Annotated in this window: 173 protein-coding genes, 3 tRNA genes, 6 pseudogenes and 1 CRISPR repeat array; of the genes and pseudogenes, 113 read left to right on the top strand and 69 right to left on the bottom strand. The window is 58.8% G+C overall.

Annotated features, from left to right (window positions below):
- From ACVWXW_RS01865 to pxcA, 5 genes and pseudogenes are all read left to right on the top strand, one after another.
- Nucleotides 1-422: pseudogene (locus ACVWXW_RS01865) on the top strand (hypothetical protein); the annotation flags it as partial.
- Between the two features lie 271 nt (nt 423-693).
- A complete protein-coding gene (locus ACVWXW_RS01860; RefSeq protein WP_011432451.1) occupies nt 694-1,050 on the top strand; it encodes a ferredoxin-thioredoxin reductase catalytic domain-containing protein in 357 nt (118 codons plus the stop codon).
- A gap of 104 nt (nt 1,051-1,154) precedes the next feature.
- Nucleotides 1,155-1,271: a photosystem II reaction center X protein gene (locus ACVWXW_RS01855; RefSeq protein ID WP_011432450.1), complete on the top strand. Its 117-nt coding sequence runs from the start codon at nt 1,155-1,157 to the stop codon at nt 1,269-1,271.
- 256 nt (nt 1,272-1,527) lie between these two features.
- Nucleotides 1,528-2,931, top strand: a complete 1,404-nt coding sequence (locus tag ACVWXW_RS01850; protein WP_457402453.1) for a glycosyltransferase — start codon at nt 1,528-1,530, stop codon at nt 2,929-2,931.
- A gap of 180 nt (nt 2,932-3,111) precedes the next feature.
- Complete coding sequence (gene pxcA / locus ACVWXW_RS01845; RefSeq protein WP_457402451.1) at nt 3,112-4,494, top strand: proton extrusion protein PcxA; 1,383 nt, start codon at nt 3,112-3,114, stop codon at nt 4,492-4,494.
- 163 nt (nt 4,495-4,657) lie between these two features.
- On the opposite strand, the gene ACVWXW_RS01840 is transcribed toward pxcA, so the two are convergent.
- Entirely contained in the window at nt 4,658-5,248 is a 591-nt protein-coding gene (locus ACVWXW_RS01840; RefSeq protein WP_457402450.1) for a DUF721 domain-containing protein, read from the bottom strand.
- 33 nt (nt 5,249-5,281) lie between these two features.
- A complete protein-coding gene (locus ACVWXW_RS01835) occupies nt 5,282-7,117 on the bottom strand; it encodes a mechanosensitive ion channel family protein (protein ID WP_457402448.1) in 1,836 nt (611 codons plus the stop codon).
- Between ACVWXW_RS01835 and ACVWXW_RS01830 the strand changes: the two genes are divergently transcribed.
- Nucleotides 7,099-7,230, top strand: a complete 132-nt coding sequence (locus ACVWXW_RS01830) for a hypothetical protein (RefSeq protein ID WP_414343450.1) — start codon at nt 7,099-7,101, stop codon at nt 7,228-7,230. The genes ACVWXW_RS01835 and ACVWXW_RS01830 overlap by 19 nt on opposite strands.
- On the opposite strand, the gene uvrB is transcribed toward ACVWXW_RS01830, so the two are convergent.
- A complete protein-coding gene (gene uvrB, locus ACVWXW_RS01825) occupies nt 7,227-9,314 on the bottom strand; it encodes an excinuclease ABC subunit UvrB (RefSeq protein ID WP_457402445.1) in 2,088 nt (695 codons plus the stop codon). The genes ACVWXW_RS01830 and uvrB overlap by 4 nt on opposite strands.
- Nucleotides 9,315-9,612: 298 nt before the next feature.
- Here uvrB and ACVWXW_RS01820 point away from each other — a divergent pair, with 298 nt between their 5' ends.
- Complete coding sequence (locus tag ACVWXW_RS01820) at nt 9,613-11,409, top strand: DUF3352 domain-containing protein (protein WP_457402444.1); 1,797 nt, start codon at nt 9,613-9,615, stop codon at nt 11,407-11,409.
- A 3-nt stretch (nt 11,410-11,412) separates the two neighbouring features.
- Here ACVWXW_RS01820 and ACVWXW_RS01815 read toward each other — a convergent pair whose 3' ends face one another.
- On the bottom strand, nt 11,413-11,856 hold the full coding sequence (locus ACVWXW_RS01815) for an ATP-binding protein (RefSeq protein WP_011432443.1): 444 nt from the start codon (nt 11,854-11,856) through the stop codon (nt 11,413-11,415).
- 141 nt (nt 11,857-11,997) lie between these two features.
- On the opposite strand from ACVWXW_RS01815, the gene petP reads away from it, so the two are divergent.
- From petP to ACVWXW_RS01760, 11 genes are all read left to right on the top strand, one after another.
- Nucleotides 11,998-12,195 (top strand): cytochrome b6f subunit PetP, encoded by a 198-nt coding sequence (gene petP / locus ACVWXW_RS01810; protein ID WP_041436278.1) that lies wholly within the window; start codon nt 11,998-12,000, stop codon nt 12,193-12,195.
- A gap of 37 nt (nt 12,196-12,232) precedes the next feature.
- On the top strand, nt 12,233-12,562 hold the full coding sequence (locus ACVWXW_RS01805; RefSeq protein WP_238376891.1) for an HU family DNA-binding protein: 330 nt from the start codon (nt 12,233-12,235) through the stop codon (nt 12,560-12,562).
- 12 nt (nt 12,563-12,574) lie between these two features.
- Nucleotides 12,575-14,035, top strand: coding sequence for a DASH family cryptochrome (locus ACVWXW_RS01800; RefSeq protein ID WP_457402441.1), 1,461 nt, complete (start codon nt 12,575-12,577; stop codon nt 14,033-14,035).
- 99 nt (nt 14,036-14,134) lie between these two features.
- Nucleotides 14,135-14,206, top strand: a tRNA-Met gene (locus ACVWXW_RS01795).
- A 161-nt stretch (nt 14,207-14,367) separates the two neighbouring features.
- Nucleotides 14,368-15,108, top strand: coding sequence for a S24 family peptidase (locus ACVWXW_RS01790; RefSeq protein WP_457402439.1), 741 nt, complete (start codon nt 14,368-14,370; stop codon nt 15,106-15,108).
- 518 nt (nt 15,109-15,626) lie between these two features.
- Nucleotides 15,627-17,078, top strand: a complete 1,452-nt coding sequence (locus ACVWXW_RS01785; protein ID WP_457402438.1) for a hypothetical protein — start codon at nt 15,627-15,629, stop codon at nt 17,076-17,078.
- The gene (locus tag ACVWXW_RS01780) at nt 17,079-19,328 is read left to right on the top strand and encodes a Cas10/Cmr2 second palm domain-containing protein (protein WP_457402436.1); all 2,250 of its coding nucleotides are present in this window, start codon (nt 17,079-17,081) and stop codon (nt 19,326-19,328) included. It begins immediately after the preceding gene.
- Nucleotides 19,321-20,298, top strand: coding sequence for a hypothetical protein (locus ACVWXW_RS01775; RefSeq protein WP_457402434.1), 978 nt, complete (start codon nt 19,321-19,323; stop codon nt 20,296-20,298). Before ACVWXW_RS01780 ends, ACVWXW_RS01775 begins: the two co-directional genes overlap by 8 nt.
- Nucleotides 20,299-20,300: 2 nt before the next feature.
- Nucleotides 20,301-21,083 (top strand): RAMP superfamily CRISPR-associated protein, encoded by a 783-nt coding sequence (locus tag ACVWXW_RS01770; RefSeq protein WP_457402432.1) that lies wholly within the window; start codon nt 20,301-20,303, stop codon nt 21,081-21,083.
- Complete coding sequence (locus ACVWXW_RS01765) at nt 21,080-21,517, top strand: hypothetical protein (RefSeq protein WP_457402429.1); 438 nt, start codon at nt 21,080-21,082, stop codon at nt 21,515-21,517. Before ACVWXW_RS01770 ends, ACVWXW_RS01765 begins: the two co-directional genes overlap by 4 nt.
- A gap of 182 nt (nt 21,518-21,699) precedes the next feature.
- A CRISPR array of direct repeats spans nt 21,700-25,447; the repeat unit is 36 nt; unit sequence GTCGCAGACCTTCCCAGAAGGTAAAGGTGTTGAAAC.
- 141 nt (nt 25,448-25,588) lie between these two features.
- On the top strand, nt 25,589-27,145 hold the full coding sequence (locus tag ACVWXW_RS01760; protein ID WP_457402427.1) for an RAMP superfamily CRISPR-associated protein: 1,557 nt from the start codon (nt 25,589-25,591) through the stop codon (nt 27,143-27,145).
- Between the two features lie 297 nt (nt 27,146-27,442).
- Here the strand turns inward: ACVWXW_RS01760 and ACVWXW_RS01755 are convergent, their stop codons facing one another.
- From ACVWXW_RS01755 to ACVWXW_RS01735, 5 genes are all read right to left on the bottom strand, one after another.
- A complete protein-coding gene (locus tag ACVWXW_RS01755) occupies nt 27,443-28,108 on the bottom strand; it encodes a Rho termination factor (protein WP_414328947.1) in 666 nt (221 codons plus the stop codon).
- Entirely contained in the window at nt 28,086-29,393 is a 1,308-nt protein-coding gene (locus tag ACVWXW_RS01750) for an AAA family ATPase (protein ID WP_414374527.1), read from the bottom strand. Before ACVWXW_RS01750 ends, ACVWXW_RS01755 begins: the two co-directional genes overlap by 23 nt.
- Nucleotides 29,394-29,478: 85 nt before the next feature.
- Nucleotides 29,479-31,686: a phosphoketolase family protein gene (locus tag ACVWXW_RS01745; protein WP_457402425.1), complete on the bottom strand. Its 2,208-nt coding sequence runs from the start codon at nt 31,684-31,686 to the stop codon at nt 29,479-29,481.
- A gap of 34 nt (nt 31,687-31,720) precedes the next feature.
- Nucleotides 31,721-32,395, bottom strand: coding sequence for a cysteine hydrolase family protein (locus ACVWXW_RS01740; protein WP_457402424.1), 675 nt, complete (start codon nt 32,393-32,395; stop codon nt 31,721-31,723).
- A gap of 321 nt (nt 32,396-32,716) precedes the next feature.
- Nucleotides 32,717-33,685, bottom strand: a complete 969-nt coding sequence (locus tag ACVWXW_RS01735; protein ID WP_457402422.1) for an isopenicillin N synthase family dioxygenase — start codon at nt 33,683-33,685, stop codon at nt 32,717-32,719.
- Between the two features lie 590 nt (nt 33,686-34,275).
- Between ACVWXW_RS01735 and ACVWXW_RS01730 the strand changes: the two genes are divergently transcribed.
- The 7 genes from ACVWXW_RS01730 to ACVWXW_RS01700 all read left to right on the top strand — a co-directional run bounded on the left by ACVWXW_RS01730 (nt 34,276) and on the right by ACVWXW_RS01700 (nt 40,510).
- Nucleotides 34,276-34,746, top strand: a complete 471-nt coding sequence (locus ACVWXW_RS01730; protein WP_414331929.1) for a hypothetical protein — start codon at nt 34,276-34,278, stop codon at nt 34,744-34,746.
- A gap of 146 nt (nt 34,747-34,892) precedes the next feature.
- A complete protein-coding gene (locus ACVWXW_RS01725) occupies nt 34,893-35,963 on the top strand; it encodes a leishmanolysin-related zinc metalloendopeptidase (RefSeq protein WP_457402421.1) in 1,071 nt (356 codons plus the stop codon).
- Nucleotides 35,964-36,105: 142 nt separating this feature from the next.
- Nucleotides 36,106-36,384 carry a hypothetical protein gene (locus ACVWXW_RS01720; RefSeq protein ID WP_457402419.1) on the top strand — a complete coding sequence of 93 codons (279 nt, stop codon included), beginning with the start codon at nt 36,106-36,108 and terminating at the stop codon, nt 36,382-36,384.
- Between the two features lie 60 nt (nt 36,385-36,444).
- Nucleotides 36,445-36,792 (top strand): hypothetical protein, encoded by a 348-nt coding sequence (locus ACVWXW_RS01715; protein ID WP_457402417.1) that lies wholly within the window; start codon nt 36,445-36,447, stop codon nt 36,790-36,792.
- Nucleotides 36,792-37,691: a DMT family transporter gene (locus tag ACVWXW_RS01710; RefSeq protein ID WP_457402415.1), complete on the top strand. Its 900-nt coding sequence runs from the start codon at nt 36,792-36,794 to the stop codon at nt 37,689-37,691. The genes ACVWXW_RS01715 and ACVWXW_RS01710 overlap by 1 nt, the downstream gene beginning before the upstream one ends.
- A 350-nt stretch (nt 37,692-38,041) precedes the next feature.
- A complete protein-coding gene (locus ACVWXW_RS01705) occupies nt 38,042-39,154 on the top strand; it encodes a glycosyl transferase (protein ID WP_457402414.1) in 1,113 nt (370 codons plus the stop codon).
- Between the two features lie 54 nt (nt 39,155-39,208).
- Complete coding sequence (locus ACVWXW_RS01700; RefSeq protein WP_457402413.1) at nt 39,209-40,510, top strand: class I SAM-dependent methyltransferase; 1,302 nt, start codon at nt 39,209-39,211, stop codon at nt 40,508-40,510.
- 141 nt (nt 40,511-40,651) lie between these two features.
- On the opposite strand, the gene ACVWXW_RS01695 is transcribed toward ACVWXW_RS01700, so the two are convergent.
- Entirely contained in the window at nt 40,652-41,431 is a 780-nt protein-coding gene (locus tag ACVWXW_RS01695) for a hypothetical protein (protein ID WP_457402412.1), read from the bottom strand.
- Between the two features lie 172 nt (nt 41,432-41,603).
- Here ACVWXW_RS01695 and ACVWXW_RS01690 point away from each other — a divergent pair, with 172 nt between their 5' ends.
- On the top strand, nt 41,604-42,674 hold the full coding sequence (locus tag ACVWXW_RS01690) for a glycosyltransferase family 4 protein (protein ID WP_414350481.1): 1,071 nt from the start codon (nt 41,604-41,606) through the stop codon (nt 42,672-42,674).
- Nucleotides 42,675-42,805: 131 nt separating this feature from the next.
- The gene (locus ACVWXW_RS01685; RefSeq protein ID WP_457402410.1) at nt 42,806-44,971 is read left to right on the top strand and encodes an amylo-alpha-1,6-glucosidase; all 2,166 of its coding nucleotides are present in this window, start codon (nt 42,806-42,808) and stop codon (nt 44,969-44,971) included.
- Nucleotides 44,972-45,100: 129 nt separating this feature from the next.
- Here ACVWXW_RS01685 and ACVWXW_RS01680 read toward each other — a convergent pair whose 3' ends face one another.
- The 3 genes from ACVWXW_RS01680 to ACVWXW_RS01670 all read right to left on the bottom strand — a co-directional run bounded on the left by ACVWXW_RS01680 (nt 45,101) and on the right by ACVWXW_RS01670 (nt 48,267).
- Nucleotides 45,101-46,867, bottom strand: coding sequence for an ABC transporter substrate-binding protein (locus tag ACVWXW_RS01680; RefSeq protein ID WP_457402472.1), 1,767 nt, complete (start codon nt 46,865-46,867; stop codon nt 45,101-45,103).
- 268 nt (nt 46,868-47,135) lie between these two features.
- Nucleotides 47,136-47,609, bottom strand: a complete 474-nt coding sequence (gene ispF / locus ACVWXW_RS01675) for a 2-C-methyl-D-erythritol 2,4-cyclodiphosphate synthase (RefSeq protein WP_457402470.1) — start codon at nt 47,607-47,609, stop codon at nt 47,136-47,138.
- A gap of 364 nt (nt 47,610-47,973) precedes the next feature.
- Nucleotides 47,974-48,267, bottom strand: coding sequence for a TIGR02450 family Trp-rich protein (locus ACVWXW_RS01670; RefSeq protein ID WP_457402408.1), 294 nt, complete (start codon nt 48,265-48,267; stop codon nt 47,974-47,976).
- A gap of 110 nt (nt 48,268-48,377) precedes the next feature.
- Here ACVWXW_RS01670 and ACVWXW_RS01665 point away from each other — a divergent pair, with 110 nt between their 5' ends.
- Entirely contained in the window at nt 48,378-48,812 is a 435-nt protein-coding gene (locus ACVWXW_RS01665; RefSeq protein ID WP_148202694.1) for a hypothetical protein, read from the top strand.
- 80 nt (nt 48,813-48,892) lie between these two features.
- Here ACVWXW_RS01665 and ACVWXW_RS01660 read toward each other — a convergent pair whose 3' ends face one another.
- Complete coding sequence (locus tag ACVWXW_RS01660) at nt 48,893-50,203, bottom strand: UbiH/UbiF/VisC/COQ6 family ubiquinone biosynthesis hydroxylase (protein ID WP_457402406.1); 1,311 nt, start codon at nt 50,201-50,203, stop codon at nt 48,893-48,895.
- Nucleotides 50,204-50,403: 200 nt separating this feature from the next.
- Nucleotides 50,404-50,587 (bottom strand): annotated as a pseudogene (locus tag ACVWXW_RS01655) (hypothetical protein); the annotation flags it as partial.
- Between the two features lie 72 nt (nt 50,588-50,659).
- Here ACVWXW_RS01655 and ACVWXW_RS01650 point away from each other — a divergent pair.
- The 4 genes from ACVWXW_RS01650 (at nt 50,660) to recN (ending at nt 56,723) form a co-directional block, all read left to right on the top strand.
- Entirely contained in the window at nt 50,660-52,012 is a 1,353-nt protein-coding gene (locus ACVWXW_RS01650; protein ID WP_457402405.1) for a TldD/PmbA family protein, read from the top strand.
- A gap of 71 nt (nt 52,013-52,083) precedes the next feature.
- Nucleotides 52,084-53,553 (top strand): glutamate-cysteine ligase family protein, encoded by a 1,470-nt coding sequence (locus ACVWXW_RS01645; protein WP_457402403.1) that lies wholly within the window; start codon nt 52,084-52,086, stop codon nt 53,551-53,553.
- A gap of 234 nt (nt 53,554-53,787) precedes the next feature.
- Nucleotides 53,788-54,822 (top strand): M14 family metallopeptidase, encoded by a 1,035-nt coding sequence (locus ACVWXW_RS01640; RefSeq protein WP_457402402.1) that lies wholly within the window; start codon nt 53,788-53,790, stop codon nt 54,820-54,822.
- 194 nt (nt 54,823-55,016) lie between these two features.
- On the top strand, nt 55,017-56,723 hold the full coding sequence (gene recN / locus ACVWXW_RS01635; RefSeq protein WP_457402400.1) for a DNA repair protein RecN: 1,707 nt from the start codon (nt 55,017-55,019) through the stop codon (nt 56,721-56,723).
- Between the two features lie 35 nt (nt 56,724-56,758).
- On the opposite strand, the gene ACVWXW_RS01630 is transcribed toward recN, so the two are convergent.
- Both ACVWXW_RS01630 and ACVWXW_RS01625 read right to left on the bottom strand, forming a co-directional pair.
- The gene (locus tag ACVWXW_RS01630) at nt 56,759-57,466 is read right to left on the bottom strand and encodes an ABC transporter ATP-binding protein (protein WP_457402398.1); all 708 of its coding nucleotides are present in this window, start codon (nt 57,464-57,466) and stop codon (nt 56,759-56,761) included.
- Nucleotides 57,463-58,281, bottom strand: coding sequence for an ABC transporter ATP-binding protein (locus ACVWXW_RS01625; RefSeq protein WP_414329274.1), 819 nt, complete (start codon nt 58,279-58,281; stop codon nt 57,463-57,465). Before ACVWXW_RS01625 ends, ACVWXW_RS01630 begins: the two co-directional genes overlap by 4 nt.
- 325 nt (nt 58,282-58,606) lie before the next feature.
- On the opposite strand from ACVWXW_RS01625, the gene ACVWXW_RS01620 reads away from it, so the two are divergent.
- From ACVWXW_RS01620 to ACVWXW_RS01605, 4 genes are all read left to right on the top strand, one after another.
- On the top strand, nt 58,607-59,860 hold the full coding sequence (locus ACVWXW_RS01620) for an ABC transporter substrate-binding protein (protein ID WP_011432413.1): 1,254 nt from the start codon (nt 58,607-58,609) through the stop codon (nt 59,858-59,860).
- Nucleotides 59,861-60,110: 250 nt separating this feature from the next.
- Nucleotides 60,111-60,455 (top strand): hypothetical protein, encoded by a 345-nt coding sequence (locus ACVWXW_RS01615; RefSeq protein ID WP_011432412.1) that lies wholly within the window; start codon nt 60,111-60,113, stop codon nt 60,453-60,455.
- A 187-nt stretch (nt 60,456-60,642) separates the two neighbouring features.
- Nucleotides 60,643-62,574 carry a BamA/TamA family outer membrane protein gene (locus tag ACVWXW_RS01610; protein WP_457402396.1) on the top strand — a complete coding sequence of 644 codons (1,932 nt, stop codon included), beginning with the start codon at nt 60,643-60,645 and terminating at the stop codon, nt 62,572-62,574.
- 65 nt (nt 62,575-62,639) lie between these two features.
- The gene (locus ACVWXW_RS01605) at nt 62,640-63,008 is read left to right on the top strand and encodes a hypothetical protein (protein ID WP_457402393.1); all 369 of its coding nucleotides are present in this window, start codon (nt 62,640-62,642) and stop codon (nt 63,006-63,008) included.
- Here the strand turns inward: ACVWXW_RS01605 and ACVWXW_RS01600 are convergent.
- A complete protein-coding gene (locus ACVWXW_RS01600; protein ID WP_011432409.1) occupies nt 63,005-64,087 on the bottom strand; it encodes an Mrp/NBP35 family ATP-binding protein in 1,083 nt (360 codons plus the stop codon). The genes ACVWXW_RS01605 and ACVWXW_RS01600 overlap by 4 nt on opposite strands.
- A 296-nt stretch (nt 64,088-64,383) precedes the next feature.
- Between ACVWXW_RS01600 and ACVWXW_RS01595 the strand changes: the two genes are divergently transcribed.
- The 9 genes from ACVWXW_RS01595 to ACVWXW_RS01555 all read left to right on the top strand — a co-directional run bounded on the left by ACVWXW_RS01595 (nt 64,384) and on the right by ACVWXW_RS01555 (nt 74,336).
- Nucleotides 64,384-64,548, top strand: a complete 165-nt coding sequence (locus ACVWXW_RS01595) for a DUF6464 family protein (RefSeq protein WP_238376969.1) — start codon at nt 64,384-64,386, stop codon at nt 64,546-64,548.
- A gap of 68 nt (nt 64,549-64,616) precedes the next feature.
- Nucleotides 64,617-65,111 carry a GNAT family N-acetyltransferase gene (locus ACVWXW_RS01590; RefSeq protein WP_041436262.1) on the top strand — a complete coding sequence of 165 codons (495 nt, stop codon included), beginning with the start codon at nt 64,617-64,619 and terminating at the stop codon, nt 65,109-65,111.
- Nucleotides 65,112-65,460: 349 nt separating this feature from the next.
- Nucleotides 65,461-68,226 carry a cation-transporting P-type ATPase gene (locus ACVWXW_RS01585; protein WP_457402391.1) on the top strand — a complete coding sequence of 922 codons (2,766 nt, stop codon included), beginning with the start codon at nt 65,461-65,463 and terminating at the stop codon, nt 68,224-68,226.
- Between the two features lie 565 nt (nt 68,227-68,791).
- Nucleotides 68,792-69,244, top strand: coding sequence for an AbrB family transcriptional regulator (locus ACVWXW_RS01580; RefSeq protein ID WP_011432404.1), 453 nt, complete (start codon nt 68,792-68,794; stop codon nt 69,242-69,244).
- 140 nt (nt 69,245-69,384) lie between these two features.
- Nucleotides 69,385-70,788 (top strand): 1-acyl-sn-glycerol-3-phosphate acyltransferase, encoded by a 1,404-nt coding sequence (locus ACVWXW_RS01575; protein ID WP_457402389.1) that lies wholly within the window; start codon nt 69,385-69,387, stop codon nt 70,786-70,788.
- Between the two features lie 178 nt (nt 70,789-70,966).
- Nucleotides 70,967-71,170, top strand: coding sequence for a hypothetical protein (locus ACVWXW_RS01570; protein WP_041436260.1), 204 nt, complete (start codon nt 70,967-70,969; stop codon nt 71,168-71,170).
- Nucleotides 71,171-71,286: 116 nt separating this feature from the next.
- Nucleotides 71,287-71,682 (top strand): OmpA family protein, encoded by a 396-nt coding sequence (locus tag ACVWXW_RS01565; protein ID WP_457402387.1) that lies wholly within the window; start codon nt 71,287-71,289, stop codon nt 71,680-71,682.
- 119 nt (nt 71,683-71,801) lie between these two features.
- Entirely contained in the window at nt 71,802-72,914 is a 1,113-nt protein-coding gene (locus ACVWXW_RS01560) for a hypothetical protein (protein WP_457402386.1), read from the top strand.
- A gap of 168 nt (nt 72,915-73,082) precedes the next feature.
- Nucleotides 73,083-74,336, top strand: coding sequence for an AI-2E family transporter (locus ACVWXW_RS01555; protein WP_457402468.1), 1,254 nt, complete (start codon nt 73,083-73,085; stop codon nt 74,334-74,336).
- 72 nt (nt 74,337-74,408) lie between these two features.
- Here the strand turns inward: ACVWXW_RS01555 and ACVWXW_RS01550 are convergent, their stop codons facing one another.
- Nucleotides 74,409-74,636: a hypothetical protein gene (locus ACVWXW_RS01550; RefSeq protein ID WP_414349981.1), complete on the bottom strand. Its 228-nt coding sequence runs from the start codon at nt 74,634-74,636 to the stop codon at nt 74,409-74,411.
- Complete coding sequence (gene rnc, locus ACVWXW_RS01545; RefSeq protein WP_457402384.1) at nt 74,633-75,355, bottom strand: ribonuclease III; 723 nt, start codon at nt 75,353-75,355, stop codon at nt 74,633-74,635. The genes ACVWXW_RS01550 and rnc overlap by 4 nt, the downstream gene beginning before the upstream one ends.
- A 153-nt stretch (nt 75,356-75,508) precedes the next feature.
- Between rnc and ACVWXW_RS01540 the strand changes: the two genes are divergently transcribed.
- Complete coding sequence (locus ACVWXW_RS01540) at nt 75,509-75,841, top strand: hypothetical protein (RefSeq protein WP_414390600.1); 333 nt, start codon at nt 75,509-75,511, stop codon at nt 75,839-75,841.
- Nucleotides 75,842-75,898: 57 nt separating this feature from the next.
- Here ACVWXW_RS01540 and ACVWXW_RS01535 read toward each other — a convergent pair whose 3' ends face one another.
- The 5 genes from ACVWXW_RS01535 to lpdA all read right to left on the bottom strand — a co-directional run bounded on the left by ACVWXW_RS01535 (nt 75,899) and on the right by lpdA (nt 80,679).
- A complete protein-coding gene (locus ACVWXW_RS01535; protein WP_099812344.1) occupies nt 75,899-76,174 on the bottom strand; it encodes a hypothetical protein in 276 nt (91 codons plus the stop codon).
- A 100-nt stretch (nt 76,175-76,274) separates the two neighbouring features.
- On the bottom strand, nt 76,275-77,348 hold the full coding sequence (gene mutY, locus ACVWXW_RS01530) for an A/G-specific adenine glycosylase (RefSeq protein ID WP_457402382.1): 1,074 nt from the start codon (nt 77,346-77,348) through the stop codon (nt 76,275-76,277).
- A gap of 85 nt (nt 77,349-77,433) precedes the next feature.
- The gene (locus ACVWXW_RS01525) at nt 77,434-77,571 is read right to left on the bottom strand and encodes a hypothetical protein (RefSeq protein ID WP_011432392.1); all 138 of its coding nucleotides are present in this window, start codon (nt 77,569-77,571) and stop codon (nt 77,434-77,436) included.
- A 233-nt stretch (nt 77,572-77,804) separates the two neighbouring features.
- Nucleotides 77,805-79,133, bottom strand: a complete 1,329-nt coding sequence (locus ACVWXW_RS01520) for a class I SAM-dependent methyltransferase (protein WP_457402381.1) — start codon at nt 79,131-79,133, stop codon at nt 77,805-77,807.
- Nucleotides 79,134-79,296: 163 nt separating this feature from the next.
- Nucleotides 79,297-80,679 carry a dihydrolipoyl dehydrogenase gene (lpdA, locus tag ACVWXW_RS01515; RefSeq protein WP_457402466.1) on the bottom strand — a complete coding sequence of 461 codons (1,383 nt, stop codon included), beginning with the start codon at nt 80,677-80,679 and terminating at the stop codon, nt 79,297-79,299.
- A gap of 119 nt (nt 80,680-80,798) precedes the next feature.
- Between lpdA and ACVWXW_RS01510 the strand changes: the two genes are divergently transcribed.
- From ACVWXW_RS01510 to ACVWXW_RS01450, 13 genes are all read left to right on the top strand, one after another.
- On the top strand, nt 80,799-81,581 hold the full coding sequence (locus tag ACVWXW_RS01510) for an HAD family hydrolase (RefSeq protein WP_414399981.1): 783 nt from the start codon (nt 80,799-80,801) through the stop codon (nt 81,579-81,581).
- Nucleotides 81,578-82,432: a M28 family peptidase gene (locus ACVWXW_RS01505; RefSeq protein ID WP_457402379.1), complete on the top strand. Its 855-nt coding sequence runs from the start codon at nt 81,578-81,580 to the stop codon at nt 82,430-82,432. The genes ACVWXW_RS01510 and ACVWXW_RS01505 overlap by 4 nt, the downstream gene beginning before the upstream one ends.
- A gap of 258 nt (nt 82,433-82,690) precedes the next feature.
- Nucleotides 82,691-83,452, top strand: a complete 762-nt coding sequence (locus ACVWXW_RS01500; protein WP_457402377.1) for a ChaB family protein — start codon at nt 82,691-82,693, stop codon at nt 83,450-83,452.
- Nucleotides 83,453-83,605: 153 nt separating this feature from the next.
- Nucleotides 83,606-84,541 (top strand): DnaJ C-terminal domain-containing protein, encoded by a 936-nt coding sequence (locus ACVWXW_RS01495; protein ID WP_011432386.1) that lies wholly within the window; start codon nt 83,606-83,608, stop codon nt 84,539-84,541.
- The gene (locus ACVWXW_RS01490) at nt 84,538-84,819 is read left to right on the top strand and encodes a chaperone modulator CbpM (RefSeq protein WP_011432385.1); all 282 of its coding nucleotides are present in this window, start codon (nt 84,538-84,540) and stop codon (nt 84,817-84,819) included. The genes ACVWXW_RS01495 and ACVWXW_RS01490 overlap by 4 nt, the downstream gene beginning before the upstream one ends.
- A gap of 43 nt (nt 84,820-84,862) precedes the next feature.
- Entirely contained in the window at nt 84,863-85,612 is a 750-nt protein-coding gene (locus ACVWXW_RS01485; RefSeq protein ID WP_457402464.1) for a PRC-barrel domain-containing protein, read from the top strand.
- 285 nt (nt 85,613-85,897) lie between these two features.
- Nucleotides 85,898-86,323: a 50S ribosomal protein L21 gene (gene rplU, locus ACVWXW_RS01480; protein ID WP_011432383.1), complete on the top strand. Its 426-nt coding sequence runs from the start codon at nt 85,898-85,900 to the stop codon at nt 86,321-86,323.
- A gap of 76 nt (nt 86,324-86,399) precedes the next feature.
- Nucleotides 86,400-86,669 (top strand): 50S ribosomal protein L27, encoded by a 270-nt coding sequence (rpmA, locus tag ACVWXW_RS01475; RefSeq protein WP_011432382.1) that lies wholly within the window; start codon nt 86,400-86,402, stop codon nt 86,667-86,669.
- A gap of 505 nt (nt 86,670-87,174) precedes the next feature.
- Nucleotides 87,175-88,665, top strand: a complete 1,491-nt coding sequence (locus ACVWXW_RS01470) for a cellulose synthase (protein ID WP_457402374.1) — start codon at nt 87,175-87,177, stop codon at nt 88,663-88,665.
- 256 nt (nt 88,666-88,921) lie between these two features.
- Complete coding sequence (locus ACVWXW_RS01465) at nt 88,922-90,709, top strand: MBL fold metallo-hydrolase (protein ID WP_414399914.1); 1,788 nt, start codon at nt 88,922-88,924, stop codon at nt 90,707-90,709.
- Nucleotides 90,710-90,763: 54 nt separating this feature from the next.
- Entirely contained in the window at nt 90,764-91,519 is a 756-nt protein-coding gene (locus tag ACVWXW_RS01460) for an ABC transporter ATP-binding protein (protein WP_457402373.1), read from the top strand.
- Nucleotides 91,520-91,721: 202 nt separating this feature from the next.
- Nucleotides 91,722-92,297, top strand: coding sequence for a TIGR04376 family protein (locus ACVWXW_RS01455; RefSeq protein ID WP_457402371.1), 576 nt, complete (start codon nt 91,722-91,724; stop codon nt 92,295-92,297).
- A gap of 191 nt (nt 92,298-92,488) precedes the next feature.
- Nucleotides 92,489-92,785 carry a PipX family protein gene (locus ACVWXW_RS01450; protein ID WP_011432377.1) on the top strand — a complete coding sequence of 99 codons (297 nt, stop codon included), beginning with the start codon at nt 92,489-92,491 and terminating at the stop codon, nt 92,783-92,785.
- Between the two features lie 67 nt (nt 92,786-92,852).
- On the opposite strand, the gene pheS is transcribed toward ACVWXW_RS01450, so the two are convergent.
- Complete coding sequence (gene pheS, locus ACVWXW_RS01445; RefSeq protein ID WP_457402369.1) at nt 92,853-93,854, bottom strand: phenylalanine--tRNA ligase subunit alpha; 1,002 nt, start codon at nt 93,852-93,854, stop codon at nt 92,853-92,855.
- A 133-nt stretch (nt 93,855-93,987) separates the two neighbouring features.
- On the bottom strand, nt 93,988-97,392 hold the full coding sequence (gene nrdJ, locus ACVWXW_RS01440; protein ID WP_457402463.1) for a ribonucleoside-triphosphate reductase, adenosylcobalamin-dependent: 3,405 nt from the start codon (nt 97,390-97,392) through the stop codon (nt 93,988-93,990).
- Between the two features lie 391 nt (nt 97,393-97,783).
- Here nrdJ and ACVWXW_RS01435 point away from each other — a divergent pair, with 391 nt between their 5' ends.
- From ACVWXW_RS01435 to ACVWXW_RS01420, 4 genes are all read left to right on the top strand, one after another.
- A complete protein-coding gene (locus ACVWXW_RS01435) occupies nt 97,784-98,998 on the top strand; it encodes a site-2 protease family protein (protein ID WP_457402368.1) in 1,215 nt (404 codons plus the stop codon).
- A gap of 170 nt (nt 98,999-99,168) precedes the next feature.
- On the top strand, nt 99,169-100,473 hold the full coding sequence (locus tag ACVWXW_RS01430; protein ID WP_457402366.1) for a M16 family metallopeptidase: 1,305 nt from the start codon (nt 99,169-99,171) through the stop codon (nt 100,471-100,473).
- Between the two features lie 60 nt (nt 100,474-100,533).
- Complete coding sequence (locus tag ACVWXW_RS01425; protein ID WP_457402365.1) at nt 100,534-101,823, top strand: M16 family metallopeptidase; 1,290 nt, start codon at nt 100,534-100,536, stop codon at nt 101,821-101,823.
- Between the two features lie 309 nt (nt 101,824-102,132).
- Nucleotides 102,133-103,251 (top strand): o-succinylbenzoate synthase, encoded by a 1,119-nt coding sequence (locus tag ACVWXW_RS01420; RefSeq protein ID WP_457402362.1) that lies wholly within the window; start codon nt 102,133-102,135, stop codon nt 103,249-103,251.
- Here the strand turns inward: ACVWXW_RS01420 and prfB are convergent.
- Nucleotides 103,248-104,379 (bottom strand): peptide chain release factor 2 gene (prfB, locus tag ACVWXW_RS01415; protein ID WP_414344353.1). Its coding sequence is split into 2 segments (ribosomal slippage): nt 103,248-104,306 and nt 104,308-104,379, totalling 1,131 coding nucleotides; the frame shifts between segments, so codons are not numbered across the junction. The two genes, ACVWXW_RS01420 and prfB, sit on opposite strands and share 4 nt — an antisense overlap.
- A 245-nt stretch (nt 104,380-104,624) precedes the next feature.
- Between prfB and ACVWXW_RS01410 the strand changes: the two genes are divergently transcribed.
- Complete coding sequence (locus ACVWXW_RS01410; RefSeq protein ID WP_457402361.1) at nt 104,625-105,026, top strand: DUF4359 domain-containing protein; 402 nt, start codon at nt 104,625-104,627, stop codon at nt 105,024-105,026.
- A gap of 52 nt (nt 105,027-105,078) precedes the next feature.
- Here ACVWXW_RS01410 and ACVWXW_RS01405 read toward each other — a convergent pair whose 3' ends face one another.
- The gene (locus ACVWXW_RS01405; RefSeq protein ID WP_457402359.1) at nt 105,079-106,200 is read right to left on the bottom strand and encodes a methyl-accepting chemotaxis protein; all 1,122 of its coding nucleotides are present in this window, start codon (nt 106,198-106,200) and stop codon (nt 105,079-105,081) included.
- A gap of 282 nt (nt 106,201-106,482) precedes the next feature.
- Nucleotides 106,483-107,700 carry an HD domain-containing phosphohydrolase gene (locus ACVWXW_RS01400; protein ID WP_457402357.1) on the bottom strand — a complete coding sequence of 406 codons (1,218 nt, stop codon included), beginning with the start codon at nt 107,698-107,700 and terminating at the stop codon, nt 106,483-106,485.
- Nucleotides 107,701-107,915: 215 nt separating this feature from the next.
- On the opposite strand from ACVWXW_RS01400, the gene pth reads away from it, so the two are divergent.
- Together pth and ACVWXW_RS01390 are read left to right on the top strand one after the other, a co-directional pair.
- Nucleotides 107,916-108,590, top strand: a complete 675-nt coding sequence (pth, locus tag ACVWXW_RS01395; RefSeq protein ID WP_457402355.1) for an aminoacyl-tRNA hydrolase — start codon at nt 107,916-107,918, stop codon at nt 108,588-108,590.
- 304 nt (nt 108,591-108,894) lie between these two features.
- A complete protein-coding gene (locus tag ACVWXW_RS01390) occupies nt 108,895-110,364 on the top strand; it encodes a cation:proton antiporter (protein ID WP_457402353.1) in 1,470 nt (489 codons plus the stop codon).
- 1 nt (nt 110,365) lies between these two features.
- On the opposite strand, the gene ACVWXW_RS01385 is transcribed toward ACVWXW_RS01390, so the two are convergent.
- Nucleotides 110,366-110,953, bottom strand: a complete 588-nt coding sequence (locus ACVWXW_RS01385) for an FHA domain-containing protein (RefSeq protein ID WP_414350303.1) — start codon at nt 110,951-110,953, stop codon at nt 110,366-110,368.
- Between the two features lie 213 nt (nt 110,954-111,166).
- Here ACVWXW_RS01385 and ACVWXW_RS01380 point away from each other — a divergent pair, with 213 nt between their 5' ends.
- From ACVWXW_RS01380 to ACVWXW_RS01365, 4 genes are all read left to right on the top strand, one after another.
- Nucleotides 111,167-111,391: an NAD(P)H dehydrogenase subunit NdhS gene (locus ACVWXW_RS01380; RefSeq protein WP_011432364.1), complete on the top strand. Its 225-nt coding sequence runs from the start codon at nt 111,167-111,169 to the stop codon at nt 111,389-111,391.
- A gap of 34 nt (nt 111,392-111,425) precedes the next feature.
- Nucleotides 111,426-112,169, top strand: coding sequence for a low-complexity tail membrane protein (locus tag ACVWXW_RS01375; protein WP_457402350.1), 744 nt, complete (start codon nt 111,426-111,428; stop codon nt 112,167-112,169).
- A 128-nt stretch (nt 112,170-112,297) separates the two neighbouring features.
- Nucleotides 112,298-113,092 carry a hypothetical protein gene (locus ACVWXW_RS01370; RefSeq protein ID WP_457402349.1) on the top strand — a complete coding sequence of 265 codons (795 nt, stop codon included), beginning with the start codon at nt 112,298-112,300 and terminating at the stop codon, nt 113,090-113,092.
- Nucleotides 113,093-113,282: 190 nt separating this feature from the next.
- On the top strand, nt 113,283-113,540 hold the full coding sequence (locus tag ACVWXW_RS01365) for a DUF2949 domain-containing protein (RefSeq protein WP_011432361.1): 258 nt from the start codon (nt 113,283-113,285) through the stop codon (nt 113,538-113,540).
- A 63-nt stretch (nt 113,541-113,603) separates the two neighbouring features.
- Here ACVWXW_RS01365 and ACVWXW_RS01360 read toward each other — a convergent pair whose 3' ends face one another.
- Both ACVWXW_RS01360 and ACVWXW_RS01355 read right to left on the bottom strand, forming a co-directional pair.
- Nucleotides 113,604-116,813: an efflux RND transporter permease subunit gene (locus ACVWXW_RS01360; protein WP_457402346.1), complete on the bottom strand. Its 3,210-nt coding sequence runs from the start codon at nt 116,811-116,813 to the stop codon at nt 113,604-113,606.
- A 61-nt stretch (nt 116,814-116,874) separates the two neighbouring features.
- Entirely contained in the window at nt 116,875-118,173 is a 1,299-nt protein-coding gene (locus ACVWXW_RS01355) for an efflux RND transporter periplasmic adaptor subunit (RefSeq protein ID WP_457402344.1), read from the bottom strand.
- 891 nt (nt 118,174-119,064) lie between these two features.
- On the opposite strand from ACVWXW_RS01355, the gene ACVWXW_RS01350 reads away from it, so the two are divergent.
- From ACVWXW_RS01350 to gatB, 7 genes are all read left to right on the top strand, one after another.
- Nucleotides 119,065-120,507, top strand: a complete 1,443-nt coding sequence (locus tag ACVWXW_RS01350) for a gamma-aminobutyraldehyde dehydrogenase (RefSeq protein WP_414412980.1) — start codon at nt 119,065-119,067, stop codon at nt 120,505-120,507.
- Nucleotides 120,508-120,786: 279 nt separating this feature from the next.
- On the top strand, nt 120,787-122,805 hold the full coding sequence (gene bchD, locus ACVWXW_RS01345; protein WP_414342612.1) for a magnesium chelatase ATPase subunit D: 2,019 nt from the start codon (nt 120,787-120,789) through the stop codon (nt 122,803-122,805).
- Nucleotides 122,806-122,930: 125 nt separating this feature from the next.
- The gene (locus ACVWXW_RS01340) at nt 122,931-123,659 is read left to right on the top strand and encodes an LmeA family phospholipid-binding protein (RefSeq protein ID WP_011432355.1); all 729 of its coding nucleotides are present in this window, start codon (nt 122,931-122,933) and stop codon (nt 123,657-123,659) included.
- Nucleotides 123,660-124,240: 581 nt separating this feature from the next.
- On the top strand, nt 124,241-125,302 hold the full coding sequence (locus tag ACVWXW_RS01335; RefSeq protein WP_457402341.1) for a sensor histidine kinase: 1,062 nt from the start codon (nt 124,241-124,243) through the stop codon (nt 125,300-125,302).
- 1,179 nt (nt 125,303-126,481) lie between these two features.
- Nucleotides 126,482-126,664: a hypothetical protein gene (locus ACVWXW_RS01330; RefSeq protein WP_041436250.1), complete on the top strand. Its 183-nt coding sequence runs from the start codon at nt 126,482-126,484 to the stop codon at nt 126,662-126,664.
- The gene (locus ACVWXW_RS01325) at nt 126,661-126,945 is read left to right on the top strand and encodes an acylphosphatase (RefSeq protein ID WP_414351467.1); all 285 of its coding nucleotides are present in this window, start codon (nt 126,661-126,663) and stop codon (nt 126,943-126,945) included. The genes ACVWXW_RS01330 and ACVWXW_RS01325 overlap by 4 nt, the downstream gene beginning before the upstream one ends.
- Before the next feature lie 147 nt (nt 126,946-127,092).
- Entirely contained in the window at nt 127,093-128,565 is a 1,473-nt protein-coding gene (gatB, locus tag ACVWXW_RS01320; RefSeq protein WP_011432351.1) for an Asp-tRNA(Asn)/Glu-tRNA(Gln) amidotransferase subunit GatB, read from the top strand.
- Here the strand turns inward: gatB and ACVWXW_RS01315 are convergent.
- Nucleotides 128,562-129,155, bottom strand: a complete 594-nt coding sequence (locus tag ACVWXW_RS01315) for a Maf family protein (RefSeq protein WP_457402339.1) — start codon at nt 129,153-129,155, stop codon at nt 128,562-128,564. The genes gatB and ACVWXW_RS01315 overlap by 4 nt on opposite strands.
- A 148-nt stretch (nt 129,156-129,303) precedes the next feature.
- Here ACVWXW_RS01315 and ACVWXW_RS01310 point away from each other — a divergent pair, with 148 nt between their 5' ends.
- The 4 genes from ACVWXW_RS01310 (at nt 129,304) to ACVWXW_RS01295 (ending at nt 132,414) form a co-directional block, all read left to right on the top strand.
- Nucleotides 129,304-130,119, top strand: coding sequence for an ion transporter (locus ACVWXW_RS01310; protein WP_457402337.1), 816 nt, complete (start codon nt 129,304-129,306; stop codon nt 130,117-130,119).
- Between the two features lie 62 nt (nt 130,120-130,181).
- On the top strand, nt 130,182-130,688 hold the full coding sequence (locus ACVWXW_RS01305) for a hypothetical protein (protein ID WP_011432348.1): 507 nt from the start codon (nt 130,182-130,184) through the stop codon (nt 130,686-130,688).
- A gap of 75 nt (nt 130,689-130,763) precedes the next feature.
- A complete protein-coding gene (locus ACVWXW_RS01300) occupies nt 130,764-131,177 on the top strand; it encodes a PH domain-containing protein (RefSeq protein WP_011432347.1) in 414 nt (137 codons plus the stop codon).
- A gap of 85 nt (nt 131,178-131,262) precedes the next feature.
- Nucleotides 131,263-132,414 carry a glycosyltransferase gene (locus tag ACVWXW_RS01295; RefSeq protein WP_457402461.1) on the top strand — a complete coding sequence of 384 codons (1,152 nt, stop codon included), beginning with the start codon at nt 131,263-131,265 and terminating at the stop codon, nt 132,412-132,414.
- Here ACVWXW_RS01295 and ACVWXW_RS01290 read toward each other — a convergent pair.
- Entirely contained in the window at nt 132,408-134,015 is a 1,608-nt protein-coding gene (locus ACVWXW_RS01290) for a hypothetical protein (RefSeq protein ID WP_457402335.1), read from the bottom strand. The genes ACVWXW_RS01295 and ACVWXW_RS01290 overlap by 7 nt on opposite strands.
- Before the next feature lie 169 nt (nt 134,016-134,184).
- On the opposite strand from ACVWXW_RS01290, the gene ACVWXW_RS01285 reads away from it, so the two are divergent.
- Complete coding sequence (locus ACVWXW_RS01285) at nt 134,185-134,601, top strand: hypothetical protein (RefSeq protein WP_457402333.1); 417 nt, start codon at nt 134,185-134,187, stop codon at nt 134,599-134,601.
- Nucleotides 134,602-134,718: 117 nt separating this feature from the next.
- On the opposite strand, the gene panB is transcribed toward ACVWXW_RS01285, so the two are convergent.
- Nucleotides 134,719-135,504 carry a 3-methyl-2-oxobutanoate hydroxymethyltransferase gene (gene panB / locus ACVWXW_RS01280; RefSeq protein ID WP_414332197.1) on the bottom strand — a complete coding sequence of 262 codons (786 nt, stop codon included), beginning with the start codon at nt 135,502-135,504 and terminating at the stop codon, nt 134,719-134,721.
- 151 nt (nt 135,505-135,655) lie between these two features.
- Here panB and ACVWXW_RS01275 point away from each other — a divergent pair.
- Nucleotides 135,656-135,742, top strand: a tRNA-Ser gene (locus tag ACVWXW_RS01275).
- Between the two features lie 166 nt (nt 135,743-135,908).
- Nucleotides 135,909-136,658, top strand: a complete 750-nt coding sequence (locus tag ACVWXW_RS01270) for a phycocyanobilin:ferredoxin oxidoreductase (protein WP_457402331.1) — start codon at nt 135,909-135,911, stop codon at nt 136,656-136,658.
- Here the strand turns inward: ACVWXW_RS01270 and ACVWXW_RS01265 are convergent.
- Nucleotides 136,655-137,515, bottom strand: a complete 861-nt coding sequence (locus ACVWXW_RS01265) for a hypothetical protein (RefSeq protein ID WP_457402330.1) — start codon at nt 137,513-137,515, stop codon at nt 136,655-136,657. The two genes, ACVWXW_RS01270 and ACVWXW_RS01265, sit on opposite strands and share 4 nt — an antisense overlap.
- A 405-nt stretch (nt 137,516-137,920) precedes the next feature.
- On the opposite strand from ACVWXW_RS01265, the gene prmA reads away from it, so the two are divergent.
- The 4 genes from prmA to ACVWXW_RS01245 all read left to right on the top strand — a co-directional run bounded on the left by prmA (nt 137,921) and on the right by ACVWXW_RS01245 (nt 142,577).
- Complete coding sequence (gene prmA / locus ACVWXW_RS01260; protein ID WP_457402328.1) at nt 137,921-138,859, top strand: 50S ribosomal protein L11 methyltransferase; 939 nt, start codon at nt 137,921-137,923, stop codon at nt 138,857-138,859.
- Nucleotides 138,832-139,665, top strand: a complete 834-nt coding sequence (locus ACVWXW_RS01255; protein WP_414418843.1) for a 16S rRNA (uracil(1498)-N(3))-methyltransferase — start codon at nt 138,832-138,834, stop codon at nt 139,663-139,665. Before prmA ends, ACVWXW_RS01255 begins: the two co-directional genes overlap by 28 nt.
- A 94-nt stretch (nt 139,666-139,759) precedes the next feature.
- On the top strand, nt 139,760-141,043 hold the full coding sequence (gene hisS, locus ACVWXW_RS01250; protein WP_414332193.1) for a histidine--tRNA ligase: 1,284 nt from the start codon (nt 139,760-139,762) through the stop codon (nt 141,041-141,043).
- Between the two features lie 7 nt (nt 141,044-141,050).
- Complete coding sequence (locus ACVWXW_RS01245) at nt 141,051-142,577, top strand: hypothetical protein (RefSeq protein WP_457402326.1); 1,527 nt, start codon at nt 141,051-141,053, stop codon at nt 142,575-142,577.
- A gap of 24 nt (nt 142,578-142,601) precedes the next feature.
- Here ACVWXW_RS01245 and ACVWXW_RS01240 read toward each other — a convergent pair whose 3' ends face one another.
- The 4 genes from ACVWXW_RS01240 to ACVWXW_RS01225 form a co-directional block, all read right to left on the bottom strand.
- Nucleotides 142,602-143,438, bottom strand: coding sequence for a universal stress protein (locus ACVWXW_RS01240; RefSeq protein WP_457402324.1), 837 nt, complete (start codon nt 143,436-143,438; stop codon nt 142,602-142,604).
- Nucleotides 143,439-143,539: 101 nt separating this feature from the next.
- Nucleotides 143,540-144,352 carry a hypothetical protein gene (locus ACVWXW_RS01235; protein WP_457402323.1) on the bottom strand — a complete coding sequence of 271 codons (813 nt, stop codon included), beginning with the start codon at nt 144,350-144,352 and terminating at the stop codon, nt 143,540-143,542.
- Between the two features lie 141 nt (nt 144,353-144,493).
- Complete coding sequence (locus tag ACVWXW_RS01230; RefSeq protein WP_457402321.1) at nt 144,494-145,624, bottom strand: hypothetical protein; 1,131 nt, start codon at nt 145,622-145,624, stop codon at nt 144,494-144,496.
- Nucleotides 145,621-147,261 carry a hypothetical protein gene (locus ACVWXW_RS01225; RefSeq protein WP_457402320.1) on the bottom strand — a complete coding sequence of 547 codons (1,641 nt, stop codon included), beginning with the start codon at nt 147,259-147,261 and terminating at the stop codon, nt 145,621-145,623. The genes ACVWXW_RS01230 and ACVWXW_RS01225 overlap by 4 nt, the downstream gene beginning before the upstream one ends.
- 294 nt (nt 147,262-147,555) lie before the next feature.
- Here ACVWXW_RS01225 and ACVWXW_RS01220 point away from each other — a divergent pair, with 294 nt between their 5' ends.
- The 3 genes from ACVWXW_RS01220 to ACVWXW_RS01210 all read left to right on the top strand — a co-directional run bounded on the left by ACVWXW_RS01220 (nt 147,556) and on the right by ACVWXW_RS01210 (nt 152,429).
- Nucleotides 147,556-147,957: a cupin domain-containing protein gene (locus ACVWXW_RS01220; protein ID WP_414412749.1), complete on the top strand. Its 402-nt coding sequence runs from the start codon at nt 147,556-147,558 to the stop codon at nt 147,955-147,957.
- A gap of 148 nt (nt 147,958-148,105) precedes the next feature.
- A complete protein-coding gene (locus tag ACVWXW_RS01215) occupies nt 148,106-150,043 on the top strand; it encodes a cellulose biosynthesis cyclic di-GMP-binding regulatory protein BcsB (protein WP_457402319.1) in 1,938 nt (645 codons plus the stop codon).
- A 220-nt stretch (nt 150,044-150,263) separates the two neighbouring features.
- Nucleotides 150,264-152,429: a glycosyltransferase gene (locus ACVWXW_RS01210; RefSeq protein ID WP_457402317.1), complete on the top strand. Its 2,166-nt coding sequence runs from the start codon at nt 150,264-150,266 to the stop codon at nt 152,427-152,429.
- Nucleotides 152,430-152,484: 55 nt separating this feature from the next.
- Here ACVWXW_RS01210 and ACVWXW_RS01205 read toward each other — a convergent pair whose 3' ends face one another.
- From ACVWXW_RS01205 to ACVWXW_RS01195, 3 genes are all read right to left on the bottom strand, one after another.
- Nucleotides 152,485-152,844: a hypothetical protein gene (locus tag ACVWXW_RS01205; protein WP_099812809.1), complete on the bottom strand. Its 360-nt coding sequence runs from the start codon at nt 152,842-152,844 to the stop codon at nt 152,485-152,487.
- A gap of 241 nt (nt 152,845-153,085) precedes the next feature.
- Nucleotides 153,086-153,208: a hypothetical protein gene (locus ACVWXW_RS01200; protein WP_457402316.1), complete on the bottom strand. Its 123-nt coding sequence runs from the start codon at nt 153,206-153,208 to the stop codon at nt 153,086-153,088.
- Entirely contained in the window at nt 153,186-153,806 is a 621-nt protein-coding gene (locus ACVWXW_RS01195) for a PhoD-like phosphatase N-terminal domain-containing protein (RefSeq protein WP_457402314.1), read from the bottom strand. The genes ACVWXW_RS01200 and ACVWXW_RS01195 overlap by 23 nt, the downstream gene beginning before the upstream one ends.
- A 283-nt stretch (nt 153,807-154,089) precedes the next feature.
- Here ACVWXW_RS01195 and clpS point away from each other — a divergent pair, with 283 nt between their 5' ends.
- Nucleotides 154,090-154,371, top strand: a complete 282-nt coding sequence (gene clpS, locus ACVWXW_RS01190; RefSeq protein ID WP_099812808.1) for an ATP-dependent Clp protease adapter ClpS — start codon at nt 154,090-154,092, stop codon at nt 154,369-154,371.
- Nucleotides 154,372-154,386: 15 nt separating this feature from the next.
- Complete coding sequence (locus ACVWXW_RS01185) at nt 154,387-155,211, top strand: CPBP family intramembrane glutamic endopeptidase (RefSeq protein ID WP_457402311.1); 825 nt, start codon at nt 154,387-154,389, stop codon at nt 155,209-155,211.
- A 24-nt stretch (nt 155,212-155,235) separates the two neighbouring features.
- On the opposite strand, the gene ACVWXW_RS01180 is transcribed toward ACVWXW_RS01185, so the two are convergent.
- Both ACVWXW_RS01180 and ACVWXW_RS01175 read right to left on the bottom strand, forming a co-directional pair.
- Complete coding sequence (locus ACVWXW_RS01180; protein WP_457402310.1) at nt 155,236-156,690, bottom strand: sodium:solute symporter family protein; 1,455 nt, start codon at nt 156,688-156,690, stop codon at nt 155,236-155,238.
- A complete protein-coding gene (locus ACVWXW_RS01175) occupies nt 156,683-156,874 on the bottom strand; it encodes a hypothetical protein (protein WP_457402308.1) in 192 nt (63 codons plus the stop codon). Before ACVWXW_RS01175 ends, ACVWXW_RS01180 begins: the two co-directional genes overlap by 8 nt.
- Nucleotides 156,875-157,012: 138 nt before the next feature.
- On the opposite strand from ACVWXW_RS01175, the gene dprA reads away from it, so the two are divergent.
- The gene (dprA, locus tag ACVWXW_RS01170) at nt 157,013-158,170 is read left to right on the top strand and encodes a DNA-processing protein DprA (RefSeq protein WP_457402306.1); all 1,158 of its coding nucleotides are present in this window, start codon (nt 157,013-157,015) and stop codon (nt 158,168-158,170) included.
- Here the strand turns inward: dprA and ACVWXW_RS01165 are convergent.
- The 11 genes from ACVWXW_RS01165 to hisB all read right to left on the bottom strand — a co-directional run bounded on the left by ACVWXW_RS01165 (nt 158,109) and on the right by hisB (nt 169,581).
- Nucleotides 158,109-158,444: an SOS response-associated peptidase family protein gene (locus ACVWXW_RS01165; protein ID WP_457402304.1), complete on the bottom strand. Its 336-nt coding sequence runs from the start codon at nt 158,442-158,444 to the stop codon at nt 158,109-158,111. The genes dprA and ACVWXW_RS01165 overlap by 62 nt on opposite strands.
- A 223-nt stretch (nt 158,445-158,667) precedes the next feature.
- Entirely contained in the window at nt 158,668-159,135 is a 468-nt protein-coding gene (locus ACVWXW_RS01160; RefSeq protein WP_457402302.1) for an SOS response-associated peptidase, read from the bottom strand.
- A 47-nt stretch (nt 159,136-159,182) separates the two neighbouring features.
- The gene (treS, locus tag ACVWXW_RS01155) at nt 159,183-162,644 is read right to left on the bottom strand and encodes a maltose alpha-D-glucosyltransferase (protein ID WP_457402459.1); all 3,462 of its coding nucleotides are present in this window, start codon (nt 162,642-162,644) and stop codon (nt 159,183-159,185) included.
- Nucleotides 162,645-162,766: 122 nt separating this feature from the next.
- A complete protein-coding gene (locus tag ACVWXW_RS01150) occupies nt 162,767-164,077 on the bottom strand; it encodes a DNA double-strand break repair nuclease NurA (RefSeq protein WP_457402300.1) in 1,311 nt (436 codons plus the stop codon).
- Between the two features lie 10 nt (nt 164,078-164,087).
- Nucleotides 164,088-164,993, bottom strand: a complete 906-nt coding sequence (locus tag ACVWXW_RS01145; protein ID WP_011432318.1) for a 6-carboxytetrahydropterin synthase — start codon at nt 164,991-164,993, stop codon at nt 164,088-164,090.
- Nucleotides 164,994-165,170: 177 nt separating this feature from the next.
- Nucleotides 165,171-166,271 carry an NAD(P)/FAD-dependent oxidoreductase gene (locus ACVWXW_RS01140; RefSeq protein WP_457402298.1) on the bottom strand — a complete coding sequence of 367 codons (1,101 nt, stop codon included), beginning with the start codon at nt 166,269-166,271 and terminating at the stop codon, nt 165,171-165,173.
- Nucleotides 166,272-166,305: 34 nt separating this feature from the next.
- Entirely contained in the window at nt 166,306-166,458 is a 153-nt protein-coding gene (locus ACVWXW_RS01135) for a photosystem II protein Y (protein WP_414330801.1), read from the bottom strand.
- A gap of 347 nt (nt 166,459-166,805) precedes the next feature.
- The gene (locus tag ACVWXW_RS01130; protein WP_414330799.1) at nt 166,806-167,729 is read right to left on the bottom strand and encodes an ABC transporter permease; all 924 of its coding nucleotides are present in this window, start codon (nt 167,727-167,729) and stop codon (nt 166,806-166,808) included.
- A gap of 36 nt (nt 167,730-167,765) precedes the next feature.
- Nucleotides 167,766-168,449: a hypothetical protein gene (locus ACVWXW_RS01125; RefSeq protein WP_457402296.1), complete on the bottom strand. Its 684-nt coding sequence runs from the start codon at nt 168,447-168,449 to the stop codon at nt 167,766-167,768.
- A gap of 139 nt (nt 168,450-168,588) precedes the next feature.
- Nucleotides 168,589-168,825, bottom strand: a complete 237-nt coding sequence (locus ACVWXW_RS01120; RefSeq protein ID WP_457402457.1) for an alpha/beta hydrolase — start codon at nt 168,823-168,825, stop codon at nt 168,589-168,591.
- A 135-nt stretch (nt 168,826-168,960) separates the two neighbouring features.
- Nucleotides 168,961-169,581, bottom strand: a complete 621-nt coding sequence (gene hisB / locus ACVWXW_RS01115) for an imidazoleglycerol-phosphate dehydratase HisB (RefSeq protein ID WP_011432314.1) — start codon at nt 169,579-169,581, stop codon at nt 168,961-168,963.
- Nucleotides 169,582-169,892: 311 nt separating this feature from the next.
- On the opposite strand from hisB, the gene ACVWXW_RS01110 reads away from it, so the two are divergent.
- The 6 genes and pseudogenes from ACVWXW_RS01110 to ACVWXW_RS01085 all read left to right on the top strand — a co-directional run.
- Complete coding sequence (locus ACVWXW_RS01110; protein ID WP_457402294.1) at nt 169,893-171,308, top strand: RecQ family ATP-dependent DNA helicase; 1,416 nt, start codon at nt 169,893-169,895, stop codon at nt 171,306-171,308.
- Between the two features lie 106 nt (nt 171,309-171,414).
- The gene (locus tag ACVWXW_RS01105; protein ID WP_457402293.1) at nt 171,415-173,262 is read left to right on the top strand and encodes a glycoside hydrolase family 3 N-terminal domain-containing protein; all 1,848 of its coding nucleotides are present in this window, start codon (nt 171,415-171,417) and stop codon (nt 173,260-173,262) included.
- A 263-nt stretch (nt 173,263-173,525) separates the two neighbouring features.
- Nucleotides 173,526-173,855 (top strand): c-type cytochrome, encoded by a 330-nt coding sequence (locus ACVWXW_RS01100; RefSeq protein WP_049749615.1) that lies wholly within the window; start codon nt 173,526-173,528, stop codon nt 173,853-173,855.
- Between the two features lie 9 nt (nt 173,856-173,864).
- Nucleotides 173,865-174,536 (top strand): diacylglycerol/polyprenol kinase family protein, encoded by a 672-nt coding sequence (locus ACVWXW_RS01095; RefSeq protein WP_011432309.1) that lies wholly within the window; start codon nt 173,865-173,867, stop codon nt 174,534-174,536.
- A 71-nt stretch (nt 174,537-174,607) separates the two neighbouring features.
- Nucleotides 174,608-174,745 (top strand): annotated as a pseudogene (locus ACVWXW_RS01090) (glutamate dehydrogenase); the annotation flags it as partial.
- Nucleotides 174,746-174,959: 214 nt separating this feature from the next.
- Nucleotides 174,960-175,943: pseudogene (locus tag ACVWXW_RS01085) on the top strand (Glu/Leu/Phe/Val family dehydrogenase); the annotation flags it as partial.
- A gap of 54 nt (nt 175,944-175,997) precedes the next feature.
- On the opposite strand, the gene ACVWXW_RS01080 reads toward ACVWXW_RS01085, so the two are convergent.
- Nucleotides 175,998-176,357, bottom strand: coding sequence for a hypothetical protein (locus ACVWXW_RS01080; protein WP_414351532.1), 360 nt, complete (start codon nt 176,355-176,357; stop codon nt 175,998-176,000).
- 324 nt (nt 176,358-176,681) lie between these two features.
- Nucleotides 176,682-176,939, bottom strand: a complete 258-nt coding sequence (locus ACVWXW_RS01075; RefSeq protein WP_041436246.1) for a helix-turn-helix domain-containing protein — start codon at nt 176,937-176,939, stop codon at nt 176,682-176,684.
- A 320-nt stretch (nt 176,940-177,259) separates the two neighbouring features.
- Here ACVWXW_RS01075 and ACVWXW_RS01070 point away from each other — a divergent pair, with 320 nt between their 5' ends.
- The 5 genes from ACVWXW_RS01070 to ACVWXW_RS01050 all read left to right on the top strand — a co-directional run bounded on the left by ACVWXW_RS01070 (nt 177,260) and on the right by ACVWXW_RS01050 (nt 182,746).
- Nucleotides 177,260-178,369 (top strand): RpoD/SigA family RNA polymerase sigma factor, encoded by a 1,110-nt coding sequence (locus tag ACVWXW_RS01070; RefSeq protein ID WP_457402291.1) that lies wholly within the window; start codon nt 177,260-177,262, stop codon nt 178,367-178,369.
- 330 nt (nt 178,370-178,699) lie between these two features.
- Nucleotides 178,700-179,893, top strand: coding sequence for an RNA-guided endonuclease InsQ/TnpB family protein (locus tag ACVWXW_RS01065; RefSeq protein ID WP_457402289.1), 1,194 nt, complete (start codon nt 178,700-178,702; stop codon nt 179,891-179,893).
- 448 nt (nt 179,894-180,341) lie between these two features.
- On the top strand, nt 180,342-181,274 hold the full coding sequence (locus ACVWXW_RS01060) for a COX15/CtaA family protein (protein ID WP_457402288.1): 933 nt from the start codon (nt 180,342-180,344) through the stop codon (nt 181,272-181,274).
- A gap of 53 nt (nt 181,275-181,327) precedes the next feature.
- Nucleotides 181,328-182,320: a heme o synthase gene (locus tag ACVWXW_RS01055; RefSeq protein ID WP_457402455.1), complete on the top strand. Its 993-nt coding sequence runs from the start codon at nt 181,328-181,330 to the stop codon at nt 182,318-182,320.
- A gap of 147 nt (nt 182,321-182,467) precedes the next feature.
- Nucleotides 182,468-182,746: a hypothetical protein gene (locus tag ACVWXW_RS01050; RefSeq protein WP_457402286.1), complete on the top strand. Its 279-nt coding sequence runs from the start codon at nt 182,468-182,470 to the stop codon at nt 182,744-182,746.
- A gap of 461 nt (nt 182,747-183,207) precedes the next feature.
- Here the strand turns inward: ACVWXW_RS01050 and ACVWXW_RS01045 are convergent.
- Nucleotides 183,208-183,280 (bottom strand) — tRNA-Ala (locus ACVWXW_RS01045).
- Nucleotides 183,281-183,533: 253 nt separating this feature from the next.
- Between ACVWXW_RS01045 and sppA the strand changes: the two genes are divergently transcribed.
- From sppA to pheA, 4 genes are all read left to right on the top strand, one after another.
- Entirely contained in the window at nt 183,534-184,571 is a 1,038-nt protein-coding gene (gene sppA / locus ACVWXW_RS01040; RefSeq protein WP_457395024.1) for a signal peptide peptidase SppA, read from the top strand.
- Nucleotides 184,572-184,615: 44 nt separating this feature from the next.
- The gene (alr, locus tag ACVWXW_RS01035) at nt 184,616-185,890 is read left to right on the top strand and encodes an alanine racemase (protein WP_457402283.1); all 1,275 of its coding nucleotides are present in this window, start codon (nt 184,616-184,618) and stop codon (nt 185,888-185,890) included.
- A gap of 183 nt (nt 185,891-186,073) precedes the next feature.
- Complete coding sequence (locus ACVWXW_RS01030; protein ID WP_414330167.1) at nt 186,074-186,442, top strand: late competence development ComFB family protein; 369 nt, start codon at nt 186,074-186,076, stop codon at nt 186,440-186,442.
- A 13-nt stretch (nt 186,443-186,455) separates the two neighbouring features.
- A complete protein-coding gene (gene pheA / locus ACVWXW_RS01025) occupies nt 186,456-187,442 on the top strand; it encodes a prephenate dehydratase (protein WP_457402280.1) in 987 nt (328 codons plus the stop codon).
- Nucleotides 187,443-187,698: 256 nt separating this feature from the next.
- Here the strand turns inward: pheA and ACVWXW_RS01020 are convergent, their stop codons facing one another.
- The gene (locus ACVWXW_RS01020; RefSeq protein ID WP_457402278.1) at nt 187,699-188,556 is read right to left on the bottom strand and encodes a sulfite exporter TauE/SafE family protein; all 858 of its coding nucleotides are present in this window, start codon (nt 188,554-188,556) and stop codon (nt 187,699-187,701) included.
- Between the two features lie 342 nt (nt 188,557-188,898).
- On the opposite strand from ACVWXW_RS01020, the gene ACVWXW_RS01015 reads away from it, so the two are divergent.
- On the top strand, nt 188,899-190,617 hold the full coding sequence (locus tag ACVWXW_RS01015) for a transglutaminase domain-containing protein (protein WP_457402276.1): 1,719 nt from the start codon (nt 188,899-188,901) through the stop codon (nt 190,615-190,617).
- Between the two features lie 32 nt (nt 190,618-190,649).
- The gene (locus ACVWXW_RS01010; RefSeq protein WP_457402275.1) at nt 190,650-190,877 is read left to right on the top strand and encodes a Uma2 family endonuclease; all 228 of its coding nucleotides are present in this window, start codon (nt 190,650-190,652) and stop codon (nt 190,875-190,877) included.
- Between the two features lie 339 nt (nt 190,878-191,216).
- On the opposite strand, the gene ACVWXW_RS01005 is transcribed toward ACVWXW_RS01010, so the two are convergent.
- Complete coding sequence (locus ACVWXW_RS01005) at nt 191,217-192,281, bottom strand: Gfo/Idh/MocA family protein (RefSeq protein WP_011432295.1); 1,065 nt, start codon at nt 192,279-192,281, stop codon at nt 191,217-191,219.
- Nucleotides 192,282-192,390: 109 nt separating this feature from the next.
- A complete protein-coding gene (locus ACVWXW_RS01000; RefSeq protein ID WP_457402273.1) occupies nt 192,391-193,968 on the bottom strand; it encodes a phospholipid carrier-dependent glycosyltransferase in 1,578 nt (525 codons plus the stop codon).
- A 212-nt stretch (nt 193,969-194,180) separates the two neighbouring features.
- Here ACVWXW_RS01000 and ilvB point away from each other — a divergent pair.
- Nucleotides 194,181-195,980: pseudogene (gene ilvB, locus ACVWXW_RS00995) on the top strand (biosynthetic-type acetolactate synthase large subunit); the annotation flags it as partial.
- A 297-nt stretch (nt 195,981-196,277) separates the two neighbouring features.
- Here the strand turns inward: ilvB and ACVWXW_RS00990 are convergent.
- The 4 genes from ACVWXW_RS00990 to ACVWXW_RS00975 form a co-directional block, all read right to left on the bottom strand.
- Nucleotides 196,278-197,885, bottom strand: a complete 1,608-nt coding sequence (locus ACVWXW_RS00990; RefSeq protein ID WP_414330234.1) for a glycoside hydrolase family 57 protein — start codon at nt 197,883-197,885, stop codon at nt 196,278-196,280.
- Between the two features lie 159 nt (nt 197,886-198,044).
- Nucleotides 198,045-199,520 (bottom strand): glycogen synthase GlgA, encoded by a 1,476-nt coding sequence (glgA, locus tag ACVWXW_RS00985; protein ID WP_457402271.1) that lies wholly within the window; start codon nt 199,518-199,520, stop codon nt 198,045-198,047.
- Between the two features lie 545 nt (nt 199,521-200,065).
- The gene (locus tag ACVWXW_RS00980) at nt 200,066-200,491 is read right to left on the bottom strand and encodes a DUF2996 domain-containing protein (RefSeq protein WP_414330231.1); all 426 of its coding nucleotides are present in this window, start codon (nt 200,489-200,491) and stop codon (nt 200,066-200,068) included.
- A gap of 80 nt (nt 200,492-200,571) precedes the next feature.
- Nucleotides 200,572-200,937, bottom strand: a complete 366-nt coding sequence (locus ACVWXW_RS00975; protein ID WP_011432289.1) for an NAD(P)H-quinone oxidoreductase subunit M — start codon at nt 200,935-200,937, stop codon at nt 200,572-200,574.
- Between the two features lie 114 nt (nt 200,938-201,051).
- Here ACVWXW_RS00975 and ACVWXW_RS00970 point away from each other — a divergent pair, with 114 nt between their 5' ends.
- Entirely contained in the window at nt 201,052-202,140 is a 1,089-nt protein-coding gene (locus ACVWXW_RS00970; RefSeq protein WP_457402269.1) for a radical SAM/SPASM domain-containing protein, read from the top strand.
- A gap of 90 nt (nt 202,141-202,230) precedes the next feature.
- Here the strand turns inward: ACVWXW_RS00970 and ylqF are convergent, their stop codons facing one another.
- Nucleotides 202,231-203,082: a ribosome biogenesis GTPase YlqF gene (ylqF, locus tag ACVWXW_RS00965; protein ID WP_414343260.1), complete on the bottom strand. Its 852-nt coding sequence runs from the start codon at nt 203,080-203,082 to the stop codon at nt 202,231-202,233.
- 262 nt (nt 203,083-203,344) lie between these two features.
- A pseudogene (locus tag ACVWXW_RS00960) lies at nt 203,345-203,431 on the bottom strand (IS5-like element ISSoc13 family transposase); the annotation flags it as partial.

Raw genomic sequence — 203,431 nt, 5'->3', positions numbered from 1 at the left:
GCCGCACCTGTCCATGTTGCGGCCATGTTTCATCAGACAACCGCCAGACCCAAGCCTGGTTCGAGTGCGTGGCGTGCGGCTATGAGAATAACGCCGATCGCGGCAGCGGGCCGGAGGCCTTTCGCGGCAGCGGGCCGGAGGCCTTTCGCGGCAGCGGGCCGGAGGCCTTTCTGGTCGGTGCCATCAACATCCTTGCTCGCGGGATACAGCTGTTGCGAGACGAAGGGCAGGACACGGCCGACGCTGCGGTCGGGATGCGGGTGGGTGAACCACCCGTGTCAGCCCGGATGGCCTGTGGATCGAACTGCACGGGCGGTCGGAAGCAGGAACCCGCCGAGACGACTGCGCAAGGAGCCATCCATGCGCAGCGTGGTAGGAATCTCCGGCCTAAAGGCCGGGGAGGATGTCAAGGTATTCTGTAGAGTACGCCAAGGCTGGCTCTTGCTACGGCCCCTAGATGTTGCCTTGTGTAACAGCAAGGGCATAATCTTTTGTCCTGCCTAGAGGTCTGCTGTACAACGAAGAGCGAGATACAGCTTTTCTCGACGTTGTGGGAGGTCTGTGGAGTTATCTGTGGAGTTAATAGAATCCCGGCCCCCTACACGTCTGTACTGGCTTCGGGAGGCGTCGTCGGAAAAAGCTGTGAACCCCATTGCTAGCAACAGCCGGTTAGTTCCACTTTTGGGAATCGTCATGGAAAGTCGTGGTTACAAAAAGTCCTCACAGAAGAGCTTTGAGTTGATGCGGCATTTCGCAGAAACCTACGCCAAACGCTCCGAGACCTTTTTCTGCTCGGATCCATCAATTACGACGGCGGTGATCGAAGGCTTGGCTCTGCACAAAGAGCAATTGGGCGCCCCGCTGTGTCCCTGTCGTTTTTATGAAGACAAAGAGGCAGAAGCAAAAGCAGGCTATTGGAATTGCCCCTGTGTACCCATGCGGGAGCGAAAGGAATGTCACTGTATGCTGTTCTTAACGCCGGATAACCCCTTTGCCGGCAAGAGCCAAACCCTAGAGGAGGTGCCCCTGGAATACCAAACTACCAAATGACAGCGCCCGGCAGGGACAAAGGCAGGCTTTGGAAGGGTGACAGGGCTCGGTATAATCGAAAAGCCGTTGGGCAATGGTTATTTGCACGAGGAGGAAACGCTTTTATGACTCCCTCACTTGCTAACTTCCTCTGGAGCTTGGTGGCTGGTGCAGTTGTGCTGGGGGCTCTCTTTGGCGCCATCATCTTTGTCAGCCAAAGGGATAAAGTGCGTCGTCGCTGAGATCCCCGCTCGTTGGCACTTGCCCGCCAATGCTTCCCTTTTCCCTGTACTGCTATCGCTGGGTGGGGAGAGACTGGGGTGGCAAGATGTGGCTGCGGTACGCAATCGCTGGAGGGCTTCGCCCCTGTTGTCGGGGATCCAGCTGGGTTGGGTGACCAACAGATTGAGATCTAAGGTGCTTGAAGCCGTTGTTGCAAACGATCACACCTTATGATCGAAGACTATCCAGCGATACCCCAGGGATCCCTTGCCAGCGTTGACCCACCCCTTGTATTACTGGCGGCAAAAAAACCGCTACTACCACGAGGATCTGGAGCGGCTGCATCGCTTTTTTGTCCCTGCCGGTTTGCGCATCTTGGAGATTGGTTCCGGCACGGGATCCCTGCTCAATGCCTTGCAGCCCAGCTTCGGGGTGGGGATCGACCGGGATGCGGACATTGTTGCCCAAGCTCAGGCAGAGTTTCCCCATCTCCATTTCCGGGTGCAAGATGCCCACACCTTGGACAAAGAGGATCCCGTCTTGGCGGAGCCTTTTGATGTGATCTTGCTCGTCAATACCCTGGGCTACCTGGCCGACATCCAGCAGGTTCTCCAGCAGTTGCGCCGCTTCTGTACCCCACGCACCCGCCTGATCCTCTCCCACCACAACCCGCTCTGGGAGCCGATTCTGGGCTTGGCAACCGCTCTGAAGCAACGGATGCCTCTGCCGGCAGCCAACTGGTTATCGGCAGCCGATGTGGCCAACCTGCTGCACTTGGCAGGATACGAGGTCATTCAGCAGGGCAAGCGGCTGTTGTTGCCGCGGCGGATCCCGTTCCTTTCGACTGTGATCAACCGGGTGATTGCCCCATTGCCCGGGATCAACGCCCTCTGCCTGACAGAGTACACAATCGCTCGCCTGCAGCCCGACCCTGCCTGGGATCCCCCCCCTGAGCAGCAGCCTTCCTGCACCGTGGTGATTCCGGCTCGGAATGAAGCGGGCAACATCCGCCGCTGCGTGGAACATTTGCCCGAGATGGGATCCCGCACCGAGATCATTTTTGTGGAGGGGCATTCCAGCGACGGGACTTGGGCCGAGATCCAGCGGGTACAGGCGGAATACCAAGGGATCCGCAATATCCGGGCTCTACGGCAGGAGGGCAAGGGCAAGGGGGATGCGGTGCGCAAGGGGCTAGCCGCCGCTACAGGGGATGTGTTGATCATCCTCGATGCCGATTTGACGGTACAGGCAGAGGACATGCCCAAGTTTTTCCGGGCTGTGGCTTCTGGGCGGTGCGACTTTGCCAATGGCTGTCGCCTTATCTACCCCCTGAAACCGGAGGCAATGCCTCGGCTGAACCAATGGGCCAATCGTTTTTTTGCCGCTCTCCTCTCCTATATTCTCGGCATCCGCATCAAAGATTCCCTCTGTGGCACCAAGGCCCTGTGGCGGGAGGATTACCAGCAGATTGCCAAGCTGTGCCAAGAGTGGGGGGATTTCGACCCGTTTGGAGATTTTGACCTGTTGCTGGGATCCGCCAAGCGCACCCTGAAGATCCTGGATATCCCCGTGCGCTATTTCCCCAGAACCTATGGTCGCTCCAACATTCACCATGTGCGAGAGGGGCTGCGGCTGCTGCAGATCTGTGGCTTTGCCCTCAAGCGCTTTAAGGGATACTGAAGTTTGCTCTGACCCAAAGGTGCCGGTCTGTACTTCTGTCGAGGCAGGGCCAGTCTCTGCAAGTACTTCTCCACCGTTGGGATTCCCGCCTAGGCACCCAGGACTCGTTACAATAATTAGTCAATCGGATCACTGTAATGTGTGGATCGGCCCCCATGGGGAGTGCCACGGGAACGAGCAATGGGAGAATCCGTATTGAGCAGGCTGGGCCAATGGATCTCGAATACCCCCCTGCGCTCCCTTGACCAAGCTTATGAGGCTGCCCTGCGCATTAAAGCCATCGAGGATCAATACTTCCAGGGAGGATCCATCGGCAGCAACGGGCAACATGGCCAGAATGTCAGCCGCTACTTTCAAATTCAACTGCGCCGGCAACTGCGCCAGATCGATCTGCGTTTGGCAGAGTTCAGAGCCAGCAGCGCCCTTTCTCGCCTGCCGGATCCCGAGCAAAATGGCAGTGGCCCTGTTTCTGCCCAAGATAAAGATCAAGAACGCCATGCCGCTGAGGTCGATGCTCCTGAAAGCAACGGCGAAAACCCTGAGAATGGTCGCCAAAGACGAGATCTTTCCATCTTGGAGAAACTGCAGTTTATCGATCAGGTGACTTCTCGATACAAACGCCCGACCAGAAAATCCCAGCCCATCTCTGCTTCAATTTCCACTTCACCTGAGCCTCTCGAACGGCCAGAACAACCTACCTCAACCCAACCCAGTTCTCCTGATGTCTCTGTCAAGGCAGGCTCCGGCAATGGCGCTGCCCCGGTCGCTTCCAAAGCTGCGATTCTGCCCCGTTCTATTCTGCGCACAGCCAGCCAAATCCGCCGTGAGCTGAGTTCCCAGGCCGAAGAGGAACTGATCCAGGAGTATCGCGAGGCTCGCACTCGCACACTGGTATCGATTCGTTTTCTGTTGTTGTTGGCCATTTTGCCTCTGCTCACCCAGATCCTCTCGAAAAACTTTCTGTTTGGGCCATTGGTAGATCACTTGCAACAACGGGAGCCTGCCATTGTGGCTCTGAGCCACGAATTTCAAGAAAAAGCCCTGACAGAGTTCGAGTTTTTCAAGGAAAGAATAGAATTTGAGCGAGCTTTGCACCATCAATCTCCAGAGTGGGATCTGGAATCAGCAGATCAACTGTCCATGAAGGCAGAGGAACTGCTGAAAAAATATAGCCGTAGGAACTCGGAAGGCTTGAAGAATATCCTTGCTGATTTGCTTTCGCTGCTGGTGTTTGGCTGGCTTATCTTTGTTGGGCGTGAGGAAATCGAAGTCCTCAAGTCTTTTTTGGATCGTCTGATCTACGGTCTCAGCGATAGTGCCAAGGCTTTCATTATTATTCTCTTTACCGATGTGTTTGTCGGTTATCACTCTCCCCACGGTTGGGAGGTGCTGCTGGGTAATTTGGCTGCCCATTTGGGGGTACCGGAGAACCGCGATTTTATCTACGGCTTTATTGCTACTTTTCCGGTTTTCCTAGATACGCTTTTTAAGTATTGGATCTTCCGCTATTTAAACCGTGTATCGCCGTCTTCGGTGGCCACCTATCGGGCTATGAACGATTAAGGGTTCGCAGTTGCATTTCAAACTGGGTTGAGACGCTTCCCAAGCGCTCCTTGCCGCTGCCGTAACCATCCACAACCTCTCTCAGAGGAAGAAAGAAGTTGGGGATCGACCTGACGAATCGTTTGATTGCCATTTGAAGCAACCGTAATTCGAGTTTCCTGAGTTAGCTGGGCGGGCGCAAGGATTGTCGATGGCAGAACCCGCAGACAAACCAACGCTCCAATTCGGCGGCAGGGGTGGGACAGCGGCAGGCGGGGCAAGGGAACAGGTTCTCCTGGGTTTGTTGTTGCTTCACCACTCTGGCCCAGCGCTCGAAAGCCACTTTCGGGTCGGAGGTGGGCTGTTTTGGATTGGGGCTGCGACAGGATCCAGGGCGTTGTCCATCTTGGTCTGCTAGGCGGGGAGCGCCATAAAACTTGCTGGTCAGCTCCGCATCAGGGTGGGGGGTGGCTTGGCTGGATCCCTCGTGCCAGGCACCAGGGCTGAAGCGGATATCGCTGAGGGGAGGTTGGATGCGGCTGTTGAGTTTCTTGAGAATGAGCTGACGTTGCAAGGTTAAATTTTGCGCCCAGGCCGGGGTAGAGGTGGCCACTTGCAGCACCTGTCGGCGCACGCTGAGGGGATAGGTTTGGGCGGCTACGGCCTCTCCGACGAGTTCGGGCCAGAGCTGCCGCAGGGTTTGCATTTGCTTCAGTTCAGCCCAACGGGGATGGCTGCCAAAGCTTCCCAGTACCTCATCTAACCGCTGCAACATGGTGTCGATAGGGTGTCAATGGCAGGCAATAGCTTAGGAAACACCATTTTGGTCTTCCGGCGATTGAGCCGCTTCTTTGAGGGCAGAGTGAATGGAGTCGGTATCGGGCAAAGAAGGGGATCCGCCATTTTGACTGAGGGGGGCAAATCCCTCTAGGCTGCGGATATGAATATCTTGTTGCGGGAAGGGGATGCGGATCCCACGTCGCCGAAACTCAGCCTCGATCAGGAAGTTTAGCTCGCTGATCAAGACAAACTGATCTTGAGGACGGTTGATCCACACCAGCAGCTCAAAGTTAAGTGCAGAAGGGCCAAAGGACTTGAGCCAGACTTGGGGGGCAGGGCTGCTCAACACCCGAGCATTTTCTCTGGCGGCGCTGAGCAGGGCTTCGGTAACCAAGGCGGTATCGGAGCCGTAGGCCACGCCGACCGGAATGTGGATGCGACAGCGGGGATCCCGGTAGCTCCAGTTCACCACCTTTGATTCGGTAAAGCGGGAGTTGGGCACAATCACAAAAATGCGATCCAGGGTGCGCAAGACGGTGGCCCGTGGGCCAATGCGCTCCACCGTGCCGAGCAGGTTGTCCACTTCCACCAGATCCCCGATTTGGATGGGGCGCTCCAGCAAAATGGCAATGTAGCTGATGTAGTTGTTGGAGAGGTTTTGCAAACCAAAGCCGATCCCCAAACCCACCGCCCCGGCAATAACCGCCAAGGAGCCCAGATTAAGGCCGCTGAAGGGCAAGACCAGAAGGATGCCGAACAGGGTCAGGATGTACTTGAAGATGGCCGCCGAAGACTCTTGGGTGCCCAGATCCAGCCCCAGGCGTGCCAAAAAGCGCTGCTTGAAGCCAACACTGACGTAGTGGGCGCCGGTGAAAACCAAGATGGAGAGGACGAGGAAGACCAGCAAGCTGGCAATCGAAACGCTGGAGTTGGGCAGAGGCTGGGTGAGAACGCCCAGAGCCGTGGCGACCACACGACCCAGGCCCAGGTAAAAGGAGCGCTGAAAGGGTCGTAGGGCAGGGATGAAGCTGATACCGCGATCCAGCGAGATGCCGGCGATGAGGATCACCCCCACGCCCCGCAGCAGCATCCCACCCACATCAATCCAGGTGCCCCAGGTCTCTCCGGCCTTAAGCTCCAACCAGCGTTGCAGACGGGTTAAGCTGCGGTCGAACAGCCGCCAGAGGAAGAACCCCACCACCAGGGTGGCGATCCCTGCCAGGAGGGTCAGAACCAGCACGCGCGGATCCTGGGCCCGCTGCAGAGCCAGCAGATCTTCGCGGTAATCGGCAATCGCTTGCTCCAACCGCCGCGCCCAACTGTTGGCCACCAGACGCACGTCATTCAGGTTCACCTGACCCGGTGCCACCCTGCGCTCCGCGGCAGCATCGGCATAGGTGACGGTAAACAAATACCGTTGGGTGGCCTCAAAGCGGCCTCTTTCCCCCAGGCGTAAGATGTATTGCCCATTGGCATCCTGGGCTACCCGTACCTCTGGCTGTGGCAACTGCCCTTCTTCGAGAAAGCGCTCGATGATCGCCCGAACGTTGTCGGCCCGCACATCGCTGGGGTAGTCTGCCGTCTGCAGGCGAAACACCGGGATGTTCCCCACCAACACCTCTGTGCCCTCTTGGCCGGTCAAAGGGATCCCGACTGGGCTGGGAGCCGGAGCAGGGGATCCCTCAGGAGTTGGCGCTTCAGCCGGTGTGGGGCGGGGATCCGTCAGGAAAAAGTTGGGATCCCGAAATTCAAGGGCTTGGGCCAATGAAGGGGCAGAGGCGACGGCAGGGGTGAGCCAGAGACCTATCCCCACCGTCAGCCCAACCCAAAGAGCTGCTCGCTTAAGTGGGACGGAGTCCTGCATGGCCGGTTTGGTACGAACGCCTATCGATCAATTGGGGATCCCTGGTGCTGCCCCGCAAGCTCATGGTGGCACAAGCCGACCTCAATTTTGGCCGATCTGAGCAAGGATTTTAGGTGCCCTGAGAATGGCCCAGAAGGCGTTGACGCAGCTTTTTGATTCTATCTCGCAGCTCGGCGGCTTCCTCAAATTCTAGGTTTTTGGCGGCCTCTTTCATCTTCAGTTCCAGTTGGCCGATCAGCTCTGGAATCTCGGAGAGAGGGATCTCTTGCGCAGCTTGAAAGGCTTTTTCCAGATCTGGGTTGCTGAGTTTGCGGGAGATGGCCAAAAAAGACAAGATGGCATTGCTGTTTTTCTTGACAATGGGCTTGGGCGCGATGTTGTGTTGGCGGTTGTATTGCAATTGAATCTCGCGGCGACGCTGGGTTTCGGCAATGGCCCGGGCCATGCTGCCGGTCATGGTGTCGGCGTACATCACCACCATACCGCGGACATTTCGTGCTGCCCGCCCGATCATCTGAATCAGGGAGCGCTCTGCTCGCAAAAACCCTTCTTTGTCAGCATCCAAAATGGCCACCAAAGAAACTTCTGGCAAGTCCAACCCTTCCCGCAGCAAGTTAACTCCTACCAACACGTCAAAGGCCCCTTCTCGAAAATCTTGTAAGATTTCAATTCGCTCAATCGAGGTGATCTCGGAATGCAAATAGCGAACTCGGATCCCTCGCTCCTGGAGATATTCTGTGAGATCTTCTGCCATCCGTTTGGTGAGGGTGGTCACGATCACCCGTTCGGCAGATCCCTGCCGAGAGCGCTCCAATCGCAAATAAATTTCTCCCAGCAAATCGTCCACTTGCCCAGCCGTGGGGCGCACATGCACCTCGGGATCCACCACCCCAGTGGGCCGAATCACCTGTTCGATAACCCGACCGCTGCCCTGCACATAAAACTTCAAGGTCTTGCCATCTTCCACCCGGGTTTCAAATTGGGCCTCGCTCTGCTCCAGTTCCCAGTTGCCGGGGGTAGCCGAAACAAAGATACACTGATGAACCTTGGCCCAAAATTCTTCGGCTTTGAGGGGGCGATTGTCGAGGGCGCTGGGCAGGCGAAAACCATGATCTACCAGCACCTGCTTGCGGGCACGGTCGCCATTGTACATGCCGCGAATTTGGGGCACGGTCACGTGGGACTCATCCACCACCAACAGCCAATCGTCGGCCTTGAAATAATCCACCAAGCAGGCGGGGGGCTCTCCTGCTTTGCGTCCCGTTAAATGTCTAGAGTAGTTTTCGATCCCATTGCAATAGCCCACCTCTCGCAGCATTTCTAGGTCGTAGCGGGTGCGCTGTTCCAGCCGTTGGGCTTCCAGGAGCTTGCCTTCTTTGCGAAAGAGGGCCAGTTGCTCTTCCAGTTCTTGCTCGATATTGAGGATTGCCCGCTCCAGTTGTGCTTCCGGCGTTACAAAGTGCCGAGCAGGATAAACTCTGAGGGCGCTGAGGCTGTTCAAAATCTCACCTGTAACCGGGTCGATTAAGCGAATGGCCTCGATCTCATCCCCAAAAAATTCGATGCGAATGACCCGATCCTCATAGGCCGGCACAATTTCCAGCACATCCCCTTTGAGGCGAAATCGCCCCCGCACCAGCTCCAGGTCATTGCGCTCGTACTGGATGCTGGCCAGATCCCGCAAGACATCCCGTTGGTTGATCTCCTGGCCGACTTTGAAGGGGATGGAAGCCTTCAGGTATTCTTCTGGCATGCCCAGACCATAGATGCAGCTCACCGAGGCCACCACAATCACATCCCGCCGTTCAAACAAGGAGCGGGTAGCCGAGTGCCGCAACATATCGATTTCATCGTTGATGGAAGAAGATTTGGCGATGTAAGTATCGGTGCTGGGAACATAGGCTTCCGGTTGGTAATAGTCGTAATAGCTGATGAAGTATTCGACGGCATTATTGGGAAACAGCTCTCGTAGCTCATTGCACAGTTGTGCTGCCAAAGTCTTATTGTGGGCCATCACTAAGGTGGGCCTGCCCACCTGCTGAATGGTATGGGCGATGGTAAACGTTTTGCCGGTTCCGGTTGCTCCCAGCAAGGTTTGAAAACGATGGCCTTCTGAAATCGACTTCACCAAGCCGGCAATTGCCTTAGGTTGATCTCCGGTGGGTTGATAGGGAGAAACCAGTTGAAACTCTGACATGGGTTTGACTTTCGGATGGGCCTAGATAGCTGCCGGGCTGGTCAAGGCAGGGCTGATCTGCACGTTGGTTTGGAATGGTGGTGCGGATCACAAAGGCTTGTAGGGTGCCTCTAAACTTGGCCGCCTGCTCAGCGGTGGGCTCCAGCTGGCACACCAGGGTTAGCCTCTGTTCCATGGTAAGGTTTTATCATGCAGGACTGAGGGCAGCGCTTCTTCACTAGGCCTGTTCATGCCAGCAGTGCAGAGCAGTAGGGCCTGGGTGTCCGCGCCATGTCTCCCTCGGTGCAGAGATTGAGATATGGGACGACGGCAACTCTTGCGCGGGATCCTGATTGGGCTTGGTCTTCTGGCCGCCATGGTGGTGTGGGTTGTCGTATGGCTGCTCACCCGCAGTCCGGTGGCTTTGTTGCTGGCCCACCCGGAGCTGCCGCCAATTGTGGGTTTGGCCCCTCGCTCCGCACAAGCGCTGCTGGTGTTGGCTGTTCCCCTGGACGAGGTGCAAGCGTTTTGGCAAGCGGCAACTCCTGCCCCCCAGCGACGCGCTGCCCGTCAGCAGTGGCAAAAGTTTTTCTCCCCTGAAGGCCCAGGCTGGCTGGGATCCTTGCTGGCCGGGGGATCCCTTGATTTTGAGCGGGAGGTGCGGCCCTGGCTGGGGAGGAGTACCCTCTTGGCCAGTTTGCCGGAGTGGGGCACCTTGGTTGCCCTGGAAACGCGGGATGCGGCGCTCTCTCAGTTTGAGCTGAACCTATTGTGGGAACGGCAGAGCTTGGCCGGGAGGCCGGTGCAGGTGGACACTTACAAGGGCATTCAGGTGGTGTCTAGCCCGATTCCGGGCCTGCAGGGGTTCTCGGCAGCCGTTTTCGGCGAGCAATACGTGTTGTTGGCGGAGCAGTCTGCTGCCATTCGGGCTGCAATCGATGCTTGGCAGTTGCCGCAGTTGTCTCTGGTGGCTCAGCCTCTGTTTCAGCAGGTCATCCAGCCCTTGCGGGAGGCGCATGTGGGTTGGGCCTTCTGGCAAAATCCAGAGGCGGTTTCTTCAGACGGGCTGACGTTGCAGGCGGTAGGGCTGGGGTTGGGGGTAAACTTCCGCGGCTTGGTGGCCGAAAGTGCTGCCCTCTGGCATGCGCCCGCTGGCTTCTCCTTGCCGGCGGCAGAAGCCTTTCGCCCGCAGATCCTTCAACATCTGCCGGATAAAACCTTGGCGCTGATTTCCGGAGAGAATCTGGTCTCAGTTTGGCAGAGCCTGGGGCAGATCCAGCCCCTAAATTCCCTGGGGTTGCGGGTGGATCCCGGCCAGTGGCTGCAGCGCTTGCAATCTCAGGTGGCGCTGGACTGGCAGCGTCTGTTGCCGGAACGGGGAGAGTTTGCCTTTGCCCTTTTGCCCGGCGACGGGGATCCAGCCTGGCTGTGGGTCGGTAAGCTGCCGGATGAGTCGGTCGCGACAGCGGGACGGAGTCCTTATTTCGACTTGGATGAGCGGGCACGCGCCCAAGGCTGGCAGGTAATCTCTCTGGCAACGAAGCGCGGCACCGCCACCGCCTGGGCCAAACCAACCATTCCCGCAGGGGGGCAGTCAGAACCCCAGCCGGTGGCGACAGCGGGACGGAGTCCTTACCGCTCTATCCATCGACCGGAGATCCCTGTGTTGGCAGGCGAGCCGCTGGAAGTCAGTGGGAAAGGAGGATCCGCGTCATTGCAGGCGGCAGAGGCTCTCCCCCAAACGCTGCCAGGGATCCCGCTGCCGGCACAGGTGTATCATGCCGATCGCAAAGGCTATTCCTACCTGGCCTCTTCTTTGGGGGCTCTGGAGACGGCCCTCGCGGATCCCCCCTTGAGTGCAAATCGCGCCTGGCGCAAGTTGGTGGCTTCCCTGCCCCACCGCAATTTGGGCTATGGCTATGGATCCCTGGGGTTGCTCTTGGAAAGCGAGCTGCTCGACCCGGTCGCGTCAGCGGCGCGGAGCGCTAAGGGATCCCGCTGGGCATCCACGCGCTTTGCCTTCGCCACCACAGCCCTAGCGGTTTCTGAAGCTCCCTACCCCGATCGGGGCTGCCAGATTACCCAAATGGGCAAGCTGTTTTGGGAGTGGCATTGAGGGTCAGACTATCCAGGGATCCCGGCAGTTGGCGTGGATGTATTTGGCCAGGTAGACCTGGTTGCCTGTTTCATTCCACTCCACAAAGTCGAAGATTTGGGTGAGCAGCAGCATTCCTCGGCCCGACTCTTCGGTTTCCAAGATGTTATGTTGGCATCGGTGGAGCTTCTCTTGGGGACAAAAGCCGGGCCCTTGATCTCGCACCAGCCATTGGTAAAAGGGCTCCGAGCTGGCGTACTCGATGATCACCTTCTTGTTGGGGTCGAGGCCGTTGCCGTGGCGGACGGCATTGATGATTGCTTCCTGTAGGCCCAAACGTATTTCCGCTCTCCAGGCAGGAGGGACTTTTGAGATCAAGAGATCGAGGACAGGCTGAGTGTAGAGGGTGGAGGGAAAGCTGATAACGCTCCAGGAGCAGTGGGCGGGTTTGAGGGAAAGGGCAATCACGGAGGCAGTCTTCCCTGGGGCACGGCACTCTGACCCCATTCTAGCAATCCCATCGGGGTCAACCCCAGCAGAGGTGCGGCAGGAGCTCGGCAAGGGGACTTTTGCCGTACCATCTTGAGTGGTAAGTCTCTTCGCGGTTTTATGGCGATCAAGGTTGGAAATAAGGTCAAAGTTCGCTCTGTCCAGGATCGCGGACAAGAAAACCTCAGCGCTCTGGTGGGCAAAGAGGCTGTGGTGCTGGCACGGCGTGTGGTCGATGGCAGCGGTGTCGGCTACATTCTGGAGTTTCCCGATCGCTCTCGACATTGGTTTTTCGAGAGTGAACTGGAGGTGCTCTAAGCCCCTGTCTGTGTTCTGTTGTCTAGAGGGTCGGTTGGTGGCTTCTCCTCCTCATTTGACTCGCCGTTTGCTGGCCCGCCAGATGGCCGCGCAGGTGGATGGCCTGACCGTGGAAATGGCTGCTGCTGCTCTGGAGGCTATGCTGGACAGCATTAGCCAATGCCTGGCCCAGGGGGGATCCGTGCGGCTGGCTCGCTTTGGCACGTTCTCGCTGCGCCATCGTCCCGCCCGGCAAACCTATCATCCGCGCACCAAGGCCCCTGTTCACATCCCGGCTGCCGATGTGCCTCATTTTGTTCCCAGCCCTGAGCTGGGGCGTCCAGCTGGGGTTCGGGTGTCCAAGTCTGAGTCCGCGGGATCCGTGTAGGGTAGCTGCAGAATGACCGTCCTGCTGTGGTTTCGCACCGACTTGCGCCTGCTGGATCACCAGCCGCTGACGCGGGCCTGCCAACAGGGATCCCCTTTGATCCCCTTGTATTGCTTGGATCCCCGCCAGTTCGGCGAGACTTCCCTTGGGCTCCGCCCCAGAACCGGCCCTTTCCGCGGTCAGTTTTTGCTGGAGAGTTTGGCAGATCTGCGGCAGCAGTTGCGGTCGCGCGGCTCGGATTTGGTGATCCGCCAGGGACAGCCAGAACAGGTGATCCCCACCTTGGCACAGGAGTGGGGGGTCGAGGCGGTCTATGCCCATGAAGAGGTGGGCACCGAGGAGAAGGAGGTGGCGGCTGCTGTTGAGCGGGCTTTGCGGTCTCTGGGGATCCGGCTGCAGGTTGATTGGGGCCATACCCTCTATCACCCTGAGGATCTCCCCTTTTGTCTCTCGCAACTGCCGGAGCTGTTCACCCGCTTTCGAAAGCAAGTCGAGGGGAGCACCCCCATCCGGGATCCCTTGCCCATTCCCTCGATCCCCCCCCTGCCATCGGGTTTGGATCCCGGCCCTCTGCCTACTTTGGCCTCGCTGGGGCTATCCCCACCTGCCGGGGATCCACGGGCTCGCTTCACCTACCTTGGCGGCAGCACTGCTGCCCATGCCCGCCTGCAAACCTACTTTTGGGATCTGGATCGGCTGCGCATCTACAAAGAAACCCGCAACGGCATGTTGGATCCCGACGATAGCTCCCGGCTTTCTGCTTGGTTGGCCCTGGGCTGCATCTCCCCTCGCACCGTCTATGCCGAGGTCAAGCGTTACGAGCAGGAGCGGGTGCGCAATGAGTCCACCTACTGGCTGGTGTTTGAGCTGCTGTGGCGGGATTATTTTCGGTTTATCTTGGCCAAGCACGGCGCCAAACTGTTCCGTCCTTCTGGGATCCAAGGGATCCCTATCCCTTGGCAACAGGATTGGCCGCGCTTCCAGGCTTGGTGTCGAGGTGAGACGGGCTACCCCTTGGTGGATGCCAACATGCGGGAGCTGGCGGCTACTGGGTTTATGTCCAACCGGGGACGGCAGAATGTGGCCAGCTTTTTGACCAAGAACCTGGGCATCGACTGGCGCATGGGCGCTGAGTGGTTTGAGTCGCTGCTCATCGACTACGACGTGGCCAGCAACTACGGCAATTGGAACTACACCGCCGGCGTAGGGAACGATGCCCGCGGCTTCCGCTACTTCCACATCCCCAAACAATCTCGCGAGTACGATCCCAAAGGAGACTATCTGCGCCACTGGTTGCCGGAATTGGCCGGGATCCCGGGGGATAAAATCCACGAGCCCTATCGCCTCACTGCTGCCGAGCAGAAGCAATTTGGAGTCCGATTGGGGGTGGACTACCCTCGCCCACTGGTGGATTTGGAGAAGTCTCTCGCGGCCAACCGACGGGTTTACGAAGCTGCCCTGGCCTGCCGATAGGCATTGCCTTGTCTGGGGCTTCTTCCCGAGAGGGGGCTGAGGGGATTTTCTGAGGCGCAGTTCCGGCCCAAGAGTGCTATTCTAGTTAAGCGCTGTCCTGGCTCAGTAGCTCAGCGGTAGAGCAGGGGACTCATAAGCCCTTGGTCGCGTGTTCAAATCACGCCTGAGCCATCTCTATGAAACCCTTACTAGAGGCCCCTTTCCGTTGTGGAGTAGGGCTTCTGGCTTTTTGGGGCCACTTTGCGCTGTTTCTAGGACTGGGACAAATAGGGTCATTTCGAGTCGGATCAGCCTATTATTTTAGTGAAGCTGATAGTGAAGGATTTGAGCTGGTGGACAGCATCACCAAAGCCACTCTGGAGCGGATCGCTCAAGCCAATGGTCGGCTGAAGTCTGCCAATGTGGGTTTGTCCATCTTGCTCCGCAATAGTCGGCTGTATCTGCGGGGGACGTTACCTCCTAAGCCTGGATCCCTCAAGGATAAGGCGTTTCAGCAGGAGATTGCTTTGGGGTTTCTGGGGATCCGTGCCAATCCGGCGGGGGTGAGTGCGGCAGAGCGGGAGGCTCGCCGGGTGGGGATTGCGCTGCAGGATGGGACGTTTGATTGGCGGTGCTTCCTCAAACCAGAGGCAGTCCAAAAGATGAGTCTCCTACTCTGGGACAAGTATGTGGCCTACAAATCTAAGTCGGTGGCAGTGACCACGGTGCTTTCGACCTACGCCAAGACACGGGCCAAGCTCGTCAAGTGGAATCAGCCGATTGAGGATAAGTTGGCGGCCTATCGGTTGAGTATGATTCGGGTGATGGGAGATTCGATGGCGCCGACACTGGATTCGGGGGATATGGTGATTGTGGATGAGTCGGTGAAGTTTGCGGACCGGATTGTGGAAGGAATTTTTGTTCTCAGGATTGATGGCTATCTGCGGGTGAAGCGGTTGGAGCGGATGAAGGAGCGGATCCGGGTGTTGAGTGATAATCCGGCCTACCGTCCGGAGGTGTATCGCCTCAATCAGTTGCAGGAGGAGTTTTCGGTGCTAGGCAGGGTGGTGGCAGCTGTGAAACCGACGGCCTAAGGGGGTAGTATTAGGGACTTCAAAAAAAAGATTATGGTGAGCAATAGCTAGTCAATGTCAATGTGTCTGGGGTGAGCACATTGAATCATTCCAGTCGGATCTGGTAGTGGGGTGCTAAAATTATACAAAGTTTTATTAAGAGAGACATGAGTAGGGCTGCAAGTCAATTAAAGTGGATTGAAGTTTTAATCACCTTGCTGTACGGGAGACTGTGAGCTATGAAGGTCGTTGCAAGCACTGCGGCTCTGCGAGTTTATTTGGGGATCTCGGCGTTGTTACCCTTGGGAGGACAAGCGGAGATCATGTCTTGTGAATAGCGGGTGATTCCGCAGAGTTTTCATAGCAATCTAAATGGTGGTGGAGCAGCGGTACCTATTGGCTCCGCCAAATGTGATTCCGGAGGGATGTCAAAATCACCCTTTGCACAAGGTTCTATTGATGCGGCTCAATCCGGTGAATTGGTTGCGGATCTGGTTCGGCTGAAGGTATTTGTGAAATCTTAAGCCTGTGAGGTTGATATGTCGGGATCCATCGTGCTACAAATCTTGGGAACCAGCGATGTCCAGGTGGATGGACAGCCGGGAAGGGAGCAGATTAGGGGCTTTGATCTCCATGAAATGCAAGAGCTTGCTCAAGATCTCAAGAACGAATTGTTAGGTAACCTAAACCGTGTAGATTTTCCCCTAATTCGTCAGGCGCATCAGTATGTTCAGCATGTAAAGGGATCCCCCACATTCGTAGTGCTGTTAACAGATCAGACGGCTTGGTTTAGCACTCAGCCGATGGCGGCGGTGGGTTGGAAGGAGATCATTACATCCGATGGGCATTGGTGGGAGGAGGTGTTGCTGGCCTGGGCTGAAGAACACGGGATCCGCTGTCATTGTGTGCGGTTTGTGGTGCCACCAGAGGTGAGATCAGGGGTCGCAGATTGGGAAGGAATGGCAAAACTCGCTACCCAGTTTCTGAGCCAGCTTGTGCAAGACAACCAGATTCAGTTACCCAATAGCCAGGTTCTCCCTTTTGAAACACTCCTTATCCAGCACAGCAGCGGGACTCCGGCGTTGAGTAGTGCCCTGTATTTGTGGGGGATTGAGCAACGGCTAGAGGGACGAGCGGTGGAGTTTTTGTATATGTCTCGTCAGGATGAAGAACCCAGACATCATCCTGGATCCCATTGGCAGTGGCGGTTAAAAGTGCCTCAAATCCGACAATTATTGGCAGTGCAAGATTTTGCAGGGATCCTTCAGTTGGTGAAGGGAGATGTGGGCAAGGATATGGAGAAACAGATCCGGCGACTGGATCGGGCGGTGTCTTTTAATTTGCGGGAGCTCAATTTGGGGCTGAATCCTGAAGAAGAAGTTCTGGAGCGGATTGCGATTGCCTGCTGGAGTGAGCGGGCGTTTCGGGAGCGGGGGCAATGGATGCACTGGATTTTAAGGGTGGCTGGAGCGTTTGAGTTGGTGTTGAAGTGTTTGGTTGTGCAGCAGGGGCAAGGGCAATTCTCGTGGCGGCGTAGGAACAATGGGTCGGTAGATTTGTTCCATCAACAGGATCCCGTTTTTGCCAACATCACAGCGATTGCGAGGGGGATCTCTCAAGGGAATTTCCTAGGAAGAAAGGATAATCAAGATTTCACATATCGGTTCGATCCTATTGCTAGAAGCCAGGAACTGAGTTATTTTCAGTCCTTTTACTGTGATGATCCAGGCTGGATCCTGAATAAAAATAAACAGATCAAATTTGCAGAGATTCGGAACGACCTCTATCACTCTTTGCAGGGGGATGTGATCGATCAAGCCTTGGATCAAAAGACGCTGGAGTTGGGATCCGTGACCCGTGCAGATCATCCGGCTCAGGTGGCGGTGGGTCATTTGGAGTTTTTGATTGAGCTGGCAGGGATCCAGTCCAAAATCCAAGAGCGGGTGCGGGATTATCAAACTCAGGTGCAACGGATCGAGGAGCAACTGTAAATGGATTTGGAGCAATGGTTGGTTCAGCAGCGGCGGCTTTATGTGGGAGGGATCCCAGAGGGTGAAACGCGGTTGGCAACCCATCCGGTGAGTGGCGAGTGGCAAGAATCAGAGTATTTGCAAAACCAGTTTTGGTGGGGCGGAGGGGCGAGTCGAGAGTCGTGGCGGCAGATTGAGCAGGATTTGGGGGAACGACCCGAGCTGACTCAGGTGGCGGCCTTGACTTTTGGGCCGGTGCAGACATTTTTGGGGGCAGGGCAGCGGCTACGGGACTGGGCGGTGGCGTCCTGGCTGTGTCATTACTTGGCGGCGGTGATGGTGTATCGCTGGCAGGAGCGAGGTGGGGTGGTGCTGTTGCCGCGTCATCAGGGGGTGGATTTGGTGCAGTGGTTGCGGGATCCCGACTACCCCGGTGGGGAAGGATTTTGGCGGGCAGAGTTGCCGAATGTGTTAACGGGATTACATCCTAGTCAGCCGGAATGGATTGAGAGTCAGCGTCAGGTGATCCGGCAGGAGTGGTCGCGGTTGATTGCAGTCCTTGAAGAGGTGGTGGTGGAGCGTTTTCCGAAGCTGCTGAATGGGATCGGGTGGCGGGTGATTCATCGGGATCATGCCTGCTTGTGGACGGTGTATGCCGAGTCGGAGCCGATGCAGGTTGAGGGGCTGAGTGAGCAGATTGGCGGGTTGCATGGGCAGATTGAGGCACGGAAGTTAGCGCGACAGTGGCAGTATCCCTGGTGGGGGGGGCGAACGAGTCCGACGGCGGGGAGTCTTTCGACTTGGCATCCGGGTCTGAAGCCGCTGGATCAGGGGGGGACGTGGGGAATGCCGGATGAGCAGCTCCAGTCCTGGTGGGAAGGGGTGGCAGACCGCAGTGGTTTGGCGGGCTTGTTTTCTAAAGATGAGCGGCTGAATAGCCTGGAGATGGTGAAGCGGTTGGCATCGGCCCCTGATGTGATGGAGTTGGTTTTGCAGCGGTTGTGGGGGAAGAAACCTCCGGCCTGTCCTTGGGAGCGGTTTCCGGATCAGACGGCGACGGCAGCGGCTTGGATCACGCAGGTGGTGGATCCTGGGGTGTGGAATGAGAAGGTAGAGACGTTTAATGAGCTGATTTTTGAGCGGCAACCGTTGACGGAATGGGGGATCCCTGGGGTGGATGAGGCCGGGGAGAGGTTTGCCCATCCGCGGATTTTGGAGCGGCGAACGGTGCGGGATCAGGCTCCGGATCTACTGGATGAGTGGGAGCAAGAGAAGCTGGCGGGCTGGGAGAGTGTGATCGAGTGGACGGTGGGCTGGCGAGGCGATGGGGATCAAATGGGGCAATGGCTGTCGGGGACTCAGTATCGAGAGCGACAGTTGGCCTGGGAACGCTGGCACGTGGATGAGAGCAAGATCGAGGTCTATCGACTGGGGATCCAACCACCGCTTGTGCCATCCCAGCCCAGACAAATTGAACTGCCTCACGTATTAGACCTGTCGGTGTTGTTTAGCTATTGGAATGAGGTGTTGTATCCGCTGGTGGAAGATCACCATCTGGGACGGGTGGTGTTTGCCGGGGGGGATGATTTTCTGCTGCTGGGGCCGATCACCGAGGCGGTAGCGTTGACCAGCGATCTCTTGAAGCTCTGGCGAGGGCTACCCAATCCGGTGACGGAGCCGTTGGAGCCGGCCTGCGATGGCTGGGTGAGGCGGGGGAGCAAAATCTATCCTGTCCCCGGAGAAAAAATGAATTTTAGCTTGGGGGTAGTGATTGCCCAGCGACGGATCCCCCAATCTCTTTGGCATCGCAACCTCAATCAGGCGTACAAGCAGGCAAAGAAAACAGGGCGTAACCGCGTGTGTGTGCGGGTGCTGTTTAACAGTGGCCAAAGCCTGGAGTGGGTGTGTCCGTGGCCGTTGTGGCTCCTGCTGATGGAGGAGGTGCAGCCGAAGCGGGATCCCAAGCAGACGGAGCTGAATCGCTGGGAGAAGTTGTTGGGGTATGTGGAGAGCACGCGGCTATCCTCGCAGGCGCAGACGGTGCTGGGGGTGGGATCTCTGATTCGGACGTTGTGGGCCAGTGTGGGCATCGATCCGGGGTTGTGGGATGAGGTGTTGGGGTATCGGCGAAGGTTTCAAAAGGAACTGGAGAAGGAACTGGAGAGTTGGGATTGGTGGCTGAGTTGGATCAGCCTACGGGGCTTTTTGGCTCGGCAAGAGCGGGAGCGGCAGCGGTGGATTGAGTTGGTGGGGGGGCGAAGGGATGCCTGAGGCAGCGGTGAACTGGTTGACGTTAACGCCGGCGGGGCCGTTGAGTTTGGGTAATTTGACCCCGGTGGGGCAGAACAGCGGTCAGGTGGGGTGTCGGTGGCCTCCCAATGGGCACCAGTTGGCGGCGTGTTTGGGGTTGCCCAGTTCGGCGCGGTTGTGGGGGCCATTTTGGCATTCGCTCGCCTCGCCCAAATCCTTTTATGTGCCGTTGCCGTTGCCGGTGTATGCCTTGGATGAGGGCAGAAATGAGATTGAGCGAGTATTTCGCCTACGGGAGGTAGAGGGATATTGGCAGCCTCGACCTGAGCATGAAGGGAAGCCGATCAAGGTGGTGGGCGGATCCCATCTCATTTCGGGGGTGGGGCTCCGCAGTCTGTGGCGGGATGGAACGGTGGAAGGGAGGGAGTTGGTGGAGCTGCCCTGGCGGACGCTGACTCTGAGCCACAACAGCCGCCAAGATTACCAAGTCCGGGAGGAGGGGGGCTTTTTTGCGGAGATGACGACGCTGATGGATCCCGGTTGGTCCATTTTGGTGGGGATCCTGGGGGACTATGAGCCGCCGCAGTGGGGCACTCTGGGAGCGGGCGGGATGCCGGTGGCCATTCAAGCGGTGAAGTTGATTGGTTGGGAGTGGCTGGGCGAAGAGTGCAAGGGGGCAACCGGAGGGGTGCTGTTGACCGGGGCATTATGGAGCAAACAAACCTATTCGGTGCCCTGTCCTGAGGGGGTGCGGGCCTATGCCGCTGAAACTGGGGTGCCGTGGCAGTCGTGGAAGAAGGTGAAGGATCGAAAGGATCCAGGGCGGCGGGTGGCGGTGTTGACTCCGGGGGAATGGCTAACTCCGGCAGGGGCGGTGTATTTGTGGCAAGAGGGATCCCCAATCCAGAAGTCGGGACCCATGCCGGATCCCTTTCATCGGGATGCGTTGGGGTATGGCCATATCTGGTTGTTTCGGGATGAGGAAAGGTAACGATGCCCAATGCGTGGTTGGTGTGTTTGTCGCCGGTGCATATTGGCGGGGCAGATAGCGAGAGCCGGGGCAACAATAATCCGGTGTTTCGCTTGCCGGATCGGACGCCTGCCATTCCGGGGAGTTCGTTACGGGGGGCATTGCGGGAGGATGCCGAAGGTAAAGATGCCTATAGGGGCCATGTCAAGAACTGGTTTGGAGGGCCGACAGAGGATATTTCGCCGGGGCGGATCTCGTTGGGGTGGGGCTGGCCGGTGTGGTGGCCGGTGCATGTGTTGGGCTACGGCAATTGGTGGGTGAGTTGTCCGGCTTGGCTCAATCGTTTTCAGCAACTCAATCACGGATCCCCGTTTAACTTTGCCCTGGATCAGGTGTATATGACCCATCCAGAATTGGCAGCGGGATCCAGTCTGTATTTGCGCTGGTTGAGGTTGACCAATATCCAGAAGTGGACAGAGGTGTTACCGGCTCCAGAGGGGGTGGATCCTGATTGTCGGATTGTGGTACCCAACCATTGCATCAATTTGATTGTGGATATGGGGTTGGTGCGGCAGCCGAGGGTAAGTTTGCGGGATGAACCGGATGCCAAGGGCAATTTGGTGGAAAACCTGTTTGCCGTAGAGGGGTATCCGCCGGGGGCAGTGTTTATGTTTAGCTGGACGGTGCGCCAAAAGGTAGAACATCTGGATCAGTGGCAATCCTTTTTGCAGGGGGATCACTCCCTGGGCGGACTGTGGAGCGTTGGTTATGGCAATGTGCGGATTACGAACATTGGGGGTGCATGATGGCGGTCGAACATTACGACTTGGATCGGCGGGTGTTTCATCGCCTCCAAGCAGGGATCCAACATCTGCAGGAGTGGCAGGGAGCCGCCAGTGGCATTGCCGATTATGTGGCCACCTGGGGGCTGGAGCGGTTTTGGTCGATGTCGCGGTCGATGGCTTTGCTGGGGGGAGCGATCCCGGCGGCGGGGCAGGGCAACAATGAACAACGACGCTATTTTGCCTGGGGGGTGGCGCGGATTGTGTTGGCCGAGGTTGCAGGGGCAGAACTAGGGATCCGAAGCGACATGACCACCCATGAGTTTCAGGAGCGGCTAAGGCAGTTGACCTTTAATCAGCAGGTGCTGATGAGTGACCTGTTGATTGCCATTGCCGAGACCATTCAGTTCTGGACGATGCGCCTCAAAGACGCTCAACAGGCGGGTATGAATGCCTGAGCGATCACCTCGGCCAATGCCCTCAAAGGCTGATTCTTTCGTTGACCCGGTCGATGCCGCTCTGGATAAGGGTTTCAGCGATTTTGGATCCCTGTTTTGCGGCCTGGATGGGGTGGTTTTTGGGAGGCGGTCGAAAATGGCCTCTGGATCCCGCTCTGGGCAAGGGATGTAGAATGGAGGGGGTCGCAGACCTTCCCAGAAGGTAAAGGTGTTGAAACTACAATAACCGAGTACCAGTATGTCCCAAACCTCGGTGTCGCAGACCTTCCCAGAAGGTAAAGGTGTTGAAACCCCAAGCCGATGCTGCACTTGAAGCAATGCGCAAAGCGGTCGCAGACCTTCCCAGAAGGTAAAGGTGTTGAAACTACTCAACAATTGGAATTGCTGCTGGGAGATTAAAGGGTCGCAGACCTTCCCAGAAGGTAAAGGTGTTGAAACACGTTCACAGTCCGGTGTTTCGTTGACTAACGAGAAGAGGGTGTCGCAGACCTTCCCAGAAGGTAAAGGTGTTGAAACCGTCTAAGTCACTGAGGTTCTTCGAAAGAACCAGGGCAAGTCGCAGACCTTCCCAGAAGGTAAAGGTGTTGAAACACCGGCGTTCAGCGTAACCTTGGTGGAGTTCCCACGGGGTCGCAGACCTTCCCAGAAGGTAAAGGTGTTGAAACTAGCAGGAGTTACAACTCCAAGGCGTTTCGCAATGTTCAGTCGCAGACCTTCCCAGAAGGTAAAGGTGTTGAAACTCGGGGTTATATGCATAGGGCTCACACCCATATTTGAGGTCGCAGACCTTCCCAGAAGGTAAAGGTGTTGAAACTATTGACTACAGCAGAGGACACCGTTTGGTCATTTTGAGTCGCAGACCTTCCCAGAAGGTAAAGGTGTTGAAACATGATTATGTATTTGGTATAGGTCCATGTGGAACAGGTAGTCGCAGACCTTCCCAGAAGGTAAAGGTGTTGAAACTAAGCGACTTAAAGTGTGTGACATTAATTTTGTCACGGTCGCAGACCTTCCCAGAAGGTAAAGGTGTTGAAACAAAAACCACCCTTGTGGAGGGGGTGGTTTTGGAAAGAAAAGTTGTCGCAGACCTTCCCAGAAGGTAAAGGTGTTGAAACTTTCCCCACATACGTGAGTACAAGCCGTTTCCCGTTGTCGCAGACCTTCCCAGAAGGTAAAGGTGTTGAAACGCGCATAGAGCGCGGAGAAATCAGGGAAGCTCTGGAGTGTCGCAGACCTTCCCAGAAGGTAAAGGTGTTGAAACTTGAGTACCCACAGTTTAATGATTTAGCAGACGAACGTCGCAGACCTTCCCAGAAGGTAAAGGTGTTGAAACGGGAGCGACTATTCAATTTTGGTCACTCCCACTTATTTATGGTCGCAGACCTTCCCAGAAGGTAAAGGTGTTGAAACTGTATAAGGGAGTACACTGTACTTCGCGTGTTGTATGTAGTCGCAGACCTTCCCAGAAGGTAAAGGTGTTGAAACTTCTTTTCTCAGAAGTTTATGGTGGTTGATTACCGCCAGTCGCAGACCTTCCCAGAAGGTAAAGGTGTTGAAACGCTACCAGGTAGCGACCGTCCAGGTTGGCGAATTTGAGTCGCAGACCTTCCCAGAAGGTAAAGGTGTTGAAACTGGGTAGAAAGAACACCCAGGATTATCTCCTGGGTGTGTCGCAGACCTTCCCAGAAGGTAAAGGTGTTGAAACTTGGCCTTGCGGCGCGCAGCCTCGGCGGCTTTGAGGGGGTCGCAGACCTTCCCAGAAGGTAAAGGTGTTGAAACTCGGGCAGCAGGTCCTCGGGGTTTACTGAGACAACATCGAAGTCGCAGACCTTCCCAGAAGGTAAAGGTGTTGAAACAAGCCTATGCCGCAGGGAGGTTTGTAGAAGTCTTGCAGTCGCAGACCTTCCCAGAAGGTAAAGGTGTTGAAACGATGGCTTGGTTGCTGAGGATTTCTTCTTTCGTGAAGTCGCAGACCTTCCCAGAAGGTAAAGGTGTTGAAACACGACATGACTCGCTCCTACTTCGATGAGGACCGAGACGTCGCAGACCTTCCCAGAAGGTAAAGGTGTTGAAACCACAGGACCGTCTGTGATTAAGCGCAGTAGGGCCGAGGAGGTCGCAGACCTTCCCAGAAGGTAAAGGTGTTGAAACTTGATGGGCATACGTAAAAGAATTGTGGTTGTGGTAGTCGCAGACCTTCCCAGAAGGTAAAGGTGTTGAAACAAGTCGTAAAACTGCCTCAGGGCCGCAACTGTCTTGCGGTCGCAGACCTTCCCAGAAGGTAAAGGTGTTGAAACTCGATGTTGTTGTAGACGAAGATGGACTCATTTGGGGGGTCGCAGACCTTCCCAGAAGGTAAAGGTGTTGAAACAATTAGAGTTAGCTAGCGAATTGACTCGAGAATGTCGTCGTCGCAGACCTTCCCAGAAGGTAAAGGTGTTGAAACCCTCCCCCAAACACACCCAGGATTATCTCCTGGGTGTTGTCGCAGACCTTCCCAGAAGGTAAAGGTGTTGAAACCAGACTGCTTCGCGGTAGCGAGGGCTGTCTGCTTGGGCGTCGCAGACCTTCCCAGAAGGTAAAGGTGTTGAAACCCTAGAGCTAGCTCCACTCCCTCACACAAGCTATGAAGTCGCAGACCTTCCCAGAAGGTAAAGGTGTTGAAACTGCCTGATGAAGGCACTCCTTATATTTTTAGAGGCAGGCTGTCGCAGACCTTCCCAGAAGGTAAAGGTGTTGAAACCGAAGAAACAGAATCTGTAAAAGCTTGGAAATTTCTGTCGCAGACCTTCCCAGAAGGTAAAGGTGTTGAAACTTCTAGCTGATTCGAATTTTAGAATTACTTTTACTGATGTCGCAGACCTTCCCAGAAGGTAAAGGTGTTGAAACTCCCATCTTGGGTTGTAGGCGGCTGTACGATCTAACCGTCGCAGACCTTCCCAGAAGGTAAAGGTGTTGAAACGTCTTGTAACCGACCTGTGCCAGTACGGCACAGTTAAGTCGCAGACCTTCCCAGAAGGTAAAGGTGTTGAAACCTCATTCCGTCAGGTGATTCGCTGTAGGTTTCGGTTGTCGCAGACCTTCCCAGAAGGTAAAGGTGTTGAAACTCGGCATTGGCGCACAGATTGTACGCCTCGCCTAAGGTCGCAGACCTTCCCAGAAGGTAAAGGTGTTGAAACCAGTGATTAGCTTCATATTCTTCATGAATTTGCCGCAAGTCGCAGACCTTCCCAGAAGGTAAAGGTGTTGAAACCGTTTGCCCTGCGGCAACTTGGTCCGCAGCCATACGCGCGGTCGCAGACCTTCCCAGAAGGTAAAGGTGTTGAAACTATCCCACCTTCTGCTTAGATCCTAGAGCGTACTTAAGTCGCAGACCTTCCCAGAAGGTAAAGGTGTTGAAACTGTACCGAACTTGCTCTATCTAGAGCTTGGTAATAGGAAAGTCGCAGACCTTCCCAGAAGGTAAAGGTGTTGAAACATGCAGATCCGCCGGTACAGATCCGCAATAGCGCTCCTTTCGGGTCGCAGACCTTCCCAGAAGGTAAAGGTGTTGAAACTGGAGCTTTTCCCAGGTGAGACTGACTTGCCCTGGGTTGTCGCAGACCTTCCCAGAAGGTAAAGGTGTTGAAACACGAATGCCCCCATCACGTAGTAATGGGGGTGGTAAAGGTAGTCGCAGACCTTCCCAGAAGGTAAAGGTGTTGAAACGCTTTTACGTGTTCTGCAAACTTTGATGCAAGCAGAGGTCGCAGACCTTCCCAGAAGGTAAAGGTGTTGAAACGACCATCCGCAGTGCCTCGCGGATGGTGACTTCATTGTCGCAGACCTTCCCAGAAGGTAAAGGTGTTGAAACTTGATAGCTGGACCTCGAAGTTTGGGTGAGTATTCCTTATGGTCGCAGACCTTCCCAGAAGGTAAAGGTGTTGAAACACGAAGCCGTTCGCCACTTGCAACGTGTAGGAGTTGCCGGTCGCGGACCTTCTCAGAAGGTGAGGGGGCTAAAATGCCCTATGAATTCTAAAAGTCCTCTCGTAGGTTGTCTCAGATTAAAACAATGGAGGATCCTAAACAATGCGCAAACTTTTACCTGCTGAACGTCCCCGCTGGTATGGACTGAAAGAAGATCCCAAACATGTCGATAAAGAATGCGGCTATACCCCCCAAACCTCCGACATTACCGACAGTCGGGCTAATAGAGATATTACGGAAGCCTGGAATGGAAAGCCCTGCTTTGCCCTCAACAAAACTAAAGATCCACGCACAATATCCATCGGCGATCTCAAGCTGATCAGCCCCCTACAAATCGGCGGGGGTAGCTTTCCTGAAGGTGGGATCCTTCCAGCCCAAGCAGCCGGAATACCCTGGATCCCTGGCTCAAGTGTGAGAGGATCCTTGTTGCACTATTTGCGGAAACATTGGGACAGGATCCCGGCGAATGAGCAAGCCTTTTGGCGGACGCTACTGAATGAGAATCAAACCGCTTGGCTACCCAGAAAGATCCGGTTTGAGAATCTCTTTTTGGAGAAATCTAACCTCAAGCCTTATCCACTTAACCCTCAGCAACCTTGGCAAGTTTTTAATCAAAGGGATCCAAAGTTGGGCGTACAATGGCAGATCCCTGCCGGAGAAGGCATGAATGCTCCCAAATATGCTCTCAACATCACCCTTAAAGAGATCCCGACCGAAGAGCAGAAAAGCTGGGTTACTCAGCGGATGAAGGAAATGTTGCGCCATCAAGGGCTAGGACGTGGGATCCATGCAGGATTTGGACGGATAGCAGAACGGATCCCTGTGGGGCAATGGACGATAGAGTTACAGGGGATGAAGCCCTGTGTGCAGCAGCATAAAGTTGAGAGCGGTCAGGTGACGCAACAAGGGCAATATCGTTGGAGTCCGCAAGTTTTACGGGCCAATCTGCGGGGATGGTTTACTCGTTTGGCCTTGCCTTTGTTGGGAATACAGAACACTGAAAGGCTAACTAACAAAATCTTTGGCGGTTTGGGTTGTCCTGCCGATTTGGTGCTGTGTAGCTACAAAGCCTCGGATCCATTGCCTGCTCTCAGTATTGAGGATGGGTTGGCCAATGGCTACGCCAATATACCTGCCCGTGACGCCCATGAAACCTGGGGGATCCAAGTTGAATGCAATGAGCCATTTCAGCCCTTGATTGGCGATCTGCTGAACCTGGCCCAACAACTGGGCGGACTTGGCCCTGGCTGGAGAAGACCCCCGCATCAACTCACCAGCTTCCGAGGCTTTCGGGGCAGCCAATTTACCCTCAGAAATGTCAAGCCCTTGCCATTGGCTCCGTTGATCGACAGCCTCAAGGTTCAGATCAGAAGTTTGGCCGGACAATATGGGATCCCGGTTTTAAGTCAGCCTTATCTGGGGACGGGGTGTATCTTCAGCATTTGGGAATCAGAGGATCGCAAGGCTTGGATGGAGATTGTACATGGGGTGTGTAGTACCAAGACCAACCCTCGACCGGATTGGTGTGGCAGCTCAGAGCATCGACCCTCTGGGTATTCTGTTAGGGAACTCAAGGATCGGTGTCGGATTACAGTGCTGGATCCCGATGTGGTGCCAACCTTGAAAGACATAGGGTTTCAACAGGTCTGGAGCGCTTGATCACGGCCCAGGATCCAGGCGATAAGGGGGGGATCCCTGTGGTCAAGATAATACCGGACGGTTTGGGTCAGGTCGATCTCCAAGATGCTGGTGATCATCCTGTGCATGAGCTCCAGATGGATCCGGTCGTCCTAGGTAAGCAGAGCATACCTGCCATGGAGGCTGTTGTTGAGAGCGGCCAAGGCTGTTTGGGTGGCAGTAGCCATTCAAAGGGAGGCTTGAGGCAGGCATCCCACAGCAAGCGGAGTCGGGCCTCGGTGATGTGGAGAGGAGAATATGTTTTTGAAGGGATCCCTTTCAGCTCTCTCCCTCTGTTTTTTTCCGCGAGCGAGTTGAGGTCGCTTTCTTCGCGCCAGCGGATGCCGCAGATCTCTTGGATGATTTCTTCAGAGTAGGGGGCAACGCTGTAGGAGTTACGAAAAATACTTCCGATAGGGCATCCAGTTTTTTGCCTCGCGTAATTTTGCACCCAAGCTTGGTTATGGGGGTTAAGTCCTGCCACCAACTTCTATCCGCCTCTGCAATCCGGGCAGCTGCAATGGTTACATCGACTCCCTTGAGGGGACTGCTGGGTTGCTCGGCTAGGTATCTTAGCGCAGCCAAGATAGTCTCTCTCGATGTATTGGTCAAATTTACCTTCGGAACAATTTCTTTGGCGAGAATCTGGGCCTGCTTAACCTGCTCTGGATCAGGATCGACAACGATACACCATAGCCTTTCCAGTCCCGCTTCTTGAGCAACTGCATAGACAAAATGGTTACCAATGGCCTTGTACTGATAGTCGCCAGCCTCGACCACCAGCAGAGGAACCCAGTTGTGTCCTCCTGTCGCCCTTAGCTGATCTGCGGCTGCGGCAACAAGGAAGGAGGGAGCAGAAAACCCATCGGCGGGCGTAATGCTCTCAAGGGGTAAGTTAACCAACCTACCTAGATCTGAAAACTCACTCATCGATAAAGTACTCACGGGCAAGACTCTGGTAGTATTCTAAAACTCTCCGATTAAAGACGGCAGGCCTTCGATCAAAGCTTGCAGAGGATATCACTGCATAGTCAGGTATCCTAAAAATGCTTTTGTTTTCATTACCTCTCTTAAAATGCGGCCAGAAATATGGAAGTAGGTTCATGCTTCTCTCTTGGCTGACAATTTTTTCTATCTCATCATTTGCTCGTTTAATAGTGTTTTCGCTTTCTGAGGGGACGCCATTGAAAAAGATAGGCAAAGTCCTGGGGCCACCATCCTGTCGTGACCTAGCAGTTTCTGGAACAAATCTGGTGATTACTCTAGCAGCATTATTCAGGGAAGACAGATCGTCGGGGCGGGTAGGTATCAAAATAACATCGGCAGCAAAAACACCACTCTGGCTGAAGTAAAGCCATTGAGTTGGGCAGTCAATTAGGATGTAATCATACTCATTGCGAAGAGGGGCAATCAGATCGCGAAGGCGCCGAGTTCCCTTCTGGATATATGCTACCGCCTGGCTATCAGTTAACGTTTCCAGTTCAGGGTCTCTTGGGATGATGTCAAAGATGGAAACTATACTCTGTTTGCCTTGTCTAACCGTCTTGAGTCTGTATGTTTGGACAACGGAATGAACATCTATTTTGGGATCCTTTAAGCACTGCGTCAGTGTAATTTTTCCAGTAGTAACTCCCAAGCTTCTTGTCAGATCTCCTTGGGAATCAAAGTCAACAACTAAGACTTTCTTTCTCTTTGTTGCTAGTGCTGCTGCAAGGTTAATAACTGTTGTTGTTTTGCCTACGCCCCCTTTATTGTTATACACGCATACAGTCAGAGCGCGCTCATAGTTTTCTATCTTGTCTCGCAAGTTACGCACTATGCTCTCAATGTTATCTGAGCTAATATCAAGGTTTGCTGTAGCGGGGTGAACGACTTTTCCGTGCTTCCTCCAAAGCTGGATGTTATTTGCATTGGTGATAATTCCCCATTTTGCAGATTTGCAGTCCTTGGCAAGCAAGTAACTTTCTATCTGACAAACTGCATCTCTATAGCAAGATCCTTCTCTGAGATTAACTGCTCTAGATTTTGCCTCCAAAAGCAAGTAGGGATTCTTCGGGGATCTAAAGAAAATATCTTCAGGATCTCCGTTCTTTCTTGCTGCGAGATCGACCTGGCCGCAACCTGTCTCGAATTCTTCTCTAATTTCCGAGTCGTCAAAGCCAAGCGCCTGCAGGAGAGGAGAAGCAAAGTGTTGGACAACAACTCGCTCTACCCTCTCGGTGGGAGACATCCTCTCAAGCTTCTCTCGGAGATATCTAGCCGCAGTCATAGGAAAAAATAAGGTGGACAATGCTAACCAAGCTAAAAGCTCGCCCTCAGCATAGCAGTTGCTTGGCTCGTTCTGACAGTGCCTGAGCTGTCAGGCCGTTGTAGTCCATCAATTCGGCGGGGGTGGCGGTGGTTTCGCCGCGTTTCCAGGCAAAAATGTCGCGCGGGCCAGTGTAGCGCAATGTCAGAGGCTCCAACATCAGGCTGGCCCCGCCTGTTACCCCAATGAGGGCCTCGCCGGCAAACCAAGCGGCAAATTCTTGGTCGGACATGAATTCCCCATCTGGCTGAGCACAGGTGGACCAAGCCACGTCGCCGGGGCGATACAGACGGCGGGGGTTAATCACCGAGACGATTTTGCAGCCGATCCCTTGGGCTTGGAGCTGCTCAGCCGCCTCGAACACGGGCAGGAGAACCATATCCCCCACCACGGCAAAGACGACGGTTCGGGATCCGGGAAACTCCTGAAGGACGGTGCAGCCTTGCTCTACTGCTTGGCGAGCTTGTTCGAGGGTGGTGCGGATGGGTAGGGGAGTTTTGCTGGCGATGATAGGGATCCCTTTGTTGCAGGTGGATAGGGCCCATTCGTAGGCAGCTTGGGCACAGTTGGCATCGGGCGGGAAGAGGGGGAAGACGTTGCCGTTGCGCATCATGGCTGCCAGGTAGGCCTCAATTTCCGGGCGTTGGTGGGTCCAGCCGTTACGCCCCTGTTCCAGAGCGCCGGCAGTGAAGAGGGCAATGGCCGAGGGGGTGGGCCGGCGCAGCTCCGCCATGGCTTGGGTTACCGTCTGCCAGATGGGTAGGCCGTTGACGGCAAAGGACTCGTAGGAGCACCACAGGGAGCGTCCGCCGAAGAGGGCTAGGCCCGCCGTTAGCCCCGCGCAGGCATCTTCGCTCAGGGGTTCGTAGACCTGGCCTTGGGGCTGTTGGTTGTATAAGGGATCCACCGTGGGGTGAATCACCTTGAGACCTTGGTTCACATTGGCAATGCCGGAAGCTTCGTTGCCGTCGGCATTGGCCACCAAAAAGTCGGGATCCTTCTGCCCCACCTGCACCACGAGGGATCCGATGGCCGTGGTGGAAACCTGCTTGTCCCCTAGGGGAAACTCCGTTAGGTTTAGGGATCCCAAAGGCGGCAAAGGCCGAACGAACTCTGTAACCGCCACCTTGGTGGCTGGCCCCCCGGCGGCCCGTTGGCAGTTTTGTCGCACCAGGGCCCAAGCTGCCGGATGTAAGGCCCGCGCCCGCAGAGCCGCCACAATGTCCGGGTGATCCAGGGTGTGGTGGCCGTAGAGGTTGTGGGACTTGGATCCCTTGGCATGTACCCCAGCCCCCTTCAGTTGCTTGAGGATGAAAACCGTTAATTGTCCGCTCAGGGCTGATTGGATGGCTCGCTCCATTTCGATCAGCACCCTTTGGGCAAAGGCAAGGCGGGCTTCTAGGGAAAACTGAGTGCTATCGACATAGGGGCCGGGCTGCTGGGCATCGTCGAAGTCTTTGGCATCCACCAACACCACTTCCTCAAAGCCGTTGCCCCGCCAATACTCGGCCATCTGGGCGTTGCTGGCGGTGGAGATCATGCTGTGGTGCTCTTGGCTGTAGCCATTCCAAACCAGCACCGGCAGGAAGTTGGTGCGCTGCGGGAAAGCCGTGTGGAAGTGAATCATGGAGCTCATCACATAGGGCTCTCCCAGGCCGCCATCCCCAATCGTGACCGGGAAGAGGCGATCCGGGTAGAGTAATGCCCCCGCCATGGCAAAGTGCTGCCCCTGCCCCAGCGGCCCAGCCGGCGCCAGCAGCCCGGGAATGTAGCCAGAGAGGTGACCCAACAGCCCTTCCCGCTCTCGAAAACGGGCCCGCAGGTCGGCGACGGTGTGGATGCCCATCTCGGCCAGGGATCCATCCAAGAACATGGCCGCGTAAAAGCCCGGCGCGTGGTGCCCGACTTCGGTGGGGATGTTCTTCTGGCCCAGGTACACCAGAGCGGCATAGGCTTCTGCTTGGCTGGCAAATCCGCCCGGATGGCCTGAGGCTTTGCTGGCGGTCATTTGCAGGGTGAGGTAGCGCAAGGCATCGGCATAGAGCAAGGTTTGGTAGGCGGCCATACGACTGCCGGGATCCCTCAGCTTCCCGGTGCCGGCATCCACTGCAGGGGCCTGGCCCAGGCGGTCAAATTCCGGCCAAGGATCCCCGAAGTACTGGATCCCTTCGCAAAAGGCGGGGACTTGGGCAGTTGCCTCCTGAGCCAGTGTCATCGGTTCAGCCTCACGCTTGTTGGGTTATTCACACTCACTGTAAACCCGATAACGCTTTTTGGATGTTCTGAGCAGAACTCGTCCAGCCGACGATGCCCCCTTGCGCCCGGATCATCTCCAGGGTGGCTTGCTTGAACTCTGGGAAGTAGCTGGCGGTGCAATCTTCCACCAGCAGGCACTCATAGCCGCGGTCATTGGCCTCGCGCATTGTGGTTTGCACGCAGACTTCTGTGGTTACCCCGGTGAACAGCAGGTGGGTGATGCCGCGCTTTTGCAAGATTGCTTGCAGCTCGGTGGCGTAGAAAGCCCCCTTGCCGGGTTTGGGAATGACGATCTCTCCCGCAATCGGGGCAAGCTCAGGGATGATGGCGTTGCCCGGCTCTCCCCGAATCAAAATCCGCCCCATAGGGCCTTCGTCCCCAATGGTCAGGGATCCCTTGCCGCGTTTGCGCTTGCTGGGCGGGCAATCGGAGAGATCTGGCTGATGACCCTCTAGGGTATGAATGACGGTTAAGCCCTTTTGACGAAAAAAGTCCAGCAGCCCCTTCAGGGTGGGCACAATGGATCCCAGTTGGGTGACATCGTTGCCCAACATTTCCCCAAAGCCGCCCGGCTCCAGGAAATCTCGCTGCATATCGATGATCACCAGGGCCAACTGAGACAGGCCGGGAACTTCATACTCGTAGGGCAGGGCTGGGATCCGAACCATAGAGCATGACTCTAGTCAATAATAAGCTCAACTATACTGAAAATAATGTATAATATGTTCAGTACGGATTACTACCAGTTGATCTTTCTGTTTACTTTCGAGTCTGCCAACATGGTAGCCAAAGCAAAGCAGAAAATTGGTAGTAAGACGACACGGAAACTGCGCTTTGGGTATTCTACTCAAAGCTTTGCGGGATACCGCCATTCTGTTTGGACTCCGTCCCGCTAACGCGAATGGAAACAAACAGAATGCTATCGCTGCATAGTTGAACAGTGATGTTCAGCAGTGTTCAGCGTAAATGTATCAGACCCCCAGTTGGGATCAATGCTGGGGCGGGGATCCTGCCTCGGCCAGGCCGATTTCCCTCAACCGCTGGGCCAAGTATTCTCCGGCAGTCAGGGAAGGAAACCGAGGGATCCCGCCGGTGCGGGCCACACAAGTCGGCAAGGGTGTGAGATCCACTTCTGCACGCGGATGCACAAAGAAGGGAATGGAAAAGCGGCGCTCTTGGGGGTTGTCGGGGTTGGTCACCCGATGGGTGGTGCTGCGCAGCAGGCCATTGGTGAGGTTTTGCAGCATATCCCCAGCATCGACAATGATCTGACCGGGCAGGGCCGAAATGGGCAGCCAAGATCCATCTCGTTGCAGAAGTTCTAGCCCTGGTGCGGTGGCTTCACACAAGAGCGTAATCAAGTTGATGTCTTCATGGGCTGCAGCTCGTAAACTCTGGGGAGGGGCTTCAGCAGGGATCGGCGGATAATGAATCACCCGCAAGAGATTGGCTCCTCCTTCCGCCGCTTTGGGCAAGTATTCGGCAGGCTCCCCCAGATACAGAGAGACCGCCTGCAACAGGCCCTGGGCACAGGTTTCCAATTGGGCGAACAGCTCTAGCATCACCCTGCGAAATTGGGGCACCTCCCGAGGCCAGATGTTGGCAGGAAGGTGGGGATCCCCTTCGCGCCCGATGTGCCAAAACTCTTTCATGTCAGGATAGGGATGATCTTTGGCGTGTTCTTTGCCAAAGGGGGTGTACCCTCGTTGCCCCAGCAGCGCCGGATCCTCATAGGCTCTCTTGGTTGGCTCTGGCAAAAGAAAAACGGCTTCTGCGGCTTCATAGGCTTCCCGGATCAATTCCGGCGATAGGCCATGGTTAACCAAGGCAAAAAAGCCAATCTGTTGCAGCGCTTCCCCCACCTGGCGGACAAACTGCTCCCGCTCACCTGACGTTCCGTTTTGAAAGGCGGCAAAATCGACAACCGGCAGAGTCTGGCGTTGGGGAGTGGTTACCACGGCAAAAGTCGTCTCCGGCGAAGAGTCAACGCTATTTCTAGGCAGCGGGCTTGGTGTCCTATGCTATCCTTCCTAGGGGGACAAGGGGAGAGGTTTGAACCGAAGATGATCTGTTCGGGGCCCATCTGCGATATCTAGAGTCTAAAGCCGCTCGGCTATTCACCTTCCCACAAGATGTAGGTAAAACCCTGCCAAACCTCTGTTGCCTTTGCCTGGAGATTGCACCTTAGTAGTGATTAGTAGTGACCTGTGCCCTTTTCGGGAAGGCTGTGATAGAGTCGATAAAAGCAAAGTTATGACTGGGTTTTCCCCAAGAGCAGTCTGAGCGCTGGGTAGGCGAAATGGAGGGAGTTGTTCTGTTGTTGCAGTGGCTTAACTTGGTAAGGCAGGGCAGGCTACTTCTTCCCTCTTTAGCCGATTAAAGTTTTTGTGAAGTTAGGGATTAAGTTGGGGTCTCTGTTGCTTGTCAGCTATAACCGCGCCTAGAATTGCCGAGGACTGATGTTTTCGGAGATAGTTTGCAGACACTGTTGATGTTGCTTTCCTTTTGCCTACTCTCAATCTGTTGACCTTTCGAGACCGACTGCTCTATGACAGACACTCATCCCTGTGCCCCCTGTATTGTGAATACGGGAACTCTGGTCAATAAGCGGGATATTTACCGACTCCTATCCGATTTGGCCCGTGTTCGCTACTTCGATATTGTCGATGGCTCAGTGCGGAAGCAAGGGGAAGGCTGCGTGGTGGATGTTTTTCAGGATCCCACTGCTGCCACACTGGTGGTAAACCGTAGCCTCTACTTAAATGTGAACAGCTTTGACTATGCCTGTCTGCGGGATCCCGCTTCCGAAGAAGAGATTGCCAACCTGGGCAAGGAGCAGCCGGGCGTGGTTATCGACTTGGTTCAGGACGGACGTATTCTGCGCTTGGTTCCCCTGGTGGAGCCGCGTTCGGATCCCGAGGAGCTCTTGGGGGATAACCAGGCGCTGCGGGCAGCGGTGGATGTTTTGGCTGCGGGCTGGGGCATAGAAGAGGAAAACTCTTCCGACTCCTCAGATTGAGAGATCCTGACCTGAAAATATAGACCTCCAAACCCATCTCTTCCTGGCCTTGAAGTTGACCGGTGCGGTGTGACGCAAATCATGCTCGGGAGGATGGTTGCAGCCGGTATGATCCACTTGGGTCATGGAGCTTTTTGGGAGGTGGTGTGAATTCAAGGCAGCGACTGCTTTTGGGCAGAGTGTGGGGCCTGCGCCTGCTTGGATCCCTGGTGGCTGTGCTTCTGGTACTGGCGCTCAAGGCCTGCGGGGGAAGTGGTAGCTCCTCTTCTGTAGGTGTCATTCCCACTCCCATTCCAACCGTCATTCCCACCTCTACTCCAACTGTCGTTCTCACCTCTACTCCGACTGTCATTCCTGCCCCTTTGCCCTCGCCAACGACTGCGCCTGCTTCCCAGTTCACCATTGACGTTCGCTTTCCCGACAACAGTCTCACCCCCACCCAGCAGTCGATCGTCCGCAATGCCGCTCTGCGCTGGCAACAGATCATCGTTGGTGACCAGCCGGATCTGCCCCCCACCACCATTCGGGCCGACGAATGCGATCGAGGGTTTCCCAGCACGCCACTCAATTTCCCCATCGACGATCTGCTGGTGGAGGTGCGGGCCAGAAACCTCGGCGACGAGCGAATTTTGGGGGGAGCTGCTCCCTGTTTTGTGCGGGCCTCTAACGGTCTGCCTTTTTACTCCGTAGTTCTGTTCAACAGTCAAAATCTATCTGCCCTGGAAGAACGAGGGGATCTGCCCATTACCGCCCTGCACGAGTTGGGCCATGCCTTGGGCTTTTTGCCCATCGTCTGGGATCCCAAGGGGCTAACGGTGGGCTTGGTGAGGCGGGATCAGCCTACGCCCCCTGGCTACGATCCCCGCTTCATCGGCCCCAGGGCGGTCAGCGCCTTCGCCACGCTGGGAGGAAACGCGCCCTCTGTTCCTTTAGAAAACGAGTTTGGGGAGGGATCCCGAGATTCCCATTGGCGGGAGAATGTCTTGGGCCGCGAGCTGATGACCAGCCGCATCGACCGGGGGGTAGCCAACCCCTTAAGCATTCTCACCGTCGAAGCAATGGCAGATATCGGCTATGAGGTGAATCCGGCAGCGGCGGATGGCTTTGCTTTGGGGCGCGGCAGGGGGGTCTCTCAACCTTTGGAGCTGCAAGAGCTGGAGTTGACCCTACCCCTACAGCGATTTGACGCCGAGGGCAGGCGGGTGGGGGATCCCTGAGAAAAAGAGCATATTTACTCATGGCCAAGAGGCTACCTTTTAACAATAATGAAGGTCGAGTTGTATAACTTCACAACATCGACATAACATCGACAAGTTCTCAACATCGACAAGTTCTCACCTCATCTCTTTGCAATTAGCTATGGGTATCCTCAAGAAGCTTTTCGGCGGCCTGTTCTCCTTTTTCGGCATTCTCTTCGGCGGCTTGGTGGATTTTGTTACCGGGCCTTTTCGTTCTGCACCAGCTTCTCCCAGCTCTGCTCCTGCGGCTACAGCTGCCCCTGCCAACAAGCCCAAGGTGGTGGTGGAGAAGCCTTTTGTGCCCAATGAGATCTCGGCTCCGCGTCCTAACCGTCGCCCTGGCCCGGCTTTGGATGTGTTCCGGGCTATGGTTCAGGAGATCCCTTCGGCGCGGGCTTAGTCTGCCCATCTTCGGGAGCAGCTCGTAAGATGGAGGTGACACCGCTGGAGACTGCTCTCTATGTCCGATCTCTCTTTCTCAGAACAAGAACGGCTGAAACAGCTTGAGCGTGAACTGGAGCAGGCGGCGGCGGCCTCTGGGGAGTCGGGAACATCCGTTGCGTCTCAGGGGAAAAGTGCCGTCCGAGCTTGGGTTGAGACTTGGGGGCGTCCACTGGTGACGGTCTTCGCCATTCTGGGCTGTATTCTTCTGGTCGGGCTGTTCTTCCGGGTTTTCGGCACCGTTCTCAGGTGGGCAGTGGTGGCGGGGCTGGGCTATCTGCTCTATGCCTGGGTGGTGGCACCGCGGCTGGGCCTTCCCACCGGAGCTAAGTCGAAGCCAGAGGACAGCAATCTCGACAGCTTTTGATGCCTAGGGATCCCTGGCGAGCCTATGTTTACTTGGCGGCGGCCATCTTGGGCTGGGCCACGGCTGCCAGCGCTTTTAAGTTTGGGTTGCGGTACCTGTCGCCGACGGTTTTGCTGATTTTTTCGGCCTTTAGCTCTTGCCTGATCCTGGGGATCGTTTTGGTGGTTACAGGGCGGGCGAGGTTGATCGGCAGGCAGAAGGGATCCCAAATCCGCCTGTCGGCCCTTCAGGGGCTGCTCAACCCCTTCGGCTACTATGGGGTGTTGTTCCAGGCTTATGACCGTCTGTCGGCTCAGGCGGCGATGGCTCTGAATTACACTTGGCCGCTGGTGCTGGCTCTTCTGGCGGTGCCGCTGCTGGGAGAGCGCTTCCGTTGGCGGCTGGTGTTGGCCTTGGGGGTGAGCCTGCTGGGGGTGGTGCTGGTGGCTACGGGGGGATCCTGGGGCACCTTGCAGGTGGAGGATCCCTGGGGGGTGCTGCTGGCGGTGGGCAGCTCTGGACTCTGGGCGCTCTATTGGCTACTCAATGTGCGGGATGGGCGAGATGCGGTGCTGAAACTATTCATGGGGTTTCTCTTTGGCAGCCTCTACGGTCTGCTGCTGCTGCCGTTGCAGGAGGTCTCTTGGAGCCTTGCCGGGCTGGGTTGGGCGGCTTACATTGGTCTGGCGGAGATGGGCTTAACTTTTGTGTTTTGGCTGCGGGCTTTGGAGTTGGCGGGCCACCGGGGATCCCTGGCCAACTGGGTGTATGTGACGCCCTTTTTGTCGTTGGGGTTGATTGCGGTGCTGTTGGGCGAGACGATTGCGCTGGGATCTGTGGTGGGCCTGGGCTTGATCTTGGCGAGTAACCTGTGGGGATCCCATAGGGAAAAGCCCCCCGCGGATCCTGTTCTGTCCTGAGGCGGTTGCGTTCGCGCCAGCGGGACGGAGTCCTATCGCGTTAGCGGGACGGAGTCCTATCGCGTTAGCGGTGCAGAGCATGCCTCTAACCCCCAAAACCCTGAACTTTGCTGAATTTACTGAGCTTTAGGCGGTTTGGCAAAAGTCATTGAGAGGGATATAGTAGACCAAGTTTCCCCCTGATCCTTGAGTCCACCGCAACGGTTGCCGGGAAGTGAAGGGGGAAAGCGCTCGGGGGGTATTCCTCAGGGCTTTGCGGGATACCGCCTTCCTGCTCAGAGATAGGCAGGATGCGATCGCTTCTTTCCTGAACCATGTTCAGGAGAGTTCAGCGTGAATGTATCAGCACAATGAATCCCGTTCCTCTCTATGTGGCGGCAACAGCTCACGGGTTTGGGCACGTTACCCGTCTGGCGGCGGTCGTGAATGCTTTGCTGCGGCGGGATCCCCATGTTCTGCCCATCTTTGTTACGCCGGCTCCCCGCTGGCTCCTGGAGCGTTACGTGGAGGGGAAGTTTCTCCATCGGCCGCGGGCGTTGGATGTGGGGGTGGTGCAGCCGGATGGGCTGCAAGCGGATCTGCCGGCTACGTTGGCTGCCCTCAAGGCGTTTAAAGCCAGCGCTGCGGAGCTTGTTCGAGAAGAAGCGGATTTCATTCGAGCCCAGGGGGTGCCTTTGGTGTTGGCGGATGTGCCGCCCATTGCTGCGGCGATTGCCCAGGCTGCCGGGATCCCTTGCTGGATGGCCAGTAATTTTGGCTGGGATTTCATCTATCAGGAGTATGGCCCGGAGTTTCAACCGTTTGTGGCCTGGATCCAGGAGCTCTACGGGCAGTGCGACCTTCTATTTCGCCTGCCCTTTAGCGAGAGCATGGTCGCGTCAGCGGTGCGGAGCACTAGCGCCTTCCCGCGTCAGCAGGAGGTGGGGCTGACGGGATCGGATCCCCGCTACCCACCAGAAGAGGTCGCCGCCCAGTTGGGGTTACACCCGGATCAACCCAGGGCTTTGTTCACCTTTGGCGGGCTGGGGGTGCAGGGGTTTCCTTACGAGCGGCTCCAAGATTTTCCCGACTGGCAGTTTCTCACCTTTGATCCGGAAGCTCCCCCCTTGCCCAACTTGCGGGTTTTGGATGGGCGGGTGTGGCGACCGGTGGATGTGATGCCCCTCTGCCGCTGGGTGGTGTCCAAGCCGGGCTATGGCACTTTGGCGGAGGCCCTGCGCAGCCGCACACCTATGGCCTGTGTTACCCGCTCTGGGTTTGCTGAGTCACCGTTGCTGGTTGAGGGTTTGCGGCGCTATGGCTGGCATCGCATTCTCTCGCCAGAGGAGTTTTTTCAAGGATCCTGGGACTTTTTGCGGGATCCCGCCCACCCACCCCAGAGGCCGGATGGATTGGATCTGCAGGGGAATGAAACCCTGGCTGCTGCCTTAGAGGCATTCCTGCGGGGGAGGGATCGCGGGTAGGATAGGGGGCAGCTTTCTGCAGCGGATCCCTTCACGGTAGCGGTGTGGAGCCCTATGGCCAGCAGCTCGACAGAATCTCTGCGGCAACTGTACGAAGAACTGCCCTACCCCAATGTTTCCATTGAGGCCTCGGGCCGCAACGCCATTGACGGGTTGTACCGCCTAAGTTTGACCACCGCCCAATACGCCCGCACCCGCGCCATTGTGCCCAGCGAAGGCGCTCTCATTTTGAATGCTGGCTGCGGCTCGGGCTGGGAAACGTTGATCTTGGCGGAGGCCAATCCGGGGGCGCGGCTGGTGGTGTGCGACCTGTCAGCAGAATCGGTACGGGTGACGGAGCGACGCTTGCGCTACCACGGCTTCGGGGAGGTGGAGCTCCATGTTCTCAACCTATTGGACATCGAACAGTTGGGGCTGGAATTTGATTTCATCAGCCTTAACGATGTGCTCTATCTGCTGGACGATCCGGTGGCGGGGCTAAAAGCCCTCAAGCGGGTTCTCAAACCTGACGGGATCCTGCGGGCCAACCTGCACCACGCCTACCAGCGGGAGGTGATCTTTCGCCTACAAGAGGCGTTTCGGCTGCTGGGGCTGTTTGATCTACCCACTCCTGAGGCCTGTCAGCGGGTACGGGAATTCATGGCCAGTTTGGCCTCGGACGAAATGCGGGCAGCCCTGCGCTGGAACCCTGAGATCTACAAAGACGACACCAACATCCGGGCCAACTACCTCTTGCCAGGAGACAAGGGCTTCCTGATCCCCGACCTGATGCGCATGCTCGAGGAAGCTGAGCTGGGCCTGGTTTGTCTGGTGGACTATGCCGACTGGGATCCGGCGCTTTTGTTCAAGGAGAGGGCCATGCCCCCCTGGTTGCAAGCTGAGTTGGACAAGCTCTCGCCTGCCGACCAGAATCACTTTTATGAGCTGATCTACCCCAACCATCGCCTCATTGACTTTTGGGCGGAACACCCCGGCTCTTCCTTGGTCTTGCCCTGGAGCGACGCCGATTGGCTGGGGGGCAGAGTGCAGCTTAACCCCATCCTGACCGACAACGTCGAATTTCGCCAAAACTTTGCCAAAGCTCACGAGAAAAAGCTGGAGTTTGCCATGAATTGGCCGGGATCCAGCTATGGGCGCCTGACCATCTCAGCCCCTCAGATGGCTTGGTTGGGATCCCTGTTGCAGGGGCCAACGGCAGTGAAAGCCTTGATTGAGCAGGCAGCTCAGGTCAACACGTTAGAGCCGGAAGCGGCCCAGGAGGAGGTGCTCACCTACCTGGCAGGGCTGGAGTCGTTTTTGTTTGTGATGTTGGATCCTGCACCCGTTCCAGGAGAAGGAGTTTTTCCAATCGCTTGAGATCCCCGAGCCTTTCTCCCAAGGGTAGAGGGAAGCCAATGGGCCGGTTCACGGCAACTTGGAACGACTATTGAGGGATTGAGGCTCTGCCGGGCTGCAAGAACGGTCTTGGGCAGATGTCAGATGGGGAGGGATCCCTCTCTAGCGATCCACCAGGCGCAGCTCGAAGGTGAGGATGTTGGCAGCCAAAATCTCCAAAGCCCCGCCCTCGATAAGGTCGCGAGTGAGGGCAGCCCCGGAGCCACTTTGTTGGATCAATTCGCGGCTGCGGCGCACCGTCTCCTGTCGCTGGGGGTCGTCCACAACCACCTGCCGCTGATTGGACAGGCTGAGGCGATAGAAATTGGGCAGATCCCCCCGGGTGGCATCAATGGCCAGATTGGTCTCTTCAGGGGCTACGCGGAAGGGGGCACGGGCGGTGAGCAGAGCCACCTGGATATCTTGGTCTCGCCCATCAAGGCCCTGCAGCTCGGATATATCGATCTGGAAATTGAGGGTATCGCGGTCACGGGTAAGGCGATTAACCCGTACCTGGTTAAAGCCAACGGCAAACTCTCGTTCCGGCTCTCCAAACCGCTGGATGGTGGCCTGCAAGACCGACTCTTCGTTGAGGGGGGTAACCCGAATGAGGTAATCCCAGTCCCGCACAAAGGTGTACTCGTTGGGCCCCACACGGACGTTGGGATCCACCAAGTTGGCGGTGGGGCCAGGGCTGCCGGCCCGGCTGAGAGCTACCATGTACCAGTAGTTGGGGCTGATGGGCAAGCCCAGGGTCATGCGTACTTCCAACACTGGCCGCGCCCAAGCGGCAACAGCTGTGAGGGCCGTTATGGCCATGGCTCCCAAGCAACTCCACAGCCAGCGCTGAGGAGGAAAATTAAGCTGCGGCGGGCAAGAGCAAGTGATGGCTGGGGTTCTCATTCAAGCCTCTTCAACTCTCCGGCAGGTGGCGGCAGCCTGAACTCCTTTCCTGCTCGCTCTGGAACAGTCTAGCCAGGAATGGCGTGCCCTCAACAGGGGATCCCAAGGGTCGGCGGCGGAGCGCCAGCAGAAGTTTTCGTTAAGCAGTGATGATTCGGTGTGGAGGATAGCTATGCGCATTGCTCAGATTGCCCCTTTGCATGAGAGTGTGCCCCCCAAGCTCTACGGCGGCACCGAGCGAGTTGTGTCTTGGCTCACCGAAGAGCTGGTGCGGCGGGGGCATGAGGTGACGTTGTTTGCCAGCGGCGACTCCCAAACCCAGGCTCGCCTCATCCCCTTTCGGGAGCGGGCTTTGCGTTTGGATCCCACGGCCATCGACACAGTGGCTCCTCATGTTTTGATGGTCGAGAAAGCCTTTCAGATGGCCGACGAGTTTGACATTATCCACGGCCACATCGACTACTATCCCTATGCCCTGGCCCGTCGCCACCCGCAGGTTTCTTTTTTGGCCACCCTACACGGGCGACTGGACATTCCGGAGCTGCAGCCCCTCTACACCGAGTTTCAGGACATTCCGGTGGTCTCCATCTCCAACGCCCAGCGGCTGCCGCTGCCCCAGGCCCGCTGGGTGGGGACGGTCTACCACGGCTTGCCCCTGGATCTCCACCGTTTCTATCCAGAAAAGGGGGACTACCTGGCCTTTTTGGGCCGGGTCTCCCCGGAAAAAGGGCTGGACACGGCTATTGAAATTGCGGCGCGGGCAGGGATGCCGCTGAAGGCTGCTATCAAGATCGATGCGGTGGATCGCCAGTACTACGAGTTAGAAATTAAGCCTTTGGCCAGTCGCCACCCCAATGTGGAGATCATAGGGGAAATCACCGACCAAGAGAAAAGCGAGTTTTTGGGCAAGGCCTATGCGGTGCTGTTTCCCATCCGCTGGCCGGAGCCCTTTGGGCTGGTGATGATTGAAGCGATGGCCTGTGGCACGCCGGTAATTGCCACCCGTTTTGGCTCAGTACCCGAGGTAATGGCCGACAGGCGCTCCGGCTTTATTGTCGACTCGGTGGAGGAAGCAGTGGAGGCTGTGGAGAAGGTGGGATCCCTGAGCCGAGCCGGGGTGCGGCAGGTGTTTGAGGAGCGGTTCAGCGTGGAAAGAATGGTGTCGGACTACGAGGCTCTCTACCGCCAACTGGTGAACGAGCGGCAGGAGATGTCGCGAAGAAGGCAGCTTAATAAGGCTTAGATGGGCCAAGTAGCAGCTAGGGCTGCTGGGCTGCATCGGGGGGCCCCTGCTTCTTCGCCTTCTTTGAGTGGACCGATAGCAGTAAGCTGTTCGCGTAGGAGACCGGCTGGATAGGGATCGAGAAGACCGAGATGGCAGAAGACATCATCCAAATTCAAGATCAGTACTACATCCGGGCCAGCGCCTCTTGGGTGGAGGCACGCTCTCATGTTCTCAAGCATGACAACTGCTTTGCCATCTTTGACCGGCGAGGGAACATGCGCCCCCTCGGCATCCGGGATCATGGCCTCTTCCGGGACGACACCCGCTTTTTGTCCCGCTGGGTGTTGGACTTGCAGGGAAAGCAGTTCCTGCTGCTCAGCTCAGAGGTGCGGGAAGACAAAGATATTTTGGCGGTGGATCTGACCAACCCGGAGTTCACCACCTCAGAGGGGCAGTTTATCGGTCAAGATACTCTGCATGTTTTACGGACTACTTTTTTGTGGAACAACGTAGCCTACGAGCGCATTCGCATTCACAACTACGGCTCGGAGCCGTTTCGCGTGCCGATTACCCTGCGCTTTGAGGCGGACTTTGCCGATATTTTTGAGATCCGGGGCATCCGACGGGCCCAGCGGGGTCAAGTGCTGCCGGCCCAGGTGACCCCCGAGAGGGTGGTTCTTCGCTACCGCGGCTTAGATGGAGTGGAGCGGCAAACCCAGTTGCAATTTTTGCCGGCGCCGGAGCTAGTGTCGGAGAAGCTGGCGCAGTGGTGGGTGCCTTTGGCCCCGCAGGAGGAACGGGATTTGGAGCTGAGGGTGATCTGCAGCTACGGCGGGGAGGAGATTGCCCCTTTGACCTACCAGGAGGCTCTGCAGGCGGAGCGGGAGCAAAGGGCTTCCTTGCGGGCGCAAGCCCACCGGATCGACACCGGCAATGCTCAGTTTAACGATTGGCTCAACGCCTCACGGGATGATCTGCTGATGATGCTCACCCGCACTCCCTACGGGCTTTATCCCTATGCGGGGGTGCCTTGGTTTACCACGGTCTTCGGGCGCGACGCCCTGATCACCGCCCTGGCCACTCTCTGGTGGTTTCCAGACTTGGCGCGGGGGGTGCTGCTGTATCTGGCGGCCCACCAGGCCCAGGAGGTGGACCCCAGCCGCGATGCCGAGCCTGGCAAGATCCTGCACGAGCAGCGGCGCAGCGAGATGGCCAAAACCCGCGAGATCCCTTTTGGCAACTATTTTGGCAGCATCGACTCCACCCCTCTGTTTGTGGTGTTGGCAGGACGCTATGTGCAGCGCAGCGGCGATCTCGAGCTGTTGCGGCAGTTGTGGCCAAACATCGAAGCAGCCCTGCACTGGATGGACACTTACGGGGATCCCGATGGGGATGGCTTTCTGGAGTACGCGGGCAAAGCTCACCGGGGCCTGCGCAACCAAGGCTGGAAGGATTCTGAAGATGCCATCTTCTACCCGGACGGATCCCTGGCAGAACCCCCCTTGGCCCTGTGCGAGGTGCAGGGCTATGCCTACGAAGCTAAGCAGTTGGCAGCAGAGATGGCGGAGCTGCTGGGGCGGCAAGAGCAAGCAGCCCAGTTGCGACAACAAGCGGAAAAGCTGCAGCAGCAGTTTTGGGATCACTTCTGGTGCGAAGAGTTGGGGGGCTATGCCCTGGCTTTGGATGGCCAGAAGCAACCCTGCCGGGTGCGCAGCTCCAACATGGGCCACTGTCTGTTTTCGGGGATCGCCCATCCCGAGCACGCCGCCCGCATTGCCCGGCAACTGCTGGAGCCAGCTTTCTTCAGCGGCTGGGGGATCCGCACGGTGCCGGAGGGAGAGGGCCGCTACAACCCCATGTCCTACCACAACGGCTCCATCTGGCCCCACGACAACGCCTTGATTGCAGCAGGCTTATCTCGCTATGGCTTCAAGGGCGAAGCGGTGCGGGTCTTGACAGCGCTGTTCGATGCCAGCCAGTTTCTGGAGCTGAAGCGGCTGCCTGAGCTGTTTTGTGGCTTTCGGCGGCGACAGCGGGAGGGCCCCACCCTTTATCCGGTGGCCTGTCTGCCCCAGTCTTGGGCGGCGGCCAGTGTGTTTTTGCTGCTGCAGGCTTGTCTGGGGCTGGAGATCGACGGGCTGGCTCAACGGGTACATTTAACCAAGCCCACTCTGCCCCTGTGGCTGCCCCATGTCATTCTTGAGAATGTGCAGGTGGGCCAGGGATCCCTGGACATCGGTCTCTATCTGCAGTCAGGAGGGGTGGGGATCAACATTCTCAGGAGTGCGGGGGACGTGGAGTTGACGGTGAAATAGTTGCAAAATTCAAGACATCCGCAACACAACCTACAACTAAGTTTCACCTGCCAAATGTGGCGATAGGGACACAACTCAACAGTTCAGACAGCCTCTCCCTATCCCACATCACCCACATCATCAGAAGTTCTACTCTTGAATGTAGAGCTGATCCAAATTCCACAATGGCCCCAGAATGGGTCGGGGATCCACCCCTTGAATGCGGTTGCGCAGGGCTGAGAGAACCAGGGGGTTGAAAGTGCCAATTTGGGGCAGCTGTTCCTGAATGATGATTTGAAACCGGTCGTAGAGGGCCTTGCGCTTTTCAAAGTCTAGCTCCCGCACCCCTTCGATAAAGATGCGGTCGATCTCCCGTTCCCAATCGCTCACCTCAACCCCTTCTGCCGGGTTGCCGGGCAAATCTCCCAGATTAAAGAGGTGCAAACGGCCATCGCTGCGCCAGATGTTGGAGCCGTTGTTGGGTTCGGTACCGCCGCCGCCAAAGCCCAGCAGCAGGGTTTCCCAGTCGCGGCTATCGGTGCGCTGCACCAGGGTGTTGAAGGCGATGGGGGTAAAATCAACGGTGATGCCGATCCGCTCCAGATCAGCTTTGATCAACGCGCCAGTGGCCTCCCGCTGATTGTTGCCGGCGTTGGTGAGCAAGGTGAAACGGACACGGTTGCCCTCGGAATCCCGCAGGTGGCCCTCAGCATCGTAGGTGTATCCGGCATCGAGGAGCAGTTGCCGCGCTTTTTCAGGGTTGTAGTCGTAGGTGGGCAAGCCCTCTTCGGGGCTGAGGTAGAAGGGGCTGGCGGGGGAAAAGACCGAGTGCTGGATCTGGCCCAACCCTTGCAGGACGCTATCGACGTAAAACTGCCGGTTCATGGCGTGGGCCACCGCCCGGCGGAAGTTCAAATCGTTAAACCAGCGGCTTTTGACGGGATCCACAAAAGGCCGCCCGGTCTGGGGGTTACGGGCGCGGCTGAGGTTGAAGGCAAAGAAACTGTTGTTCAATGTCTGGCCGAGATTGTAGATGGTGAACTGATCCCGTTCTTCTTCCCGCTTCAAGAGCTGAAAATCTCTCCCCCGCACCGAAAACACGTCGGTCTCGCCGGAGCGAAACTGCAGCAGCGCGGTGTCCTCTGAGTCCACAATGCGCAGGATCACCCGTTCAATGCGCGGGATCCCTTCCCCCTTCCAGTAGTAGGGATTGGGCCGGTACACCAGCCGCTGGCCGGGGGTGTATTCCTGCATGACATAGGGGCCGGCCCCCACCAACTCCTGCACCGGCGTGTCGATACCCCAGGTTTGCAAGAAAAGGGGGTTGCCCCGGCTGTCCAACTGCTCGACAGTGGGCTCGAGGATGTGCTTGGGCAAAATAGGGGATCCGGCCTGCAGCAGAAAGGGAGCGAAGGGCTCCGGCAAAACGAACTCAATCCGCCGCTCGTCCAGCGCCCGCACCTGAGGCAGTGCTCCAGCTTCCCCAATTCGCTTCACGTCCCGCGAGGAAGTCGGGATCCGCTCGTCGAAGATGATGCGGTTGAAGGTAAAGTCCACATCTGCTGCCGTCAGGGGCTCTCCATCCGACCAGCGCAGCCCTTCCCGCAAGGTAAAGACATAGCGCAAGCCGTCCTCAGACACTTCCCAGCCTTCCGCCAGCTCCGGTTTGGGCAAGAGGGTATCCTCATCCAAGGTGACCAAGCCCGCCTCCAGGTAGGCGATGGCGTCGCGGCTGGAGCTTTCGGCGGCCAGATAGGTGTTGAAGGTTTTGGGATCCGAAGTCACCGTGGCAACCAGATGGGGGGGGCGGGTGGGCGTGGCACAAGCGCTGAGCCAGAGCAGAAGGATCCCCAAGAGTAGAGGGACAAAAAGGCTTCTCTTGAGCTGGTCTGTTGAGGTGCTGTTTTGGCCCACCATTTCCTTTGCCAAGTTGTCGTTCCAAGCAGGTTTGAGACGGCCCGTTTCTGTCCTGTGCTGGAGGCGCAAGCGCTCCACACCACTAAGGCCCTCACCCCCAGCCTTTCTCCTAGAAGACTGGCCCGCGCCCCCGGCCCTTTTCCCAGAGGGAAAGTTGGGGATCGAGGCGACGGGTGGTTTCACGGCGATTTTGCGGGAGCGGTTGCTTGCCAGTTTGGCAGCTCGGGCAGGGCGATGACCAGGTTCTTTTCAGACTCTGCTGGGAAGGTTAGCACTCCAGCAACAGGGCTACTGCGAAGGCAGCAATGGCCTCTCCCTGACCTATGGGGCCCAGTTTTTCGTTGGTGGTGGCCTTTACCCCCACTTGCTTAGGGGAGATCTGCATTGCCTCGGCTAGACGGGCTTGCATGGCGGGGATGTGAGGTTTGAGCTTCGGCTGCTCCGCCACCACCACACTGTCCACATTGACAATTCGCCAGCCTTCTTGGCTCACCAGTTGCACCACTTGCTGTAGTAAAAGGATGCTGTCTGCCCCTTTCCAACGCTCTTCTTCAGGGGGGAAGTAGTAGCCAATATCCCGCAGAGCGGCAGCCCCCAGGAGAGCATCCATGATGGCGTGGGTGAGGACATCGGCGTCGCTATGGCCCAATAGCCCCTTTTCGTAAGGGATCCGGATCCCGCCCAGGATCAGGGGGCGCCCCTCGACGAGGCGGTGGATGTCGTAGCCCTGGCCAATGCGCACTTTTCCGGCTCCCTTGGGAAAACCATCGAGACCCTTGTCGACCATCGCCCCCTCCGAGGAGCTAGGGGGATGGGAGTCGAGTAACCGACAAGCAGCTTTTGAGAACGCCTCTTTCTATTCTGCCGGCTCCAGAGGGGAATAGCAGATGGGACAAGACGAACCACTGTAGCAGTCGAAGCAGATGAGGTGAGACTTCCCGTAGGGATTGGCGCAGCGCTTGGCCCACTGATAATCGCTGTAGCTAAGATCTTTTCCGCAAACGTCACATCTGGCCATCCCGCTTTCTTCTCCTCAAGCTTCCGAATTAAAACACCACACTAGAGAGATGATCCTAATCGATCCCTGAGCCCCAGCTTGAGAGAAACTATCCCCCAGCCCTGTCCAGAAGGGGATCCTGCCGCCCACAGGGGATCCCGTCTTCGAGAGGCGTCCAGCCCGGCTGCCAAAGATCCCGGTTCTTCAGGGTGGCCGCGTTGACCCAGAGGCGCACCTGGGGATCGCAGACGGCTCTGAGCTCGGCAAACACCAGCCCTCCTTCCCCTTGTTGGCGAGCGGTGACCTGAAAATGTCGCCAACCCAGAACAGGCTGAGCGGAAGTCCACTTGGAGCCAAGCAGATGGGGAAAGCGCTGTTTTTGGCGGGGCTTGCTGCGGGCCATGGGTTGAGAACTTGTTGCCACCCTTGCCTGTGGGCGAGCAGGTCTGCTGTCGGCTTCTGAGAACGGGATGAAGTTGGATCGGGAAGATCGATATGATGGCTAGGGGTGCTATGGCATCCCAACCTACCCACTTAGCCTATCCAACAATGGTGCAAAACGGGCAAAAGCTCGGGTTCTTTTGGCGTCAGGTGTTCCTGAAAGGGATCCTCCTGCTGCTCATCCTGGGCGGTCTGGTTTTGGGAACGGGACTGCCTCTGGTCGCGGCAAGTAGTCCTACTCTCTCCGGAAAGCTGACGGGGCCAGAGTGGCGACAAGCGGATCCGGAAGCCAAGCAGGACTTTTGTCGCAAAGCCTTTCAAGCGTTTCGCGCCTCTCCTTCCCAAAGCTATATCATCAGCTCCAATGTGCAGGCTTTGACCCCAGAAGGTTTGTGTCGGCGCTTGGATCAGTTTTATCAATATGCCGTCAACGACGAGATCCCCATCAACCAGGCGGCCAATATTGCCCCATTGCTGTTTTCAGACTTACCCCTGGAGCAGCCTTGATCCCTGTGGAGCGCTTGGTCTGCTGGGGACAAAGGCGGCGGGCGAGGATCTGGGCCCAGCTCTCAACAGTTTGGCCGGATCTAGACAGGCGTAGCCAGAGGTTCCGGGGGTGCAGGGAAAGGGAGCTGCTGCAGTTGGGGTTGGTGGGGGCGGATCCCCATTGCTTGGCGCATCAAAGCAGGCTTGAGCAGCGGCAAAACCTCCAGTCCCCACAGGCCCAGGCAACGCAAGACCAGCAACGGCCAGCTTCGGTTGGAAAAGAGGCGATTGGCAGCATCGGTTGCAAAAAGAACCAGCGCGTTTTCTGGGCGGCGACAGCGCTCGTAGGCTTTTAACAAAGCCGGATCGCCGGGATCCCGGCCCGCCATTTTGGCTTCGATCAACAGGGCAGCCAAGGCCGCCACATCCCGCATGCCCAGATTCGCTCCCTGCCCCCCCAGCGGATGGGTGGTATGGGCAGCATCCCCCACCAAAGCCAGCCGGGATCCGATATAGGTTTGGGCATGGGCCCGCTGTGGCTCATAACAGGCTCTGGGAGAGGCCGCCAGCAAGGCTCCCAACTGGGATCCAAACCAAGGCCGGATGGCCTGCAGAAACTCAGCCTCAGATAAGCCCATCAGCCAATCTCGATCCGCTTGGCGAACTGTCCAGACGACGCAACTGCGATGGGGATCGGAGGTGGGCAAAATGGCGAAGGGACCGCTGACCTGAAAGCGCTCGTAGGCCACCTGCCGGTGAGGATGCTCATGGGTGAGGGTGGAAACGATGCACACCTGCCCATAGCCCCAGCAGGATAACGGGATCCCAGCCTGTTCCCGCAGCCGCGAACGGGCCCCATCTGCAACCACTAGCAGAGCAGCTCGCAGAGTTTGCCGGGATCCCTCCTGGGCCAGCTCTACCCGAATGTGATCTGCTGCAGGGGAGAAACTTTGCACCTGAGCAGGGCTGAAAAGGGTTACCGAAGGGCACTCGCGAATGCGCTGCAACAGGGCCTTTTGGGTAATTTGATTTTCCACGACGTAGCCCAGCGCCGGCGCTTGGAGCGTTTCGCGGCACAACTGAGCCATCCAGGGGCTTTCCCCATCAGAGACCTGAATGCGGTGAATGGGAGAAACTCCCCAGGCTTCCATGAGGGGCCACACCCCAATTCGCTGCAGAATGCGGGCTGTCCCCAGAGCCAAAGCGCTGGCTCGGCCATCGGGCCCCACCCCCTGCGAGAGATCCCGCCCCTCGATCAGCCCAACACGGATTCCGGCCTGACCCAAAGCGGCTGCCAAGGTGGATCCCACCATCCCAGCTCCGGCAATCACCACCTCGAAGTCCAGTCGCCTTGGCTTGGCTGCTGTCGGAGCAATGGCTAGGGGAGCAGCGGAAGTGGGCAAAAGGCTCATGGGCACTCACGGCAAGTAGGCTTAACTTCCATTCTAGGGTTCCTGCACCTGGCAGGCCGCCGAGGATCAAGCAGTAAATTGGGTCAAAGTGCTACGAGGGATCCCTTTTGATCTCAGCCCCTTTGTTTGCTGCTGCAGGGTGGAATCCCTGTGGGTAGCTGATACATTTACGCTGAACACTGCTGAACATCACTGTTCAACTATGCAGCGATAGCATTCTGTTTGTTTCCAAACAGAATGGCGGTATCCCGCAAAGCTTTGAGTAGAATACCCAAAGCGCAGTTTCCGTGTCGTCTTACTACCAATTTTCTGCTTTGCTTTGGCTACCATGTTGGCAGACTCGAAAGTAAACAGAAAGATCAACTGGTAGTAATCCGTACTGAACATATTATACATTATTTTCAGTATAGTCGAGCTTATTATTGACTAGAGTCATGCTCTTGCCATCTCACTTTTATGCCCAGCTCCATCATTTCCCCGGAAAACCTGCTGGATCTCTGTGAACAGGGTGTGTACAAGGCGTTGGCCGCTGGAGCCGACCAGGCAGAAGTGTTTGCCAACTCAGGCCGGGAAACGGAAGTCACGTTTGAAAAAAACGACCTGAACCTGGCCCGCAGCAGCAGCGAGACCCTGTTCGGCGTTCGGGTTTTCTGTGGCGGCAGGCTGGGCTTTGCCACCTCCAACCGCCCGGAAGAGTTAGCTGAGACGGCGGCTGAGGCTGTGACCATGGCCAAGGCTTCGCCGGCGGATCCCCTCAACGGGCTGCCGGAGCCCCAACCTTTGCCCCAGGTGCCCTTTGCCCTCGACCCAGGCCTGCTGGAACTGGATGCCGCCGAGCTGACCCAGTTGGGATCCCAATTGCTGGAGTGGGTGCGCTCCAAAGACCCTCGCATCACCATCGACAGCGGCTCCCTCAGCGTGGAGGAAGAGACCCTGGCCATCGCCTCTTCCACCGGCATCCGCGCCAACCATCACAGCGTGGAAGCGGGGGGATCCCTCTTTGGCATGGCCATTGATGGGGACGAGGTGGGCAGCTTTGCCTACGACGGCGACAGCGTCCAGAAGCGGGCCGATCTGGTGCCGGCGCTGGAGCGGGCTTTTGATCGCTTTGTCCAGAAATGCGTGGGCGCGCTGGGGGCTGGCGAGGGGGAGAGCTTCCGCGGCCCCATTGTCCTGCCGCCAGATGTGGTGGAGGAGTTTCTAGGGGATCTCCTCTTTGTGCTGGGGGCGGATGCGGTGCGCAAAGGCAAAAGCCCCTTGGCGCAAAAAATGGGATCCCGGATCGCCAGCCCGTTGCTCACCGTGGTTTCTGAAGGCCTGGGCCTGCCCGGCTACCCCATTGAGCCCTTCGACCGCGAAGGGATCCCGCGCCAGATTACCCCCCTGATTCATGAAGGGATCCTCTGCAACTTCATGTACAACAGCTACGAGTCCCGCGCTGCTGGCGTTCCCTCCAACGGCCATGCCACAGGGGGAGCAGGCAGCCTGCCGGGAGTAGGGCCGGCTTGCCTGAGGGTGGCCCCAGGGACAACCCCCCTGTCCGAGCTCTACGCGATGGATCGGGGAGTTATCGTCACCCGCCTCTCCGGCAGCAGCAACCCCATTACCGGTGACTTTTCTGGGGTGGTGAAAGGGGGCTTCTTGGTCAAAGGCGGCGAGAAACGCCCCATCCTGGAGACCACCATTGCCGGCAATCTCTACGATTGTTTGCGCAATATCTCCGCCATTTCCCAGGAAGTAACGGTTTTCAACGGCACGGCTGCCTTTCCCGCCCTGCGCATTGAAGATGTATCCATCACTGCGGGCTAAGTAAAGCTAGGGGTGTCGAGATCCCGGCAACAGCGATTAACCTCATTCCCAAAAGCTGCGGAGTTGTTCCCATGGGCCAGGAGATCACCTGCCTCCGTTTTGGTACTGCAGACTTTGCTCAGTTTGCAGCTCGGCTCCAGCAAGAGACGAAGTTGCTCGAGCGCTGGTTGGCCGGTGCGCCGGGGCTGGATCCCGCCTGCCGGCCCTTTGCCCAGGGATCCCCGGTGGGCGGGTTTGAGCTGGAGGCGTGGCTGGTCACCCCTCAGGGAGATCCGGCCCCGATAAACTCAGCCTACCTGGAAGCGGTGAACGATCCGCTGGTGGTGCCGGAACTGGCCCAGTTCAACGTGGAGATCAACAGCCGGCCCCAAGTTTTGGTCGGCTCGGCTCTGCGGCAGTTTCAGCAAGAGCTGGGCCAAACGTGGGATCGCTGTTGCCAAGTGGCTGAATACCTGCAGGCGGGGTTGATGATGATTGGCATCTTGCCTACGGTGCAGCAACGGCAATTGACCCTGAAGATGATCTCGCCCCGCAAGCGTTACCTGGCCCTCAACGAGCAGATCCTGAACTTGCACCGGCGCGAGCAATCCCCAGGGATCCCTTCCCTGGGGCTAGATATCGAAGGACCGGCTGGGCGGTTGCGGGTTACCCACCCGGACATCATGCTGGAGGCGGCGACCACCTCTTTCCAAATCCATCTGCAGGTGGCCCCCCACCAGGCAGCCCGCTACTTCAACGCTTCTCTCATCGCCTCGGCCCCTTTGGTGGCGCTGGCGGCCAATTCCCCCTACCTGTTCGGGCACGATCTGTGGGCAGAAACCCGCATCCCTTTGTTTGAGCAAGCTTTGGATGGGCCACCCCCGCCCTCCCCCACCCACTACCCCCGCGTCACCTTCGGGCAAGGCTATGTACAGGGATCCCTGATGGAGCTGTTTTGGGAAAATGTGCATCGCTACCCGGTGGTGCTGCCGCAAACGTTGGCCGCCTCTCCCTGGGAGCTGGCCCATCTGCGCCTCCACAACGGCACCATCTGGCGCTGGAACCGCCCCCTCATCGGCTTGGATCCGGTTCCCCATCTGCGCATCGAACAGCGGGTGGCGGCGGCAGGCCCAACCCTACCCGATATGATCGCCAATGCGGCCTTCTACTTTGGTCTGGTGCAAGCCTTGGGATCCCAGCCCGTTTCCCCCGAGCAGGAGCTGAGCTTTGCCCAGTGCCGCGCCAATTTCTACACGGCGGCCCGCTGGGGTCTGGAGGCCCCCATCACTTGGCTCAAGGGTTGGCAGGGATCCCTGCGCCAATTGCTGCTGGAAGAGCTGATCCCCCAAGCAGAGGCGGGTTTGGTTCAACTGGATCTAGCCCCCTCCGATATTCAGGAGTACCTGGGCATTCTCCGCGCCCGGGTGGAGTCGGGGCAGAATGGGGCCACCTGGCAGCGCCGCTATGTGGCTCGGCATGGTAAAGATATGCAACAATTGACCTGTGCCTACTGGGAACGGCAGCGGCAAGGCCAACCGGTACACACCTGGGATCTCAGCTAGGGCTCTCTCCACAGCCGGTTGTACCAGCGGTGGGCCACCGCGGTGGCAGGACGGATCCCTGGCCCGCATCTCGAGTGGGCAAACTCTCTCTCAGATGGCCTTGTTGCGACCCGAGCTACCGCAGCGAAACGGTTCATTCGCGACCAAGGACTTCGTTGGACTTCTGCTCCCTCCTACCCCAGGGAGAGAGGCCAGAAGCCAGAAGTTTGAGTCGAGCCTCTTAACCCAAACAGTATGCTCACCGTTCTCGATCATCTACCGGATCAACTGCTGGATCTAGAGGCCCATCAGCTTTACGACCGATTGGGTGGGCCAACCCTCATCCATCTGCCGGGACGACGGGATCCCGCCCTGTTTGTGTCCGTCCTGCTGCACGGCAACGAAACCACCGGTTGGCAGGCGGTGCGACAGCTTCTCCGCCGCTACAGTCCTCTGCACCGCTGCCGCGAACGGGAATTGCCCCGCTCCCTTTCCCTCTTCATCGGCAATGTTCAGGCAGCCCGTCAAGGACAACGGCGGCTGGACGGCCAACCCGACTACAACCGCATTTGGGGCTCCGGCTCCACCCCCGAACATGCCATGGCCCAGGCCGTCCTTCAGCAAATGCAGCAGCGGGGCGTTTTTGCCAGCGTCGATATCCACAACAACACGGGCACCAACCCCCACTACGCCTGTGTCAATCACCTGGATGCCCCTACCCTGCACCTGGCCACCTTGTTTGGGCGCACCGTTCTCTATTTCACCAAGCCAGAAGGGGTACAGAGCATGGCCTTCGGGCGCTTCTGCCCGGCGGTGACCCTGGAATGCGGCAAGCCGGATCAGCCCCACGGCACCCAGCATGCCTACGAATTTCTGGAAGCCTGCCTGCACCTGTCGGCGATCCCGCAGCGCCCTGTCCTCAGCCAAGATATTGACCTCTTCCACAGCGTCGCCATTGTCAAAGTCCCGGATCAGGTGAGCTTCAGCTTTGGGGAAGAGGATGGCAACCAAGAGGGATCCCCCTCTCACATCCGCTTCCCGCCGGATTTGGATCTCCTCAATTTTCGGGAGCTTCCCCCCCACACCCCCATTGGCTGGACGAACAACGGCTTCCACCTGGAGGTGCAAGACGAGCAGGGCCAAAATGTGGCGGATCGCTTTTTCTATGCCTGCAACGGAGAAATTCGCACCAGCGTGCCCATCATGCCGGGCATGCTCACCCTCAACAGCCGCATCATCCGCCAAGACTGCCTCTGCTACCTGATGGAGCGCTACCCCCTGGCCGGCTGAGCCGGGCTGCCAATTTCCCCGAGGGGATCCCCAAACCAGAACGGGTGGTGCTCCCCACCCCTGCAATAACAGACTCCCCGCTGGCCGCTGTACCCGTCCGCCGAGGGATGGTGGGTACGCTAACGTGGGACAGAGCGACCCCGCAAGCCCTATCCTGAAAACTGCCAACGGCACGCTGAGCCCACGGGATCCCTATGTTGCGCCTGCTGCGGATCGAGAACTTTGCCCTGATCGAGCAATTGGAGATCCCCTTTCGAGCGGGGCTAAACGTGCTCACCGGAGAAACCGGGGCCGGCAAATCCATCATCCTCGATGCTCTGGATGCAGCTCTAGGAGGTACAGCTCGGGCTCTGCGAACTGGCAGCGAACGAGGTCTGGTGGAAGCGATCTTCAGTCCTAATCCTGAACTGCAAGCCTGGCTAGAACAAGAGCACATCGACCCCCTAGAGGAGGGCCTGGTTTGTAGTCGCGAGCTGGTGTTGCGCAACGGCAAGCTCACCAGCCGCCTGCGGGTGAATGGGGTGCTGGTGAACAAAGCCCAGATGCTCAACCTGCGGGCCAAATTGGTAGAGATCACTGCCCAGGGGCAAACCGTTCAAATCCAATCTCCCCAAACCCAGCGCCGTTGGCTGGACGACTTTGGCGGCGAAGAGTTGTTGCGAACACGGGCGGAGGTGGCTGCCCTTTACCAAACCTGGAACCAACTGAAAACAGAGGTGGAATCCCGCCGGCAAAACCAACAACTGCGCCTGCAACGGCTAGACCTGCTGGAGTTTCAAGCGCAAGAGCTGGCCGCCCTGCGCCTGGAGGATCCCGACGAAATGGCCAAGCTGGAGCGGGAACGGGAGCGCCTGGCCCACCGCGTGGAACTGCAACAGCAAAGCTACGAAGCTCACCAATTGCTCTATCAAAACGACAGCGGCTCACCGGCCATCGCCGATCTGTTGGGCCAGGTAGAACGGTTGCTCCAGACCATGACCCAGCGGGATCCCGACCTAGCCCCTCTGGCGGAAATGGTCAGCAGCGCTCTCATTCAGGTGGAGGAGGTGGGGCGAGAGCTAATTCGCTACGGCGAGACGCTGGAGGCGGATCCCGGTCGATTGAACAAAATTGAACGGCGCCTGGCACAACTGAGACAAGCCTGCCGCAAATACGGCCCGACCTTGGCCGAGGTGATGGCCCATGCGGAGCGGGTGCAGGCGCAGTTGGCCCAACTGCGAGGAGACAACACCGACCTAGAGGAATTGCAGGTGCGGCTGGACAAAGCTGCCCAAGACCTGGAGCGCCATTGCCAGGTGCTCTCTCAACTGCGGCAACAAGCGGCCCGTCAACTGGAAAAGGCTCTCATAGAAGAGCTCAGGCCGCTGGGGATGAGCGCAGTGCAATTCCGGGTGCAGATCCAACCCGGCCCCCCGACGGCAGAGGGGGTGGATCAGGTGAGCTTTTGGCTCAGCCCCAACCCGGGTGAGCCTCTTCAGCCCTTGGCCAGCATCGCCTCCGGCGGCGAGATGAGCCGTTTTCTGCTGGCCTTGAAAGCCGTATTCAGCCGCATCGATCCGGTGGCCACCATGGTTTTCGACGAAGTCGATACCGGCGTGTCCGGCAAAGTGGCACAAGCCATCGCCACCAAGCTGTACAGCATCGCCCGAGATCACCAGATCCTCTGCGTCACCCACCAACCCCTGATCGCTGCCTTGGCGGATCACCACCTGCGGGTTCACAAGGTGGTGCACCAAAAACGAACTTCTGTGCGGGTGGAGCTTTTGGGAGAACGGGAACGCCGCGAAGAACTGGCCCAACTCACTGCCGGTCACTCTGCCCAAGAAGCGATGACGTTTGTGGAGGCTCTTCTCAACCAAGCAGCTCAACTGCGCAAGCAGCAAATGGCCAGTCCCGCTTGACTCTCCTTCTGGGAAAGGGGAGGGGGGTGAGGGCCTCAACCACCCAAGAACAGCTCCAGCACCTCAGGATTGTTCAACAAGTTGGGGCCAGTATCCTCAAAGCGGTTCTCTCCGGTGGACAAGACATAGCCCCAGTCCGCCATCTTCAGGGCCTGCTTGGCATTTTGCTCCACCATGAGGATGCTGATGCCGAGACGGTTGATCTCTTGCAGGAGGGCGAAGGTCTGTTCTATGTACAGCGGTGACAGGCCGGCGGTCGGCTCATCCAGCAACAACAACTGCGGCTCCACCATCAACGCTCGCCCTATGGCCAGCATCTGCCGTTGTCCACCCGATAGGGATCCCGCCGCTTGGCGTCGTTTCTCTTTCAGGGGCGGAAACAGCTCATAAACCCGCTCCAGTTGGGCGGCAGGGTTGTCGCGTCGGATGAAGGCCCCCATCTCCAGGTTCTCTTGCACGGTGAGGGAAGGAAAGACATTGTTGGTCTGGGGCACAAAGCCGATTCCCCGCTGCACCAGTTGCTCAGTGGGCAGGTGGGTGATGTCGGATCCCTGAAACAGCACTCGGCCTGAGCGGATGGTGGCCAAGCCAAATAAGGATTTCAGCACCGTCGATTTGCCGGCTCCATTGGGGCCGATGATCACCACCATTTGCCCGGGGTTCACCTTCAGGTGGATCCCTTTGAGGATGTCCACCCCCCGGTAGCCGCTGTAGAGATCCTGGATGTCCAGCAAAGGGGTCATGAGAGGGATCCCTCCGAAGGCAGAGGGGAGGGCTGGGGTGGGTTTAGGGAGTCGGCCAGTGCCACAGATCCCAAATAGGCCTCCCGCACGGCTGGGTTTTGTTTGATCTCCTCCATGGATCCCTGGGTGAGAACCTTGCCGGCAGCCATGACCACCACATGGTCGCAGAGACGGGTCACCAGATCCAGGTCATGCTCGATGATGCAAAAGGTGCAGCCCCGCTCGCGGTTGAGATACTCGATAAAGCGCATCAAATCCGCCAGCAGGGTGCGGTTGACGCCAGCCCCCGGCTCGTCCAGCAGGATCACCCGTGCATCGGTCATCAAGGTACGTCCCAGTTCCAAGAGTTTTTTTTGCCCCCCGGAAAGGGTGACGGCCAGTTGATCCCGCAGATGGATCAGGTTCAGCCGTTCCAGAACCTCTTCCGCCCGAGCTTGCAGGTTGCGTTCTTGTCGTTGCACCCGCCGCCAACCGAACCAAGTGGCGAACAGGTTTTCCCCTATCTGGTTGGGGGGAACCACCATCAAGTTCTCCAAGACGGTCATGCGGCCAAACTCCCGCGGGATCTGAAAGGTGCGCACCAGCCCTCGACGGAACAGATGGTGAGGGGGCAGGCCGGTGATGTCTTCCCCATCTAGCCAGATGCGCCCGCTGCTGGGCCGAATAAACCCGGCAATGATGTTAAAGAGCGTGGTCTTCCCTGCCCCATTCGGGCCGATCAAGCCCGTAATCCGACCGGTTTCGATGCGGAAGGAACAGTGATCCACCGCGCTAATGCCGCCAAACCGCTTGGAGATGTCGTCGATAACAATCACGCCGCTGCCTTGGGAAAACCCCGCCGACCGATGAGTTCAGTATTTCTCAAAATATAATGAGCCCAATGGCCGAGTTTGCCCATTATCCTTCCTGGATTCCTACAGGGGCAACTGCCTTTGGAGGCCGCAGCCAGCCCTACAGCAGCCAAGGAACGGGCGAGATCCTGAGTCTGGCCCGCCTGTTTCCCGGAGCCATCTTTTCTTGAGGAAGTGGGGAACGCTTTGAGGTGAGTCAACGTCTGACTGCTACGACTCAACACTTGACTTTACTTGACCTTTGGGATCTGAGTTCTACTTTCTCTTCCCTCATAGGAGGTTGTTGGTTATGTCTCCCATGAACAAACTCACCCGACGGGCCTTTGCGGCGGCGGCTGCCCTGACGGCTGCTGCTCTTGCCACCACTCTGCTGCCCAGCACGGCTCAGCAGGCCACTCAAGGGCCGGTCAAAATTGGGGCTTTAATGTCTCTCACCGGGGATTTGCAGGCCTTCGGGGAAAACTGCCTCAAGGGGATCAAGCTGGCGATTGACCAAATCAACGCGGCTGGCGGCATTTTGGGATCCCCTGCCCAAGTGGTCGAAGCGGATGACCAGACGTCGGCTCAGCCGGCTATCGACGCAGCTCAGCGGTTGGTCACCGTGGAGAAGGTGGCCGGCATCATCGGCGCCTTGGGCAGTGGCATCACCATCCCGGTGGCCACGACGGTTTCTGTTCCCAATCGGATCCCGCAAATTTCCCCCGCTTCCACCGCTCCTACCATTACCACCCTGGAGGACAACGATTTTCTGTTTCGCACAGTTCCTTCCGATGCCTATCAAGGGGTAGCCCTGGCCCAGATCACCCGTGAAGAGAAGCTGGAGCGCCTGGCCATCATCTACATTAATAACGACTACGGCCAGGGCCTTGCCGACAGCTTTAAGACTGCTTTTGAAAAGCGGGGCGGCACCATCACCAAGTCGGTTCCCTACGAGCCCGGCAAGGCTTCCTATCGCAGTGAGCTGACCCAACTGAAGGAAGGGGATCCCCAGGCGTTGGTGCTGATTGGCTACCCCGAAAACGGTGTGGTCATTTTGCGGCAAGCTTTGGAAGAGGGGCTGTTTGACCGCTTTGTCTTCACCGATGGCATGCGCTCTCCCGATGTGGCAGCCCAGGTGGGAGCCGAAAAGCTAGAGGGATCCATCGGCGTTTCGCCCCAGGCCCTCACCGATAGCAAGGCTTACCAAATCTTTGCCGAAGCCTACAAAGCCGCCTACGGGGAGCTGCCCCCCACCCCCTACATTGACACCGCCTACGATGCCGCTTTTGTCCTGGCTCTGGCCATTCAGAAAGCCGGCAGCACCGATGGCACTGCTGTTCGGGATGCTTTGCGGGAAGTGGCCAATCCCCCCGGCACCGAGATCCTGCCCGGAGAGTGGGCCAAGGCGGTGGAGCTGATCGGCAAAGGGGAAGACATCTTCTACACCGGCGCCTCTGGATCCATCAACTTCGATGAGAATGGGGAGGTGGCCGGCACCTTTGCCCACTGGACTTTCCAAGGGGGGAAGGTGGTGGATCTGAAGGTGTTTGAGCCGGAGAGCTGATTTTCCCCTGCGGCTCCTGAGCGGGGGCCGGTTTCTCCTTCTGAGCTCCATCAAGACAATCCAGACGAGCAAGACGGGCCTGCACAGAGTACCCTCTGCAGGCTTTTTTGTGGGCCTGGGCCGCGCGGCTGTACGTCCCCAGCAGGGATCCCTCCCCATCACGTAGCTTTTTTTGCTTTTTTGCGGCAACTCAGCGGAGGGCAAAGCAGGCTAAAGTGTCGGCATCCTGGCGTCTTGTGGAGAATCCTCGATGTTGTCCACCCAACTCCTCCTCCCCGGAGTGGCAGCTCTGCTCGGCTTCGGGTTTGCTCCAGCCGTCCTGGCTCAGACTTCCCACACCCAGCAGATGGCGATCCTGAACGGCAACGCCACCACCCTGCAAAGCAACGTCCTGCAAAACACCGTCCTGATCCTGCCCAACGTTCCCCCACAACAGTACGCCGACAGTTGGGGCTGGAGGAGCAGCCGCTCTTTGCCTCCCACTCCTGCTCCCATCACCGTCGTCATCCTCAACTCCCAAGTCAACCTAGCTGCCGAGGAAGTCGAGCCGAGGTCTTGCGGCCAGCGCTGTAGGGGATCCCTGCGCCTGCCTTGAGCGGGGGAGGCTGCTTTTTGCACTCCAGACTGCCCAAGTCCGCAATCCGGTTCGCGGCCACGCTCGGATCTGGGTGGATGGGGATTGATATAATCCAGGGCAATTGTCCGCTGCTGGGCGGCAGAGGGTTTTAACGCAAGCTTGGCCCGGCTGTGCAATCTTGCTTTTTGGTGTGCGAGGGATCCCCATGAATCGTTCCAGGCAACTTCGCCCTTGGCTGGCTTCAGCTCTCACCCGCGGGATGGTGCTCTGCACCGCTTTTGCGTTTGCTGAAGCGTCCCGTAGCGCTCTGCTGATGGGATCCCCGGCTTGGGCGCAATCGGTTCCTCAGCCCGGCACCCTCGACCTGCGCACCGGTGGCGACACCCCCGCCCAGCCCTCCCCCACCCCACCCCCCACTGCCGGCGAGCCAGAAGTGTTGGTAGCGGAGGTAGTGGTTGAGGGCACTGAAGATCCGGAGCTGATCAACCGGGTTTACAGCGTCATCCGCACCCGCGCCGGCGAGGTTTCCACCCGATCCCAGTTGCGGGAAGACATCAATGCCGTGTTTGCCACCGGATTGTTTGCCGATGTGCGGGCAGTGCCTTCCGATACGCCTTTGGGGGTGCGGGTCACCTTTGAGGTCAAGCCCAACCCAATCCTGAAAGCCGTGCGCACGGAAGGGGCGAAAGTTCTGGATCCGGAAGTGCTGCGGGCCGCCTTTGCCGACCAGGAAGGGCGGGTGCTCAGCTTCGGCGAGCTGCAACTGGCTGTGGCCGAGATCGAGCAGTGGTACGCCGATAAGGGTTACGTGCTGGCCAAGGTTACGGATGTGCGCTCCTCCGAAGATGGCACCATCGTCCTGGAAATTGCCGAGGGGGTGATCGAGGATATTCGCGTTCAGGGCAACACCAAAACCCGTGACTTCATCATCACCCGCGAGTTGAAGTCCAAGCCGGGGGATGTGTTTAACCGCAACCAAATCCAGGAAGACCTGCAGGCGGTTTTTAATCTCAACCTGTTTCAAGATGTGAATGTGGGGCTCAACCCCGGCCAGGATCCCGACAAGGTGGTGGTGGTGGTGAACGTGGAAGAACGTCGCACCGGTACCTTGGGCGGCACCATCGGCGTTAGCTCCGCCACAGGGGTCTTCGCCGGCCTCAACGTCTCCGAACAAAACTTGGGCGGCAACAACCAGAGTGCCAGCTTCAACGTGCAGGTGGGCACCAACGAAACCCTCTTCGACTTAAACTTCACCGACCCGCGGATTGCCACGCTGGACATTCCCACCTCCTACAACGTCAACATCTCCAACCAGCAAAGTTCTAGCTTTGTCTTCAATGAGGGATTCACCCTGCCCAATGGGGATCCCGTGCGCATCAACCGTCTTGGTGGCGGGGTGACTTTCTCTCGCCCGATTGGGGGCAATTGGCGGGCTAGCTTGGGCACCCGCATCCAATTTGTAGAAGCTCGCAACAGCAACGGGGAGCAGCAGCGCTTCGATGTGCTGGGCAACCCGATTACCTTCAGCGAGAGCGGCCAAGACAGCTACACCACCCTGCGCCTCGGCCTTGTCAACGACGCCCGCGACAACCCCAACAGCCCCAGCCAGGGCTCGGTCTTTCGCATCTCCACAGAACAGTCGGTACGTCTGTTTCAAAATGGCTTGAATGCCAACCGCCTCGAGGCCGGCTACAGCCAGTTCATTCCCGTCAACCTGTTTGAAACCCGCAGCGAGCGACCGCAGGTATTGGCCTTTGATGTGCGAGCAGGCACGACCATCGGCGACTTGGCTCCCTACGATGCTTTCCCCATCGGTGGGGGCAGCTCGGTGCGGGGCTTTTTTGAGGGGGGTATCGGTTCCGGTCGCAGCTTTGCTACGGCAACCGCCGAGTTGCGTTTCCCCCTTTTTGACCCGGTGGGAGCCGTGGTTTTCGCCGACTACGGCACTGATCTGGGCAGTGGAGCTGCCGTGGCCGGCAATCCCGCAGCGGTGCGCAACAAGCCGGGCAGTGGTTTGGGGCTGGGGGTCGGCATTCGCATCCAATCTCCCTTGGGGCCGTTGCGCATCGACTACGCGGTTGGGCAAGGCGGAGCCGGCCAAGGCCAACTGCACTTCGGCATTGGCGAGAAGTTCTGACTTGGCCGTGGATTTCCCTGCCGGCTTGCTATCTTGGGAGCAGGTGCTCGTAATGGAAGCAACCCATGAAACAGCGACTCGGCCTACCTTTCCCCAAGGGATCCCTGGTGTTCTTGCTGTGTTTGAGCCTGGCCCTAGCTGGGTGTGGGCCACTGGCGCGTCTGGGCATCGGCACAACTCCCATCGCCACCGTAGAGCAAAATCCCTCCCGCTACACCGATGTGTATGTCCGCGGTCGCGTGGTGAACCAGATAGGGGTGTTCGGCCAGGGCGTGTATGAGATCCAAGACAACAGCGGCTCCCTCTGGGTCATCACCGACAAGGGGCTGCCGGCCATGAACAGCACAGTGACCGTGCGCGGTAAAGCCCAAGAGGGGATTGTGGTGGGGGGACGCAGCTTCGGGGTCTCGTTGGTGGAAGCCGAGCGCTTCTAGCCTGCCCCCAAAGCCAGCATCGAAACACGGCCTGCCAAGGTTTTGGCAATTTGCCGCAGCGCCTGGGCCGAGGCTGACTCAGGCTGGCTGATGACGATGGGCTGGCCCGCATCCCCCCCTTGGCGCAGGGCAATCTCCAACGGGATCCGCCCCAGCAGCGGGACACCAAGCTCGCGGGCCGTGGTCTCTCCCCCTTCCGAGCCGAAAATATCGTACTGGCGATCCGGCAGGTCGGGCGGGATGAAGTAGCTCATGTTTTCCACAATACCCAGGATGGGCACCCCCAACTGCCGAAACATGTTCAAGCCCTTGCGACTGTCCAGCAGGGCCACCGATTGGGGCGTGGTGACGATCACAGCTCCTGCAAGCGGCACTGCCTGCACTAGGGTCAATTGGGCATCGCCGGTGCCGGGGGGCATATCTACAATCAAGTAGTCCAACTCTCCCCACTGCACCTGATAGAGGAATTGCCGGATCACCCCGTTCAACATCGGCCCCCGCCAGATCACCGGCTGATCCCGCCCCACCAAAAGGCCCATCGACACCATCTTGACGCCGTAATTTTCCAAGGGGAAGATGTCTTCGCCGCCATCTTCCCGTTTTTGCACAACCAGAGACCGATCCTGCAGGCCCAGCATCAGCGGCACATTGGGGCCGTAAATGTCGGCATCCAGTAGCCCCACCCGGGCCCCGCTTTGGGCCAGCGCCACGGCCACATTTACCGACACCGAAGTTTTGCCCACTCCCCCCTTGCCGCTGGAAATGGCGATGATGTTGCGCACACCGGGGATGGACTGGCGATTCGGCAGGGAAGGGGAACGGGGGGTTTCTGCCGTTACCGTAACATCAATGGCTTCGATGGGGGCCAGCTGGCGGATGGCAGCTTTGCACTCCTCGACAATGAATTCTCGCAAAGGGCAGGCCGGCGTGGTCAGCACCAGGGTAAAGGCCACTCGCCCAGGCTCGACGCGAATATCCCGGATCATGTTCAGTTCCACCAGGCTGCGGCGCAGCTCCGGATCTTGAACAGGGCGCAACGCTTCAAGGATGGCAGCAGCATCAAGGGTGGAGGTGGTCATGGAATCGGAAGGCTCAGCGGGTCAGTCCATATTTCACTCTAATCGGTTTTTCTCGGGTTCTTGCCGGCAGGGAAGGACAGCTCCAAAACGGGCTGCCACGCTAGTCCTGGGCAAGCAGGCTGGCCGAGGCTGATTCTGGTTGGAAGACAACGCTGTTGGCCGACGGGGGAGGGCAATTGTGCAAGCGCTGAGTGGGAGTTGGCTTGTGGTTGGGGCTAACGTTCTGGGCTCAGTTGATCCCTCTGCTGGAAAAGAGGGGATCCCGCCGCCTCTCAATCGGGGACGAGCGCCGGGCCATGCCAACTCTCTTTTCTGACTCGGCCTGGGATCCCTTCTGCCGTTACTTTTCTCGGTCACCCTACCTGCCTTGTGCGGTGAGTCCTCTGGGCCCCTGCCGCTGCCCCCACCACGCTGCGCGTCCAAAAGATGCTGCCTGGGCGTTCTGTCCACAACAAGAATAAACTGTGGTCTGTTCTCGTGCCGGTATCTCAGGAAATTCAAGGAATTGGTTGTGAAGCCAGGCAAAAGTATGGAAATCCGTCCTGCCACCGCCTTAGATGTGCCCGTTTTGTTTGACCTCATCTGCGCCTTGGCCGAGTACGAGAAGCTGAGCCACCTGGTAACGGGATCCGCTGATCTGTTGCGCCACTATTTGTTTGGCCCAGAGGCTTTGGCCTCGGCGTTGTTGGCAGAAGTGGAGGGGCAAGCGGTGGGATTTGCCCTCTACTTCCGCAATTTTTCCACGTTCCTGACCCGACCAGGGATTTACCTTGAGGATCTGTTCGTGTTGCCGGAGTTTCGCGGCAGAGGCATTGGCAAAGCGCTCTTGGCGCGGGTGGCTCAGGAGGCGGTGGCCAAAGGATATGGGCGGCTGGAGTGGATGGTTTTGGATTGGAATCAGCCGGCGATAGAGTTCTATCGACGCATGGGTGCCCAGCAACATCCCGAATGGATTCTCAACCGCGTGGTGGGTGCTGATTTGGAGGCTCTGGCTCGGCTGGCCAAGGATCCCTGTCGATCTTGAGCAAGCTCCCCTCTGTTACAGACCCTAGCATTCGTGACATCCTCCCGGCGCTCGTCCTACGGACAGAGCGCGGGCTTCCCTTGGCGTCAGCGGGATGGAGTCTTTACCTCGCGGTTGGGTATTCCTACCCCACGCCACTTGTCTAGGTCTACGACCCCCGACAGAACAACTGGACAGGTGGTTTCCCTTCCCCAGCATTCCTGGGTACTAGGCTTTGTTGACGCTGGGGGGAACAGCGGCACTTTTGGGGGGTAGGCGGCGTCGGCTAGGCTGTGGACTGTACGAGGGATTTGCCGTTGAATTCACGGCTGGCTTTCAAGTTCTGTTGCGATTCAACTAGAGACCTGCGATGGCAAAATCCGTCTCCCCTGACTCATTGCCGGCAGCTCCCTGGCACGCCCTGCCCGAAGAGGAAGTTGCCCGCCAAATCGTTGCAGTGGATCTGCTTCTGGCGGCGCTTCTGGAACGGGGTCTGTCTCAAGCTGAGGTGATCCAGCGGCAGAAGCAATATGGCCCCAACGAGCTAAAGGCCAAGGCGGCTACCCCGGCCTGGGTGAAGTTTCTGCAGCAGTTCAACCAATCCTTGCTCTACATCTTGATGGTTGCCGGGGCGGTCAAGGCGTTTTTGGGATCCTGGCGCAATGCCATCGTGATCTGGGCGGTGGTGGTAATCAACGCTCTCATCGGCTACATCCAAGAGTCCAAAGCGGAGGAAGCGATCGCCGCCCTGGCCCAGTCGGTGGTGACGGAGGTCACGGTCATCCGGGATGGGCAAAAACTGCGGGTGCCCTCGCGGGAGCTGGTGCCGGGGGATGTGGTGCTGCTGAGTTCGGGAGATAAGGTGCCCGCCGACCTGCGCTTGCTGAGCGTGCGCAACTTGCAGGCGGATGAATCGGCCCTGACCGGAGAGTCGGTGCCGGTGGAAAAACGGCTGGGATCCCTGGCGGAAGACACACCCCTAGCCGACCGCCAGAACATGGCCTATGCCGGCAGCTTTGTTACCTTCGGCCAAGGAGCAGGGGTGGTGGTGGCCATCGGTAACCAGACCCAAACAGGCCGCATCTCCAAGCTGATCGAGGAAGGGGGATCCCTGCAAACTCCCCTGACACGTAAGTTTGAGGCGTTCAGCCTGACTTTGCTGAAAATTATCCTCACCTTGGCTGCGCTTACTTTTCTGGTGGGGCTGGTGCAGGGCCAAGCGGCAGCGACTGTCTTTGAGGCGGCAGTGGCGCTGGCGGTGAGTGCTATCCCCGAAGGCTTGCCGACGGTAGTCACTGTAACCTTGGCGATTGGGGTTTCCCGCATGGCAAAACGCCACGCCATTATCCGCAAGCTGCCGGCGGTGGAGACCCTGGGCAGCGCTACGGTAATTTGCTCTGACAAAACCGGCACCCTCACGGAAAACCAGATGACGGTGCAGGCCATCTACGCCGGATCCCAGCTCTACCGGGTTACCGGCAGCGGCTACAGCCCCCAGGGCCAGATCCTGTTCCAGGCGGCTGATTCCCCCATCGAAATCCATCAATTGCCTGCTCTTGAGGCTTGCCTCGTAGCTGGCTGCCTCTGCAACGACACCCGCCTCCAACCCAAGGACAAGGGCCAGTGGGAAGTTGTAGGGGATCCGACCGAGGCGGCTCTGCTTGTGGCGGCTCAGAAAGGGGGCTTGGATCGAGAAGATCTGCAGCGCCGCCGCCCTCGCCTGGACAGCATCCCCTTTGAATCCGAGTTTCAGTACATGGCCACCTTGCACTGCCTGGGGCCAGAAGAGCACTGCATCTATGTCAAGGGATCCGTAGAGGCTCTCTTGTCCCGCTGCCATAGCCAGATGGGATCCCAGGGGGAGATCCAGCCTCTGGAAGAGGAGCGGATTCGCCAGCAGGTGGAGGCGTTGGCACGACAAGGGCTGCGAGTTCTGGCCTTTGCCCAAAAAACCGTCCCCAGCAGCCAAACTCGGGTGGATCACCCAGATCTGCAGGAGGGTTTAATCTTCCTCGGTTTGCAGGGAATGATTGACCCGCCGCGGCCGGAGGCCATTGCCGCCGTGCGTTCCTGTCAAACGGCTGGGATCCAGGTGAAGATGATCACCGGCGACCACGTGCTCACGGCTCAAGCCATTGCCGAGCAGATGGGCCTGGGGGGTGGAAAACCTGTGCAAGCCTACAGCGGTCGAGATCTGGAGCAGCTCAGCCCGGAGGAATTTGTGGAAGCTGCCAATCGGGGATCCGTCTTCGCACGGGTGGTGCCAGAGCAAAAGCTGCGCCTGGTGGAAGCTCTGCAAGCGCGGGGGCAGATCGTGGCCATGACCGGCGATGGGGTGAACGACGCTCCGGCCTTGAAGCAAGCAGATGTGGGGATTGCCATGGGGCGAGGCGGCACCGAAGTGGCCAAAGCTGCTGCCGACATGATCCTGACCGATGACAACTTCGCCTCCATTGAGGCAGCCGTTGAGGAGGGGCGCACGGTTTACAACAACCTGCTCAAAGCCATTGCCTTCATCCTGCCGGTGAACGGGGGGGAATCGATGACGATTCTCCTCAGCGTGCTGCTCAACCGCGAGCTCCCCATTCTGGCCATTCAAGTGCTGTGGCTAAACATGATCAACTCCATCACCATGACGGTGCCTCTTGCCTTTGAGCCGAGCACAGGCCGAGAGATGACTCGCCCACCGCGGGATCCGGAGGCCAACTTGCTCTCTCCTAGGCTGCTGCAGCGCATCCTGCTGGTGTCCGTGTTCAACTGGATCTTGATCTTCGGGGTTTTTGAATACATTGAACAAACCACCGGCAACCTTAACCTGGCCCGCACCATGGCCATCCAAGCGTTGGTGATCGGGCGCATCTTCTACTTGCTCAGCCTCAGCCAGGCCATTCCTACCCTGTTGGGCCGTGGACGTGCCAGCCAATTGGAGCGCCATGAGCGCCTCATGGATACAGCAGCCATTGCCATCGGCATTGGGGCGGCCATCCTGCTGCAGATCCTCTTCAGCCAGTGGAGCCTGTTCAACATTATCTTCGACACAGCACCCCTGTCTTGGGAGCAATGGGGCTTTTGTTTGCTGGTGAGCTTGCCACTCATCGTTGTCTCAGCGGCAGCCAATCGAGTGGATCCTGAATGAATAACTTGCTTTGGGCAACTCGCGCTCACTGCGCTCCCATCTGAAGAAGTGCCGAAGAGGGGATCCCTCAGCCACTACTCAGATGTAGCCGGCCTCTGCCAAGAGATAAAAATGCCTGCTGGCCTAGGTCTGATGGCATCCAGCTTCACACCGCTCTGGCTGTCTTTTCGACCGATTTGCGCAAGGCAATCACCATCTCAGCGGCGGTTTTTTGGAAAGTCGAGCCTGTTTTCTGGCTGTGATCAGAGTTTGGGGCAGCCGACGAGTGGGGATGAGGCTGTAGAAAGCGGTGAGTCGGATCTACACCGCGGTACTACCCCCAAGGCGATCTTTTGTCAGCTCCATCCACAAAAGCCCCAGCACTCTTCAGGGCTTGAGTTCTTTTTGCCCCCATCACCTTTTGGCAAGGGCAGGAACACCTCTTGAGGGAGACGAGGTTTTTCCTTCGGAGCTGCTGGCTCAAGGAACAAGAGAAAAACCTGTCTTCAAAAAAGTCTCAGACTTTCGGTTGCAGGAGTACATCACAAGGGTATGATCTTAAGAGAAGGATGTAGGACATTAAAAAATGTCAGATATACCACCACAACCTTTAACCGGGAAGGCTCTGCTCCAGAAGGTCGAAGCGTTGGGGCATCTTCCACGCCGAGAAACGGCAAAGCGATGTGGCTATGTAACCATGACCAAGACCAACAAGCCTCGCGTCAACTTGAATGAGTTCTATGACGCGGTGCTGGCGGCAAAAGGTCTGAGTCTCAGCCCAAGTTCCAGCCGAGACAAGCGCGGTCGTGAACCAACCTTTCGGGTCAGCGTTCACAAAAATGGGCAGTTGATCATTGGGTCGGCCTACACCGAAAAAATGAATCTCAAACCCGGGGATGAGTTCGAGATTCAGCTAGGTTACAAGCACATTCACCTCAAGCAAGTGCTAAACGGCCAGGTGGTGGAGGAGTCAACCCCAAGTAAAGAAGCTTCCCCCAAAGCGACTCGCGGTCGCCGGAAAAAAACTGCTGGGGCTTGAGCCGCTGCCGGGCCGGGAGTGAGGAGAAGGGATCCAGTTGACGAACTGTCACTGCGCAGCTTTCTTCCCGCTTTGCCCTCTTTAAGATGGGATCCAAAGCCTAGGTTCACCGATCTTGCTGACCCTAGATAAGGATCCCTATGCAACAGAAGGTTCAGCCACCCCTCAAGTTTTTGCCACCGCGATTGACGCCTTGGGTCGTTCGTTTTGCTCAAGCAGGCTTGCCCTTTTGGTTGCGATGGACCAAAGGGATCCCTCGCGTTGAAGTAGAGGGGGGAGAGCGTTTGGCTCAGCTTTATCAGCAGTTTGAGGCGGGCAAGATTCGCCTGTTGGTGGCGTTTCGACACCCGACCCTCGATGATCCCCCCTGCTTGATGTACTTGTTCGCCCATCTCCTGCCGCAGGTGGCCCAACGCCAGGGGATCCGCTTTCGGGGCCGGCCCCACGTTTTGTTTGTCTACGACCGCGGCCTACCTCTGTGGCTGGGATCCGTTGCCCGTTGGGGCTTGCCGCGCTTGGGCGGGATCCCGATTTTGCGAGGCCGTCTGGATCGGGCAGGGCTAAAAAGTTCTCGTGAGCAGTTTGTATCGGGCCGATATCCGCTGGCGGTAGCTCCAGAAGGAACGATCAACGGTATGAGCAGTCTTCTCAACCCGTTGGAGCCGGGGGTAGCCCAGATGAGCTTTTGGGCGGTGGAGGATCTGCACAAGGCGGGACGGCCAGAGCAGGTGCTGATCTTGCCGGTAGGCCTTCGCTATTCCTACCTGCGGGATCCCAGTGCCGCTCTGAATAGATTGCTCAGCCGCATGGAGGCCGATTGCAAGCTGCCACCCCCGCGCTCAACCCATGCCAGTCAGGCCTTTTTGCTGGCCCGTATCCTTCGCTTGGGAGAACACCTGCTGCAAGTCGTGCAGACCTTCTATGAGCGCTTTTATGCCCCTGCCCTTCCTGCTGCAGATAGAGCCCAAGTTAAAGAGGGGGATCTGTTGGCGCGTCTTCAAAGCTTATCGGATCTGGCCCTGCGCGTGGCCGAGCAGCATTTTGGTCTGGAGCCCCAGGGAGACTTAATCGAGCGGCGGCACCGCATCGAACAGGCGGGCTGGGCCTGGATCTACCGCGAAGATATTGCCGATATTGCTGGTCTCTCGGCTCTGGAGAGGGGGCTGGCCAATCGAGTGGCTGCTGAGGCCAGTTTTCACCTCTGGCACATGCGCTTGGCGGAAACCTTGATGGTGTTTGCGGTGCGCCCCATGCCCGAGCAGCCCAGTCTAAGTCTAGACGAGTTGGCGGAAACCGCCCTGCGCCTCTGGAGTCTGCTGGCTTGGATCAAAGGAGAAAATCCCGTCGGAACTGCTCCCCCCCGCTTGGGCCCCCGCCTGGCCCGTTTCAGCATTGGGGATCCCCTCTCGGTTTCCGAACGCTGGCCCGCCTACCAGGCCAACCGCCGACAAGCCGTACAAGCCCTCACCCAAGATTTGCAAGCGGAAATGGAGCGGCTTATCCAAGGGATCCCGTGCTCCCCTGCGGTCCTCCCTGCTGTCTGACATGCCTAGTCGGCTCAGGGGCAAAAAGTGTAACAATTCCTGAGACATCTTGTGAGATATTTCGTGAAAGTAAGACGAACTTTTGCATTATCTGACAAGCAGGTGAAGGAAAGGGGAAGTTTCTGGCTCTTGGGGTAGAAAGGGGGCAGAAAGGAAGTGAGGCTCGTTGGCTTGGTCTATGTCTGATGAGCTGCTCCGCGCCATCCGCAGACGCGACCTAGAGGCCGCCACTTCAGCCGTGCAGCACTTGCGTTCTCGCCATTTAAGTGAAGCTGTGATCACCTCGATGGTGATGGTGGCCGTGGAGCGGTTGGCATGGGATGAAGGCGACCGGGCCGCCGCCAGTTGGTTACTGCGTCGCTGCTCCAGACGACGGCGCTGAAGGGATCCCCCCTGGCCCAGAGGTCATTGCGATACTTCCCCTTTCCCTGGATCCGAGGGGCTTCCCGTGTCAACCTGCCCACAAAGCCCTATCCGCAGAGGGATTAGCTTTCTTCCTTGCCCTTGTTCGGATCGTCGGGATGCTGTCGGTCTTCATCAAGCAAGGTAAGGGTCTACGGCATTCTCTTTGCCTATGACTCGGATCAAATCGAAGCGGCTGCCGAGCCCACCCTTGCCGAGATCGCCAAGCTGATGCGCGAGCGCACCGACCTCAGCATCCTCGTGGTCGGTCATACCGATGCAACCGGTAGCTTCGACTACAACCTAGGTCTCTCGCGGCGCCGGGCCGAGGCGGTTGTCAACCGGTTGGTTCAGCTGGGTATCGAGCAACGTCGACTCTATCCGGTTGGTGTGGGGTTCTCTGCTCCTGTGGCCAGCAACACCACTGAGGAAGGCCGGGCGAAGAATCGCCGCGTGGAGTTGGTGGATCTGGCGGGTGGCAGAATCCCCTAGGGGAGAGTTTCTGAGTTTTGGCTCAGGGCAAGCATCGCCGAAACTCTGGACACTGCGGCTGCGGCGAACTAGTTTAGAGGCAACTCTTTACTTCTAAGCTATTTCAAGGGGTGGGATCCATGCTTAGGCCCAGTCTTTTGTTCTCCGGCTCGGCGCTGTTGGGTTTGCTGTCCTTGCCGTTTTTGATCGGCGAAGGTGGCTGGTTGACCTCATCTCGTAAGAGCCAGAGTCCTGTCACTGAGGTTTCTCTACAAGCTTGGGAGCACTCCCTGCCCTCATCCCAAACCTTGTTTGAAGATGAAGCAGGTTCTGGATCTTGGCTCAGGCGGCAAGCCCAGCTGCAAGAACGGGTACAGCAGCTTGAGCAGCGCTCTCTCGCTCACCAGCAGCAGGCTCATCAGTTGCTGGTACAGCAGGCAGCTCCCCAGCCCGCCGGGGTTGTTGGCCGTTCCAGCTCAAGCCCTGCCCTGTCGGCACGGCCTCGGCGTCAGGATCCTACCCTTTCTCCATTCTCTGCTCAGGCGGATGTTCCCAATGAGCTGGCGCTGCTAACCCAATTCATCCAGCAGGAGCCGGGAAATGCGCAACTTTATCTGCAACGGGCGCAATACTTCTGGCGTCAGTCTCAGGAGGATCCTGCTGCTTTACCGCAGCCTGAGCATGCTTCTGCCATTGCTTACCTGATGCGCTCCGCTCTGCGGGATCTGGATATTGCCATTGCTTTGGATCCCTATCTGGCTGAAGCCTATTTGCTCAAGGCCAAAATCCAACACGAGCGTTTGCAAGAACCTGAGCAGGCTCTGGCAACCTTGTCTCCTCTGGATCGGATTGCCTATCACAACCCGCAACTGCACTTGATCCGCTCCCGCATCTGGGCCGAACAAGGCCATCTGGAATCGGCGTTTGATGTGTCGCATCTGGCGATTGAGCTGGCCAAGCAAAATCAAAGTGCTGCCGATCTTTTCGAGGCCTATGTCCATCGCGGCCTGATGTGGGCCAGCATCTGCGACTTCAGTTTGGCCGTTCAGGATTTCAGCCGGGCTATCGAGGTGCAGCCCCAGCGGGCTGAAGGTTACTACCACCGCGGTATGGCGCGCGCTTACCAGGGAGAGGATAGGGCTGGTGCCGCTTCCGATTTGGGTAGCGCTTTGATGTTGTGGCGGGCTTCCGGCACGGGATCCCCGGAGCTGCTGGAATATGCAGAAGCGGTACGGATGGAACTGCTACGGTAGCTGCAATTCTGGCTGGGTTTTTGCTGCGGATCTTTGGTCTGGCCGACTGGGCAGGGAAGTTCTGGGTCTAGGGTCTTTGCCCAAGAGCGTTTGGCAAGTCCAGCTAGGGCAAGCCAGGATGGTAGAGCCGTCTGTTACCTAGCCCCCTGAAGAGAACCCAGCCAGATGATGAGCCGAAGACAATTGACCATCTCCGTATCCTCCGTAGCCCTGGTGGTGGCCACAGGGATGCTGTTGTTGCTGCTGTGGCAACTGCGCAGCTTGGTGCTGACGGTGATGATCGCGGTGGTGGTGGCGGCAGCGCTGGCTCCCCTGGTGGATCTGGCCGAGCGATTACGCATCCCCCGCTGGCTGGGGGTTGTGCTGGTGTATTTGAGCTTAATTGCCGGGATTGCCGGCTTGGCTCTGCTCATTGGCCCAACGGTGGTAACTCAGACCCAGCGGTTGCTAGCGAGGTTGCCTTTCTATCTGGAGCAGTTGCAACTGCTGGTGGATACCTGGATTGCCGATCTGGCGGGGGTGGATCCGGCGGCGCTGGACTACCTAAACCAGTTGCTCGACCCTCAGTCGTTGATGAGCTGGGCGGTTCGCTCGGGACAACGGGTGCTGGTGCAGTCTTTCGACTTCACCCGCGGTTTGCTGGGCGGTCTGCTGACCATGGTGCTGACCCTCTTCATTTCCGGCTACATGCTGGTGAGCGGCTCTGACTTGGTGCGGGGCTTGGTGGAGTTGTTTCCCTATCCCTGGAATGAGCGGCTTGCTGAGCAGGTACACCCGATGGCTCAGCGCATGGGGGGCTACATCCAGGGGCGGGTGCTGGTCTCTGCCATTTTGGGTGTGATGATCACCGTCTCGCTTCGCTTTCTGGGCCTGTCGGAGTTTGCTCTGGCGCTGGGGGTGATCGCCGGGTTTACCAACTTGATTCCCTTTATCGGGCCAGTACTGGGATCCCTGCCCGCCTTGGTGGTGGCGATTGTGCAGGGGGGCTGGACTTTTTTGTGGGTGCTGATCCTATATGTTGCCGTTCAAAACCTGGAAACTTATGTGTTGGATCCTCTGTTGGTGGGATCCTCGGTGCGGGTGAAGCCCTTGTATCAGTTGCTGGCGGTGCTGGGGGGCACCCAGTTGTTGGGTATTGTTGGGGCGGTGATCGTCCCCCCGTGGGTGGCGGGTATGGCGGTGCTGCTGGAGAACCTCTATCTGAAGCCCAAGCAGGAGGCAGAGGTTCGAGCCAGGCTGTATGCTCGGGCCACCGAGGCTGCTGGTTCTTTGGCTTTGCCGGGGATGGATTCTGCCGACGCGAGCAACCCAGAGCCATCTTTTTCCTCTGGTCCGAATGGCTCTTCAAATGAGCCGGAAGGGTTGCCACAGAAAGAAAGTCTCTCGCCTGCGGATCCCGTAGCCGGAAGAAGTCCTTATTAGCAAGCTTCTCATCTGATTCGCCTCTGTTGCTCTCGGAGAAGGGCTGCTGTGGTTTTGGGTAGGGTGCACATCTCAGCGGTGACGGGCATCGAGGATGAACAGAGCACTGCCTACGACGAACAGGAGGCTGGCTCCTATTCCCAGCAGGGTTTGGACAACCTTGAGATTGAGAAAGGCTGGAGCTGCGGGATCCCACGGAGGGGGGTCGCTACCCAAGGTCATCACCTCGCTCGCCGCAAACAGGCTGCTCCCCAGCAAAAACAACCAACTGGCCAACTCGTAGCGGTGGTTGCCTCTCATGTCTTCTCCGACTGCAAGTGTTTGTAGGCTTGGGCAGCGGCGGCCATTTCCGCAGCCTTTTTTGAGCGACCTTCACCGCGACCCCAGCACCGCCCTTGCCCCCAAACTTCCATGGTGAAATGAGGGGGATGCTCCTGGGCGGCCACCAGGCGGTATTCGGGCAGGCTACCCCAAAGGCGTTGGGTGAGTTCTTGCAAGGCTGCTTTGGGGTTGCGCCGAGTGGGGTCTTGGAACCATTGCTCCACTCGCCGGTGTAGATAGGGATCCAGCCAGGGATGCAGCCTGGGCAGCGTGTAAATACCCCAACTGAGATAAAAGGCTCCCAGGAGAGCCTCGAAAGCATCCGCCAGCCGCCGACCCCGCCCGGCCAAGTCGTTTTGCGAGCTGGATCCCACCTCGAGGTAGCGATCCAAGCCGTGCAGATCCGCCAGTTCTGCCAGGTAAGCATCGCTGGTCAGGTCGGAGCGAATCGCGGTCAGCTCTCCCACCGACAGATGGGGATAGGACTGAAACAAGAATTCCGTAACCAAAATTCGCAGGACAGAATCCCCCAACAACTCCAGCCGATCGTTGTTCCGTCGGCCATCCAGAGAAGGGTGAATCAGAGCCTGATCCAGCAGATCCCAACGCAGTTGTTCCAGCAAAGCCGGATCCCTGAATCCAAGGCGGGCCAGCAAATGCTCCAAGGCACGGCGACGGGGCGGGATCAACTCAACCATACACTCAGGTGCTGACGTTGCCTTAGCGGTCAGAACTGCACAGCTTAGGCCCATTTTGACCTGGGCCATCCCACCCCAGCCGGGATCCTCGCTCAGGCGGTAAGCCAGCTATGCTACAGGAGTAGTATAGGCTTTTCGAGGGAGGATCCCTGCATGCCCATCCGCGCCCATTCCCCCATTCCCACGACCCAGATGGAAGTGACCAGCATTCGGCTGGAACGTGAGCTGAAGCAGCGGCTGAAGGCGCTGGCCGGAAATCGGGGCTACCAGGCCCTCATACGGGAAATTCTTTGGAGCTATGTCCTACGCCACTCCCAAGGGGCTGCTGCCCTCAGTCCTGAGGATATTCGGGCCAGCTTCCCGGCCACGGCCCACCAAGCCCAATGCTGCGCTCTCACCGGACGGGCCATTCAACCGCAAGAGCCCATGCTGCTGGGGTGGACCACCGATGGGAAGTTTGTCGCCCTCAGCTCCTCCTGCTTTTAAGTTTTGGAGTCTCTCTCCAGTTGGCGAAAGGCTCCACCCGGGACGAATGCCACCCCTTTAGACGCCACGAAGTTCTCGATATTTTCTGGCCCGTTCCTCGGCTGGATCGGGGGCTTGAGCTTTGGCAACTGCCTCCTCCAGTTGGGCCATCACCGTCTCTGCCGGTTCAGCGGAGCGGACGACGTAAAACATTAGGTTAATGGCTTCGTTGGCTGTCAGTTTGAGGGTTTCTTTTCCCTTGGGCACCAGCGCGATCTTGCCATCTGTGGTTGTGATGGCTGTGTGGGATCCCTTGGCCAGAATCTCCCCCGCTTTTTCCAGAGTGACAAGCATATCCGTAGCTCACGGCAGCAGGACATCTACTATCCTATCGAATGTCTTGGGGCAAACGTTCCAGAAGGGTCTAAGCCATTTGGCGGATTGGGTGGGTTCATCATGGGTTGCCATGCTCTGCCAGCCAAGCATACAAGTGGGGAAACAACTTTTGATTGGCCCCTGGGAAGGGAAATTCCGACAGCTCCGCCGGGCTAACCCAGCGCACCTCGCTACATTGCAGGGCTTGGGCTTCTCCGCCCAGGTAGCGGCAGATAAAAGCGATAAGAGTAACGGTGAAATGGGTATAGGCATGTTCGACGGTGGCTAGCGGCGCGACCACCTCGATATCGATGCCGATTTCTTCTTTTACCTCCCGTACTACACACTCAGCAGCCGTTTCTCCCGGCTCGATTTTGCCTCCGGGAAACTCCCACAGCCCGCTGAGCATTGAGCTTTCCAGTCGTCGATCGATAAGGATTTCTTTTCCCCGCAGAACAATGGCAACCGCGATTTGCTTATGAGGACGGGAGGCACGGGGTGCAGACATAGGCAATTGTTGGTGTTGACCTCGATTGTAGGCGCTGCAATCCGCTTGCCAAGGGCACTGGCCACAGTGAGGCTTTTTGGGACGACAGACGGTAGCTCCCAAATCCATCAGGGCTTGGTTAAAAGCCCGTGGCTGCACGGGATCCAACAATTGCTGGGAAAGCTGCCACAACAGGGGCAGACACTGGGCCGGAGGCTGTTGCAAAGCCACCAAGCGAGCCAACACCCGCTTAACGTTGCCATCCAAAATGGGCAAAGGCTGATCGAAGGCAGCGCTGAGAATACCGCCGGCTGTGGTGCGCCCGATCCCCGGCAGAGCCAGCACCTGCTCCAAATCCCTGGGGAACTCGCCGTTCCGTTCCCGCACCAGGATTTGGGCGGCTTTGTGCAAGTTCAGGGCCCGCCGGTAGTAGCCTAGGCCCTCCCACAGTTTCAGCACCTGCTGCTGGGGGGCTGCCGCCAGTGCTGGGATCCCGGGCAGGGTTTGCATCCAGCGCTGAAAGTATGGGATAACTGTTGCCACCTGGGTTTGCTGTAACATCACTTCCGAAACCCAAATGGCGTAAGGATCCCGGGTGCGGCGCCAGGGCAGATCCCGCCCGTGTTCACGGTACCAACGCTGAAGAGACTGCCGCAAGCGTTGCAAAGAAGCCTCGTCCCAATTCCCTACCTTGTCCGGGAGGCTTGCAGCGCAGGAAAAGCTGCCCTTAGCTTCTGGAAGAGGCTGAGACTCAAGCTGCGTAAGCAAAGTGCAAAGCCCACCAGATCAGGGCCGAAACCACACCGGCCACAATTCCTGCCGAGATCAAAACGACAATTGGGCTATCCGCCCCCTTGAACTTCATAATGCCGCGATTGTAGTCAGCCATCCTTGCCTCCTACCAGCTCTGGCGTTGGGGTTGTCAGGGATGTTGATCGGGATCCAGATCTGCCAGCTCTATTCACAGGGAAAGCTGTGGCGAAGATGTCCCAGTAGAGGTGCTCCGCACCGCCGGCGCAAACATGCCTGGGGAGAAGCACCGTCCTCGGTCATGCATGATACAACCTTAGCATGGAACAGACTTTGACCCTGGTGATTTGGACTGTTTGGAATAACCAGAAGCTAGGCAACCCGCAGGACTAACCGGTCTGCTTCCCACTGTCGAAATAGGTTGAGAAGGTGGTCGGCTCTCTCTTCATGGGCAGCCAGGATCTCAGCGCCAGAACGGGCTTGATTGGCCAAGGGCAGCAGCAGCTCCACCACTTGGTAGCGGGTAGAGGCTATCATCTTGCCCGGGATGCGGGCGATAGGCCAGAAAATATCCATCTTCTGGGTCAGGATCTGGGCCGGATCCAGCTTGCCCAACAGATCTGAAAAGGGGATTTTTTGATCCCAGTAGCGCACGCTGCCATAGCGGACAAACAAGGGGTTGAGCTGCCAGCGGGAGCTCTTAAAAAATTCGACTGTAAAGGGATCCCAGTGGTCCACCTTTTTCCCTTGATGGCAACACCAGAAGAGATTTTGCGTGTGATACAGAGGCTCCAGATACTCCATGACCCGCAGTTGGTCGATGCGAGCAAGGGCCTCGTAGCGGCGATGGAACTCCGGGTGGGTGGCGGCAATCAACGGCCTGGCATTCCAATAGTCCAAGTAGGGGGCTACATCGATAAACTCCAGCCCGGCTTGGGCAAGCAAGTCGGGAATCTCGCCGATGTCGAAAGGAATATCATTGGCATGGAAGAAATTATCGACAATGTTTTCATCTTGTCCATAGTATTCTTGGTGAGCCTTGGCGTGCTTGGCCAAAAGGGAATTGGGGCTGGCTCCCTTCAGCAGTTGCCGCACAAATTCGATCTTTTCTGGGGTTGCAGGTGGGGTGATGCCCAACAACTCCAAGGCTCGCCGAATGCGGTACAGATGCCAACGGCCGGAACGGTTGTAGAGCATCAGCGCCATCACCCCATCGGGAGCCAACCGCGATGCCAGATTGCTCAAAGCCTTCACCGGATCTGCAGTGTGGTGAATCACGCCGTAGGAGCTGATCATGTCGAAGCTGCCTTCGGGCCAAGTAGAGGGATCCAGCAGATCCCCGTACTGCACAGAGCAGTTGCGTAGGCCGTGGTGCTTAATTCGCTTTTGGGCAATCTCTAGGGCCGGGCGGCTGATGTCGATCCCGACCACCGACCCATAGCCGGGGTTGCTGGCGGCAATGCCATGCACCTCCCAGCCGGTGCCACACCCGGCCACCAAAAACCTGGCTCCTGCGGGCTCTTGCAGCCTACGGGTGCGGGCGTACTGCGCCAAGGTATAGCTGCCCAGACTGGAGAAGCCCTCAAAGGGCCGGTCGTAAGGAATAGGAGGATAGGGGAAAGTCTCGTACTGGGCCTGCACCGCCCGGGTAATCTCGGCTTCGCTCACCAAAAGCACTTCCTCCCACGCGTTCTCCCCCATCCTAAGGTCTTCTTGACGCTTTGAGCCGGGAGATCTTGCTGGGTTGCCCGTCTGAGAACCTGGCCCTTCACAGCCTGGTTGTAAACCCCGCCGGAGGCAGAGCGGGCGGGACGGAGTCCTCACAAAACCGAGTGAGGCAGGCGACCCTCTGCCGAGCCGTTGGCTAAGGCCCTGCCAGAGCGTGAGTTGCCCGCTTGTAGGCTTCCTCCAGCGTCTCTGCCAAGGTGGGGTGAACGTGCACCAAGCCGGCCAGTTCTCGCACCGTGGCCCGGCGAGCAATGGCCTGAGCTGCCTCGTGAATCAAATCCGCCGCATGGGGCCCGAAGATATGGGATCCCAGCAATAGGCCGGTACTCTTGTCGAAGACCAGCTTGACCATGCCCTCCGTCTCTCCCGAAGCAATAGCCTTGGAGTTGCCGCCAAAGTAGGTGCGCACCGTGCCTACGCTGTAGCCTTCTTCCTTGGCCTGAGGCTCGGTCAGCCCTACAAAACCCATTTCCGGGTGAGTGAACACCGCTGCCGGGATGCTGAGGTAGTCCATGTAGGCAGTACGGCCACAGATGTTTTCCACGGCCACTCTCCCCTGGGCTGCCGCTGCGTGGGCCAACATCATTTTGCCTGTCACATCCCCAATGGCCCAGAGGTGAGGCAAATCGGTGGCCATGCGGCTATCGACGGGGATGAACCCCCGTTTGCCGGTGTCGATGCCCAGCTCGGCCAAGCCCAGCCCCTCTGAGACCGGGATCCGACCGGCAGCCACCAAGCAGCCATCCACCTGCAGCGTCTCGCCGTTGGAGAGGTGAATCGTTACTGGCTGGCCAGGGATCACCTGCTTGGCCGTGATCCCCACGTAGGTCTGGATTTGCCTGGGCTTAATCAGCACCCGCTGGGCCAGGCGGGCAATATCGGGGTCAAAGGCCGGCATCAGGGTCTCCAGGGCTTCGATGAGGATGACCTGGGATCCCAGGGCGGTGTAGATGTCGGCAAACTCCTGGCCGATGTAGCCGCTGCCGATAATGGCCAGCCGCTCCGGGATCCACTCCAGCCGCACCGCCTCGTCGCTGGTAAACACCGTCCGCCCATCCACCTCGATGCCAGGGGGCACAAAGGGGCGGGAGCCCGTAGCAAGAATAACATCCTGCGCCGTGTAGGTATAGGATCCCTTCTCTTCCTGGACTTCCACCTGCTGGGGTGCCACCAACTTGCCTCGCCCTCTCAGGATTGTTACCCCCAGCTTCTCCAGCGAGCGAGTCATGTCGGCGCGGATCTTCTCCACCACTTGGGCAGCATGATTGGCAATAGCCTCTCGGTTCACCTGAAGGGATCCCACTTGGATGCCCAGCCCAGAGCTATGTTGCAGTTCCCGCAGGCGTCCTGAGGCGGCCAGCAGAGCCTTGGAGGGGATGCAGCCGCGGTTGATGCAGGTGCCGCCCATTTCTGCACCTTCAACGATGGCGGTCTTCAGGCCAGATTCGACCGCATGTAAAGCAGCGCCGTGGCCGCCGACGCCGGCACCGATGATGATTACGTCAAAATCGAAGCTCATGGCGAGATTGGATAACCAGTGCCTCATTTTCTCACCTTGTTGGCCTTCCCAGAAACCTGGCTAGGGGCACCCAAGCCATGCAGTAGCATAGAGTCGCTTGTAGGCGGGTGGGGGTACACATGACACTCCAAGCTTTGATCTTCGATGTGGACGGCACGCTGGCGGACACGGAGCGGGATGGTCATCGCGTGGCCTTTAACGCTGCCTTTGCCGAGGCAGGGCTGGACTGGCACTGGTCGGTGGAGCTCTACGGCCAACTCCTGGCCATTACGGGGGGCAAAGAGCGCATTCGCCATTTCGTTGCAACCTGCCAGCCGCCGCTACCCCCTGGTGAAGATTTAAATGCCCTCATTGCCCGGCTGCACCAGGCCAAAACCCGCCACTACACTGCCCTATTGGCCCAAGGGGGGATCCCACTCCGCCCAGGGGTGAAGCGCCTCCTGCAGGAGGCCAGAGCTGCTGGGATCCGCTTGGCCATTGCCACCACCACCACGCCGGAAAATGTAACAGCCCTTTTGGAGCACACACTGCCGGAGAGCCTAAGCTGGTTTGAAGTGATCGCTGCCGGCGATATTGTCCCCGCCAAAAAGCCCGCCCCCGACATCTACTTCTACACCCTGGAACAGATGGGGCTGCCCCCCCAGGCCTGCCTGGCCTTTGAAGACTCGGAGAATGGGCTGCGCTCGGCCCAGCAGGCCGGTATTCCCACTGTGGTGACGGTAAACGACTATACCCGGGATCAGGATTTTTCCGGGGCGGCTCTGGTGCTGGATCACCTGGGGGAGCCTGAGGATCCGTTTCGGGTGTTGGCGGGAACGGTGGGATCCCACCGCTACTTCACCCTGGAGTTGGCCCGACAGATCCATGCTCAAGTTGCCCGGTCTGGAGTGGGAAGCTCATGATGGCGTCAGATCTCCAAGACCTGCAGCAGCGCCTAGAGGCCCATCTGCGCCAGGTGGCCCAGCCGCGGGATCCCGACTGGTCGCCCTTGGGCCATCAGCAGGTGGAGCGCTACATCCAAGAGCAGCTCTCTGGCTGGGGATCCCTGGAGTCCTTCCCCTTTGAGGCCGGTGGCCGCCTGCACCGCAACTGGATCTTGAAATTGCCGGGATCCCGTTCTGGCCGCCAACCCATCCTCATCGGAGCCCACTTTGACGCTGCCCCGGCAACCCCTGGAGCAGACGACAACGCCAGCGGCATAGCGGTGTTGCTGGAATTGGCCCGCCATTTTGCCGCCAACCCTGCCCCTTCCCCCCTGTGGCTGGTGGCTTTTGACCTGGAGGAGCGGGGGATGGTGGGCAGTGGGGCTTACGCCCAGTTTCTTCAACGTCAGAGGCAATCCCTACGGCTGATGCTGTCTTTGGAAATGCTGGGCTACCGGGATCCCGCCCCCGGATCCCAGGACTATCCCGCCGGCCTTGAGAAGCTTTACCCCAACCGGGGAGATTACATTGGCCTTATTGGCAACTGGCCCACCTGGGGGGATCTGCTCAAGCTGCAGCATGATTTTCAGAAAGCGGGGATCCCTTGTTGCTGGCTGCTGGCCGGGCAGCGAGGCTTGATCCTACCTGCCACTCGCCTGAGCGACCACTCCCCCTTTTGGGATGCGGGCTACGCCGCCGTTATGGTTACCGACACCGCCTTCTTGCGCAACCCCCACTACCACAAGCTGAGCGATACCTTGGAAACCCTAGATCCAGATTTCCTGACGGGGGTCTGCCAGGGCTTGATGGCCGGGATCCGCTCGCTGTAGCTCTTCCAAACACCACAGTCGTTCAACAACAAGTAGCGTGCGTTAAGTCCTAACTCCCCTCTCTCTGGAAGGAGGCTGGGGGTAAGGGTAGAGTTGGCATCCTCAGTACGGAGATTTCTCCAGGGGGTTCGCGATTCTTCGACTGGATCCTTTGTTGATGAGGGGAGACAATGGATGAGAGTAGTAAGACGAGAGTAGTAGCAGGGAAAAGGTTAAAAAACCTGCCTTGGCACTGTAAAACTCAGCAGGAGATTGCGTATGAGCGCTTTTGCCCAAGCTCCCAAAAAGTGTGTTTCCGCCGCTTTCAAAGAAGAGGTCAAGCTGCAAGAGTGTATCCAGCGGCTTTTGAACCGTGGCATTCCCAACGATTGCATCTCCATTATTGGCCGCAACTTTCAAACCGAAGCCAAAATTACCGGGTTTATCACCCGCAAAGAGGTGGTTCTGGACGGTCTGACCAATGGGGCCATCTATGGATCCCTGTTCGGATCCCTGCTGGGGCTGCTCACTGGCGTGGGGGTGCTGTTCATTCCCTTTTTGGGGGCAGTGGTGGCCGCTGGGCCTCTGGGAGCCGCTTTGTTGGGGGCAACGGGCGGCGCTTTGTACGGAGCACTGGGAGCGGGCCTGGGATCCGCCCTGATTGCCTTGGGTATGCCGCAGGAGAAAGCCGCCATCTACCAAACCCGGGTACAGGCGGGCGAGTTCTTGTTGGTGGTGCAAGTACCGGAAGAGAAGTCGGGCGAAATTTACTGGCTGCTGCAGAGTGCTGGCGGAGAGGAAGTTTCCATTGCCGACTTGAACTTGCCCGGTGAGCCAGAGGGAGACTTAACCCCAGAGAGCATCTCGCCGGAAATCCGCGCTGACCTCTCGGAAGAAGCGCAGCAAACCTTTGTGGAAGCCTACAACCAAGCCAAACAAGAGAGCAATAACTCCACCCATGCACTCCTCAAAGCTTGGGAAAAGGTCAAGCAAATTTTCACACGAGATGAGAAAGGGATCTTCTCCAAACGCAAGCCCTAGCCCAAAAAGTTTCCGAAGTAGCGAGAGCACAGTAAAGCGCCATCTCGCCGCTCTGCCTGTACGTGTTCTGGGTCTGCTCCAATTTTTTAGCTGCAACCTTATATCCTGAGAATAGCCCGAAAAACTCTAACCTAACCTTGCAGGGGTGAGCCTATGGCTGCGAGTGACTTCAAGGATTATTACAAGATCCTGGGCGTCAGCAGAGATGCCTCTGCCGAGGAAATCAAGCGCGTCTATCGCAAGCTGGCCCGCCAGTATCACCCCGACGTGAACCCCGGCAACAAGGCGGCAGAGGAACGCTTTAAGGAGATCAACGAAGCCTACGAGGTGCTCTCTGATCCAGAGAAGCGGCGGCGCTACGACCAGTTTGGGCAGTACTGGCAGCGGGTGGGTACTGGTTCTGCGGCTGGAATGCCGGGCATGGAGGGCTTCGCCCAATACGCCAGCTTCGAGGAGTTTATCAACGAGCTGCTGGGCCGTATGGGATCCCGCCGCAGCGGGTTCCAGGGCTTCGCCGGCGGCTTTGGGCCGTTTGTTTCGGTGGATTTGCCGGGGCAGGATGTGGAGGGCACTCTGGGTCTCAGCTGGGCAGAAGCTTTCCACGGCACCCAGAAACGGCTGAACCTAGATGGAGAAACGCTAACTATCCGCATTCCCCCCGGCGCTAAGCCGGGCAGTCGCATCCGCGTCAAGGGCAAAGGCCAGGTCAGCCCCTTTGGCGGGCCAAGAGGGGATCTCTACCTCACCCTGGAGCTGCCCCCCCATCCCTTCTTCCGCTTTGACGGAGACAACCTGCTCTGCGAGCTGCCCATTACTCCTGACGAGGCGGCTTTGGGAGGGACGGCGGAAGTTCCCACCCCTACGGGTCGCGTGCAACTGAGGATCCCTGCCGGGGTAGACAGCGGCCAAACCCTGCGGCTGCGGGGCCAAGGCTGGCGGGATCCCCAAGGCCAGCGGAGCGACCTGCTGGTGCGGCTGAAGGTGGTGGCGCCCAAATCCCTTTCCCAGACCGAGCGGGATCTCTACGAAAAGCTGCGGCAAAGCCGTAGCTGGGATCCCCGCGCCCACTTGCAGGAGGTGAGTCTATGAGTTTGGCCATTGTGCGGGTAGAAGAACGGCTCTATACCTTCGAGCAGGCCACGGAACTGCTGGGGATCCCTCCCCACCTGCTGGAATGGCTGCTGGCCCAAGGCTTAGTGGAGGCCGAGAGCAGCTACCTGACCCCCCAACAGCTCAGGCGGTTGTTGCAAATGAGCCGCCTACACCGAGACTTGGGGCTTAACTGGACGGGGGCAGCGATGGTCTTGGACATGGCTCAGGAAATTGCCCGGCTCAGGGGGCAACTGCGCCACTACCGCGGATTTTGAGGCTGCCCAGCTAACCCATCAAGGAGATAACTCGATGAACCCTATGGAACAGATCATCCGACGTAGCCAGGTGGTGGGCCTGCTGGCCCTCGATGGCAGCACTGCTACCGCCTTGGGCACTGTAGAAGAAGTCTGGGTTGACCCAACAGGGCGGGTATGCTACTTCACCAGCCAGCAGGGATACACCCCTCTGGAGCAGATTTCTCTGATCGGGCCAGACGCGCTGCTGACCTACTCTACCGTTTTTGCTACCCCCCTAACCCCCATCAGCTCTCTTTACCGTCGCACAGTGCGCATTGGGAATCGAGAGGTCGGCTGGATTGAGGATTTTCTCTTTGACTGGGAGACTGGAGCGATTGCCGCCTACATTCTGGGTGGCAGCATTGCCGAGCCTTGGGGGGGGCGCGCCGTTCTCCTGCCTGAGGACGTGGAAGCCATTGATGTGGACGCGGTGGTGGTTAAGGAGGATGCTCCGCAACGGCTGAAATCGGAAGCAGAAGGCTTGAAGAACTTTTGGAGCGAAAAATCTCGGCAGGTGAAACAGCTTATCCAGCGCATGGGGGATCGCCTCAAGGCGTTGGTTGGCCCACAGGATCCGCCGGAGGTGGTGCGCGTTAAGGTGAAGCAGGTGCGGGACGAGCTGGCCAAAGGGGGCAAGTTCGATCTCTCCCTACTGGACGAGGCGGCAGAGTTTCTGCAACACAAGTGGGAAACCTGGCAACATCGCCTCAGCCGCGCCGCTCAGCGCATGCAGGCTGCCCTTCAGGCTGCTTGGGAGAAGCTGACCGAATAGCAAAGAATGACTCTGCAACCTCTGGCCTGCGGTCGCCTCAGATGCTGCACATTTGCTTCCCAACTGCTTCCCAACTCCCCTCTTCCTCTGGGAAAGGGGCTGGGGGGCAACAGCATGAGGTGCTTGGGGAGTCCGTCCCACTGCTCGACCGGAACTGTTGCAAGCCAGTCCTCGACCAAACCCAGCTGACGGACGGCGGCTTTTTCGGCTACGATCTAAGATCGCTGTCAATGCTCGGATCAGGTTTCAAGACCCCCGCAGGGCACCTGTACGGCAGGGAGAAAGATGACTTACGCAATTGTGGAAACCGGCGGTAAGCAGCTTTGGGTGGAGCCGGGGCGTTTTTACGAGGTCGATCGCCTGGCGGAAGTGGAGGAGAACAGCCCCTTCGATTTGTCTCGTGTGCTGTTGATCAACCACGAGGGACAAATCACGTTGGGGCATCCCTACGTTTCGGAGGCGGTCGTCAGGGCACGGGTTTTACAGCATCGGCGCGGCGATAAAATCATCGTCTACAAGATGAGGCCAAAGAAAAAGACCCGCAAAAAGAGGGGTCATCGGCAACCGCTGACCCGTCTGCTGATCGAGTCTATTGAACTCAATGGGGTGCCCCTAGCCACGGCACCATCCCGTACGGAAGCGGCTCCAGAGTCTAACCCAGAGGCAGCCCCTTCGGCAGCGGCGACAGGGATCCCTGCGGATGAGGAATAAACTCTGAACTCAGGTGTCCTGAATCCCGATTTTTTTATCTCGTTTCTGTTGATCACGCAGTTGCATAGGAGGCGTTATGGCTCATAAGAAGGGAACGGGCAGCACTCGCAACGGTCGAGATTCCAATGCCAAGCGGCTGGGGGTGAAGCGCTATGGGGGCGAGCTGGTGCATCCCGGCCACATTCTGGTCAGGCAGCGGGGCACCAAGTTTCACCCAGGGGTGAACGTGCGCATCGGCGGCGACGACACCTTGTATTCTGTGGTCACCGGCATTGTGACTTTTGAGCGCTATGGCAAGTGGCGGCAAAAGGTGAGTGTCTACCCAGCTGAGGTGGCTGCCCAGTAGGGAAAGGCCCAGCTTTGAAACTGCCTGGGAGAGCATGACTCTAGTCAATAATAAGCTCAACTATACTGAAAATAATGTATAATATGTTCAGTACGGATTACTACCAGTTGATCTTTCTGTTTACTTTCGAGTCTGCCAACATGGTAGCCAAAGCAAAGCAGAAAATTGGTAGTAAGACGACACGGAAACTGCGCTTTGGGTATTCTACTCAAAGCTTTGCGGGATACCGCCATTCTGTTTGGAAACAAACAGAATGCTATCGCTGCATAGTTGAACAGTGATGTTCAGCAGTGCTCAGCGTAAATGTATCAGTTTCTTCCGCAAGAGAAGATTCTCGCTTCTGTCGACCAAGCTGCTTGCCGGGCTGAAAACTGTCTGCTCCAGAGCAGACAGGGTTTTGCTGTTGCTGGTTCCTGAACTTTTTTCGTTCTTGAGGATTGGGGCCAGCCGGAAGAGAAGAGGAGCTAGGGATCCCTGACCCTTCAAGGGCGAAAATGGCAAAAGCGTGGAAGGCAGAAAGCTGATGCGGGTGTATTTGTTTCGCTGGGCAGGGTTGCTTCACCTCATTGCCGGGGTGATGTACCTCTACTGGCGACTGACAGCCGGGTTGATGGATTTGGGATCCCTTTTGTTTTGGGGGGCAGAGCTGTATGTTTGGCTGGCGGCGGTGGGCTTTACCCTCAGCCGCTATCCCCAAGTGCCGAGAGAGACGATCCCATCCCCAGAGGTCCTGCGGCGGTCGTTTTTCCAGTTACCGCGAGTGGATGTGCTGGTGATGCGCCAGTGGGATTCCGTAGAGGCAACCCGGCAAACAGTGCTTTCGGCTCTGCACCTCGACTACCCTTGGGAGCGGTTGTTTGTCCACATTGTGGATCGGGTAGAGGATGAGGAGATGGCCAAGGCGGCGCGGGCCATTCCCTGCGAATACTGGGCCTGCCCTAGCCCCACAGCCGACCCCCTGGCTTACGCGATGGGATCCCCTCATATCCAAGGGGAGTATCTCCTCCTAGTACAGCCGGGCCATTTTCTCGAGCGGGACTTCCTGTGGCAGACCTTGCCCCACTTTTACGACTCGCCGGAGCGGGCTCCAATTGTCAACCGAACTGGCTTTGTGCAGGCAATGCTGCGCACCCTAGGCCAGCCCAGAGCCGTTCACCCACTGCAGCAGCTCTTGGCGGTGGGATCCGAAGGGTATCAGGCGGCACCCCTGTTGGGTTCTGGCTGTCTCATCCGGCGCAAGGCTTTGGAAGGGATCCCGCGGATTGACATTCGTCGCCCTGTGCAGTTGGGGTGTCAGATGCACTGCCGCGGCTGGCAGTCTCAATTGGTTCGCCAAACCCAGGTTACGGGTGTTTTGTTGCCCTTGCGCAACCGCCGCGTTGCTTTGCTGGCTTTGTTTTCGGCCTTGAGGGAAAATCCCTTCTGGGGCAAGCCGACCACACAGCAGCAGCGCTTTCAATACCTGTGGCTGGCCCTCTGGGCTGCCGGTGGGATGGCGGAGCTGGTCTACTTGGCGGTGCCGATGGTCTTTCTCTGCACGGGGTGGATGCCGGTGCCGGCCTTTGACCGGGTCTTCTTCGCGTGGTTTTTGCCTTATGCTCTCCTGGGGCGCATCAGTTGGCTCTTGGCCTTTCCCCCCCATCTGTGGGGGGCAGCTTGGCAGTCGGAACGGCAGACGGGCAGCCAGTTTTTTCAGTCCATCCAGGCGCTGGTGCAAAGTCTGCAGGGAGTGCCCCCCTATCCCGAGCAGCCTTCCCAGCTCTCCTTGGGGCCTCAGGCTCTGGCTATTGTGCTGACTTTTCTGGCTATGGGGGTGGGATCCCTGCGTTTTGCCGGCAGTTGGGATCCCTCTTGGCCTGAGCTGCTGTTTGGCTTGGTCTGGGCCTTCTACAACCTGATGATCCTGACGGTGCGCCCCGACGATCACGATTTTGCCGGCTTTGCTTTTCCCAGCAGCAGCGCCGCTGCGGCGACAGAAGAGAGCGCCGACCCATAGGCTGCCAAGCCAAGACAAGTTCATCGCAAAACCAAATCCCCACATCCATTCAGCTGCTGCATGGATGAAATGGCAGGCTGCCGCGGCAGATGGTGGGCAAACGCTATGCTGTGAGAAGTGTAGGATAAGTAGATCGGCACAGGTTGTCTCCAACTCTCCGGGGAGGTGTACCGGTGGAGAGGGGGGATCCCTGGCCAAGTCGCCCCTCCTGTTTGCAGGATTGAACGCGGTCTTCTAGGTTCAGAACGACACACCTGTGGAGTCAGAGAGACCCCCCCTTCGACTGCTCCCCCTGGGTACGGATCCCTGGCAGCAGGGCTGTGCCTATTGGCTGGAGATGGGATCCCACCGTTTGCTTCTCGATTGCGGGTTGCCCGCTCCTGCCCTCTTTAAGGCTCTGCCAGGGATCCCGGATGCGGTAATCTGCAGCCATGCTCACTTTGACCATGTGCAAGGGCTACCTGCTTTTCATCGTCGTTACCCTCAGGTACCTCTCTACGCCACGCCGGTGACTGCTCATTTGGCCGCTGGTCTGTGGGAGTGTGGCGTTTGGCCAGGCTACGACCGGGACATTCGCTTTCCCCCCTTTCGGGCGCTGCCTTTGGGCCGGGCGCGAGAGATTTTGCCCCATCTGATGCTCACTTTCTTTGCGGCTGGGCATCTGCCGGGAGCGGCGGCAACCCTGCTGCAAAATACCCAAACCACTCCGGCCCAAGCCTGCGTGTACACGGGCGACTGTTCCCTGGCCTCAACTCGCTTTGCCCCCGGCTTGGATCTCATTGCTTTGCGCCACTGGCAGCCGGACGTGTTGCTCATCGAGGCTTCGCTGGGATCCACCCGCCATCCACCCCGTCGTCACCTGGAAAATCGCCTGGTGGAGCGGTTGCTCAGCGCCTTGGAAGCGGGGCAAACGGTGCTGTTTCCCCTGCCAGTGTTGGGGTTGGGGCAGGAGCTGATCTTTCTCCTCAAAGCCCACCACCGCTTTACCCAAGCCCCCCAAGAGCTCAAGATATGGGTGGCGCCGGGGCTGGCGGCAGGCTGCAATCTCTACGAGCGCTTGCTCACCTACCTGCCGGAGCCGGTGCGCAATTTCGCCACCTACCAGCCCTTGTTCTGGGAAGACCGCCTGCAGCCGCGGGTTCAGCCCCTTACCGAAGCGGATCCTCTGCCCCAAGGCTTGCTGCTGTGCGACGCCGATGCCGGGCCTGAGGCTTGGGATCCAATTTGGTCGAGGTTGTTGGCCCAACCGCAGCGCTCCTGTCTGCTGGTGCGGCTGCCAGAGGTGGAACTGGCTACCCCGTTTGAGCGTTGGCCGGCGCCGCTGCGCTCCCGCATTGCCGTTGAATGGATAACCTGGCACAGCCACAACGATGTCGGGCATCTCACCCAGATCATCCACACCTTTCGCCCCCAGCATTTGGTCTTGGTTCACGCCGACCCCAAGCAGGCTCAGGATCTGGCGGATCTGCCGGAGCTGTGCAATCGCTACCATGTCCACTGCCCTCAGCCTGGGCATTGGCTGGAGTTGCCCGATGGGCACCTACAAACCCCAGTTAGGCTCGCGGAGCTGAAGGCCGGTTCCCCCGCCGAGATCAGGGATCCCCCTTTGCGCTATGAGGGGGAGGTGGAAGAAGTTTGGCAGGAGCAGGGGTCGCCGCGGACTTTGGCGGGGGTACAGGTGCGTCTGCCCCCCCAGATTACCCAGGATCCCCGTTGGCCGGCCTGGGCCGATACCGGCCTGGTGGAAGCCCGCTGGCAGGGATCCGAACTGGTGCTGCGCGGCCTTTCTCCACGGGAGCTGATCCGCCCGGCAGAGGCTGCCCCTTCTCCAGCAGGGATCGTGCCGCGTCCAAAACAGCCTTCTGTATCCAGTCATCACGGTGGCAAAAAGTGCCAAAATTGTCGCTTTGCCCGCCAGATCTTGACTTCCCAAGCCCAAGCCTTTCGCTGCGATCAGGAACGCTCTCCCCTCTACCGCCTCAGGGTGGATCCCCAGGGGAGCTGCCCCTACCATCAGCCGCAGGAGATCCGCTCTTCCGGTTAGCCGTCAAGCCAGGGAAGCCCAAAGGCTAGAATGGGGCAAGTCGCGGTGCCAACCATGCTTGAGCAAGATTCCTGGGCAAATCATCGCCGTGGGCCGGTCGGATCCCTGGAGCGCCCAGCCGAGGCCTTGGCTGCGGCCAGCCCGCCCGTAGTGCAGATGGTTGGGGTGAACAAAGTCTATCCACTGCCGGAGGGCAGTTTTCAGGCCCTCTACGATATCGACTTGGCGATCCAGCCGGGAGAGTATTGCGCCATCATCGGGCCCTCTGGATCCGGCAAATCCACCCTGATGAACCTCATCGGCTGCTTGGATCGGCCCAGCTCAGGGCGCTACTGGCTGGATGGGGTGGAAGTTTCCACCCTGACCGATCGCGATTTGGCCCACATTCGCAACCAAAAAATCGGCTTTGTCTTCCAGCAGTTCCATCTCCTGCCCGTCTTGACGGCGCTGGAGAACGTCATGCTGCCCTTGGCCTATGCCGGGATCCCGGAGCCGGAGCAACGCCGGCGGGCCAAGCAAGCCCTAGAACAAGTCGGCTTGGGGAGCAAACTGCAGCAGCGTCCGGCCCAACTCTCCGGCGGCCAGCAGCAGCGGGTGGCGATTGCTCGTGCCATTGTCAACCGACCCCAACTGTTGCTGGCTGATGAGCCGACTGGGGCTCTGGATAGCCATACCGGCCAGGAAGTGCTGAACCTTTTTGCGGAGCTCCACCGGCAGGGCATCACCCTGGTCGTGGTCACCCATGACCTTGAAGTAGCCCAGGCCGCCCAGCGCATTATCCGGGTTGGGGATGGCCGTTTGCTGGATTGAGAGGGATCCGCCTGGGGGCAGTTGGGTTCAGGAGAGTTCCCAGTTGCGGTGAACTGGCGTGCCGGATGGATCCCCAGCTTCCCTCTCCCTTTGGGTGAAGGTCAAAGGGAATGTCTTAAACGGGCATGGGATAACCCTATCTAGGATGGCCCAGCTTAGGCTACTCTAAACGCAACTGAGGGCTTGGGAAGAGGATCCGTCCATGAAACTGATCGAAGATATCATCCGATTTTTGGAAACCCGCCTGGAGGAATTTCTCAGGGCCCACCCCGAGATCGAGCTGCAAGCCCTCGATGAGCAGTTGCGCCAGCAGGAATCGGATACCCTGCAGCTGTTGCAGGAAAGCCGCGTCCAAGAGGAGGCTCTCCAAAAAAGCATTCTCAACTTAGCCGAGGAGATTAAAACCTGGCACTTTCGCATTGAGAAGGCGCAGCGGGCCAATCGTCCCGATCTGGCCGAAGGAGCGCGACGCCGGGAAGCTGAGCTGTTGGAGAGGGGCAGCCAGCTATGGAGTCAAATGAAGGCCCAAAAGGAGAAAATCCAACAAATGGAAGCGCTGCTGCCGCAAATTCGCCAGCGCCGCCAAGAAGTGAAGGCTAAGCTTCAGGAGGTAAGAGCCGCGCAAGCCAAAGGCATCGACAACCCGGACCGGAATTTCAGCCCTTGGGGAAAACCTTTCGAGGCTTGGGATGAATTGGAAGAGCAATTTCGTCAGCTAGAGGTGGAAAACGAATTGAATGACACGAAGAGGAAGGTGCGGGAACAGCAGCGGCGGTAACAGCCTGACCCAAAATCTTGTTAGTTTGCTAATGTTGAATCCAGTCGCAACAGCCAAAATCGAGCTGGGCGGAACTTGTGATTTAAGCCCTTGGTCTCAAGAGCCATAGCCACATCATTTCCAGAACTTTCTCTGGCACCGACCGGGAAGAAAAGTCTCTCCTCTCCCCCAAGAGTGATACGCTATTGGGCATGAATGAGTTGTATCTGAATCACCCCACATTTGGTCTGCTCTACAGCCTGTGTCAGGTCGACGAAAATCAGGCTCTCTTCACCACTCTCTACGCCCAAAGGCTCTTTTTTCGGGTTTACTTCAGGCCGCCGGATAACAGCGGGGATCCTGCTGCCATGGAGGAGTTGGTCTTCGATCCGATTAGCCGTAATGAGGCTCGCCAGCTCATCGAAGAGCAAATGCGCCTGCTGCGCCGTGCTGCCCGCCAAGATGAGCTAGAACAATTGCAGTTGATCTACAAGCAAACCTTTTCCTGAAAGAGGGTTTTCTGAAGGTCTTGCAGGGCTCAGGACGAGGGTTTTGTTCCTCAGATAAGATAGCCACCTAAAACTGAGACAGAAAGCGCAGGTCGCTGGTATAAAACAGGCGGATATCCTGAATGCCGTGGAGGAGCATGGCCATCCGCTCAATGCCGATCCCTGCCGCAAATCCGGTGTAGCGCTCCGGGTCGTAGCCCACCGCTTGAAATACATTGGGATCCACCATGCCGCAGCCGAAGATTTCCAGCCATTTCGAGCCAAAGCGCACGTCCATCTCAGCAGAAGGCTCGGTAAAGGGAAAATAGCTGGGCCGAAAGCGGGTTTCTCGCTTGCCCAATAGGCGGGTGATGAAAGTGTTGAGGGTGCCCTTCAGGTCGGAAAAGGTGAGGTTCTCGCCCACCGCCAAAATTTCCATCTGGTGAAACACAGCGGAGTGGGTGGCATCCACGGTATCGCGGCGCATCACCCGACCGGCATGCACAATGCGCAGCGGCGGCTGGTGTTGCTCCATGTAGCGCACCTGCACCGAGGAGGTTTGGGTACGCATCAGGTAGCCATTGGCCAGGTAGAGGGTATCCTGCATATCCCGCGCCGGATGGTCGGCAGGGGTGTTGAGGGCCTCGAAGTTGTAGTACTCCGTCTCGAGCTCAGGCCCATGCACCACGGTGTAGCCCATTCCCACAAAGATATCGAGCATGCGGTCGATGGTGGCCTGCAGCGGATGGATCCGCCCCAGAGGCCGACGGGGCCCGGGCATGGTGACATCTAGGCGCTCTGCTTCTAGGCGGGCCAGCAGTTGAGCTTCGCCAAGGGCCTGTTTGCGCTGCTCCAGACTGGATTGGAGGGCCTCTTTAAAGGTGTTGGCCAAAGCGCCAATGGCAGGCCGTTCTTCTGGGGGCAGCTTCCCCATCCCCCCCAAGATTTTGGAGAGCTTGCCTTTCTTACCCAGGTAGTCGATGCGGATCTGCTCCAAAGCATCCAGATCGGCAGCTTGTTCCACTTGGGCGAGGGCCTCGCTTTGCAGGGTGAGAAGCTGTTGGCAAAGCGTGTCTTTTTCGTCTTGCATGGGGCCGATTCCAAGGGCAGAAGGGATCCCTGGGGTTGTGAGGAGTCCCTACAAAGGTATCACAGGAGGGAGCTCGGTCGCGCCTTTGCATCCGATGGGGTTGGTCAGCAGCAGGGGGAACCCTTTTGGGGAACTAGCTCTGAGGCGCCGAATCTGGCAACAGACACCCCAAAGCATCACACCCCGCCGGCCCCTCTGCTGTCAGGGTCAGGTTGCGGTCGTAGCGGGCCAGGGCCGCGAAGAAGTTATCTGTCCGCCGTCTCTGCTTGACCTCGGCCACCAGCCGCTCATAGGTGGGCTTGTCGATTTTCTCAAAAGGCAGGCGGGGGAAGGGGGCATCGAAGCGGGCCAGCAGCGCTGCGCTGATGTAGCCCTCGTCGTCGCGGATGGCTTCGTAGATACGGGATCCCAGAGCTTCCACCTCGTCCTCCCGCAGCTCGATGGTGGCGGAGGTGTTGTGGGTGGTGTAGTACTTCTGAACCTGCATATAGAAGTCAAACTGGGCCAGGGCCGAGAATTGCTCGATCTCGATCTGGCCAGCACCGGGCAGGTTGGCCCATTCTACTTCCACAGGCAGTTCCACCAGCCATTCGGTACAGCGGGGATCAAAGGGGTCGTTGAGCAAGTTCCCGTTTTCATCTTTGTCCGCCTGAGCAGGTACCACCGAGTAGCCATAGTCCAGACAGGCCAGCGCCACCGGGTCATTTTTGGCAAAGGTGATGCGGCGGATGTAGCGTTGGGCTTTGGGCGGGTGCCAGCCGGGAGAGGCGTTGGTGAGCAGCGACTTGGTGCCGGCGGGCTGAACCGTGGTGCAGCGGTTGGGGCGGCGCAGGCTGTGGCGGTCGCAGTAGTCCCAGACCACGCGGTGGACGATCTCCTTCCAGCGGCTGAGGTATTCCCGCTCCTGCTGCTTGAATTCCTTCCCGATGGGGGTATCGGGTCTCCCTTCCTGCCACCAGCGCAGCCATTCAACCCCAAAGGCTTTGACGCAAAAGTCGAACAGGCCTGTGAACGAGACGCCGACGATGGGATCCCATTCCCGCGAGCGCTGGAAGCGAGGTTCCACAAAGTGGTGGTGGAGCAGAGCTGCCACCGTGAGGGCTCCCGCCGTGAAGGCGTCTTCCTGCTCCTGCCAGTTCTGGGGATCCAGCCGGTTGAGGTGGATCTCGGCCAGATTGCAGTGGAAGTCGAATCCGATGATCTCGCCGCAGTTGTGGACGACTAGCCCGTTTGCATCAAAGCAGCTGGGGCCGGGCACGGTGCAGTCATAGACCGGTTCCACCCCGTCAGGCTCCAGCGCTGCAACCGTGACGGCAAACCGCTCTCGGTTAAGCCGGGGCTGATAGCTGCCCAGCAGTTCGCCTAGCTTCTGGGCTTTGCGGGGTTCGCGGAAGCCCACTACTGCTTGAAACTGGTGCAGGTTGTCCTTAGTGATAACCAGCTCGTGAGCGATAACCAGCTCGTGAGCGATAACCAGCTCGTGCTGCGCGGCTGGCTGGCGCTGGCTGGCGGGCAGCAGGTGATATCCAGCGGGACGGATGGCCGAGACAATCCCCAGGCGGGCAAGCATGCGCTGCACGGCTTTGAGGGTGTCCAGGTTGCTTTGGGAGAGCCGCACGCTAAGCCCCTGCACGCTGCCATCGGCATCAAACAGGCCGCACAAGAAGCCGCGGTGGAAATCGCAGCTGGTGGCCTCGACTGCCGCAGTCATTTCTTTCTGTCCTGGAGCTATGCCGAACTTGGCCGCCAGTCTTGCCAAGCCGGTGGAATGGATAACCCGACACTTCAGCTCAGGGTGATACCAGGTCTCTGGCCGGCGAGGTTCGCACCCCACCGCAGTTTGCAACCGCTGAACCGCATATGGGTTCATCTCGTCTTGGGTATCCTGCCAGTGGCGCAATACAGCTGTGTCGTTCCACTGGGTCGTCGCAAGGCTGCCGTTGCCCAACCAATTCCCCAGGAGCCAGCCTTCCTCCCAGGTTCCCTCACCATCCCACGGGGTTAGATGGCGATGGTTGTGCAGCAGGATGCGGTCGCCCGGGCGCAGGTCTTCTGCCGGCACCCATTCGGTGTACTGTGCTTTTGGGGTCTGGGCGATGACCTTGAGAACCCGATGGTTGCCTGTCAGCCGCAGAGAAAACCCCTCCTCGGTCAACAGCTTGAGCACGGGCTTGGTGCCAGAGTAGAAGAACCCGGCTGGCGTGGTGCTGAATAGCTCGCCGTTGACATAGGTGCTGTGCTGCTTGCCGATAAGGTCTTTCACCTGGCGCGGGCCGTCGCCGGTATGGATCCAGGTGTCGGCCGTAACGCAGGGGTTCAGCCCGTACCGTTGTACCCTATGCCATGCCGGGGGTTGGAGGAACGGAGAGTCGGTAGCTGCCTGCCGCTCTTCTATCCAGCGTCCGGCTCCCTCTGGCCCCTGCGAGGCATAGACGTCGAGGAACTCCCGCTTGAGCTCTGGGGTGTTGAGCAGGTCGGCGTTGGCCCGTGCTACGGCTTCCCCGGCCCACTGGATGGCGCCCTCACCGGAGTAAAACTGCTTCCGCACGGCCTCAACACATTCTTCCCGCGTCGGCTTGCGGTGAAACACCCGCGTGTGGTTAGCCATGCGCAGGGCATCTCGCTCGGGATCAATTCTCCAGTTGCCGTTTTCGTCCTGCTGCCAGAGGTTGTCTTTGGCGGTGGATCCCAGCTGGTCGTCGGCAGCAAACTGACGAATGCCAGCGCTACGACGAATGTTTCCCGCCACCACCACCACCGCCGCCTCGTCGATGAGCAAACAGCACTCCACCGAGTTCAGTTGCCGACCTACCGCCCTGTTGAGGATGGCGGCACAGCGCTCGTACAAGCCGGGCAGCTTAATGGGGTTGGCTACGCCCCCAAACCCTTTCAGCCGCTCCCCAGCCGGGCGGACATCGCTCAAGTCCACTGTCACTTCCACCTGGCCCCCAAAGCTGGGATCCGACGCCAGCTCCAGCAGCGCTTGGTAGGACTCCACCCAGCCGCGGCGGCTGTCCCCCACCTGGATGTGCACCTGGGATCCCTGCCGTTGGATGCGGGTGTGCTCCTGCCGCTCTTCGGGAGGGGTGGTGCCGATGGATCCCTTGACGTGAACCTGAAGGCGGTTGAGGATGGGACGCAAGCGGTTGATGAATTGGGGTTCCAGCACCGCTCCTGTGCCGCAGCCCATCATGGCCAGATCCATCATCAGGCCAAAGGCCCGCCAGTCCACCACCGCCAAACTGGTGCAGTTGTAGGCACCGGAGAAGTTTTCCGGCTTCTGGATCCAGTCGGTGCCCATCACCCACAAGGCTCGACCGGAGATCAACGCCTTCAACTGCCGCTGCAGACGTTCTACCAACTGCCGCTCCTGAGGGGTGAAGCGCCCCAACCGGGCAATATCGGCCAAGGTGCGATCGCAAACCTCGCTCCAAGTCTCGCGGCTGCCATCTGGGCGGCGACGGCTGTAGGTGCGGTAGAACACCGGGCTGGCCGCCGGGGCTGTGGCCGGAAACTCGCCTGGAGGCGCGGCTCCCATCGTCTGGGCGGGATCAAGTCCCTGTACTTCTTTGCTCTGTTCGCCTGAGCGGGACGAAGTCCACACCATAGCCACACCTCCTCTGCAAAGCTCGGTAGTTCCGACTCTTGAGCGCCGGTTGGCAACCCCGCCGACCCAATGCCCAACCACGTTATCACAATCTTCAGGGATCCGGTGTTGTAGGTAGTGTTGTGCTCTGAGAAGATCTTTAAGAGCCTCTAGGGATAGGGCAGGCCCGCTGTCTGCCGGGGGAGCCGCAAGGGAACGGAAGGCCCGGCAGAAGGGCTACAGTGGAGGAGAGGGATCCCAAGTTAAGGGGCTGCTTGTCGTCTTCAACGGCACCTTCCTGGGCCTTCTCCCCAGTGAGAGCTGTGTAAGGAGTTGTATCGTCATGACCAGTCGCCTGCGCATCGGTAGCTTGTGGGGGATCCCCTTTTTCATCGACTACACCTGGTTCCCGGCGGCCCTCCTGCTGGTGCTCTCCTACGGGGTGTTGACGGCGATGGGGTTGTTTCTTTCTCTGCTGGCCCATGAGTTGGCCCACAGCTTGGTGGCCCGCGCCTATGGGGTACGGGTTAACTCCATCACCCTATTTATTTTTGGGGGTATGGCAGCGATTGAGCGGGAAGTTCCCCGCCCCCTTGGGGCTTTTTGCGTGGCGGTGGCAGGCCCTCTCCTCAGCTTGGGTCTGTTTGTTTTCTTCAGCGTGGCCCGGGCTTGGGCTGTGCCGGAGTCGATGCTGGCCTCAACCCTTGCCAGCTTGGCTGCCATCAACCTGACGATTGCCCTGTTTAACCTGCTGCCGGGCCTGCCTCTGGATGGGGGGCAAATGCTCAAGGCGGCCATCTGGGGTTGGACAGGGGATCGGCAAAAGGGTATGCTGTGGGCGGCCCGAGCCGGCCAGGGGGTGGGCTGGGGTTTGGTGGGGCTAGGTCTGCTGGTGGTATTTTGGGGGAGCCTCAACGGCCTCTGGGTGGGGTTGATCGGCCTGTTTATTTTGAACACCGCCCGCCGCTACAGCCAGTACGCGCAACTGCAGCAGGTGCTGGCCCGCCTGAAAGCTGCAGATGTGATGACCCGCCAGTTTCGGGTTTTGGACGCGAACATGAGCCTGCGGGAGTTTGTGGATCGCTATCTGGTGCCTTCTTCTCTCAGGCCGGAAGCCCCAACTCAACCGGCGGACGTTTATTTTGCTGAGGAAGATGGCCGCTACCGTGGGCTGGTCAGGCCAGAATTGCTCAACGACATCGAGCGCAGCCAGTGGGATCGCCTCACCCTCAAGGCTATTCTCAAGCCGATGGAGCAACTGCAGGGGGTACGAGAAGAGACCCCCATTCCCCAGGTAATTCAGATGATGCGCCAGGCAGAACCCCGCCGCATTTTGGTTTTCACGCCCACTGGTGCCATTGCCGGCTTGATCGACCGGGGGGATGTGGTGGCCATGGCTGCCCGGCAGTTGGGGGTCGTGCTGCCCCAAGAGGTGGTGCAGCGGGTGCGCGATAGCGAAGAATGGCCCCCTGGATTTCAGGTGGAGGACAATCTGGCCGGAGAGGGATCCCCCAGTCTGGCTTGGCAGGGATCCCCGGATCTGCGCAATGAGCCTTAGGGGGATGTCTGGACAGGGAGCAGCCCAAGGTACCTAGGTTCTCCCTCTACCACAAAAGGGGTTGGGATCTGCAAGGTGGGGAGAGAAGGCCGAGAAAAGTAGTCTCAGATACTATTTCCGGGAGACCCTCTCCATCTACAATTAAGACTGTTCTCCATCAGTTAAGAATTTTGAACCGCTCTCCTCGTCTTTTGCCCGCCTACACCCACCGACTGAGCAACGGGTTAGGCGTTATCCTTCATCCCATCCCCATTGCCGATTCTGTAACCGTTGATGTCTGGGTACGGACAGGCGGACGCCATGAGCCGCCGGAGTGGCTGGGCCTATCCCATTTTTTGGAACACATGGTGTTTAAGGGCAGCGAGCGGCTGGCCCCTGGTGAGCTGGATTGGGCCGTGGAAGGACGGGGCGGAGTTACCAATGCTGCCACCGGCCAAGACTACACCCATTACTACATTACGGTGGCTGCTGCTGACCTAGCGGATACCTTGCCCTACTTGGCAGAGGTGGTTTTGCGGGCCGGGATCCCGGATCCAGAGTTTGAGCGGGAGCGGCAGGTGGTTCTGGAGGAAATTCGCCGCGCCGCCGACAACCCTGATTACACGGCCTATCAGCTTTTGATGCAGACCGCCTATGGGGAGCATCCCTATGGACGACCGGTGTTGGGCACACCGGAAAGCTTGATGCAACTGACCCCTGAGGTGATGCGCGCTTACCACCGCGCTTGGTATCGGCCTGAATCCATGACGGTGGTGGTGACGGGTGGCATCGATCCCGAGCGGGCGTTGGCCTTGGTGGAGGAGCAGTTTGGCAGCTCTGCTGCTGGGCCAGCACCGGCCAGCCCCCCCATCCCGCCCCAGCCTCGTCCCCAAGGGATCCTGCGCCGGGAGAGCGACCATGCCCGCTTGGAGCAAGCCCGTCTGAAATTGGCCTGGCCTACCGTTGGCATTGACGATTGGCAACAAGCCTGTGGCCTGGAGATGTTGGCTTCTCTGCTGGGAGATGGCCGTACTTCGCGGCTGGTGCATCTGCTGCGGGAACAGCGGGGCTGGGTGAGGGCCATTGGCTGTTCTTCGCTGGTGTTGAAGGAGGGGGGACTGTTTTGTATCGGCGCTCAGCTGGAGCCGAAGGATGTGGCGCGGGTGGAGGCGACGATCCTGCACGAGATCGAAAAGCTGCAGCAGGATGGCATCGGCCAAGCAGAGTTGGATCGCACCCGGCGTATGCTCATCCATGAGTTTCTGTTCTCCGCCGAGTCCCCCAGCCAATTGGCGGGCATCTATGGCTACTACGAGACACTGGGCGGGGTGCAGCGCATTCAAGAGTACCTGGAGCTGTTGCAATCTTTTACCCCGGCTCAGATCCGGGAATTGGCCCAGCAGTACTTGTCTCCGGAGGCCTATGTGGTCACCGTTCTCAAGCCGACTGCCCTCGATCCAGCAATGGCCTCGGAGCTGCAACTGGCCTGTCGGTGAGCGCTGCCTCGACGCTCTGGACTCTTGACTTTCGGATTTTGGACGGGATCCCTTGCCTGCATGAACTCTGCTCTGCTTGCCACCCAACGTGGCCGTTTACAGCGCGTCCTTTTGGCCAATGGCATCACGCTGTTGCTGGGCCAGAACCCAACGGTGGAGATCTTAGCTGCCCACTGTTTTTTCCGCGGTGGTAGCCGGGCAGAGCGGCCGCAACAGGCGGGGGTGAGCCACTTGATGGCGGCTGTCCTCACCAAGGGCACGCATCGGCGCAACTCCCAGGCCATTGCTGCTGCGGTGGAATCGCTGGGAGCCTCGCTATCGGTGGACAGTTCTGCCGACTATTTCGAGGTGAGCCTGCGCTGTGTGGCTGCCGATTTCCCGGAGTTGCTGGATTTGCTTGCGGAGACGCTGCGGGATCCCAGTTTTCCTGAAGAGGAGGTGGCGCGAGAGCAGGCGTTGATGCTGCAGGCCATCCGCGCCCAACAGGAACGGCCCTTCAGCTTGGCTTTCGAGCAGGTGCAACAAGCCCTCTATGGGGATCATCCCTACGCTCTGCCGGGGTTGGGACGGCTGGAAACGGTGGGATCCCTGACCCGCGAGGATTTGGTGGCCTATCACGCGGCCTACTGTCGTCCAAATGGAATGGTGATGGTGGTGATCGGCCCAGAGCCGCCGGAGCAAATGGCTGCCCAGGTGGAAGCGGCTTTGGGGGACTGGGTTGTTCCCGGCCCCTCTCCAGAGGATCGGGATGTTCCCCTGCCCCCTCTGAGGGATCCCCAACTGCTGAGGTTGCCCCAGCCCACTCAGCAGACGACGATCTTGATCGGGTTTCGCGGATCCCCTGCTGCTTCTGCGGATTATCCGGCCCTGAAACTGTTGGCCACCTACTTGGGCAGCGGTCTATCCAGCCGTCTGTTTGTGGAACTGCGGGAGCGCTGTGGCCTGGCCTATGAGGTCTCGGCTTTTTTTGCCACCCGCCGGGATCCCGCCCCTTTTGGGGTTTACATGGGCACTGCAGCAGAGAACACCCAGGTGGCTCTGGAACGCCTACAAGCAGAAATCCACCGTCTGCAGGCCAATCCGCTCGACCTGGTAGAGGTGGAAATGGCGCAGCGCAAACTTCTGGGCCAGTATGCCCTCAGCAAACAAACCAATGCCCAGGTGGCTCAACTGGCGGGCTGGTACGAGATTTTGGGCTTGGGCATGGAGTTTGACCGGCAGTATTTGCAGAGGGTCAGGCAACTCACCCCAGAGCAGCTCCATCAAGCCGCAAAAACCTACCTGACCCCCCCGGCCATTGCTCTGGTGGGGCCGGAAGCCGCCTTGGCAGAGGTTGAGCTGGTGTTTTAAGCTGAGCAAACCATGAGGAAAACTAAGATCTGGCAAACATGGCCATTTCGATTCAAACGGGGACATTGCGCCCACACCTCAATAAAACACCTAAATAAAAAATGTTGAAAATGTTGAATGCGCAGTGCCGGAAAGCTTTTTTAGGAGCCCATGTGTCTCACCCTGGCCTGAAGTAACCATAACTCTGGATTGAGGTCACGATTGTGGGTCAATCTCGAGATGTCCAAGAAAACGATGGGGATCGTTTCTGAATAGCAGCCCTCTGAGAAAACTGGCGTTTTTCCTTTCTTTATCTTGCTTGAGCTTTTTGTGGCTGGTAGGCACAGCAGATCATCTGCAGGGGATACCCAAAAAGAGGGATCCGTGCCGCTTGGGCGGCTGGAAAAGCGGTTTTCCTTTGCGTTTTGCCCCTACTGGCGTCCCTTTCGGCGGCCCCTGCGTACCCACCACGGACTGTGGTCCGTGCGCGAAGGGATCCTGATCCGACTTACAGATCGGGAGACAGGCTGTCAGGGATATGGGGAAATTGCTCCCATCCCTTGGTTTGGCAGCGAGACCTTAGAGCAGGCTCTGGCGTTTTGTCGGCAGTTGCCCCCTCTTTTGTCGGAGGCGCATATTTTGGGGATCCCAGAAGCACTGCCGGCCTGCCGGTTTGGGTTGGAAGGCGCTTGGCTGGCCTGTCGGGATCCCGATTGGTTGAACAAGGATCTCTCTCTACTCTCTTTCTGTGAACTTTTGGGGGAGACCCTGCCGCCGGAATCTTACAAGGACTCCTACAAGGACTCCGTCCCACTCACGCGGTCGGTGTACAAGCTCAAGGTGGGGAGGGATCCCATGCAGCAGGAGTTGGAGAAGCTGGAGCAATGGCTGGAGCGGTTGCCACCAGGATCCCATCTGCGTTTGGATGCCAATGGGGGACTAGGGCTTGCGGAGGCCCACCGGTGGCTGATGGTTTGTGATCGGCTCAACCAGGCCTCGCCGGTCAAGATTGAGTTTTTGGAGCAGCCTCTGCCGCCGGATCAGCACGCCCATCTGGTGGAGCTCAGCCGCCAGTACCAGACCCCCATTGCTTTGGATGAATCGGTGGCCTGCCTGGAGCAGTTGCAAGCGATCCATCGGTCAGGATGGAAAGGGATCCTGGTGGTGAAGCCATCTTTGGTGGGCTCCTGCATCGCGCTGCGAGAGTATCTCAGCCGCCATCCCGGCCTGGATCTGGTTTTTTCTTCGGCGCTGGAGACTGCCATCGGCGCCTGGCACGGGTTGGCTTGGGCGGGATCCCTGCAAGCCAAAACCGCCTCTCCCCGGGCCGTGGGATGGGGGGTAGGGGAGTTTTTCCAGGAAGGGGATCCCCTGACCTTGACCCAGCTCTCAGCCCAGGAGCGGGCTGCCCTCATACAGGCGGTGTGGGAGCGCTACAGCCGGCCCTAGACTGCGGCGGCCTGTTGTTTGGCGTATTCCTGCCGCAGATAGGCCTGGATAAAATGCATCAGCTCCTCCGGCTCGCCGTTCATAAAGGCCTCGACATTGTAGGTTTCGGCGTTGGTGCGGTGATCTTTGATCAGCTTGTAGGGATCGAAGGTGTAGGTGCGAATACGCCCCCCAAAGCCCTGAGTCACCATCTCGCCGCGAATCTCGGCCAGCTTTTGTCTGCGTTTTTCTTCTTCCATCTCGATCAGCTTGGCCTTCAAGATCTGGATGGCTCGCTCTTTGTTTTGCAGTTGGGAGCGCTCCTCGGTGCAGCGCACGGCAATGCCGGTGGGCTTGTGGATCACCCGCACCGCTGTTTCCACTTTGTTCACGTTTTGGCCACCTGCCCCACCTGAGCGGGAGGTCTCGAACTCCAGATCTTCCATCTTCAGCTCATACTCGCTTTCCTCTTCCAGAATCGGCATCACCTCTACGCCAGCAAAGCTGGTTTGCCGTTTGCCGTTGGCGTTGAAGGGGCTGATGCGCTCCATGCGGTGGTTGCCCTTCTCGGCAGAAAGATACCCATAGGCGTAGGGGCCTTCGATCAGCAGGGTGGCGGACTTGATGCCGGCTTCAGCACCTTCGGAGTATTCCGAGAGGCTGACCTTGTAGCCCTGGTTTTCGGCCCAGCGGGTGTACATTTTCAGGAGCATTTCCGCCCAGTCCTGGGCATCGGTTCCCCCTGCGCCGGCGGTGATGGTGAGGATGGCACCGTTTTTGTCGTAGGGGCCGGAGAGCAGTTGCTGCAGCTCCCACTGGCCCAACTCCCGCTCCACCACTGCCAGGGATCCTGCTGTCTCGGCTAGGAGTTCTGGATCGGGCTCTTCTTGGAGCAGCTCGAGGGCGCTGGCGGCATCTTCCAGGCGATCCTTCCAGCGGTGCACCTGATCCCAGGAGGCCTTGAGGCTGTTGAGCTTTTGCAGGTGGCGGCGGGCTGCCTCTACATCATTCCAAAACTGCGGCTGCGAGGCTTCTTGCTCTAGGATGGCAATCTGTTGCTCCAAGTGGGGCAGGTCAAAGATAGTCCTGAGCGTTGCTCAGGCGCAAGGTGAGCGATTCTAGGGTGCGTCTTAGATCGGCAAGTTCCATAGAGAGCAGCAAGCTGTTTGCGCGTCGGATCCCATCCTAACCTGTGGGCCGGCAACTCAATCAAGGGATGGAGCCCTTCTGTGGGGCAGTTCCTGGCCGTTCCCATTGCAACAGCATTGCGATCCCTTGTCCATAGCAACAACCCCGCCAGAGGCAGGACGGAGTCCTTTGGCTTCTGCCGAAAGATCCCTGTTGAGGTGGCTCAAGCTTATAGCAGAATAAAGAATTCGGTTTCGGAGGCTGCGATGCTGAAGGTCTTTTCCTTGCTTTCCGGGCTGGTTTTGGCGGGAGGAGTGGCTGCTTTGGCCATCACCAATCCCACCTTAGAAGAGTACGGAACCTATGCAGGGCAACAACTGGCCGCCTACGCTACGCGAGAATACTGCGCTCAGATCCCGTCTTTCTTGGTCACTTTGATTGAGGAATGTCATGCCCTTGTCCGAGAGCTCCAGCCCGAACTAGAAGCTCTGTTCATGCGCCAAACCCGCCGGCAGAATTTTATCCTTTTCAGCCTCTACACCACCGATTTGTCGTTGCTCAACTTTGGCCCGCTGGGGATTTCCTTGCCCACCTACCACTTTGAAACCCTTGCCGTGGCTGGGCAATTTTATACTTATGAGATTCGAGAGGGGAAAGTTGACCCCTAGCCACCATGGCAACCTCAGGCTCTCAGGATCCAGAAGAATCTCAAAAGTTCGGCTAGATCTGGGCTCGTTCCAACAGGGTTTGCAGCTCTTCCAGGGCCAACTGGGCCGACTGGGCCTGCTGGTAAAGGGATTGCACCACCTCAGCGCTGCTCTGGGCCGATTGCAGTGTGGATTGGCTCTGGCGCTGGATACGCTCTGCTAGGCCGCGAATGCGGTTGCTGGCCTCAGTGGTTCGCCCGGCCAATTTGCGGATCTCCTGGGCAATAGCTCCAAAGCCACCGGCACCACCGCTGCGGTTGGCCTCTACAGCCGCATTGAAAGAGAGCAGGCGAATGTATCCTGCCACCTCTACGATCAAATCCACGATGGTGTTGATCTCCTTGAGCTCCCGCGACAACTCCTGGCTGTTGTCGGCAATTTCCTGAACTAGGCCGCGTACGGCTTCCACGCCTTCAAAGGTAGCGGCAAAGGTGGATTTGCCTCTCTCAGAGAGCACAGAACTGATTTCAATGATGCGGGCGTTAAGGCGAGCCAACTCCTCGGAGCGCTGTTGGGCCCGCCGGCGTTCCATATCTAAGGCCAGGTTTTGGTTGAGGATCTCGGCTTTTTGCCGCTCCAGATCCCGGGCATACTGGAGGCTGCGGTTTTTTTCCTGCTCCAGCTCTGCCAAGATCCTTTTCATCTCTTCCTGCTGCTCTTGTAGCTTGCGCTGGGTGGCCAGATGCACCTGAGCCTGGGCCACCAATAGCACCGGCACATCGAGAAGGCGGTAGTCCTGGGATCCCAGTTGAACCACCACTGGGTCGTAGACGGTCTCTTCGGGCCGTTGGAAAGCTCGGTCGGCTGCTTGGATGACATCGCAGTCGCCGGGGAGCAAGAGAAAATCCCGGCTATGGAACTCTACCATGGAGCTGATGGGCCGCTTCAAAAACACATCCAGGCCGTAGGGCTTGCTGAGCATCCACTCCAGAATGGCGCGGCGGGTCAACATTCCCCGCACCTGTGACCGCTCGTCCAGCACGATGACTCCTGAAAGGCTGCTGTCATCTTCTAGGCGGCGCACCACGTTCTCACAAGGGGTGGACTCGCTCACCTGAAACTCCACCAAGGCCAAGTCACGCAGCTTGGTGTTGATCGATAGGGTAGGAGTGGGTGGATTTGTCAGGGTAGCCATCACAGGGATCGTCGGCACACGTTGGGTACAGATGGGTTGGATGCTAATGTGTAGAGTAACACAAAAATTCGGCCCTAAATCGGCCTTTGATGGGGTGATTCCTGCAGAAAATCGACCACCTTCAGTTTGCCCTGGGATCCCACCTTTTGCCCATAAGATTCTGCGGGATTGTACGGAAAGGATGGCCTGGGATCCCTTCTTTGCGGTTTGCTGGGACGGATCCCTTTGGAGCTGAATGTTCTGGGTTGGTATCTTGGATCCCTGATTGATCTGGAGCTGGATTTAGCGGGTTTCTTGATAGCGGTGGTAGATTTCCAGAATTTCGCTGCGTCCTCGGTTAAAGGCGGCCACCACTTGCGGGTCGAAATGGCTGCCGCTGTTGTCTTCTACAAACTGAAACACCTCCTCCAGATCCCAGGCTTCTTTGTAGGGGCGACGGCTGGCCAAGGCGTCGAAGACATCGGCCAAGGCCACAATCCGTCCCTCTAGAGGGATCCCTTCTCCTTTGAGGCCGCGCGGATACCCACTGCCGTCGAACTTCTCGTGGTGGGTAAGGGCGATGATGGCGCTCTTTTGCATCAGCTCGGAGTCGGACTTGCTGAGAATTTCGTAGCCGATCTCAGGGTGACGGTTCATGATCTGCCGTTCTTCTGGGGTCAGGCGCCCCGGCTTTTGCAAGATGGCATCGGGGATCCCGATTTTGCCCACATCGTGCATGGGACTGGCGTAGAAGATCAGCTCTTGCTCATGGCTGGAGAGGCCCAAGTGCTTGGCGATGATGCGAGAGTAGTTGCTCATCCGCTTCAGGTGAAAGGAGGTATCTTGATCCCGGTATTCTGCGGCCAGAGACAGACAGAAGATGGTCTCGAAGTGGGCAGATTTGAGTTCTTCCCGCAATTGGACGTTTTGATAGGCAACCGCCGCCTGGGAGGCCAAGGCTTCTGCCACGCTAACTTCCAGCTCAGAAAAAGGTTGGCTCCACTCAGCCACCTGGTCAGGAGCTAGGGGGGTGGGGTGATCCGGCTTTAGGCGGTTCAACAGTTGTAGGGCGCCGAGGATCTTTCCTGAGGGATCCCGCATGGGCACAGTGAGCAAGGAGCGGGTGCGATAGCCGGTCTGCCGATCCACCTGTGGGTTAAAGGCATAGGGCCGGTCGGCGGGCAGGTGGTAGACATCTGGCAGATTCAGGCTCTCCCCGGTGAGCACCACGTAGCCCACAATGCTGGAAGGGCTGAGGGGCAAGCGCAGATCCCGCAGCTCCTCATGGCGGTTGACCACGAAAAAGCGCAGTTCCTCCCCCTCTCGGACAAAAAGGCTGGCCCCATCACAGTGGGTCAGTTCTCGGGCTTGAGCAACAATCAACTCCAGCAGCCGCTGCAGATCCGTTTCTGAGGAGAGGGCGATCCCCACCTGAATCAGACGCTGGCTGAGGCGCAGGGCATCCGAGGCATCGAATTCGGTTGTGCTGGGGTGAAGACCGAAGGGGGTGGGCAGGCTCATAGCAGGGTTGGTCAGAAGCGTTCACAATGAGCGTTGACAATAAACAATGGCAGAGTCATGGGCGGCGAGCCATTTGCCCCCAGGGATCCTCACCGCTGTCCCGACTCAGTCCGGCTGGGTATCTGACACCTTCGGGGCGACCAGCAGCCCAAAAACACGCCAACACCACTCAAAGCAGCGATGCCTTACTTTAGCTCGAGGAGGCGAGAAACGTTGTGACCCAGGTCAAGCCCAAGGGAACCGATGAGATTTCCCTGCAGCTTGTTGTGGGCTTGGGCAATCCCGGCCCTCAATACGCCAATACCCGCCACAATTGCGGCTTTATGGTGGTGGATCGGCTGGCGCAGCGCTGGGGGATCCCGTTGGTTTTGGAGAAGCGGTTCCAAGGCAGCTACGGAGAAGGGTTTGCCCTGGGAGGAAAGCGACGCTTGCTCAAGCCGGAAACCTACATGAACCGTTCCGGCCAATCGGTGCGGGCGGTGCTGGATTGGTACAAGTTAGATCTCGCCTCTGTGCTGGTGGTGTACGACGACATGGACTTGCCGCTGGGTCGTCTGCGCCTGCGGGGATCCGGTTCTGCCGGTGGGCACAACGGCATGAAGTCCATCATTCAGCACTTGGGGAGCGAGGCGTTTCCACGGCTGCGTTTGGGGGTGGGCAAACCCAGGGGCAGCCAAGATGTGGTCGGGCATGTGTTGGGGGGATTTGCGCCTGCAGAACAAGAGGTGCTGGAGCGGGTGTTGAATACGGCGGTAGAGGCCGTGGAGTGCTGCTTGCAAGAGGGACTGATGACGGCCATGAACCGCTTTAATCCTCTGGATCTGTCTGGGCCATCGTCCGATTTGGATGGATCCAATCCTGCACCGGGCCAAGGCGAGGCTTCCTCCTAAGGAGCAGCTTGTCCTGGATTGCCGGCTCCGAGGGGTCTTCCAGGAGAGGGCGCAATAAACGCTTCGTCCTGCTCAGGGGAGCGGCTGTGAAGATGATAGTCCAGATAAGTGCCAATTATCTGGAGTATAAGAGTGCCTATCTGGGCGTTGCCAACAGTTCCCAAGGGAGGTTAGCTTCTGTAACAGTCTTCCAGCAGAAGGGCGAAAGGAATGGGAACGGCAGCGTTCCCACCAGGGCCGGCCCGAGACAAAAAGCTGTTCATCATTTGAGGGTGAGATCTTGCTGTTGAACAACCTAGATTCAGTGTTGCTTGCTGTTGAAGCCGCTGCCCCCCTTGAACCGGAAGGGGCTGCCAATCTTTTACCCCTGATCTTGGCGGCGGTGCTGATGGCTCTGGTGGTCATCTATCTGGCCAGCCGTATTGCCGGAGAAATCGCCGTTCGCCTCGGCTTTCCGCCGGTGCTGGGAGAATTGCTGGGGGGCGTCGCGGTAGGGGCCTCCGCTCTGGGGTTGCTTGTCTTCCCAGAAGGACAAGTTTCCGGCCAAGAGCTGCACACCTTGGCTCAATCCTCAGCACTGATGCAATTTCTGCAAGCCACTGCCGGACTCGACGAGGGATCCCTGGTACAGGTGTTCTCCTCCCAAAGCCAGATCATCGACATCCTCTCCGAGATCGGGGTGATCATCCTCTTGTTTGAAATCGGCCTCGAGTCGGATCTGGCCGAGCTGTTGCGGGTCGGCCCTCAAGCCGCAGCCGTAGCCGTCATCGGGGTCGCTGTGCCTTTCCTGGCCGGAACCCTGGGCTTGCTCTACCTGTTTCATGTGCCCGTTATCCCCGCCATATTTGCCGGCGCTGCCCTCACAGCAACCAGCATCGGCATCACCGCCCGCGTCTTGGCCGAGCTGCAAAAACTCACCTCCCCAGAAGGACAGGTGATCATCGGCGCCGCCGTCTTGGATGACGTGTTGGGCATCATCATCTTGGCCGTAGTGGCGGGCTTGGCCAAAAACGGAGAAGTCAACCTTTCCGATATCGGCATCATCATCCTCAGTGCCATCGTCTTCTTGGTCGGCTCCATTGTTTTGGGGCGCCTTCTCAGCCCCTACTTTGTGGCCCTTCTCAACAGCCTGAAGACCCGAGGTAACCCCCTTCTGCCCGCCCTTGTGCTGGCCTTTCTGCTGGCTTATGTGGGGCAAATCATTCATCTAGAAGCGATTTTGGGCGCCTTTGCCGCTGGCTTAATCTTGGCCGAAACCGAGAAACGGCAAGAGCTGGAAGAACAGATCAAGCCCATTTCCGACCTACTGGTGCCCATCTTCTTCGTCTGCGTTGGGGCCAAAACCAACCTTGCCGTACTCAACCCCACCCTCCCCGTCAACCGAGAGGGGCTGATCATTGCCGTCTTCTTGATCGGAGTTGCCATTGTGGGCAAGCTGGCAGCGGGCTTGGGGGCCTTTGGCAAGCCGGGCATCAACCGCTACGCCATCGGAGTGGGCATGATTCCCCGGGGTGAGGTGGGCCTGGTGTTTGCCGGTGTGGGGGCCGCCAGTGGGGTTCTCTCCGATGCCCTCGATGTCAGCATTATCGTCATGGTGATTGCCACCACCTTTGTCGCTCCCCTCTGGCTGCGGGGAGTGTTGATTGGGGAAGCCAACTCCCCCTCCCTCCTGGACTTGCAGGCAGAAGCGTCAGAGCAAGAGCGCAAAGGCGGCGCCGACGAGACCGCGTCATCGCTCCCAGACTCAGAACGGGTGGGCATCCCCGAGGGTTAAGTTATCTCAGCTTCCCCCTCAAACGCCCCCAGAGCGTCTGCAACAGCAGCCGCAGCGGATTGCGGCGTTGAGGCTTCACGTCAATTCTCTCCGTCGTCTCCTCTTGGGGCAAAATTGCCTGCATCGAGGGCGGATCAAACCGCTGCATGGTTGTGGAGCGCCGATCCACCACCTCCGCCTTCACGCTGCGAAAGCTTACAGACTGGAGATACCGCTGAAAATCTTCGTCTGACAACTGGCGAATGCAGTACTGCATCCGCACCTGATTCCCCAACAGGATCTGATCCCCATCCTTGAGATCCCAGCTCAAACATCTCTGCCCATTCACCGAGACGCCGTTGGTGCTGCGCTTGCCCTCGATATTGCCGTCCAGCAGCCGGTAGGTATACTGGCCATCTTTTTGGGGTAGCCGCAGCAGCAGCGCGTGTTGCCGGGAAACCGCCGCCGAATCGATGACAATCGCATTGCTGGGATCCCTGCCGATGGAATAGGTGGCAGCACTGAGGGCCACAGCCCGCCGTCCTTGTTCATCATCGATCACCAACACATGCCAGATTTGGGAGGGGGAAGACTGTGCGCCGGTAGCCATGGTCTGGGGCCTTGAGGGGGAGCTGGGTTGACCGTCGAAGTTGCAGTACAGGCTCCTTTCCCGTTAGCGGGCTGGCAGCCACACCTCAGCCATTGCCCAACCCTCGGCGAACCGCTGTGGGAAGAAGCTCAACGAGGGGGAGACTCGGCAAGAGAGGGGCTTTCCCCCATAATAGTAAGGCAGAGCTTCTGCAAAAAAGAGGATAGCTGAAACGTGAACACGACTCCAACCCCAACTCTCCTCGAAGCCCTTCCCCCGATCTACCCCGGCGTTGCCGTGCGGGTCATCAACCCCAACGACACCTACTACTGCTTTGAGGGCCAGGTACAGCGGGTTACCGACAACCATGCCGCTGTCCTCTTTGAAGGCGGCAACTGGGATAAATTGGTCACCTTCCGCCTCACAGAATTGGAAGTGGTGGACAAATCCCGCCCCTAGCCCTGCTCTCCCCTGTCCCTTTTGGCATCTCCCCATGCGCAGCCATTGGCAGGAACCTTTCCTCTGGATCCATGCCGCCGGCATCCTCCTCTTCCCCTTGTGGGTGGGGCTGACCCTGATCGGGCTGGCCACAGGGGATCCCCTCCTGCCGGTGGGGGCGGAGCAGGCTTGGGTGGCCGTGGTGGGCATTGGGCCGGTCTTTGCCCTGCAGTGGCGCAAGCCATTGGATATCTTCAGCCTGTGGGTGGCCTCTGTCCCCCCGGAAGAACTCACCCTCGAGCAGCGCCGCATCTTGGCCGCCTTCCTCAGCCCCGAACATAAGATTTTGACGCTGTTGGCGGCAATCCTGATGCTGGAAGTCGGTGAGCGCCTCTACGACTTTGCCCCCCTCTTTGCCCCGCTCACCCCTGGCAACGGCACCCGCCTGGCCGGCCTGGCCATAGCCGCCTTCGGGTTTTGGGGATCCAACCTATTCTTGCAGATCCCCATTGCAACGATACGGGTACTCCTCCTCAGCGAGCCGGAGCTGGCTCAAATGGATCCCGTCCCCGTCGAAGAGATCGAAAGCCGCTTCTCCGTCCTCGGCGATCGCCGCAGCCCACTCCTGCAACGGCTGTTGCGCCGCATCTCCAGCCAGGATTCAGAAGGCACCTCGAAAGACCAAAAAGACAAGGTTAAAAACAGAGCGGCAGAAAACCCCCAGCCGGAATCCGAGAAGCGGGATCCCTCTGGGGAAGTTGCCATGCCGGCCCCTGAAACTCCCCCCGATCCCACCTAAGGCAAGCTTCCGCAAAAGCTGTAGCTCAATGTTAGATTGGAAGCAATCCAAGTAGATTGGAAGCAATCCAAGCCCTGTGAAATCCAACCATCGGCATTCCCCTGATCTTCGAGGCTACCGCACCGGCAATGGCGAGCAACTTTTCTTTCCGCTTCAAGCAATTTACCCAACGCCTCAGAGAAACCACCCAACTTCCCCAGTTTTTCACCGATCAAGCCACCAGTGAAACCCAAAACCTCGCTCGGGAGTTGGCTTTGGTTGGGGAATACGCCACTCAGCTTAGCCAAGTGGTGATGGAGGTGGACTTTCTCAACCAGCTCTACACCCGTCTTTTGAACGAGCGGGAAGTGTTGCAGCAGGAAAAAGATCACTTGGAAGCGCGGGTCTTTGAGTTGCAACAGGAACGCAACGAGACGGAGCCCCAGGTGATGTATTTGCGAGAGCAGCTCAGCCAGGCCAGCTTTCAACTGGAACAAACTCAAAACCGGGAACGCAGCCTTAGCGAGCGAGAACGACAGTTGTCGGAAATTGTAGCCCAACTGGAGCGACGGCGGGCTGTACTCAACCAAGCCATCGAAAACCTCACCAATCAAGAGGCCGATTACACCGTTCGCACCAAAGAACTGGAGGCGGTCGTCCAGGAAAACGAAAAGAAAGCCAAGCAGTACCTGGAAGCTGCCAACCACTACCGCGCCTACCTGGAAGAGCTCAATGCGCAAGTGCAAGAAACGCAAGCCAAGCTGAGAAGCCTTGGTGTCGAGCCCAAGCCCGCCGACCTGCCTCGACTTGAGGATCTGGAAAAACCCACCCCCATCCCAACGCCACCCCCTGCCTACACGCCTCCTCTCCCCCAACAGCCCCCTCCACCCCAGCAGAGTGGCTATTGGTCAGATAGTCCCTTCGACGACGACCCCTGGGGATAGACCGTCCTGCCAGGATCTATAAGCCAGCTTTGCGATAAAGCTCAGTCCTCTCTGCCCTAACCGGCCTTGGGAGGGCCTGGGTGGTCACATACCCTGGAAGAAACCTGTTGCAAGGGATCCGCAGGATCTCCAGAATCAGTACGAGGATCCCGATCCTCGACATTCAATCCTTTCCTGCCCGGCCAAACCTATGGAACCGACCCTGCCGGATTTACAGGCCCTCAGCCAATGGGATCGACAGTTCTGCCAGTTTGCTGAGCAGCAACAGCTCCTCAAGCCCAAACAACTGGCTCTGGCCCTGAAGATCCAACGGCAGCAGCACGGCCCTCTAGCCTTGATCCTCTGGCAGTTGGGCTTTGTGGGCCTGCAACACCTGGCTCAGTTCTGGGAAAAAATGCCCAGCGAAGCCGAGTCCGAACTGCTCGAGGACAGGGCCTGCGGTGGATGAAAGGTGCCCCCTTCCCCCACTCGCTTTTCCGCCAGAAGAGAAGAAGCAAGCAGATCCCTCTTGCTACCCAACGCTGTCGCCACCAGGCAGCAGATCCTTGGGATCCTCCGGCGGCGGCAAATGCGCCAGATCCACAGGTGAAGGGGATCCCCCCAAAATTCGCACCTGGATCCCCTTGATCACGACATAGAGCACCGGCACCACCAGCAAACTGAGCATTGTCGAGACGAACATGCCGCCGATCACCGCCGTGCCCAGCGACTGACGGCTGGCTGCCCCTGCGCCCGTGGCCACTGCCAGCGGGAAAATGCCAAGTATGGTGCTCAAGGCCGTCATGAGAATCGCGCGGAAGCGGGTCTCTGCCGCCTGCACTGCAGCCTTAACCAGTGGGATCCCTTGGGCAACCAACTGGTTGGCAAACTCCACAATCAAGATGGAGTTTTTGCTGGCCAGCCCGATCAACATCACCAACCCGACTTGGCAGAAGACGTCGTTGGTCAAGCCCCGCAGCAGTTGCGCCAAAAGAGCCCCAAGAACCGCCAGCGGCACCGCCAACAAAATGATCAAGGGATCCACATAGCTCTCAAATTGCGCCGCCAGCACCAGGAAGACGAACACCGAGCCCAAAGCAAAGATCAGCGGCGCCTGTCCTCCCGACTCGATTTCTTCCAGCGACAGGCCCGACCACTCGAAGCCAAACCCCTGCGGCAACAACTGGGCGGCTAGAGTTTCCATAGCCCGAATCGCTTGCCCTGAGCTAAAGCCCGGCAGGGCGCTGCCCTGAATTTCCACCGAGCGGAAGAGGTTGAAGTGGTTGATGATGGCCGGGCTGGTGGTCTCCTCCACCTGAACCAGGGTGCTCAACGGCAAGAGCTGCCCCTGCCCACCCCGCACGTAGAACTGGCCGATGCTTTCCGGGTTACCTCGGAATGCTTGATCCGCCTGCACATAGACCCGGTAGTTGCGGTTGAACAGGTCGAAATCATTGACGTAGGTGCCCCCCAGCAGCGTCTGCAGCGTGCCGAAGACATCCAACAGAGGGATCCCCAACAACTGGGCCATTTCCCGATCCACCTGTACTTCTAGCTGCGGCGAATTGGCGTTGAAGGTGGGCGGGTTAATCCGCAAGCCCAAGGGGGGTTGGCCCGGCGGGGGCGGCGAGTTGCCCACAAAAAACAGGGTGTTGGCCGTCTGCTCCAAGAGGTTGAAATCGTTCACCCCCCGATCCTGAAGCTGGAAAGTAAACCCGCCCGCAACCCCCAAATTGGGAATGGCCGGCGGCAGGATCGGGATCACCAATGCGCGGCTGATCCCGCCCAAAAAAGGCCCAAATAGCCGGTTGACAATCGCTTGCGCCGATTGCTCCGGTTGCCGCCGCTCTTCCCAGGGCTTGAGGGTGGCAAAGATCAGCCCATTCCCCGGCGAGGGCCCGGTAAAGCTGAACCCCCCCACGATCACCCGATTTTCGATCTCAGGGATCCCCTCCAAAATAGCGGCGGCCTGCCGGATCACCCTGTCGGTATAGTTGAGGGAAACCCCCGGCGGCCCCTGGACAATGGTGATGAAAAAGCCCTGATCCTCATCCGGCACAAACCCCGTCGGCACAATTTGGAACAGCCAGTAGGTGAGGCCCAAACAGGCAATAAACCCCGTCACCACCAACAGCCGCAGCTTCACCACCAGCTCCAGCAGGCGGCAGTAGGCCGCTCGGATCCCTTCCACGGCGCGGTCAAACCAGCGCAGCAGCCAAAACATCTGCTCTGAGCGGGGGCGAATTAGCAGCGCCGACAAAGCCGGAGCCAAGGTAATGGCATTAAACGTGGACAGCGAAACCGACACGGCAATGGTGACGGCAAACTGCTGGTAGATGCGACCGCTGGTGCCAGGAAAGAAAGCAACAGGCACAAATAGTCCCAGCAGCACCAGCGTCGTGGCGATCACCGCCCCCAACACCTCATTCATCCCCGCCGAGGCCCCCTGCAGAGGCCGCATGCCGCGGTCGCGGATGTAGCGGGAGATATTCTCCACCACCACAATGGTGTCGTCCACCACCAAGCCAGTGGCCAGGGTGAGGCCGAACAGAGTCAAAGTGTTGATGGAAAAGCCAAACAGGCGCACAAAGGCGAAGGTCCCCAGCAGCGCTACCGGGATGGTGATGGTGGGAATGAGGGTGATGCGCCAATCCTGCAAAAAGATAAACAGCACCAACACCACCAGGCCAATCGCCTGCAACAGAGTGAAAATCACCTCCTGCACCGACTCGGTAATGAACAGGGTGGCGTCGAAAGGGATCTCGTAGATCAAGCCGGGCGGAAAACTCTCCGCCAGCTGCGCTAACGTCTGCCGCACCTGCCGCGACACCTCTAGGGCGTTGGCATCCGGTTGTTGGGTGATGGCGATCCCCACCGCCTCCTGCCCTCCGATGCGGAAGAACGTATCGTAGCTTTGGGCCCCCAGCTCTACCCGGCCCACATCGGCAATGCGCACCAAGCTGCCATCGGCGTTGGCCTTGAGAACGATCTGGGCGAACTCCTCCGGCTGCGACAGCCGCCCCGTGGCCTGGACGCTGATCTGAAACTCCTGATCCGGGGGGCTGGGCTGGCCGCCAATTTGGCCGGCGGGCACCTGGATATTCTGCTGGCGCACTGCGTTTACCACATCCAGAGCTGTCAGACCATAGCTGGCCAGCCGCGTCGGATCCAGCCAGATGCGCATGGCATAGGTGCGCTCCCCGAAAATGATGACATCGCTGACGCCGCGGATGCGCCGCAAAGCATCCCGCACAAACAGCTCCGCGTAGTTGCTCAAAAACAGCTCGTCGTATTCCCCCGCCTCTGAGCGCAGCGCCAACACCAGCACAAAGGCGCTGTCGCCGGCCTTTTCCACGCTGATGCCGTTTTGGATCACCTCCGCCGGCAGCCGGCCCTGGGCCCGCGCCACCCGGTTCTGCACATCCACAGCCGCCGTGTCCAGATCCCGATCCGGGCTGAAGGTAACGGTGATCTGGCTGGTGCCGTTGCTGCTGCTCACCGAGGCGATAGACCGTATACCCTCGACGCCGTTGATCTCCTGCTCCAGCACATTGGTTACCGCCGTCTCCACCGTCTCGGCGTTGGCCCCAGGATAAACAGCAGTCACCCTCACCGCTGGCGGCGCCACCTGTGGGTAGTAGTCCACCGGCAGTAGGGGAATGCTCACCGCCCCCACCAGCACGATCAGGATGGAGCAGACGCTGGCAAAAACAGGGCGGCGAATGAAAAAGTCAACAAACATAGTCCAGCGCAGTGAGGAGTGAAAGGGGATAGCTGAGTTGGGAAACCGCCGGAGAGAGGACCTAGGGCGGGGATCCAGGAGGTCTCCCTCCCCCTTGTGGCTGCATCCTCTGCTGAAAAAGCACCTCATCGACAATCGGGGCGCCATCGCGGATTTTCTGCAGGCCGCTCAGCACAATTGGCTCATTGGCCTCCAAACCCTCCAGCACCTCATAGCTGTTTCCGTAGATGGATCCCAGCTGCACCGGCCTTTGCACCGCCACCGCCCCCGGGGGCATGCCCTCTGCTGGCGGCTCCGTTGTCTGCACCGTGTAGACAAAGGTTTGCGCCCCCAAGCGGGCCACCGCCGTCACCGGCACCAGCAAGGCCGGCCGCTCCTCCCAGATGACCCGAGTCCGCACAAACTGGGCCGAGCGCAACTGGCCGGCAGGGTTCTCCAGAAGAGCCTTGGCCAGCACCGATTGCGTGGCGGCGTTGGCTTCGGGAGCAATGAAAGAGATTTGGCTGCTGCCGATCACCTCGCCGCGGCTATCCAGGATCTGCACCGGCGTGCCAATGCGCAGCTGGGGGGCCCGCTGCAACGGGATGTTGAGGTTGAGCTCCAGCGCCTGGGTTTGGGTCAAGGTGGTCAAAACCGTCTGAGGCGTCACGTAGTCCCCTTGCCGCACCAAAACATCCCCCACAATGCCGGCAAAGGGAGCTGTAACCTGGAAAAACTGCAGTTGCACCTGTTGCCGCTCCGCCTCGGCCTGGGCTCGCTGCACCTCCCGCTCTGCCCGCAAGATCGCGGCCTCCTGAGCGCGGATCTGCTCCTGTTGCGCCGCCAAAGCTGCCTCCGCCTGGCGCAGGTCGCGGCTGGATTGATCCGCTTGCGCCTGGCTGATGGCCCCCTCGGCCAAGAGGCGCAGGTTGCGCTCGTGCTGCTCCCGGGCAAACTCCGCCGCTGCCTCCAGCCGCATCCGATCCGCCCGCAACTGGCTGAGCACGGCCCGGCCGCTCTCCAGGTTGGCTTGGGCTGCGGCAATCCCCGCCGTTTGGCCGGCCACCGCCGCCTGTTGCTGCCGGCTGTCGATCTTAAAGAGAGGGGCTCCGGCAGCCACCTGGGATCCCAGCTGCACGAACACCTGGGTCACCTGTCCACTGACCTGAGGGCGGATACTGGCCACCTGCTGGGATCCGAGGCTGGCCATGAACTCTGAAGTCTCTTCGATTTGCTGTTCCTCTACCCTGCCGACGGCCACTGGTGTGGGTTGGCCTTCTCCGCCCCCTTCACCCCCCATGCTGCGAGGTGGCCCGCCGGGCCGGCAAGCAGCTACCAAGAGAGAAAGGCACAACAGCGGCAGAGCTGTTCGCAGTTGCATCGTGAACCTGCCTCCCTAACGGCTATCCCAACAGAGGGATCCCACCTCTGCATTGACTCAATCAACCAGGGTACTGAGACTGTGCCCTGCTGCGCCTGTGCAAAAGCGCTGGCCATCCTTCCCAATCCAGAGCTAGGGTGGATGCGTGACATCCTCCCGGCGCTCGTCCTGTGGACAGAGCGCGGGCCACCCTTCCCGTCAGCAGGACGGAGTCCTTACCTCGCGGTCGGGCATTCCTGCCCCACGCCACTTGTCTGGGTCTACAACCCCCGACAGACCGACTGAACAGGCAGTTTCCCTTCCCCAGCCTCCCTGGCTACTGCCAGCTTGCAAAACAAGTCTAATCCACAGGGAACGGTGCATCGGCAGGCAGGATGGACTCCTGCACCCAGGAACCCCTGTCCACCGGCCAAGAGCAAGATGCTATCCACTCGTTGATTTCCGGCAAAGTGTAGTTGTATACGTCCTGGCCAATCTCCAGCCACGCCAACAGCAAGGCCTCCGTCCCGCTGACGCGAGCGGCTTGTTGGCAGGCATCTGGATCAATCCGGTGCTTGTAGGTTACACCAGCATAAGTAGGTTTTGCTACAGATTTCGCTCAGAGGTATGGCGGGGATCCCTGTATCCCGGTGCTCACCCTGCGGGTAGAGTGCAGGACTGATTGCCCCTGCACCTCCGTTAGTTAGCAGATGCGGGATCCTCACCAGTGCGCCGTTGGCCACAGTCTACGGCCCGCTTTGCGAATAGCCGTTTGGGCCATCCCAATCCCAAAGGATCCCATCTCTGCACCCCAAAGTTGCCAAAGTTGAATGAAGCTTATGATTCAAGCCGAGCCAAAAAGATTCGGCACAATGGGGAGAGCCATTTCACCAAGCTGTTGAGGACATCGCTATGGCCTACAAACTCTGGATCGACGGCCAATGGGTCGATAGCCAAGGGGGGGGGTTGATGACCATCGAGAACCCGGCCACCGGCGAGAAACTGGCAGAGGTGGTGGATGCTAGCCCTGCCGATGTGGATCGGGCGGTGCAAGCTGCCCAAACAGCCTTCTACGATGGCCGTTGGTCGAAACTTACCCCCGGCGAGCGATCCCTGGCCCTCTGGAAATTGGCGGATCTAATCGAAGCTCGCGCCGCCGAATTGGCTCGCTTGGAATCGGAAAACACTGGCAAGCCCTACGAGTTCCTCAGCTTGGGGGGAGATCTGCCATTTGCGGTGGATAATCTGCGTTTCTTCGCCGCTGCCGCCCGCGACATCCATGGCTTTAGCGCCGGGGAATATGCCAAGGGCTACACCTCCCTCTTTCGCAAAGAGCCGGTGGGGGTGTGCGCTCAAATTACCCCCTGGAACTATCCGCTGATGATGGCCGTCTGGAAGATCGGCCCCGCCCTGGCCGCCGGCTGTACGGTGGTGCTCAAGCCCGCTCCTGCCACCCCCCTGACCACCCTGATGCTGGGAGAACTGATCGCCGAGGCTGGGATCCCGCCCGGGGTAGTCAATATCGTTACCGGAGGCAATGCCACCGGCCAAGCCCTGGTGGAGCACCCCCAGGTGCGCATGGTCAGCCTTACCGGCTCTACCGCCACCGGCAAGCAGGTGATGCGGACAGCGGCAGATACCCTGAAGCGGGTGCATTTGGAACTGGGGGGCAAAGCGCCGTTTATCGTCTTCGAGGATGCGGACGTAGAGACCGTTGCTGCCAAGGCCACATTTGCTGCCACCGTCAATACCGGCCAAGACTGTACGGCAGCCACCCGCGTCTATGTGCACGAGAGCAAGCTGGCGCAGGCGCAAGAGGCCATTGTAGAAGCCATGCGCAAAGTAACGGTGGGATCCCCTTTCGAGGCGGGAGTGGAGATGGGGCCTTTGGTCTCAGCAGCCCAGCGGGAGCGGGTGATGGGATTTGTGGAGCGGGCCAAAGCAGAGGGAGCCAAGGTGCTGACCGGCGGTCGGATCCCTTCCCAGCTTGCCCAGGGCTACTACTATGAACCCACGGTGATTGCCAATGTCGATCAAAAAGCGGAGATCGTACAGAGTGAGGTTTTTGGGCCGGTTCTCACGCTCGGCTCGTTTCGCGAAGAAGCGGAAGCGCTACGCTTGGGCAATGACGTCCTATACGGGCTGGCGGCTTCTGTGTGGACTCAAGACATCGGACGAGCGATGAGGTTGGCCGCCGATCTGGAGTTCGGCACCGTCTGGATCAACGACCATATTCCCATTGCCTCTGAGGCCCCCCATGGCGGCTTTAAGCAATCGGGATTTGGCAAAGATCTCTCGGCAGAAGCGGTGCGCGACTACCAAATCACCAAACACGTGATGATTGCAACCCGCTGAAGTGATGCCCATTTTGAACAGAAGATGACCACCAAACAGCGGCGGCTCACCAGGGGTATTCCCAGTCGCCGTAGGCCATTGGTGGCCTTGATTCCGACCTACCCCTTCCCCTTGGGAGAGGGCTTGGGGAACTGTCTGGAGCCGGTTTGGAACCTCCCCAGAAAATCTCAGTTGCAAAGGCGGTGCGGAGCACTCAAGCGATAGACTGGGGTGTACAGCTCCCGCTCCGCTGCGAATCTGCTCGATTGAACCGTTGCTCGCCAAGCCTACCCGCCAACCATGGGATCCGCAACTCTATCCGCTCCTTGTACCTTTCCCCTCACCGCTGTAGTGGGGCAACAGGCGGCCAAGCTGGCTCTGCTGCTGGCAGCAGTGGATCCCAGCCTAAGGGGTGTGGTGCTGGTGGGGCCTCGCGGCACCGCCAAGTCGGTTTTGGCCAGAGGGATCCACGCCTTGCTACCGCCCATCGAGGTGATTGCGGGATCCTATTGCAACGACGATCCAGCGCAGCCGGATACCTGGTCCGACTGGGCCAAGGCTCGCTACCCAGCCGGAGAGGTGCCGCCCACCCAAGTGATATCGCCCCCCTTTGTCCAGGTTCCCCTGGGCGTCACCGAAGATCGGCTGCTGGGATCCGTCGATGTGGAGGCCTCCATCAGGCAGGGGGAAACGGTCTTCCAGCCAGGGCTCTTGGCTGCCGCCCACCGGGGCGTGCTCTATGTGGATGACATCAACCTCTTGGACGACGCCATCGTCAACTTGTTGCTGACGGTGGTGGGGGATGGGGTCAACCGCCTGGAACGGGAGGGGCTGAGTCTGCAACACCCCTGCCGGCCTCTCTTGGTGGCCACCTACAACCCCGAAGAGGGATCCCTGCGCCCCCACCTGCTGGATCGCCTGGCACTGGTGGTGCCGGTGGGGCAGGAGCTGAGCCTAGAAGAGCGAGGGGAAATTGTCCAACGGGCAACGCAATTTGTCGATGCTCCCGAGCCCTTCCTGGCCGAGCACCAGGCGGAACTGGAGGAAATCCGCACCCGCATCCTCCTGGCGCGGGAGTGGCTGCCCCAGGTCAAGCCGCAGCGGGAACAGCTCCTCTACCTGGTGCAGGAGGCCATCCGCGGCAACGTCCAAGGGCACCGGGGAGAACAATTTGCCCTGCGAGCCGCCTGTGCCCTGGCGGCGCTGGAGGGGCGGGATCGCCTCCTGGCCGAGGATCTGCAGCAGGCCGTGCAGCTGGTGCTGCTGCCCCGCGCCCGTTACGACCCCGACCAGCCCCCGCCTCCCCCCCCACCCCAATCCCAACAGCCCGATCCTTCCCCAAGCAATTCCGACGACACCGGCGAGGACCAGGAGGAGACGGATCCCCAGCCGGAAAGCCTCAGCCTGCCGCAGGAGTTTTTTTTCGATCCTGAGCAGGTGGCCCTCGACCCGCGCCTGCTGGCCTTTGCCCAGTCCCTCAACCAACAGGGGAAAACGGGATCCCGCAGCCTGGTGTTCAGCGCCGACCGAGGCCGCTACGTCAAGCCCATCCTGCCCCAGGGATCCAACCCCCGCGTTGCCGTCGATGCCACCTTGCGAGCTGCTGCCCCCTATCAGAAAAGCCGCCGCCAGCGGCAACCGGGACGTAGCGTGATTGTGGAGCCGAGCGATATCCGCGCCAAAAAGCTGGTTCGCAAGGCCGGAGCCCTGGTGATCTTTGTGGTGGACGCCTCCGGCTCCATGGCCCTCAACCGCATGCAAGCGGCCAAAGGTGCCGCCCTGCGCCTGCTCACCGAGGCTTACCAAAACCGTGACAAGGTGGCCCTCATCGCCTTTCGTGGGGAAACTGCCGAAGTGTTGCTCCCCCCCACCCGCTCCATCGAGCTGGCCCGCCGCCGTCTGGAATCCCTGCCCTGTGGCGGGGGATCCCCTCTCGCCCATGCCCTCACCCAAGCCGTGCGCATGGGAGTCAATGCCCGCACCGCTGGCGATGTAGGTCAGGTGATGCTGGTGGCCCTCACCGATGGCCGGGCCAACATTCCCCTCAGCCGCTCCTTGGGACGGAGCGACAGCAAAAGCCAGTTGGGAGCGGATCCCATCGACCTCAAGCAAGAGCTGCGGGAGATCGCCCTGCGCATCCGCGCCCTGGGGTTGAAGCTGCTTTTGATCGATTCCCAAAGCCGCTTTGTAACCACCGGCTTCAGCGCCGAACTGGCGGAATTGGCGGGCGGACGGTACTTTCATCTGCCCCGTGCCACCGACCAGGGGATCGCAGCCGTGGCCCGCTCGGCTATGCAGGAGGGACGCACCTACCCCTGAGAGAACAGCCTCTCCGTTGGCAAAGGTTGTAACTTTTCTTAATGGTTGGTTATGATCCCTGTAGGCGAACTTCACCTTGTCCCATGGCTACAGGACTCCTGCCCCAACTTTCCCTCCAGAATCCCATGGCTGTCGATTGGGTTAGCCGAGGGGTAGGCGCAGCCATTCGTGCCCTCTTTAAGCATGCAGAGCGGCTGGAGGCGCGCGTGCGAGTGGAGCCTGTTGCCAAATTGTTGCAGGGTCGTATCGACAGCTTTGAACTGTTGGGCCAGCATCTGCAGATGTACAACGGCCTGAGGCTTTCGGCTCTGGAGCTATTCTGCAATGCGGTGGCCATCGATTTCAGCCAAATTTGGCAGGGGAAGATCAAGCTGCGCCAGCCAGTACAGGCCACAATGCGCGTGGTGCTGAGCGAAGACGATCTGGCGCAATCGTTTAACACACCTTTTGTGCTGAATAGGCTGGCCTTAGGAAAGCAGGATGATAGCCCCCTATCCTTCCATCACGTCCATATCAGCATCACCCCGGCGCGACGACTGCAATTCCAGGCAAATGTACAGCAGGGAGAAGCCAGGGCTTTCTGCGTCGGTTTTTCCGCCCAGGTTGAGGTGCTGGAGCGGCGTCGCATCCGCTTTACAGATCCAGTGTTTGAAAGCGGTACAGAAGAGGAGCTAGCCTTGAGCCAAGCTTTGGTACGCTGCCTGAATGAGCTTCTGGATTTGGATCGGCTCGCCTTGCGAGGCACTGAGCTGCGGGTAGACCGGGTGAACTTGCAGCCCCAGCAGATGATCCTGTACGGCAGTGCCACCCTAGCGCAATTTCCCACACGCCAACCCCAATGGGAAAGTGCTTGACAGCCTTTGGAAGGGCGGCTACGCTCAATAGTGGTGAGGAGTGAAGAGAAGAAGCCTCTGGGGTCGAAACACGGACAGACGCCCAGGGGTTTTTTCATGCCTCAGGAGCTTGAGAGCTCCGCTCTGCCCCTCGATCTTGATCTGTTGAACTTGTAGTCCTTTGACCCAAACTGGGACACTACACCCAAAACGTTGGTCGCGTCGTCGCGTCAGCGTTGCCGAGCAATAATGCATGCGGCCAAAGGCTTTTCTCAATGGCCCAGGCGCCTCACCCTAACCTGAAACGACTATGATTGCTCAACGTTGGTTACGCCCGGGGATCAAGCTGCCTTTGCCGTGATGTCCACAGCTTTGCCAACCGGAATACGGCGCGGCTTCTCTAAAGAATGGGGTAGCTGGGTATCCTAAAAGCTGGGGTTACGGCATCCTTCTTTATTCATGGGGATGAAGTGGCTCAAGACATAACGGTCATTCTAAGACCTAGGAAAGAACTCTTCAGCCTTGACCGTGAGGGGATGTTCATTCTTCCGTACCATTGATTCATTATTTAAGCAGGTCTTGTCAAAGCGAGCGCACCGAGTTTGAAACAGCAACCACTCCGCGTACTTGAGTTTTGGGGCCGCCGCTTTCCCCACAGCTTGCGCACCCAGGTGGCATTGGTCATTGCCAGCCTTTCGTTCGTCCCCAACTTGGTTTTCATCCTGTCGGTGCAGTGGATCTGGCCCGACACGCAGTTCAGCACTGAAGGGATCCTCCTGCTGCTGCTGTGGATCCCGTTGCTGGCGGTGCTGTCGGCGGTGGTGGGCTATGCTCTGTCCTCCATGATTTTGCGCCCCCTCACCCTGCTGGCCCGCGAGTTGGCTCATTTGGAAACCTTGATTAACCAGCCCGCCCGTTGGAATCTGCTGCTCCGCCCCGGGGATCCCCAGGAAGCCCTGATCTTGCGGCAGGCCTTTGCCCAGTTGCTGCGCCAGATCCAGATCGATCAAATGCGGCGAGAAGCCTTTACCGCTACCCTCGTTCACGACCTCAAAACCCCCCTCATCGCCTTTGGGCACCTGCTGAGCGCCTTTAAACAGGATCAACAGCTCGAGCCGGAGCAACGTCGCGCTCTGCTGGATCGCATCCTGCAGGAAAATCAACACAATCTCTCTCTGGTGCAAAAAATGGTGGAGGCTCACCGCCTGGAGCGGGGAGAGATCGAGCTGCATCCTCGGCCTTGTGATCTGGGATCCCTGGCCAGAAAGGTGGCCGAGCGCATGGGATCCCTGGCCCAGGAGCGGGGGATCGATCTGCGAGTCGAAGGAGAAGGGTGGGGCAACGCCGATGAGGCAGAGCTGGAGCGGGCGCTGGTGAATCTGGTGGACAACGCCTTGCGCTACGCACGCCATGCGGTGGTGTTAATCGTCAGCCCCCACCAGATCCAGGTGCAGGATGATGGCCCCGGCTTGCCGGCTCCCCTAGAAGAGTTGGCCCAACCCTACGTGACCCAGCCCATTCACATTGCCGGCCACCACTACCCAACCGGCTCAGGAGGTCTGGGGCTATATATCGCCAGGCGCATCCTGCAGGCCCACGGGGGGGACTTGCGGTTGGTCGAGACGGGATCCCAAGGGACTGCTCTAGCCCTGGTGTTGCGGTGACATACTCCCGACCCCGACTGCTGGCAGTACGGAGCGGGCTTCTCGCTTCATCGGGGAGCCTACGCAAGAACCCTCCACGAGCAGACACGGAATGCCCTACCGCGTAGTTGCACCAGATTCCGGCAAAAGCCGTTTTGTGCAACTACTCCTATCATACACCATGTGGGGGTATCTGTATCCCGGCACTGACCCTACGGGTACAGTGCGGGGCTTAGCTACCCCCACACCCCCATAAGCTAACCCAATAGATTGGTGCTGAACAAGACTGGTGTAGTCATTTTAAGTGACATACTCCCGCACTCATGTTGATGCAAAGCGCTCCGCGCCGCTAAAGCGAGAGAGTGCGGGCTTCAAGGACTCCGTCCCGCTGACGCGAACAGTGACTCCGGTTAGCGCTCCGCGCCGCTAGCGCGAAAAGGACATTTCCTGGGCTTAAGGACTACGTCCCGCTAACGCGAAAAGGACGAGATGCCCCGCCCCTGTACTTGATGTCTATAGCGGCAGTGTATAAAACCCCGCTACTTTTTATGGCACCAGTAAGGACAAAACATCATGTCCCCGCCTTTCATCCCGACCCTCACCCTGGATAGTGAATAGTGGATAGTGGTTAGTGGATAGTGACTATTCACTATTCACTAGCCACTAACTAATAGAGGGCGGGGCTTCCCGGCGGTGTAGCTAGCGGTAACTAACGGGGGTGCAGGGGCAATCAGTCCTGCACTCTACCCGCAGGGTAAGCACCGGGATACAGGGATCCCCGCCATACCTCTGAGCGAAATCTGTTGAGCGAAATCTGTAGTAAAACCTACTTATGCTGGCGGTAACCTACAAGTACCGGATTGATCCAGATGCCTCTTGCTCTTGTCCGGTGGACAGGGGTTCCTGGGTGCAGGAGTCCATCCTGCCTGCCGATGCACCGTTCCCTGTGGATTAGACTTGTTTTGCAAGCTGGCAGTAGCCAGGGAGGCTGGGGAAGGGGAACCACCTGTCCAGTCGTTTTGTCGGGGGTTGTAGACCCAGACAAGTGGCGTGGGGCAGGAATGCCCAGCCGCGAGGTAAGGACTCCGTCCTGCTGACGGGAAGGGTGGCCCGCGCTTTGTCCGTAGGACGAGCGCCGGGAGGATGTCACGGTGCATGAAGGGTGGGATCCTCTGCACAAGCGTTCGTGAGGTTGGGTTCATGTCTTCCGTGCTGTGGCAAGCGATTGGGTATGCCTGTGGGATCTCGCTGGGGCTCCTAGGCTTGGTTGCCCTGGTCAACGTTCTTGTGGGGTGGCTGGATCGGCAGACCTCAGAGACTCCGGAGGAGCCGACCGAGTCGCCAGAACCCTGCAGCACAACGGAGGGATCCCCGTCGGCATGAGTGACAGGGTTCGCGTTCACGTCTGGGTACGGGGGCGGGTTCAGGGGGTGGGGTTTCGCGCCCACACCGAAGCCATGGCCCGCAATGCCGGTGTTGGCGGCTGGGTGCGCAACTTGCGGGATGGTCGCGTCGAGGCCGTTTTTGAAGGATCCCCTGCTGCGGTGGAGGCGATGCTGCGCTGGTGCCAACAGGGCAGCCCCGGTTCGGTTGTGGAGGCCATTGAGCAACGTTCCGAGCCGCCGGAAGGTCTACCCACTTTTGAGATTCGCCCTACCGTTTGAGGAAGTTTCGCTGTTCTGAGGATCTGCTTCAAGCTGGGCTGCTCCGGCCTCGTCCTGGGTTCTGGGCTGCCGTCCCCAGAAACTGTCTGTGAGCTGGGATCCCCAAGGTCGCACTAGAATGGTTACACCGCCAGTTTTTCCTATCCCATGACTGTTGCTGCCCCCGCCAAAGTGCAATACGAAGCTGTGATTGGGCTGGAAGTTCACTGCCAGCTCAGCACTCGCTCCAAGATCTTCTCCAGCAGCGCGACAGCCTTTGGCGCTCCCCCCAACACCCAGATTGACCCCATCTGCATGGGCCTGCCCGGCACCCTGCCGGTGCTCAACGAAAAGGTGCTGGAGTACGCGGTCAAAGCGGGTTTGGCCTTGAATTGCACCATTGCCCCCTACAGCAAGTTCGACCGCAAGCAGTACTTTTACCCCGACTTGCCCAAAAACTACCAAATCTCCCAATACGACCTGCCGATTGCTACCCACGGCTGGATTGAGATCCAGCTCAGCGACGGTCGTACCAAGCGCATCGGCATCACCCGTCTGCACATGGAAGAAGATGCGGGCAAGCTGGTCCACGCTGGCAGCGACCGCCTATCGGGATCCAGCTACTCTTTGGTGGATTTCAACCGGGCGGGGGTTCCCCTCATCGAGATCGTCAGCGAGCCGGACATCCGCAGCGGGGAAGAGGCAGCCGAGTATGTGCAAGAGCTGCGCCGCATCCTGCGCTATGCCGGGCTGTGCGATGGCAACCTGCAGGAGGGATCCCTGCGCTGTGATGTGAACATCTCGGTGCGTCCGCTGGGATCCCAGACCTTTGGCACGAAGGTGGAAATTAAAAACATGAACTCCTTCAACGCCATCCAACGGGCCATCGAGTACGAGTTCAACCGCCAAGTCAAGGCTGTGGAGGCAGGCGAGCGGATCGTGCAAGAGACCCGCCTCTGGGAAGAAAACAGCCAGCGCACCATCAGCATGCGCAAGAAAGAGGGATCCAGCGACTATCGCTATTTCCCCGAGCCCGATCTGCCGCCCATTCGCGTTACCGAAGCGCAGAAAACCCGCTGGCAGGCAGAGCTGCCGGAATTGCCCGGTGTGAAGCGGCGACGTTATCAGGAGGTGTACGGCCTCTCGGTGTACGATGCCCGCTACCTCAGCGATGAACGCAACACCGCCGAATACTTTGAAGCCGTGATCGCCGCCGGTGCCGACCCGAAAGCAGCCGCCAACTGGATGATGAGCGACATCGCCAGCTACCTCAACACCCACAAGCTGGACTATCCCGACATTGCCCTGAAGCCGGAAACCCTGGCCGAGCTGATTGGCCTCATCGAGCAGGGCACCATCTCCAGCAAAATCGCCAAGGAGATCCTGCCGGAACTGCTGGAAAAAGGGGGATCGGCCCGCGCCCTGGTGGAAGCTAAGGGCATGACCCAAATCTCGGATAGCGCTCTGCTGGGGCAGATGATCGCCGAGGTGCTGGCAGAAAACCCCGAGCAACTGCAGCAGTATCGGGGGGGCAAAACCAAGCTCTTCGGCTACTTTGTCGGGCAATTGATGAAAAAAACTCAGGGACGGGCAGATCCAAAGCTGGCCAACGACCTGCTCAAGCAACACCTCGACGGCTAGCTCCAAGCATCGGTGAGGGAATAGCCCAACTCCTGCATCATGCGCCGCAGCAGGGGCAAGCTCAGCCCGATAACATTGCCGGGGCACCCCTCGATCCGCTCCACAAACAGGCTGCCGCGGCCATCGATGGCAAAACAGCCAGCACAATTGAGCGGCTCACCGGTGGCCACATAGGCGCGGATTTCCTCGTCGCTGGGCTTGGCAAAAAACACCCGCGTCACCGCATAGTGGGTGAGGCGGCGGTTCTGCTTCGTGTCAATCAAGGCATGGCCTGTGTAGAGCTCTCCCACTTCGCCCCGCATTTGCCGCAGGCGCCGTTCCGCCTCCAGAGCATTGGCCGGCTTGCCCAGGATCTCGCCATCTAGGTAGAGCACGGAGTCGGCCCCCACGACCAAGACGGGCTCCCGTTGCTGGGCCGCCACCACTTCTGCTTTTGCCGAGGCCAGCTTCTGGACCAGCTCCACGGGATCTGAGCTTTTGATTTGGCTTTCGTCAAAATAGCTGGGCTGAACGCGAAAAGGGATCCCGGCAGCCTTTAACAATTGGCGGCGGGCAGGGGATTGCGAGGCCAGTACGATAGGAGGCAACATCGACTCAACACCTAATTAACACCCAAAGCCTGGACGTTTGCTTAGGGGAAGTTCGCTCTGTGAGCTAGTTTCCATTAGCTTAGTTAGTATGCGCCTGATGGGCGTTGAAAGGAAACTCTCTCGATATCTTCCCAGCTGGATCCCGTTTGTGACCACTCTCCCCACCCAAGCTGATCTCGATCTTGCCCGTTCCGGGATCCTCCAGCGCTATTGGGGGGATCAAGACACTCCGGAAAGCCGCTGGGTGAACTTGCTGGTGGCGGCGCTGGTTTTCTGTTCGTCCACCTTCTTTGTGGTGGAAACCTATCCCATTCCCCCTGAGGTGCGTCTTGGGCTGGAGCGGGTGGATCGCCTCATTCTCGGCTTGTTTGTGGTGGAATATCTGCTCCGCCTGGCGGCGGCCCCGCAAAAGCTGCGCTACGTCTTCAGCCTCTATTCACTCATCGATTTGCTGGCCATTTTGCCCTTTTTTGCCGGGCTAACCGATATTCGCTTCATCCGCCTCTTGCGCTGGTTTCGCATCCTGCGGCTGCTGCGCTTGGTGGAGGGCAAAACCCTGTTTGGGCAAGTGATCTCCGCCGATAGCCGCATTTTGCTGCGCATTTTCTTCACCCTCTTTGCCATTGTTTTCGTCTACTCTGGGCTGATCTACCAGGTAGAACATCCAGTGAATCCTGGCGCTTTTGCCACCTTTTTGGATGCTTTCTACTTTTCCGTCGTTACCATGACCACGGTGGGGTTTGGGGATCTCACCCCCACTTCTGAGCTGGGCCGGCTGCTGACAGTGTTGATGATCTTGACGGGCATAGCCCTGATCCCTTGGCAAGTGGGGGAGTTGATCAAGCAACTGGTAAAAAGCGGCAACTCGGTACAGTGGGCCTGCCCAGGCTGTGGCCTCTCCCAGCACGATGGGGATGCCCAATTCTGCAAGCGCTGCGGCACACTGCTCTATCCAAGGGATTGAGGCTGTTGGCCAATTTGGGGCAAAGACAGGATAGGCTAGGACGGGTTGCAGGAGGATCTGCGATGTTGGCCCACCCCGAGCTAACCATCCCCGGCAAGCTGAACGTGAAGGCGGGCGTGGCGATGCTGGTTGCCGCCATTGTCCTCGGCTGGATCCTCAGCCAAGTTCAGCCGTTGCCGCTCGCCCCCCAGGAGGCTTCGGGGATCCCTGCCGAGCCCCTCCTCTGGCAGGAGGTGCCCAAACAAAAGTACGCCTGGCACATTTGCTACGCCTTTTTGGGCAACATGGGGTTGATCAACATCGGCGGCGGACTGGCCCTGGTGGTGCTGGGATCCCGCTTTACGGCTGGGCAAATGCTCTCGCAAATTCTCCTGTTGGGGGGAATGCTGCACCCGGCTTCTTGGGCTTTGGTGGCCCTGACGGGGCTGGAAGGGTGGGGCTGGCTGGGTAATGCCGGAGCCGCAGCGGTGGCGGTGGTGGTGATGGTGTTGTTTGTTTACCTGGTCTTGGCCACCTGCCGTTCCCTACAAGCCGTCCGAAGGCTGACCCAATCCCGAACCTGCCGTTAGCCCCAGTTGGGGAAAGCTGAGAAATCGTTTAAGATCGTTAACGGCAACACTCTAAACAACCGGACGGTGCTCTGCATGGCGGTGCAAGAGGAGGTTTTTTTTGAGGGCGGCCCCCACAGTGGCGATTTGGTGTTGAACTCCTTCATTGGGGCTACACTTGTCGGCTTGCCTCTGTTTGTGGGGGCACTGGTGCGTAAGCTGTGGGTACACTATCGGATTACCAATCGTCGCATCACCGTGATTGGGGGATGGGGCGGCAAGGAGCGCTCAGATGTAATCTACGGCGAGATTGCCAAGGTGGTTATGGTGCCCCGTGGCTTGGGCGTGTGGGGAGACATGGTGCTCACCCTCAAGGACGGCAGTCGCCTGGAGATGCGGGCCCTGCCTCGCTTCCGCGAGATCTACAACTACATCAATGAGCGGATCGACGAGAAAGCCAAGCAGGTGAGCGGCCCAATTGGCAAAAAGCGCCGCTCTGCCAAGTCCTGACAGTGCCTGAGCCTTGGGGATCCCTTCCTGTGGCCTTTCCCCCTCTCCCGGGCCAGCATTCGCTTGGCCTGGGTGCCTGGCGTTGGTGCATGAGTACCTGATCTGGCCGGGGGGATCGGAAAAGGTTCTGCAGGAGCTGGTGGCTTTTGCCCCCCAGGCCCCCCTTTACGTCAGTCTCTTCTCCGCTCACACCCTGCCGCCGAGCTGGCAGGAGCTGACAATTCACACCTCCTTTTTGCAAGGCTGGGCCAAGTGGCTGGGGGTGTTGCGCCCTGACTACCACGCCCGCCTCAAGTATCTGCTGCCCTGGATGCCGTTGGCCTATGAGAGCTTCGACCTCTCCGGCTATGACTGTGTGATCTCCAGCAGCCACGCCTTTGCCAAAGGGATCCTGACGGGAGCCTCTACCCTACACCTGAGCTACATCCACAGCCCCACCCGTTACCTCTGGGAGAACCGGGAGCTGTATCTGCAGCGAGAAGGGCTGGGGAGAAGCGGGCCTGTTGGCACAATTAGCCAATGGCTGCTGCACCGCCTGCGCCAATGGGATTTTCTGGCAGCTCAACGTCCAGATCTGTTGATCGCCAACTCCCAGCACATTCGCCGCCGCATTGCCAAGCTCTATCGCCGCGAGGCTGTGGTCATTTATCCGCCCGTTCCGCTGCAGGGGTTGGAGCCGGTGGCGGATCCCAGCGCCGATTATGACCTGGTGGCAGGCCGACTGGTGCCCTACAAACGGGTGGATCTGGCGATTGCCGCCTGTGAACGGCTGGGTCGTCGGCTGCTGGTTGTGGGCGAAGGGCCGGAGCTGGCTCGGCTCAAGCGACTGGCGGGGCCGCAGGTGGAGTTTTTGCCCCATCAGCCCCCCGATCGTTTCCGGGAACTGCTAGCCAATTGCCGGCTGCTGCTGTTCCCCTGGGAGGAGGATTTTGGCCTAGTGGCAGTGGAGGCCCAGGCCTGCGGCCGCCCCGTGGTTGCCCTCAACCGGGGAGGTGCCCAAGAGACGGTCATCCACGGCCAAACCGGCATCCTCATTCCCGAGGCCAGTGTGGAAGCGCTGGTGGAAGGGCTGCGGCAGGCGGATCGACAGGAATGGGATCCGCAGCGGATTCGGGCCCATGCTCTGCAATTTGCCCCAGAGCGGTTTCATGCCCAGCTGGGAGCCCTGTTGCGCTGGGCTTGGCCTCGTTTTCAAGCTGGAGAACGGTTGGATCCCCGAGAATGGAGCGCTCAGTAGGGCCGCCGCTGCACAAAAGTCGGCAACTCAATCCGGTTGCGACTGCCCGTTTCCCCTCCTGCCCGTGAAGCGGCCAAAGCGGAGCGTTTCAGGAGCCTTTCTGTCCGTTGGCGCCAGCCGAGCGGGGCACTTTCTTCCCGCTCGTCCAGGGTGAGCGGCGGGATCCCTGGGGTGGGTGTTCTCCAGGTGGTGGCCGGGGAAGGAGCAGACTCGTCAGCCGCGGCAGGAATCCGTTCCTGGGCCCGATGATTCGACCTGGGCTCGACAACCGCTGGCTGAGGGGAAGCGGAGGCCGACTGACGCAGTGTGGCCAGTTGCTCTTCCAGTTCTTGATTGCGCTGCTGCAGCAGGGCCACTTCCTTTTCTTGGGTTTGCGCGTAGGCGTGGGCCTGCACACACTCGGTTTTCAAAGCCATCACCTGCTGCTGCAACTTCTCGATTTGCTTTTGGCTGACCAGATGATGGGCCTCGGCCAGTTCTCGCCCCCGCCGGGCTGCTTCCAGGCTTTCTCGGGTGCCCTGTACCTGCTGCTGAACTTCCTGCCACTGGGCAAGGGTGGGACGCTGGGCCAACTCTTGCATGAGCTGATCCCGCTCGGCTCGCAAAGCACCAAGCTCGCGGGTCAAAGCCTGCACCTGCTCCTCCAGGGCAAGGATTCGCTGCGCCTGTGAGGACTCTGTTTCCCTGAGGTGGGCGGCCTGGGCTGCTTCCGCTTCCAGCTTGGCAATCTGTTGGGCTTGCTCGGCCTGCTGCCGCTGACTCTGCTGCAGCTCTTCCAGCAAGGTGGCCCGCTCGGCCTTGGCAAAAGAGGCCTGTTGGCGCAGATGATCCAGCTCCGCCTGCAAGCGTGCCCATTGCTCTGGGGTAGGACGCTCTTCCAGTTCGCGAATACGCTGCCGGGCGGTGTTCAGGTCAGCTTCCATGTGCGCCTTTTCGGTTTCCAGATGGGTCTTCAAACGCTGCCATTCGGCTTCCGCTTGGCGGTGGGCAGCCTCTAGCTCCGCCCGTAGGGTTTCCAGTTCTTGTGCAGAAGGTCGAGCAGCCAACTCTTGGATTTGCGCTTGCAATTGTGCTTTTTCCTCCTCTAGCTGCTGTACACGGAGCTGCAGTTGGGCTTGCAAAAGCTGCACCTGCGGCAACTTGACGGCGTATTCTCCCAATTGGTTGGCCTGCTGTTTCAGCTCCAGGAGCTCCTGCTGCAGTTGGTAAAATCGGGCCGGATCGACGCGCCGCTGCAATTCCGCCTTGAGGGTTTCAATTTCCGTCTGACTGGTTTGCAACTGCTGCTGCAGAATGTGGTAGTGCTCCAGCGTTGGACGGCGCTCCATTTCCCACAGGAGATTCTGCAGCTCTTCGATGTGCTGTTGCTGAAGCTGAAAAGCCTCTGGGGTAGGGCGCTGGGCCAGCCGCGCTTTCTCCTCTTGACACGCTTGCAAAGCTTGATCCCGCTCTTGAATCTGGGCCTGTGCTTCCAGCAGTTGATGTTCCAGGCGATGGATGCACTCAATCTGCTGCAATGACAGCGCTTCCGATTCGGCGAGGGATCGCTCTAGGTTGCGCACCCGCGCCCGCAAGGCTTTTAGCTCCTCTTCCCCTTCCATATCCAGGCTGCTCGACAGGTTATGGGCCTTACTGTAGCAGATGTTTTGGGCAAAAATCCAGCTTGCCACTATATGTGGCGTGAATTTTTAGTTTTTCTCGAAAAGGACGCTAAGCCTGTTATCCCCACCCTCTATACTGAGAAGGTGAGTTTTCAGATTGAACCCTGTGATGAAGCTGGGATCCAAATCCTGGGGATGGGCGCTGGGCCTGCTGGGCGTGGCCTTGGTCGGTTGTGGTGCCGATGCGCTGACGGCCAGTACTCCGCCGCCGCCTTTGATCACCAGCAGCGATATCCCTTCTGTGGTACATCGGAACGGCTTTTTGGAGCTGGGGGTTTCGGTATCGGTGCCGGGCCGGATCCCGGCGGAGCTGGCGTTTCAGGTGTCGTGGTCGGGGATCGAGGTGCAGACGCTATCGGCAGCCCAGGTGAATTGTGTGTCGGGAGAGGTGTTCTGTACAACCCGCTTCCGCATTCGCCCTCCCCTAAGCTTGGTGCCCGGCTCCTACCTGCTCAGCTTGCGGGTCTTCGACCGGTTGGGTCAAAGTGCTGCGGTGACCGGGATGGTGCTGGTGAGGGATCCCTGAGGTCGCCCTATCCTTGCCCAGCCTTGACGGAAGCGGTGCGGTTCCGGCTCGCATAAGCGTTGCGTAGCAACATAGGGTGTCGTAGGCGTAGCACTTTTGCCCGGATTTTGAAAGGGATCAGCGGGGGGGAAATACTTTTTGGCGAACATCGTCGGCGAAAGCTTCCACCGCTTCTCGGATTGCCTGCCTCAAGTTGGTATAGGCCTTGGCAAAAGGGGGAATCCGCTCGCTCAGCCCCAGCAGATCGTGGGTGACCAAAATCTGACCATCGCAAGCCGGCCCGGCCCCAATGCCCAAGGTTGGGATCCCCACTTGGGCCGAGATTTGGGCAGCCAATTCCGCCGGCATGTGCTCCAGAACCAGGGCAAATGCTCCTGCTTGCTCCAGGCTGAGGGCCTCTTGTCGCAGACGCTCCGCCTCCGGAGTGGTTTTTCCCTGCTGGCGATAGCCTCCCAGTTGATGTTTGGCCTGCGGAGTGAGGCCGATATGACCCAAAACCGGGATCCCTCGCTGCACCAGAAAGGCCACCGTTTCCACCATGTCGGGGTAGCCCCCCTCCAGCTTGACCCCGTTGACTCCTGCCTCCTTCATCAACCGCCCTGCTGAGAGGAGAGCTTGTTCTTTGTGGACTTGATAAGTCAAGAAGGGCAAGTCGGCCACCAAAAAGGCCCGTTCTACCCCGCGGCGCACCGCCTGGGCGTGATGGAGCATCTGTTCCAGCGTCAGGGGCAGGGTGCTGGTATACCCCAAGTGGGTCATGGCCAAGCTGTCGCCCACCAGGATCAAGTCGATCCCAGCCTGATCCAAAATCTGAGCGGTGGCGTAGTCGGCAGCCGTGAGGGCCACCAAAGGTTGACCCGCCTGTTTGGCCTGGCGAAAGTGGTGAATGGATAGAGCAGCCATATCCCTATGATCTCATCTGGGCGTTCCCGCCAGCGGTGCGGAGCACTTTCCCATCAACCGCATCCCGTGGGGGAAGCAAGCTTGGCTTTGAGGCTGGGAAGAAGCAGGAGACTCGGTTTGCCGTTAAGATGGTAAAGCCCCACAGCTGACTGGAAGGGTGACAGAGTGGTTGATTGTGACGCTCTCGAAAAGCGTTGTGACTGCAAGGTCACCGTGGGTTCGAATCCCACCCCTTCCGTCTTCAGGCATACAGTTTTAGAACGCCTTGCCCAGCTAGGGCCTCTGGGATTTTTGGGGATCCCACCCAAGCCCTTCGCATCAGCGGTGCGGTTCCCCCATAACACTTTTGGCATGGAGCCAAGGTCAAGGTTGGATGGGGTTCTTGGCCTTTCTTCTAGAGTCTTATGTTCACCGCTCCTGCTCTCTCTGCCCAACTGCATCCGCTCATTCAGGGCTTATCCGAGGCAGTCCTGAACGTTTGGGGATCTACCCTCACCCTAGCCCCCTATCCTCTGCCTGAAGATCTGGGCTACGTGGAAGGCCGCCTAGAGGGTGAGAAATTGCAAATTGAAAACCGCTGCTACCAAGGGGATCCCTTTCGCAAACTGCACCTGGAGCTGGCCCAGGCCGGGCAGAGCCTGGATATTCTCCATTGCGTTATGTTTCCGCAGCCGCAGTACCCGCTGCCGCTGTTCGGTTGCGACATTGTGGTCGGTCGCGGACAGGTGAGCGCCGCCATTGTCGATCTCTCGCCGGTGACCCCCAGCTTGCCCGATCTCTATATCCAGGAGCTGGAAGCGTTGGGATCCCATCTCGTCCCTTTCCAACACCGGCGCCGGTTGCCGGAGTGGGGCACGATTTTTTCTCCCTACTGCCTGTTCGTGCGTCCTGCCGACGAAGCAGAGGCCGAGCGCTTTTTACACTTTGCCTGCCGTTTCCTGGAAATTCACTGCCGGCTGGCGCAGCAGATTCCCCCGCAGACGGATCCCGGCCAGATTTTGGCCCACTACCAGGGGCAGCAGCGCTATTGCAGCCAGCAACAGCAGAACGACCGCACCCGCCGCGTTTTAGAAAAAGCCTTCGGTCCCGCCTGGGCAGAGCGCTACATGAACACCGTCCTTTTTGACTTGCCTCCCAGTCCCGTGCAGATCTAGGCGGGATCCCCTTGCAGCCGCTGCTGGATGCTCAACGCCAATTTTTGCCCTAAGAACTCCGGCATGGTTGGAGTTGAATCCGGCCCTAGCAAGTAAAAAATGAAGCGCGTTTGCTTGCGGCGGAGCATCAAATTGAGGTTAACAACGGTCAAATCCTCCTGCGCGAGGGCCGTCATCACCCGGTAGAACACGCCCGGCTGGTTGTCCACATCCACCAAAAGTGTGGGCAAATGAAACACTGGGTCAAAGTAAAAAGAAACCTGCGCCTCTTTCAGGCCGGCCTTGAGATCAAACTCCAGTGCCAAGGTTTCGTGAACGCGAAACACACCCGCCAGGCATTCGTGAATGGCCCGTTCTAGGCTGAGCTTGGTTTGGGAAGAAAGGCTGTGGCCATCGCGGGAGACGATGGTGCGGATAAACACCAGGTGCGGTGAGTAGATCTGCCCATAGAGATGGATGCCGTGCACCGAGAGATTAAAAGCGGTGAACACCCCAAACAGATCGCTGAGCAGAGAAGGTCGGTTGCGGTAGGCCAGACAGACCACCGTCTTGCGACCTTCGTCCTGCATCTGTACCACCGCCTTGCGGGTTTGGTAGAGGGCGTAGGCCAAGCGCAGATTTTGGGCCTGCACCTCGCTGCTGACAAACTGGCTGTAAAAAGGCGGAAAGCTCTGGTTAAAACGCCGCATCAGAGCGGATCGCGTCAGCGGGACGGAGTCCTTGCGGGTGCTGACTTTGAGCGGCTGAAGATCTTCATGGGCAGCCCTCTTCCGCGCTTCCCGATCCCCGGCAACTCCTAGAGAAGCCACCTTGGGCTGGGGAGTGCCCTGCTGTGCTGATTGCTCATCAGTTGACATCGACCTCGCCACCTGCGTTGCTCCTTCTCCATCGTTGCTCAGTACGCCCCAGCCAAACCTCATTTATCCGCAAAATCACTGAGGCTCGAAACGAATGTTGACGCTGTATCCAATTCTTGTCCAATGCTTTTCAGTTCAATTTATCTCATAGGGCTAAGCTGGGCATCTGAGGAGCCAGTGGGGGCATCCCCCAATTGGGGGGATCCTTCCCTTCTTCGCTGCTGAACCGACGCTGTGAGCCTTTCAATCCCAGAATAGCCAGAATAAGCCTAAACTATGAATTGAGCAGAGCGCTGCAATTTTTGATATAAAGTGCCGCATTGAGTGCTGGCCGGCTGGGTGACATGAAGCGCTATCTTGTTGGCCATCACTTTGGTTTTTCCCTAGGTTTGTGAAGAGATCCCTGTGAGCAGGACTGTTGCCGATCCCACCCCATTTTCGCCCGCACAAGCGCCGGATCCCGGTGGAGCCTGGTGGGATCTCAGTCTCATCACTTCCCCTGCCCAAGAAGACCTGATCTTTTGGCGGCTGGAGAGTTTTGGCTGTCGGGGCATGACCAGCCAAGCCTATGGCGAAGATCAGATTTGCATTCACGCCTATTTGCCTTGGCCTCACGTCAGCCTCCTGGATTTGGCAGCCCTCTCCCTGCGCCTGCAGCAAGATGCCCTCATTGCCGGTCAGCGGGTTCCGAAGCTGCGCTGGGAACGCATAGAGGCGGAAGATTGGAGCAGCAGTTGGAAGCAGCACTGGCAGCCCCAATGGGTCGGGGATAAGTTGCTCATTTGTCCGGCCTGGCTGGATCCGCCCCCTCACCCCGGTCGGCACCTGTTGCGGCTGGATCCCGGTATGGCCTTCGGCACGGGCACTCACCCCACCACGCAGCTCTGTCTGGAGTCGCTGGAGATGCGCCTGGAGGGCGGCGGGGGTGCCGAGGGAGTGACTGTGGCCGATGTGGGCTGTGGATCCGGGATTCTGTCGTTGGCGGCGGCCCTGTTGGGGGTGAAGCGGGTGTTTGCGGTGGACATCGACCCCCTGGCGGTGCAAGCCACGATGCACAACCGCGATCTCAACGGCCTGACGGATCGCATTGTGGTCGCTCAGGGCAGCCTGGAGCAGATTCCCGAAATGGTGGATGGGTTGGTGTGCAACATCCTGGCAGATGTGATCCTGGATATGATCCCGGAGTTTCGGCTGGTGGTAAAGGAGGGGGGATGGCTGATCCTCAGCGGCATCCTCATCGAGCAGGCCAAGTTGGTGGCGGAGATGCTGGAGGCCAACGAATGGGTGGTGGCAGCCCTCTGGCGACGGGGGGAGTGGTGTTGTCTGAACGCACGCATGACCTGAGCGCTTTGCCCCGATTGGCGATTGACCCAGCGCAGCGGGATCCCAGCGGTGTTCTCCATTTAACTGGTCTGCAACAGCACTACTTGCAGCGGGTGCGCCGCCTCAGGCCAGGGGATCTCTTTTTGGTTTTGGACGGCTCAGGCAAGCTGTGGGCGGCCCGTTGGCAAGCCCAGGGATCCCAAATTGTGGGCGAGGTGGAGACGCTGCCGCGGGAATTGCCTGTTTTTTTGCATCTGGGCTTGGCGGTGGTCAAAGGGCAGGGGTTTGACGAGGTGCTCCGCCAGGTTACCGAGCTGGGGGCGGCGCGCATTACTCCCCTGCTGACGGAGCGCACCGTGTTGGAACCGGGATCTGGGCGGCAGGAACGCTGGCAAAAAATTGTGCGGGAGGCCGCAGAACAATGTGAGCGGTTGCGCTGGCCTCAGGTCGATCCCCCCACCCCTTGGACAAGTTGGCTGGCGGAGCTGCAAGCCGTTCGCGCTACTCGGACGGAGTCCTTCTGGTGGGGTATAGCCGTGGCGCGCGAGAACGCCCCCCTGCTGGTGCAGGCCCTGCCAAAGCTGCAGATCCCGGCCTTGGCCATAGCCATTGGCCCAGAAGGGGGCTGGACGGTTGCCGAACGTCGGCAGGCTGAGGAATATGGGGGAGTGTCCGTCTCCCTTGGCCCTACCATCTTGCGAGCCACCACCGCCGCTGTTGTTGCCACCAGCCAAATTGCCGCCACCTACTCCTGGTTGGACTCGAGCTTGGATCGGGGTCATTTGGCTCCGCTAGCGACGGGGAGTGTTGTCGCCGATAATCAATAACTAGGCCGTTTGCGTCAGCGGGACGGAGTCCTTTGACGAGAACAGCCATTGGCATAGCAGGCGGCCAGGCCCACCCCAGGGAGGGAGAACGAGAATGGAGATGATCCAGGCGGTGCGGGGCACCCGAGATATTCTGCCGCAGGAGGTGCGGCTCTGGCAGCAGGTGGAAGCCAGCGCCCGAGAGATCCTGGGACGGGCCAACTACCAAGAAATTCGCACCCCCATCCTGGAGTTGACGGAGCTCTTTGCCCGCAGCATTGGCAGTGCCACTGACGTGGTGGGCAAGGAGATGTACTCCTTCAGCACCCGTGGCGAGCAAGAGGTGAGCCTGCGCCCAGAGAACACAGCAGGTGTGGTGCGGGCCTACATCCAGCACGGGCTGCAAACGGCTGGAGATGTGCAACGCCTCTGGTATTGTGGGCCGATGTTTCGCTATGAGCGTCCCCAGGCGGGGCGGCAACGCCAGTTCCACCAGTTGGGGGTAGAGCTGCTGGGCAGCCGGGATCCCCGCGCCGATGCGGAAGTCATCGCCTTGGCCTGGGAGCTGTTGCAAGCGGTGGGGGCGGAGAACCTGAGCTTGCGGCTCAATTCCCTGGGGGATCTGCAGGATCGGCGGGCCTATCGCCAGGCCCTGGTGGACTACCTCACTCCCTTGCGGGAGAAGCTGGATCCTGACTCCCAAGAGCGTCTCACCCGCAACCCGCTGCGCATTCTGGATAGCAAGGATCCCCGCACCCGCGAGATTGCCGAGGGGGCCCCCAAGCTGCCGGATTACCTCGGCCCAGAATCGCGGGCTTTCTTCGAGCAGGTGCAAGCTCACCTGCAGATGTTGGATATTCCCTACCAGTTGGATCCCTACTTGGTGCGGGGCCTGGACTACTACACCGACACCGCCTTTGAGATCGTCTCACCTGACTTGGGATCCCAGAGTACCGTCTGTGGGGGTGGTCGCTACGACGGCTTGGTGGAAGAGCTGGGCGGACCTTCTACCCCAGCGGTGGGCTGGGCCGTCGGCATGGAGCGGCTGGTGCTGCTGTTGCAAAAGAAACAAGGGGAGGCTCCGCCAGCACCGGTCGAGGTTTACGTGATCTCCCGTGGGGCGAAGGCTGAGGCCCAATCCCTCCGGATCGCTCAAGCGCTGCGCCAAGCTGGTTTCTGCACCGAGCTGGATCTGAGCGGCAGCGCCTTTGGCAAGCAGTTCAAACGGGCCAGCCGCAGCGGCGCAACTTGGGCTGTTGTGCTAGGGGATGCGGAAGCTGCAGCCGGAGAGGTACAGCTTAAGCACCTGCCTACAGGGCAACAGCAAACCCTTTTGCAAGCCGATCTGATTCAGTATCTGGCATGCCATTCGCGTCAGCAGTGCGGAGCACCAAGGTGATGGAGCTATGTTAAATTTCTGGGTTCGGCGGGACGGCCAGGAAGACTGGCAGCCAGTACCAGCCGAGGGAGCAGTTCTGGAAGAAGATACCTACACCATTGTTGCCCGTTCGCCCCAGCCCCACTTCACCATCACGGTGGAAGTCCGGCAGCGTCCTCTAGGGCCACAGAATCAGGGCCCCAACACCGGCACGACTCCTCCACAGGTCCAAACCCGTTCTGTGCGCACCAACGATGAAGGGATCGGCATTATTTTGCCTGCCAGCCGCCTCACCCCTGGGTTTTGGGAATTGCACTGCCGAGATGCCGACTTGATCGCAGAACTGTTCGGTGAAACCGAGTTGGACAATTGTCTCCGTTTTCAGGTTGTGCCTGCCCCCGCGCCTCTGGAGCCGGAACGAGGGATCCCTGCCCCGGTGGCTGAAGAGGCCGGGTTTGAGCCCCCCCAGAAAAAAGAGGTCGCCATCCCGCCAGAGCTGTTTTCCCTAATGCACAGTGAATTGGAGGGATCCCCGGAGGAGGTGCTGGTGTTGACGGGGCGGATCGGCTGCAGCGGCGAGCTGCGGGTACAGGTTTGGCCAGAAGGGGAGGAGAGGCCGCTTTTCCAGGGACAACGGCAAATTCAACTCCCGGCGGGGGCGCGGACGGCGGTGTTCAGCATCCCCATCACCCTGCCCAGCCAAGTGTGGGCCCGTCCTTTACGGGGAGAACTGGCCCTTACTCCCTCCTCCTGGTGGGATCCAGAGCCGTCGCCTCAGACCCTGACCATCCCCTTTTCCATTCGCTGTCGCAGCCAAGAGGCAGGACTTCTTGGCGCAGGGATCCCCCTCCCGCAGCAGCAAGAGGAAGAGAGGCTGGCCGATGCTGCCAGTCCTGCCTCGACCGCAACCCTGCTCTCTCCCGAACGAACCTTGCAAAAGCTGCTGCGCATCTGGCAGCACAGTGCTCCTGCTGGAGGGGATCCCGGCTCGACTCAGCCGGCAGAGCCCTCTGCTAAGGCCGCACCCGAACCTAACCCCCAGCCTGCGGCGCCGATTTCCCCTCTTCCCTCACCCCCCCAAGCTGAGCCAATGGGCGAGGATGCCGCCCTGCCAGCCCCAGCAGGGAGCCCGGCCACCCCACCTCCGCCTGCATTCGCCCTGCCTGCCACCAGCAAGGACACCAAAAACTCGCCCCCGCCGCCAGAAGTGTGCCCGGCGCCACAACTGCTGGTGCCTGAGCAATTGCGAGCGGGCGACAATTTCGATGTGGTGCTGCGTTTGCCGGCCTTGGCCCCTGCCTCCGCCGCCGGCGCCGCCTCCCAGCCACCTTATTGGATCAAGTTTTGGGTCAAGCATGGCCGCACCCGCTCGTTGGTGGATGGCCCCCGCTGGTTGCTGGACTTCTCCCGCGACGATCAGGGGCAGTGGCAAGCTTTAACCCGCATGACCATTCCCCCAGGCGTCCCCGAGCTGATCTTTGAAGCTTGGGCCGTCAGCCCGGATCGCCAGCAGCAGAGCGACCGAGTTACAGAGCACCGCTCTATCTTGCCTTAGGGATCCCTCGCTCTTGAGTCCTGTTTAGTCTTGGACGGAGCGCACCATCAGCACTGGGCAGCCGATGTGCACCCGCACATAGTCGGAGATGGAACGCCCCAGCAGCCGATCCAGGTCGGGGATGCTGCGGGCAATGCTGGGCCGGCGATCCGGGGATCCCATCACCAGCAGATCGGCCTTGCTTTCTTCAGCCAGGCGGACAATCTCCGTAGCCGGATCCCCGACAGCCGTCAACACCTGGTGGCCGATTTGCCGGTTTTTGAGGATGTCGATTGCCCGATCTAGGGCCTCATCTCTACCTGGGTTGTCGGCATCCAACTGCACAGAGGCCAGGAAGATCTGGGCCCCTTGAATGCCGGAGATCAAGTCAAGGGCTGTGGCAAAGGCGGCCTGGGCAGCGGGGGAGTTGTTGAGGGCCACCATGACATGGCTGGGGTATTTGACGTAGGCGTCGTCTTTGACCAGCAGCATTGGGCAGGAGGCGAGCTGGAACACATATTGGCTCACCGAGTTCTGCAAAATGGCCATGATGCGGTTGCGCCCCCGGGATCCCATGACAATTAAGGGATTGGGCATAGACTCGGCCACCTGCAGCACCACCACCTTGGGATCCCCTTCCACCAGTTGGGTGCTGATCTTTAGCCCTGGGCGGGGGGGGAAAGTCTGCAGGGTTTGGGCCAGCAGTTCCTGCCCCTTTTGCCAGGCAGCCCGCATCTCCTCGGCAGAGGTCTGGGAAGGCACCGCATGCAGCAATGTCACGTGGCACTGGGCAAAGGCCGGCAGAGACAGAAGGGTATGCACCATTTGCTCAGTGGGGCCGCTGCCATCGATGGCGGCAATGAGGTTCTCAAATCGAGACATGGGATCCGTTCTCCGGGCCGTAGTTTGCCAAGACTCATCCTAGATCTGCCCCTGCGGATCCCTGTTACCGTAGGGGATATCCTGCAACATTTTGTTGGGTTTCAGTAACTTAGCCACACATAGCCGGTAAAGCCGCCGCCGGCATTGGTGTTGCGGCCGGTCAAGAATTGAAACCCTCCCAAGCCCAGCGTTAACCCTCCCTCCAGCCGCCAGTTGAGCTGGCCAGAAAGCTTGAGGTTGTCGTAGTCGGGATCCTGAACGGCCAAATCCCCGAACAACAAAGGCGCGCCGTTGCCCAACGTAAAATCCCCATCCAGGGCCAGGATGGCCTGCAGCTCAGGAGTCAGGTCTGCCCCGAAGGTCAGGTTGGCCTTGACCCGATCCCCGGGATAGCCCAAGTAATCTCGGAACGTGAGGCAGGAGTCGAAAAAGGCGGGCAGGGATCCCAACTGGGTATTGGCCGCCACCCCAACTTTGAGATCGTAGCCGAAAACACCGTACCCCAAGGGCAGGGGGATGTCTCGGGTGGCGTATCCCGGCGGGATCAAGGCCGTCAATTGGGCCGAAAGGAAGGGATCCCCGTTCCCCCAAGTATGGCGCAGGCCCAGTTCCAGATCCCGCAGGCCCTGGTTGCGCTGGGTAACGGTGTCAGCCCCGCTGGCAAAGCGATTTTCGATGAAAACGTAGCTGGTGTTGAGGTTGAGAGTGAGCTGATCGCTAAGGCCAGTCTCGGCGAAAAGGTTGAGGCGGGTTTCTCCGTACTCCGAAAGGGCCGGCTGCAGGCGTCCCCCCTGATCAAAGCGGGTGCGAGGCCGATAGACCTCCGGCTGCAGCGAAAAAAAAGTCTTGCCGGCACCGCGGGGAAAACCGCATCCTGCCCAGGCCGGCAGCTCCGGCGGCATTGCACTAACCACTAGACTCGCCAGCAGGCTTGCCCATGGAAATCTAGGCTTCTTCATGGCAGGGGGATCCCGGCAGTTTCAGGGGGATTGTATCCCCAGGATCAAGCTCTGGGCCAAGATCCGGGACAAAACCGGCTTTGGAACGACTGCTAACTATGAGGTGGCAGCCGGTAGGCCCACCTGTGCCCGGAATTGGCGAGCGGCGGTCAGCGCTCCGAAGGGATCCCCCTTATACAGGCCGTAGTGCATGAGAGAAAAGCGCCGCAGCCCCAGTTGAGACACTTCCTGCAGCCACTCCGGCTGGCTCATGAGCTGAAAGTCTGTATGGACGGTGTCGGCCCGTCCGCCGCTGGGGTGCTTGTCCTTAATCGATGGCTCGTAGTGGGCCAACATCAGGTTGGAGTGGATGGGGGAAAACAGGCGGCAACAGAGGCGGATCTGCTCCGGGTTACCGGGATCCGGGCCGTTCAACTCTGGATTAAACTCTCCGGGCCGCCGCTGGCGCATCGACTGGAAGGCGATCCCGTCCATTTGGCTCATAGTCTCGGCAAAGGGCTCCACCATGCTGCGGCCTGCCCCCTGGGAAGGGTCGTCAAAGGTGGCAATCCAGCCCCCCCAGCACAGGGCTACTTCGGCTGCCGGCAGCCGCTCCTTGATGGCTTGGCGGGCTGTGAGGACATTGCGCATTAGGGCTTGGTAGTAGAAAGCAGTGTCGGCGTTGTAGGTATCTGCTGGGATCCGCCAATAGGAAAACTCAGTAGCCAAGCTCCAGTAGGTGGGGCGGCCCTGAGGATTGGCTTGGGCAATATAGCCCGCCAGCTCGGCCACGTCCTCCACAAATTGCGGGGAGATGTGATAGTCGCCGCAGGGGCGGTGGGTGTCGTCTTCCCAGGTGATGATGTGGAGGGTATAGCCCCGCTCAAACCACTGCCGCAAAAGCCCGGCCTGGTGCCAGTTGCGCCAAAAGGAGAGATCCCCCTGGCGGTGATCAAAGCTGTTCAGCCAGCCGCTCAGGAAATGGGGATCCCACCCCTGCGCCACTGCCGCCACCTGCGGATCCGACTCGATTTCCCAGAGGAAGCGACCGGGATCCTCGCCAATGCCCACCTGCCAGCGGGCCAGCAGCTCTGACAAGTTCATGCTTCCCGTCTCGGCATTTTCCGGGCTGCGACTCCCCTGCTGACTCAAAAACTCCTGGCCACAGCCGGCAACCCCATAGGCAGCCAGCAGCGCTCCGCCCGCTTGCAGCACCTGTCGCCGCTGCCAGGATCGTCTCCTTTTCATCTCCTCTCCTCCTGCGGTTCCTCTTGGTGTTGGCGAGCCCACAGCCGCACTTGGGGGGAGCTATAAACCTCCCTGAAGCCCGGCAGCCCCTCAAAATTGAGCTCAGGCCAAAATTGCAGGATGCGATCGGCGCTCTGCAAGGGATCCGCCAGCCCCGCTACCAAGAGGTAGTCCACCCTTTCCTGGGGATGCTGAAGGGCCAGGGCAAACTCGTACTGGTGAGGAGTAAGGAAAGAGCGGGGATCCCTTGCCCAAAAGATAGCCTCAAAGTGGATGTCGTCGTCCACCAGCACTTTTTGTCCGGGCAACAGGTGGCGATAGAGATACTGCCCAACCTGGCGCTTTTCCTGCCGCAGCCTCCGCCAGTCTTCTAGGGCTTGCCCAGCAGAGGTTACTTCATACAGGTTTTGGGCAGCTTCCAACTCGCCACTAAGGGGCACTACCCCTGCCACCAGCCGCTCCCAGAGATCCCGCTCCTCGGCCACCAGGGGCATGAAGAAACCCGGCTCTTGGCTCACCCCATAACCGGCAGTGAGGCAGTTCAACCCCAAGAGGGCAGTGATCAACAGGCGCTTAGCCCAGCCGGGGCCGGCTCCGCGACACAAGTAGGCGCCCATCAGCAAAGGCAGCGGCACCCAGAAAAGGCCAAAGCGGCTCAGCTCCCGCAAAAACAGCCCCTGCCCTAGAGAAGCCAGCAGGATGACCAGCGGCATCCCCCAGACCAGAGCCCATACCCAGCGACCCGGGCCTCGGCCCAGCAGGGATCCCAGCCCCAACAGCAGATAGGCAGGGGCCAGCACCGCCAGCCATTTCCCAGCCTCCAGCACCCCCCGCCAGCCACCCGCCTGCTGCAAGTCTTCCCGCAATTGCGGCAGCCGCAGACCGCTGCCCACCTGGTAGGTGAAAGCCCAGGGATCCCCTACCGACAGCCAATTCACATACAGCCAGCTCAGGATCAAGGCTAGGCTGACAAAGCCGGCCACCAACAGCGAGGCCCAGCGAAACCCCCAGACTTCTCGGCGAAAGGCCACCAGCAGCAGCATCCCCGCCCAGGGCAGCAGCCATCCGCTTTCCCAGCGCAGCACCATCAGGGGCCCCAGCGCCAGCCCAACGAGCAGCAGCCTCAGGGTAATAGGCAGCTCATCCCCTGCCGCCACTGACTTCCCCGCTGCTCGTTTCTCGTCAGCCAGGGGAAACAACAAGGCCATGTTTACCCCCAGCAAAAGCGAGGTGGCCGTCCAAGCGGGGCTGCGCAGCAGCATCAAGATCAAAGTCGGCTGCACCACCATCAACAAACCCCACAGCCAGCACCATCCCACCTCCACCGGCAAACGGCGTAACTGCCGCCACACCCAGCCCAGCAGCAAAGAGCCCAAGATGGTCTGCAGCAACAGCGGGGATCGTCCCAGAATGGCCGTAGCCAGCACCAGCAAGGGAGGAAAGGTGGTGCCCACAATGGGCAGGCGCGGATCCGGCCCCAAAACCGCCACGGATCCCTTATAGCCAAGAAACTGCATCTCCAAGCTCACCCAGCTCCAGCCTTCCTTCAAACCCCACAGAAGGCTAGCCAGCAGCAGAAACAGGATCCCGGTAGACCCGAAGAGCCGCAAGAAAGCCCTGAGCCTGTTGAGAAACATGGGTTACTTCAGTAGCTTCAAGAATTTAGAATTAATTGGAGATTAATTGGAGGGTAACTGGTTAAATCGCCAATCGAGCCTCAAGAGCTATTTAGTGTTAATGAGAACATGTCTCAAGTAGGGCGTGGGGATGGGCTGACGTGTCTAGGCACTGGACACAGGGCTAGATTAGCATTCCCTGGCCTGAGAGACTTTATCTACGAGTTTTGGCGTAGGCCAATTCAGCCATATTGTCGATGAGGTGTTCTCGGATTCTGAGAGAGGATGGGGACGACTTTGCAAGGACATGATCTTATGTTGCAGGCTGTGCGGGACGTGAATGATGCAGCAGTTCCAGCGCTTGAGCTGGTACCCTCTCAAGCAGAGACCCGTCCCTGGGGATCCTTCTGGGTTTTGGATGAAGGCCCGATGTACAAGATCAAGCGCATCGAGGTGAAGCCTGGCCATCGGCTCAGCCTGCAGATGCACTACCACCGCAGCGAGCACTGGATCGTGGTCAGGGGCACAGCGAAAGTGACCCGTGGAGAAGAGGTGATGCTGCTGAGCTCCAACGAGTCCACTTACATTCCCCCCTGCACCAAGCACCGCCTGGAAAACCCCGGCACCCTTCCCTTGGTGTTGATCGAGGTGCAAAACGGGGAATATCTCGGGGAGGACGACATTGTGCGCTTTGAGGATGACTACGCCCGCCAGTAAAGGGATCCCCTGGGCATCCGAATCTACGGTTTGTGCGTAAAGACCCCCGAAAGCTTACAGATTTCTGCATGTCGGGCAAACTTGGGTCAGGTGGGCCAAGGGGCTTGCCTGCACTAGACAAGTGAGGGATAAGCAAGAGGGGGTCAAGGTGACGCAGAAGGCAAGGCAGTGGGCTTTGTGGGTTGCCGGTTTGCTTTGGTGTTGCGGGCCAACGGCTGCCCAGGCAGCGGAAGTCATTTCTCTGCAAAGGCTGGGCTACGACCGCTCGGTGCTGCTGCAAGGAGCTAACCCGCGTCTAGATATCGGGATCCCTGCCCCCCTGAACGGTGTTGACCCTGAGGCCAGCTTTGTGCAGTTGCGCCTGGATCCCTCGCCGGTGTTGAAACCTACGTCCACGGTGCGGGTGCTGATCAATGACGAGCTGGCGGGTATCTTCCTGGTGCAAGATCTGCGGCAGGAGCCGGTGGTGCGAGTGCCCATCCCCAGCTTGGCCGCTGGCGAGCGCTTTATCACCTTGTCGGTGCAGCCTTTCCTGAGCATTACCGACGACATCTGTGCCGACTTGAATACCGGCAACCTGCTGCTGACGGTGGGGCGGGATAGTTTCTTTGAGCTGGCGCCCCTCGTTCCTGATGCCACGGTGGCCGGTTTTCTGGGCCGGCTGTATCCTCAGGTTACTTTGGTAGTGCCGGCCAATCCTTCCTCTGAGACGGCGGAAGCAGCTCTGTGGCTGTACAGCCTCCTTTCTCACCTGTTTCCGCAAACGCCCATCCTGTGGAGCAACCGTCCGAAGCAGGGGGCACAGGTGATCTTAGAGCCGGCCAATTTCACCCCCCACTTGCAGCATCAAATTACCCCAGAGGGATCCCGACTGCGAGTGGCCGCCCGCCGGGAAGCTATTCTTGCTCTCTATGAAGAATGGAAGCGGGCGGGGCTGGTCAGCCGCGGCATCCAGGTGACAAGGGTGGCGGATCTGGAGAGAGCGCTCAGGGCCAACCGCCTCAGCCTGCGAGAGCTGGGGATCGTGGATCCCATGTTGCGGGGGTTTGGCAGCCAGTCTTTGGTCTTCAACTTCAGCCTGTCCCAATTAGGGGGACGACCGCGGGATCTGGCGGCGCAACTGGATGTGATCATGAACCCGGTCGATGGCCGAGTGGGGGATCGCCTCACCAGCTACGTGTTCTTGAATGGCGTTCTGTTGCGCACCTACAACCTAACGGGCCGCACCCAGCTCAACGAGACCATCCCCCTCCCCACCCGCCTGCTGCGCCGCTTCAACCAACTGGAGCTGCGCTTTGATTACGGGGCCAGCCCCGGTAATTGCCAGGGATCCCTGACCCCGCTGACTTTGCAAGTGCGTTCCGATAGCTCTGGCCTTCTCTGGAGCGGCTACCAAGCCCCTAGCGGCGAGCTGCAGGAGATCCCGGCGGTGCTGCAGGGATCCGGACGGGTTGGGCTGGGGGATCCCCAACTGCTGCCGGCTGCCGCCTACCTGGTCGGTGCCCTCAGCCGGCTGGCTGCCCGACCCCTGCTGCCCACCCTTGAGGTTTTGCCCAAAGAGGAAGCCAACCTGGAGACGGGGAACTTTGCCTGGCAGGTGATCGTGGCTGGGCCAGATCAGGTGGAGCTTAATAGCCCCATCCGGCTGGGATCCCAGTTTGAAATCATCAATCCCCTCAACCAGCAGGTGGCCTTGGCCGCTCAGCCTCAAGAAAACCTCGGCCTTTTGCAGTACTTTCTCCTGAAAGGTAAGCCGAACCTTTGGCTTTCCTGGTGGGGATCTGACCCGGCTTTGGCAGAGCGCCTCAGCCGCGGCCTTGCCGATCCGCGCACCCGCCTGGCCAACCAGCTACAGGGAAACGTGCTCACCGCCTATGCCGCTGCCCCCGATCTCACCCAAGTGCAAAGCTGGGATCTCACGCCGGCAGGCTATCGAGTGCGCTACCCCGGTCGCTTCAGTTGGCAGCTTTTGTTGTGGCAATACCGCTATTGGTTAGTGCTGCTGCTGGCCCTTTTGCTGGCAGTAGGAGCCTGGAATACCTACCAACGCTTGGCCCGCCGCCCTGAGTCGCCCACCCTTTCCTAGGGGGGTTGGCAGAGGACTTCCGGTTAAACCAGACTTGAGTCAAGCAAGGACTCCGTCCCACTTGCGCGAATAGGGTTTCCAGCCACGCTCCATGCTCCAGTCCCTCAAATCCTCGCTTTTGCGCACGGGCTACCTTACCCGGCAGCAATTGGCTGAGGCTGAGGAGTATCGCGAAGCAGCTAGTTGCTCCTTGCCTAGGGCTCTTTGGAGCTTGCGAGTCATGCACCCGGGCAAGTTTGTCAACTTGTGTCGCCAGATTCTGGACCGGCCTAGGCTGAGAGACTGGCTGCTCAAGCACTCCCTAGATCCAGAGCTGCCTTGGCTGATTGAGCCTATTGATTTGGTGCCGGTGCGCTTTTTGCCCTGTGGCTGGCTCGACCCGCAAACTGTTGTGGTGGCCACAGAAGAGCCGGGCTTCCCCGCCATTTGGCAGTCTGTGAAACACCTGTGCCCGGAAGCAGAAAAACTCTGGGAGATCCCAGCCACTGAAAAGCAGATCCTGACGGTCATCCTTGAGCGCAAGCTGGCCGCCGAGCTGCTGGGCAGCCGTCTTACCTTAGAGCAGTGGCAGCAGGCTTTGGAGATCCGCCGCCGCACCGGCTCCAGCCTGGGGCAGGTGCTGACCCGGCTGAGCTACCTCTCCACCCCCGAGTATCTCAGCATCCTAGCCCATTTGCTGGGCTACCCCGCTGTCTCAGAACTAATGGGGACAGGGCTGCTCCACCGCGACGAGAGCCTGAGCCGGCAGTTTGATCCCGAGGTGATGATGCGCCACCTCTTCTACCCCTTGAGCTGGACGGATGAGCACACCCTTACAGTGATGGTCAATGACCCCCTGGACTGGGCGGTGGATGAGCTGCTCTACAGCTGGCGGCCAGGCTTGCGGATTGAAAAGGTGCTGGGCACCGAGCAGGATATCACGCAACTGCTCAGCCAAGACCAGGGATCCCGCTTCAGCCAAGAGGCGGTGTACAAGCTCATGGCCCGCCTGCCGGAGGAATCGGCCTCGCGGGTGTTTACTCCTTCTCAGATTGCAGTGGGCTACGGCCTGCTGCTGCTATTTCTATTGGGGTTGGCCACTGCTCCCTGGACGACTCTGACCATTTTGGTGCTGCTGATCAATCTTTTTTACGTCGCTTCGATCCTGTTCAAACTGCTGCTCAGCCTAGTGGGATCCGCCGATCGCTTCCACCAGATTACCGATGAGGAAGTAGCCGCTTTGGATGATCGCGACTTGCCTATCTATACCATCCTGGTGCCGGTCTACAAAGAACCGGAAGTAATGCCGATTTTGATCAAGTCTCTCTCCAAGCTGGATTACCCCCATGAGCGCTTAGATGTGCTCATCTTGCTAGAAGAAAACGACCGCGCCACCATTGAGGCGGCCCGGGCTGCCAAGCCCCCCCGCTACGTGCGCCTGCTCATCGTGCCAGATAGCAAGCCCAAGACCAAACCCAAAGCCTGCAACTACGGCCTGGCCTTTGCCCGTGGCGAATACCTCACCATCTACGACGCTGAAGACATTCCGGATCCAGACCAACTCAAAAAAGCAGTCATTGCCTTCCGAAAAGGGGATCCCAGCTTGGTCTGCGTCCAGGCCGCCCTCAACTATTTCAACCGCAACGAGAACTTCCTCACCCGCATGTTTACCTTGGAGTATTCCTATTGGTTCGACTATCTGCTGCCGGGTTTGGAAACTCTCAGAATGCCCATCCCCCTGGGTGGCACCAGCAACCACTTTCGCACTGACCGCCTGCGGGAGCTGCAGGGATGGGATCCCTTTAACGTCACCGAAGACGCAGATCTAGGCATCCGCGCCAGCCAGCACGGCTATACGGTGGGGGTGATCAACTCCACCACTTATGAAGAGGCCAACTGCGCTGTTAAAAACTGGATCCGGCAGCGCTCCCGCTGGATCAAGGGCTACATGCAAACTTGGCTGGTGCACAACCGCAACCCCCTGCGCTCGTTGCGCAAGCTGGGCCTGAAGAACTGGCTGTCTTACCAGTTTTTTATTGGCGGCAGCTTCTTTACCTTTCTCACCAGCCCCATCATGTGGCTGCTGTTTATTTACTGGCTGCTCACCCGCGCCCATTGGCTGCAAAACCTATTTCCCAGTTGGCTGGTTTATCTGGGCTTGTTTAACCTCCTGGTGGGCAATGCCATTGGGATTTACCTCAACTTGGTGGCCGTTTTCCGGCGAGGGTACTACGATCTGGCCTTCTATGCCCTGCTCAACCCCATCTACTGGCAACTGCACTCTATGGCAGCTTACATGGCCCTGTGGCAGCTCTTTACCAAGCCCTTCTACTGGGAAAAGACCATCCACGGCCTGAGCAAGTTTACCCACGCCAAAGTCCAGGAAGCTGCTCACAAAGCAGCCTAGGCTACGGACTGAGTTCCTAAGCAGTAGCAGCGAAGTGAGGACAGCCAGCACCCTTCTAGAAGCTGTAGTCCGAGTCTACGATCACAGCACAACCACTGGGGTGGAGACAGCTAGCCATGATCACCTTGACAGAAAAGTTGCCCTCGTAGGGCGCCTGCACGATGGGGAAATCGTCCAACAGTTCGTCTGCAGCCACCACCTGACCGCTGGCATCGTAAAGCACCAGATCCACATCGAAGCAATCCTGGTCGCACTGCGCCCAGATGTTTTCACCTCGGTAGAAATAGCCTGTAACTACGGTCGATTGTCCATTAAGAAGCCACAAACTACGGCTCTGAGCCCAGGCGGCAGCGCCCCCGATAACTGTGGCCGCTCCTATTAAGCTTGCCACCAACCAGCCCCGCACCGAAGCCATAAGACTGCCCTCCTACTGAAAAACGGAGATAGATTTTCTACAGGGATCCACCTCAACGCCCACACTCTAGCACCCGGATCCGTCTTTCCCGAATGATCCAGATCACGTTAAGGATCCCACGTTAAAAATCGCGAAAAAGGGATACAAAAAAGGGATCCCAACCGAAGCAGGGATCCCTTAATTCTGATTGACAATCCGGCGCAGCTGGCTCATCGGTTGAGCCGACTTCTTTATTGTGGTTTTATTGTGGCAAGCTCAGTTCCCCGCGTCGCCCCAAGGGATCCGTCAAGACATTGCCGGCGGGGCCTTTGATTTGAATGGTGCAGCGGCTGCCGGACACTTCAATAACGTTGTAGTTGGGCACCGCCAGCTCCAAAAAGCGCAGGTTGCCTGTGGTTACCCCTGGGATCCCGCTCACTTGCGGATTGGTCGGGTTCACCGGTGCCAAAAAGCCGTTCACAATTAGGAAAGGGAGGCTCGTTGGCACAACTGATGTGTAAGAAGCGAATGGGTCGTCCATCCCCAGGAGCTGGCAGGGTGCGAAACTGGCCTACAGGGCTGGTAAACCCCTCGCTGACAAACCGGTAGAAGTAGCGCTGCGCTGGCCTCAAGCCGGTGACGACGGCACGAGCAATGTAGTCGCCTGGCTCAGTGCGGTAGTTGCGGCCCGCCACACGGCGAGCAGTAAGCGAAACTTGTTGCGAAATGGGGTTGAACTCGGAATTCTCAGCCACCTGCAACGTCACCGCAACCGTGTCTGTTGCACTGGCCGGGATCACCCGCGTGGAAAGCACCGCCCCTTCCGAGGTGGGATCCCCGGCAAATACCCCTTGAGGGAACCCGGGCTCTCCCAGGGGGGGAATGGAGGAACTGGAGGTGCCCCCACAGGCAGCCAGGGCAGCTGCCCCACCTCCAAACATCAGCAACTGCAGGAAAAAGCGACGGGAACTCAGGGAACTCATAGGGCCCACCTCAGGGACGCAGGCAAATGTAAAGGGATCCGCAACAAAGGCCAATCGCCTTTTTAGTCAAGCACTTTTGCCCCCAAGCTGAGGTTGTGGGCAGGTGAAGGCTGGGTTAGGGTTGGTTTAACGGCTCTGACCCCTGCGCCCAGGTTCCCCACGGCCTTTTCACAGAGCTTGCTGAGAAGGCTAAAATTTCATTACAGTTTTTCCTGCTTTTGCCCCATTTTTGCGGTTTTGCGTTCCTTAGACTTCTTTTGACCCTGCCGAAGGAGGGATCGTTGTGGCTACAGAGACCCTGGTCAAGCCTTCTGTAACCCCAAAGCACATGCCCATGTACCGGGTGTTGCTGCACAACGACGATGTCAACACCATGGAGTACGTGGTGCAGGTGCTGGTGAAGGTGATCCCGGCGATGATGCCGCCGCAAGCCACTGAGATCATGCTAGAGGCCCACAACAACGGTGTTGCTGTGGTGATCGTGGTGCCGCGGGAGCACGCGGAGTTTTACTGCGAACAGTTGCGTCAGCACGGCCTCACCAGCTCCATTGAGCCGGAACGCTAAGCAGGAGCGGTTGGGGTGGGCCTGCTGATTGCAAAACTCAAGGCTTTGCCCTTGCCGCTGCGGCTGTTGCTGTTTTTGGGGATCCCCCTCCTAGCCTGGCTGCCGTTGCTCGGGCTGGGGAGTTGGCTTCTTCCTGAACGACGGGAGTACCTGTGGCTGCTCCTGTATGCCCTGCTGCTAGCCTGGCTATGGGTGTGGGGATCCGGGTTTGCCGCCTATGGACTGGATGGCAGTTGGCCTTGCCGAGGCGGGATCCTGTGGGGCCTGGGGATCGGGGTCGGGGGGCTTTTCTTGCTTTTGGGCCTGGAGGGATCCCTGGGTTGGCTGAGTTGGAGGGCGGTAGGAGGGGGATCCCTGCTGGTCTATGGGTTGCTGGGGTTGCTTTTGGGCTTGGGGGTGGCGCTGGCGGAGGAGCTGTTTTTTCGCGGCTGGCTGCTGCAGGAGATGCTGCTGGACTACGGTTGCAGCACTGCGGTGTGGGGATCCAGCTTCCTGTTTGCTATGGCCCATTTCCTGAAGCCTTTGCCTGAGATTCTCGCCACCTGGCCGCAATTTCCCGGACTGTGGCTGATGGGGCTGCTGCTGGTGCAGGCGAGGGTCTGGAACCAAAACAAGCTGGGCCTTAGCCTAGGGCTGCACGCGGGTTGGGTATGGGGCATGGCCTGGGTCAACAACTTGGCCTGGATAGACTACACCGGCAGGGCGCCAGCGTGGCTAACGGGGATTGGTGGCAACCCCTTGGCGGGCCTGATGGGCTTGCTGTTCCTGGGAGGGACTTTCGCATTTCTCAACGGCCTGGCTCAAGCTGGCTGGCTACCGGCAGACCTGGAAAAGCGTTGATTGAGCTGATCGATAAAGAATAACCTACTCTCCCCAAGGCCCTTCCTCGTAGTAGGCGGTCACCTGCTCCTTGGGCGGCTGGGTAAGCAAGCTTACGCCAATTAACACCCCACTGCCGATCACCACTGCCGGGATTACGGGTAACCAGCCTCCTGTCCAAGCCCGCGGCAACAGGCCCGCTAGCCACCCTAGGGTAAGGCCGCTGGAGACGAGGGCCCCGGCTACTGCCCCGGCGCGGGTAGCCCGCTTCCAGTACAGGCCGGCAATTAAGACAGGGAACAGCATGGCGTTGCCCTGAAAGCTCCAGGTGGCAATCTCCACAATCAGCCCCGGCGGGTTAAGAGCAATCACAAAGGAAGCTAGGCCGATCCCCAGCACCACCCAGCGGCCTAGCAACTCTTCTTGGTGGGGGGAAAGCTGGCGTCTAAAGAGGGTCACTACCAGATCCCGCGTTACCAACGAGCTGGCCGTAAGGAGCTGTGAGTCTGCCGTGGACATGAGGGCGGCCAGAGCTGCTGTAATCACCACCGCTGCCACACCGCCGGGCAGAGTTTGCAACATCAGGGGCATGATCTGGTCCGCTTTCTCCAGGCCGGGAAAAGCCAGGCGGCCCCAAACCCCAAGAAGAGCTGCCGGGAAAAAGACCAGCAGAATCAGCAGCGGCCAGACTACCATCAGGGTCTTGAAGGGATGAGCACTCCTGGCCATGTAAAAGCGCTGGAAAAATTGTGGGAAAAGGGGAGTGGCCATGAAAAACAGCAGTTGATTGCCGAGTAACCCTTGCCAGCTCCAGCGTCCTTGGGGGCCGGGCAAGCTCAGCCAGGGATCCAGTTCGCTACCCGCTTCTCTCCCTAGGGAGAAAGCCACTGCAACAAAGGCCACCCCCATCCCCAGAATCAAGATGATCCCCTGCACCACGTCCGTCCAGACCACCGCCTGGGATCCGCCAAAGAGCACATACCCCAAGATCACCAGCGCCACCACCACCGCCAAGGGCCAGTAGGGGATCCCCTCCCCCAAGACAGCCGCTAGGGTTCGGGCCCCGCCAATGATCTGGATGCTGATGTAGGGGGCTGTAAACACCAAAGCGCTCAGGCAATACAACAACGCCAACAGGGGGCTTTGAAAACGATGGCCGAAGAACTCCGAAGGGGTGATGAAGCCAAAGTGTTGGGCTGCTAGCCATACCCGGTAGCCCACCCACAAAAACAGCCCCGAAATGAGGGCGGTGGTCACCCCCACCCCCAGGAAGATCCCTAGGCCGTGGGTATAGGCATCTGCCGGCACCCCAATGAAGGTAAAGGCGCTGAGCAAGGTGGCCAGCGTCGTCAAAGTTAGAGCCAGGGATCCCAACCCCCGCCCTGCCAAAAAATAGCTCACCGGATCCCGGCCGCTGTGGCGATAGCTCCAGAAGCCAATGGCCGCCAGCAGCAGCAAGTATGCCCCCACCACACCCAGACTCAAAACCGTGTTACTCATCTCCGCCTCTCGGCCAGCAAACGCGCACAATGTAGAAGTTAAGAGGTACCAACAGCAGGACAGCCAATCCCGCCAGCCAATGCCAGGCCGGGATCCCCAAAAACTGGGGCTGGGCCGAGCGGGATCCCACCCAGGTCAACAGCCACAGCAGGGGATAGGCCCCCCACACCCAAGCTTGGCGCATCCGCCCAAACCGCAGCTGCCTTGATCCTTGAAGGTTACCGGCGGGATCCAACCCTGACATCTACCCATCTCCTGCTTTTTTGCCAAGCGTTCCTTTTGCCAATCATTTAAGATACAGCCACTACTGCGCAGAGCTAAATTGTCTTTTCCCCTTTCCCCTTCAGATCCTGTTGGCAAGAGGGAGCCTTCCCGTGGGCCAGGCCATGAAGAACGGGAGCGGCCCTACTGGCTAGCTTGGGCCCGCATCAAAGGGATTGGCCCCCACCGGCTCAAGCGGCTGGCGGAGTTTTTTGGATCCCTGGAGCGGGCTTGGCAAGCGGATGCCCCGGCCCTGCGGCAGGTGGAAGGCATTGGCCCCACCCTGGCCCAGGCTATTGTCTCTGCCCGTCCTGGCCTTGATCCCGAGCAGATCCTGGAGGAAACCCTCAAAGCGGGGATCCCCTTTCTCACGCCTGCAGATCCGGACTATCCGCTGCTGCTGTGGGAGGTGCCAGATCCCCCGCCCATTCTCTATGCCCTAGGAGAATGTCCCAATTGGCAACAGCCGGCTATTGCCATCGTCGGCACCCGCGCCCCTACGGCCTACGGTCGACAGTGGACCCAGAAAGTCAGCGCTGCCCTGGCGGAAGCTGGCTGTGTGGTGGTCTCGGGGCTGGCAACGGGGATCGACGGCATTGCCCACCAGGCCTGTCTGGATGCCAGCGGCAAGACGGTGGCCGTGGTGGGAACGGGGGTGGACAAAGTTTACCCAGCTCACCATCAAGCTCTCTACCGGCGCATCCTGGCCCAAGGGGCCATCCTCAGCGAATATCCCCCCGGCACGCCACCGGCCAAGGAGCATTTTCCCCAGCGCAACCGCATCATTGCCGGCCTCTGCCGCGCCACTTTGGTGATGGAAGCTCCTGAGACCTCTGGAGCGCTGATCACTGCTCACCTGGCCAACCACTACGGTCGGGAAGTGTATGCGTTGCCGGGGAATATCGACACGGCGGCGGCCCGTGGCTGTCTCCACCTCATCCGCAGTGGCGCCGGCATGATCCTGGGGATCGAGGAGCTGTTGAAAGACTTGGGCCTCCTCCAGGGATCCCCTGTGCTAAAGCAGCCCTCGTCCACTGGCCCCAGCGATCCCCAACAGCAACTGCTCTGGCAGCTGCTAGGGGAGGGCATCCTCAGCCTCGATGCCCTGGCCCAGGCTAGCCAGATGGATATTGCCACCCTTTCCAGTACCCTGCTGCTTATGGAATTGGAAGGCTGGCTGGTACAACTGCCGGGGATGCGCTACCAGCGGGCTCGCTGAGGCTGGATCCCTGCACTGCTTCTCCGATAGGAGCACGGCAAGCGGGATCCTCGTGGCGGGGGTTGTTCACATAGGTGCTGACCGGATAAGCCGCCATGGCTTCTGCTGGGTAGGGGCGGAGCAAGGGCAAAAGCAGCTTGGGATCCTGCACCTGGGGATCCAGCCAGAGGTCGTAGTCGTTTTCCGTCAAAATCACGGGCATCCGCTCGTGAAAAAGCTGCATCAGACGGTTGGCGGCAGTGTTGAGGATGGCACAGGTTTCCACCTGATACATTCACGCTGAACTCTCCTGAACATGGTTCAGGAAAGAAGCGATCGCATCCTGCCTATCTCTGAGCAGGAAGGCGGTATCCCGCAAAGCCCTGAGGAATACCCCCCGAGCGCTTTCCCCCTTCACTTCCCGGCAACCGTTGCGGTGGACTCAAGGATCAGGGGGAAACTTGGTCTACTATATCCCTCTCAATGACTTTTGCCAAACCGCCTAAAGCTCAGTAAATTCAGCAAAGTTCAGGGTTTTGGGGGTTAGAGGCATGCTCCACCCCCTCTGGACTGCGCCAGCGTTCCCAAATGCCGGCAAAGGCAAATACCGGTCGATCCACCAGGTGAAACCAGTAGGGTTGTCTGCCCTTCTTGGCCGTACCTGAGTCGGCCCACTCGTAGAAACCATCGGCCGAGATCAAGCAGCGACGACGGCGGAAAGCTTCGCGGAAAGAAGGCTTCTCAGCTACTGTCTCAGCTCGGGCATTGATCCAGCCGGCCTGAGGAGCTCGGCTCCAGCTGGGGATCAAGCCCCAGCGAAAATGGGTTGCCTCGCGCTGAAGGGATCCCGCCACCACCGCCAGCACCGGCTGAGAAGGAGCGATGTTATACCGGGGGACAGCTGCCCTTTCTTGGGCTGCCACCGGCAAGCCGAAATGCTGCATCAGCACTTCTGGCGCCACTCCCAGGCTAAACCGTCCACACATGCTTGTCCCCCAGTCGCTCACCCCAAATGGCCTGCCGACAGGATCCCCTAAACCTTGGTGGAAATGCCCAGCAACTGCAGGATCCCGCGCAGGGGAATCTCCACCCACTCGGGGCGGTGGTTCAACTCATAGCCCAGCTCGTAAATGGCTTTTTCCAGCAGATAGGCGTCCAACAACACCTCTATCTCTTGCAGGCTGCGGGGCAAAAAAGCCGCTTGGGAAGCCACCTGCAGATATTCGGCCAAAAAGCCCGCGCAGACCCAGCGGTGCCAAAACTGGGCCCACCGCATCATGTCGGGGCAGTGGTCGGCGCAGACCAAGCCGCTCTCCAGTTGCTGGCGCAAAGCTGTGTGGACAGCATAGTGGAAGGATCGCAACATCCCCGCCACATCCCGTAAGGGGCAACGCTTGAGACGCCGTTCGCCCAAAGAGCGGGCCGGCTCCCCTTCAAAGTCGATGATGACAAAGTCTTTGCCGGTAAACAGCACCTGGCCCAGGTGATAATCCCCGTGGCAGCGGGTACGCAGGGCAGTGATCTTCCGCTCCAGGATCAGGCGGAAGCGGCTCATGATTTCCCCTTCTTGGTCGCAAACAGCCCGAGCCAAGTTGGCCTCTGCTTCCGGCAGCTTGGGGAGCTGCTTATAAGGACTCCGTCCCGCTGACGCGAACAGCAGCGGAAACACCTGCCCCACCAAGTTGCGCATGGACTGGTAAACGGAGCGCTGGTACAGGCTGGAGAAAGGCTCTGGGGCAAAGTCTTTGTTCTCCGTAAAGGACTCCGTCCCGCTGACGCGAGCGGCAGCCAGGGCGATGTGCAGCTCGGCGGTGCGCTTGGCCAAGATCCGCACCGATTCTAGGTAGCTGCCGATGGTGGCGTAGGCCAGCTCCGGCAAGGGCTGTTGGGAAAGCTCCAAGAAGGATCCCTGCGGCACGGGCACGGGATCCACCTCTGGGTAGTGAACCAGCACCGCCTCAAAAAATTGCCCCAGGCTGTCCAGGGTGTAGTGCCAGGCATCTCCCTCGTTGGGGATGTACTCCTGCAAAATGGCCAGGGTAATGGGCTGATCGGCGGGATCAAACCCACGGGCCCCGCGACGACGGCGATACTCCAGGGATCCCAGCAGCCGTGGCACGCGCACCTGGGGATGGTGCTCCAGCAGGTAGCGGCCTATCTCCAGCTCTGGGTTTACCCCCTCGGCCACCCGGTGGTAGAGCTTGAGGAGGTAGTGGTTGCCATAGACAACGGAGGTGTAGCTCTGCTCCGCCTTGAGGAGGCGGGGTTCCAGGTCATGCTCAAGGGCAGCAAAGCTAGTGGCCCAGAGCTCTCCCTGACGGTGACGCAGGCGGCCCTGCTGGGCAATTAGCTGCAGCAGCCGCAGCAAGAAGCTTTTGTCAGCCAGAGCGTTGAAAATTACTCCCGCCGGCCCTCCGGCCACTTGCACAGGGAGGATGACCGCCTGGGGCATCTCTAGGCGCAGGTGTACGGCTGCTTCTTGGGTGGCATAGCCCACAGGGAGAGAGTAGAGCTGCGTATCGCCCTCGATAAACTCGGCCTGGAGAAGCAAGATCTGGCTGCCCAGCAAGGACTCCTCTTCTCGGCGGCAGGGGATAGCCTGCAGGATATGGATCGCCTGGAGCTGGCGGTTTTGGGAGCCAAACCAACGACAGCGGTAGAGGTAGTCCACCAAGACTGCCTCCAGCTGCTTTTGGCTTTCCCCTTGCAAGAGACTGTCCCAACTACCACTTTGAACAACCAGAGGACTACCACTTTGAACAACCAGAGGGACCAGGCGTTCCTGCTCCTCCGCTTTGCTGGGGCTGAGGTGGATGGTCTCCGTTTTGGGCTCAAGGGAAAACCAGTAAAAGGAATGGGGGCCTAGCGTTAGGAAATAGGGCAGTCGCCCAATAGGGGGAAACTCGGTGTGGCCAAAGATCTCCACCGGGATCAATCCTTCCCACGGCGATAGATCCAGCCCCACCCACTGGGCGTAGCGGGAGAGGTTGGCCACCACCAAGATGCGCTCATCGCCAAAGGCCCGCATAAAGGCAAGCACCTTGCGATTTTCCGGGTGGAGCAGCTCAAAGGAGCCGCGGCCAAAAGCTTGGAATCGCTTGCGCACGGCGATGAGCCGCTTCATGGTCCACCACAGGGAATGGGGGTTGTTTCGCTGCGCCTCCACATTGACAGCTTCGTAGTGGTACTCGGCGTCGATGACGATGGGCAGGTAGAGCTTCTGAGGGTTGGTCCGCGAAAAGCCGGCGTTGCGGTCGGCGCTCCACTGCATGGGGGTGCGCACGCTGTTGCGATCCCCCAGGTAGATGTTGTCCCCCATGCCGATCTCGTCCCCGTAGTAGATGACCGGCGTGCCGGGCAGAGAAAACAGCAGGCTGTTCATCAGCTCGATGCGGCGGCGGCTGTTGCCCAGCAGGGGGGCCAAGCGGCGGCGGATCCCCAGGTTCACCCGCGCGTTGGGATCCTTGGCGTACACCTGGTACATGTAGTCCCGCTCCTCGTCAGTGACCATCTCCAGGGTGAGCTCGTCGTGGTTGCGCAGGAAGAGGGCCCACTGGCAGGTTTCAGGAATGGGAGGGGTTTGTTGCAGGATGTCAATGATGGGGAAGCGATCCTCCATCTGGATGGCCATAAACAGCCGTGGCATGAGGGGAAAGTGGAACTCCATGTGGCACTCGTCCCCATCGCCGAAGTAGGCCACAGCATCTTCTGGCCACTGGTTGGCCTCCGCCAGCAGCATGCGGCCAGGATACCTTTGGTCAATGTGTCGGCGCAGAACCTTGAGAAAGGCATGGGTCTCCGGTAGGCTCTCGCAGGTGGTGCCCTCCCGCTCGTAGAGATAAGGCACCGCGTCCAGCCGCATGCCATCTACCCCCAAGCTCAGCCAAAAGTCCACCACCTCGAACATGGCTTTTTGTACGGCGGGGTTGTCGTAGTTGAGATCTGGCTGGTGGGAGTAAAAGCGGTGCCAGTAGTAGGCCTTGGCCGCTGAATCCCAGGTCCAGTTGGAGGCTTCAAAGTCTTGAAAGATAATGCGGGCCTCTTTGTACTTTTCGGGGGTATCGCTCCAAACGTAAAAGTCCCGCTCGGGGGTGCCGGGGGCAGCTCGTCTGGCCCGCTGAAACCAGGGGTGCTGATCCGAAGTGTGGTTGAGGATGAGCTCAATGATGACGCGGATCCCCCGCTTATGGGCAGCCTCCAGAAAGATCTTGAAGTCTTCTAGGGTGCCCAAGTCAGGGTGAACACTGGTAAAGTCAGAAACGTCGTAGCCGTCATCTTTTAAAGGCGAGGGGAAAAACGGCAGCAGCCAGACGGCTGTAATCCCCAGTTCTTGCAAGTAGTCCAGCTTTTCGGTCAGGCCCTGGAAGTCGCCCACGCCATCGCCGTCGCTGTCGAAAAAGGCCCGTGCCGGCAGCTCGTAGATGATTGCATCTTTGTACCAAAGGGGGTCGTGGGTGAGGGGGGAGATGAGGCTGCGCAGAGGGGCTCGGATCATCATGTCGGTCATGTCGGCAACAGAGACAGGATTGGGACACCTTGGCAACCCTAGCCGTTGAATGGGGATCCCCTCAATAGGCTACAGCCTTCTCTTGGGTGCCAGGGATCCCCGGCGTCGGTTCAGGCAATGCCACTCCGCTTCTGGGCTTCCTTGCGGGAGACGGCCACGTGGCGCAGGCCGGCCCGGAGCAGCTCCTGCTCGATCAAGGCAAAAAACCGCTGCCGATCCCCGCTTCTCACCACCGCCAAATGATGGGCTTCCGCCAAGGCGATGGGGTAGCCAAAGCCCTTGTGCACTTGGCTCAGCACCCCTGCCAGAGCCCGCTGCAGCAACTCCGCATCCTGGACCACCCAAGCGGGAAACTCCAGGCGAGCAATTTCGGCTTGGCCCAGGGATCCCTCGCCAACATTGAGGTAACAACAGTGGACGTGGTGTTCCCCGAAGGCGTCCAACACGCTGGCGCCGCTGCGCCAAAGGGGGCTGCGCTCTCCCGGCTGCAGCAGGGATCCCCAAAAGACGCGGTCTGCCAGGGGGGCGAAGGGATGGCAGGGAGGAGACTTCTCGCCGGGACAGTAGCGGTAGCAGTCACAGCCCAGGTACGGGCACAGCCCCAAGCGCAGGTAGTTGAGGGTTTCGCTGCTGCGGGAGGCGCTGATGTAGCCCACGAGAGGAATGCGGGCCGCCCGCAACTGCTCCAAGGTCGCCAGAATGGGATCCAACCAGGGGCGCCGGGCCGACTGGGGCAGAGGCTCCAGTCCCCAAGGGATTAGGGATCCATCCAGGAGCGCCAGCGTGGTGCGGCGACGGGGCACCGACAGGGCCAAACGAGCCAGCTCCTCCAGTTCCGCTTGGGAGCGTCGTAAGGCCAGTATCTCTTCCAGCCCCAACGAGGACTCCGTGCCGCTGGTAGGATTGCGTTCACCTGGGGTGCGCCGTGGGCGAGAGTCTCGCCGGTTAAGGGGGGCGCTCGGCAACCCTTCTGCCCTCCGCTCCGGGGAAGAGGAGTCTGAGTGCCGGGCAAAGGATTCATCTCCATACAGCAGCAGGGGCTGGCTGTCCAGGAGCGGCCACTCCTGGGTGCCGTAGTGGAGAACCACGCGCCCAACATTGATCAGCGAGCAGTAGGCAATCTCGTGGTGACTGGGCAAAATCTGGGATCCATCCGTGGCCACCACCGTGTGTCGCCCCTGCAGAGGCTCGACCTTGGGCAGGGATCCCCAAGCTTCCGGCAGCTCGGCAGGGCTGGCGCAAACAAACGACAGATGGGATCCCCACTCCACCCAGCGGGACTGCCAAACCTGCGGCTCCTGCTGCCAGCGCTCGAAAACTTGCCAGGCTTGGCGGAGGCGTTCTTGGCTGGCTTTCGACTCCTGTTGCAGGTGCCGGGTGAACGCAGGAATTTGCCCGCTCAGCTTAACCAGATCCAACATGATGGCCGCATCAGCCCTGCATGGCAATACGGCTGCCAGAAGCGGAAGAAGCCACATCTTGTCCTTCTGAGGAGTTGAGCAGCTCTTCCAGCGGAAACTCCCCATAGACCTCGCTGCTGTTGTTGGGACTCTCCTGCAGGCGAACCCGATGCAACTGCACCCCCAGCTCCCGCAGGGGCAGAGTCAGCAGCCGCTGGATGTAGAGGGCGATGTTTTCGGCAGTAGGCACCACCTGGGCAAAGTAGGGAATGTCTTTGTTCAAAAAGGTGTGATCCAGCGGCTTCACCACCTGCTCCTCGATCAGCCGCTGCAGGGCCGCCAAGTCCACGATCATCCCCGTGCGCGGGTCGATGGATCCCTTGACGGTGATCTCCAGGCCGTAGTTGTGGCCGTGGCCGTGGGGACGGGCACAGAGGCCGTAGATGGCGCTGTTTTCTTCAAAACTCAGGTGATCCAGAGCCAAGCGGTGGGCGGCGCTGAAATGGGTGGCAACAGTCAAGTAGGCTTGCATGGCTTCTCCTCGGTATTCGGCCCAAAGCTCAGGATCTTCGTACAGACGGACGCTGGTTAGGGGCAAGGCATCGGCCAGGCGTTGCCAAATCACGTAAGCGATAAACTCGGTAGTGGGCAAGGTTTGGGCAAACTCCGGCCAAGCTTGATTTAGATAAGCAAAGTTGAGATCTTGAATCACCCGCTGCCGGATCACCTGCTTCACCTCCGAGAGGTTGAGCACCATCCCATAGTCATCCACCTCACCACTCATGCCCACCTCCAGCACGTAGTTGTGGCCGTGGCCGGGAAAACGGGCATTGGGGCCAAAGCGGGCTAAGTTCTCGGCTTCTGAGAGTTCGGGCAACCAGTACCGATGGCTGGCGGCAAATTGCGCACGGCGGTAGATTGTACAGATTCTGGACATGAGTGGAGAGGAGAGCATCTGCCGGGGGATCCACCCTTTAGCTTGACACACTCCCCGGCCCAGAGGGTGGAAATTCTCAGCGGCCCTCAGCCTACCCTCCCAGTGGTCTTGCCGTCATCTCTGTCCTGCGCCAGGTCAGGCACTTGCCCTGCCGACCGGGTCGGCCTGTGCATACCCTCATTTCCCAGAAAGCATTTCGAGCAAGGTTTTGGCGGCATTGTGTCCTGAGAGCCAAGCCCCCTCTACGCGCCCTCCGGCGCACCAATCGCCGGCACAAACCAAAGGCAATCCCTCAGCAGCGGAAACCGGCACACGGGTGCTTAAGCTGGCCAATCCCGTGGTTTCCAAAGGCAAAGCGTAGCGCCAACGGTGCACCTGCATCCATTGTGGCGAAGCCAGCCAGGGATCCAGCCGTTGGGCTGCGTGGGCCAGCAATTCTCGACCGGCCTTTTCCAGCTCAGAGGGGCCGGCCTCCAAGTACAGAGATGACCACTCCGCCCCCCCATGCAAGACCACCACAGGCGGGAGCGGCTGCAGGCGCTTGCTGCTGTCCAGTCCCAGCCAGGCCAACATCGGATCCTCCAAGCACTTGATCCCCTTCCAAGGCGGCGTATGCTCAGAGTAGCCCGCCAAAACCGCAAGGCAGGGTTGATACTGGGCGGATTCCAGCAGAGGCAACAGGTTTTCAGCCGAAGGGATCCCTTCCCGGAGCAGGGGCAGCAACTGGGGGGCCGGAATTGTCGCCACCAGGGCAGCAGCCTCGTAGCATTGGCCGTTCTCCGCCCTCAATTGCCAGCTTGTTGCCAAAGGTTTGAGACTGACCACACGAGTTTGGGTGTGTACCGACAGCGGGGCAGCCAAGTGTTTGGCCAGCATTGTCATGCCCTGGGGGCAAGCGTAGCGTGGTTTCTCGTCGTTGGGATCCTCTGGGCGCAGCCCTTCTCGATCCAGCACATGCAGCGAGCGCGTCCATTCCGCCAGCAGCCCCAGGCCCAGCAGCTCCTTCACCCAGCGATAAAAGCCATCCGAATCGGCAGTCAGGTATTGAGCCCCATGATCCACCGGCACCGTTTGCCCAGCATGTTCAACTCGACGGGTGGCCATGCGCCCGCCCAAGCCTGCCGATTTTTCCAGCACCAGAACCTGGAGCCCTGCCCGCAGCAGTTGCCTTGCACACACCAAGCCGGCCACTCCGGCCCCAATAACAATCACATCAGCGGATTTTGGGCTTGTCCCCTCGGAGGGCGTTACCGCTGCCTGGGTTGCTTCGCCTAGCATACTGAGCCTGCCAGCTGTGACCGGATCCGCACGTTCAGCTCCCGCCTCTGCCGAAGGGGTTGTTGCCCCTCTCTCCGAAGAGCTTGGCTTCTCCCTTGATGGCAGCCTTGATGATGTTGTAGGCAGCCCAGGCAACCACCAAAACAATGGGCGACAGAACGATCAGCGGACGGAGATCAATGTCCATGGTTTTCATCCCCCCCTAACATAGATTGATTTACCGACTGCTTGGAACAAGAGCCTCCAGGGTTGGCCACCGCCAGAATCCCGATGGGGTGAAACCGTTTTCGACTCTGGATCCCGCATAAGCTGAGGTGCAACTCTGGAAAGATGGCTAAGTCCAGAATAAACCCAAATGGGGATCCCTACCGGCTAGACTTTGCCCCATCTGGGCTGCCAAGGCGGGAGCCAACAGGCCCACACTGAGAATCGCGTCCAGAACTAGCGCACCCACCAGGGATGTGCAATCGACCCCGATCACCTGACTAACTGCTGCCCAAGCCCGCAACTTGGATCTTAATTCTGGGCTCTTTCTCAGTTGCTGTAGATTTTGCCCAAGGCAGCCGGCGGACGAGTGCGGCGGGCGCGGCCCTGCATTCCCGATAGAACCCCCATCGTCAACACAAAGGGCAACGCCTGGATCAACACGGGTGGCATCACATCTCCCCCTTGCAGTTGAATGGCCAGGGCGTCGGTGGCCCCAAACAACAGCGTCGCGCCCAGGATCCCGAAGGGGTGCCACTTGCCAAAGATCATCGCTGCCAAGGCGATAAGGCCCTTTCCTGCTGACATGTTGCGGACAAACTGGTTCAAAAAGCCAATGGAAAGGTAGGCCCCCGCCAGGCCCCCCAACAGGCCGGAGAGCAGCACCGCCGCGTAGCGCATACCCAGGACATCCACCCCCATGGTGGCAGCAGCCTGAGGATGCTCTCCCACCGCTCGCAGCCGCAAGCCCCAGGGTGTTTTGAACAGCAACCACCAGGAGATTGGCACCAACAGAAAGGCCAGATACACCAAGGGGCTAAACCCATGCCACAGCGGCAGCCGATTGACAATTTCTTGAGAGTTGGTGGTGTTGCCGTAGAACGATTGCAGCACCAGCGAAGGCACGCTCATGGCCAACAGGTTGATGGCAGTGCCGCTGACAATTTGATCGGCTCTGTAGCGGATGCACATCAGCGCATGCACAAAGGCAATGGCCACCCCCCCTAAGGCGCCGGCCAACAAACCCACCCAAGGGATCCAACCCACCTGAGCTGCTGGAGTCTGGGCCAGAAGGGAAGCTTCCAGGCGTTGGGTGGTTACCGCCGCCGCCAAAGCCCCAAACAAGATGATCCCCTCCAGGGCAATATTGACCACGCCGCTGCGTTCGGAGTACATGCCCCCCAAGGCCGTGAGCAACAGAGGGGTAGTGGAGCGCAGGGTAGCCGGGATCAAAGCCCAAAACAGAGTTGCCATATTGCTCCGCAGCGCCAGCGCAAACGAGATCTCCGCTCAGAGGTACTCAAGTTGAGCGTTCATCGCAGTCCATTTCCACCTGGGCTGCCTGCAAGGGATCCGTGAAATAGCCGGGCAACAGGCCGCCTGCAGCAATGAAAAGGTGTAGGTGATCAAGTCCAGTTTGGTGCTCAGCTTTACAAAAAAAGGCGAATCGGGCGAGGAGCCCAGGCCGGGCCGCAGCAACCCCACCACCACCGCCCCTGCTGCCACCGCCGCCCCCAAGGCACTCAGGGGTACGATGATCTGCCGCTGCCGCACCAAAAAAGCTTTTCCTCCCGGCAACTGCAGCCGCCCCAGCAGCAACAGCAGCAGGGCATAGGCAAAGCTGGCATAGCCAGCCAAAGAAGGGCTGAACCGCCGCAACGGCAACCGAGCCGGCGGGATCCCCTCCGCCAGGGCCGCCCCATTCACCGCCCCCACTGCCCCATAAAACCAGAGCAAGCCCAGCCCAAATAGAACCAGACCGACCACTCCCAAGCTGTACAGCCAGCGGGCCCGCACTTGCCGCTCCTTGATCCCCAGAGCCAGACATGACAACAGCGCCAACAGCACCCAGGCCCAGCTCAACCCTGGGATCCAACCCACCGCCAAAGTCTCCGGGATTCCCAACTGCTGCGGGTCGATGAGGCCAAAGGTTCCCGCCAGCACCCCTGCTCCGCCGAACTCCCGCCTCAGCATCCACTCAGCATCCACTAAGGGCAGAGCAAAAACAGCAAAACGGCGCTCAGATTGGTCAGCAACAGCAGCATGGGCAGAGATTCAGCAAAACCAAAGGGAATAATCCGAAAAGATAGCAGCCAGCCCTCTTCTCAGCTCCTCAGCTCAAGACACTTCTCACGGGAAAGTGTTCCGCACCTCTGCTGCGGACAAGGCCAGTTGGATCTGTTCTGGCCTCAGGTCTCGAATCAAAGTGGTGCGCAGAGGTGCTGGGATCAAAATCGCGTGTGAGCAAATCTGCCAAAGCTGCCTGCTGCTCTGGCGTAAGCCGCCGCAGATAAAAATCCAACTGCCGGCTCACCGTGCCATTGTGAGCAAACTGGGCCAGATCCTCCACGGGCAAGGAGAACTCAATCAAACAAAGGCGGCAGAAACACCCCCAAGCGCTCTGCACCCCCCATCTGGCCCAGACCGAAGAAAACTGTCCCCAATCCCAGAGCCAAGGCCAACAGTCTCCGTGGCCAGTTCATGCCTAGAGTACTCCCTTCGAACTGGGGATCCCTTCTTGTCGGCGGGGATCCCGTTCTACAGCCATGCGCAGGGCACGGGCAAACGCCTTAAAACTGGCCTCGACAATGTGGTGGGCGTTGAGACCGGCAGCTTGGCGAATGTGCAAGGTAAGCTGGGCGTGGTTGACCACCGCCTGATAAAACTCCCGCACCAACTGGGTTTCGTAGCGGCCAATGCGCTCTGTGGGCAGCTCCAGGCCATAGCTGAGGTGAGGGCGACCCGAAAAATCCAGCACCACCTGCACCAGGGCTTCATCCAAAGGCGCCCAAAAATGGCCGAAGCGATGAATGCCCCGCCGATCCTGCAAAGCCTGCGCCAGAGCCTGTCCCAGCGTGATGCCCACATCTTCGTTGGTGTGGTGATCGTCGATGTGCAGATCCCCTATGGCCTTGATCTGCAAATCGATCAACCCGTGGGTGCTGAGCTGGGCCAGCATGTGATCCAAAAAGGGGATCCCAGTATCGATCTCATGGCGCCCGCTGCCATCCAGGTTCAGATGAATTTGGACATCCGTTTCTCCAGTGCGACGGTGAACAGAGGCCGTTCTGGGCTGGAGCAGGCGCGAGGAGTCGAGGGCAGTCATGGGAAAAGTATCGAAGCAGGCGGGAAGTCCCAGCTCTAGGATCGCACAAGCCCGCCGCCATCGACACCTTCACCCATGCAGCAGGTGAGAATCCCTTCTCTGCCGGGGATCCTGATCCCAGCCCCCTGGACACGGGGATAGGTGTGACAGGGATCCCCTACAGGCAAGCCGGTGGGGCCGATCCTCTGCGCCCTCACCCCTTGGGAGAGGGGAGCTAGCAGGTTCAGCGGGATTTGAAATAGCCTATAAGACAGCTTCTCCCGAAATCGCTGTAGATTGCTGAAGGAAATTGTTGAAAAGGGGGTTGCCGTTTGCAAGATTGGCAGCAGATTCAGCGCGCCCTCAAGCAACACTGGGGTTACGAGAGGCTGCGCCCACCCCAGGATCAGGTGATCCGCGCTCTGCTGGACAAGCGCGACGCGCTGGTGGTGTTGCCGACGGGGTTTGGCAAATCCCTGTGCTTTCAGCTAGTAGCCCTGCTGCAAACAGGGGTGACGCTGGTGGTCTCGCCCCTGATCGCCCTGATGGAAGACCAAGTTCAGGATCTCTGGAAACGCAAGCTGCCGGCAGCCTGTCTCCACAGCGAACTGGATCCAGCCCTGCGCAAGCGGGTGTTGAAGGCCCTTGAGGAAAACCGACTGCGCCTGCTCTATCTGGGGCCGGAGACCCTATTCAGCCCCCCCGTTTGGCAACGGCTGCAACAGCCTCAGGTGCACATCAACGGCCTGATCGTGGATGAGGCCCATACGTTGGTGCATTGGGGGGGATCCTTCCGGCCCGACTACCGCCGTCTGGGATTGCTGCGCCCGGCTCTGGCCCCGGTGAAGCCCTCTTTTCCCATCGCCGCTTTTACCGCCACGGCTGACCCCCAAACCTGCAGCCGCCTCAGCCAAATCCTGGGGCTGCGGGATCCGGAGCACATTCGCGCCGATCCCCTGCGGGCCAATATCTCCCTCAATGTCGCGATAGCCTGGAGCCCGGCGGATCGCCGTCGTCGTCTGCTGCGATTCCTGGGCGAGAATCCCGGGTCGGGTCTGGTCTATGTGCGCACCCGACGGGATGGGGAAGAGCTGGCCGAGTGGCTGGGCCGACAGAACTTGAAAACCGCCACCTATCACGGGGGGCTGGAAGCGCGATCCCGCCGCCGGCTAGAACGATCCTGGCTGCAGGGGGAACTGCGCTTTCTGGTCTGCACCAACGCCTTTGGCATGGGGATCAACAAGCCGGACGTGCGTTGGGTGCTGCACTTTCATCCCCCGCCCACCTTGATGGATTATTTGCAAGAGGTGGGACGAGGCGGTCGGGATGGTGGCCCTTGCCGGGCCCTGATGCTGGTCTCGGAGCCGACGGGCCTGCTGGATCCCAGCGATCGCCGGCGCCAAGCCTATTTCTATTCCCAGCAGGAGCGCCTTCAGGCCCGAGCACGCCACCTGCTGCAAACCTTGCCTCAGCAGGGATCCTACGCCGACCTGCCGCCTGGAGAGGCACGGGTGGCCTTGGGTCTGCTGCAGGAGATGGGCTGTTTGCGGTGGCCGGATCCCTTTCACTTTCAGGTGTTGCACCGCCGTTGGCAGCCTTTAAGACGAGAGGATCCCTGGCAAGGGATGGAAGCCCTCATCCACGCCCGCGGCTGTCGGTGGCAGGCGATCTTGCCCTATTTTGGCTACCCTGGGGAGCAGCCCGGCCTGCCCTGTGGCACCTGTGACCGTTGTCGGCTTTCTCGTTAGCCCTCAACAGCCCGCTGCGAGCCGCAACCGGCAGGAGTGGTTATCATGATCTGCGTTTTCTGCAAAGGGAGCAGTTCCCCTTGCTGACGAACTTTCGGCTGTGCCTATGAGTGTTTCCGGATCTCCGCTTGAGGAACTGGATCGACCCTTATCCCTAGCTCGGCAGGTGGCGCAACTGTTGGTGGTGCCGGTCTCGGCCCGTCTGGGATCCCAGTCTCCTCCCCGAGAGATCCTCAAACGGCTTATCCAGGAGGTGGGGATCGGGGGCATCTGGCTCACGGATGGCCACGTGGCCGAGGCCCTGCTGCTGATCGAGGAGGCCCAGTCTTGGGCGGCTCTGCCCCTTTTGGTGGCAGCCGAGGTCGGGCGGGGGCTGGCCCTGCAGGGGGCGACCCCTTTCCCCCATCCTCTAGGGTTGAGCCGCCTGGGGGCGGAAGCCGAGCGCTGGGCCGAGCAGTGGGGGCGGATCACGGCGCGGGAGGCGGCGGCCATCGGCATCAATTGGTTGCTCAGCCCGGTGGCAGAGCCGCTGGGGGAAGGGGCGCTGGCGGAGGATCCCCTGTCTGCTTTGCAACTGGCGCGAGCTTTTGTGCGCGGATGTGAGCAAGCCACCCCGGGCAGCACAGGCGGGATCCTAACCACAGCCAGCTCTTTTCCGGGCAAAGGCTGGAGGGATCCGGTTCAGGCCGGACTGAAGCCATCCCCAAAGACAACAGACACCCCCTGGTGCCCCCGATTAACCCTGACCCTAGCCCAGCTCCAAGAGGGACCTTGGCTGCCTTTTCGAGGTTTGGTGGAGCAGGTGGGGGCGATCTTGGTTTCCCACGTGGTGCTGCCGGAGTGGGATGAGCGCTGGCCTATCACCCTGCTGCCGGGGCGGCTGACCCAACTGCTGCGCCAGGAATGGGGGTTTGGTGGGCTTATCGTCGTGGATAGCCTCGATCAAGGCTGCTTGGCAGAGCTGGCCAATGCTAACGGGCCCAACTCATTGGCCGTGCGGGCTTTCCAGGCCGGTGCCGATCTGATTCTGGCCCCCCCCGATCCAACGGCATCCTTGGCAGCCGTTTTGGAAGCGGTGCAACAGGGATCCCTCAGCACAGACCAGCTTGCCCAGTCGGTGACGCGGGTGCTGCGGGCCAAACAGCGACTCCTACCTGCCGCCTCAGCTCTCCTCAAACAGGTGTGGCCGGCCTTGGCGGAAACGGATTTCAGCACCGTTGGCGGATGGATGGGAGCCAAGGATCCCACAGATCCAGCCCTCAACCGTGGCTCTCCAGCCGAGCAACTGAAGCCTTTGCTGTTGGGGGATCCCATCTCCAAGGACAAGGACTCCGTTCCGCGGACGCGAACGGCGTTGGGAAAGTTGTTCAACAGGCGCTCCCACCTGACCTCTGCTCTGCACAGAGCCGCACAGCTAGGATCCCTCTTGGCCGAGAAGGATATCGCCCCCTGTCAAGCGGCTATGGCCCGCGGTGGCGTGGAAGGAGGCCGGCCCCTCAGCCCGCCCGCAGAGCCCGGATGGTTGAACTGGATCTGGCAGGATCCCCCCTTGGGTGCTGCCGATGTGCAGTTGCAGTCTCCCGCCCTCCATGTTCCGGCTGCCCTGGGCATGCTTCCTGTGCTCAGCGATGCCCTTACCCCCCTGCCTTGGTTGGAAGCCGCTCTAGACAACGCCCCAGGGTTGATTTTCCAAGGTTTCCTTGGGAATCCCTTGCCCAACTATGTGCTGGATTGGCTGCAACAGCATCGGGAGCGGGTGGCAGCCGTCGTCATTTATGGTAATTTATCTCTCTACCGCCGCCTGCAGGCGCACTTTCCATGGGCCAATGCCATCCACAGCCTCAACCGGGATCCCTGGGCCCAAGCGGAGGTGATGGGGCGGCTCTTTCCCAACCGTTCCCCCTCAGAGGGATCAAAGTCTCACGTGGCCCAGCCAACCATTAAGAAAAAGTAAATACCTTTACAGATTATTGGCAGGGAAAGGCTCCTGAGTTATCGTGTTGGTTGAAATGTAAAAGATTGAAACGGTTTCTCTCAGCGTTGTCTGTGCCTCCCTCCCTCTCAGACACTCCTCAATCCTGCAGCAGCCAGTCGTCAACTGGCAGTTGGGTTGAGTTTGAGCAAAAGCGACTTCAACCTCCATCCCAACGACGTTTACAACCCTTCCTCAAATCCTTGCAGCAGTTCTTTACAAGTGTCTGGTCTCAGAAAACTCGGCTGGGTCTTGCCCTCCTCGGCCTAGGGCTGGCGATATTGACCTGGGCTTGGCTAAGTGCTGAGGCTCGTCTGGATCCCTACACGGAAGCCGTCCTCAGCTTACAGGGGCAGGTTAGCCATGGTGCATCCTTGTTTGCCCTCAACTGTGCAGCCTGCCACGGAGAAGAAGCGGATGGGCGAGTGGGGCCCAGTCTGCGGGGGGTGAGCAGCCGCCGCTCGGATCGGTTTATTATTCAGCAGGTGACCGGTGGCAAAACGCCTCCCATGCCCCAGTTCCAGCCGGATCCCCAGGAGATGGCGGATTTGCTCAGCTACTTGAAAACCCTCTGAGGCCGTTTCATGGGCCTGGCCCAGCAGCTTGCTTGCTATGCTCTCTGGCTGGCCGCCGTATTTGCTTTTGCGGAATGGCTGCGCTCCCGGCAGGTGGACGGGGAATGGGTGCGCAAGGCCATTCACATTGGTGTGGGCAATATCATTTTGTTGGCTTGGGCTTTGCAAGTGCCTCGCTGGCTAGGGGTGGGATTCTCTCTGGTGTTTGCCGGCTTGGCGCTGCTCTCCTACCGGGTGGCCATCTTGCCCAGCTTGAATGGAGTCGGTCGCCGCAGCTTTGGCACCTGTTTCTACGCCGTCAGCATTGGCCTGCTGCTGTTTTGGTTTTGGCGTCCCCAGCGACAGGTCTTCGCGGTGATCGGCATATTGGTGATGACGTGGGCCGACGCCTTGGCAGGGTTGGTGGGCAAAACTTGGGGCAAACACCCCTACCAACTGGGATCCATTCAAAAAAGCTGGGAGGGATCCCTGACCATGTGGGCGGTGAGCAGCTTGGTGATTGCAGCTCTGCTGCTGGGGTACTTTGGCTTCTCCCCCCCTTTGCTGGCCATCAGCCTCTTGGTGGGGGGGATAACCATGGGGTTGGAGGTGTTCTCTTGGTGGGGGTTGGATAACCTGACCGTGCCCCTGGCCAGTGCCGGCCTCTGTTTTGTTCTGCTGCAGATCCTCAACTATTTGTAACGCTTGCTACGGAACGTTCCTCTCCGGTTCCCGGCGGTATAGTGTGGAAACAGCCCTTGCTTCTCTTCGCCATGGCTGCAAGTCCTGCGCTGGCCTCTTCTGCCCCTCCCTCTCCCGCCCATATCTGTCCCCTTGCCCAGGCCTGCAGCTACCTAGATTGGGCAGCTGGCGAGCTGAAACTGGATCCCGGCTGGGTGGCGATCCTCAGCTAGAAATTGCAGGAGCCCCACACTGTACCCGTAGGGTCGGTGTCGGGAGGAATGCTATAATAATACTGCGGACACCAGAAACGGTTGTTTAAGGCACTGGTAACGGTCGATTGGGGGTGCTGTAAACCACCCCAGAGGCTCGTGGTTGGCTTGCTAACTGCAGGGCTACTAAAAGCCCGCTCCGTACCGCCTAGCGGTTGGTGTCGGGTAGTTTACGACCTGGAAATGCGCCCTTATGGGCATTCCCTACGGTGGGGCCAAAGGGGGGATCCCTATCGATCCGAGGCGTTATTCGGTCTCGGAGCTGGAGCGCATTACCCGCCGTTACACCAGCGAGCTGATCAAGGATATCGGCCCTGCAGAGGATATCCCCGCTCCAGACATGGGAACTTCCGCCCGTGAGATGGCCTGGGTGATGGATACCTATTCTATGAATGTCGGGCATGCGGTGCCGGGAGTGGTGACGGGCAAACCTCTCTCGATTGGGGGATCCCGAGGGCGAGAACTGGCCACCGGACGGGGGGTGATGATCACGGTACGGGAAGCCTTGGCCCGACGCGGTGGATCCCTGGCAGGGGCAACGGTGTTAATCCAAGGTTTTGGCAATGTGGGCGGGGCAGCGGCCAGCTTGCTGCATGAGGCGGGAGCTAAGATTGTGGCGGTTTCCGGCAGTTCTGGGGGCCTTTATAACCCCAAAGGACTGGATATCCCCGCCCTCAAAGCTTACATGAAGGAACGGGGAGGCCGCATGGCGGGCTTTCCACAGGCTGAGCCCATCAGCAACGCCGACCTGCTGGTGCAAAAAGCGGATGTGTTGATCCCTGCCGCTCTGGAAAATCAAATTACCGAAGCCAATGCCCACCAAATTCAAGCCCGGATTGTGGCAGAAGCTGCCAACGGGCCAACCACCCTTGCCGCCGACCGGATTTTGGAATCGCGAGGGATCCAGGTATTGCCGGATATCCTAACCAATGCCGGTGGAGTGGTGGTGAGCTATCTGGAGTGGGTGCAGGGACTCTCTTACATCTTCTGGGATGAGGAGCGGGTCAATCAAGAGATGGAAGGTCTGATGGTACGTGCCTTTGAACGGGTGGTGCAGGAGGCAGAACGGCGGCAAGTGTCGCTGCGACTGGCTGCCTACACCCTGGGGGTAGGCCGAGTGGCGCAAGCCCTACAGGATCGCGGCCTTTACCCGTAGACCGGGAACTCTTGGCTCAACAAGCCTACTTGCCAAGGTTCGATTGCCCTTTTCTCAAGCCCGACGGCGTTCTTGCTCTTCCTGCTGCTGCCATTGCTTGAGCAGCTCTTTTGCCGCCTGCGGGGTAAAGTAGTCCAGCTCCATCAGCTTACGGTAGGTCAGAATTTGCCGCATCTCCAGGGGCATGTCTGCTTTTTGGTAGAAGTAGCGAATGCGATTGATGTTTTGCTCCATTTCTGTAAACTCTTGCTCCCGCTTGATCTGCCTTTCCTGCTTGAGCACTTCATGGGGAGCGGACAGGCGGCTGTAGTTGGGGATCCGTTGCGTGCCTGTGGTTTTGCTGGCAGCAGGCAGACGGTGGCCTCCGGTTTGTCGGCTGTTGGCCTTGTTGGAATTGAAGAAGAAAGAGAGCATCGGCAAACCTCACACAAACAGATAAACGGCGGGAGCTTAACGCCAAGTCAACAATATCAAGTTTAGGTGAAGAAGCCTGTGATCCAGATCCTTCTTGGAAAAACCCGTACTTCCGGCGCGGCGCTGTATCTCTCCGCCTCTCCTACCCCCTCGGATGGTTGAGGAAAAGCTGGGGTTTGGCCTCAAGCCAATCTATTCATGAGTCCAGCCTACCGTGTTTACACGGAAAATGACTGAGATCACGTCCGAGAGTACAAGGTATTTAAGTATCTTCACGTCCTTTTGTTCGGGATCCCTGTATCGGATGTACTTTCCCGCAGGCCGCTACAGGTGGGATTCATCTCCGCTCAGCAGCCAAGTGACCGATACCCCCAACGCCTTGGCAAAGGCCACCAGTTCCTTGTCGATGACGCGCCGTTTTCCCTTTTCCACCTGGCCAATTTTGACGTAGTCCAACTGCACACCGTACTTGGCCAAGCGACCCGCCAGTTGATCTTGGGTGAGTTGCAGCTTCTCCCGTACCCAGCGCACCCGCTCCCCAATCAAGTTGGCCGATGGATGGTGCCGGTCGTTAGACTCCATAGGAGCAGAAAGCCGTAAATATTCTTTTCCAGACTGAGGAAGTTGAGGGATCCTCACATGGTAGCCTGAGCTGGCAAGGTTCCCTTTTCCTGGGATCCCACCCGGCAGCCGTTGAGCTGACTGGCTCAGGAACAATCTTATCTCAAGGTCTAGATCGAAAATCGCTTACCGCTTTTTGGCGAGCGACCCCTTGCCTGCAAAGACTTGGCGGACGGGACCCCTGCTGTTCCCGCATCCAAGCGGAAAAATCTCCGGACAAAAAAGAGGGGCATGATCGATTTTCGCTCGCAGCAGCAGCAGAAACCTTTTTAGACTGGGAGATGAAGTTCTCTCCTCACCTGGCTGTGGTTTTTTCTCGTCCTCATCCTGAACACTCTGTCTCTTCGCCTCAGGAGTTCGACGATCTCTGGTTCGACCCCGAGTCTGCCCCTCAAGACGACCTCGCAGAAGTTGACTCAGAGCCAGGGGCCGGCGGATCCCGGTTGAACGAGGACGCTGTCGATCACTACCTGAATACCATCGGTCGCGTGCCCCGCATCGATCACGCTGAGGAAATCGAGCTGTCGCGCAAAATTCAGCAAAAGCTCCTCATCGATCAAGCCCGGCAGGAATGGCGGCAACGGCGGGGGGAGGATCCCAGTGACGAGACTTTGGCCGAGGCCCTGCAGATTTCCGTATCCACCCTACGCTCCCGCATCCGACAAGGGGAGCAGGCTCAGCGCAAGCTGATCAACGCCAACCTGCGCCTGGTGGTCAGCGTTGCCAAGAAATACCTCAATCGGGGGGTGCCCTTTTTGGATCTGATCCAAGAGGGCAATATCGGGTTGATCCGGGCCACCGAAAAATTCAATGCGGAGCGGGGGTTTCGCTTCAGCACCTATGCTCATTGGTGGATTCGCCAAGGCATTACCCGTTGCATTGCCAATCAAGCACGGACGATTCGCCTGCCGGTACACATGGTCGACAAAGTGCGCCTGCTCAAGCGCACCAACCGCGAGCTGATGAAGCTGCAGGGGAGGCGGCCCACCGAAGCGGAGCTGGCAGAAGCCTTGGGCATTAAAGTCAAGAAACTGCGCATGATCCAGCAGGCTGCTGCTTTGCCCCTGTCGCTGGATGTGCCGGTCGGCCAGGAAGGAGAAAGCCGCCTTGGAGATTTGCTGCAAGATGAGCGGCAAGAGCAGCCCTTTCAAGGGATCCTCGTGCAATCGATGCAGCAGGATGTGCGTTCTGCCATGCAAACCCTGAAGCCGATTGAGAGGCAAGTGCTGGAGTTGCGCTATGGGTTAGACGGGCAACAGGCAAGAACCCTGCGGGAGGTGGGGGATCACTTCAACCTAACGCGGGAACGGATTCGTCAGATCGAGCGGGATGCCCTGCGCAAGTTGCGGGTGGGATATTCTTCGCGGGCTTTGGCCCAGTACATTCGCTAGTGGCTACAGGCCTGGCAGACCGATTTCCGGGCCAGCTTCTGCCCAGGGATAGCCTTTTTTCAATCTTCTTGGGTTGAACACCATAGCCCCTTGCAGCGGCGATGATAAGGATCCCTTATCCCCTGAGCCTATTGGGGCTGATGACCCCCCGGCTACCTCATCTTCACGACCAGAGCCAGTGGGAAGGACTTTGGCAGCTAACCTCTTTGGTCGTTGAGGAGTTGGCTGATCGGTTTCCTCTGGCGCTCAGCTAGAAATCGCAGGAGCCCCGCACTGTACCCGTAGGGTCAGTGCCGGGAGGAATGCGCTTTGATGAAGTACAATGAACTTATGAGCCAAATCCTGACCATATCCTGCAAGCTCAAGGTGTCCCCGTCGCAAGCCGCTAAATTGGACGCGACGATGGATGCCTTTGTGCAGGCACTGAACTGGGTCAACCAGAACACGCCGGAGAAGATCGTCAATGCGGTCAAACTGCAGTCCCTTTGCTACTACGAGATTCGCGCCCGATTCGGCTTGTCCAGTAACTTGGCCCAGCAGGTCTGCAGACGGGTGGCCGGCGCCCGCAAAGTGGCGAGACAGCGCAACCGTCCGGTTAAAGAGTTCAAGCGTAGGTTCGTTACCTACGACGCACGTATCTTTTCATTCCGCGAGAAAGACTGGACGGTGTCGCTGACCACGGTGGAAGGGAGAGAACGCTTTGAACTAGCCATTGGTAACTACCAGAGGGGAATGCTGGCTGGCTCTAACCCCAAATCGGCCACCCTAGTCCAGCGGAAGGACGGCTCCTACTACATCCAGATTTGCGTAGAGAAAAACCCGCCCAAGCAACAAGATACCGACAGGGTGATCGGGGTGGACTTGGGCAGGACGGATATCGCCCATACGTCAGAGGGGGACAATTGGAATGGGCAGCAGTTGAACCGAGTCCGCGACCACTACTCCAAGCTGAGGGCGGCACTCCAACGCAAAGCCAGTAAGGGCACACGCAGTTCGCGGCGCAGATGCCGTCAACTGTTGCAACGGCTGTCTGGCAAGGAGAGACGCTTTCAAACGTGGGTCAATCATCGCATCTCCAAAGTTATTGTCTCCAGGGCAAAAGCTACCAACAGCGCTATCGCCCTGGAAGACCTGACAGGGATCCGGGAAAGGGTCAATCAACAGCCGCGGAGCAAAGCCGAACGGCGCAGGGCCAACGGTTGGGCGTTTTATCAACTCCGTCATTTTCTGGAGTACAAGGCTCTGCGTGCAGGGGTTGCCTTGATTCTGGTACCGCCTGCCTACACGTCGCAGACCTGCCACCGGTGTTTGCACATTCATCCCGACCCTGCGCAATCCTACCGCAGTGGAAAGAAGTTTAAGTGTAGGCACTGTGGATGGGAAGGAGATGCGGATTTGAATGGTGCGAATGTGATTGCGCTTTTGGGGGCTGTCGTAAACCAGCCTAGAGGTTCGGGCCTGTTTTGTTCTCTGGCAGAGCAGAGCAGGCTCAGGGCTACTGAAAGCCCGCTCCGTACCGCTTAGCGGTCGGAGTCGGGTAGTTTACGCATTGTAGTCATTCCAAACGAGATTGAGACACTCCCGTTGCCGCCCAAACGCTTCGCGCCGCTGCCGCGACCCCTCTCCCAGGGGGAAAAGGATTGGTCTGCTGGCTTGACTTCCCAGAGGTGCCTAGGATTCGGAACACCTGTGCGCCGAGAAAGAAATTCTTAAAAAGCCTTCGCCAGCCACAAAACCGCATTTAGGATTGGCTTCGAGGAATAGTCAGCGAGTAACCTGCGTCTTTGTTTCCAGATGGCCCGATACCAAGCCGGCTAGGCTTTTTTAGCCCAGCCTCTTTTTCAGTGCAGATGCTCGAGCCGTCAGCCCAGTCTTTGCTATGCCTTCAACTGCAATGGATTCTTCGATCTTTCATCAATCCCAACCTTCTTCCCAGCGGAATCCTGTGCTCTCAGACAAGCTTTCCCTGCGTATGGGACAAGCCCTACTGGGGTTAGCATTGGCCACTTGGCTGCTGATGGGGTTAGGCAGTGCCACCCGCGTCATGAATGCTGGGCTGTCCTGTCCAGATTGGCCCCTTTGCTACGGGGCAATTGTGCCCAGCCAGCAGATGAACCTACAAGTCTTTTTGGAATGGTTTCACCGCATGGTGGCTTCTGGGGTAGGCTTGGCTACCTTGGTTCTAATGGGGTTTGCTTGGCTGAAGCGTCAGGCATTGCCCACTTGGCTGCCCTGGGGTTTGAGCTGGGCTTTTGTTCTGGTCTTGACGCAAGGGATCCTGGGTGGGCTGACGGTCACGGAGCTGCTGCGCTTTGATATTGTGACGGCCCACTTGGGCACGGGCCTGCTGTTTTTTGCCACTTTGCTCACCCTGGGATTACTGATCTGGACAAAAGCCGGTTCTAAGGACTCCATCCTGCCGCTGCGACTGGGTGAAGGGCCATTTTCCGTCGGCTACTTGCCTTGGCTGGGCTTGGGGGCGGTGCTGCTGGTGTATGTCCAGAGCCTTCTGGGCGCCTTGGTGGCCTCCCAATGGGCTTTGCATCAATGCTTTGCTGCCGGCGAGCTGTGCTGGGTGATGAATAGCCACTTGCTGGGGGTTGCTCCGGCCACCCTTGGGGTGTTGGCGGTAGCGGTGGCCACCGGGCTGCGGCGCAAGCGGATCCCCCGCCTTCTCAAGTTCTTGGGCCATGGGTCTGTTGGCCTGCTGTTGGCCCAGGTGGGGATCGGTGTTTTGACCTATCATTACCGGCTGCAGGTAGAACCCCTAACGGTGGCCCATCAGATGATGGGGGCAGCTTTGCTGGCCTGTCTGCTGGGTTTTACGGTGCTGGCCTGGCGAATGCGAACCCAGGGGGAAGAAGGCCAGTGGATGGCCATGACCGCAGAAATGACCGGTGAGTGAATTTCATGCAAGATAGCGTTTTAGTCGACCGTCAGGCTTCCTACCAGAACCCGATGGGGGGGATCCCCTCTGAGCAGAGCCCATGTGCTCTGGGGTGCGAGCGCCAGGCGCTTGTCCAGGTTTTGCGCAGCTACAGCCAGTTGGTGAAGCCCAAGATCATCGCCCTCTTGCTGATGACGACGGCTGGGGCCATGTGGATGGCAGGCAACACCGACCCGTTCAGGTTTTTCATCACCCTTTTGGGGGGAGGAATGGCGGCGGCGGCAGCCAACGTCATCAACATGGTGTATGACACCGATATCGATCGGATGATGGAGAGAACCCGCCATCGTCCCCTGCCTTCCGGTCGAATCCGGGCGCGGGATGCTCTGATTTTTTCGGGGATCCTGGCTTTGGCTGCCTTTGGGTTGTTGGCTATTTTCACCAACCTGCTGGCTGCCGGTTTGGCCATGTCGGGGATCCTGGTGTATGTGGGGGTCTATACCCACTGGCTGAAGCGTTCCAGCACGCAGAACATCGTCATCGGTGGAGCGGCAGGAGCCATCCCGCCTTTGGTGGGCTGGGCAGCAACCACAGGCGAGCTCAGCTGGGCCGCGTGGGTGATGTTCGCCATCATCTTTTTGTGGACTCCACCCCACTTCTGGGCTTTGGCCATTCTGAAGCGGGAAGACTACGCTCGCGCGGGGGTGCCGATGCTGCCGGTGGTCGCGGGCGAAAGGATCACTGCCGCGCAGATTTTGCTCTACGCGCTGCTGATGGTTCCGGTCAGCCTGTTGCTGGTTTACCCATTGGGAATGCTGGGATCCTTTTATCTGAGCGTCGCGGCGCTGCTGGGATCCCTCTTGGTTTGGAAGGCGGTGCAGTTGCTGCAGGATCCCTGCGACCGAGATCGGGCGGCCTCGCTCTTCACGTTTGCCAACCTGTATCTGCTGCTGTTGTGCGGGGCCATGGGTCTGGATAGGTGGTCGTTAACCCACACCCTCTGGAGCCAGGCCACTGCGTCCCTCCAAGGGATTTACACCACCCTCATAGCGCTGGCCAGCTGACTTGCGCGAATGGGGGATCCCTGGGTTGATAACCCCCGTTGGCCAGCCGGTTTTTCCTCAAAATTGCGGCCCATTCTCAGAGAGTGACACTCCATACCGTGCAGGGTAGAATGAGCTAATCATTAGCCAAGCAAGACACACCCGGCCATGACCAATGAGGAAATTGAGACGCGGTTTGTCCAGTTGGCCGAAGCTGTGACCAAGGTGGCTGATACAGTTGCCAAGGTTACCGATGCTCAGCTTGCCTTGCAGACTCTTTCGGGGCGTCTCGCTGAGGTTGTCCTGGAATTGCGGCAGGAAGTGCGGGAATTGCGGCAGGAGCTGAGAGAATTGAGGCAGCGGCAGGCTGAATCGGATCAACGCTTTGAGGTTCTCCTTCAGGAAATCCGCTTCTTGATCCGCCGTCAGGGAGAGGAGCAAGCGTGAGTTGGGAAATCGCCTGGTGGAAGCCCCTGAGATAGGTCAGGATCCTCTCCGTGGAAAGGGTGAAAACAGCGGAGGATCCCTTGCTGCCTAAGGTTTGCTCCCAAGCAGAATACTTTCATTATTTCAAACAGCAATGAAACGGCTTGCTGCGTCGATCCCTAACTCCCCTCTCCCAGGGGGAGAGAAGCCGGAGGTGAGGGAAGGCCGCCTTACAGGAGAGGAGTTGGGGGTAGATTTTGCCGAGCCTTTGTGGACACTTAAGAAGCCCAGAAGCCTTGCTGGATAGGACTGTCTGGGCTTGGGGAGATGTTGCTGAACCGTTTCGCAACGCATAGTCACTTATCTCACCGTCAAGGTGAAACAAACAACCGCTTGCTTCCTGCTAAGGCCTCCGGCCCGCTAGTGCAAGCAGTAGAAATAGATGGTAATAGAAGCCACGACTGCTATCGGCCCTCTGGGGATGGAGCTTAGCGGACTTGAACCGCTGACCCCTTCAATGCCATTGAAGTGCTCTACCAACTGAGCTAAAGCCCCAATCACTTGGCTTCGAGCCAGAATCCCGCTCAAGGATCCTACCCTCTACTCCAGCTTACACTGGCAACCTGCAGAAGATGCCTCAGCGGTAAAAAACGCTGGAACCTGATCGTAAATAAGTGGAGGATCCTTGTCAATAGCTTGGATGGCTCAACCGAGATGAGGAGTTTGCTTGGTTCTCAGCCTTTTGGTGTCAGACGTTGCGAGAAGCCCACGGGGTGGTAGAACGGAGTCAGTGGCAATTGAGGGGCCTGTGACACAAGAAACTCAGCTTAACCGCATTTTGGCGGCTTCTTTGCTGGTCGTCTGCCTTATTGCGGCCATTGTCGGGGGCACGCGCCCTGCCCCAGAGCCTACCCGAGGCGGGGTTGGCCTAGAGGCTGCACGGGGGGCGGAGCGCATCGAGGTGGTCACCCTGGAAGGAACGATAGGCGGCCCAGGGGGTTCGACTTTGGTAGGCCTGCCCACTTCTCCTGTGGAACAGTTGCGGGAGGCAGCACGGGATCCCTCTGTCAAGGCTGTATTGCTGCGCATCAACAGTCCCGGCGGAGCTGTGGGATCCAGCCAGGAACTCTACCGTGCCGTAACCGCTCTACACGGAGCAGGCAAGCCGGTGATCGCTATCCTAGAAAACATTGCTGCCAGTGGGGGGTACTACGTGGCCAGCGCTGCCGACAAAATCTATGCCAACCCTGGCACCCTGACCGGCAGCATAGGGGTTATCATCAGCGGCCTCAGCTTTGGTAAGTTGCTGGAGAACTACGGCATAGAGCCGCAGACCTTCAAAACCGGCGAGTACAAAGACCTTCTCTCTCCTTTCCGCAGTGCCACTCCTCAAGAGCAGCGCCTTCTGCAAAACTTGGTGGAGGATACCCTCGAGCAGTTCATTCGCGATGTGGCCCAAGGACGCCAGCACTTGCCAGAAAAGGCAGATGAGGTGCTGGAAGCAGAGATGATCGCGCGACGGCAGAGCTTGGATGAAGACCGGGTGCGACAATTGGCCGATGGACGCATCTTCACCGGGGCGCAAGCTGTGGAGGTGGGCTTGGTGGATGCTTTGGGGGGGTACACGGAGGCGGTGGAGGATCTGCGGCGCATGACCGGGGATCCCTCTTTGTCGCCGGCGGGTGAGGGAGAGGGCTTCCAACGAGTACTGCGACGCCTGTTAAGCCAAGGACTGTCCTCGCAAAGGCAAGCCGCTTGGCTGGGCCGGCTGTTGGAGAGCAACGAGGCTGTTGGGATCCCAGACGTGCCGTTGCTGTGGATGGCGCCGGAGTGGACTTTGCGCTAAACCTAAATCTAATCAGGACGGGTTTTGGGTGTGGGGGGTGAACGGTGAATCGAGAACCGGTCGCGCCGGCGGCGCAGGGCACTTTGAGAGCAGCTGCTCTGGGAGTGCAGGGCAATACTTGGAGAGAGGGATCCCAGAAGGCCAATTCCTTGGCGGAGCTGGATTGGGCCATCGACCTGGAGCTGTTGACCAGTCGGGCTTGGGTGGAAATTGACGCAGCCCAGCTGCGAGAAAACCTGCGGCTGTTGCAGAGGCGCCTAGGCTCAAACGTCGAGATCTGGGCGGTGGTGAAGGCCAATGCCTACGGGCATGGGGCGCAGTTGGTGGCTCCCGTGGCTGTTGCGGCTGGGGCCAAGGGGCTATGTGTGGCCACCCTGGCCGAAGGGATCGAGTTGCGGCAAACGGGGCTGCAGGCTCCGGTTCTGGTGTTGGGAGCTTTGAATACTTGGGCGGAGCTACAGCAGGCCATGGCAGCCCGGCTGGAGGTCAGCCTCACCTGCACAGACCAAATCCCGCTGATGCGCCAGGTAGCCCGTTGGGCCGGGCGCCCCGTCCCGGTGCATGTCAATGTGGATACGGGTATGACCCGTTTGGGGATCCCCTGGAAGAAAGCTGCAGCCGTGTGGGGGCAGATTTGTCGGATCCCGGAGCTGGAAGGCTGTAGCTTGTTTTCCCATTTGGCGACGGCGGACGAGCCCCATTCTCCAGTCATGGAACAGCAGCACGCCCGCTTTGCCCAGGTGGTGGAACAGATCCGCCAAGCCGGGGATCCCTTACCGGCGCTGCATCTGGATAACTCAGCCGCCGCTCTGGCCCATCTCCACTACTCCCGTGTGCGCCTGGGACTGGCCCTCTATGGCTTGTCGCCTGCCCCCCACTTGCAACTGCCGGGTCTGCAGCCGATTCTGCGACTCAAGGCGCGGCTGACCCACATCCAAACTGTGCCTGCCCAGACCGGAGTGAGCTATGGACATCGCTACATCACCTCTCGCCCCAGTCGCATTGCCACTCTGGCCATCGGCTATGCGGATGGGATCCCACGGCGGCTTTCCGGCTGGCTGCGAGGATGGGTGCGCGGCGGCTTGATCCAACAGGTGGGCACAATCACGATGGATCAATGTATGTGGGATGTAACCGAGAGGCCGGATATCCAGGTGGGGGATGTGGTGGAGCTGCTGGGCCCCAATCTGGCAAATGCGGGTTTATCTGTGCAGGATTGGGCCGATCAGTTGGGTACTATTTCCTATGAGTTGCTGTGTGGACTTTCTGCCCGTCTGCCAAGAGTGTTGGTTAATTCTCTGGGTTTTGATGATGCCTGACACGACAGATTGGATTGCCTCAAGCACGGATAGGAGCGGGCCAGAGGCTGTTTGCGTCGGCAGCAGAGGGCTTGACTTGACGTGTCAACAGAGAGTAGAGCAGCATCGAAGGTAATCGAGGGCACTCCTGATCACTGAAAACAGTGACTTGGCGGCGGATTCGGTTCCCATTGGGAGGTAGCGATGGCGGAGCAACATAAGCCTCTGAAGAGCCTGGAAAATCAAATGGAACGGGCTGTTCTGGAGATGGTCAATGAAATCCTGCTGATGGAGAGTCAACAGCGCTACTGCTTCTGCGAGAAATTCTGTAACGATGCTGCCGCCCTGGCTTTGAACAACCTCCAGCCTCGATACGCCACCAGTTTTCACGGCTCTCTCCGAACTTTAGAAGCCATTCAAGCGGATCAGGAGTTGCAGAGGCTGATCCGGTTGGAGGTGGTGAAGGCCATGGACAAGGTGGCGGCCAATCCCCGTTGCCCAGAACCTGAATGTCCTTTGCTGCTGCGCGACGCCGAGACGATAGAGTTAGAACTGGCCCCTAGCGACAATTGAAGGAATGGCTCTGATGGAGCTGCGCTCCGCTAGCGCGAACGTTTCCCCTTCGCCAGTGGCCTTCCTCGGCCCTGCTGGAACCTACACAGAGTTGGCAGCTTTGCTGGCCTGCCCTGAGCAGCCTCACCTGCACAGCCAGGGATCCCACCCCTTAGTGCCTTATCCAACGATCAGCGCCTGTCTAGAGGCGGTAGCTGCCGGCCAGCAACAATGGGCGGTGGTGCCGGTGGAAAACTCGGTGGAGGGGGGGGTCTCGATGACCTTAGACGCCCTCTGGCAACTGGAGGGGCTAGGGATCCGGCAGGCGCTGATCCTGCCCATTCGCCATGCCCTCATCGGACGTGCCTCGCGGTTGGAGCAAATTGAGCAGGTCTACTCCCACCCGCAAGCTTTGGCCCAATGTCAGGCTTGGCTGAGATCCCATCTGCCCCAGGCCACTTTGATCCCAACCCGCTCGACCACCGAAGAATTGGATCGCCTGCAGGAGCAGCCCAGCGCCGCCGTCATCGCCTCAGAACGAGCTGCCACCCTCTACCAACTGCCGGTCTTGGCCTGCCCGATCAACGATCACCCCGACAATTGCACTCGCTTTTGGGTTATTGGCCGTGCGCCGCTCTCGCGTTCCGGTCAACAGGGTGAAACCTCTGCCGATCCTGCTTCTCCGGGGGGATCCCATACTTCCTTGGCCTTCAGCCTGCCCCACAACGTGCCGGGAGCACTGCTGAAACCTCTGCAAGTGTTTGCGGAGCGAGGCCTGAATATGTCTCGCATTGAGTCGCGCCCCACCAAAAAATCGGCAGGGACGTATGTCTTTTTTGTCGATTTGGAGAACCCTATCGGCCAACCCTATTTGGATGCCGAGGTGGTTGCGGCACTGGAATCAATTGCTGAAACCTTGAAGCTCTTCGGCAGCTACCCTGTGCATGACCTCTGCAAACAAGGGGATCTATCCCAAGTAGCAAAAGCCCTGCCCTCTGAGGGGAAAGCGCGTCCAGCGTAGCCAAGTCTTTCAAACCGTTGAATCCATCTGAGTCATCAGGCCCGAAAGCTGGGAGCGACACCCGATAGAGTCATTTCAGGTTAGGGTGAGACGCCTGGGCTGCTGATCGCGCCAGCGGGACGGAGTCCTTGAAAAGCCTTTTGGATCAGTGCATGCAACATTTTGGGTTTGAGTTCAGTGTCCCAGTTTAAATCCAAATGACCGTAGCTTGGAACCAGGACTGCTGTCCCGAGCACTGGGGCAGACCAGGATCACTTCACAGAGCTCGATAACCTTGCCAGGCTTGCCAAAAAATGTAAAGAGAAAGAATGGTCAGGAAGCCCCGAAACAACAGACTGACGGTTTCATCGGGCAATTTGGGCAGGGTGCGTGTGCTAATCTGTACACCGATTAACCCCCCTGTGCCCAAGATTAAACCTGGGATCCAGAGCACATTCTGGTGGATGGTGCCGTCCCCGAACCCCAGGCCATTCCAGATCCAATCGCTGAGGCCCGCATGGCTGGCAGTGGCAGCAACTGCTGTGATCACAATGGCCCCCAGACTGGTCTGAATCGCCACTTTGATTGTCTCTTTCAGCAGCAGGATCTGCATTGGCACCAGGATCACCCCACCGCCGATGCCAAACAGCCCGGCCAACAAACCGGCAGTGCCGCCGGTCAGGGCGCGGGCTAACCAGGGAGACATCTGCCCTGAGGACTCCGTCCCGCTGAGGTGCTCGGCACCGCTGACGTCAGCCCCCAATTCTTGGGCCTGGATAACCACCTTTTTGTTGAGTTGCACCAGGTAAGTGTTGGCCAGCAGCAACACTCCAAACGCTGCCAACAGCAGATAGCTGGGAAGGCGACTGGCGATAATTGCTCCTACTTGAGCCGTAAGCAACGCTGGGATCCCCAGCAGGATCACCCGTTTCAAATCCAGCATGCCCATCCGCCAGTTTTGGATGCTGCCCGCAATCGAGGTCATAACGATGGAAAGGTTGCTGGTGGCTGCAGCTTGAACCGGTGGGATCCCCAAGCTGACCTGTAAGGGCACCAGGATCGTTCCACCGCCAATGCCCAGAACCCCGGCTAGGATCCCTGCCACCAAGCCCCCAACTGCCAAGGCCAACTCCATCCCCTACCACTCCCCACCGCTGCTCTATCTTGCTGGCCAAAAAGCCGCCATCATCGTAACATTCTCCAGTCCTGGCAAGACTAGCAGGGATACATCGGTCGAGAAGCCTTGGGTGTGGGGTTGAAAAGAGGCGCATCATAATAATGTTGGACAGTAAATATTGGACAGTCGTACCGCCTTGGTGCAGATCGCGCCAGCATGTCAACTTCATCCATAGGCAAGGAAGCCTTCATGGTTGCCATCCATCCGGCAAATGATCTGGGTGCTCTGAAAAATCTAGGTTCCACGGCAAGAGGATCCCAGCCTGCTTGGTGGCCTCCATCTGGGCGGCAACAGGGAACTGTGGCCCCTCTGCAACCTCTGGGGCTGGTTGCTTTGGAAGGTTTGGCCACCTGGGGAGATCGCCTGTTGGGCTTGGATCGGGTGAGGGGCTATTTGGTGGAAATTCAAGAGCACAACACCCTGCTGCTCAATCCCCATCATGTCCATTCTTTCCAAGGCGCTTACGGTTTGTGGGTAGAGTCAGAAGGGGATCAAGCGTGGATTTGGCTCAGTCGGGAGCAAGAGGGGCAAATCTTGCGCATTCCCATGTCCGCTCTGCAGCAACCGGGATCCCTGGAAGCCTTTCCAGTGTGTAGGTGCCCCTACCCTATCGAAGGGATCGCCCTCTGGAGCGATCCCCACACGGGAAACCGCTACCTCTATGCCACCTGCTACCGACGGGAAAAAATCCTGCAACTGGATCCCAGCCGTGGTCTCATCGTGCAGGAGATGCCTGCCCCTGGGGTTGGCCGAGAACACATTGCGGTGCAGGGAGACTACCTCTGGGTGAGCGATCGGGTGGAAGAGACGATCTATGTGCTGGAGCGCCAGACCGGGCGAGAACTGGCCCGTATCCTCACCCCTTCTCCTGGGCCAACAGGCTTGGCCCATTGGCGGGGGCAACTCTGGGTGGCCTATGCCCACGAAGAAGCCTACATCCACGACAACCCCAACGCTCCAGATCCCTTGTCGGTGGCCCTGCGCGATAAAACCTGGGTGGCCCCCCTACGCCTGCGGCCTTTGGATCCCCCTAGCTCCCCCAACCCCTCTGGCGGCAGTGGAACCGAGGCCGAGGATTCCCCCATTGCCTGTCCGGTAGTTTTTCAGCCCCAGTGTCTGGGGGAACGCGCCACCTACACCCTCTCCCACGGCTATCGGGTGGAGCTGACCTATGTGGAAGAAATTGCCCAAGAAGAGCCGCGCTTCCTGCCCGATTTGGTCTGGCGAATTGCCTTGCCCTGCAACAGCCTTCGCCAACGGGTGCGCAGCCTGCACTGGGTAGGTCTGCCGTTTGAAGTGGAAGAGCAATCTGGCCAACAGGTGGCAGTGTTTTCGCTGGGATCCCTGGGGGCCCATGAGGTGCGCTTGTTTGGCTGGCGGGCGGTGTTGGATCTCTACAGTATCAAGTACTGCATCGATCCGCTGGATGTAGAAGATGCCGTCGTGCCCCCAGACCTACGGGATCGCTACTTGGTGGACGATGACTACCTGGCCATGGACACCTCGATTGTCCGAGAGGCAGCGCGGCGGGCCGTCGGCAGCGAGACCAACTTGCTGCGCAAAATGCTCAATATCCGGGCCTATGTTTACGACAAGCTCTCCTACCGGGTCACCTCTCGCATCGATCCGCCGGATGAGGTTTTGCGGCGTGGCTCCGGTTCTTGTGGCGAATATGTGGGGGTGCTGTTGGCTTTGGCCCGCCTCAATGGAATCCCTTGCCGCACGGTGGGGCGCTACAAATGTCCTCCCCATCCAGAACTGAAAGGGATCCCGCTGTTTCCCCAGTACAACCACGTGTGGATTGAGTTTTATCTGCCCGGCTGGGGTTGGGTGCCGATGGAGTCGAACCCCGACGATCGGGGGGAGCGCCCCTACTCGCAGCGCTACTTCATGGGCCTGCCCTGGACCCATGCCGAGATCGCCAAAGGGATCCCTTTCGAGACGATCAACACCGACCAAGCCTCAATTGGGGAGCTGGCCATTAACCATGTGCAGTTTCGCATCTTAGAAGAAATTTGAAAGGCGAATAGAGTGAGAAAACGGGCCTGAGATTGGCCAACACTGCTCCGGGAGTGATTTTTGCCGAAGATGACGATGTGGCTCCTGATGTGGTGTGGGTAAGCCGCTCTCGACTGAGAACAGCGTTAGGGGCGGATGGCAAACTCCACAGTGCCCCAGAATCGGCGGTAGAAGTGCTGAGCCCTGGAGCTCGCAATATTGGCCAAGATAAGCAAACTAAGCTCAAGCTTTACAGTCGGCTTGGGCTACAGGAGTATTGAGTGGTGGACTGGCAACAGCAACAAGTGGAAGTCTACCGGCGTCAGCAAAGGCAGTTGGTGTTGATCAAAACTTGCTTGGGAAAGATGAATTGGACTCGAATTGGACTCGCCGTTGCTGCCGGGGCTTGCGTGCCCGATTTCACAGCTGTGGATGCCACCTCTTGCCTGAGTCTGGTGGGAGCCCCATTGCTCGCTCGAAAAGCTGCCACCCGAATGGGGAGCTGTCAATAGAGCTGCACTCCGCGGGCGCGAATGTCGCTTTTTCTTCCCCAGCCTGATGCTGGAATGGCTATGGGCCAACAACAGGGCTCTGCCCCCATCTGGGGCTTGCGTTAAAGACTAGGATAGGAGACTACGGCGGGGCTTGGCTTCGCTCCAGGCACATCCATCCAAAGCAATCCGCTCTACCTCCGAGGCCAGCCTCAATGCTTTCAGGGCCTGTTCCCCACCCACAGAAGGTTGGTTGCCCCCCCGCACGCAATTGATGAAGTGCTCCAGTTCGGCATGCAGCTTGTCGATATTGTCGGTGTGGACTTTCTCAATCAAACAATCCCGCTGGTAGGGCATTTGGCCGTAGTCGCTGGTGCTGCCGACGGATCCCTGGCGGTACACCGAGATCTCATTGTGTAGAAAATCTGCTTCTACCAAGGCATTCTTGCAGTGGACGGCAATTTTGCGCACCTTGCGGTGGGTGACCTTGCTGGCAGTGAGGGTGGCGATGGCACCGTTGGCAAAAGTGAGAGTAGCCGTGACGTAGTCCAGGTAGCCCAGCTTGGAGATGCGGTTGCCGCTGGCGGTAATCTGGGTCACGGGAGATGGGATCAGCTCCAGCAATAGGTCGATGTCGTGGATCATCAAGTCGAATACCACCGACACATCGCTGGCGCGGTCGGAATAGGGGCTGAGACGGTGAGCCTCAAAAGCCAGAGGTTCTTCACTTTGCAAGACTTGGCCCAGCTTTTGGAAAACAGGGCTGAAGCGCTCGATGTGCCCCACCTGCAAAATACAATTGCAATCGGCAGCTCGGTTCACCAGCGATTCTGCTTCGCTGATGCTGGCAGCGATGGGCTTTTCGATCAGCACATGTACCCCGGCCTCCAGGCAGGCCATACCCACCTCGTGGTGCAGAACCGTCGGCACGGCAATGGCCACGGCAGCTACATGGGGCAGCAGATCGCGGTAGTCCTCATAGAAATGAACGCGGTGGCGGCTGGCCACATCCAATCCCCGTTCCACGTTGATATCCGCTACCCCCACGACCCGCACATCCTTCATCAGGCTGAAAACGCGGGTGTGGTGCTGGCCCATGTTGCCTACCCCGATCACCCCAACCGGGACAGCTTGCTCTGAATAAGCCAGTGGACGGCGGGGAGAGTTGGCAGAACTCGGGCAAGATCGGGCCATGACGTTTCCACTACCTCCACCACAAGGGTTTCGCGAACCTCGCTCCATCTTTCGGTAACGGAGCGCCGCATTTCACGAAACAAACTTCACAAAGCTTACCATGCCTCCCTTAGATCCAGTTCAAGCCGGGGATGGGCGGCAGGTGCAGCGGGGGCTGTTGGCAGGATTGGGGGCTGAAACAGAACAGCGGCACCGGGCTAGAGCGAAACCACATGCGGGCGTAGAATCCGCTTGGACTGAGGGGCAGGCCAAGCCAAACGGGGAAAAAGAAGACAAAGGACGCCAAAACCAAGGCCACCGCCGTGATGCTCGCCCCGCGCCAAAAGCGGCGATAGCTCTGCCAGCCCAGCAGCACCAACCAAGCCAGGGCTAGGGTGCTAAACGCCAGAGCGCTCATGTAGTGGTAGATAAAAACGCAGCGGCTGACCCTAAACCAAGGCAGGTAATTGGCCGCATAGCCAATCAAAATGAAGGCTTCGAGACCGTGAAAGTGGCGGATCCCTCGCCAGACGAGCACCAAGATGGATCCCGTCCCCAGCCACCACAGCCAAGGATTGCCCACGCCATGAACAGCTTGCCAGAGGTTGCCCTGACTGCTGAAGTAGTAGGCCACGGGGCGGCCCAGAATTGGCCAGGACCAAGCTCCTGCCGAGGCCAAGGGGGTGGTCAGCCAAGGACGCAAAGCCGGGAACCAAGCCACCAGGGATCGCAAGCTGGTGGAGCAGTAGGGGTGAACAGGGGTCTCTTCGTTCACCACCAGGTGGGCTGCCATGTGGCCGCCGTAGATGGATTGGTTGATGAGTACCAGGGATCGGAAATAATTCTGGATGCCCGTCCAGCTCCAATCCAGAGTTAGTCCCTGTTGGGGATTCAGCTGCAGGTGCGGGATCCACTGAATGGCGTAAAAGGCCAGCGGAGCGAGGATGAAGCAGAACGCATAGTGCCACCAGCGCAGATGACGAATCTGGCTCAAAATGCCCAACCGTGGGATCCACTGCGGGCGCAGCCAGACCACCCCCCAGACGAGGATCCCCAACAGAGCAAACATGAAGGCAAACCAGAGGCCATTCCACTTCACCGAAGCTGCCGCCCCCAACAGGATCCCGGAGCAAGCAAAGTGAGCAGCCCGTCGCCAACCTTGGTCTTCTAGACCTCTGAGCAACAGAATGGTCGCTGCCAGCCCAAAGGCTACCAGATACACGTTGATCAGGCCAAAGCGGGATTCCACCAGAAACACCCCATCGGTCAGCAGCAAAACCCCGCTCAACAGAGCAAAGCCCACGTGGTAGGTGAGGCGGTAGGCTAAACCGGTCAGCAACAGAGGGATCAGGGATCCGCAAAAAGCAGTGGCGAAGCGGAATCCCCACTCGTTGCGGCCAAACACCCGAATGCTGAGGGCAATGAAGTACTTTCCCAGGGGGGGATGCACATCGTAAAAAGGCTTGCCATCCAGGTAGTTCTGGGCAAACTCCGGGAAGTACACCTCATCGAACACAGGTGCCGGGAACTCGTCCAGCCGCCACAGGCGCAACCCCAGACCCACCAGAAAGATCCCCAGCGCTCCCCATACCAGCCACTGTCGGGATCCCACAGCGCTGTGCGGGGATCCGAGGATGGGCACAGACAGCAGCAAGCTGCCCTGAGACCGCTCCGGCCCGGGGTCAATGGGGGTTGGCTCTCCAATCATGGATGGGGCACCTTCAACACATCCGGCCAGGATCCCTAGGGATCCCCAGTGTTACTTTAGCCGACCGTGAAAGCCTAAGCGATTCCAAAGCAAACCACTGCTAGACTGTAGAATTGAATACAAAGTTGGCCAACTTCTGGCCACTACCCTGTCTGCGCTGGCGCTCCTGAGAGCGGGCGTTTGACGTTCGGTCATCTCAGTGGGGAGGAGACACCGTGGCGACTGGTGGATATGCGTTGGTGGACAGCCTGCACCGGCATGGGGTGCAACACATCTTTGGCTATCCGGGGGGAGCCATCCTCCCCATCTACGACGAGCTGTACAAAGCCGAGTCTCAGGGGCTGCTCAAACATTACCTGGTACGCCACGAACAAGCGGCTGCCCACGCCGCCGACGGATATGCTCGCGCCACTGGCAAGGTGGGGGTGTGTTTTGCTACCTCTGGCCCAGGGGCGACCAACCTGGTGACGGGCATCGCCAACGCCATGATGGACTCTGTACCCATGGTGGTCATCACTGGGCAGGTACCTCGCCATCTGATTGGCACCGACGGCTTCCAGGAGACGGACATCTTTGGCATCACCCTGCCCATTGTCAAGCACTCCTACGTGGTACGGGATCCGCGCCAAATGTCTCGGATCGTGGCAGAGGCTTTTCACATTGCCGGGACAGGGCGGCCCGGGCCGGTGCTGATCGACATCCCCAAAGATGTGGGCCTGGAAGAGTTTGACTATCAACCCGTCAGCGAGATCAACATCCCCGGCTACAAGCCCACCGTGCGTGGCAACCCACGGCAAATCCACACAGCGGCCAAGCTGATCCTGCAGGCCAAGCGGCCCTTGCTGTATGTGGGAGGTGGGGCGATCATCTCCGGTGCCCACGCCGAAATTGCCGAGCTGGCCCACACCTATCGGATCCCGGTGACCACCACCCTCATGGGCAAAGGGGCTTTCGATGAGAACGATCCCCTGTCGGTGGGGATGCTGGGCATGCACGGCACGGCCTATGCCAACTTCGCCGTCACCGAGTGCGACCTGCTCATTGCGGTGGGGGCCCGCTTTGACGATCGCGTGACCGGCAAGCTAGATGAATTTGCCAAGCACGCCAAAGTCATTCACATCGACATCGACCCAGCCGAGGTGGGCAAAAACCGTGCGCCCGATGTGCCGATTGTAGGAGATGTGCGCACTGTTCTGGTGGAGATGCTGGCTCAACTGAGCAAAATGCCTTCTACTCCAGGCCTAACTCAGGCCTGGCTGGATCGGATCGAGCGCTGGAAGCGGGACTATCCCCTGCAGGTGCCCAGCTACGAAGGCGTGATTGCCCCCCAACAGGTGATCGATGCCTTTCGTCGTCATGCTCCCCACGCCTACTACACCACCGATGTTGGCCAGCATCAGATGTGGGCGGCGCAGTTTCTGCGCAACGGGCCGCGCCAATGGATCTCCAGTTCTGGGCTGGGCACCATGGGCTACGGGTTCCCCGCGGCGATGGGAGTCAAGGTAGCCCTGCCTCACGAAGAAGTCATCTGCATCAGTGGCGATGCCAGCTTCCAGATGAACATGCAAGAGCTGGGCACAGTGGCTCAGTACGGCATTGCCACCAAAGTGGCCATCATCAACAACGGCTGGCAGGGCATGGTGCGGCAGTGGCAGCAGGCCTTCCACGGCGAGCGCTACTCCCACTCGGATATGTCTCCCGGAATGCCGGATTTTGTCAAGCTAGCCGAGGCTTTTGGGGTAAAAGGGATCCGCGTCGATCACCCCGACCAACTGGAAGATGCCATCCAGGAGATCCTCAAGCACGAGGGGCCGGTAGTGGCCGACTTTGTGGTCAAGCGGGATGAAAACTGCTACCCGATGGTGCCTGCCGGCAAAGCTAACTATCAGATGATCGGGCTGCCGGAGAAGCGGCAACTGGAACAAGCCGCCGAGCTGATCTACTGCCCCAATTGCGGCACCAAAAACCCCACCCTGCACAAGTTTTGCGCCGAGTGCGGCACCAAGCTCTAGAACCGACGGCCTGACCATTCGGCTGGGGAAGGCGGGCCCCAGCAGCAGGGAGTCTTCGGGGATATCGGGGCTACTGAACAAGCCAGATTAAAACGCTCCCTGAGCGCTCTGCGAGGCCAACACGAGCGACTCCTGCCCCTTTCCCAAAAGGAGAGGAAGGTTGGGATCAGCGCAACGAACGGAGGATCCCTCCTGCCCTGGGGTAGTTCGATCCCCTCAAGGAGGGTAGCCGGAAACTTCTGCCTCTGGTGTCTCTGGCGGTCGGAAGCAGGCACCCTCCAGACCTGCCCAACCGGCTTAGAGGGGTCGGTAAACCCGGTAGTTGATATTGGGGAAGATGTTGTCCATGTATTCCACCTTGGCCAGCCACTGCTCCTCTTCAGGGGTGGCTTTTTCTCGCCGAAACTGACCCTCTTTGATCTTCTCGTAGAGGTGGTTGAAGCGCAGCAGATGGGACTTGGTGCGGCGCACCGCGTAGGGAACCATCGTCCCCGTGCGCATGATGAAAGCCCAGTCAGACGATTGAGCCAGTAGCAATTCTCGCGCCGCCTGGTTCAAGGCCCGCCATTCTAGGTCATCGGCAGGCTCGCGACGGCTCAGCTCGATCATCCGCTCGGTGGCCTTGTGCAGGTGGGGGTAGATCCAGGCGTTGGTGGGGTTGAGCCAGTACTCGTGGAAGCCGCGCGCCCCCCAACTGGACTGGGCAGGTTTGCACACCTGCTGGGTGGGGTTCTCCCGCAGGTACTCCGCCAGGTGAGTCATGCGGTAGGTGTTTTGGTCGAAGTAGCTCTTGCGGATGAGAAAATCCAAAAACCAAGGGCCCTCGTACCACCAGTGGCCGAACAACTCCGCATCGTAGGGGGCCACCACCAGCGGCGGGCGGCCCATGACGCTGTACAAATATTCGATTTGCCGCTGGCGGTTGAACATAAAGTTGCCCGCATGCTCTGCCGCTTTCTCCCGCGCCCAATAGGGGTCGTAAAGCTGCTTTTGCCCCAGGTCCAGGTTGCGCCCGGTGATGCGGTGGTACTTGATGCCGGTGTTTTTCCGCTGGCCGTTGGGCATGATGTAAGGCTTGATGTACTCGTAGTCGGCCTCATACCCTAGGTCTTTGTAGAACTCGCGGTAAACCGGATCCCCTGGATAGCCCACCTCTGCCGACCACACCTGCTGCGAAGACTCGTGATCCCGCCCGAAAACGGCGACGCCGGTCTCGGTAAAAATGGGGGCGTACATGCCGTAACGAGGCCGGGGCTTGGCGTAGAGAAGACCATGGGCGTCGGTGATCATGTAGCGCAGGCCGGCATCGGCAATCATCCGCTCCAGCCCTTGGTAGTAGGCGCATTCCGGCAGCCAGATCCCCCGCGGCCATTGGCCAAAGTGCTCGTTGTAGTGCTCACAAGCTACAATCAACTGCGCCCAGACTGCCTGCGGGTACATCTGCATCAAGGGCAGGTAGCCGTGGGTAGCCCCACAGGTGATGATCTCCAGGTTGCCGCTGTCTTGAAACTGCTTAAAAGCTCGCACCAGATCCCGGTCGTAGCGCTCCCAGAGATCCCGCACCATGGCAAACTGCTTGATGTAGTGCTCCGCCAGGTAGCGAATGTGGCCGTTGGTGGCGTTTTTGTCGTACTCCAGCTGGGCCAGTTCTTCTAACTTGGTCAAGTAGTGGTCGTAGCGCTCCTGCAGCAAGGGATCCCGCAGCATCGACACCAAGGGCGGCGTCAGGGACATGGTGAAGCGAAAGTCGATGCCATCTCGCTGTAGCCCCTCGAACATGTGCAGCAGCGGCACATAGGTCTCCGTGATGGCTTCGTAGAGCCATTCTTCCTCCAGCACAAAGTCTTGCTCAGGGTGGCGCACAAACGGCAGGTGCGCGTGGAGTACCAAGGCGAGATAACCCATGGCAGCCGGGGATCCTTACAGACAGGGAAAGATAACGGAGCAGACTTACCCTTCTCAGCAGCAAATCTGTAGAGAAGGTTAAGCCCAAGATTGCTACCTATCGTCCAGCATTTCGTCCTTGGGGTCAAGAGCTGGGATCGCTGGGGATCGCTGTTGGGCTCAGCGGTGACGAATGAAGTCGTAGATCTCCAGATACTCCTTGCCAGGATAGTTCCAGGAGTAGTCGTAGCTCATGCCTTGAATCTGCAGTTGACGGAACTGGTCAGGAGCGGTGTACCAAAGGTCGATGGCCCGATCCAGAGCCGACTCCAAAGCAGCTGGATCTGTGTGATAAAAGACGTAGCCGTTGCGTTGCTCGGGCAATTTGTGGGGATCGTAGTCGCGGTCGAAGACGGTATCCACCAGGCCACCCACTCCTCTCACCACCGGAACTGTGCCATACTTCAAGCCAATCATCTGAGTGAGTCCACAGGGTTCGTAGTGGCTGGGCACTACGATGATGTCTGCCCCCGCATAGATAAGGTGGGAAAGTTCTTCGTTAAAGCCCAACTCAATGTGAACATCGGGGTTGTTGTTGAGGTAGCTTTTCTCGTGGGCAAACCAAGCGCCGATCCCTCGCTCCGTAGCGGATCCCAGCAGAACAAATTGGGCATTTTTGAACAGGGAGCGGTAGATGGCATGATGCACCAAATGCACGCCCTTTTGCTCGTCCAATCGCCCGATATAGGCCACGATAGGCTTGTCAACATCCTGCAGTAGCAGCCGATCCCGCAGAGCTTTTTTGTTTTTAGCTTTATTTTCCAGCGTTTGAGCAGTGTAGCGCACGGGGATAAAGCGGTCGATCTCCGGGTTCCAAATGTCGTAATCGATGCCATTCAAAACGCCGCGAAACTTGTGCCGGTGCAAGTAGAGGGTATGGCCAAGTCCATAGCCGTAGTCGCCAAATTGCACCTCCAGCGCGTGATTGGGAGAGACCGTAGTGACAAAGTTGGAAAAAACAATTCCCCCCTTCATAAAGTTGAGAGAAAAGGGGTTGAAGTTATCGCGCAAACGGTCGTAGTGGAAGTAGTAGGGTTCGCGGTTGAGGCCGGTAGCCCAAAGAATCTCTGGGCCGCCAAAGCCTTGGTGTTTGAAGTTGTGAATGGTGTAGCACACCCGCTGATTTGCCATGCCGTGGTACTTGTAAATCTCGAACAGCAGCACCGGTACCAACCCTGTCTGCCAGTCGTGGCAATGGATGATGTCGGGGCGCTTGTTGCTTTGTAGGAGAAACTCTAGAGCCGCCTTGCTGAAAAAAGCAAAACGCATGTTGTCATCCGGGCAGCCGTAATAACACCCGCGATTAAAGAAGTTGTCTCCTGAGTGAGGCTCAATAAAAAAGCAAAGGCGGCCATGCACCCAGCCGCAGTACACCGAGCAGTGAATGGCTCCCCCGTACCAGGGCACCCAGAGATCGCGATAGGCGTCGTGCAAACCCCAGATCTGGTCGTAGCGCATCGTGTCGTACTTGGGCAAAACCAGCTCGACACAGTGGCCCCGCACCTCCAGCTCGCGGCTGAGGCCGTACACCACATCCCCCAGTCCCCCCGCCTTGATAACCGGGGCGCATTCAGACGCAATCTGCACGATGTACATTTCGAGACCTCCCGTAGCACCGCCTTAGCTTTCTTTACAAACGATAATCTTTTTGGCCTCGACAGAACATCCCTCCCAATGGCAAGGGATCCCTGCACTGGGGAACAACCTCTGGGCTGACCGGGTTCGAGCCCCAGCTGCGCCGTTTGCCGGGGAACCTGATCTACGGGAGCAGCCCTCTGGGCAATTATGGGTATTTCGATTCAAACTAGAAACGTTGAATGCACGGGGCTAGAAGGCTTTTCAAGGACTCCGTCCCGCTGGCGCGATCAGTAGCCCAGGCCTCTCACCCTAACCTGAAGCGCGACTATGAACGGCTGATCCCGCTGGGGCGGTACCGTTCTTCGAGCCAAGTGCGCAGCTCATCTTCCGGGAAGGCGGCAGCCAAGGTGCCCGTTCTGGGATCGTGGGCATGCCAAAGAACATGGCCGGATGGATCCTGGCTTTACGGTAACTGCAGCCGGCTGCACCTCCCTTCGTCTCTTGCGAGCAGGCTTACTCTCTCCGGCTAGGGGTAGCCAGGGATCCTTCAAGGTCACGCGAACTCAATACCACTGCTGAGCGTAAAGGCGCTGCACCAAATAAAACACGAATAGGTTGACATCCACGCGCCGCTCGTCGATCATAAAAGACTCGATGGTGCTGGCCGGGGATCCTTCGGTGGTACAGCGGAAGAACTTGCGGCCATTCAAGGATCCCTCAGCAAACAGCACGCTGAACTGCTTCTTGCCTCCTGCAAACGCGCCGACCAGCGTCTTGCCTTCTAGGCGCAGCTCCAGATCGTTGACCCCGCGCTTTTGAAAAGCCGCAATGGCCGCCGGGATCACCTCTTCCGTGATTTGTTGCTCGAAGGGCTTTTCTTCCTTAGCAACTTTTTTCGCAGCGGCTTTGGGGGAATCCTCAGCAGCAGGCTTGGCAGCTTCAGCGGGTTTCTCGGCAGCAGCGGCCTCGGGGGTGGGTTCTCCAGACATGGGGAAACACTCCAACAATCAGATGGGTAAAAGCCTTAGATGCAGAACAATCAAAAACTCTGTCCAGAACCGGCAAAGAGCTAGCCCTTGGGGATATATTGGCCGACAATTTCTTCAGCAGGGATCTGGGGAAAGCCCATGCTGAAGTTGGGGGCACGCCCCTGCAGGTTGTAGGCAATCTCCCCTTGCTTGAGCAGGGATCGGATGAAATGTTCCAGGTCAGACCCAATGCGGCGGATATTGTACTCGGTCAAGTCTCGCCCCCGGTATTCTTCCACCAACTCTTCGAAACGGGCATAGACCTTTTGCAGGGCAGCATCAGTCCAGACCAGCTCGTTGTCCGGATCCACATCGAGGGTAAACAGGTCGTCGCGGGGCACGAAGTTGTTGTCTGCAGTAACTTCACCGGCAAAAATGTGGACGTGGCGAGTGGTGCATTTCAGCATTGCGATGGCTCCGCTCCGGATCTAACCTGATAAACAGCGTATCACTACCTAGCGCTTGTGGGGGATCCGCTATTTGCCCTCGACTTGTTCCGGCCCTCTCTATGTCTGCTGTTAATGTCTGCTGTTATTCCCCAACTGGAACGCCTGCACATAGAGGTGACCAACGTTTGCAACTTTAAGTGCGAGTTTTGTCCAGATGGGATCATGCAACGGCGGCGGGGGCACATGGAGCCCGCTCTGCTGGAGCAGATTTTGGAGGAAGTAGCGGCAACAGGGCTGGCCCGCGTGATGGCTTTTCACCTGATGGGGGAGCCGCTGCTCTACCCATACCTTTTCGAGGGTATTCGCAGGGCCGCTGAGCTTGGCCTTCGCCTGCACCTGACCAGCAACGGCAGCACCTTTGCCCTCTGGCCGGAGCACATTGAAAAGCTGAACCGCAGCCCCTTTGCTAAGCTAACCATTTCCCTGCAAACTCCCGATCCAGTCACCTTCAGCATTCGCAGAGCACCTCCCCGCCTCACGCCGGAGCGCTACTTTGCTGGGATTACCCAATTTCTGCAGGTGCACTTGCGCTCCTCCAGCCCTACGCAGGTGCATCTCAAATTCCTGGATACTAGCCCCCACCCGTTTTTGGTGCCGCATAAGGCTCTTTCGGTGATCGATTCTGCACAGCAGATGCGCGCTCAGCTCTCGGCTTGGGCCAGACGAGCTTTGCAAGGGATCCCGGATGCACCGGCTCTCGATTGGGTAGAAGCCCAGATTGCTACTTACCGACCGGGCCGCTGGCAGCAGATCCGCATCCATCCCCGCTTGGTTTTGGAAACGTTTCCCTTGGACAGTTGGGGCAACGTGGAGACAGACCGGGTAATCCCAGCTCGCTGGGGATACTGCAATGGCGCTTCCGGTCAGGCGGGGATCCTCTACGACGGCACGGTGGTGCCCTGTTGCAAGGACTATGAAGGGCAAATCCCGCTGGGGCAAGTGACGCTGGGGGGATCCCTGGCCGAGATTTTGCGGGGCCAACCGGCCTGTGCGCTGCGGCGGGGGTTCAATCGTCTGCAGGTGAACCATCCCGTTTGCCAGCGCTGTATGGGTGGAGACACTTGCATCAAAGCCTTGGCCAGACAAGTGGGTTCCGTTGTCTACTTCAAGGTGTATCGGCCTTGGAAACAGAGGCTGGATCCCGGTTGGGGACAATTGTAGACAGTTTCGGGAAAAGTCAACGCCCCACAGCAGCGGTTTCCCTGCCCATAGCAACAACGTGACTTTCTTTCGTGATTTCTTCTAAGGGGCTCAAGCCTTGGGAGGGAGTTCCAAGGCCAGCGGCCCCAGCAAGCCCTTGCGGTAGTCGTTGAGAACTTGCCGTGCCGCCCGCTGGGGATCCCCTTGATACCGCCGCTCGGCCAACTCCTGCACTGCGGCACCACCGGGAGGGATCGGATCCGGCCAACCGTAGCGCTTTTGCAAGAGAGATCCGGCTTGGGGCTGCACCCTCAGCACTTGATCCAAAAAGTGGGCCGCCACCCGTTCGGGATCGTAGGCCGCTTCGCCGATGTCATCGCAGATGGCCAATAGAGAGGCCGCCTGTTGATCCGGCAGAGAGGGCGGTAGGATGCCCGGCGAGTCCAACAGATCCAACTCTCCCCCCAGCCGCACCCACCGCAGTTGCCGCGTCACCCCAGGACGTGCTGCGCTCTCAGCTGCCCGCCGCCCCAACAGTCGATTCAGCAAAGCAGATTTGCCCACATTGGGAAAGCCCACCACCACCGCCCGAACGGCCCGCGGTCGCATTCCCCGCTGTTGACGCCGCATATTGACCGATTGCCCCAGTTGCAAGACCGCCTGCTTGAGGCGATTCACCCCTTCTCCTGAGCGGCCATTGGTGGGATAGACAGGGATCCCTTGCCGTAAAAAATACTCCTGCCAAGCTTTCAGATCCCCAGCCTCAATGCAGTCCGCCCTGTTCAGAGCCAGGAGGCGAGGTTTTTCCCCCAGCCACCGGCCCAGCTCAGGATGACGACTGGCCAACGGGATCCGCGCATCCAACACCTCGATGACTGCATCCACCCGCTGCAACTCTTCCCGCAACTGGCCAATTGCCTTGGCAATATGGCCGGGATACCACTGGATGGCCGGAGAACTCATGCCGCCAGAACCCTAGAAGTGGACAGCAGAAATCAACAGTGGGATCCAATCTAGCCCGATTCCCCAAAAGAGGCTCGACCTGCCGGCTGAAGTAGCCAATAATACAACGTGAGTGCCGCTGGGATCCCTTTCCTGGGCAACCTAATGTTTAACCAACGGGGGTGCGGGGGCAACAAGCCCCGCGCTCTACCCGCAGGGTTAGCGTCGGGATACATGGATCCCTGCATGCTATACCATTATCTTTTTAGGTTGTGTTGATCTTTCATTTGAGCCAAAAGAGAGCACTGACGAGATAGAGAAAACTCAAGAAGTTCCTGGCCAATTTGTCAAAACGAGAACATAGATGCCG

It is taken from the genome of Thermostichus sp. MS-CIW-30 (assembly GCF_054058015.1).
The sequence above is the reverse complement of the archived record's forward strand: the minus strand, read 5'-3'. Positions and strand labels throughout refer to the sequence as shown.

What these genes read in the sequence shown, in the direction of transcription:
- ACVWXW_RS01860 (WP_011432451.1), top strand. Translation starts at nt 694, where the DNA reads ATGGAAAGTCGTGGTTACAAAAAGTCCTCACAGAAGAGCTTTGAGTTG.
- ACVWXW_RS01855 (WP_011432450.1), top strand. Translation starts at nt 1,155, where the DNA reads ATGACTCCCTCACTTGCTAACTTCCTCTGGAGCTTGGTGGCTGGTGCA.
- pxcA (WP_457402451.1), top strand. Translation starts at nt 3,112, where the DNA reads ATGGGAGAATCCGTATTGAGCAGGCTGGGCCAATGGATCTCGAATACC.
- ACVWXW_RS01840 (WP_457402450.1), bottom strand. Translation starts at nt 5,248, where the DNA reads ATGTTGCAGCGGTTAGATGAGGTACTGGGAAGCTTTGGCAGCCATCCC.
- ACVWXW_RS01835 (WP_457402448.1), bottom strand. Translation starts at nt 7,117, where the DNA reads ATGCAGGACTCCGTCCCACTTAAGCGAGCAGCTCTTTGGGTTGGGCTG.
- uvrB (WP_457402445.1), bottom strand. Translation starts at nt 9,314, where the DNA reads ATGTCAGAGTTTCAACTGGTTTCTCCCTATCAACCCACCGGAGATCAA.
- ACVWXW_RS01820 (WP_457402444.1), top strand. Translation starts at nt 9,613, where the DNA reads ATGGGACGACGGCAACTCTTGCGCGGGATCCTGATTGGGCTTGGTCTT.
- petP (WP_041436278.1), top strand. Translation starts at nt 11,998, where the DNA reads ATGGCGATCAAGGTTGGAAATAAGGTCAAAGTTCGCTCTGTCCAGGAT.
- ACVWXW_RS01800 (WP_457402441.1), top strand. Translation starts at nt 12,575, where the DNA reads ATGACCGTCCTGCTGTGGTTTCGCACCGACTTGCGCCTGCTGGATCAC.
- ACVWXW_RS01785 (WP_457402438.1), top strand. Translation starts at nt 15,627, where the DNA reads ATGTCGGGATCCATCGTGCTACAAATCTTGGGAACCAGCGATGTCCAG.
- ACVWXW_RS01780 (WP_457402436.1), top strand. Translation starts at nt 17,079, where the DNA reads ATGGATTTGGAGCAATGGTTGGTTCAGCAGCGGCGGCTTTATGTGGGA.
- ACVWXW_RS01775 (WP_457402434.1), top strand. Translation starts at nt 19,321, where the DNA reads ATGCCTGAGGCAGCGGTGAACTGGTTGACGTTAACGCCGGCGGGGCCG.
- ACVWXW_RS01770 (WP_457402432.1), top strand. Translation starts at nt 20,301, where the DNA reads ATGCCCAATGCGTGGTTGGTGTGTTTGTCGCCGGTGCATATTGGCGGG.
- ACVWXW_RS01765 (WP_457402429.1), top strand. Translation starts at nt 21,080, where the DNA reads ATGATGGCGGTCGAACATTACGACTTGGATCGGCGGGTGTTTCATCGC.
- ACVWXW_RS01760 (WP_457402427.1), top strand. Translation starts at nt 25,589, where the DNA reads ATGCGCAAACTTTTACCTGCTGAACGTCCCCGCTGGTATGGACTGAAA.
- ACVWXW_RS01750 (WP_414374527.1), bottom strand. Translation starts at nt 29,393, where the DNA reads ATGTCTCCCACCGAGAGGGTAGAGCGAGTTGTTGTCCAACACTTTGCT.
- ACVWXW_RS01745 (WP_457402425.1), bottom strand. Translation starts at nt 31,686, where the DNA reads ATGACACTGGCTCAGGAGGCAACTGCCCAAGTCCCCGCCTTTTGCGAA.
- ACVWXW_RS01740 (WP_457402424.1), bottom strand. Translation starts at nt 32,395, where the DNA reads ATGGTTCGGATCCCAGCCCTGCCCTACGAGTATGAAGTTCCCGGCCTG.
- ACVWXW_RS01730 (WP_414331929.1), top strand. Translation starts at nt 34,276, where the DNA reads ATGACAGACACTCATCCCTGTGCCCCCTGTATTGTGAATACGGGAACT.
- ACVWXW_RS01720 (WP_457402419.1), top strand. Translation starts at nt 36,106, where the DNA reads ATGGGTATCCTCAAGAAGCTTTTCGGCGGCCTGTTCTCCTTTTTCGGC.
- ACVWXW_RS01715 (WP_457402417.1), top strand. Translation starts at nt 36,445, where the DNA reads ATGTCCGATCTCTCTTTCTCAGAACAAGAACGGCTGAAACAGCTTGAG.
- ACVWXW_RS01710 (WP_457402415.1), top strand. Translation starts at nt 36,792, where the DNA reads ATGCCTAGGGATCCCTGGCGAGCCTATGTTTACTTGGCGGCGGCCATC.
- ACVWXW_RS01705 (WP_457402414.1), top strand. Translation starts at nt 38,042, where the DNA reads ATGAATCCCGTTCCTCTCTATGTGGCGGCAACAGCTCACGGGTTTGGG.
- ACVWXW_RS01700 (WP_457402413.1), top strand. Translation starts at nt 39,209, where the DNA reads ATGGCCAGCAGCTCGACAGAATCTCTGCGGCAACTGTACGAAGAACTG.
- ACVWXW_RS01695 (WP_457402412.1), bottom strand. Translation starts at nt 41,431, where the DNA reads ATGAGAACCCCAGCCATCACTTGCTCTTGCCCGCCGCAGCTTAATTTT.
- ACVWXW_RS01690 (WP_414350481.1), top strand. Translation starts at nt 41,604, where the DNA reads ATGCGCATTGCTCAGATTGCCCCTTTGCATGAGAGTGTGCCCCCCAAG.
- ACVWXW_RS01685 (WP_457402410.1), top strand. Translation starts at nt 42,806, where the DNA reads ATGGCAGAAGACATCATCCAAATTCAAGATCAGTACTACATCCGGGCC.
- ACVWXW_RS01680 (WP_457402472.1), bottom strand. Translation starts at nt 46,867, where the DNA reads ATGGTGGGCCAAAACAGCACCTCAACAGACCAGCTCAAGAGAAGCCTT.
- ACVWXW_RS01670 (WP_457402408.1), bottom strand. Translation starts at nt 48,267, where the DNA reads ATGGCCCGCAGCAAGCCCCGCCAAAAACAGCGCTTTCCCCATCTGCTT.
- ACVWXW_RS01665 (WP_148202694.1), top strand. Translation starts at nt 48,378, where the DNA reads ATGGCATCCCAACCTACCCACTTAGCCTATCCAACAATGGTGCAAAAC.
- ACVWXW_RS01660 (WP_457402406.1), bottom strand. Translation starts at nt 50,203, where the DNA reads ATGAGCCTTTTGCCCACTTCCGCTGCTCCCCTAGCCATTGCTCCGACA.
- ACVWXW_RS01650 (WP_457402405.1), top strand. Translation starts at nt 50,660, where the DNA reads ATGCCCAGCTCCATCATTTCCCCGGAAAACCTGCTGGATCTCTGTGAA.
- ACVWXW_RS01645 (WP_457402403.1), top strand. Translation starts at nt 52,084, where the DNA reads ATGGGCCAGGAGATCACCTGCCTCCGTTTTGGTACTGCAGACTTTGCT.
- ACVWXW_RS01640 (WP_457402402.1), top strand. Translation starts at nt 53,788, where the DNA reads ATGCTCACCGTTCTCGATCATCTACCGGATCAACTGCTGGATCTAGAG.
- recN (WP_457402400.1), top strand. Translation starts at nt 55,017, where the DNA reads ATGTTGCGCCTGCTGCGGATCGAGAACTTTGCCCTGATCGAGCAATTG.
- ACVWXW_RS01630 (WP_457402398.1), bottom strand. Translation starts at nt 57,466, where the DNA reads ATGACCCCTTTGCTGGACATCCAGGATCTCTACAGCGGCTACCGGGGG.
- ACVWXW_RS01620 (WP_011432413.1), top strand. Translation starts at nt 58,607, where the DNA reads ATGTCTCCCATGAACAAACTCACCCGACGGGCCTTTGCGGCGGCGGCT.
- ACVWXW_RS01615 (WP_011432412.1), top strand. Translation starts at nt 60,111, where the DNA reads ATGTTGTCCACCCAACTCCTCCTCCCCGGAGTGGCAGCTCTGCTCGGC.
- ACVWXW_RS01610 (WP_457402396.1), top strand. Translation starts at nt 60,643, where the DNA reads ATGAATCGTTCCAGGCAACTTCGCCCTTGGCTGGCTTCAGCTCTCACC.
- ACVWXW_RS01605 (WP_457402393.1), top strand. Translation starts at nt 62,640, where the DNA reads ATGAAACAGCGACTCGGCCTACCTTTCCCCAAGGGATCCCTGGTGTTC.
- ACVWXW_RS01600 (WP_011432409.1), bottom strand. Translation starts at nt 64,087, where the DNA reads ATGACCACCTCCACCCTTGATGCTGCTGCCATCCTTGAAGCGTTGCGC.
- ACVWXW_RS01595 (WP_238376969.1), top strand. Translation starts at nt 64,384, where the DNA reads ATGCCAACTCTCTTTTCTGACTCGGCCTGGGATCCCTTCTGCCGTTAC.
- ACVWXW_RS01590 (WP_041436262.1), top strand. Translation starts at nt 64,617, where the DNA reads ATGGAAATCCGTCCTGCCACCGCCTTAGATGTGCCCGTTTTGTTTGAC.
- ACVWXW_RS01585 (WP_457402391.1), top strand. Translation starts at nt 65,461, where the DNA reads ATGGCAAAATCCGTCTCCCCTGACTCATTGCCGGCAGCTCCCTGGCAC.
- ACVWXW_RS01580 (WP_011432404.1), top strand. Translation starts at nt 68,792, where the DNA reads ATGTCAGATATACCACCACAACCTTTAACCGGGAAGGCTCTGCTCCAG.
- ACVWXW_RS01575 (WP_457402389.1), top strand. Translation starts at nt 69,385, where the DNA reads ATGCAACAGAAGGTTCAGCCACCCCTCAAGTTTTTGCCACCGCGATTG.
- ACVWXW_RS01570 (WP_041436260.1), top strand. Translation starts at nt 70,967, where the DNA reads ATGTCTGATGAGCTGCTCCGCGCCATCCGCAGACGCGACCTAGAGGCC.
- ACVWXW_RS01560 (WP_457402386.1), top strand. Translation starts at nt 71,802, where the DNA reads ATGCTTAGGCCCAGTCTTTTGTTCTCCGGCTCGGCGCTGTTGGGTTTG.
- ACVWXW_RS01555 (WP_457402468.1), top strand. Translation starts at nt 73,083, where the DNA reads ATGAGCCGAAGACAATTGACCATCTCCGTATCCTCCGTAGCCCTGGTG.
- ACVWXW_RS01550 (WP_414349981.1), bottom strand. Translation starts at nt 74,636, where the DNA reads ATGAGAGGCAACCACCGCTACGAGTTGGCCAGTTGGTTGTTTTTGCTG.
- rnc (WP_457402384.1), bottom strand. Translation starts at nt 75,355, where the DNA reads ATGGTTGAGTTGATCCCGCCCCGTCGCCGTGCCTTGGAGCATTTGCTG.
- ACVWXW_RS01540 (WP_414390600.1), top strand. Translation starts at nt 75,509, where the DNA reads ATGCCCATCCGCGCCCATTCCCCCATTCCCACGACCCAGATGGAAGTG.
- ACVWXW_RS01535 (WP_099812344.1), bottom strand. Translation starts at nt 76,174, where the DNA reads ATGCTTGTCACTCTGGAAAAAGCGGGGGAGATTCTGGCCAAGGGATCC.
- ACVWXW_RS01525 (WP_011432392.1), bottom strand. Translation starts at nt 77,571, where the DNA reads ATGGCTGACTACAATCGCGGCATTATGAAGTTCAAGGGGGCGGATAGC.
- ACVWXW_RS01520 (WP_457402381.1), bottom strand. Translation starts at nt 79,133, where the DNA reads ATGGGGGAGAACGCGTGGGAGGAAGTGCTTTTGGTGAGCGAAGCCGAG.
- lpdA (WP_457402466.1), bottom strand. Translation starts at nt 80,679, where the DNA reads ATGAGCTTCGATTTTGACGTAATCATCATCGGTGCCGGCGTCGGCGGC.
- ACVWXW_RS01510 (WP_414399981.1), top strand. Translation starts at nt 80,799, where the DNA reads ATGACACTCCAAGCTTTGATCTTCGATGTGGACGGCACGCTGGCGGAC.
- ACVWXW_RS01505 (WP_457402379.1), top strand. Translation starts at nt 81,578, where the DNA reads ATGATGGCGTCAGATCTCCAAGACCTGCAGCAGCGCCTAGAGGCCCAT.
- ACVWXW_RS01500 (WP_457402377.1), top strand. Translation starts at nt 82,691, where the DNA reads ATGAGCGCTTTTGCCCAAGCTCCCAAAAAGTGTGTTTCCGCCGCTTTC.
- ACVWXW_RS01495 (WP_011432386.1), top strand. Translation starts at nt 83,606, where the DNA reads ATGGCTGCGAGTGACTTCAAGGATTATTACAAGATCCTGGGCGTCAGC.
- ACVWXW_RS01490 (WP_011432385.1), top strand. Translation starts at nt 84,538, where the DNA reads ATGAGTTTGGCCATTGTGCGGGTAGAAGAACGGCTCTATACCTTCGAG.
- ACVWXW_RS01485 (WP_457402464.1), top strand. Translation starts at nt 84,863, where the DNA reads ATGGAACAGATCATCCGACGTAGCCAGGTGGTGGGCCTGCTGGCCCTC.
- rplU (WP_011432383.1), top strand. Translation starts at nt 85,898, where the DNA reads ATGACTTACGCAATTGTGGAAACCGGCGGTAAGCAGCTTTGGGTGGAG.
- rpmA (WP_011432382.1), top strand. Translation starts at nt 86,400, where the DNA reads ATGGCTCATAAGAAGGGAACGGGCAGCACTCGCAACGGTCGAGATTCC.
- ACVWXW_RS01460 (WP_457402373.1), top strand. Translation starts at nt 90,764, where the DNA reads ATGCTTGAGCAAGATTCCTGGGCAAATCATCGCCGTGGGCCGGTCGGA.
- ACVWXW_RS01455 (WP_457402371.1), top strand. Translation starts at nt 91,722, where the DNA reads ATGAAACTGATCGAAGATATCATCCGATTTTTGGAAACCCGCCTGGAG.
- ACVWXW_RS01450 (WP_011432377.1), top strand. Translation starts at nt 92,489, where the DNA reads ATGAATGAGTTGTATCTGAATCACCCCACATTTGGTCTGCTCTACAGC.
- pheS (WP_457402369.1), bottom strand. Translation starts at nt 93,854, where the DNA reads ATGCAAGACGAAAAAGACACGCTTTGCCAACAGCTTCTCACCCTGCAA.
- nrdJ (WP_457402463.1), bottom strand. Translation starts at nt 97,392, where the DNA reads ATGGGAGCCGCGCCTCCAGGCGAGTTTCCGGCCACAGCCCCGGCGGCC.
- ACVWXW_RS01435 (WP_457402368.1), top strand. Translation starts at nt 97,784, where the DNA reads ATGACCAGTCGCCTGCGCATCGGTAGCTTGTGGGGGATCCCCTTTTTC.
- ACVWXW_RS01425 (WP_457402365.1), top strand. Translation starts at nt 100,534, where the DNA reads ATGAACTCTGCTCTGCTTGCCACCCAACGTGGCCGTTTACAGCGCGTC.
- ACVWXW_RS01410 (WP_457402361.1), top strand. Translation starts at nt 104,625, where the DNA reads ATGCTGAAGGTCTTTTCCTTGCTTTCCGGGCTGGTTTTGGCGGGAGGA.
- ACVWXW_RS01405 (WP_457402359.1), bottom strand. Translation starts at nt 106,200, where the DNA reads ATGGCTACCCTGACAAATCCACCCACTCCTACCCTATCGATCAACACC.
- ACVWXW_RS01400 (WP_457402357.1), bottom strand. Translation starts at nt 107,700, where the DNA reads ATGAGCCTGCCCACCCCCTTCGGTCTTCACCCCAGCACAACCGAATTC.
- ACVWXW_RS01385 (WP_414350303.1), bottom strand. Translation starts at nt 110,953, where the DNA reads ATGGCTACCGGCGCACAGTCTTCCCCCTCCCAAATCTGGCATGTGTTG.
- ACVWXW_RS01375 (WP_457402350.1), top strand. Translation starts at nt 111,426, where the DNA reads ATGCGCAGCCATTGGCAGGAACCTTTCCTCTGGATCCATGCCGCCGGC.
- ACVWXW_RS01370 (WP_457402349.1), top strand. Translation starts at nt 112,298, where the DNA reads ATGGCGAGCAACTTTTCTTTCCGCTTCAAGCAATTTACCCAACGCCTC.
- ACVWXW_RS01365 (WP_011432361.1), top strand. Translation starts at nt 113,283, where the DNA reads ATGGAACCGACCCTGCCGGATTTACAGGCCCTCAGCCAATGGGATCGA.
- ACVWXW_RS01360 (WP_457402346.1), bottom strand. Translation starts at nt 116,813, where the DNA reads ATGTTTGTTGACTTTTTCATTCGCCGCCCTGTTTTTGCCAGCGTCTGC.
- ACVWXW_RS01355 (WP_457402344.1), bottom strand. Translation starts at nt 118,173, where the DNA reads ATGCAACTGCGAACAGCTCTGCCGCTGTTGTGCCTTTCTCTCTTGGTA.
- ACVWXW_RS01350 (WP_414412980.1), top strand. Translation starts at nt 119,065, where the DNA reads ATGGCCTACAAACTCTGGATCGACGGCCAATGGGTCGATAGCCAAGGG.
- bchD (WP_414342612.1), top strand. Translation starts at nt 120,787, where the DNA reads ATGGGATCCGCAACTCTATCCGCTCCTTGTACCTTTCCCCTCACCGCT.
- ACVWXW_RS01340 (WP_011432355.1), top strand. Translation starts at nt 122,931, where the DNA reads ATGGCTGTCGATTGGGTTAGCCGAGGGGTAGGCGCAGCCATTCGTGCC.
- ACVWXW_RS01330 (WP_041436250.1), top strand. Translation starts at nt 126,482, where the DNA reads ATGTCTTCCGTGCTGTGGCAAGCGATTGGGTATGCCTGTGGGATCTCG.
- ACVWXW_RS01325 (WP_414351467.1), top strand. Translation starts at nt 126,661, where the DNA reads ATGAGTGACAGGGTTCGCGTTCACGTCTGGGTACGGGGGCGGGTTCAG.
- gatB (WP_011432351.1), top strand. Translation starts at nt 127,093, where the DNA reads ATGACTGTTGCTGCCCCCGCCAAAGTGCAATACGAAGCTGTGATTGGG.
- ACVWXW_RS01315 (WP_457402339.1), bottom strand. Translation starts at nt 129,155, where the DNA reads ATGTTGCCTCCTATCGTACTGGCCTCGCAATCCCCTGCCCGCCGCCAA.
- ACVWXW_RS01305 (WP_011432348.1), top strand. Translation starts at nt 130,182, where the DNA reads ATGTTGGCCCACCCCGAGCTAACCATCCCCGGCAAGCTGAACGTGAAG.
- ACVWXW_RS01300 (WP_011432347.1), top strand. Translation starts at nt 130,764, where the DNA reads ATGGCGGTGCAAGAGGAGGTTTTTTTTGAGGGCGGCCCCCACAGTGGC.
- ACVWXW_RS01290 (WP_457402335.1), bottom strand. Translation starts at nt 134,015, where the DNA reads ATGGAAGGGGAAGAGGAGCTAAAAGCCTTGCGGGCGCGGGTGCGCAAC.
- ACVWXW_RS01285 (WP_457402333.1), top strand. Translation starts at nt 134,185, where the DNA reads ATGAAGCTGGGATCCAAATCCTGGGGATGGGCGCTGGGCCTGCTGGGC.
- panB (WP_414332197.1), bottom strand. Translation starts at nt 135,504, where the DNA reads ATGGCTGCTCTATCCATTCACCACTTTCGCCAGGCCAAACAGGCGGGT.
- ACVWXW_RS01270 (WP_457402331.1), top strand. Translation starts at nt 135,909, where the DNA reads ATGTTCACCGCTCCTGCTCTCTCTGCCCAACTGCATCCGCTCATTCAG.
- ACVWXW_RS01265 (WP_457402330.1), bottom strand. Translation starts at nt 137,515, where the DNA reads ATGTCAACTGATGAGCAATCAGCACAGCAGGGCACTCCCCAGCCCAAG.
- hisS (WP_414332193.1), top strand. Translation starts at nt 139,760, where the DNA reads ATGGAGATGATCCAGGCGGTGCGGGGCACCCGAGATATTCTGCCGCAG.
- ACVWXW_RS01245 (WP_457402326.1), top strand. Translation starts at nt 141,051, where the DNA reads ATGTTAAATTTCTGGGTTCGGCGGGACGGCCAGGAAGACTGGCAGCCA.
- ACVWXW_RS01240 (WP_457402324.1), bottom strand. Translation starts at nt 143,438, where the DNA reads ATGTCTCGATTTGAGAACCTCATTGCCGCCATCGATGGCAGCGGCCCC.
- ACVWXW_RS01230 (WP_457402321.1), bottom strand. Translation starts at nt 145,624, where the DNA reads ATGAAAAGGAGACGATCCTGGCAGCGGCGACAGGTGCTGCAAGCGGGC.
- ACVWXW_RS01225 (WP_457402320.1), bottom strand. Translation starts at nt 147,261, where the DNA reads ATGTTTCTCAACAGGCTCAGGGCTTTCTTGCGGCTCTTCGGGTCTACC.
- ACVWXW_RS01220 (WP_414412749.1), top strand. Translation starts at nt 147,556, where the DNA reads ATGTTGCAGGCTGTGCGGGACGTGAATGATGCAGCAGTTCCAGCGCTT.
- ACVWXW_RS01210 (WP_457402317.1), top strand. Translation starts at nt 150,264, where the DNA reads ATGCACCCGGGCAAGTTTGTCAACTTGTGTCGCCAGATTCTGGACCGG.
- ACVWXW_RS01205 (WP_099812809.1), bottom strand. Translation starts at nt 152,844, where the DNA reads ATGGCTTCGGTGCGGGGCTGGTTGGTGGCAAGCTTAATAGGAGCGGCC.
- ACVWXW_RS01195 (WP_457402314.1), bottom strand. Translation starts at nt 153,806, where the DNA reads ATGAGTTCCCTGAGTTCCCGTCGCTTTTTCCTGCAGTTGCTGATGTTT.
- ACVWXW_RS01180 (WP_457402310.1), bottom strand. Translation starts at nt 156,690, where the DNA reads ATGAGTAACACGGTTTTGAGTCTGGGTGTGGTGGGGGCATACTTGCTG.
- ACVWXW_RS01175 (WP_457402308.1), bottom strand. Translation starts at nt 156,874, where the DNA reads ATGCGCCAAGCTTGGGTGTGGGGGGCCTATCCCCTGCTGTGGCTGTTG.
- ACVWXW_RS01165 (WP_457402304.1), bottom strand. Translation starts at nt 158,444, where the DNA reads ATGTATCAGGTGGAAACCTGTGCCATCCTCAACACTGCCGCCAACCGT.
- ACVWXW_RS01160 (WP_457402302.1), bottom strand. Translation starts at nt 159,135, where the DNA reads ATGTGTGGACGGTTTAGCCTGGGAGTGGCGCCAGAAGTGCTGATGCAG.
- treS (WP_457402459.1), bottom strand. Translation starts at nt 162,644, where the DNA reads ATGATCCGAGCCCCTCTGCGCAGCCTCATCTCCCCCCTCACCCACGAC.
- ACVWXW_RS01150 (WP_457402300.1), bottom strand. Translation starts at nt 164,077, where the DNA reads ATGTTGGATCTGGTTAAGCTGAGCGGGCAAATTCCTGCGTTCACCCGG.
- ACVWXW_RS01145 (WP_011432318.1), bottom strand. Translation starts at nt 164,993, where the DNA reads ATGTCCAGAATCTGTACAATCTACCGCCGTGCGCAATTTGCCGCCAGC.
- ACVWXW_RS01140 (WP_457402298.1), bottom strand. Translation starts at nt 166,271, where the DNA reads ATGCTAGGCGAAGCAACCCAGGCAGCGGTAACGCCCTCCGAGGGGACA.
- ACVWXW_RS01135 (WP_414330801.1), bottom strand. Translation starts at nt 166,458, where the DNA reads ATGGACATTGATCTCCGTCCGCTGATCGTTCTGTCGCCCATTGTTTTG.
- ACVWXW_RS01130 (WP_414330799.1), bottom strand. Translation starts at nt 167,729, where the DNA reads ATGGCAACTCTGTTTTGGGCTTTGATCCCGGCTACCCTGCGCTCCACT.
- ACVWXW_RS01125 (WP_457402296.1), bottom strand. Translation starts at nt 168,449, where the DNA reads ATGCTGAGGCGGGAGTTCGGCGGAGCAGGGGTGCTGGCGGGAACCTTT.
- hisB (WP_011432314.1), bottom strand. Translation starts at nt 169,581, where the DNA reads ATGACTGCCCTCGACTCCTCGCGCCTGCTCCAGCCCAGAACGGCCTCT.
- ACVWXW_RS01105 (WP_457402293.1), top strand. Translation starts at nt 171,415, where the DNA reads ATGAGTGTTTCCGGATCTCCGCTTGAGGAACTGGATCGACCCTTATCC.
- ACVWXW_RS01095 (WP_011432309.1), top strand. Translation starts at nt 173,865, where the DNA reads ATGGGCCTGGCCCAGCAGCTTGCTTGCTATGCTCTCTGGCTGGCCGCC.
- ACVWXW_RS01080 (WP_414351532.1), bottom strand. Translation starts at nt 176,357, where the DNA reads ATGCTCTCTTTCTTCTTCAATTCCAACAAGGCCAACAGCCGACAAACC.
- ACVWXW_RS01075 (WP_041436246.1), bottom strand. Translation starts at nt 176,939, where the DNA reads ATGGAGTCTAACGACCGGCACCATCCATCGGCCAACTTGATTGGGGAG.
- ACVWXW_RS01070 (WP_457402291.1), top strand. Translation starts at nt 177,260, where the DNA reads ATGAAGTTCTCTCCTCACCTGGCTGTGGTTTTTTCTCGTCCTCATCCT.
- ACVWXW_RS01065 (WP_457402289.1), top strand. Translation starts at nt 178,700, where the DNA reads ATGAGCCAAATCCTGACCATATCCTGCAAGCTCAAGGTGTCCCCGTCG.
- ACVWXW_RS01060 (WP_457402288.1), top strand. Translation starts at nt 180,342, where the DNA reads ATGGGACAAGCCCTACTGGGGTTAGCATTGGCCACTTGGCTGCTGATG.
- ACVWXW_RS01055 (WP_457402455.1), top strand. Translation starts at nt 181,328, where the DNA reads ATGGGGGGGATCCCCTCTGAGCAGAGCCCATGTGCTCTGGGGTGCGAG.
- ACVWXW_RS01050 (WP_457402286.1), top strand. Translation starts at nt 182,468, where the DNA reads ATGACCAATGAGGAAATTGAGACGCGGTTTGTCCAGTTGGCCGAAGCT.
- ACVWXW_RS01030 (WP_414330167.1), top strand. Translation starts at nt 186,074, where the DNA reads ATGGCGGAGCAACATAAGCCTCTGAAGAGCCTGGAAAATCAAATGGAA.
- pheA (WP_457402280.1), top strand. Translation starts at nt 186,456, where the DNA reads ATGGAGCTGCGCTCCGCTAGCGCGAACGTTTCCCCTTCGCCAGTGGCC.
- ACVWXW_RS01020 (WP_457402278.1), bottom strand. Translation starts at nt 188,556, where the DNA reads ATGGAGTTGGCCTTGGCAGTTGGGGGCTTGGTGGCAGGGATCCTAGCC.
- ACVWXW_RS01005 (WP_011432295.1), bottom strand. Translation starts at nt 192,281, where the DNA reads ATGGCCCGATCTTGCCCGAGTTCTGCCAACTCTCCCCGCCGTCCACTG.
- ACVWXW_RS01000 (WP_457402273.1), bottom strand. Translation starts at nt 193,968, where the DNA reads ATGATTGGAGAGCCAACCCCCATTGACCCCGGGCCGGAGCGGTCTCAG.
- ACVWXW_RS00990 (WP_414330234.1), bottom strand. Translation starts at nt 197,885, where the DNA reads ATGGGTTATCTCGCCTTGGTACTCCACGCGCACCTGCCGTTTGTGCGC.
- glgA (WP_457402271.1), bottom strand. Translation starts at nt 199,520, where the DNA reads ATGTACATCGTGCAGATTGCGTCTGAATGCGCCCCGGTTATCAAGGCG.
- ACVWXW_RS00980 (WP_414330231.1), bottom strand. Translation starts at nt 200,491, where the DNA reads ATGTCTGGAGAACCCACCCCCGAGGCCGCTGCTGCCGAGAAACCCGCT.
- ACVWXW_RS00975 (WP_011432289.1), bottom strand. Translation starts at nt 200,937, where the DNA reads ATGCTGAAATGCACCACTCGCCACGTCCACATTTTTGCCGGTGAAGTT.
- ACVWXW_RS00970 (WP_457402269.1), top strand. Translation starts at nt 201,052, where the DNA reads ATGTCTGCTGTTATTCCCCAACTGGAACGCCTGCACATAGAGGTGACC.
- ylqF (WP_414343260.1), bottom strand. Translation starts at nt 203,082, where the DNA reads ATGAGTTCTCCGGCCATCCAGTGGTATCCCGGCCATATTGCCAAGGCA.